Genomic DNA, 229,027 nt, shown 5'->3' with positions numbered 1-229,027 from the left:
GTCACCTGTTTCGCGAAGTTCATGATGTCCGGCACCACGCCGAACGCGTCGGCGCCCGTCATCGCGCCGGCACGGCCGAAGCCCGTGATGACTTCATCGAAAATCAGCAGGATGTCGTGCGCGGTACAGATGTCGCGCAGGCGCTTCAGATAGCCCTTCGGCGGCACGACCACGCCCGCCGAACCGGAGAACGGCTCGACGATCACGGCCGCGATGTTCGACGCGTCGTGCAGCGCGATCAGCTCGAGCAGGCGGTCGGCCAGCTCGGCGCCGTGCGCGGGCATCCCGCGCGAGAACTTGTTCTCGGCGAGTTGCGTGTGCGGCAGGAAGTCGGCGTCGAGGCCCTGGCCGAACAGCTTGCGGTTCGGCCCGATCCCGCCGACCGAGATACCGCCGAAGTTCACGCCGTGATAGCCCTTCTCGCGGCCGATCAGGCGCGTCTTCGTGCCTTTGCCCTTCGCGCGCCAGTAAGCGCGGGCCAGCTTCAGCGAGGTATCGGCCGCTTCCGAGCCCGACCCCGTGAAGAACACGTAGTCGAGGCCGGCCGGCGTCAGGTCCTTGAGCTTGTTGGCGAGCTCGAACGATTTCGGATGACCGAACTGGAACGCCGGCGCGTAGTCGAGCTGCGCGACCTGGCGGCTCACGGCTTCGACGATTTCCGTGCGGCCGTGACCGAGGCCCGTGCACCAGAGGCCCGACAGGCCGTCGAAGATCTTGCGGCCTTCGCCGTCCGTGTAATACGCGCCCTTGCCCGACACGATCATGCGCGGATCGGCCTTGAACTGGCGGTTGGCCGTGAACGGCATCCAGTGCGCGTCGAGCCAGGCGGCGTCGGTACGGAGGTTGGTGTCGTCCTGCTGGGCGGTGGTGATGTCGGTCATGTCGGTCGGCGCGGCGCGCCCCTCCTCCTTGTGATGATGTTGCACATTGTCGGGACGCCAATTAGTCTTTTGAATATCGCAATATCAATGTTCACTTGCTCAACTATGCAAGCAAAGAAACCGAAGAGCCGCGCACTGCTCGGGCAGCTCAGCGACATGGATCTCCGCCTGCTGCGGGTCTTCAAGGGCGTCGTGCAGTGCGGCGGAATGGCCGCGGCCGAACTGGAACTGAATATCGGCATCTCGACGATCAGCCGGCACGTGAAGGATCTGGAAACGCGCCTCGGCCTCGTGCTGTGCCGGCGTGGCCGCGCGGGCTTCACGCTGACGCCCGAGGGCCAGACGGTGTACGAGGAGACGCTGCGGTTGCTCGCGTCGATGGAGGCATTTCGCAGCCGGATCGACGGCATTCACGACAAGATGGGCGGCGAACTGCACATCGCGGTATTCGACAAGACGGCCACCAACGCCAACGCGCGGCTCGGCGACGCGATCCGCCAGTTCGCCGACGAAGCCCCCGACGTCGCGCTGAACCTGCATGTCGCGTCGATCAACGAGGTCGAGCGCGGGATCATCGACGGCAGCTATCAGGTCGGGATCATTCCCGCGCACCGCAACTCGGGCAGCCTCGTGTATTCGGAGCTGTTCGACGAGCGGATGCTGCTCTACTGCGGCCGCCAGCATCCGCTCTTCGATGCGCCGCACGGCAAGCTCACGTGGACGACGATCCGCAATCATGCGTTCGCGGGCCTCGGCTTCCATTCGCCGAACATGGAGCTGAGTCACCGCGCGAAGCTCACGCGCAGCGCGACCGCGTCGGATCAGGAGTCGATCGCGACGCTGATCCTGTCCGGCCGCTATCTCGGCTTCCTGCCCGACCATTACGCGGAAAGCTTCGAAAACAAGGGGCTGATGCAGCCGATCGCGCCGCACCGGTTCAATTACCGGTGCCGGTTCGTGAGCCTGCTGCGGCGCTCGCCGCGGCCATCGCGGGCCGCGCTGCTGTTTCAGTCGTGTCTGGAAGTTGCGCATGCGGCGGCGCGGCCGGTGGCGTAACGACCGTCGTGGCTGAGTGGCTGAGTGGCTGAGTGGCTGAGTGGCTGAGTGGCTGAGTGGCTGAGTGCTTGAGTGCTTGAGTGCTTGAGTGCTTGAGTGCTTGAGTGCTTGAGTGCTTGAGTGCTTGAGTGCTTGAGTGCTTGAGTGCTTGGGTGCTTGGGCGCTTGAGCAGCCCGCGCCGGTTTCACGGCCGGTCAGCTGCCGTCGTCCGTCCCCGGCTGTGCACGCATGCGCGCCATGAAATGCGTCGCGACGAGCGCCGCGGCAAAACCGGACATCGCGCCGACACCAAGCGCCCAGCGCGGGCCCAGATGATTCGCGACCCAGCCCGCCACCGGCGCACCGATCGGTGTGCCGCCGAGCGCCACCGCGAGACGCAGCGCCATCACGCGGCCGCGCATCGCCGGCTCGGTCGACAGTTGCACCAGGCTGTTGGTCGAGTTCATGAAGGTGATCGCGGCGATCCCGGTCAGCACGAGCGCGGCGCCGAACAACCAGTAGCCCGGCGCCAGCGCAGCCAGCGTGCAGCCGAGCCCGAACAGCGCCGCGCCGATCCACAGATGCCGGAAGCGCGGCCGGTCGCGGCGCGCCGCGAGCAACGCACCGGTAATCGTGCCGACGGCCATCATCGACGACAGCACGCCGAAGCCGCGCGCATCGACGTGAAACACGCTGGCCGCCATCGTCGAGATGAACAGCTGGAAATTGAGCCCGAACGTGCCGATCAGGAACAGCATCACGAGGATCGCTTTCAGGTCCGGGCGCTGCCACACGTAACGGAACCCGTCGAGCAGGCTCCCGCGCTTGCGGTCGGCCCGCGCGTGCGCGCGCAGCTCGCCGGCACGCAGCATCGACAGCGACGCCAGCACCGCGACGAAGCTGAGCCCGTTGAGCAGGAACGCCCAGCCGGTGCCGACCGACGCGATGATGAAGCCGGCCGCCGCCGGCCCGATCATCCGCGCCGCGTTGAACGACGTCGAGTTCAGCGCGACGGCATTCGCCAGCTCCCGGTCGGCGACCAGCTCCGCGACGAACGTCTGCCGCACCGGCGCATCGAACGCCGACGCGCAGCCGAACAGGAACGCGAACAGATACACGTGCCACAGCTGTGCGACGCCGGTCACCGTCAGCAGCCCCAGCGCGAGCGCGAGCCCGCCCATCAGCGCCTGCGTCGCCATCAGCAGCTTGCGCTGGTCGAAACGGTCGGCCGCGTAACCTGTCCACGGCAGCAGCAGAAGCTGTGGGCCGAACTGCAGCGACATCACGATGCCGACGGCCGACGCGTCGTGATGCGTAAGCTGCGTGAGCACGAGCCAGTCCTGCGCGGTGCGCTGGATCCACGTGCCGATGTTCGACACCAGCGAGCCGATTGCCCACACGCGATAGTTGAAGCTGCGAAGCGAGCGGAATACGCCCGCCGCCGGCACGCTCATGGCCGCTCCCGGTCGGGCTCGTTGCCGCCGTGCAGTTCGCCGAAGTGCCGCGCGAGGAACAGGCCGAGCAGGAGGATGCCAAGACCGAACGCCGCCGCGTCGGCCGTCACCCGAAGGTCGAAGTCGCCAACCCGGCACACCAGCACATAAGCCACCACAAGGTTCGCGACGCCCCACACGACATTCACGGTGGACGACGACAACCCGCGCCCGGGCGGATTCGCGAACGGGGTCTGGAACGGCTCCCCGCGCAAGCCGCTGACGAGATGCGGCACGACGTTCGCGAGAAACGCACCGCCGAAGAAATACGACACGAGATGCGGGAGGTTCATGTTCAGGTTGTCCTTTCGGCAAACAGGTCGAAGCGGATTACGGACGTGCCGGCGCCTGGAATTCGGCGAGCCGCTGCAGCAGCTTCACGGCCGACGCGAGCTCCGCCTGCTCCGCCTCCGACAGTTGCGCGTGCAGCGCGCGGAACAGCCAGTCGTCCTTGGCCGCGCGGTTGGCCTGCAGCACCTTGCGGAAACCGGGCGTGAGCGCGATCAGCGTCTGCCGGCCGTCGGACGGATCGGGCGCGCCGCTGACGGCGCCCAGCGTCTCGAGGGTCGCGACCGTCACGCGCATCGACTGCGGGCGCACGCTTTCGGCGCGCGCGAGCGCCGACACGGTCGCGGGGCCGTCGCGGTCGAGCCGCAACAGCACCGACTTCTGCGATGACGTGAGGTCGTTCGGGTGGATCTGCTCCCGCATCCGCCGCATCAGCTTGCCGACCGAAATGCGGAGTTCGCCGGCGAGACCGGCCAGTGGGAGCGCGTCGGAGGATGGCGATGGCGTGTTCATGAATTCAAGATAGCAGATATACAGGAAAACTGTACAGTTTAGCTGCATATTTCGGACTGTAAGGATCGCCACTTCGCCGGTGCTCAAGTCGATGCGCAACGTCCGGTTCGGCTGCGCAACCCGGCTCTGCGATAATGCGGGCTCCCCATTTCCGCACGCCTCCCGCCATGACGCAGCCGTCCGCCCTGCTCTCCACCGACCTGCCGCCGATCTCGTGCCTGCCCGGCGACGCGCTGCCGTGGCTGCCGATGAGCGCCGACCTGCCAGGGCTGGCGATCAAGTACCTGCACATCAATGCGGCCGAGGACACGCTGACCGCGCTGCTGAAGATGCCGGCCGGCGGCACGCTGCCGCGCCACCGTCACGACGGCGAGGTGTTCGTCCATACGTTGCAGGGGGCGTGGCGCTACCGCGAATACGACTGGGTGGCGCACGCCGGCTCGACGGTGCTCGAACCTGCCGGTTCGGTGCATACGCCGGAAACGCTCGGCGCACCGGGTGAGGACGTGATCACGCTCAACGTGATGCGCGGCGATCTCGTGCTGCTCGACGACGACGGCCGCGAGACCGCGCGCGAAAACTGCCGCGTCGCGCTGCTGCGCCAGCGCAAGCATGCGCGCACGGCGCCGGACGCCGCCGCGCCGTTCGTCACGCGTTGAATACTGGGCGATAGCGGAAATCGGACCGCCCGTCACAGTCACCGTCGATACGACGGGGCGACCGGATTGAGGTCGGTGCCCGTTCAGCCCGTTTCCCGCTCGTCCGCCCGCGCTTCGCGCCGCATCGCCTGCGGCGGCACGCCGAACCCGCGCACGAACGCGTCGCGCATGTGCCGGCGGTCGCGAAAGCCGTTTTCCTTCGCAATCACGTCGAGTGAATGGCGGCTCTGCTCGATCATCAGCCGCGCCGACTCCAGCCGCAGCCGCTCGATTGCCTTCGCGGGCGACTGCCCCGTTTCGAGCGTGAACACGCGGCTGAACTGGCGCGGGCTCAGGTGGACGGCTCCGGCGAGATCCTCGACGGTCAGCGCTCGGCCGAGATGCTGCCGCGCGTAGTTCAGCGCATTCTGGATCCGGTCGGATTTCGGCGCGAGATCCAGCATTTCCGAATGCTGCGACTGGCCGCCGGCCCGCCGCTGGTGCATCACGAGCTTGCGCGCGACCGATCGGGCCGCATCGGCGCCCAGATCCTTTTCCACCATCGCGAGCGCAAGGTCGAGGCCGGCCGTCATCCCGGCCGAGGTCCAGATCGGCCCGTCGACGATGTAGATCCGGTCTTCCTCGACACGTATCTCCGGGTAGCTTCGTTGCATGTCGCGGCCGAACGCCCAGTGCGTCGTCGCGCGGCGTTGCGCGAGCAGCCCGGCCTCGGCCAGCACGAACGCGCCCGTACAGATGCCGGCGATCCGCCGCGCGCGTGCGTTCGCGCGGCGCAGGAACGCGACGACGCCGGCCGGCGCGGGCGAAGCGAGCGGATCGTTGACGCCCGCGACGATCCACGTATCGACGGCGATCCGCCCGCGCAGCGCGCGCGTGGCGACCGGCAGCCCGAGCGACGAGCGCACGTCGCCACCGTCGACCGAATAGCTGTCCATCACGTAGAACGGCTCGCTCATGCCCATGTTCGCGTACTCGAACACCGACTGCGCGGCGAGCGCCATGATCTGGAAGCCGTCGCTGATCAGAAAGCCGATGCGGTGCATGCGCGTTCTCCCGTTCCATCCCGGGCGCGCAGGTCCGCCCGATGTCCTGAATCATACCTATCTACGTCATTTGTGTCGCGACGATTCGAGACCAGAATGGCTTCACGCCATCCGGCCATTTCCCTCGAAACGGAGCACATCATGACGCAAGCACATCGCGGTACCGCCCTCATCACCGGCGCCTCGTCGGGTATCGGCGCCCTCTACGCCGACCGCCTCGCACGCCGCGGTTACGACCTGATCCTGGTTGCGCGCAACCGCGACCGGCTGGTCGCCCTCGCCGACCGCATCACGAACGACACGCACCGCAGCGTCGAGATCGTCGACGCCGACCTCAACGACCGCACCGCACTCGCCGCCGTCGAGGCGAAGCTGAAACAGGACGCGAGCATCACGCTGCTCGTGAACAACGCCGGCATCGGCACGCACACGCCGCTGCTCGACAGCGACGTCGACGCGATGACGCGGATGATCGACCTGAACGTGACCGCGCTCACGCGCCTCACCTATGCGGCCGTGCCCGGTTTCGTCGCACGCGGCCGCGGTGCGGTGATCAACATTTCGTCGATCGTCGCGATCTCGCCGGAAACACTGAACGGCGTGTACGGCGGCAGCAAGGCGTTCGTGCTCGCGTTCAGCCAGTCGCTGCATCACGAGCTCGCCGGCAAGGGCGTGCAGGTACAGGCCGTGCTGCCCGGCGCGACCGCGACCGATTTCTGGCAGACGGGCGGCCTGCCGCTCGAGCACCTGCCGAAGGAAATCGTGATGCCGGCGCCCGACATGGTCGACGCGGCGCTGGTCGGCTTCGATCGCGGCGAACTCGTGACGATCCCGTCGCTGCACGCGGGTGACGAATGGGAAGCGTACGAAGCCGCGCGCCGCACGATGGCGCCGCACCTGTCGACGGATACGCCCGCGCCGCGCTACGCGACGGGCCGCTGAGCGCGGGACATCCCGCACCCGCAGGTCGAAAGCAACACGCGCGTCGCCCCCGGGACCGGCTGCGGAACGCGGTGACGCGCGGTGAATCGCCCGCCGTCATCCAGGGTTCGGCAGCAGGTTTCCGGGCGAGCGTCGCTCGCGGGATTCGTCTGCGGGAACACGCGCCGGACGCTTTCCCGACCGGCGCATTGACATGCACCGACCGCCGATTTCTGGCCGCTTGCCACGCATTCCGCGCAACAGTAAGCTCTGCGATTACAGTCCCCCAAGCAGCCTCGTCCGACCGGCATTCGTCCGATCACGAGCGCAATCGTCCGTTGCGGAATTCGACCATGCGGTTCCGGATGTTCGTCACCGAGACCGGCGATGCGCCGGCCTCCGCGCGCGGCGCGGCCGACCGTCAGCCGGCGCTTCCGCCCCTGCCTGAACTGGATACCGTCTGCCGTGTCGCGCGTGCGCATTGCGGCGCCGCCGGCGCATTCATTGCGCGCGCCGAAGCCGATGCGCAACGCGTGCTGGCCGCCGACGGCGCACTGCCCGACCCGCTTCCCGATCGACTTCCCGCCGAGTGCTTGCCGCTCCAAGCCGAGCCGGATCCGACGGACGATGCCCGCTTCGCGCTGCCCGGTGCGAACCGCACCGGGCAAGACGACGACCACCCGCGTCATGCACTGCGGATCGTCGCGGCCTGCGAACTGACGGCGCCCGATGGCGCGAACCTCGGCACGCTGTGCGTCGTCGACGATACGTGCCTGACGCTCGACGCGCCCCGACATGCGGTGCTGCGCGACCTCGCCACGCTCGCCGCAAGCGCGCTTGCCCGCGCGATCGAAGCAAGCACGTTACGCGAGCGTCTCGGCATCGTCGAGGAACACAGCACGCTGACCGCGCTCGCGCTGACCGAAAGCGGCACCGGCGTATGGGATCGCAACGTGGCAACCGGCGAGATCCATTACTCGCCGGCCTGGAAAGCGATGCTCGGCTACGCGCCGCACGAACTCAGCACCCGGATCGAGGATGCGTACGAGCGACTGCATCCGGACGACATCGACGACGTGAAGGCCGCGATGCTCGCGCACTTCGAAGGCCGCACCGACTACTACGCGGTCGAGCACCGCATCCGCTGCAAGGACGGTTCGTACAAATGGATCTGCAGCCGCGGCAAGGTGATCGCCCGCGACGGCAACGACCGTGCGCTCCGGATGGTCGGGACGACCACGGACATCACCGCGCTGCGCGAGCTCGCCGCGCGGTTGCGCGACTCGGCCGCGCTCGTCACGGATCTCACCGACCAGGTGCCCGGGCTCGTGTTCCAGCTGCGGCAGGCGGCCGACGGGCACCGCTTCTTTTCCTACGCGAGCGCGGGGGTCGGCGACATCTACGAACTGACGCCCGAGCAGATCGCCCGCAGCGCGGAGGCCGTCGAGACGCGGATCCATCCGGCCGACCTGCTCGCCTATCGGCAGTCGCTGCACGACTCGTCGGTACGACTGACGCCGTGGCGCCTCGAATATCGCGTGCTGCTGCCCGGCCAGGGCCTGCGCTGGCGCGAAGGCGATGCGCGCCCGCTGCGCACGGCCGACGGCGGCACCGTGTGGCACGGCTTCATCACCGACGCGACCGACCGCAAGCACATCGAGGCCGAACTGCACCGGATGGCGACGACCGACCACCTGACGCAACTGTCGAACCGCCACGCCTTCATGCGGCAAAGCGAAGCCGCGCTGCGTACCGTGCGCACGACCGGCCTGGCCGCCGCGGTGCTGATGCTCGATCTCGATCATTTCAAGGCACTGAACGACCGCTGGGGCCACCCGGTCGGCGACCGCGCGCTCCGGCATTTCGCGCGGCTGCTGCTCGCGGAAACCGGGCCGGACGGCATCGTCGGCCGGGTCGGCGGCGAGGAGTTCGCGATCGTGCTGCCGGGATCGGATCTCGACAAGGCACTGGCCTTCGCGCAGCGCGTGCAGCAACGCACGATGCAGGCGCAGCTCATGCACGAGGATCAGCAGGTCACGCTGACCGTCAGCATCGGCATCGACGCGATGCGGACGTCGGACTTCGGCGCGTACCAGCCGCTGTCGCGCGCCGACAAGGCGCTCTATCTCGCGAAGGAGCGCGGCCGCAACCGGATCGAGGTGTATCGGGCGTAGCCGGCGCGATGATCGCGTCGATTGCGTGCCTGACGATCGACCTGCAGGCGCGCGGCGGCCTGATCTGCGGGGCGCGGGTGCTGCCCGAGCTGTTCCCGCCCCTCCACTGAATCCGCCCCGCAGCCGCCGGCGTCACGCCGAATCCACCTGCGGCACCGCCCGCACGCCCAACAGCATCGCAACCGCGCACGCGGCCAGCAACGCCGCGATCATCAGCATCGCCGGATCCATGCTGCCCGTTCTCGTGCGGATCAGCCCGACGAGCCACGGCGTGATCATGCCGCTCGACACGCCGATGCTGCTGATCAGCGCGATCCCGCCCGCCGCGCCCGCGCCGGAGAAATACGCGGACGGCACGGCCCAGAACACCGGATGCGCCGCGAAGATCAGCATCGCCGCGACCGACAGCAGCGCCATCATCGCGACGATGCTCGGCAGGTGCAGCGTCAGCAGCACGAGCGCCAGCGCGCCGCCGAACGCACATGCGGCGAAGTGCCAGCGCCGTTCGCGCTTGCGATCCGAGCGCCGCGCGATCGCGATCAGGCCGGCCGCGCCGATCGCGTTCGGCACGACCGACAACAGGCTGATCTGCACGACATCGTGGATGCCGAATTCGCGGATCATCAGCGGCATCCAGAACAGCAGCATCAGGAGCGCGGTGGTCAGCGAGAAATAGATGAACGCGAACAGGTACGTGCGCGGTTCGGCCAGCACCTGCCGCAGCGAATGCGGTGCCGGCGTATCGGCACCGGCGCGGTCGGCGGCCAGGTCGGCCGCGAGCCGTTGCCGATCGGCGTCGGACAGCCAGCTCGCCTGCTCCGGACGATCGCACAGCCAGAACCACGCGATCACGCCGAGCAGGATCGCCGGCGCGCCCTCGATCGCGAACATCCATTGCCAGCCGTGCAGCCCGAGTACACCCGACATCCCGCGCATCAGCCAGCCCGACAGCAGCCCGCCGACCATCCCGGCCACCGCGACGCCCGCATAGAAGATCGACAGCACCGATGCGCGCCGCCGCGCCGGATACCAGTACGTCAGGTAGAACACCACGCCCGGAAAGAACCCGGCTTCGAACAGCCCGAGCAGGAAGCGCAGCACGTAGAAATGCTTCGCGCTGTCGACGGTGATCATCGCGACCGACACGGCGCCCCACAGGAACATGATCCGCGCAAACGTGCGGCGCGCCCCGAAGCGGCGCAGCAATGCGTTGCTCGGCACCTCGAACAGCACGTAACCGACGAAGAACAGCACCGCGCCGAGGCTGTACATCGCGTCGGTCAGGCCAAGGTCCTGCCGCATCTGCAACTGCGCGAAGCCGATGTTGCTGCGATCGAGGATCGACACGATGTAGCAGATGAACAGGAACGGCACGATTCGCGCGCCGATGCGCCGGTACAGCGCATCGTCGTCCGTTGCAGCAACGCCGGACGCACCGGCACGCGCGGCGTCCGCTTGAAAGGGGGCAGACATCGATCGTCTCCTCGATGGATTCGGGTACGGGGCGGACAGGTGCCGCTGGTCGCCGCCGCCCGCGCGCAGCGACCGGCCGTTGCGCGCTCAGTCGCGCGGCGCGCCTTCGCCTTTCACGCCGAGCATCAGCGCGGCCCCGCTCGCCACCAGCAGCGCGGCCAGCAGATACACGGCGAGATCCATGCTGCCGGTCTTCGTGCGGATCATCCCGATCACCCACGGGCTGACGATGCCGCTCGTGATCCCGATGCTGCTGATCAGCGCGATTCCGGCCGCGGCCGCATTGCCCGACAGGTAGCGGGTCGGCACGGCCCAGAAGATCGGCAGCGCGGCAAAGATCAGCGTCGCCGCGATCGACAGGCACGCGAGCATCGCCGCGAAGCTGTGCAGGTGCAGCGTCAGCGCCGCGAGCGCAAGCCCGCCGCCGATCGTGCAGCACGCGAAATGCTTGCGGCGCTCGCCGGTGCGATCCGAGCGGCGCGCGATCAGGATCAGCCCCACCGCGCCGACCGCGTTCGGCACGACCGTGTACAGGCTCACGGCGACGACGTCGGTCACGCCGAAGTCGCGGATCATCAGCGGCATCCAGAAGTTGAGCGTCAGCGACGCGCAGGTCAGCGAGAAATAGATGAACGCGAACAGATAGACGCGCGGGTTCGTCAACGCGGCCGCGAGGCTGCGCCGGTCGTGCGCGTCATGTGCGGCGCCGCGCCCTTCCGCGCACAGCGCGACGACACGCGCCTTTTCGTCGGACGTGAGCCAGGCAGCGTCCTGCGGCCGGTCGACGAGCTTCGTGAACGCGGCGAACGCGAGCAGGATCGCCGGCGCGCCTTCGATCGCGAACATCCACTGCCAGCCGTGCAGCCCGAGCACGCCGCTCATGTCGCGCATGATCCAGCCCGACATCAGGCCGCCGAGCACGCCGGCCACTGCGACGCCCGCGAAGAACACCGAGATCGCGGCCGCACGCCGGTTCGCGGGAAACCAGTAGGTCAGGTACAGCACGATGCCGGGAAAGAAGCCCGCTTCGAACACGCCGAGCAGGAACCGCAGCACATAGAAATGCGATGGCTGCGACACGAACATCATCCCGGTCGACGCGATGCCCCACAGCAGCATGATCCGCGTGAAGGTGCGGCGCGCGCCGAAACGCGCGAGCAGCAGGTTGCTCGGCACTTCGCAGCACACATAGCCGACGTAGAACACCGCGGCGCCGAGGCCGTACATCGCGTCGCTGAAGCCGAGATCGTGCTTCATCTGCAACTGCGCGAAGCCGATGTTGATGCGGTCGAGGAACGAGACGACGTAGCAGAGGAACAGAAACGGCACGATCCGCCATGCGATCTTGCGGAACAGCAGCGCGTCGTCTGAGGCGGCAGACGTGGAAGCCGAAGCACTCGCGTGCGCGAGCGTCGCTTCGGCGGGAAGCGATTGGGGCATGTCTCTCTCCAAACCGGCTGCGCGATTCGAGCGCGCAGCCGTCTCCCAGGGCGTACGTGCGCCCTGCTTTCTTGTGAGATCAGATACGGCAGACGGAAAATCGGCGCAAAGCCGCGGCCGGTCGCCGCTTCAGAAAAAAGGCGGAGCGCCCTGTCGGGTGCCCCGCCTGCGCAAGCCGCTCAGTCCTGCAGCGCGGCCCACATTTCCTTGTCGCGCTGCGCGGTCCAGATGCGCGGATGCGTGATGCCGCTCGCTTCGTCGAACGCACGCGACACGTCGAACGGCAGGCAATGCTCGTAGATGAACACGTGGCCGAACTTCGGATCCATCGCTTCGCGCGTGAGCGCCATCGACGCCTTCAGGTCGAGCTTCTGCTCGACGGCCTTGCGGCCCTGTGCGAGCAGCGTCGTGACGAAATCCTTCGTGTAGTCGAGGCCCTTGTTCACTTCGGCCGGGTTCAGCAGCGCGGGGCCGCGGCCCGGCACGAGCTTCTCCGCGCCGAGCGCGCGCAGCGCTTCGAGCGTGGCCGGCCACTGTTCGAGCTGCGCGTCGCCGCAGTAGCACGCGGCGTCGTATTCGACGAGGTCGCCGGAGAACAGCACCTTTTGCGACGGAATCCAGACGATCGTGTCGCCCTTCGTGTGGCCAGACCCGACGTGCATGATCTTTACTTCGAGCTTGCCGAGGAACAGCGTGATCTCGCGCTCGAACACGAGCGTCGGCCAGGTCAGGCCGGGCACCGTCTCGACACCCGCGAACAGGCGCGGGAAGCGTTCGATCTCCGACTTCATGTCGGCCTCGCCGCGCTCGACGATCATCTCGTACGTGCCCCGGCTCGCGATCACGTGCTGCGCGCCTTCGTCGAAATACGCGGATGCGCCGAGCACGCGCACCGCGTGGTAGTGCGACAGCACCACGTGCTTGATCGGCTTGTCGGTCACGCTGCGGATCTTCGCGATCAGGTCCTGAGCCATCGCGGGCGTCGCGGTCGTGTCGACGATCAGCACGCTGTCGTCGCCGATGATCACGCCCGAGTTCGGGTCGCCTTCGGCGGTGTACGCGTACGCGTTCTCGGACAGCTTCGTCCAGGTGACTTTCTTCTCTTCCAGATCGGCTTGGGAGGCGAATGCTTTGGCCATGTTGCGTTCCGTGGCTGCGAGCCATGTGTTGAGGGGAGTGAGCGGATCTTCGTCCCGCATCGAATATTTGTCAATGACAAAGTCGCTTGCTATTGTCTAATACGGGTAAACCTACGGGCTGGCGCGATAAATGGCGTCGGATACCATGCGGGGTTTCGTCAACGGAAGAATCATCGCGTGCAGAACCACGAAGTCAGCGCAGACGACGCGCCGCCCAAGGCGCAGCGCGGGATCCAGAGTGTCGAGGTCGGCGGCCGGCTGCTCGACGCACTCGCGCGCCGTCGCAAGCCGCTCGGCCTGTCCGAGCTGGCCGCGGCGGCCGACCTGTCGACCGCGCAGGCGCACACCTATCTCGTGAGCCTGACGCGGCTCGCACTCGTGAAGCGTGACGCGATCACCGGCAACTACGAGCCGGGCCCGTTGTCGCTGCGGCTCGGGCTGATGTCGATCGAGCGCCAGCCGGCCTATCGCGCGGCGCGGCCGCACGCGGCACGGCTCGCGGAAGCGGTCGGCCTGAGCGTCGCGCTGTCGGTGCCGGGCGCACTCGGGCCGACGATCGTGCGCATCGAGCACGGCGGCTATCCGCTGCACGTGAACCTGCACGTCGGCTCGGTAATGTCGCTCGACACGACAGCCACTGGCCGCGTGTTCCGCGCGTTCGGCGATCCCGCGCAACTCGACGCGATGGCGGCCAGCCAGGCCGGTGCGGGCGCCACGCTCGCGGGCGCCGAACAGCCCGTGCCGGATACCGGCGTACCGCCGGCCGAACTCGACGCGATCCGCGCACGCGGTATCGAGCGCGGCGTCGATCTGCCCAGCCCCGGGGTCAGTGCGATGTGCGTGCCGGTGTTCGACGCGGACGGCAAGCTGCAGCTCGCGTTGACGGTGATCGGTTCGACGGGCTCGATCGACGTCGACTGGGACGGCCCGATCGCGGCGGCACTGCGCGACGCGGCACGGCAGGCCACCGCATCGCTCGGCGCGGCGCACGACGCCCCGCCGCCCGCGTCCGGCCCGGCCCCGGCCGCCCTGCGCCTGCCCCCTGCGCTGGCCGACGATGCGAAAGCGCAGCGCGGGATCAATGCGCTCGACAGCACCGGCGAGCTGCTGCTCGCGCTGGTATCGGCGGGCCGCGCGCTGCCGCTACGCGATCTCGCGGCGGCGGCCGGCATGCCGGCGGCGAAGGCGTTTCCGCATCTCGTCAGCCTGCAGAAGATTGGCCTGCTGAGCCGCGACGACGCCGGCTGCTTCGGCGGCGGCCCGCTCGGGCAAGCACTCGGCCTGATCGCGATGCAGCGCGTGTCGCCGACGCGCGATGCGGAAGCCGAGATCGTCGCACTGGCCGGCGCGACCGACATGAGCGTGGCGGCCGCGACGCTCGGGCCGCTCGGTCCGACCGTGATTCGCCTCGAAGAGTCGGCGCGGCCGCAGCACGTGAGCCTGCAGGTCGGCACGGTGATGTCGCTCGTCAATACGGCGATCGGACGGATCTTCGCGGCCGGTATGTCCGACGACGTGCTGGCCGACCTGCTCGCCGACGAGCCCGTGCGCCTCGCGGGCAACGCCGCCGCGCCCGCCGGCGACGCCTTCCGCGCGCGGCTTGCGACGATCCGCGCGGACGAACTCGATTTCGCGTTCGACGCGCCGGTGCCGGGCATCGGGACGGTCGCCGCGCCCGTGTTCGACCATACCGGCAGCATCCGGCTCGTGATCGCGATCATCGGCTCGTCGCGCGGTTTCCCGCGCGGGCCGGACAGCGACCTCGCGCAAGCGTTGCTCGCCGCGACACGGCGGCTGTCGTGGCGGTTCGGGTGGATCGGCCGGTAAGCCGCCGTCCGCTTCCGCCGTCCTCCCCACCGCTCGAATCCCTTCTCTTGTCCCATGCGAGGCCGTGCAGGCACGGCCTCGCCACGCCTGCGCGCCCGAGACCAAGCCACCCGATATTCATGTTGCGAAGCAGCAACACAAATTGTCAGTAATTCTCATATAACGAAATCGCATTTCACAAAGTGGAGCCGTTTCGCTATGATTAGGGTTATCCCTAACTCGCCACCTATACGGGGCTTCGTCATGCAAACGTCCAATGTCTCCAACCGTTCCACCGAATCCGCAGGCTGGCTCGCACGTGTGAGCGACCTGATTGCAGAAGCTTGGGCACTCCACCTCGAGAACTGCGAAGTCATCGCTGAAGCACACGCACGCCTGCCGCACTGAACGGAGCGGCCGGCCGCCAGTTGGCCGCCCCCCCTGCCTGATCCGCTTGCCCGAACGCGCGCCGCGAGGCCGCAGCGTCGGGCATCGGCATGCAGTGCACGGCATCTCGCCTCGCTGTCGGTCGGAAATCGGCCGGGGTTGCCCCGGTTGAATGCGCTCGCCGCGTCGGGAGCGCGTAGCAGTCACGTTGAAGCCGATGCCGGCGCCGATCGGCGTCGGCGCGGTTCTGTCTGACGGTTGCCCGGGCGGGCAGCTGTCATCGAACCGGCGCGCGGTTACGCCGGATCGTCCCGGATGGAAGATTCATCCGCTTTGCCGGCCCGGGTACCGAACCGCGCGATGCGGCTTGCCCTACACCCGATTGCCGTCTTTCCCCGCGCCCACGCGCAGCCACCTGCGCCGTCGTATCAACGCCGGCCGCATGCTTATTCCCATCACACCTGAATCGACGGCACGTCCTTCATGCAGCGCAGCGCGAACATCGAGCGGCTGTGACGGATGCTCGAGATCTTGTACAGCTTTTCGCGCAGGAAACGCTCGTAGCCGGCCGTGCCGTCCACCGCGACCTTGATCCAGTAGTCGTACTCGCCCGACACGAGATAAGCCTCGAGCACCTCGGGCAGTGCGGCGAGCTCCTCGCCGAAGCGGGCGAGCGCGTCGTCCTCGTGACGATCGAGCGTGACTTCGAGGATCACGATGTCCGCATAGCCCAGCTTCCGCTGGTTGACCAGCGCGACATAGCCGTCGATATAGCCGTCCACCTCGAGCTGCCGCGTGCGGTTCCAGCACGCGGTGGTCGACATGCCGATCTGTTCGGCCAGTTCGGCGTTCGACAGACGCGCATTTTTCTGCAGTGCGCCGAGGATCTTGCGGTCCTGACTGTCGAGCGTTTTCGGCGAGCGTTCACGTGTGGCCATGGCAGAAAGAATCTTCTACTGAAAACCGGGATTCTATCTGAACGGCATTCCGGATTTGTGTCGGTTTGTGTGGAAATGCGGAAGCCTTTTAATCCGTCCCCTTGTTATATTTTTACCCATGCCTGTTGTCCGGCACGCTCCCCGCGACAACCCCCTCGCACCGGGACGCACGACCGCAATCACGAGTTGCGGTGCCGGCCAGCAGGCATGCGATTCCCCGCCGCCCGCGCGCCTATCCGGCCGCGCGGCTTCGGCGCCCGTGTTCCTGTTCCTGCCCTACCCGTCATGTCGTTCAGGCTTTACCTCTCGTTTCTCGCTGCTTCCGCCGTTCTCGTCTACGCCCCCGGCCCCGTCAACCTTCTCACCATGAACCAGGCACTGCGCGCCGGCTGGCGCCGCGCGCTGCCGTGCGTCTGGGGCGGCACGCTCGCCGTGCTGCTGCAACTCGCGCTGACCGCGCTGTGTCTGAATTCCCTCGTGCATCTCGACGAGCGCGCGCTGACCGTACTCCGCTGGGCCGGCGCGGCCTACCTCGTCTGGCTCGGCTGCAAGCAATGGCTCAGCCGTGCGCCGGCGGGCGCACCCGCTGCCTCGACCGGGCCGGCCGGTGCGGCAACGCCGGAAACCGACTCGCACCGCGCGCTGTTCTGGCGCGGCGTCGCCACCTCGGGCCTCAACCCGAAGACACTGCTGTTCTTTCCGTCGTTCTTTCCGCAGTTCATCAGCCCAAGCGCCGACTGGAGCCTGAACCAGCAGTTCCTGCTGCTCGCGGTGACGTTCGCGGTGCTGTTCGCGGGCGGGGTCGCGTCGATGGCGCTGTTCTCGCACCGGCTGAGCCGCGCGCTGCAACGGCCGGCGCGGATGCGCGCGATGAACCGCGTGACGGGCGGGCTGCTCGTCGGGATGGGCGCGATCATGGTCGGCTGGAACTGAACCGCCGGGCGGCCGGCCGGCTTCATCGCGGCCACCGCCACACCCCTCGAAAAAGCACGCGATCGCCGAATGCTTTAGGGTAGCGGCTGGTTCGTTGGACATGCCCGGCCAGCCGGGCGACTGGATGAAGCCCCTCACTACCCGCCTGCGGCGCCTGTTCGCGCCGATCGGCCTGCACTGGTATCTCGCCCTCCTCCTCGCACTCGATGCGCTCATGGTGCTGCGCCCCGTGGTCGACCATGCCCGGCTCGGCGTGCATCACGCGTGGCTCGCCGATGCGCTGAACCTCGTCGACAACGCCGGGCTCGTCGTGTTGCCGCAAGTGGTCGTCGCGGCCGGCCTCGCGACGATGGCCATCGGCATCGTGCTGCGCGCCCGCGTCGCGTGGGTGCTGTCGATCCTGCTGCTGGTCGCCGCCGCCGCGATCAGCGTGCTCGGCGGCTATCGCAGCCACGCGGTATTCGTCTATACGGCCGTGCTGGCCGTCGCGCTGCTGTATTACTGGCGGCACTTTGACCGCGCGAGCGTCGCCGCGAGCAGCCTGTTCGCGTTGCTGAGCATCGTGTCGCTGCTGATCTACGCGACCTTCGGCGTGCTGTATCTCGGCGACGAATTCACGCCGCCCGTCCACGATCTCGCCACGGCCGTCTATTTCTCGATCGTGTCGATGTCGACGGTGGGCTACGGCGACATCGTGCCGCACGCGCCGACCGCGCGCCTGTTCACCGCGTCGGTGATCGTGCTCGGCATCACGGTGTTCGCGACGTCGATCAGCGCGGTCGTCGGCCCCGTGATCGGCGGCAATCTGAAACGGATCGTCAAGGGAGGAATTTCGAACGTGATCCGCAAGCATCATTACCTGATCGTCGGCGCAACACCCGTCGCGCATGCGGTGCACGACGGGCTGCGCAAGCGCGGCTACGCGGTGACCGTCGTCGTGCCGGCCGGCGTCGAGCATAACTATCCGGCCACGACCGACCTGATCGTCGGCGATGCGACCGACCACGCGGTGCTGGAAAGCGCCGGCGCGGCGACCGCGCGCGCCGTGCTCGCGCTGCGCTCCGACGACGCCGAGAACGCCTTCATCATCCTCGCGATCCGCGAGATTGCACCGTCGGTACGCACGGTCGCGCTCGTGAACCAGCAGCGCAACCTCGAACGGCTGCGCCTCCTGAAACCCGACATGGTGTTTTCGCCCCAGCAACTCGCGGGCGAACTGCTGGCCAGCACGCTCAACGACGAACCCGTCGACAAGTCGGTGATCTCGCACCTGCTGTTCGGCACGGCCGACGCCGCATGAACGCATGAACGCATGAACGCACGAACGTGTGACCCGGTGCCCCAGGGCGGCCGGCGCGTGCCCGGTACAATCGCGCGATGTCCGAATTGCTCACTTACGGCGGCCTGTTCGCCGTGTCGATGGTCGCCGCGACCCTGTTCCCGCTCCAGTCGGAAGCCGTGCTCGCCGGCCTGCTGCTCGCCGGGCGCGAACCCGTGTGGGCGCTGGTGCTCGTCGCGAGCCTCGGCAACGTCGCCGGCTCCGTGATCAACTGGGCGCTCGGGCGCGGCATCGAGCACTTCCGCGAGCGTCGCTGGTTTCCAGTCAAGCCGGCCGCGCTCGCGCGCGCCGAGGGCTGGTATGCGCGCTACGGCCGCTGGTCGTTGCTGCTGAGCTGGGCGCCCGTGATCGGCGATCCGCTGACGATGATCGCCGGCGTGTTGCGCGAGCCGCTGCCGTCGTTCCTCGCGATCGTCACCATCGCGAAGGTCGCCCGGTATCTCGTGATCGCGTGGCTCATTCCGGGTTGACGGGTTGACGGGTTGACGGGTTGACGGGTTGACGGGTTGACGGGTTGACGGGTTGACGCGTCGCCGCCGAACCCGGCACGCGCCGCGCGGAAGCGGTCGCGCCCGGACTACCGCTGTCTCGCGCGCACGGCCGGCGCGCGATACCGGCCCGCCGAACCCGATTCCGCCGCGCCCTGCCGTGCAACCGCCGGCGCCGCGATCTCGTCGAGCGAACGGCGATTGGTGCGGGGACCAAACAGCCCGATCGACAACATCACGACCAGCATGCTTGCGCCGATCAGCACGAACACCGCCGGCACGCCGAGATGCGCGAGGATCAGCGCGATCAGGTAGCTGCTCGCCACGCCGGTCAGCCGGCCGAACGAGTGGACGAACCCCAGCGCGCGGCTGCGAATGGCGGTCGGGAAAACCTCGGCCTGATAGGCGGTCGCATTGCTCGCGAGCGTCGTGTTGCAAAAGGTGATCAAGATCCCGAACAGGATCACGGCCGCGGCCGACGACGACATCGCGAATGCCGTCCCGAACAACGCGACACCGAACGCGGTCGCCACGATCAGCCACTTGCGCTCGACGCGATCGGAGAACAGCCCGGCCGCGAGCGGCGAGAGCGGATACGCGAACGCGATCAGGAACGCATAGAGCAGGCTTTGCGTCACGGGCGTACCGCGAGCGGCCAGCAGGCTCGGCAGCCACTGGCTGAACCCGAAGAAGCCGATGCTCAGGCACGCGTTGAACGCAATCAGCATCAGCGTTCGGCCGCGCAAACCTTCATCCCACATCGACACCGCGCGCACGGTTTCTGCTTCGCCCGCCGCGACGGGCGGCACGTCGGGCAGCGGCCCGCCACGCTCGCTCGCGACGCGCGCCTCGATCTTTCCAAGCACCGCTTCGGCTTCGTCCACGCGGCCGCGCATCGCGAGCCAGCGCGGCGATTCCGGAATCCGCGATTGCAGCCACCAGACGACCACCGCACCGCTGCCGCCCGCGAGAATCACCCACCGCCAGCCGGAAATGCCGAGCGGCGCACGCGGGATCAGCAGCCAGGACGCGAGCGCAAGCACCGGCATCGCGAGATAGCCGATCGCGAAACACACGGCGAACGCGCGGCCGCGCATGCCCTTCGGCACGAGTTCCGTGAGGTACGCGCCGATGGTGATCAGTTCAGCGCCCACGCCGATGCCCGCGACCAGCCGGCACAGATGGATGCCTACCGCCGTCTGCTGCATGCACATCGCAAGACTGGCGAACGTATAGAGCAACAGCGAGCCGGTGAAGACGGCGCGCCGCCCGAAACGGTCGGCAAGCCGCGCCACGGCGATTTCGCCGATGAACAGGCCGATGAACGTCGCCGCGCCGAGCGTCGCCTGGTCGGACAGGCCGAACATGCCCTTCGCGCCGACGTGAAAAATCCCGTCGCTGACGAGGCCGGCCGGCAGGTACGTCATCTGGAACAGGTCGTAGACCTCGAAGAAACCGCCGACGCTCAGCATCAGCACGAGGCGCCAGATGCTGGCCGTCGGCGGCAGACGGTCGATGCGCGCCGTCACGGCAAGCGCGGTTGAGTTGGACATGCTGCTGTCTCCGGAAAGGAATGCGGGGTGTCGCGCCGCGTTCAGACGGTCGCGACCGGATTGACCGGTGAGCCGACGAGGCCGCGCAGGTGCAGCGGCGGCGCCGTCAGCAGGAAGCGACTGCGCCGGCGTTCGCGCAGCCAGCGTGCGAGCGGCGTGAGGTGCCACAGCTCGCCGAGATGGATGCCGAGCTTGAAGAGGCACAGCGCGTGCAGCGGCATCAGCGGGCCGCGTTCGGCACGCGGCAGCGGCGACCGCGGACGCTCTTCAACCGCGTGGTTGTCCGCGACCAGGGCGGCGAGCCCGGACACGTCGATCCATTCGAGCAAGCGGGGATCGTCGCCGTCGAGCACGCAGCAAGCGGCGTGCACGTCGAGCGCGCGGCCCGGCACCTCGGCGTCGAGCAGCAGGTCGGCGAAGCCGGTATGCAGGCAGACGATGTCACCGCGCTCGACGACGACGTCGTCGGCCCGCATCACCGCCATGAGGTCGTCATATCCGACCTTGCGACGCGTATCGCCGAAATGATGCCGCAGGTCGATCATCACGCCGCGCCCCTGCACGCCGCTCGCGGCCATGTGCTCGATGCCGAGCGCGCGGGCGCCGCCCACCTGCGCACCGGCCTCGGGTACCCGCACGTGCTCGCCCATCCGGAAGCCGTTGTAGAACACCGCTTCCGCATCGCCATCGCCGTCCGCGTCGAACAGGCCGCCGACGTGCGACAGCGCGTCCCATTGCGTCGAGAACTGCGAATGCAGGCAGAACGCGTCGTCGCATACGACGTCCGTGGCATGCGCCACCTGCTCGTCCGCGCGATAGCCGAAGTACGGCTTGTCGTGCAGCAGCGCGGGCATGATCGCGGGCGGCCGCCGCCGCGCGTTGAGCCCGCCGCCGTGCGGCACGTCGAGCGGCAGGCTGAGCGAAAACACGCGGCCTTCCCGCACTTCGCGCACGCCCTCCAGTGTCTTCTGCGGCGTGAGCCAGTTGAGACGCCCTTTCTGGTCGTCGTCGCCAAAATCGCCCCAGTTCGAGCCGGGCGGCCGGTGGTTCCAGCGCGGGTTCATGTCGAAAGTCTCCTCGATTGTGTTTGTCGCGGGCCGTGGATGCACGTGCCCGTCCGTCGTCATCCGTGGCAGATCACCCCGCGTTCGGCGAGGCGTGCGAATTCGCGCTCGCCCAGCAACGGCACGAGGATCTCGCGATTGTTTTCGCCGAGCCGCGGCGCCGGCCGCCGGAACGTGCCCGGCGTATGCGAGAAGCGCGGCGCGATGTTGTGCATCGGCAGCGTGCCGACGTCTTCATCCGGTACGTTGACCAGCGCCTCACGCCCTATCACGTAGTGATCCTGAACAACTTGGCTAATATCATGGATCGGGCCGGCCGTGACGCCCGCCTCCTCGAAGAACGCGAGATTGTCGGCCAGATCGCGCGCCGCGATGAAGCCGCCAACGATCTCGTCGAGTTGCTGCGCATGCTGCACGCGCAGCACGTTGGTGCGATAGCGCGGATCGTCCACGAGATCGGGCCGCCCGATCGCGCGAAACAGGCGCTCCGCCATCGTCTGCGTCGAGCTCGACAGGCACAGCCACCGGTCGTCGCGCGTGCGATACGCATTGCGCGGCGCCGTGTTGGTGGAGCGGCTGCCCGTGCGCGGCTTGACCCTGCCGGTCATCGCATAGTTCGCCGCGGACGGCCCGAGGATCGACAGCAGCGGCTCGAACAACGACACGTCGATCACCTGGCCCGGCGCGTCGTTCGCGTCGCGCGCCCACAATCCGACCATCACGGCGATCGCGCCCGACAGGCCGGCCGTCATGTCGCCGAGAAACATCGGCGGCAGCACCGGTTCGCGGTCGGCGAAGCCGTTGATCGCCGCAAAGCCCGAGTAACCTTCCGCGAGTGTGCCGAAGCCGGGCTTGTGGCGGTACGGCCCCGTCTGCCCCCACCCGGAAATGCGGGCGATCACGAGCTTCGGGCGGACCGCCAGCAGCACGTCGGGGCCGAGGCCCATCTGCTCGAGTACGCCGGGCTTGAAGCTCTCGATGAACACGTCGGCATCGCGCACCAGCGCCAGCACGATGTCGATGCCTTCCGGCGTGCGCAGATCGACGCACACGCTGCGCTTGTTGCGCCCGTATACCTTCCAGTTCGTACTGATACCGCCCGCGCCGACCGCACGCAGCGTATCGCCCTGCTCGGGCTCGACCTTGATGACATCCGCGCCGAAATCCGCGAGCTGCACGCTCAGCATATTGCCCGCCATCAGCCGCGACAGGTCGACCACGCGCACGCCCGACAACGGGCCGGCGGCGGCGGCGTCGAACTGGCGGGCGTGGAGCGGGCCGATACGGCCCGCGTGACTGGCGCTCTCGATTCCGGCTTGCGCCAAGGGTTCCGACATGAAGACTCTCCTGGTGGATTAATCCTGCAATTCGCCCTGCGGGCCGATTGCCGCGGGCACGCTGGCCGACACGGGCAGATCGCCGCCCAGCGTATGGGTCAGTTCGCTCGCCGCGGCCTGCACGCGCGGCAGGTAATCGGCGAGCACCTTCTTGTTGAAGCGATAGCGCGGCACGCCCAGCGAAACCGCGCCGGCGAGCGAACGGCCCACCCCGAATACCGGGCAGGCGATCGCCGCACTCTCCGGGTCGCGTTCCGCGATCGACACCGCGTAGCCCTGCTCGGCGACCTTGTCGTAATCACCGCCACGCGTGCCCGAGAACGCGAGCAGGATCCGGCCGGCCGCCCCGACCTCGAGCGGGAAACGGTCGCCTTCGCGCACGTTGGTGTGGACGGCACGCTGGGCATACGCACGAAACAGGCAGACGCGCTCGTCGCCGTCGCGCACGTAGAACGCCGAGGTTTCGGCGGTTTCCTCCGACAGCCTCGTCAGTAACGGCACCGCGTGCTCGCGCAGCTGGAATGACTCGCGATACATCATGCCGAGATGGAAGGTGGCCGGCCCGAGCACATAGCGGCCGTCGGGCATGCGCTTGACGAACTGGAACATCTCGAGCGATTCGAACAGGCGCAGCAACGTGCTCATGTTGAGCCCCGTCGCCTCGCTGACCTGCGCGAGCATCAATCCGTTCGGCGCATCGCCGAACGCCAGCAGCGCCGACAATGCGCGATTGACGGCCGAAACGCCGCCATCTGCCTGAGCATTCATACCTACCTCGCAAAGAGAAACCGGGACGGACGGCATCGGGGCACATCCGCACAAAAACAAAAGTGACTTTCATTTTTATGGATGCGACTCGCCGTGTCAACAGGCAACGGATCGATCATCACCTGAGAATCCTCATATTCCCGTTGTTTTTTCGGGTAAACCTCGATATTGACGAACCTTCACGATCCGCACAAAAATGAAAGTCACTTTCATTTTTACGGATTGCCATGAAAAACCTCACCTGCAACGCACCCGGCTGGCGCTCGCTGCTGTACGTGCCGGCCCACGTCCCGCGCTTCGTCGACAAGGCCGCGACGTGCGGCGCCGACGCGTTGCTGCTTGATCTCGAAGACAGCGTGCCGGCGGACCGGAAGGCGCTTGCGCGCGACGCACTGGCGGCGGCCGTACCGCGCCTGAAGGCCGCGGGCGGCGACGTGCTGGTCCGGGTCAACGGCTCGCTGCAATGGCTCGCGGACGACTTGCGCGCGGCGGTTGCCGCCGGGGCCGACGGCGTCGCGATCCCGAAGGTCCTCGGCGCGTCGCACCTCGAGGCGATCGACACGCTGCTCGGCGAACTGGAGGACGAACAGGGCGTCGCGCACGGCGCGATCCGCGTGATCGCGATGATCGAGACGCCTGGTGCGTTCGAGGCGAGAGCGCGGATCGCCCGCGCGTCGCAGCGCATCGCGGCACTGACGCTCGGCGGCGGCGATTTCGCATTGCACTGTGAGAGCGACGCGAGCGCGGACGTGCTGAACGTACCCAAGCAGCTGCTGGTCATCGCCGCGCGCGCGGCCGGCGTGCTGCCGCTTGGCCTCGCCGGCACGCCGGACTCGCTCGACGATCTCGATGCATTCGCCCGCATGGCGCAGCGCTCGAAGGCCATGGGATTCGCCGGCGCCACCTGCATCCACCCCGCGCAGGTGCCGATCCTGAACCGCGCATTCGCGCCGACCGACGACGAGATCCAGGCCGCGCAGACGCTGATCGACGCGTACGAAGCTGCGTGCACGGATGGGCGCGGCGCGCTGCGCGTCGGCGGAAAGATGGTCGACGCGCCGGTAGTCGAGCGCGCACGACGTGTGCTCGCGCGGCGCCAGGCGCAGCCGGGCCACGCGCAGGGCGCGCCCCGCTAGCGCCCGTTCACGCGCGCGGCGTACCGGCGAACGTGCGTCGCCGGCCGCCACGCGGCGGTACCCGTCGCCGCTTCGGCCGGCGCGTCGTGCGTCTCGCACGCCGGCCGCCGCGTCGACTCGCATGACTGACACAACAACATCAAAAAACAGGAGACAACGATGAAGAAGAAGCTGTTCGCCTTGTGCGGCCTCGGGGTGGCCTCCGCCACCGCGAGCGCACAGGGCAGCCTGACGCTGTACGGCGTCGCCGACATCTACCTCGAGACCCTCACGCACCAGAACGCCACCACGCCGGGCGGCTCCGGGTCGCTCGTGCGGATGGGCTCGGGCGGCAAAAGCGGCTCCCGCTGGGGCATCAAGGGCTCGGAAGCGCTCGGTGGCGGCTGGCAGGCCGTGTTCCGGCTGGAAAGCGGGATCAACCTCAACAGCGGCACCAATTCCGGCGGATTCGATCGTTCCGCGTGGGTCGGGCTGCAAAACGACAAGTGGGGCACGCTGCGCCTCGGCCGCCAGTACACGACGCTGTTCGACGTGATGGAACACTATTCGCCGACCATCGCGTACTCGACGATCTACGAGCCCGCCGGCGCGATCGTCGGCCTGAACTTCCGCGAGAACAGCATGGCGAAGTACCGCGTGACCTTCGGGCCGGTCGCGATCCAGGCGCACTACGCCTTCGGCGGCACGCCGGGATCGTTTCGCAGCGGCGCGGCCTCGGGGATCGGCTTCGAATACACGGGGGCGGCGCTGTCGGTGGCCGCCGCCTACGACAACGTCAACGGCACGCAGCCCGCCGACATCACCCATTTCCGGCGTTATGCGGCCTCCGCGATCTACACGGTGGGCGCGGCGCAACTGATCGCGGGCTTCACCCATGCGAACGGCACTGTGACGACACCCGGCGTGGTCACGCGCTTCAACTTCTACTGGCTCGGCACGCGTTACCAGGTCTCGCCCGTGCTGCAGGTGATCGGCGCGTTCTACTACGAGGACATCGGCAAGCAGAATCCCGCGGCCGGCCAGCCGGCCCCGGATCCCGAGAACCCGAAGCAGATCACGGTGCAGTTCAACTACGCGCTGTCGAAAGCCACCACGCTCTATCTGACCAGCGGCTACGCATGGCGCGCCGCGCTCGATTTCGACAACTACAACTACCGCATCCTCAACTATTCGCTCGCCAGCAACCGCAACAGTTCGCTCGGCGTCGCCGTCGGCATGCGCAAGCTGTTCTAGCGCCCCGTCCGACTTCCGTGCGCACGTTTTCCGACCACTCCTTCCCGATGCTCCAGAACATGAACCGACGCCACTTCCTGTCCACCCTGACCAGCGCCGCCGTCGCGGGCGCCCTGCCGTTGCGCACGTATGCGCAGACGCCCGCATCGCCCGACAACCTCGCCCATCGGCTGGCCGACTACGCCGCATCGCTCCGTTACGAGGATCTCGACGCGGCCACCGTCGAGACCGTCAAATCACATTTCATCGACGCGCTCGGCTGCGCGATCGCGGCCCACGACGAAGCGCCGGTCCGCATCGCCCGACAGGTTGCGCTCGCAACGGGCGGCGGCGCGTCGACGCTGCTCGGCACCGCGCAACGCACGACGCCCGATCTCGCCGCGTTCGCCAACGGCGCGGCGCTCCGCTACTTCGACCTCAACGACGCGTACGCGGGCAAGGAAACCGGCCACCCGAGCGACAACGTCGCGCCGTGCCTGGCCGTGGCCGAAGCGCAGCGCGGCAGCGGCCGCGACCTGATCCTCGCGATCGCGCTGGCCTACGAAATCAATTGCCGCCTGATGGACGCGGCCGCGATCAGCCCGCGCGGCTGGGACCACACGTGCTACAGCCTGCCTGCCGTCGCGCTCGCGACCGGCCGGCTGATGGCATTGACCCGGCCGCAGCTCGTGCAGGCCGTGAATCTTGCGATCAACGGACACATGGCCCTCAACCAGACGCGCATCCAGGAACTGTCGAACTGGAAGGCGCTGGCCGATGCGGACGCCGCGCGCAATGCGATCTTCGCGACGCGCCTGGCACGTGAGGGATTGACCGGCCCGTCGCCGATCTTCGAGGGCAACGCCGGCTTCTTCCGGCAGATCTCGGGGGCATTCGACGTCGACCTGACGCAGTTCGGCGGGCGCGGCGGGCGGTTCCGCATCAACGACTGCATCGTGAAGTTCTACCCGGCGCAAGGGCTCACGCAGACGTCGATTCCGGCGGCGATCGACGTCGCCGCGCAAGTCGGCGATCTCGCGCGGATCCGCAGCATCGAGGTCGCGACGACGCGGGTCGGCTACGTCACCGCGGGCAAGGACCGGCAAAAATGGGCGCCCGAAACCAGCGAGACGGCCGATCACAGCCTGCCCTACATCGTTGCGCGCGCAATGCTCGACGGCGACATCACGACCGCCAGCTATACCCCGGCGGCGCTGCGCGACCCGAAGCTGCACGCCCTGATCGAACGGATCACGGTCGTGGAAGACCCCGCGCTGACGGCACGCTTTCCGCAATACGCGCCGAATCGCGTGACCGCCGTGACCGACGACGGGCGCCGGTTCACGCGGGAAGTCGACGACCTGCCGGGCTTTCCGCACCATCCGATGACGCGCGCGAATTTCGAAACCAAGTTCGCGAAGTGCGTTCAGGCCTACTGGAAGCCTGCGCAAACGCGCCGCGCGATCGACTGGCTGTGGCATCTCGACGAACAGCCGGACGTGACGGCGCTGCCCGCGCTGATGACGATCCAAGCCTGAACGTTGGTGGCCCGGCGGCACAGCCGCCGGATCGACGACGTGCGACCGCCGGCGCAGCGAGCGTGTCGGATTACTGCGTCTTCTTGCCCGGCACGTCGCCGCCCGCCAGATCGATTGCCTTGTCCGATCCCACCGCATTGCGCAGCTGGAATTTCTGGATCTTGCCGGTCGACGTTTTCGGCAGTTCGCCGAACCGCACGGCCTTCGGCACCTTGAAGCCCGCGAGCAGCTGCTTGCAATGCGCGACGATCTCCGCCTCGGTCGCGCTCGCGCCTTCGCGCAGCTCGACGAACGCGCACGGCACCTCGCCCCATTTCGGGTCGGGCATCGCGACGACGGCCGCGACCGCCACCGCCGGATGCCGGTACAGCGCATCCTCGACCTCGATGCTCGAAATGTTCTCGCCGCCCGAGATGATGATGTCCTTCTTGCGATCCTTGATCCGGATATAGCCGTCCGGCATCAGCACCGCGAGATCGCCGGTATGGAACCAGCCGCCGTGGAACGCGTCGTCGGTCGCCTTCGGGTTCTTCAGGTAGCCCTTCATGCAGATGTTGCCGCGGAACATGATCTCGCCGAGCGTCTCGCCGTCGGCCGGCACCGGCGCCATCGTGTCGGGGTCGAGCACCGTCGCGCCCGCTTCCAGGTGGTAGCGCACGCCCTGGCGCGCGTTGAGCCGCGCGCGATCCTCGTCGCCCAGTTCCTCCCAGTGCGACTGCTTCGCGCACACGGTCGCCGGGCCGTAGACCTCGGTCAGCCCGTACACGTGCAGCAGGTCGAAGCCGATCTCCTTCATCTTCGCGATCACGGCCGGCGCGGGCGCCGCACCCGCGACCATCGCGTGCACCGTGTGGTCGATGCCTTCGCGGAATTCGGCCGGCGCGTTCGCGATCGCGCTCTGCACGATCGGCGCACCGCAGTAGTGCGTGATGCGTTCGCGGCGGATCAGGTCGAACACCGTCTTCGCGTCGAACTTGCGCAGGCAGACGTTCACGCCCGCGCGCGCAGCAACGGCCCACGGGAAGCACCAGCCGTTGCAATGGAACATCGGCAGCGTCCACAGGTAGACGGCGTGCTTCGGCATGTCCCATTCGAGGATGTTGCTGATCGCCGCGAGATAGGCGCCGCGATGGTGGTAGACGACGCCCTTCGGGTCGCCGGTCGTGCCGGACGTGTAGTTCAGCGCGATCGCATCCCATTCGTCGGCGGGCGGCGTCCATGCGTAGTCGGCGTCGCCGCTTGCGACGAGCGCCTCATAATCCGTCGCGCTCGCGAAACGGGCGGGGTCGGCCGGCATCGCGTCAGCCACGCTGACGATCTTCAGGCCCGGCACCTCGAGCGCCGCGCGATGCGCGAACTCCGCGTATTCGGTATCGACGATCAGCACCTTCGCTTCGCCATGACGCAGCATGAACAGCACCGACGACACATCGAGCCGCGTGTTGATCGTGTTCAGCACCGCGCCGGCCATCGGCACGCCGAAGTGCGCCTCGACCATCGCCGGGATGTTCGGCAGCATCGCCGCGACCGTGTCGCCGCGTTCGACGCCGAGCCGCGCGAGCGCGCTCGCCAGTTGCTTCGCGCGCGTGTAGGTCTCGCCCCAGGTGCGCCGCACGTCGCCGTGCACGATCGCGAGGCGCTCGCCGTAGACTTCGGCCGTCCTGACCAGGAAGTCGATCGGGGTGAGCGGCACGTAATTCGCGTCGCGGCGGCCGAGTCCGGCCTCGAACATCTGCGTCATGATCCTGTCTCCCTTGTCCTGTCGACCGGGGCACAGCCACCCCGGATCGTTTTGATGTGGTTCAATTGCCGACAGCCTAACGGGCGCTATTGTGAGCCGTCTGTCATCGAAACGACAGAGTGCCTTTCACGCGCTGCGCGTTATCCCTATCCTCGCAAACCCGCATCCATGCACGACCCTCTCGCTGCCCCGTCCGACGCGCCCGCCTACCCGGCCGACACCCTTCCCGAACCGGGCCCGCTGCCGCCGCTGGCCACGCTGTTCGGCCAATGCGCGTGGTTCCGCACGCTCGCGCCCGAACACCAGGCGCTCGTGCTCGCCCAGTCGCGCGTCGAGCAGTGCGAGGCCGGCGACGTGATCGCCCACCGGCTCGCGCCGTCCGAATACTGGATCGGCGTACACCGCGGGTTGCTGAAGCTCGCGATCTTCAATGCGTCGGGGCGCGGCTGCACGTTCTCCGGCGTGCCGTCGGGCGGCTGGTTCGGCGAAGGCAGCGTGATCAAGCGCGAGCTGCGCAAGTACGAGGTCGTCGCGATCCAGCGCTCGACCGTGCTGTTCGTGCCGGTCGACACGTTCCACGCGCTGCTCGACACGAGCCTGCCGTTCACGCGCTTCGTGATCCACCAGTTGAACAACCGGATGGGCGAATTCATCGCGTCGATCCAGAACAGCCGGCTGCTGGACGTCGACGCCCGCGTCGCGCAGGCGCTCACGCAACTGTTCAACCCCGACCTGTATCCGGACACCGGCCCGTCGCTGTCGATTTCGCAGGAGGAACTGGGGATGCTCGTCGGCGTATCGCGGCAGCGGATCAACCAGGCGCTGCAGCAGCTCGAGAAGCTCGGCGCGCTGCGGCTCGCGTACAACCAGATCGACGTCGTCGATTTGGGGGCGCTTGCGCGCGTCGGGATGGAGCAGATCTGAGCGCGGGCCAATGAACGAAAGCGCCGCCGACGCAGCCGGCTCGTCCGGCATCGCGGCCGTGTTCCGGCCAGCGCGCCGCCGTGCGTTTCCTCTGCTGAATCGGCAATCGGCCGCCGCGCGCCAACCTGACAATTCCGCCAGTTTCGCGACAGCAACCCGTTCCACGCCGACGCCTATCATTCGGGTTCCAATTACCCACGCCTGATCACCGCCTGTCCCGCTGCCTCCATGTGGATCGTCAATCTCGCGCTCAAGCGCCCCTACACGTTCATCGTCATGGCCATCATGATCGTGCTGGCCACCCCGCTTGCGCTGATGCGCACGCCGGTCGACGTGCTGCCCGCGATCAACATTCCCGTGATCAGCGTGATCTGGAATTACGGCGGCTTCTCCGCGACGGAGATGACGAACCGCATCACGTCCGTCCATGAGCGGATCCTGACGACGACCGTCAACAACATCCAGCACGTCGAATCGACGTCGCTGCCCGGCATCGCGGTCGTGAAGGTGTTCCTGCAACCGGGTGCGAACGTGCAGACGGCGATCGCGCAGACGGTCTCGTCCGCGCAGGCGATCGTGCGGCAGATGCCGCAGGGCGCGACGCCGCCGCTCGTGATCACCTATTCGGCGTCGAGCATCCCGGTGATCCAGCTCGGGCTGTCGAGCAAGACGCTCAGCGAACAGTCGCTCGCCGACATCGCGCTCAACTTCCTGCGCCCGCAGCTGATCACGGTGCCGGGCGTGCAGATTCCGTTCCCGTACGGCGGCCGCACGCGGGTGGTCGCGATCGACCTCGATCCGCAGGCGCTGCTCGCAAAGGGGCTCACGCCCGCCGACATCGTCAACGCGGTCAACGCGCAGAACCTCGTGCTGCCGACCGGCACCGCGAAGATGGGCCAGACCGAATACCGGATCGACACGAACGCGTCGGCCGACACCATCGCCGACATCAACAACCTGCCGATCCAGACCGTCAACGGCGCGACGACCTACCTGCGTGAAGTGGCATCGGTACGCGACGGCTTCGCGCCGCAGACCAACGTCGTGCGCCAGAACGGCCAGCGCGGCGTGCTCATCTCGATCCTGAAAAGTGGCGACGCGTCGACGCTCAAGGTCGTCGCGGACCTGAAGGCGCTGCTGCCGAAGGTGATCCCGACCCTGCCCGAAGGGCTCACGATCACGCCGCTGTTCGACCAGTCGGTGTTCGTCAACGCGGCCGTCCAGGGCGTGATCCACGAGGCGCTGATCGCCGCCGTGCTGACCGCGATGATGATCCTGCTGTTCCTCGGCAACTGGCGCAGCACGCTGATCATCGCGATCTCGATCCCGCTGTCGATCTTCACGTCGCTGATCGCGCTGTCCGCGCTCGGCGAGACCATCAACATCATGACGCTCGGCGGGCTCGCGCTCGCGGTCGGGATCCTGGTCGACGATGCGACGGTGACGATCGAGAACATCGAGCGGCACCTGCATCTCGGCACGAACCTGCACGACGCGATCCTCGAAGGCGCGGGCGAAATCGCGGTGCCCGCGTTCGTGTCGACGCTGTGCATCTGCATCGTGTTCGTGCCGATGTTCTTCCTGACCGGCGTCGCGCGCTTCCTGTTCGTGCCGCTCGCGGAAGCCGTCGTGTTCGCGATGCTCGCGTCGTACGTGCTGTCGCGCACGCTGGTGCCGACGCTCGCGATGCTGCTGTTCCGCCCGCAACAGGCGAGCACCGGCCCCGACCATTCGACGTCGCGCTTCGCGCGCATCCATCACGCGTTCAACGACGCGTTCGAGCGGCTGCGCGCGTGGTACATCGTGCTGCTCAGCATCCTGCTGGTGCGCCGCCGCTTCTATGCGATGTGCTTCCTCGGCTTCTGCGTGCTGTCGACGGGCCTCGTGTTCGTGCTCGGACGCGACTTCTTCCCGAATGCCGATTCCGGCAACATCCGGCTGCACATGCGCGCGCCGACCGGCTACCGGATCGAGGAAACCGCGCGCCTCGCCGACCAGGTCGAGCGCGTGATCCGCGAAACCGTGCCGCCGGACGAACTCGGCGCGATCGTCGACAACCTCGGCCTGCCGGCGAGCGGCATCAACCTGTCGTACAGCAACGCGGGCACGATCGGCACGCTCGACGGCGAGCTGCTGATCGCGCTGAAGCCCGGCCACCGCGCGACCCAGCACTACATCCAGGCGCTGCGCACGGTGCTGCCCGAGCGCTTCCCCGGCGTCGAGTTCTTCTTCCAGCCGTCGGACATCATCACGCAGATCCTCAACTTCGGCCAACCGGCCGCGATCGACCTGCAGGTGCTCGGCAACGATCTCGCGAGTAACATGACTATCGCGAGCAGCCTGATGAAAAAGTTCAGGCAAATCCCCGGCGCCGTCGACGTGCACGTGCTGCAACGCAACGACGAGCCGACCCTGCTGGCCGACATGGACCGTACGCGCATGCAGCAGCTCAACCTCTCCGCGCAGAACGTCGCGCAGAACATGCTGATCTCGCTGTCCGGCAGTTCTCAGACCACGCCGTCGTTCTGGATCAACCCGCGCACCGGCGTCCAGTACCCGCTGCAGATCCAGACCCCGCAATACAGCATCTCGTCGGTCGACGACCTGCTCGGCACGCCGATCTCGGCGAGCGGCCGCACGGGCATGCCGCTGCAACTGCTCGGCAACCTCGTGCAGGTGCGCAGCACCGCGAACCCGGCCGTGATCACGCACTACAACATCCGCCCGGCGATCGACGTGTACGTGAGCGTCGAAGGCCGCGACCTCGGCGCGGTCGCGGGCGAGATCGACCGCATCGTGTCCGACGCGCGCGCGACGCTGCCGCGCGGCACCGAGCTGACGATGCGCGGCCAGATCGAGACGATGCGCACGTCGTATATCGGCCTCGGCGCGGGCGTCGCGATGGCGATCGTGCTGGTCTACCTGCTGATCGTCGTCAATTTCCAGTCGTGGCTCGACCCGCTGATCATCATCAGCGCGATGCCGGCCGCGCTCGCCGGCATCGTCTGGATGCTGTTCATCACCGGCACGCACCTGAGCGTGCCCGCGTTGACGGGCGCGATCATGACGGTGGGCGTCGCGACCGCGAACAGCATCCTGGTTGTGTCGTTCGCGCGCCAGCGTCTCGCGGCCGGCGCGCCGCCGCTCACGGCCGCGCTGGAAGCCGGCGCGACGCGGATCCGGCCGGTGCTGATGACGGCGCTCGCGATGATCATCGGGATGGTGCCGATGGCGCTCGGTCTCGGCGAAGGCGCCGAGCAGAACGCGCCGCTCGGCCGCGCGGTGATCGGCGGGCTGCTGTTCGCGACCGTGTCGACCTTGTTGTTCGTGCCGCTCGTGTTCGGCGGCGTGCATGCGCGGCTGGCCCGCCGGCGCGCGCGCCAGGCCGGACACTGACTTTCGTCCCACTACCCGGTTGATTTGGTTGAATTCATGGAAGAGAAACATCACAGCTCCGTCGGCATCCAGGTGGACGAACATGGCATGCACCTGCCGTCGCGCACGTCGGTGTCGCGACGCGGACGCATCGTCCTGATCGTGATCGGCGTGCTGCTGGCCGCCGGCGCCGCGCGCACGGTCGTCGTCAACGTGCTGAACCACAACCGGCTCGATGCGGTCGCCGAGCAGAACACGCGCCAGTACGTGACCGTCGTGCATCCGGTCGATGCGGCCACCGGCGGCAAGCTGACGCTGCCCGGCACGCTGCGCGGCTTCGTCGAGGCGCCGATCTACGCCCGCGCGAGCGGCTACGTGCTGCGCTGGCAGGCCGACATCGGCGCGCACGTGAAACAGGGGCAACTGCTCGCGGAACTCGACACGCCCGAGCTGAACCAGGAGCTCGCGCAGGCCACCGCTCAGCGCCAGCAGGCGCAAGCCGCGCTCGCGCTCGCGAAGACGTCGTTCGACCGCGCGCAGCAACTGCGCCAGCGCGACGCCGTCTCGCAGCAGGAACTCGACGACCGGCAAGGCGCGTTCAACCAGGGCACCGCGAACCTCGCGGCGGCCGATGCGAACATGCGCCGCCTCACCGAGCTGAAAGGCTTCCAGCGGATCGTCGCGCCGATCGACGGGATCGTCACGCAGCGCAACGTCGATGTCGGCGATCTCGTCAGCTCCGGCAACGCGGGCCGCTCGCTGTTCACGGTCGTACAGGCGGACCGGCTGCGCCTCTACGTGCAGGTGCCGCAGGCGTACGCGCAGCAGGTGAAGGTCGACCAGCACGTGAGCGTCGCGCAGGCCGAGCTGCCGGGCCGGACCTTCGACGGGACGATCACGCGCACGTCCGAGGCGATCGACGTCGCGACGCGCTCGTTGCAGATCGAGATCACGCTGCCGAACCCGGACGGGCGGCTGCTGCCCGGCGCCTATGTGCAGGCGACGCTGCCGATGACGCCGGTCGGCCGCCTGCAGGTGCCGGCCAATACGTTGCTGTTCCGCGCCGAAGGCCCGACGGTCGCGACCGTCGACGCGAACGGCCAGGTGCGCCTGAAACCGGTGACGGTCGTGCGCACGATCGGGCAGACGCTCGAGATCGACGGCCCGCTCACGCCGAACGACCGCCTCGTCACGAACCCGAGCGACGCGCTCGCGAACGGCGATCAGGTGATCGTCTCGACGCCGGCCGCGAAGCCGGCCTCCGGCGCGGCGGAGGCGAAGTCGTGATCGCGATGCGCATCCGCCGGCGGCCCGCCGCCGCTGCCACGTCGGTCGCCACGGCCGTTGCGCTCGCGGCCGCGCTCGCCGGCTGCACGGTCGGCCCCGATTACAAGCGGCCCGACGTCGCCACGCCTGCCGCGTGGCGGCTCGATCCGGCCGATGCGTACTGGCATCCGGCCGCGCCGGCCCGCGCGCCGCTCGACCCGGCATGGTGGACCGCGTTCGGCGATCCGCAACTCGATGCACTGGAAGCCGACGCGCTGCGCAACAACCAGAACCTGAAGGCGGTCGCTGCTCGCTACGACCAGGCGAAGGCGACGCTCGCGTCGGTCGCGTCGGCGCAGTATCCGGCCGTCGGCCTGAACGCGAGCGGCCAGCGCTTCAAGATCTCGTCCGACCGGCCGCAAACCAACTACGCGACGCAAAGCACGTCGACCGTGCAGAACGACATCCAGGTCGGCGCGAGCGTCAGCTACGAACTCGACCTGTTCGGTCGCGTGCGGCGCAGCGTCGAATCGGCGCAGGCGACCACCGAGCAGGCCCGCGACGATTTCGCGAACGCGCGCCTGGTGCTGACCGCCGATCTCGCATCGAGCTATTTCGCGCTGCGCGAATTCGATACCGAGATCGACGTCGTCAAGCGCTCGATCGACCTGCAACAAAAGGCGCTCGACTACGTGAGCGCACGCCACGACCTCGGCGCGGTATCGGGCCTCGATCTGCTGCAACAGCGCGCGCAGCTCGACGCGACGCGCACGCAGGCGCAGTTGCTGCTCCAGCAGCGTGTGCAGGTCGAAACCGCGATCGCGACGCTGGTCGGCTCGCCGGCCCCCACTTTCTCGATCGCGCCGCGCGTCGTGCCGATCAACGCGCCGGCGCTGCCGACCGGCCTGCCGAGCGACGTGCTGCAACGGCGCCCCGATGTCGCGTCGGCCGAACGCGCGATGGCCGCCGCGAATGCGCAGATCGGCGTCGCGCGCGCCGCGTATTTCCCGCGCATCATGCTGTCGCCCGATATCGGCTGGGACGCGACGCGCTTCGCGGGCCTGTTCACCGTGCCGGCGTTGCTGTGGTCGGTCGGCGGGTCGCTCAGCCAGCCGCTGTTCGAAGGCGGCAAGCTGAAGGCCGGCGTCGATTTCGCGCAGGCCGGCTACGTTGCCGCGCAGGCCAGCTACCGGCAGACCGTGCTCACCGCGTTCCAGGAGGTGCAGAATGCGGTCACGGGATTGTCGGTGCTCGCCGAGGCGGCGCAGCAGGCGTCCGCCGCCGTCGACGACGCACGCAAGCTCGTGTCGCTCGCGCAGGATCGCTACGCGGGCGGCCTGACGCCGTTCATCGACGTGCTGACGGCCGAACAGCAGTTGCTGACGAGCGAGCGGCAGGCCGTGCAGATCCAGGGCCAGCGCGCGGCGCTCGTCGTGTTTCTCGCGAAGGCGCTCGGCGGCGGCTGGGATGGCCACGCTGCGGGCGCACTCGAGCCGGCCGAGGTCGCCACGGCCGCCCCGGCGCCGGCTCCAGCGCACCCGAGCCCTTAACCGGATTACCCGGACAACGGATTCGAACATGAAAGTCCTGATCGTCGAAGACGAACCGAAAGTCGTCGAATACCTGAAGAGCGGCCTGACCGAAGAAGGCTGGGTCGTCGACACCGCGCTCGACGGCGAAGACGGCGCATGGAAAGCCGTCGAATTCGACTACGACGTGGTCGTGCTCGACGTGATGCTGCCGAAACTCGACGGCTTCGGCGTGCTGCGCGCGTTGCGCGCCCAGAAGCAGACGCCCGTCATCATGCTGACCGCGCGCGACCGCGTCGACGACCGCGTGCGCGGGCTGCGCGGCGGCGCCGACGACTACCTGACGAAGCCGTTCTCGTTTCTTGAACTGATCGAACGGCTGCGCGCACTGACGCGCCGCGCGCGCGTGCAGGAATCGACGCTGATCTCGATCGGCGACCTGCGGGTCGACCTGATCGGCCGCCGCGCGAGCCGCGACGGCACGCGCCTCGACCTGACCGCGCAGGAATTCCAGCTGCTCGGCGTGCTCGCGCGGCGCAGCGGCGAAGTGCTGTCGAAGACGACCATCGCCGAACTCGTGTGGGACGTGAACTTCGACAGCAACGCGAACGTCGTCGAGACGGCCATCAAGCGCCTGCGCGCGAAACTCGACGGCCCGTTCGCGGACAAGCTGTTGCACACGATCCGCGGCATGGGCTACGTGCTCGAGGCGCGCGAGGACGGCGACGGCGAGAGGTCTGCATGAAACGCTCGATCGTCCGGCGGCTGTCGGCGATGTTCGGCATCGTGTCGCTGCTCGTCTTCACGCTGGTGGGCTGCGGGCTGTTCGTGATGATGGAACGCCAGTTGTTCGCCGAACTGCGCGCGACGCTCGACACGCGCACCAAGGTCGCCGAGATGATCGTGTCGCATGCGCTCACGCCCCAGCGCGGGCGTCTCATGCAGGAAAAGCTTGCCGACCTCGAACCGCCCGACGGCTCGACGCGCTACCAGGTCGACAGCCCGAATCCGGACTTCCGCTTCGGCACGCCCGTCGACGGCGTGCCCGTCGGCGCGCCGTTCGGCGCATTCCAGCGCTACGCACTGAATCACAGCACCTACGACGTGATGACGAAGACCGTCACGGTGGCCGGTGCCGGCGAGCGGCCGACGCTGAAGCTGATCGTCGCCAGTTCGTGCGAGCGCACGCAGCGGATGCTGCGCCGCTTCGGCTGGACACTCGCCGGGCTGATCACGATCGCGACGATCATTGCGCTGCTGCTGAGCCGCGCGGTCGCCCGCTTCGGGCTCGCGCCGCTCGACCGGCTGTCGCAGGACGCCTCGGCGATCAGCCTCGCGAACCGCCGTCAGCGCCTGCAGACCGACGCGCTGCCGGCCGAGCTGCGCGACCTCGCCACCTCGTTCAACGGTGCGCTCGACCGTATCCAGCAAACCTACGCGCGGCTCGAGGCATTCAACGCGGACGTTGCGCACGAGCTGCGCACGCCGATCAGCATCCTGATCGGCCAGACCCAGGTCGCGCTGACCAGCCGCGACCGCACGGTCGAGCGGATGCAGCAGACGCTGCAGTCGAACCTCGAGGAATTCGAGCGGCTGCGCGTGATCATCAACGACATGCTGTTCCTGTCGCGCAGCGACCGCGGCGAACGCGCGACCGACCTGAAGGACGTGTCGCTCGCCGACGAGGTGCGGCGCATGCTCGACTTCCTCGAAATCCCGCTCGACGAGGCGCAGTTGCGCGCAGAGCTGCACGGCGATGCGCGCGCGGCCGTCGATCCGTCGCTGTTCCGCCGCGCGATGACGAACCTGCTGATCAACGCGATCCAGCATTCGGCGCCGGGCGCGACGGTCAGCGTGACGATCGTGCGGCGCGACACGCTCGTCGAGATGTCCGTCGCGAACCCCGGCGAGCCGATCGACCCCGTCCGGCGCTCGCACGTGTTCGAGCGCTTCTACCGGCTCGAGGAAGCCCGTGCGAACAGCAAGGAGAACCACGGGCTCGGGCTGTCGATCGTGAAGGCCGTCGCCGAGATGCACGGCGGCAGCGTATTCGTCGCATGTTCGGGCGGCATCAACACGTTCGGGTTCTCGGTCTCGACGCAACCCTGTGCCGGCGGCCCGCTGCGCCCGGCCGACCTGCGCGATACCCGGCCGGCGCACGCGCCGCGCGCCCTGCACTGACGGCGGCCGCGCGCCGCCGAGGGGAGTTTTCTTCAATACGGGCCGGTGCGGCTCCCGTAGTCTCGATGCGACTTTCGATCTTTCGCATGGAGATATCCAATGAGCATGCTGGTTTCGATGGCCGCGTTCGCGCTCGCCTCGTCGATCACCCCCGGCCCCGTCAACATCGTCGCGCTCAGTGCGGGCGCGCGCCACGGCCTCGGCGCGAGCCTGCGCTACGCGGCCGGCGCGACGCTCGGCTTCGTCGCGCTGTTCCTGCTGATCGGCCTCGGGCTGCACGAGGCGCTCGCGCGCTGGCCCGTGCTGACGACCGCCACGCAGTGGTCGGGCATCGCGTTCCTGCTGTATATGGCGCTGCGACTCGCGCTCGATGACGGCCGGCTGTCGGCCGACCCGGACGTGGCCGGCCCGTCGGCCGCGTCCGGCGCGGCGCTGCAGTGGCTGAATCCGAAGGCATGGCTCGCGTGCGTGGCCGCGATGGGCGCGTATGCGGCCGACGGCGACCGCGCGCTGGTCTGGCAGTTCGCCGCGCTGTATCTCGTGATCTGCTTCGCGTCGATCGCGTGCTGGGGGTATGCAGGCGCGTCGCTGCAGCACCGGCTCGCGAACGCGCGGCGCATGCGCGTGTTCAACCGGCTGATGGCGCTGCTGCTGGCCGGCAGCGCGCTTTATCTGCTCGACATCTGACGCAGCGCGTGTCGGGAACGGGCGGCGGCCGGCGTGGCCCGCCGTTCAGTTCGTCGCGCTGCGGTATTGCCCGGGTGTCGCGGCTGCGATCCGCCGGAACGCGCGCTGGAAATGCGCCTGGTCGGCAAAGCCCGCGTCGAGCGCGACGTCGGCGATCGGCCGGCCGCGGCGCAGCTCCGTGCGGCCGTACTGCACGCGGCGATCGATCAGGAACGCATGCGGCGTCATCCCGTAGCGCGCGTTGAACGCGCGGATCAGGTACGACGGCGACAAATCGGCCGCCGCGCAGATCGCATCGAGCGTGACGCCCTCACGGCAATGCGCGGCGATGTAGTCGGCCGCGCGTGCGAGCCGCGCGTTGTCGTCCCCGGCGCGCGGGTCGGGCAGCTCGCGATCGAGCGCGCCGTGCAGCGCCGTGAAGAACTCGACCGCCGCGCTCTCCTTGCCGAGCGGATCGATGCCGGGCGCGACGAGCGTGCGGTAGAAACCGCCAAATTGCGCGAACAGGTCGTTCCGCTCGGTCAACTTCGGCGAAAAGCCGTGAAAATCGCTGTTCGGATCTCGGCCGAGCGAGTGCTGCAGCCGCGCGAGCCACGGCACGTCGACATAGACCATCCGGTATGCCCACGCGTCGGGGCCGTACGGATTGCACGCATGCACCTGTTCCGGATCGATGATCACCAGCACGCCGCGCCCGACGTGTTCGTTCGTCGCGCCGTTCAGGTAGGTGCTGGTGCCGCCGACGATCGCGCCCACCGAAAACGTGTCGTGCGTGTGCTTCGCGTAGCAGATCGCGCGCCCGTCGTCGACGGTGCGCGCCTCGATGAACGGCAACGCGGCATCACGCCAGAACGGCGACGGTACGGCGGATCGGTTGGCAATACGGCTCACGCGGCGGGCTCCCGGTTCGAACGACGAACGCTCACCGTACAAGACTGTGCGGCGCCGTGCAACCGCGCTCGCCCGGCGCGGCGCGGCGCGGCGCCTGGCTGAATTGTCGTGCCCACGACAATGATCGTGGGCACGATCCTGCCCCGCCGACTTCCGACACGAGCGGCGGAGGATGTCCCGCTTACGCTGAAACGGCGCGCGTCCTGCCCCTGCTTGCACGCGTTTGCGCCTGCTCGGGAGCTGAAGCCGACAGGAGCGGGTCAGGCCGGAACGACGATCTTCGGATCCCACCAGTAGTAGCCGAACAGTTCCTGGTTTTGCCCGCCGACGAGCTTGTAAAGAGCGAAGCAGACGCCGAAATATTCCGTGCCGCTTTTCCGGACCGACGAGTCGAAAGTCGCGAACGTGAGTTGTTTCTTCAGCGGCGGGAGGCCATTGCGGGTCCCCGAATCCGGGTTGGGTTCCACCGCGCCATTGCGGACGACCGTGTTGCAGACGAACGGATTGAATACCTCATCGCCTTGATAGCGCGGGATGTTGTAGATGATCACGGCATCGTCGGAGTTGTCGTAGATCGACACGCCGGTAAACTGGACGCGGTCACCCGGGTATGCGGTGATTTCCAGGTCGGCCGTACCCTGCCCCTTGATGCCACGCGCGCCGGTGCAAATCAGGAACTGGCCATTGTGGGCGATGCCGGTCGGCTTGGTCTGATCCTGGCTCGGGTTCGGATACGTCTTCTTGACCCATTCCGTATCGATCACCGCGATGATGTTGATGTCCTGTGCGCTCGATGCAAGAGTGACTTCAGTAGCCATGGTTAATCTCCATTCACTAAGCGTTATGAATTTGAATCCGACGACGCGTCATTAGCGCGTCAAGCTCAATATCATTCCCTTTGACCGCCGAAATCAATTACAACCGATTACGCGGTGACGAGCATTTTTCATCACATGCAGCAACCTGAAATACCGCCCGGAAAAATCCATAAAAATCAATTACAAACGATTACACGGCAATACCACCCATCCCGACCACAAAAATCAACCTACATTAAAATAAATCCCCCATCAAACCTGACAGGTATTAAAGCGAATATAAATGAACAATACTGGCGAAGCGCATCGCCGATGCGCCACGCGCACCGAACGGGCAACTGGCCCACCACGGAGGCACTCCAATGAAAGTCGATCCGAATAGCATCAATCTGGAAAAATCCGCTCAATTCATTCAAATTCTTGCAGCTATCGACACGAATTACATAAAGAGAAGCTATCCCAATCCGAGCCTGAACGCGCAGAACCCGACTGGCATCGCCAGCAATGCGTTGTTCATGCTCAACGGCCACACGCCCGGCGTGAGCAGTTCGGAAGGAACCGGTAATCTGAGCCTGAAATTGAATGTTGGCGACAAGGTATCCCTGATGGGGACGTCGCTGTCCGACAATTCGGGAGACGCCGCGCTGATTTACCACGTCCAGCAATACTCGGGCGCTCAGGTGTTCGGTCCGTTTGCCGCGGTGACCATCGAACAGGCTGGAGCGGCGAGTGCTGCCGAAACGCCCGACATCATCGCGACCTCGGCGCAATCGCAGGTCTTCCAGGCATTCGAATCCGTCGCAAAATCCTCCGGATCCGAGCGCCTCGCAACGTCTTTTGCGCTTTATACGCGCAGCCAAAACAAGAAAACCTTGTTCGGCTACTTCTTCTGGGTCTGGCAAGCCTCCGCTGCTTGAGGCAAGCGCCCCGACAACTCGCTCCGAAGCCATACGGGAGCGATTCAAGCCGGCAGGTTTTGCGCGGCGCCCTACAGCGCGCCGCCCCTTTTCCGCGATAAAACCAGAATGGAGCACCCATATGACAGCCGATCTTGGAAGCCTCACTCGCGACACGACCGCGCAGCAAATCGACGTCCTGGCCGTAATCGACACGGAATACATCAAGCAGAGGTACCCGCGTCCGAGCAAGCAGCCCGAGTTACCGATCGCCATCGATCATCGCGCCGTGCGCTTGCTTTACACCGGCGCGCGGGGCGCGTCGATCGGAAATGACCCGGCAGCCCCCGTTCTGACGCTGCATCCGGGCGACACGGTTTCACTCAGGGCCGTCTCCCTCTATGAAAACGCGGAAGACTCGGTGCTGATTTATCAGGTTTCGCACCTGTTCGGCCAGCAAGTCTTCAACCAGTTTTCGCAGGACTTCCTTGATGTGAATGCCGTGCAACTGAACCCCGAAACGCGCGACGGCCTGCCGCCGCTGACGAAACCGCAAACGTTCGTCAGCATCGGCGCCAAGGCAAGAGAAAGCGGGATAGAAACGCTTGGCGCCTGCTTCGGGCTCTATACGCTGGAAAGAAGTACCCAGGAGCTGTTCGGATACTACTGGTGGGACTGGTTCGTCACGTGCTCCTGATGCTCGCGTTCCGTCGTTGAAGGTTCGCCCGTTCTGCGAGCAACGGTCGCGAGAGATGCTGGCGGCATGCACGACATCCGCCAGGATCGGCAGTTGCGCCGATCCTGGCGGGCCGGATATCGACAGGCTGCTATCGCAGCCGGCGAAACCGTCATCGATCGGGTACCCCGCGCGTGAACCACGCGCGCTCGCGCTCGGTTGAGCCGAGCCGACAGCGATCTCGCGCGTCCGCAATACACGGCAGCGCTTCACTTCGCCCCCCGGAATTTCCGCGTGACCGCCGCCGACGCGCTCGCGGCATGGCCTACTGACCGGAATTTGCCTAAGCTTAGAATTCCGTCCGCCGCGGCACGCGCGGCGGCTCCCGTTCACTCTTCCCCAGCCACGCTCATGCAGATCGATCTGAAAGGCAAGACCGCTGTCGTCACCGCTTCCACCGCCGGTATCGGGCTCGCGATTGCCGAAGGGCTGGCGCGCGCCGGCGCGCGCGTCGTCGTCAACGGCCGCAGCGACGCGTCGGTGCAGTCCGCGCTCGCGCACCTGCGCTCGGCCGTCCCTGATGCGGGCTTCGACGGCATCGCCGCCGACCTGTCCGATGCCGCCGGCGCCGCGCGCATCACGCAGCACACGCCCGCGGCCGACATCCTCGTCAACAACGCGGGCATCTACGGCCTGAAGGCGTTCTTCGACATCGACGACGCCGAGTGGGATCACTATTTCCAGACCAATGTGATGTCCGGCGTGCGCCTCGCGCGGCATTACCTGAAGGGGATGATCGAACGCAATGCCGGCCGGATCGTGTTCATTTCGTCGGAATCGGGCCTGAACATCCCGGTCGACATGATTCATTACGGATTCACGAAAACCGCGCAGCTGTCGATCGCACGCGGCCTCGCGAAGCTCGCGGCCGGCACGAACGTAACGGTCAATTCGGTGCTGCCGGGGCCGACGATGTCGGAAGGTGTGCGCGCGATGCTGAAGGCGCAAGCCGACGAAACAGGCCGCAGCATCGACGACGTCGCGGTGGAGTTCGTGCGCACGCAGCGCGCGACGTCGATCATCCAGCGACCGGCGCTGCCCGAGGAAATCGCGAACCTGGTCGTGTACGTGTGCTCGCCGCTGGCGTCGGCGACGACGGGCGCCGCGCTGCGCGCGGACGGCGGCGTACTCGACACGATCGCGTAATGGCGGGCGGGCACGGCCGCCGCGCTAGCGCGAAGCGGCCTTGCCCGGCGCGAGCGTGCCCTTGCGGTCGGCGTTCATGCAGGAATCGAAGCCGTGTTGCGTGACGACGCCGGCCCGGTCGAACACGACGAAATACTCGCGGTGATCGTTGCCGTGCTCGATGAAGTAGTTGTAGCAGACGCCGCTGCCGTTGCGGACCATCCAGACGCTGCGCGGATTGCCGCCGGCGCGGACGACATCGGCGCGCGTCGCGCCATGCCGCGACGCGGCCCGCGCGAGCGGCGTGCGCGAGTACGAGAATGGCAGCCACGAGTCGAACCACGCGCAACCGTGCAACATCAGGCAACTGGCGGCCAGGGACAGCGTCGCTGCGGGACGGGACATCGTAATCAATCGCATGCTTGGTGAAATCTGCTGCGCCATGCCGGCGTGATCGAAAGCGCCATGCTACTAGACCTTTGGGTCCGGATCGAAAAGAAATGTAGAGAACTTTATCCGGATCGCTGCAATGCAGGCTCCGGCACCAGCCGGATCGTCGCCCGTGGCGGCGGCCGATGCGCGCTTGATCGCGCATCCGTGCCGCCGCGTCATGCGGCCGCCCCGGCACACATCGTCATGCAATCCATTCGGCCCACAGCATCGTCAGCACCGTCATCAGCGCGGGGCCGACGAACAGCCCGATCAGGCCGAACGTCTCGGCGCCGCCGAGGATGCCGAACAGCACGAGCAGGAACGGCAGCCGCGCAGAGCTGCCGATCAGCACGGGCCGCACGAAGTGCTCGGCGATGAACACGACGACGAACCCGAGCACGGCCACCACGATGGCCCACATGGTCGCCCCCTGGACGAACAGCCACAGCGCCGCGCCGCAGAACACGACCGGCGCGCAGAACGGCAGCATCGCGGCGATCGCCGTGACGAGGCCGAGCAGCGCCGCATGCGGGACGCCGGCCAGCGCATACGCGATGCCGAGCAGCGCGCCCTCGCCGAGCCCGACGACGACGAGCCCCGTCACCGTGCCGAACACGGCCGCGACCATCCGCTCGATCAGCTCCGCGCCGCTGCGCCCGAACGCGCGCCGCGCGCCCTGCAGCAAGGCACCCGACAGCTTGTGGCCGGCGCGCAGGATCACGAACAGCGTGACGAGCATGAAGCCGAACTCGAGCAGCCCGTGCGCAAGCTTCGTGCCGAACTGACGGCCGAACGCGATGAATTTCTCGCTGTTGACGCCGTGCATCGCGCTGGCCGCATGCAGCGGATGGCCGAGATTGGCCTGCCACCACTCGGTGACCTGCGCCGCGCCGTAAGGCAGCCGGCCGACCACGTCCGGCACCGGGATGCCGTTGTCCTGGATCGTGCGCAGCCACTCGCGCAGGTCATGCGCCTGCCCGATCGCCTGGGTCGCCGCGACGGCCACCGGCAGCACGACCAGCAACGAGATCGCCGCCGTGATGACGAGCGCGATGAGCGTCGGGCGGTTGCGGAACAGCCGGTGCGATTCGAAGCGCTTCAGCATCGGCCACATCGCGATGGCGATCACGCAGGCCCAGGCGATGGCGGGAATGAAATCGCGGATCACCCACAGCGCGATGACCAGCAGCGCCGCATACAGCACGGCGCGGGAGATCTGCTGCACGCGCGGCCGCGCGGCGGGATCGTGAGACGACGGGACATGTGCGCCCATGGCACCTCTGTCGAAATGAAAAAAATGGCGGTTCGCGCCGGCAACCGGCCGGCGCGAACCGCCATTCTATCCATCGGCGCCAGATCGGCGGCGCATCTGATGCGCACGCCGCCCCGGCGACACACCCGTTCAGGCCACCTTGTCGGCGGTCCGGTAACGCTCGAGCCAGTGCGCGTACGGCGCGGGCAGCGTCCACGACGGACGCTCGACGCCGAGCTGCTTGGCCGCGTAGTACGGCCAGTGCGGGTCGGCCAGATGCGCGCGGCCGACCATCACGAGATCGAGCTGCTCTTCCGCCACCACGCGGTTCGCCAGTTGCGGCGTGTCGATCCCCCACGCGGACGACACCGGCAGCCCGGCCTCGCGGCGCACGCGCTCGGCGATCGGCGCAAGGAACGCCGGGCCCCACGGAATCTGCGCGTCCGGCGTCGAGAAACCGACCGACACGCTCAGCATGTCGAGCCCTTCCTGCTTCAGCCGCTGCGTGAGCGCGATCGACTCGGCGAGCGTCTCTTCGTCACGGCCGTCGTATTCGATCACGCCGAAACGTGCGGTCAGCGGCAGATGCTCGGGCCACACCTTGCGGACGGCCGCCAGCGTTTCGACGAGGAAGCGGCCGCGGTTCTCGGCCGAACCGCCATATTCGTCGTCACGCTGGTTCGCATGCACCGAGAAGAAGCTCTGGCCGAGATAGCCGTGCGCGAAGTGCAGTTCGAGCCATTCGAAGCCCAGGTCGCGCGCGCGCTTCGCCGACGCAACGAAGTCGGCCTGCACGCGTGCGATGTCGTCGCGCGTCATCGCGCGCGGCGTCTTCGGCAAGTGTGCGCCAAACGGCACGGCCGACGGTGCGATGGTCTGCCAGCCGCGCGGATCGCCGTCGGCGATATGGTCGTCGCCTTCCCACGGGCGGTTCGCGCTCGCCTTGCGGCCCGCGTGCGCGATCTGGATGCCGGGCACCGCGCCGGCCGCCTTGATCGCCGCGACCGACGGCGCGAACGCTTCGGCCTGCGCATCGTTCCACAGCCCCGCGCAGCCCGGCGTGATGCGCCCTTCCGGCGACACGGCCGTCGCCTCGGCGATCACGAGGCCCGCGCCGCCACGCGCGATGCCGGCCAGATGCACGTGATGCCAATCGTTGACGACGCCGTCCTCGGCGACGTACTGGCACATCGGCGGCACCGCGATGCGGTTGCGCAGCGTGACATCCTTGAGTTTGAACGGTTCGAACAGGGCAGACATCCACGACTCCTTTGCTTGGTTCTGCAAAACGACTGGAAACGCGTCGCGCAATGCGCACGACGGAACGATTCGGGCCGTCGACGGGCCGGCTAGCGCCCGGCGACGGATACGGGACGGCGCCGGCCCGGCCGGCGCCATCGGCTTAGTGGCTTAGCGGTGGCCGAGCTGCGCAAGCAGCGCTTCTGCGGCCGGCTCCGACGATGCGGGGTTCTGCCCCGTGATCAGCAGCCCGTCGGTGACGACATGCGGCGCCCAGTCGGCGCTGCGCTCGAATTGCGCGCCGTTGGTCTTCAGCATGTCCTCGACGAGGAACGGCACGACTTCCGTCAGTTCGACGGCCGCTTCCTCGCTGTTGGTGAAACCCGTCGCGCGTTTGCCGCGCACGACCGATTCGCCGGTCTGCGGGTTCTTCACATGACGCAGCACGCCCGGCGCGTGGCACACGGCCGCGACCGGCTTGCCGGCCGCCAGCGCGCGCTCGATCAGGCCGATCGAATGCAGATCCTCGGCGAGATCCCACAGCGGGCCATGGCCGCCCGGGTAAAACACGGCGTCGTAGTCGTCCACGGACACGTCGGCCAGCTTGCGCGTCGAAGCCAGCTCGGCCTTGGCCGCCGCATCGGCCTCGAAGCGGCGCGTCGCGTCGGTCTGGGCGGCCGGATCGTTGCTTTTCGGGTCGAGCGGCGGCTGGCCGCCCTTCGGCGACGCGAGCGTCAGCTCGACGCCCGCATCCTTGAACGCGTAGTACGGCGCGGCCAGTTCCTCGAGCCAGAAGCCGGTCTTCTTGCCGGTGTCGCCGAGCGTGTCGTGCGAGGTCAGGACAACCAGAATCTTCATGATCGGACACTCCTTCGAAAATGGACGGGAACGGGGCCGCCCAACCGGACAATCCGGTCGGCGCGGCACGCCTGTCGGTTAGTCAGCTGTGACGCGTCAACGTGCGACCCGCGTATCCGAATGTGGCATGCGCCTATTAGACCAGTCGTCTAGAACAATTCAAAATAAAACGACGGCGTCTCGCTGCACCATCAGCATCGCAGCGCGAAATGGCATTTTCGCGTCTTTGTTGCATATGCCACGGACGTCGCCGCATTCACGAGGACGGATGATAGCCCCTGATTAGACCGGTCGTCTAGAAAACGGGCAATCGCCCCTGCCGTCGTCGTGGGCTTTGCGGCGGGGCGCGATCCGCGAGCGTCTGCGGTCCCTCAAAGCGGGCAGCGCGGCAAATGCAGTTCGCGGGAACCGCCCGCCCGGCGTTGCACCGGGCGGTTGCGGCCCCCGCCTGTGTCACGACCGGGTCAGAGCAGCCCCATCCCGCCCGACGCGATGATCTCCGCGCCGACGATGAACGCGGATTCCGGCGCGCTCAGGTGCAGCACCGTCGACGCGATTTCATCCGGCGTACCGAAACGGCCGACCGGCACGAGGCCCTTGATCTTGTCGGCCGTTTCGTCGAGCGTGGCCGCATCGAGCCCGAGCTTGCCGTAGAGCGGCGTCTGCACGGGCCCGGGGCTCACGACGTTCACGCGCACGCCGTTCGGCAGCAGTTCCGCCGACAGCGTCTTCGCAAACGAATTGACGGCCGCCTTGCTGGCCGCGTACACCGACGAGCCGGGCATCCCGATGTGCGCGTTGATCGAGCCGTTGATCACGATCGATGCGCCGCGGTTCAGCAGCGGCACCAGCGACTGGATCTGGAAATACGCGCCCTTCACGTTGGTGTTGAACACGAGATCCCACATGGCCTCGTCGCTGTCGGCGAACGGGGCGAGTTTCGCGACGCCCGCGTTGATGAACACGGCGTCGAGCCGCGCCCCCGCCGACGCGATCGCATCGGCCAGCGCGTGGGCCGACGCGACGCTGCCGGCCTCGTTGCGGATCGCGAGCGCACCTGCGCCGAGCGTTTGCCGCGCGGCCTCGAGCGTCTGCGCATCGCGCCCGGTGATGATGACGCGCGCGCCTTCGGCCGCGAATGCCTTGGCGGCCGCCAGGCCGATGCCGCTGTTACCACCCGTGACGAGGACCGTCTTTCCTTCGAAGCGTTGCATGATGTTCTCCTGTGAACCGGTGAGTTGACCGTGAACACAGGATGCGCGCGGCGCCCGGCCTTGCCGTACGACGTGCGCGGCGAACATGTGCGAAATCGTCGAACGTGTTTGGGCGGGCCAGTTCGATTGGCCCGTGCCGTTCCGCGCCGCGTCAGCCCGCCACGTCGATGCCGTCGAGCAGGCGCTGCGCGAGCCGCGGTTCGCGCAATTGCTCGAGCCACCATTGCAGCGCGCGGCCGTCCCGGTCGCCGTGCCACGCGACATACAGCAGGTTCGGCTCGCGCGGATCGGCCGTCGGTTTTTCCACGAGTTCGCCACGCGCGAGCAACGACGCCACGCGCCGGCGCGGCACCCAGCCGACGCCGAGCCCGTCGCGCTGCGCGAGGATCTTCGCGCGCATCGACGGCACCGCGAGCACGGCTTGCCCGCCGAGCAGGCCATACGCACGGCCCGCCACACGCCGCGACGAATCGGCGACGACGACCGCGCGGTGCGCGCCGATCGCGTCCCGCGTCAGCGCGCCGCTCGCGGCGGCCAGCGGATGGCGTGGCGACACCGCGAACACCCACTCCATCGCGCCCAGCTCGAACCACTTGAAGCCGGGGATCGCCGGCGGCTCGTTGGTCGCGCCGATCACCAGGTCCGCGCGGCCGTCGCGCAGCGCTTCCCAGGTGCCGCCGAGCACTTCGTGCGTGAAACGCAACGACACGCCCGAGTCGAGCGCATCGAACGCGCGGACGACCGGCAGCAGCGTGTCGAACTCCAGCACCTCGTCGCTGACGATCCACAGCCGGTCTTCCCAGCCGCTCGCGACCTGCCGCACGCGCTGCGTCAGCCGCGCGACGTCCAGCGCCAGCCTTGCCGCCTCGTCGGTCAGCAACTGTCCGGCCGGCGTGAGCTGCAGCCGGTAGCCGCGCCGGTCGAACAGCAGCGCGTCGAAGCGCGTTTCGAGCTGGCGCGCCGCGTGCGACACCGTCGACGGCGCCTTGCCGAGCCGCGCCGCCGCGCGCGACAGGCTGCCGGTGGCACGGATCGCGTCGAGCAGCGCAAGTTCGTCTTCGGACAGCATGGGCTCGCTCCGGTGTGGGGTTGTCGTGGATCGTAAGGCAGCGGCCAGCCGAGGTCCAATCCGGCGACGCGGGCAGCGGATGCCGGTCGCCAGGTTGCGCCGCCCGGTCGTTCGGCCGGACGCCCCTGCTTCTTTGCCCGTGGGCGACCGGTACAGGCGTCCCGCCCAGCCGCCATGCAGCCCGCACCCCGCTGCGGCGTTCGACTTCCGGTATGCTGGACCATACGAAATCACGGCAATCGAGGTAACCACCCGCGATGGACATCGCCATCCGCATCGAAGGCCGTCACGACCTGACGGGGCAAATCTTCCGGCAACTGCGCACCGCGATCGTCGACGGGCGGCTCGCCGGCGGCGCACGGTTGCCGTCGACGCGCGACCTCGCGAAACAGCTCGGCGTCTCGCGCAAGACGACGCTCGACGCGTTCGAGCGTCTCGTCGCGGAGGGCTACCTGAATACGCGCGCGGGCGACGGCACGTTCGTCGCCGACGGCCTCGCGCGCGTGCCGCAAGCCGCGGCCATGTCGGCGCCGTCGCTCGTCGAGGACACGCCGCGCGTCGACGCGGTCGATGCGCGCGCGCTGTGGGACGAGCTGCCCGACGCGCTCGCGATGCCCACGCCGCAGGATTCGCCCGGCTTCGACTTCCGCGGCGGCGTGACCGACAAGGCGCTGTTCCCGTTCGACGCGTGGCGGCGCTGCCTGCATCACGCGCTGCGCCAGCAGATGCGCGGCCCCGCCCAGTACCACGACCCGGCCGGCGATCCGCAGTTGCGCGGCGCGATCGCGCGCTACGTCGCGTTCAGCCGCGCGGTTGCGTGCGGCTGGGACGACGTGCTCGTCACGCAAGGCGCGCAACAGGCGCTCGACCTGATCGCCCGTGTCGTCGTGCGGCCCGGCGACGTGGTCGCGGTCGAGGATCCCGGCTATCCGCCCGCGCGCGCCGCGTTCGCGTCGCTCGGCGCGACGGTGATCGGCGTGCCGGTCGACGCGCACGGCCTCGTCACGGAACGGCTGCCCGACGACGCGCGCCTCGTTTACGTGACGCCGTCGCATCAGTTCCCGCTCGGGATGCCCATGACGCTGGACCGGCGCGTCGCGCTGCTCGAATGGGCGCAGCGCCGCCGCGCGGTGATCATCGAGGACGATTACGACGGCGAGTTCCGCTTCGAGGGCCGGCCGGTGGAATCGCTGAAGAGCCTCGACCGCACGGGCCTCGTCGCGTATGTCGGCACGTTCTCGAAGACGATCTTTCCCGAACTGCGAATCGGCTACGCAATTCCGCCGCGCGCACTGCGCGGCGCGCTGGCCAAGGCGAAGCAGATCGTCGACTGGCATACCTGCACGCTGACGCAGGCGGCGCTTGCGCGCTTCATGCTCGAAGGCGATTTCGCACGGCACCTGAAGCGTGTGCAGAAGCACTACGATGCGCGCCGCAAGATGCTGATCGCGCATCTGCGCGGCGAACTCGCGCCGTGGTTCGACGCGATCGTGCCGACGGCCGGCATCCACCTCGCCGCCTACCTGAAACCGGGGCCCGACGAAGCGGCGCTGGTCCGCGCGGCCCGCGCGCAGAACATCGGCCTGTACGGCATCTCGGCGTTCCACGTCGGCGTGCCGGTCCGGGCGGGGCTGCTGTTCGGCTATGGCGGGATCGACGCGCTGCGCATCGACACGGCGCTCGCGAAGCTGGCCGGCGTGCTGGGTTCGGGCAACCTCGCCGGCTCGGCACTGGTTACCTGAATTTCCCGGAAATTGGCCATTTAAGCAGGCCAGCACGCGTCTTAAAGTGGGTCCTGTCGTGCCACCGTGCGCTCCCACCGAACAAGGACCTGCCATGCAACCGCGCCTGAACTTCTATGCCGCCAGCCCGAATGCGATCAAGGTGATGCGCAACGCCGAGGAATTCCTCGCGAAGTGCTCGATCGAGAAGCCGCTCGCCGAACTCGTCCGCCTGCGTGCGTCCCAGATCAACGGCTGCGCGTTCTGCGTCGACATGCACACGACCGACGCGCGCAAGGGTGGCGAAACCGACCGCCGCCTGGCCACCGTCGTCACGTGGCGCGAGACGCCGTTCTTCACCGAGCGCGAACGCGCAGCGCTGGAATGGACCGAGGCGCTGACGCTGGTCGCCAGCAATCACGTGCCCGACGCCGTCTGGGAAGCCGTGAAGCCGCACTTCACCGACGAGGAACTGTTCGACCTGTCGATGCTGATCGCGACGATCAACTCGTGGAACCGTTTCGCAATCGCGTTCCGCAAGATGCCCGAGTAAGGACACGACGATGACGTACGCTACGCCGCGCTGCGGGAGCGCGCCCGAAGCTACATCGAGCAACACCTGACCGACCCCGGTCTGTGTCCGGACGCAATCTGCAAGGCGATCGGCGTGTCGCGCCCGAAGCTGTACCGGCTGTTCCAGCCGGACGGCGGCGTGATGAAGCTCGTGCAGCGCACCCGGCTCGTGCGGATCCGGAACATGCTCGCGGATCCGGCCCGCCCGCGAACCCGCATCGCGGATCTCGCATGGCGCTACGGATTCGCCAGCGACAAGCACTTCAGCCGGTCTTTCAAGGCCGAATTCGGGCACAGCCCGCGTGAAACGATCGAACAGTCCCCTCGGCGTTCCGACGAAGCTTCGTTGGCCCCGGTGGCAGCCGCACCGCGCCGCGCGCTGGCGGACCCGACGTTCAGCGAGTGGATCGTCAAGGGCAACCGGCGCGCGGCCTGAGCGCGCGACAGCTGCGTTCGCGCGCGTTGCTTCTTCCGTAGCCGCTTCCTTCATTCGAACGCCGCGTGGCGGTGCACGGCCGTCGCGACACCACGCCCGTCCGCGCCGCGATTCGAGCCGCACCTGATCCAGGTCAACGGCAGCGAAAACCCCTCCTTGAAATTAACTAACTCATCAATTAGCGTCGATTTCATGAACGCGAAATCCACCGTCGCCAGGCCGCGCGGGCGCCGCCCGTCGGTCGACGATTTCGACCTGCGCGACCACATGCTCGACGTCGCGATGCAGCTGTTCGCCGAGCGCGGCATCGCCGCGACGACCGTCGCACAGATCGCCGCCGCCGCCGGCGTCACGTCGGCGATGGTTCACTACTACTTCACGAATCGCGAGCAGTTGCTCGACGCGATCGTCGAGGAGCGGCTCGCGCAGGCCATCGCGTTCGTGTGGCGACCGACCGAGCCGCAGATCGAAAACGACCCGTTCGCGCTCGTCGCCGAACTCGTCGACCGCTTCTTCGACGTCACGCACCGCATGCCGTGGCTGCCGTCGATCTGGCTGCGCGAGATCATCCATGAAGGCGGGCTGCTGCGCGAGCGGATGATCCGCCGCATTCCGCTCGAACACGTCGGACGCTTCACCGAACGCATCCGCGGCGCGCAGCAGGCCGGTACGCTGAACCCAGCGCTCGAACCCGCGTTCCTGTTCCACTCGATCATCGCGCTGGTGATGCTGCCGCTCGCGACCGCGAAACTGTGGCAAAGCGCGCGCGGCGGCCTGCCGCCGATCGACCGCGACGTGCTGCACCGCCATGTCCGCGCGCTGCTCGGTTCGGGCATGCAGCAGCCGGCCGCCGCGCCCCGCGCGCGGGCCCGCTCGCCCTCGCCGGGGAGGCCGTCATGAACGCGCGCCGCGCGCTGCCGCTCGCGCTCGCCACCGTCGCCGTCGCGCTGCTCGCCGGTTGCGGACGGTCGGCCGGCAACGGCACGACTTATCAGGGCTACGTCGAAGGCGAATTCGTGTACCTGTCGTCGTCGCAATCGGGCACGCTGACGCAATTGTCCGTCGCGCGCGGCCAGACCCTCGCCGCCGGCGCACCGGCGTTCTCGCTCGAAGCCGTCAGCGAAACGGCCGCGCTGCTGCAGGCGCAGCATCAGCTCGCGGCCGCCCGCGCACAGCTTGCCGACCTGCAGACCGGCAAACGCCCGCCGGAAATCGCGGTCACGCAGGCGCAGCTCGCGCAGTCCACCGCGCTGGCCGCGCGAGCCGCCACGCAACTCGCGCGCGATGAAAGCCAGTACGCGGCCGGCGGCCTGTCGAAGCAGCAGCTCGACGATTCGCGCACGTCCGCGCAAACCACAGCCGCGCAGATGCGCGAACTTCAGAAACAGGTCGACGTCGCGCGCCTGCCCGGCCGCGCGCAGCAGGTCGCCGCGCAGGCCGCGCAGGTCGACGCCGCGCAGGCGGCGGTCGCCGAGGCGCAATGGAAGCTCGACCAGAAACGCGTCGCCGCGCCCGCCGCCGGGCGCGTGTACGACACGCTGTATCGCGTCGGCGAATGGGTGCAGGCCGGCAATCCGGTCGTGCAGATGCTGCCGCCGCAAAACCTGAAGGTGCGCTTCTTCGTGCCGGAGGCCGCCGTCGCATCGCTCGCGCCCGGGCGCATGGTCGCGATCCACTGCGACGGCTGTGCGGCCGACGTGCCCGCGCGCATCACCTACGTATCGAGCGAGGCCGAATACACGCCACCCGTGATCTACAGCAACGAGAGCCGGACCAAGCTCGTGTTCATGATCGAGGCGCGCCCCGCGGTCGCCGACGCGCCGAAGCTGCACCCGGGCCAGCCCGTCGCCGTGAGGGTGCCATGAACGCGCCGCCGGCACCGTACGCGATCGACGTCGATCGCCTGAACAAGCATTTCGGCGACAAGCACGTCGTGAAGGACGTGACGCTGCGCGTCGCGCGCGGCGAGATCTTCGGCTTTCTCGGGCCGAACGGCAGCGGCAAGACCACGTCGATCCGGATGATGTGCGGGCTGCTCACGCCCGACTCGGGCAGCGGCACCTGCCTCGGCTACGACATCGTGCGCGACAGCGCGCAGATCAAGCGGCGCGTCGGCTACATGACGCAGCGCTTCTCGTACTGGGAAGACCTGTCGATCCGCGAGAACCTCGACTTCGTCGCGCGCGTGTACGGGATGTCCGACCGCAAGGCAGCCGTCGCGCGCGCGCTCGACTCGCTCGGCCTCGCGAGCCGCGCGGACCAGCTCACGGGCGCGCTGTCGGGCGGCTGGAAGCAGCGCCTCGCGCTGGCCGCCTGCATGCTGCACGAGCCGGCGCTGCTGCTGCTCGACGAACCTACGGCCGGCGTCGACCCGGCTGCGCGCCGCGACTTCTGGGAAGAACTGCACCGGCTGGCCGCGCAGGGAATCTCGGTGCTCGTCAGCACGCACTACATGGACGAAGCCGAGCGCTGCCACAAGCTCGCGTATATCGCGTACGGCGAACTGCTCGCGCAGGGCACGTCGGCGGAGATCGTCGCGTCGCAGGGGCTCGTGACCCGCGCGGTCACCGGCGCGCATCTGAGCGAATTGTCCGCTCGGCTGCGCACGATGCCGGGCGTCGACCAGACGGTCGTGTTCGGCTCGGCGCTGCACGTGAGCGGCCGCGATCGCACGCAGCTCGACGCGACGCTCGCGCAGGTCGCCGCGCAGGCCGACGGGCCCGCCGCGCTGCAGGTCGCGCCGATCGACACCGGGCTCGAGGACGTGTTCATCTTCATGATGGGCCGTGCCTCCGGGCCGTCCGGCGGAGCGTCGTCATGAACACGTGGGCGCGCCTGCGCGACGCGTTCTCGGTCGCCCGCTGGTGGAGCATCGTGCTGAAGGAATTCCTGCAGCTGCGGCGCGACCGCGTGACGTTCGCGATGATCGTCGGCGTGCCGATCATCCAGCTCACGCTGTTCGGCTTCGCGATCAACACCGATCCGAAGCACCTGCCCACGGCGGTGATCGTCGCCGATGCGAGCCCGTTCGCGCGCAGCTTCGTCGCCGCGATGCGCAATTCCGCGTACTTCGACATCGTCGAGACGCTGCCCGACGAGGCGGCCGGCCGCCATGCGCTCGCGCGCGGCGACGTGCAGTTCGTGCTGAACGTGCCGGCCGACTTCTCGCGACGGCTGCTGCGCGGCGAGCGTCCGTCGCTGCTCGTCGAGGCGGACGCGACCGATCCCGTCGCGACCGCGTCAGCGATCGGCGCGCTACCGGGCCTCGTGCAGCCCGTCGCGGACAAGGACCTGACGGGCCCGCTCGCCTACCTGAACGGCCGCCCGGCCGCGTTCGACGTCGTGCTGCACCGGCTGTACAACCCCGAGGGCATCACGCAGTACAACGTCGTGCCGGGCCTGATGGGCGTGATCCTGACGATGACAATGGTGATGATGACGGGCCTCGCGATCACGCGCGAACGCGAGCGCGGCACGATGGAGAACCTGCTCGCGACGCCCGTGCGGCCGCTCGAGGTGATGACGGGCAAGATCGTCCCGTATGTGCTGATCGGGCTGATCCAGGTGTCGATCATCGTCGCCGCGGCGCGCTTCGTGTTCGATGTGCCGTTCGTCGGCGGCGTGTTCGCGATCTACCTGTCCGCGCTGCTGTTCATCGCCGCGAACCTGACGGTCGGCATCACGCTGTCGTCGCTCGCGCAGAACCAGTTGCAGGCGATGCAGCTCGCGGTGTTCTACTTCCTGCCGAACATCCTGCTGTCGGGCTTCATGTTCCCGTTCGCCGGGATGCCGAAGTGGGCACAGTTCATCGGCAACCTGCTGCCGCTCACCTACTTCAACCGCCTCGTGCGCGGCATCCTGCTGAAAGGCAACGGCTGGAGCGACCTGTGGCCGTCCGTGTGGCCGGTCGCGCTGTTCACCGTCGTCGTGATGGGCGTCGCACTGCGCTTCTACCGGCGGACGCTCGACTAGGTACGCACGATGAAACCGGCTTCGCGTCGCCCCTCCTATGCCGTTCACGGCTGCACACTGGCCGCGGCCGCGCTGTTCGTCGCTGGATGCGCGGTCGGGCCGGATTTCCACGCGCCCGATGCGCCGGCCACGCAACGCTACACGCACGGCGAGCCGCCCACGACGACGGCCGCCGCCGGCCCAACCGGCGATACGCAGGCTTTCACGTCGGCCGCGCACACACCTCGGCACTGGTGGACGCAGTTCGATTCCGAACCCCTGAACCGGCTCGTCGATACCGCGTGGCACAACAGCCCGACGCTTGCCGCGGCCCGCGCGCGGCTCGACGAAGCGCGGCAGAACCATGCGGCCGAAGCCGGCGCGACGATGTTGCCGAAAGTCGATGCGAGCCTCTCCGCCACGCGCGAGCAGGTCGACACGACCGCATTCGGCCTGCCCGCCAACGTGCCCAGCCCAGGGCCGTTCACGCTTTATGACGCGTCGGTGAGCGTGTCGTACGTGCTCGACGTGTTCGGCGGCAACCGGCGCGCGCTCGAAGCGCTGCGCGCGCAAGTCGACTACCAGGCGTACACGCTCGACGCCGCACGCCTGACGCTCGCTGGCAACGTCGTCGCAACCGCGATCCTGCGCGCGTCGCTCGCGCGGCAGGTCGCGCTCACACGGCAGCTGATCGACGCGCAGACGCAGCAGTTGCGCATCGTCGAAGCGCGTTTCGCGGCGGGTGGCATATCGCAGGCCGACGTGCATGCGCAACGCGCGCTGCTCGCGCAGACGCAGGCATCGCTGCCGCCGCTCGCGGCCCGCCTCGCGCAGTCCGGCCACCGGCTCGCGATTCTGCTCGGCGTGCCGCCGTCCGATGCCGTGCTGCCTGACCTCACACTCGATGCGCTTACGCTGCCGCGCACGCTGCCCGTCGCGTTGCCGTCGACGCTCGCGCGCGAACGGCCCGATATCCGCGCGGCCGAAGCCGTACTGCACCAGGCGAGCGCGAACGTCGGCGTGGCCACCGCGAACCTGTATCCGCGCGTGTCGATTTCGGCGGGGATCGGCTCGGAGCGCACGCGCATCGCGGATCTCTTGAGCGGGCTCAACGTGTGGAATGTCGGCCTCGGCCTGACGCAACCGCTCTTTCACGGCGGCGAACTGCGCGCGAAGAAGCGTGCGGCCGAAGCGGCCTACGACGCGGCGTTGGCGAGTTACCGGGAAACCGTGATCGAGGCGCTGCAGCAGGTGGCCGACACGATGCGCGCGGTCGAGCACGACGCGGCGGAACTGCAGGCGAGAGACACCGCCGCGCAGGAAGCGGCGGCCAGCAACAGGATTGCCGGCGACCGTTACGCGGCAGGCGGGATCAGCACGTTCGACCTGCTCGACGCGCAGCGGCAGACGCTGCAGACGGCGCTCGACCGTACACGCGCGCAGGCCGACCGGCTCGCCGATACGGCGGCGCTGTTCCAGGCGCTGGCGGGAAGCTGGACGGACGACACGGCGGAGTGAGCGAGTGATGCGGGCTCGACGCCGCCCGCCTGGCGATCGTGGCGCGGCAGTCGCACGAATCGCGCGGACATAAAAAAACCGGCCCGAAGGCCGGTTTTCATACCGCATGCCGCAAGCGGCGCTCGCGCGCCGCGCGACATCAGAAGCGGTGGATCATGCCGACGCCGACGCCAATCTGGTTCTGCTTCGAACCTGCGCCCACGCCGTCGCCGATCGACGTCGTTGCCGCGATGATGCCGGTCTTGCCGATCGTGTTGCCGCTTGCGTGCTGGTAAGCCTCAACTGCGTACAGGCCCGTGCGCTTCGACAGGCTGTAGTACTGCGACAGCGTGACCTGATGGTACTTCGCTGCGCTCGAGATGCCGTTCGACTGCGTTGCCGCCGTGTACGAGTAGCCCGCTGCGAAATCCCACTGAGCGGCTGCCTTCCAGTGCAGCACGGCGCCTGCCGTGTTGAAGATGGCCGTGTTGCGGAACGACGAACCGAGGCCCGGCGTGTACTGGACGTTCGAGTACGATGCCGAAATGTCCCATGCCGGCGTGAACTGGTAGCCAGCCGTCACAGCGATACGCTGCTGCGATTGCGCGGTAGCGTAGCCGTTGTTGATCGACGAAACTGCCGGCTGCGCGCCATTGCCGTCCGTACCGAGGCCGTTCTGCACCGTCGAGTTCGCGCCCCACACGCCGCCGCCGAGCGTCGCGTTGTTGATCTTCTGATAGCCGACTGCGATGCCTGCCGGGCCGTTCAGATACTGGATCGCCGCGCTCCACGTCGAGCCGCGGTTCGTTGCACCTGCAACGCCGCCGAACGAGTACGAACCACCGACCGTGAAGCCGTAGAACTTCGGCGACATGTAGACGAGCGAGTTGTTCGCGCGGTAGCTGGTATCCAGCGAGTCGATATCGCCCGGGTGCGCGCCGTAGTAGCCGGTCAGCCAGGTCGTCGGGCTGTACGGCGACAGCAGCGTGTAGTACGCGGTGTACTGGCGGCCGGCCGTCAGCGTACCGTACGTGTTGTTGGTCAGGCCCACCCACGCCTGACGCGTGAAGATGCCGTTGGTCCACTGCGACGAGCCGTTAGCCGTGTTGACGCCAGCTTCCAACTGGAAAATCGCCTTCGTGCCGCCGCCGAGATCTTCGCTGCCCTTCAGGCCGAAGCGGCTGCCTGCCCACACGCCGGTGGACATCTGCACCTTCGAGTGACCACCCGAGGTTGCACCGACTGCCGACGAGTTGTTCTGGTAAGCCAGACCGTTATCGACGATACCGTACAGGGTCACGCTGCTCTGGGCGTGAGCGGCGGTAGCGGCTGCAAGGCCAGCTGCCGTCATGGCAACAGCGACGCGCTTTTTCATTGATTCTCCGTCCTCAAAGAATGTTTCTTTTGTGGTGTGGTTTTATGATCTGACACATGTGCGAGTACATGCCGGCGCAATTCTGACGGATTACCGATTATTTCCCAACACGTGCGGTCGGTCATCGTATGATCGACGCAACGCGCGGGTTCACCAAACGGTTACATAACACCTTGAAACGCTTGCGCTGCGGGCCTCTCCGGCATTTCCCGGTGAAAACCCTAGCTTTACATTTTTACGGGTGCAACGAGACCGTCGGATGTCGTCAGATGCCTTCGGCAAAATCCATCTTACAAATGCGCGACCGCGGCTGACGCCACGATTCACGCCGCCGCGCAGGATCGCTGACGTTCATGACACCCACATTTCGTGACACGAAATAATGAAAACGTTTTAGTCGAAGCTTGGGGGATGGACAGTTGGACGGGAGCGGCCCGGCGAACGCGGGCCGACTGGCGACGCCGGCATCTGTCGTACCGGCGTCGTTCAGTGCGACTCAGCGCGTGGCCGGTTGCACGAGATGCGCATTCACCGCGTCGGTGAGCGCGGTCATGCGCGCGCGAATCGCGGCGTTCGAGCCGACCAGCGCGAGCGACGACGCCATGATCCGGTAGACGCGCTTTCTCGGCACCTTGGCCGGCTTGACCGGATCGAGCCACGCCGCGTGGCCGGCCAGCAGTTCGAGCGTTTCGAGGCCGATCATGATCGGCCACAGGCATGCGAGCCGCAGCCGCACGAAGCGGCGCGGGATCGCGAGCGTATACAGGCACGCGTCGCGATACTGGTCGAGCGACACCCGCAGCAGGTCGACGAGTACGCCGCGCGCACGCGCGGACGCATCGGGCGACATCAGGTCGGCGACGCCGAGCCCGTGCGCAGCCAGCACGTCGTCGGGCAGGTAGCAGCGGCCGATGCGCAGATCCTTCCCGCAGTCGCGCAGGATGTTGGTCATCTGCAGCGCCTTGCCGAAACGGATGCCCTTCTCGCACATGTCCGGCAGGTTCCAGCCACGCGCGGCCGGCGTGTGCATGCCCGTCATGTCGGTCCAGAACTCGCCCACGCAGCCGGCGACCAGATACGTGTAGCGGTCGAGTTCGTCGCGCGTCGGCAGCGACGCGACCTGCCCCGACTGCTCGTCGGGGAACGTGCTCAGGTCGAACACCATCCCCGCCGTCAGCGTCGCGACGACCTTGCGGATCGACGCGCGATCGGCGTCCGGCTGCGCGCGCAGCAGCGCGAGCATCGGCTCGATCGAGCCGAGCAGCACGTGCTCGTGCGAATCGGTCTGCATCCGCGTCACGTCCGCGAGCGCACGCGACAGTGCAACGCCGTCGCCGAGCCGTTCGACCTCGTCGCGCAGGTCGGTCAGCAACGCGGCCCGGCGATCGGGGGCGACGAGCGCCGTGTCGGCGATCGTGTCGGCCGCGCGCGCGAGCAGGTACGCAAGGCCGACCGGGTTGCGCATGCCGTCGGGCAGCACGCGCAGCGTCAGGTAGAAGGAGCGGGAAACGTTCTTCAGCAGGTCGCCGAGCAGGTAGGCGGAGTCGGTTCGAGTCGTCATGGGTCGGGAAAAATCGGCCGGCGCGGCCCGGGACGCACACGGGCGCCGGGCGCCCGCGCTGGCCCGCGAGTCGCCGCATCGTCGCGCCAGGCGGGCGTCGGCCCCGGCGCAGCGATGCAAAATTCCCGCAAGTTTAGTGCATCCGGCGCGCAGCCTGCCTCAGACGGGCGGAATGCGTCGCACATCAAGCCACCGCCAACCGCCTTGCTGCGAGCATCGCGCCCCAAAAATATGCAACGGAAAGGCGCAAGTAATACATATGTAATTATTCGGTGCGACGATCGCGTCCCATTCGACTCCGTGCGACACGGTGCGACAGCCGCGCCGCCTGAGCGACCGCCCCTTTCCGACTCCCGTTTCGAAGGTTCACCACCATGCTCTTCAAGCGCCCGACCTCCCTGCGCTACGTCCCGTTCGCGTGCGCCGCCGCGTTCCTGCTCGCCGCATGCGGCGGCGACGACGACGTCGCGTCCGATCCCACCCAGCCGATTTCCGCGAAGGTCCAGGTGGTCGGCCATCGCGGCGCAAGTGCGCTGCGCCCCGAACACACGCTCGCGTCGTACCGCAAGGCGATCGAGGACGGCGCGGACGTGATCGAGCCCGACCTCGTGTCGACCCGCGACGGCGTGCTCGTCGCGCGTCACGAGAACGAGATCTCGGGCACGACGAACGTGTCGACGCTGCCGCAGTTTGCGAGCCGCAAGGCGACCAAGACGATCGACGGCGCGGAGCTGACAGGCTGGTTCACCGAGGATTTCACGCTCGCCGAGCTGAAGACGCTGCGTGCCCGCGAGCGCATTCCGCAGGTCCGCCCCGCGAACACCGCTTACAACGACCAGTTCGAGATTCCGACGTTCGACGAGATCGTCGCGCTCGCGAAGCAGATGTCCGCGCAGACCGGCCGCACGATCCACCTGTATCCGGAAACCAAGCATCCGACCTACTTCCAGTCGATCAACCTGCCGCTCGAAGACCGTCTCGTCGATGCGCTGCTGAAGGATGCGTACACGGCGCGCACGGCGACCGTCTACATCCAGTCGTTCGAGGTCGCGAACCTGAAGACGATTCGCAACCGGATCAAGTCGAGCCAGCCGAACTGGAAGCTCGTGCAGTTGATGGACGAAGCCGGCCAGCGCCCGTACGACTTCGTGAAAGCGAACGACAAGCGCACCTACGGCGACCTGTCGACGCGCGACGGCATGCGCGAGATCGCGACCTATGCGAACGGCGTCGGCCCGTACAAGACATCGATCATCGCCGTCGCCGCGGACGGCACGCTGCAGCAGCCGACGCCGTACGTGCGCTACGCGCACGAGGCCGGCCTCGTCGTGCATCCGTACACGTTCCGCCCGGAGAACAACTTCCTGCCCGCGTCGCTGAAGGACGGCGGCACGCCGGCCACGCGCAACACCGCCGGCTCGGTGCGCGAGATCCAGGCGTACCTGCGCGCGGGCATCGACGGCTTCTTCACCGACGATCCGGCCGTCGGCCGCACCGCCGTCGATACGTTCAAGCGCTGATCGCGCCGCACGTGCCCGAGAGCCGGTAGCCGGGCGCGGCGCACAGCGTGCCGCCGCGCCCGGTAGCGCCGCATCGGTCAGATCACGCTGAAGTGATGCGTGCCGTCCCGCTTCAACTGATCGACCAGTCCGTACTCCCAGTCGAGATACGCCTGCATCGCCGCCGCCGCGTTGTCGGTGCCTTCGTACGGGCGCCGGTAGCGATCGACGCGCGGTGACGCGAGATGCGTCTCGCCGCTTTCGAGCGGCAGCCCGGCCTCGATCCATGCGGCGGTGCCGCCGGTCAGCACCGAAATGTCGGCCGAAGCCGGCAGCAGCGCACGCGCGTCGTCCGCCGCGAATCGCGCCAGCAGGCTCGATCCGCATGTGAACACATAGCGCTTCGCGGGCGGAATCGCCGCGAGCGCGTCGCGCAACTGCGCACGCACCGCGAACCACGCGCCCGGGATATGGCGCTTCACGTAGTTCGCGCTGGTCGTTACGTCGACGATCGCCAGCTCGCCGGGTGCAGCCTCCTTCAGCCAGCCCGCGAGCGTCGCGGGCGATACGTCCGTCACGGGCGGCGTCGCCGGCACGTCGCGCGGCGGTTGGCCGCGCTCGCCGAATTTCGCCGTGCCGTCCTCCGGTTCGACGACGCGCACGTCCCAGCCCATCTGCGCGAGCCACGACGCGGTCATGTCGGCGCGCACGCCGTCGTCGTCGGCGAGCACGATCCGCGCGCCGCGCACGGCCGCGTGATGATCGGTTTCCTGCACGAGCTGGCCGCCCGGCGTGCTCAGGAAGCCCGGCAGATGGCCGGCTTCGTACTCCTCCGGCGTGCGCACGTCGAAGCGGTACAACGTGCGGCCCGGTTCGTCGAGCGCGGCGACATCCGCGAGCGCGATGCGCGACACGCCCGCGCGCTCAGCGACCGCGCGCGCCGCCTGGCGCGCGTCGGCACGCTGCGTCGCGTCGATGTCGTCCGGAAAGCGGCGCGCGGCGCCACGCTCGAGCGTCTGTCCCGCGAGCGTCCAGCCGATCGTGCCGTTGCGCAGCGCGGCGACCGGATTCGGCAGCCCCGCGTTGACGAGCGACTGCGTGCCGATGATGCTGCGCGTGCGGCCCGCACAGTTGACGATCACCTGCGTCGCCGGGTTCGGCGCCAGCGCGCGCACGCGCAGCACGAGCTCCGCGCCCGGCACGCTCGTGGACGTCGGGATGTTCATCGTCTGGTATTCGTCGAAACGGCGCGCGTCGACGATCACGACGTCGGCCTTCGCATCGATCAGCGCCTGCACCTCCTGTGCAGACAGCGACGGCGTATGCCGCTCGGCCTCGACCCATTCGCCGAACGACTTGCTCGGCACGTTCACGTCGATGAACAGTTCGCCGCCCGCGGCGAGCCAGCCCGCGAGGCCGCCGTCGAGCAGCCGCACGTCGGTGTAGCCGAGTTGCGCGAGCGTCGCGGCCGCGCGCGGCGCGAGGTCCTCGCCGCCCGCTTCGCCGAACACGACGATCGGCGTGTCGCGGCGAGGAATCCGCGTCCAAGCGTCGAGTTCGAGTTTCGACAGCGGAAAGTTGGCGGCCCACAGCGGGTGGCCCTGCGCGTACGGATCTTCCTCGCGTACGTCGATCAGCGCGATCTCGTCGCGGGCCAGCAGGCGCGCACGCACGTCCTGGTACGACGCGACGGGAAAGCGGGAAGTGGAATCGGCGGATTGCGTCACGGTGTCTCTGTCTTGAATGCGTTGAAGTCGATGAAGAAAGCGGAACGGATGAATCTTGGGCCCGATGGTGTGTGCGGGCAACCGGTCGCGCACGCGCGTTGCATCAGGCGTTCGAATAGCCTGACACGAAAGGCTTCACGGTACCGTCGTCCAGGAACACCGCGCGCTCGACCTTGCCGATGTTCGCGCCGTACACGTGGATGCTGATCGAGACCTGATCGTCGAACGCGTTGGTCACGCGATGGACGTCGCCGATGCGCGGCGACACGGCCTCGATTTCGCCCGGCTGCAGCCGCACGGCTTCACCGGACGGCACGGGCTTGCCCGCTGCGTCGAACCGGTACGGCTGCGAGATTTCGGCGCCGCGCAGCATCCCGATCAGCCCCCACACCGTGTGGTTGTGGATCGGCGTCGTCTGGCCAGGGCCCCACACGAAGCTGACGACCGAGAACCGCTCGTCCGGGTCGAGATGCAGCAGGTACTGCCGATAGCGCGCGGGGTCGGGCCGCGCGAATGCGTCGGGCAACCAGTCGTCGTGTTCGACGAGCGCGGCCAGCAATGCGCCACCCTCGTCGAGAATGCGCGCCTCGTTCGCGCCGGACGCGAGCAGCGCGCCCAGACCGTCGACGAACGGCCGCAGCGGCGTCTGATGCAACGAAAGCGTACTCATCGGCTGGCTCCTCGAATATGATGCCGAATATGATGGATCGTCATGATGCACCCGAAAGACCATGCAGAACAAACATGAAAATTAGCGATATCGACGCTTTTGCAGCGGTCGTCCGCTGCCAGACCCTGAGCCTGGCCGCGGCCGAGCTCGGGATGACGCAGCCCGCGATCACGCGGCGCGTCCAGAATCTCGAGGAAGCGCTCGGCGTGATCCTGCTCGATCGCAACACGAAGCCGCCGCGCCCGACCGACATCGGCCGGCGGGTCTTCGAACAGTGTCGCGCAATCCTGCGCGAAGTCGATGCGCTGCGCGAGCTGACGGCCAGCGAGCAGCCGCCCGCCGGCGAATTCCGGGTCGGGCTCACGCAGGGCCTCGGCGAGCTGATGCTGCCCGCACTGATCGCCGAACTCGCCGCGCAGTGGCCCGCGCTCGCGACGCAGGTCACAACCGCGTGGGGCGGCATGCTGGTCGAACGCGTCGCCCGCCGCGAACTCGATGCGGCGCTCGTGTTCCTCGCGCGCGAGATGGTGCTGCCGGCGCAGGTCGAGGGCGAACGGTTGCTGGCCACGCGGCTCGTCGCGGTCGGCCGCAAGGGCGACTGGCCGCGCCGCAGTTACCGGCTCGCCGATTGCCACGCGCATGGCTGGGTGCTCAACCCCGACGGCTGCGGCTTTCGCGCGGGCTTGCGGCGCGCGCTCGACGCGCAGGGCCTGCCGATGCCGGTCACGCTCGACACCTACGGCCGCGACCTGCAGTTGCAGAGCGTCGCGAACGGCTTCGGTATCGGGCTGATGCCGCTGCCGCTCGTCGAAGGCAGCCCGCTGCGCGATGCGCTCGACATCGTGCCGCTCACCGATTTCAAGCCGCAGATCGATCTGTGGTTGCTGCGCCGGCACGATGCGGCCCGCTTCGACGCGCCGCTCGCAGCCGTCGCCGCGCATGCGCGCGCGGCGTTTGCGTTGCCCGAGCAGGCGCACGGCAAGGCTGCGTGACCGTACCGGGCGGCGACGGCATCGCGCTGCCCGATCGACGCCCGCGCCAGCCCTGCTCCGCTCACGCATCGCCGCGGCCGCGTTCGGTCTCGTTGACCGACGCCCCGCCCGTCTCCGTCTCGCCCTTCGTTTCGCCCTTCGTTTCGCCCTTCGTTTCGCCCTTCGTTTCGCCCTTCGTTTCGCCCCGGCTCACCGCTTCCAGCACCGCACGCCCGGCCGCCACCGCGATCGCATCGTCCTGCGGCGTATGCACGCGGCTGCACAGCACGTCGCGATAGTGGCGTTCGAGTGGATTGGCACGGCTCAGCCCGTGATTGCCCGACAGCTTCAGCGCCTGCTCGACCACGCGGATCGCGTGCTCGGTCACGGTCCGCTTGACGAGGCCGCTCGTCGTGACCGGCGGCGCATTGCCCGCGTCGGTGCGCGCGATGTGCGCGTCGAGCAGCACGCGGTTCGCATGCAGCCAGCCCTCGATTTCGCCGACTGCTTCCTGTACGCGCGGCAGCGTTGCAAGCGGTGCACCCAGCCCGCTCGGCGCACGCGTCGTCGCGAACCCGACCAGCCAGTCGCGCGACGCACGCGCCACCGCGTCGTACAGGCTGCCGAGCAACGCGACCATCCACGCCTGCTGGTCGGCCTGTGCGTCCGCATCCGCGTGGGTCGCGGCCGACACGGCCCATGCGTCCGGCGCGCGTACGTCGACCGCGTGATCCGCCGGCAGCCACACGTCGTCGAACACGACCTCGTGGCTGCCTGACGCACGCAGGCCGAGGTGATTCCAGCTTTCGATCACGCGGATGCGGTCGCCATCCGCATCGCGGTCGCGCGACACGAGAAACACGCCGACCCGCGGCGCCGGTTCATCGGTGCGCGCCCACACGGCCAGCCAGCGAAGCGCCGGGATTCCCGTGCTGTACAGCTTGTGGCCGGACAACCGCCAGCCGTCGCCGTCACGCCGAGCAATGGTTTCCGGCAGGCCGCCGCGCGACGGCGAGCCGAGCGCGGGCTCGACGCGCAGCGCGTTGATCAGCGCGCCCTGTGCGACCGCGCTGTCGAACACCGCCCGCCGTACCTCAGCAGGCCAGCGGTTGTCGGCACGGCCGAGCGCGCGATGCTGCAGGTACGTCATCGTCAGCACCAGCGCGGTCGCCGGATCGGCCCGCGCGACGGCGGCCACGATCCGGCTCGCCTGCGCGAGCGTCGCACCGGCGCCGCCATGCTCGCGCGGCACGACCTGCGCAATCAGCCCCGCGCGGTGCAGCCGAGCGAAGTTCTCGTGCGGAAAGCGGCCGTCGACGTCGTTGCGCGCCGCATCGGCAGCCAGTGCCGGCGCGAGGCGGTCGAGCAGCGCGGCGACGCGCGCATCGTCGGAATCGGCGTCGGCATCATCGGTGGGCAGGAGGCGCAGCGAAGGCGGCGGCGAGGATGGCGAAGAAGCGGCAAGGCTGGCGGACATCGAAACGGATTCCCTGGGTAATACGGCAAGACGGCAGTTGTGGCAAACGCCGCAACAGCGGCAATCGATCGCCACGCGGCGCGGCTTCTCATGAAGTCGGCAAACCGGAACACGCAGCGCCGGATGCGCCGGCGCCCGCGCGCCCGATCGTTCGTAAGCCCACAGCGTAGGCGCAGCGCACCCCCGCCCAAACCATGCAAATCTGATATTCAAATCGGGATTGATTATTTCCATTCCGCATGATCGCGGCGTTAACCTGCGCTCCATTCCTGCCCGGCCGCGTGCCGGGACGTCCCTGCACCGGAGACCCAGATGAGCGTCGAATTCATCGGCATGATCCAGAGCCAGAAGCAGTCGGAAATCCACCCGCCGTTCGGCCCCGTCGTCGATCCCGACTACGTGCGCGACTTTGCGCGTGCCCACGAGACGGCCGGCTTCGACCGGATCCTCGTGCCGCATCACTCGACCGGCCCGTCGGCGACGCTGACGATCGCGTTCGCGGCGGCCGCGACCGAGCGAATCCACTTCATGCTCGCGCATCGTCCGGGCTTCACCGCGCCGACGCTCGCCGCACGGCAGATCGCGACGCTCGACCAGTTCAGCCGCGGCCGGCTCGCCGTGCACTTCATCTCCGGCGGCTCGGACAGCGAACAGCAACGCGACGGCGATTTCCTCGACCACGACGCGCGCTATGCGCGCACCGACGAATACCTCGGCATCCTGCGGCGGATCTGGACCGAAGCGCAGCCGTTCGATCACGACGGCGCGCACTACCGGTTCACGCAGGGCTTTTCGGAAGTGAAGCCGTACCAGCAACCGCATGTGCCGATCTATTTCGGCGGCGCATCGGAAGCCGCGCTCGAAGTGGCCGGCAAGCACGCGGACGTCTACGCGCTGTGGGGCGAATCGCTCGACCAGGTGCGCGACCTGACGACGCGCGTGCGCGCCGAAGCCGCGAAGCACGGCCGGCAGGTACGCTTCTCCGTGTCGTTCCGGCCGATCCTCGCCGCGACCGAGGACGAAGCGTGGGCGCGCGCGCATCGCATCCTCGACGAAACGCGCCGGCTGCGCGAAGCGGCCGGCCTCGGCACCGGCGGCCCGCAACAGAGCGAAGGCGCGCGCCGCCTGCTGGCCGCGGCCGATCGCGGCTCGCGCGTCGACAAGCGGCTGTGGACCGAGATCGCGAAGCTCACCGGCGCGCGCTCGAATTCGACGGCGCTCGTGGGCACACCCGAGCAGGTCGCCGATGCGCTGCTCGACTACTACGACCTCGGCGTCACGACGTTCCTGATTCGCGGCTTCGATCCGCTCGAAGACGCGATCGACTACGGCCGCGAACTGATTCCGCGCGTGCGCAGCGCCGTCGCCGCACGCGACGCGGCACGCCGCGCAGCCTGACGCAACCCGGGAGACCCATCCGATGTCCGCCGTTCTGTCCACCCCCGAACGCACTGCGTCGGGCCTCACGCTCGCCGCGTCGCCGCGCCAGCATTTCTGGTTCGATTCGCCGGCACCGCGCATCGACGTCGCCGCCGAGCGCCGTCACCGTCAGGAACGGCTCGCGGCCGCGTTCCGCCTGTTCGCACGCTTCGGTTTCGCGCAGGGGCTCGCCGGCCACATCACCGCGCGCGACCCCGAACTGCCCGACCACTTCTGGGTGAATCCGCTCGGTGTGCATTTCTCGCAGATCAAGGTGTCCGACCTGCTGCTCGTCAACGCGCGCGGCGAAACCGCGATCGGCACGCGGCCGCTGAACAAGGCCGCGTTCGCGATCCATGCTGCAATCCACGACGCGCATCCGCACATCGTCGCCGCCGCGCATACGCATTCGACCTACGGCAAGGCATGGTCGACGCTCGGCCGCCCGCTCGATCCGCTCACGCAGGACGCGTGCGTGTTCTACGAAGACCACGCGCTGTTCGACGACTTCACGGGGATGGTCGTCGACACCAGCGAAGGCGCACGGATCGCCGATGCGCTGGCGAAGCCCGACGGCACCACGCACAAGGGCGCGATCCTGAAGAACCACGGGATCCTGACCGCCGGCCCGACGGTCGAGGCCGCCGCGTGGTGGTACATCGCGCTCGACAACGCCGCGCACACGCAGTTGCTGGCCGAGGCGGCCGGCACGCCGCAGCCGATCGATCCCGCGACCGCGCGCCACACGCACGGCCAGATCGGCGGCCCCGAGGGCGCGCTGCATGCATTCGACAGCCTGTTCGCGCGCGTCGTCGCCGACGAACCCGACCTGTTCGACTGAACGCCTTTTCGCATGACCGGAGACCAGACCCCATGACCCGAACCACCGCCCCCGCGCCCGCCGACACGCACGACGACAAACGCCGCAAGCTGCTGCGCGCCGCCGGCGCCGTCGCGCTCGCCGCGCCCGCGATCACGCTGGGCCGCAAGGCCTGGTCCGCGCCGCCGCTGAAGAAGCTCACGTTCGCGTGGAACCAGAACGCGTTCTGCCTGACGCCGATCGTCGTCGCGCAGGAGCGCGGCTTCTTCGAGAAGAACGGCCTGAAGGTCGAGCTGATCAACTACAGCGGCTCGACCGACCAGTTGCTCGAATCGATCGCGACCGGCAAGGCCGATGCGGCGGTCGGGATGATCCACCGCTGGCTGAAGCCGCTCGAAGCCGGCTTCGACGTGAAGATCATCGGCAGCTCGCATGGCGGCTGCGTGCGGCTGCTCGGCGCGAAGGCGGCCGGCGTGACGACGCTGCAGGCGCTGAAGGGCAAGACGGTCGGCGTCAGCGATCTGGCCGCGCCCGGCAAGCATTTCTTCTCGATCCTGCTCGCGAAGAACGGCATCGATCCCGAGCGCGACATCACGTGGCGGCAGTATCCGGCCGACCTGCTCGGCGTCGCGGTCGACAAGGGCGAGATCCACGCGATCGCCGACGGCGACCCGAACCTCTATCTGCTCGAAAAGCGCAGCAACGGCGCGTATACGGAGCTCGCGACGAACCTGTCCGGCGAATACGCGCGCAAGGTGTGCTGCGTGATCGGCGCGCGCGGCGACCTCGTGCGCAACGACCGGCCGTCGGCCGCCGCGCTCGCGCGCTCGATCGTGCAGGCCACCGAATTCACGCACGACAACCCGAACGAAGCCGCGAAGGTGTTCGCGAAGTATTCGCCGAAGATCAGCCCCGAGGACCTGCGCAAGCTCTACGCGACGCTCACCTACAACCACCACCCGACCAACGTCGACCTGCAGCAGGAAATCGCGTTCTATGCGGACGACTTCCGCCGTATCAGCGTGCTGAAGAAGAGCACCGACCCGCAGCGCTTCGCGCAGCAGGTCTATGCGAACGTGCTGGGGTAACGCGATGTCGACGATCGAACACCGTTCCTCCGCACGCACCGCGTCGGCCCCTGCCAACGGCAGTGCCGCTGCATCCGCGGCGCGGCGCGGCGCCTGCACGGCGTGCGAAGCCACGCTCGCCGCCGAAGCCCGGCGCGCACGCACCTGGCCGACCGGCATCGCCGCCGCGCTTGCGTGGGGCGCGCTCGGCGCATTCACGCAACTGTGGCCGAACCGCGTCGTCGGTTTCACCGACTGGGCGTACACGGACGAATTCGCCGTCGGTGCGTGGACGATCGCCGCGCTGCTGCTCGCCGCCGCGACGCTCGGCCATCTCGTCCCCGCGACGCGCACGCGGCTCGCACGTGTGCGCCCGGCCGGCCCGTGGCTCGTCGCGCTGCCGCTCGTGCTCGCCACGTGGGAAATCGTCACCGCGAAAACCGGCTGGCTGCCGACGCCGTTCTTCGCGCCGCCGCAAGCGCTGATCGAGGTCTACATCGACGACTGGCCGCGCCTGCTCGGCAGCGCCGGCAATACGCTGAAGCTGCTCGCACTCGGCTTTGCGTACGGCGTCGCGGCCGGTTTCGCAGTCGGCGTCTCGATCGGCTGGTCGCGCCGGATCGGCTACTGGGTGCATCCGGTGCTGCGCGTGCTCGGCCCCGTGCCAGCCACCGCCCTGCTGCCGCTCACGTTCTACTTCTTCCCGTCGAGCTATTCGGCCGCCGCGTTCCTGGTTGCGCTCGCAACCGGCTTCCCGGTCGCGGTGCTCACGTGGTCCGGTGTCGCGAGCGTCAACAAGCAGTATTACGACGTTGCACGCACGCTCGGTGCGAACGCGCGCTTCCTCGTGCTGCGCGTCGCGATTCCGGCCGCGCTGCCGCACGTGTTCGTCGGCATCTTCATGGGGCTGAGCGCGTCGTTCACGGTGCTGGTCGTCGCCGAGATGATGGGCGTCAAGTCCGGGCTCGGCTGGTACCTGAGCTGGGCGCAGGGCTGGGCATCGTACGTGAACATGTATGCGGCGCTGATCGTGATGGCGCTGCTGTTTTCCGGGCTGATCGCGCTGCTGTTCGCGGTGCGCGACCGCGTGCTCGCCTGGCAGAAAGGAACCGTCAAATGGTAAGCGCCGCCGTACTCGACTCGTCCGTTGCCGCCGCGCCCGCCGCCACGACGCCGCGCGGCGCGCGCATCGACATCCGCCGCGTGAGCCATGCGTTCGATGGCCCCGGCGGCGCGCTGCCGGTGCTGGATGACGTCACGCTGTCGGTCGCGGCCGGCGAATTCGTCGCGCTGCTTGGCCCGAGCGGCTGCGGGAAATCGACGCTGCTGCGCCTCGTCGCGGGCCTCGACGCCGCGCGGCAAGGCTCGATCGCGCAGGATGGCGTGCCGATCGAACAACCCGATCCGTCGCGCATCGTCGTGTTCCAGGACCCGACGCTGTACCCGTGGCGGCGCGTGCGTGCGAACGTCGCGCTCGGCCTCGAGGCGCGCGGCGTGGCGCGTGCGTCGCAGCATCGCGTCGACGATGCGCTCGCGCGCGTCGGACTGCAGGAATTCTCGAACGTGTTCCCGCACCAATTGTCCGGCGGGATGGCGCAGCGGGTCGCGCTGGCCCGCGCGCTCGTCAACGATCCGCGCCTGCTGATTCTCGACGAACCGCTCGGCAAGCTCGATTCGCTGACGCGGCTCACGATGCAGGCCGAGCTCACCGCGCTGTGGCAACGCGACGGTTTCTCCGCGCTGCTCGTCACACACGACGTCGAGGAAGCGCTGTTCCTCGCGCAGCGCGTGATCGTGTTCGGGCCGCGTCCCGCACGGATCGTCGCCGAATTGCACGTCGACCTGCCCTACCCGCGCCATCGCGGCGACCCGCGCCTCGCGGAACTGCGTCACGACGCGCTGCGGCACCTCGGGCTCGATGCGAGCTGGTAGATGCGCAGTGCCGTTCGACGATGGGCCACCGCGCGGCGGGAATGGTGCCGATGAACGCGCCGCCGTTCGCCGACTGGGCGCTCGTGTTTCTGCAAGGGCTGTATCGCGCGCAGATTGCGCTGGCGCGCGTGCTGCATGCGCTCGGGCTGACGGGCGGCGCCGACGGTCAAGCCGCGTGGCCGTGGACCTACCGCATCGCGCTCGAAACGCTGCGCATCGACGCGGGACTCACGCGGCAACTCGCGTTCGCCGCCGCTGCGACGGCGCTGGCCGTCGTGCTCGCGGGCATCGCGCTCGCTTCGCGCAAATGGCGTGTCGCGTCGGCGCTCGCCGCGCTGGCCGTTGCGTGGGGCGCGCCGTGGCCGCCGTCTTCGCTGTGGCTCTTGCCCGCCGTGCCGACGAGTTTCCAGCGCGATCCCGCGCCGTTTTCGGTATCGAACGTGATGCGTGGCGCGCACCTGTATGCGCAACACTGCGCGGCGTGCCACGGCGCGGACGGACGCGGCGAAGGGCCGCTCGCGGCCACGCTCCCGCACTGGCCGCCGACCTTTGCCGGCGCGCTGCTCGCCCGTCGTCTCGACGGCGAGTTGTTCTGGCGCGTGCGCCACGGCACGCGCGACGAACACGGCGCGTCGACGATGCCCGGCTTCGCCGCGACGCTCGGCCCGCAGGACACCTGGGCCGTGCTCGACTACCTGAAAGCGCTCGCCGCGGGCAGCGGCGCGCAGGCGGAAGGCGCGTGGCCCGTGCCCGTCCCGCTGCCGGCGCTCGACGTGCGCTGCGGCGGCGCCGCGCCCCAACCGCTCGATCGCTGGCGCGAAGGCCAGCGCGTGCGCATCGTCGCGCTCGCGCCGGGTGCGACACCCCCGCCGGAAGATGCGCGCTGGCAAACCTTGCTCGTCACGGCACGCGGTGCGCCCATGGTGCAAGCGACCGGCGCCGCGCGAGCCGATTGCGTGGCGTCAACGCCCGATGCGTGGCTCGCCTTCGCGACGATCGCCGGCGTGGCGCCGGACGCGTTCGGCGGCACGCAGCTTCTCGCCGATCGCCGTGGCTGGCTGCGGGCGCGCGCGTTGCCGGGCAGCGCCGGCTGGTCGGATGCCGACCTGCTGTGCCGCTCGGACGCCACCGCACGATCGGCCGTACCGGCAGCGAACGGCGATCCGCTGACCGCGCTGCTGCTGCGCGTCGACACGGAACCCGTGCGCGACGTGCAGGCCGGGCTCCCGCATTGAGTGAATCCCTGACCGTTTCTTCCAACCGAACTTCACGATGAATCCGACCCGACGCCATTTCCTCGCGCAAGCGAGCGCCCTCGCCACGATCGCCGCAGCCCCGGCCGCACTGCGCGCGCAATCGGGCACACGACCGCTGCTGCGCGCCGGCGACCAGAAAGGCGGGCTGCGCGCGCTGCTCGAAGCGGCCGGCGAACTGAACGGCCTTGCGTACGACATCGCGTGGACCGAGTTCCCCGCCGCCGCGCCGCTCGCGGAAGCGCTGAACGCTGCCGCCGTCGACTGCGGGCCGATCGGCGACGCGCCGGTGATCTTCGCGCTCGCGTCGGGTGCACGCATCAAGGTGATCGGCGCGAACCGTTCCGATCCATACGGCACGGCGGTGCTCGTGCGGCCCGATGCGGCGCTGAAAGGCGCGGCCGACCTGAAGGGCAAGCGGATCGGCACGACGCGCGGCTCGATCGGCCATTTCGTCACACTGAAGGCGCTCGACGCGGCCGGCCTGCCGCCCGACGCCGTCTCGTTCCGCTTCCTGCCGCCGGCCGATACGATGCTTGCGCTCGCAACCGGCTCGATCGACGCGTGGGCGACCTGGGAGCCCTATACCGCACTCGCCGAAACGAGCGGCCGCGCGCGCGTGCTCGTCAACGGCCGCGGACTGTGGTCGGGCCTCAGCTACATCGCGGCGACCGACGCGGCAATCGCGTCGAAGCGCGACGTGCTGCACGATTTCCTGCGACGCGTCGTGCGCGCGCAGGCATGGTCGTACCGGCACGTCGACGCGTATTCCGCGGCACTCGCGCGCATCATCGGCATTCCGCCGGCAGCCGCCAGGCTGCAGTTCGAGCGCCGCAACACGCGCTGGCTGCCGATCGACGCGACGGTCATCGCCGAACAACAGCGCACGGCCGACTTCTACCTGAAGGCGGGGCTATTGCGCCAGCCGCTCGACGTGCGCACGACGTTCGATCCGGGCTTCCCGCTCGCATGACCGGCCGCGCGACGGTGCGCAGCCGTCCAAACGGCTGCGGCGCGATCTGGCACAATCGCAGTCTCGTCATCCGCCTTCAGCCAGCGTCATGCCAGCCATCGCCGAACTCTTCGTTTACCCGATCAAATCCTGTGCCGGCATCGCGCTGTCGCGCGCGCAACTGCTCGAAACGGGCCTGGCGTACGACCGCCACTGGCTGATCACCGACCCTGCCGGGCAGATGATCACGCAGCGTACGCACCCGCGCCTCGCGCTGATCCGCGCCGCGCTCGACAGCGATGCGCTCGTGCTGAACGCGCCGGGCATGCGCGAGATCCGCACGCCGCTCGACGGCGACGTATCGCCCGCCACGCCGAAAATGGCCGCGACCGTCTGGCGCGACACCGTCGACGCGATCGACACGGGCGCCGAAACGGCCGCGTGGCTCACCGAATTCCTCGGCATGCCCGCGAAGCTCGCGCGCTTCGGGCCCGACGCGCGCCGCGGCTGCAATCGCAAGTGGACCGGCGAGATCGATACGCACACGCAGTTCGCGGACGGCTACCCGCTGCTCGTGATCGGCCAGTCGTCGCTCGACGACCTGAACGCGCGGCTCGCCGCGAAAGGTGCGCCGGCGATTCCGATGAACCGCTTCCGACCGAACATCGTGGTGTCGGATCTCGCCGCCTATGAAGAGGATTTCGTCGAACATCTCGACACCGAAGGCGCGACGCCCGTGCGGCTGCGTCTCGTGAAGCTGTGCACGCGCTGCCCGATGCCGACGATCGACCAGGTCACCGGCGCGCCCGATCCGGCGTGGCCGCACGAGCCGACCGACACGATGCAGACCTATCGGGCGAACCCGAACTTCGACGGCGAACTGACGTTCGGCATCAACGCGATCGTCGTCGAAGGCGCTGGCACATGGCTCGAAGTCGGCCAGTCGCTGGAAGCGGAGATCGGGTTCGGCGATTGAGCCGGGCGCACGGAACCGCTCGCCCCCTTCAATGCCGGGAAGCCGCCACTCACAGCCAGCCGCTTCCCGCATCGCCAGTTGCCCTCACGCGGCGCGCTGCGCCGCGTCGCCCACCACCGGCAACCGGATCGTCACAACCAGCCCACCACCGGCCGCATCGTCAAGCGTCACGCTGCCCTGATGCACGCGCGCGATCTCGCGCACGATCGACAAACCGAGCCCCGTCCCTTCGACCGTCTGCGTCTTGCTGCCTCGATGGAAGCGCTCGAACACCGCGTCGCGCTCGTCCGCCGGAATGCCCGGTCCGTTGTCGATGACGTCGAGCCGCGCATGCTCGCCAACGCGCGACACGCGCACCGTGATCACCGCGCGGTCGCCCGCATAGCGAATCGCGTTGTCGATCAGGTTGCCGATCATCTCGCCGAGCAGGTCGGACTGCCCGTGCACGTCGAGGTCGGCTTCGTGCTCGAAACCGAGATCGATGTCGCGCGCGCGTGCAACCGGCGACCAGTCGAGCGTCACGCTGCGCGCGAGTCGGTGCAGCGCGACCGGCTTGTGCGCGATCGCATGGCCGCTGTCCGAATCGAGCCGCGACAGCGACAGCAGTTGCTGGACGATCTTCGCGGCCTGTCGCACCGCGCCGTTCGCGCGCCGCAGGTGCCCGTTCGCGCGCGGCTGCTCGTCGGGCCGCAGCGCAAGCTCGACGCCGGCCTGCACGGCCGCGAGCGGCGTCTTCAGTTGATGGGCCGCGTCCGCGAAGAAACGGCGCCGTGCGACCTGCATCCGCTGCGTGCGGCCGATGTACTGGTTGATCGACTCGACCAGCGGCGCGAGTTCGCTCGGCATCGCGCCGGTATCGAGCGGCGTCGTATCGTCCTCGCTGCGCGCGGCGACCGTCGCCGACAGCCGGTTCAGCGGCCGCAGCCCGCGCCCGACGCCGAGCCACACGATGCCGAGCGCCAGCACGACCAGCAAGCCTTCCTGCAGCAGCGATCCCACCAGAATTTCGCGCGCGAGCGCCTGGCGGGCCTCGATCGTCTCGCCCACCATCACCCACACGATGCGCGACTGCGCGGTCGGCACGTCGTGCACCGGGATGCGCAGCGCGGCCATCCGCAACTGCTCGCCGCGATAGACGACGTCATAGTAGCGCGTGACGAACAGCGCGCCGTCGCCCGCGTCGCGCCCCTGCGGCAGCGGCAGGTCCGGATAGCCGGTGATCGTGTGGCCGTTGTCCTCGCGGATCAGGTAGTAGATCTTGCCGCCGTCGCTCGACTCGAGCATTTCGAGCGCGAGATACGGCAGGTCGACCTCGATCTCGCCATCGTTGAGCCGCACGCCTTCGCGGATCGACTTCAGCGACGACGACAGCGTGCGGTCGAACGCGACGTGCGCGGCGTTCATCGCGCGTTGGTACGTGAGCCACGAGTCGAGCGCGAGCAGGCCGAGCAGCGGCAGCAGCAGCCACAGCGCGACCTGGGTGCGCAGGTTCGGGCGGGTCACCGTGCCTCCCGCCGGGCCGTCCCATGGCGCATGGCGGAGCATGCACGGCGCGCTTCTCCGCGCCCACGCGATCGGCCGTGAATGGCAGGCGTGTCGTTGGCGGGCCGCGAACGTGTCGATCCGGCGCAGCATGTCAACGCGTACATCGGTCCCATGCAAAGAGCGTGAGCGCGGCGGCGGTTCATTCCGCCGCCTCCGCCTTCGCTTCGAGCAGATAACCGAGCCCGCGCAGCGTGACGATCGCGATTCCCGTGTTCTCGAGCTTCTTGCGCAGCCGGTACACGTAGATCTCGATCGCATCGGCATTGACCGACTCGTCGAGCCCGAAGATCTTCTCCGACAGCGTTTCCTTGTTGATCGCGCGGCCGTTGCGCAGGATCAGCACCTCGAGCACCGAGCGCTCGCGCGGCGTGAGCGACAGCGGCTCGCCCGCGAGATGGAAGCTGCGGTCGATACTGTCGTACGAAAGCGGCCCGCATTCGACCCGCGAATGCTCGTGGCCGAGGCTGCGGCGGATCAGCGCGCGGGCGCGCGCCTCCAGTTCGGTCAGTTCGAACGGCTTCGCGAGATAGTCGTCGGCGCCGAGATCGAGCCCCTTCACGCGATCCTCGACCGACCCGTGCGCGGTCAGGATCAGCACCGGTACCGGATTGCGGCGCGCGCGCAGCCGCCGCAGCACTTCCAGCCCGTCGAGCTTCGGCAGCCCGAGATCGAGGATCACGAGCGCGTAATCCTGCGTGCGCAGCACGTGGTCGGCCGCCTCGCCGTCCGCCATGTGGTCGACCGCGAAGCGCGCCGCGCTCAGCGCGTCGTTCAGCGACTGGGCGAGGTTCGGATTGTCTTCGACGAGCAGCACACGCATGGGGATTCCGTAAGGTCAGCGACAGGCCGCTACATTACATGATCCTTTCCATGCCGACGCCTCGCGGAAACACGGGTTGCGCCACCGGCGCAAGCGCGCGTCGGACGGGCCGGCCGACCAACGCTCAGCGTTCGGGGGCGGGCCGGTTCCGTGTCGCGAAGCGTGACCCGTCGCCTGCGCGCCGCCGCTCGCGCAGGCCGACCGCCACGACCAGGAACGCGACGCTCGCGCCGACCGTCACGACGATCATCGGGCGCGCGGTGCCGTCCGACAGCCACGCCAGCACCCCGCCGCACGCGGCCGTGATCGCCATCTGGATAAAGAAGAACAGCCCGGACGCCGTCCCGGCGATCGTCGTGTATGGCTGCATCACCGCGAACTGGCAGGCCGGGATTGCGATCCCGACCGCAATCATCACGAAGAACATCGGGACGACGAGCGCCGCCACCGCCGTCGGCGCGATCGCGCCGCCGATCCACAACGCGACGGCGCCGGCCAGATTGACGCCCGCCGCCGCCGCGATGACCGAATCGGCCTTCCAGCGGGTGCCGGTCCGCGCGAACACGTTCGAACCGATCAGGTAGCCGAGCACGGTCAGGCCGAAGATCGCGGCATACACCGGGCCCGATACGCCGCGTTGCCGCTGGAACAGCGTCGACGATTCCGCGATGAACGGATAGTACGTGCAGTACGCGAAACTGATGGCGAGCGAGTAGCGCAGGAAACGGCGATCGCACAGCAGGCTCGCGTACGTCCGCAGGAGCCCCGCGCCCAGCGCCGGCCGCATGTCGCTTTCGCGGGTCTCCGGCAGGTAGCGCAGCACCATCGCCGTCGCGACCACCCCGCCCGCCGCCAGCCATCCGAACACGCCGCGCCACCCGAGCCACTCGGCAACCGCACTGCCGGCCAGCGGCGCAATCACCGGCGACAGCGCCATGCCGGCCGAGATCCGCCCCAGCATCGTGGCCTGCATCGCGGTCGGGAAGCGCTCGCGCACGATCACGCGGCCGATCACCGTTCCGCTGCAGCCGCCCAACGCCTGGAAGATGCGCGCGGCAACGATCGCCGTGATGCTGGTCGACCACGCGCAGGCGACGCTCGCGACCACGTAAAGGCACAGGCCGCCGAGCAGGACGGGACGGCGGCCGTAACGGTCGGACAACGGCCCCGACACCAGCATCGACAGCGCATAGCCGACCATGTAGAGGGTCAGCGTGAGCTGCAACTGGGCGTCGGTGCCGTGCAGCGCGTCCGCCATCGCCGGCAACGACGGCAGGTACGCATCGATCGTGACCCGCGGCAGGCACACGACGAGCATCAACAGGAACAGCCAGCCCCACTGGGGTAATGAACGCGTTTTCATGCGGTGAGCCCGTCTCCGGTCGGATTGATGTGGTCAACAGCAATCTAAGGTCAAAGTGATATAAGCTGAAGGGCCATTAAATCCGACACTGACTAGACCACTATGGCGCGAGGCAAAGCCGCGATTCCGCTCGATCTGCCGTGCCCTGCCGGGCTGTCCACGGGCGGTCCGCAGTCGAAGCAGGAGTGCATTGCCGACACGCTGCGCGACGCGATCCTGAAACGCCTGCTGCCCGGCGACAGCCCGCTACCGTCCAGCCGCACCCTCGCCGCACGCTGGGGTGTCGCCCGGGGAACCGTCGAAGCGGCATACGACCGGCTGTGCGCCGAGGGCTACATCGCCCGCACGCAAGGGGCGGGGTCGCGGGTCTGCGCGGTGGTGCCGGACAGCTATTTGCGCGCGGCCGCGCAGTCGCGCGACAACAACCTTCCCCCTTCCGACCCGCGCCCCGCGCCGCCGCGCGCGACCGACGCCGCCGTGCCGGAACAAGGCGTGCGTCCGGGCGTCCCGTTCGTCGCGCGGCTGGCCGATCCCGGCCTGCTGCCGATGCAGCAATGGAAGAAGGCGCTCGGGGCCAGCCTGCTTGCCGCGACGGCGAACGACCTCGGCGCGACGCCGGCGCAAGGCGTCGAGGGCCTGCGCCATGAAATTGCTGCGTACCTGCGGGAATACCGCGGCATCCCGTGCGACGCGGCCGACATCTTCATCACGACCGGCATCCGCCATTCGATCGATCTCGTCGCGCGCACGCTGCTCGCGCCGGGCTCGACGGTGCTGATGGAGGATCCCGGCTATGTGTCGGCGTGGCAGATTTTCACGATCGCGGGCGCGACCGTGATCGACGTGCCGGTCGATCGGGAAGGCATCGACACGGGGGCGCTCGATCGGCATCCCGGCGCGCGTGCGGCCTACGTGACACCCGCCCATCAGGCGCCGCTCGGCGTCACGATGTCGGTGTCGCGCCGGCTCGAACTGCTCGACTGGGCGCAGCGCAACCGCGCGTGGATCATCGAAGACGACTACGACGGCGAATTCAGCTACCAGACCGCCCCGCTGCCCGCGCTGAAATCGCTCGACGCGTGCGATCGCGTGATCTACTGCGGCTCGTTCAACAAGACGTTGTTCTCGGGGCTGCGCATCGGCTTCATGGTCGTGCCGGCGGAACTGCGGCCGGCGCTGTCGGCCGTGTGGCATGCGACCGCGCGCTCGGTCGGCGCGGCGCCGCAGCTGGCGCTGGCCCGCTTCATCGCGCACGGCGATTTTGCGAAACACCTGCGCGCCGCACGGCACGCGTACCGCCAGCGGCGCGACATCGTGCTCGACCAGTTGGCGAAACACGCCGCCGGGCGATATACGGTGTCCGGCGAACACGCGGGCTTTCATTTCGTGCTGTGGCTGCCGCCCGGGTTGGACGACGCAACGTACGTCGCGCAGGCCCAGGCGGCCGGCGTCGAATTGCAGCCGATCGGCGGATTCTGTCGAAGCGCCCGGTGCGACGCGGGCGTCGTCGTCGGGTACGCCGCACTGACGGCCGCGCACGCGCGGCATGGCGGCCGGATCCTCGGCAAGCTTCTCGCGCAACCCGCGTAGCCGCCCTCGCCATCGTTGCCGCGCCCGCCGGCAACCCGCCCCCCTCCGTTGCCAGATCGTGCCGCGCGCCGCGAAACGCGCGGCCGCCGCCGCTTCGACCTCGGGAAATCCATGACACAAAGAACACGATTGTGAACCGAAATGAAAGCAGGCTGAAAGTGCGCCGCAATTAACATCCGCTCCACTCGAACAACACCTAGACGTAACTGGAGGAAGACATGCCGTTTGCACCGAAGCACCTCGCCGCCGCGCTGGCGGTCGTTCTGGGCACTGCCGCCGGCAGCGCCGCCGCGCAGGTTCCGGCCGGGTATCCGGGGAATTATCAGGGCGTGATCGACGCCGCGAAGAAGGAAGGCAAGCTGATCGTCTACTCGACGACCGACACGGGCCTCGTGCGTCCGCTGATCAAGGACTTCGAGAGCCTGTACGGCGTAAAGGTCGAATACAACGACATGAACAGCACCGAGCTGTACAACCGCTACATCAGCGAGAACGCAGCGAGCAGCACCAGCGCCGACGTGTTGTGGAGCTCGGCGATGGACCTGCAGGTCAAGCTCGTCAACGACGGCCTGATGGCCCCGTACGACTCGCCCGAAAGCGCGAACGTGCCGCAGTGGGCGCAGTACCAGAAGCTGGCGTACGGCACGACGTTCGAGCCGCTCGCGATCGTCTACAACAAGCGCCTGATTCCCGAGAACGAAGTGCCGAAGACGCGCGCCGACCTGATCAAGCTGCTGACCACGCAGGCCGACAAGTTCAAGGGCAAGGTCACGACCTACGACATCGAGAAATCGGGCGTCGGCTTCAACTACCTGACGCAGGACGCGCACGTGAACGAGAAGGTCACGTGGGAACTCGTGAAGGCGATCGGCGCGACCGGCCCGAAGCTGCAGTCGAGCACGGGCGCGATGATGGAGCGGATCTCGTCGGGCGAGAACCTGATCGGCTACAACATCATCGGTTCGTATGCCTATGCGAAGGCGAAGAAGGACAAGTCGATCGGCTACGTGTTTCCGAAGGACTACACGCAGGTCGTGAGCCGTCTCGCCACGATCTCGAAGAAGGCGAAGAACCCGAACGCCGCGAAGCTGTGGGTCGACTACCTGCTGTCCAAGCGCGGCCAGACGCTGATCGCGAACCAGGCGAACCTGTACGCGATCCGTACGGACGTGACCGGCGAAACGTCGGCCGCGAGCCTCACGAAGGAACTCGGCGATTCGCTGAAGCCGATCCAGATCGGCACCGGCCTGCTCGTCTATCTCGACCAGTCGAAGCGTCTCGCTTTCCTGAAGCAATGGCAGCAGGCGATCAAGCGCTGATCCGCTGACTGCCGGCCGCCCGCCGCACACGGCGCGGGCGGCCCCTTCCCCTTACCGACTTCCTTGAGGCGGCCATCCGGATGGCCGCAGGGGCGAACTCATGCTTTCAACCAGCACCCGCGGAACGGCACCGGCCGTGCCGCCCACCACCGGCCCGCGCGACGCGATTCCCGCGCTGCCGGCCAACGGCCTGCAGCCGCTCGCCGGCATACTGCGCTGGATCGTCGTCGCGGTACTGACCGTCGCGGTCGCGCTGCCGCTCGGCTTCATCCTGTTCCAGAGCCTGCTGTCCGCGCCGTTCTTCGACGCAAACAAGACGCTCGGCATCGAAGGCTTCCGCTTCATCTTCAGCGATCCCGACTTCTGGTCGGCCGTGAAGAACTCGTTCATCATCGCCGGCGGGATGCTGTTCATCTCGATCCCGCTCGGCGGCATTCTCGCGTTCCTGATGGTGCGCACCGACCTGCCCGGCCGCCGCTGGCTCGAACCGCTGCTGCTCACGCCGGTGTTCGTGTCGCCGATGGTGCTCGCGTTCGGCTACGTGGTCGCGGCCGGCCCGGTCGGCTTCTACTCCGTGTGGTTCAAGGAACTGTTCGGGATGCAGAACGTGCCCTGGAACGTGTACTCGATCTTCGCGATCACGGTGATCGTCGGCCTCACGCACGTGCCGCACGTGTACCTGTACTCGTCGGCCGCGCTGCGCAACCTCGGCTCGGATGTCGAGGAAGCCGCGCGCGTGACGGGCGCCCGCCCGTTCCGCGTCGCGCTCGACGTCAGCCTGCCGATGACGATGCCCGCGCTGCTGTTCGCCGGCGTGCTCGTGTTCTTCCTCGGCTTCGAAGTGTTCGGGCTGCCGCTCGTGCTCGGCGATCCGGAAGGCCACCTCGTGCTCGCGACCTACCTGTACAAGCTGACCAACAAGCTCGGCGTGCCGTCGTATCACCTGATGGCCGCGGTCGCCGTGTGCATCGTCGCGATCACGTTCCCGCTCGTGCTGCTGCAGCGCCGGCTGCTGAAAACCGCCAACCGATTCGTCACCGTCAAGGGCAAGGCCGGCCGCGCGACGGTGCTGCCGCTCGGCGTATGGCGCTGGGTCGCGCTCGCGATCGTCGCGCTGTGGCTGATGCTGACCGTGATCGTGCCGATCTCGGGCATCGTGCTGCGCGCGTTCGTGACCAACTGGGGCGAAGGCGTCGCGCTCGGCGAAGTGCTGACGCTGTCGAACTTCACCGAGCTGTTCGAGCAGGACAACCTGGTGCGCGCGATCGTCAACACGCTCGGCATCGGCGTGATCGGCGGCGCACTCGCGATCGGCTTCTACTCGCTCGTCGCGTTCGCCGGCCACCGCCGCCCCGACTGGGCGACCAAGCTGCTCGACTATCTCGTGCTGCTGCCGCGCGCGGTGCCGGGCCTGCTCGCCGGCCTCGCGTTCCTGTGGATCTTCCTGTTCGTGCCCGGCCTGCGCGAGCTGAAGAACTCGATGTGGAGCATCTGGATCGCGTACACGGTCGTGTGGCTCGCGTACGGGATGCGGCTCATCCAGAGCGCGCTGCTGCAGGTCGGCCCCGAGCTCGAGGAAGCCGGCCGCAGCGTCGGCGCGACGCGCAGCCGCGTGTCGCTCGACGTGACGCTGCCGCTCGTGCGTTTCGGCCTGCTCGCCGCGTGGCTCCTGATCTTCATGATCTTCGAGCGCGAATACTCGACGGCCGTCTACCTGCTGTCGCCCGGCACCGAAGTGATCGGCGCGCTGCTCGTGTCGCTGTGGGCGACCGGCGCCGTCGACCAGGTCGCCGCGCTCTCTGTCATCAACATTGCGATGGTCGGCGCCGGTCTCGGCGTGGCCCTGCGTTTCGGAGTGAAACTTCATGGATAAGCTCATCGTCGACGACCTGCACCTCAGCTACGGCGCCAACCCGATCCTCAAGGGCGTGTCGTTCGAACTGAAGGCCGGCGAAGTCGTGTGCCTGCTCGGCGCGTCGGGCAGCGGCAAGACCACGCTGCTGCGCGCGGTGGCGGGCCTCGAACAGCCGTCCGACGGGCGTATCCAGCTCGACGACCGCGTGTTCTTCGACGGCGCGCAGCGCGTCGACCTGCCCGTCGAGCAGCGCTCGCTCGGCCTCGTGTTCCAGTCGTACGCGCTGTGGCCGCACCGCACCGTCGCCGACAACGTCGGCTACGGGCTGAAGCTGCGCCGCGTCGCGCCGGCCGAACAGAAGCGCCGCGTGCAGACCGCGCTCGACCAGCTCGGCCTCGGCCATCTCGCGGCACGCTTTCCGCATCAGTTGTCGGGCGGTCAGCAGCAGCGCGTCGCGATTGCGCGTGCGCTCGTCTACAACCCGCCGGTGATCCTGCTCGACGAGCCGCTGTCGAACCTCGACGCGAAGCTGCGTGAAGAAGCGCGTGCGTGGCTGCGCGAGCTGATCGTGTCGCTCGGGCTGTCGGCCCTGTGCGTGACGCACGACCAGACCGAGGCGATGGCGATGTCCGACCGCATCCTGCTGCTGCGCAACGGCCGCATCGAGCAGGAAGGCACGCCGGCCGAGTTGTACGGCGCACCGCGCTCGCTGTACACGGCCGAGTTCATGGGCAGCAACAACCGGATCGATGCGCGCGTCGCGGCGATCGATGGTGAATGCGTGACGCTCGCGGGCGACGGCTGGGAAATCCGCGCACTTGCACGCGACACGCTCGCGCCGGGCCAGGACGCGCAGGCCGTGATCCGCCTCGAACGCGTGCAGGTCGCCGATGGCCCGGGCGCGAATCGGCTGCAGGCCGACCTCGTCACGTCGATGTATCTCGGCGACCGCTGGGAATACCTGTTCCATTGCGGCGACATGCGCCTGCGCGCGTTCGGCCACATGCCGCGCGCAGCGGGCAAGCACTGGATCGAATTCCCGACCAACGACTGCTGGGCGTTCGCGAAAGCGGGCTGACCCACGCGGCGGCCCGCTCGCCGCCGCACATGCACGCCGCGCGCATCCCGCCATCCGATGAAACGCGGGTCCGGCGGACGCCTCCCCCGCGTCCGCCGCGGCGTGCCGCGCGCCGCATTCGCTTCACCCCGTTTCACCCACTCACAAGAACCAAGGAGACACCGTCAATGAAGTCACGCGCAGAACGCTCTCTTCGCGCCGCCGTCCTGACCGGCTCGGCCGCCGTCGCCGGCCTCGCGGCAGGCGCCGCACAGGCACAGTCGTCGGTCACGATGTACGGGATCATGGATGCCGGCATCGAGTTCGCCAACCACGCGGCGCCGCAAGGCGGCAATTCGTACAAGCTCAAGTCCGGCAACAAGAACACGTCGCGTTGGGGCCTGCGCGGCGTCGAGGATCTCGGCGGCGGGCTGAAGGCCGTGTTCCGTCTCGAAAGCGGGATCGATCTCGCAAACGGCGCGTCCGACGACGGCCCCGACTCGATCTTCGGGCGCCGCGCAACCGTCGGCCTGAAAGGCAAGTGGGGCGAGATCTCGCTCGGCCGCAATTTCACCGTCACCTACGACTACATGCTGCCGTTCGACCCGATGGGGTATGCGCAGAACTACTCGTGGGCGACGTCGTCGATGGCCACCGGCGGCCGCAAGGACGGCATGTTCACGCGCTCGTCGAACGCGGTACGCTACGACGGCGAATTCAGCGGCTTCAAGTTCGGCGCGATGTACGGCTTCGGCAACGTGCCGGGCAGCGTGAAGACCAGCTCGAAGTACGACGCGGCGATCGGCTACGAGGGCGGCCCGTTCGCGGCAGTGGTCGCGTTCGACCGTCAGAATGGCGCGTCCGACAGCGTGACGCCGGCCGATCCGGTCAACTACATCCAGGGGATTCATGCCGGCCTGAGCTACGACTTCGGCAACCTGAAGACGATGGCGGGCTATCGGAACTACAAGCGTGCGTATCGCACGAGCGCCGCGAACCAGCTGAGCGACATGTATTGGCTCGGCGGCTCGTACCAGTTCACGCCGACGTTCTCGCTGATCGGCGCCGTGTATCACCAGAACATCAAGGGCGGCACGGACGCCGATCCGACGCTCGTGTCGATGCGCGCGCAGTACGCACTGTCGAAGCGCACGGTGCTGTACGCGGCCGGTGCGTTTGCGATCGGGCAGCACGGGCAGAAGGTCGGCGTATCGCGCGATGTCAACGGCTACGGCACCACGCAGGTTGGCGTGACGGCGGGGATTCAGCAGCGGTTCTGAGCCTGACGGCGGGTGACGGCGCGCGTGTTTCGCACCGCGTCGGCCGCCCGCTCGCGACGGGCCACCCTACCCGTGGTTGTTGCACGAAGCGGCTCGCCAGCCCCATCGGCATCCTGAAGAGATCGCGTACGCCAACGGCGCCCGCCGTGCGTGCGGCCAGGCCGCGCGCCGCCGCTTCGTCATCTGCCGTCGCCCATCGTGAACACCGGTCGCACCAAGCTGTTCGTGTCGCCCCAATGGGCACCGACGTCCGCCAGCGGCACGGCCCGCGTCTCGATTGCCAGGCCCGCCGGGCCGGCCGCGTCGAATACGCCGCGCACCGAGGCCAGCAGGCGCGGCAGCGACACGCTGCCGAGGCCGCTGCCCATCAGCTCGATGGCCGTCGCCCGCAGCACCGCGCCCGGCAACAGCACGTCCTCGCCGCCGATCGAACCGATCTGCACGAAACGCAGCCGGCGGCCGTCGGGCGTCGCCTTCGCGGCAGCGACCAGCAATGCCTGCGCGCTGCTCCCCCACAAATAGTCGAGCACGACGTCCACGCCTGCGCGGAAATGCGGCTCGAGCGCGCGCGCCAGATGCGCGTCGTCCTGCTGCAGCGGCACGACGGCATCCGCGCCCGCGCTCAGCAATGCCTGCAGCGCAACCGCGTTGCGGCCGGTCGCGATCACCTTCGCGGCGCCGAGATGCTTCGCGATCCGCACCGCCAGCCGCCCCGATGCGCCCGTCGCACCATTGACGAGCACCGTCTCGCCCGCGACGAGCCCCGCGCGTGCAGTCAGCGCGGCCCACGACGACATCCCGGGAATTGCGATCGCCGCGGCCGTGACGTCGTCGAGCCCGTCGGGCAACGGCACGCACCGCGTCTCGGACGCGATCGTGCGCTCGGCCATCGCGCCGAACGGTGCGGGTGCGCCGAAGAAATAGACGCGCTGCCCGTCGTCGAGGCGGCCGACACCGTCGACGCCGACCACGAACGGATAGCGTCCGTCCGACGAGTAATGCGTGCCGGACGCACGCGCCTGCGCGATCCGGCTCAGCGCGGACGCCGTCACGTCGATCAGGCGGTGGCCAGGCATTGCACGCGGTGCTTCGAATTCCATATGGACGGGACGCTCGCCAGCGCCCGTCACGACTGCTGCTTTCATGGTGACTCCTTGAATCGGGGTTCTTGATCGGCGGTTCCGGTGCGCGTCATCGCGCATCGAGCCACGCGCGCAGCGCCGGATTGCGTACTTCCAGCACGTCGAACAGGCCGAGTGCGCGCAACGCGGGCAACGCGTCGATCGTGTCGGCTTCCGCACGCGCCCGGTCGGCGGGTGCGGCGTTCGGGTCGGTCAGCACCCGCGCGTTGACCAGGAACGCGCCGACGGTGCCCTTGCGGATCGTCGTTCCGCCGGTCTCTATCCGGTCGGCATGGTCGGGGAGAAGGTGGTCGGCTTGCATCGTGTCGTACTCCGGTTGTTGGCGATGGATGCAGTGTAGGCATGCGAATCCGGCCGGTCTCCGGTATAACGGCCATTTGATACCGATATCCGGCCATGTCCGATCCGCTCCTGCCTGCCCGATTCGTCGCGTCCGACGACGGCCCGTTCGTGGTCGCCGCCGTGCTGTCGCAACGCGACCCGCGCGTGACGCCACCCCACTCGCATGCGCGCGGCCAGCTCGTCGGCGCGCTGAGCGGGCTGCTGACGATCGGTCTCGATGATCAGGACTGGGTCGTGCCGGCGATCCACGCGATCTGGATTCCGCCGCATTGCCGGCATTCGTTGCGCTCGTTCGGGCCGATTTCCGGCTGGTCGGCGTTCGTCGCCGAAGCACGCTGCGCGGCACTGCCGGATACCCCGCGGGCGATCCGCACGACGCCGCTGCTGCGCGAAGCCGTGCAGCGTGCGGCGAGCTGGGATGATGCGGAGCTGGATGCGGCGCAGACGCGGATCGCCGACGTGATCCTCGATGAAATCGCGTCGTCGGAAGTCGAAGCGCTGGGGCTGGTGCGGCCGCAGGATCCGCGGCTCATCAGGATCACCGATGCGCTCGCCGCGGATCTCGCCGACAACCGGCGGCTGGAGGAATGGGCCGAATGGGCCGGCATCAGCGCGCGGACGATGAGCCGCCGCTTCGTCGCGGAGACGGGGCTGACGTTCGCTCAGTGGCGTCAGCAGGCCAGGCTGCTGCGGGCGCTGGAGAGAATCGCCGACGGCGCGCCGGTGACGACGATCGCGCTCGATCTCGGGTACGACAATGTGAGCGCGTTCATCGACATGTTCCGACGGGCGTTGGGGGCGACGCCGGGGCGGTATATGGCGCTTACGAGGCGTGACACCAGGAATGGCGGAAGTCAGTCATAGCCCATGCAGCCCATCTTCGGATCAACGGCTTTGGCCCGCTCCTCGCTCCACATCTGCTTCGCTCCGCCAGTACGACCGGCCTCCGGCATGCACTTCCGCTATTGGATCAGGCTCATTTGCCCGCCTCGTGATTCAACGCCTTCTCCACCTTTTCTTGCAGTTGCCGATCGTATGCCTCGGCCGCTTTGTCGCGCTCGCGCAGCGCCTGCATCTGCGCGTTCGCCGTGGCGTCGAGCACGCCCTGAACGACATACGGATCGTTGCTGGCCGGCTTGTCCAACGAACTGCCGTCGTCGACGCGAACGCGAATCCGGTCGTCCTCGAGGAACTGCACCACGAAGTTGTACTGCGTGGGTCCATACGGCGGCACTTTTGCCACGGCTTCGAGCCATTGGTCGCCGCTACGGTCGTCGGCGTCGTATGGGTGCGAGTCACGCTCCCAACGCACGTGCACCGTCATGCCTTCGCGCCACTTCTCCGGCACATAGACGCAGCACGATTCGGAGCCACCACCACTCGGTTCCCCGGTCTTGCCAACCGGTGCGATGTTCGGACCTCCGCCGCTTCGACCTTCGGAATCCGTGATGGAGAAACCTCCAACCCCATACGATGCGTAATTCAATCCGCTGACCGACGCCGGATTCTCGACCGCGCTGGCGGCAGGCACCACCGGTGCGATCGCGCCTGCCTGCGACGCCTCCTGATGGCAGCCGGCCACCAGCGCGCCTAACGTGAGCGCAGCCAGAAGTCGCACCGGCATGGCTGCTGGTCGCGCACTGCGGCGCACCGGAACGTTTTTCATTGAGCAAATCAACTTGCTTCCTCGAACTGCTTGCTGACCGGCATTGACCCGATGAGACTCGTCGCGCGTTCGAAACCTCATCGTGTGCGCGGCGTCGCTCTTGGTCGCCTCGTCGGCTAAGTGACCGCCTTCGCGGTATTGATCAGCGTTTGTATATCGCCGTTCCATTTGGGGAGCGGCGCTGGCGGCAAAGGCAATATCTTGTCCAGGTTGGGAAGCTTCAATCGCCCATCGTAAAGTTTCAAGACATCGACGACTTTGCCATAGCGTCGAGCACGTGCCTTGTCGATATGGCCGACCAGGTTGGTGCCATTGTCGAGGTCCATCCCGTCGAATTCCGCAGCAAGGCTATCGGCACATTTGGCGCTTCCCAGCTTGACGCCTTCATGCAAGACGTTCAGTGCACGGCGTTTTGCCTCGAGCGTATTGGGACGGGCGTAGATCAAACCCAGTTTCTCCGCCGCATCGCCATACCCCTGCGCCAGCGCACACTCGAGCATCCTGGTTCCTACCGTCTGGTTGGCCCAAAATCCTTCGCCGGGATTGTCGTAAGACGCGGCCAGCTTGTAGCCAAGGAAAGCCATCGCGGCCGGACTCCCCAGATCGGCGGCTCGCTGGAAAAATGCGTACGCCCTGCTGGCACCGCCGCCCTTGACCACCCCGTCGAGGTGATATACGCCCATCCGGTCGTATGCATCGGGAATATCGAGCCTCATGGCCTTCTCGACCCACTGAATCGCCGCTTCGGGATCGTGTACCGGTACACCGGAACGATTGCTCAAAATCAGCGACGCCAGGTTCAGCATCGCCTTCCAGTGGTTTCTTCCAGCCGCCTGTAGATAGAGCTGATACACCTTGGCATAGTCGAGGTTGTCGGCGGGTACGGCCGGATCGTCCAAGGTCAACGCTTGCTGAAACCACATGTCCGCCTGTGGATCAACCGGAGGCACGCGTTGTGCCTCAACTACGCAGGTGAAGTCCTTTCGATGTGGATCGAAGAGCGGCAGTTTTTCGTCGCGAGGGAGATCAGACGTAGCAGTGGTCCACGGATGATCGACGGAAGTCAGGGCGCCTGCATGCGCCGTGGTGACAAGCAGTAAAGTGGCGACGGAGAAGCGCAATGCATCAATCAAAAAATTCATGCGCGGCCCGACCCGTCAGTGCCACCGATACCGCCACCATTTGACGCGTAGGTCGAACCGTTCGGCATCGTGGCCGACAGGCGGTCGACGAACAGCAACACAAACCCGGGCATTGGTTGCGTATCTGCATGTTGGATGTCTTGATTCTTGCTCATCCGTCGATTCCTGCGCCTGAATGTATCTGGCATATCTTTCGGACGGCCACTGTATTAAATAGCATCGCCATGAGGCAATTCAAATGCTCGGTTACTCAGATTCACCGCAGGGATATCAGCCACTTCAGATGCACTTACGCCCTATCGATGGTCACGCTTCGCTGACTCAGCGTTGCAATGGCGGCCGTCACGAGCACACTCTTTTTCATTGGCATGAGATGGGTTCTCCAGCGCGATTCTAACCGTCCTCAGATCAGTGCAGCATTGAGGTTGGCAAGGCCTCGCACGATCCGGGGCGCCGTGGCGCATGCGGCCGCAGAACCAACGGCCCATGAAGATCGCCAACGCGCTGGCCACGAACCTCGTGGACAGCCGGTAGCTGGAGGGATGGGCCGACATCAGCCCACGGACGACGTATCGCCGCTTCGTCACCGAGTCGGGGCTGACGTTCGCGCAGTCGCGACGGCAGGCCAGGCTGCTGCGGGCGCTGGAAAGGATTGCCGATGGCGCGCCGATGACGACGATCGCGCTCGATCTCGGGTACGACAATGCGAGCGCGTTCATCGACATGATCCGGCGGGCGTTGGGGGAGGTATATGGAAGGTGGGCGGAGCGTCGAAGCGCGGCATAGCAAACGGATCGCGCAGAATCATTGAACCAGCGCGCCGCACGACACCCACTCAAAGAATTGCCCGATAGGCTTCGAGTGCTTTGCAGGTCTGAACCATGCCTTGACGTTGCAGGATCTCCAGATATCGATCTACGGTCACTGGCGGATACTTGAGCGTTTCTCGTTGCCGCCGCGCAGCCGCAACGACCGCCGCAGGTTCAAGATCGAAAAGATTGTCGACGAACTCGTCGGGGTGCTGAGCCTCGACGCCGTACGGCGACAGCCCTTCATCCGGGAAATCCTTCTGATTGAACGTCACGATCACGCTGGCGTTGCAACGGATTGCAGCCGCGAGTACGTGCCGATCATCGGCATCAGGCAGCGTAAGCCCATCGATCAGCGATTCATATCCGGTCACCACAGCATCGGGTATTGCCCGATCCATCAGACACGACGTCCGATCAAGCTGCTCGGCGCTCAAGTCGGGGCGGTTGCGCAAGAGGTTACGCTTCCACTCGTTGCGAATATGCGCGCTCCAGCGAGCCCGGAAGCATCCACTCAACGCCAGCCGCATCAGAAAATCGCGAAGCGGCGCGGGATAAAGCACACAGGCATCGTAGACGGCCGTGAATGGCGAACTCGTCATTCGTAGCCCATCCGCCACTCCTGAGCCTGCCTGCTCAACTCGTCCATTGCATCGGCACTCGCCTGATCGCGCGCTGCCTTGTAATGCATCAGATCGGAAAAACGCACACGACGATGCTTACCCGTCCGGTGATACGGCAGCGCATTCGATTCAAGCAGCTTGATCAAGTGCGGGCGAGAAACATTGAGCAAATCCGCCGCTTCCTGAGTCGTCAATTCCGCGTGAACCGGTACGACCTTGACCGCGTTGCCATCGGCCAGCTCCGCGAGAATATCGACCAACAGCCGAAGCGCGGACGTCGGGAGCTCAACCTGATGCGCTCGATTCTCGTCATCAAAGATCTGAATGCGCTGTGTATCGGTTCGCGTTGCGAGATACGCCGCCAGCGTGCGCTGCCCTTCGACAGCCGCCTGCATCTCGCGCTCGACGGGCAAGATCATGTCGGGTGTCGGGGTATGGGGCATCGCGCTCTCCAATCGAGGGTTTCAGAGTCGCACCAGTCTATTCGAAATAAACGAAAATCGCAATAATCGAAATTTGATGAAGCCCTTATTATTTCGACGACACCCCGCGTGGCTCAATACGTCCCGTCCCCCTTCTTCACGGCCTCGCCGCCCTTCCCCTTGAACTGCGCAGCCAACCGCTCCGCACTCCTCGCCAGCAGTGTCGTATCGACACCCACTGCGACGAACAGCGCCCCCGCTTCCAGATAACGCCGCGCGGCCGCCTCATCCGCGCTCAGGATCCCCGGCGCCTTGCCTGCCGCCTTGATCGTCCGGATTGCGACGTCGATTGCCGCCTGCACATCCGGATGCCCGGGATTGCCGAGATGCCCAAGGTCCGCGGCCAGATCCGCCGGCCCGATGAACACGCCGTCCACACCTTCGACCCGCGCGATCGCATCGATCGCATCAAGCCCCGCCCGCGTCTCGACCTGCACGAGCACGGCCATCTCGTCATTCGCGCGATGCAGGTAATCGCCGACACGATTCCACCGCGACGCACGCGCCAGCGCGCTGCCGACACCACGAATCCCATGCGGCGGATAACGCGTCGCCGCCACCGCCGCGCGCGCCTCATCCGCGCTCTGCACCATCGGCACGAGCAACGTCTGCGCGCCGAGATCGAGCACCTGCTTGACGATCACCGGGTCGTTCCACGGCACGCGCACGACCGGATGCGACGGATACGGCGCGATCGCCTGCAGTTGCGCGAGGATCGTCGGCACCGTGTTCGGCGCATGCTCGCCATCGATCAGCAACCAGTCGAAACCGGCGCCCGCAACCACCTCGGCGCTGTACGGATTCGCGAGCCCGAGCCACAGCCCGATTTGCGCATCGCCGCGCGCGAGCGCGGCCTTGAAGACATTCGAAGGCATCTGCATCGTTCGCTCACCTCATTCGAAGTAGCACTGGATCGTCCCGAGCGGACCGTAGTCGACGCTGAACGTGTCGCCCTGCCGCGCCGCGCACGGCCGCGTGAACGAGCCGCCAAGCACGATCTGCCCCGGCTCCAGCGCAACGTCGAAGCGCGCGAGCCGGTTCGCGAGCCACGCAACGCCGTTCGCCGGATGGTTCAGCACGCCGGCCGCGACGCCCGTTTCCTCGACCACGCCGTTGCGCGACATGATCGCCGCAACCCAGCGAAGGTCGACGTCCTGCGGCTTCACGGGCCGCCCGCCGATCACGACGCCCGCGTTCGCCGCGTTGTCGGCGATCGTGTCGAACACCTTGCGCGGACGCTTCGTGTCGGGGTCGATCGACTGGCTGCGCGCGTCGATGATCTCGAGCGCGGGCACGACGTAGTCGACCGCGTCGTACACGTCGAAGATCGTGCAGTCGGGGCCCGTCAGCCGCTTGCCGAGCACGAACGCGAGTTCGACCTCGACGCGCGGCACGATGAAGCGGCCAGTGGGAATCGTGCCGCCGTCGGCGAAGAACATGTCGTCGAGCAGCGCGCCGTAGTCGGGCTCGTCGATCTGCGACGTATTCTGCATCGCCTTCGACGTGAGGCCGATCTTGTGCCCCTTCAGCGTGCGGCCTTCCGCGAGCTTGAGGGCCACCCACGCGCGCTGGATCGCATACGCGTCGTCGATCGTGATGTCGGGATGGTCGAGCGAGATCTGGCGGATCTGCTTGCGTTCGCGCTCGGCGTCGTGCAGACGCTGCGCGAGCTGGTCGATGATGGCGGGTTCGAGCATGGTCGGATCGGGAATGGGGTTCAGCCGGCCCGCTTGTAGCGGGCATGGATGTTGTTGTGCTTGTACGAGCCGCTTTCGCTGAACTCGGTCAGTTCCATCGACAGCGCGAGGTAGCGTTTCGCGTACAGCGCCGCGAAATGCGCGTTGACCGCGTCGAACAGCGCGTCGCACGCGGCCTTCTTCTGCGCGTCGGTGCGGCCCGAGCCGATCTTCAGCGTCACGTGGACGAATGCGTCGTCCTCCGTGCCGTCGGCGACGCAGTAGTCGTGCAGTTCGATCGCGCGCGAGCGGATGCCGCCCGTCGGGAACACGCCGCCCTGCGCGATCAGCGTTTCGTTGATCGTGCGCAGCAGCGTGGGAATACGCGCGTCGTCGCGGATGTTCGCGGTGTATTCGACGACGATATGGGGCATGGCGAGTCTCCTGTCGAATGCGTGGCGTAGTGATCAGGACAACGGAAAGATCGCATTGATCTGCCCGGTACCCGAACTCGCGAAATAGTCGGTGACGATCTCGACGGGTTTATCGTAGCGATCCCAGCCGAGCAAGCCGAGCAGCATCGCGGTGTCGTGCATCCCGCCTTCGCCGTGACAATGCGTGTTGTACTCGGGCAGCATCGCGCAGAAGGTCTTGAAATCGCCCTGCTTCCACAGCTCGACCACGCGCAGGTCGACCTGCCGGAAGAATTCGCGGCTGATCTGGTGGATCGATTCCTCGGGGCTGCCGTTGTCGTTGAAGCGATGCGACAGCGACCCGCTCGCGAGGAACGCGACGTTCGAATCGCTCTTCTCGATCGCTTCGAGCAGCGCCTCGCCGAAGCGCCGGCTTTCGTCGAGCTGATGCCACATGCACCAGCCGGCGATCGACACGACCTTGAAGTGCTGGTCGGCGTTCATGTAGCGCATCGGCACGAGCGTGCCGTATTCGAGTTCGAGGCTGTCGATCTCGTGCGCACGCGTTGCGATCCCGCGCTCGCTGGCCGTCTCGGCGATCAACTGGCCGAGCGCCGGGTTGCCCGGATACGCGTACTGCATGTCGCGGATGAAATGCGGCAGCTCGTTGCTCGTGTACGTGCCCGAGAACTGCGCATTGCAGTTCACGTGATAGCCGGCGTTGACGAGCCAGTGCACGTCCGACACGACGATCGTGTCGACGCCGAGCGCGCGGCAGCGCTCGCCGATCAGTTGATGGCCGCGGATCGCCGCTTCGCGGCAGCCGTGATGCCTGCCGGGCAATTCCGACAGGTACATCGACGGCACGTGCGTGATCTTCGCGGCGAGGGACAGTTTGCCCATCGTTCAAGTCTCCGTATGGTTCTTCCGTGCTGCCCGACGACCCAAGCGTTACACGCCCCAGCGCGGAATGTGGTGCGAACCCATCGAGATGCACACGTTCTTGATCTCCGCGAATACCTCGAAACTGTACTCGCCGCCCTCGCGCCCGGTGCCCGATTCCTTCACGCCGCCGAACGGCTGGCGCAGGTCGCGCACGTTCTGGCTGTTCACGAACACCATCCCGGCCTCGATGCCGCGCGCGAGGCGATGCACCTTGCCGACGTCCTGCGTCCAGATGTACGAAGCCAGGCCGTACGACGTGTCGTTTGCGAGCCGCAGCCCTTCCTCCTCGTCCTCGAACGGGATCAGGCACGCAACCGGCCCGAAGATTTCTTCCTGCGCGACGCGCATCCGGTTGTCGACGTCGGCCAGCACGGTCGGCCGCACGAAGTTGCCGTTGCGCAGATGGTCGGCCAGGCCCGCCGGCTTGTCCGCGCCGCCCGCGACCACGCGCGCGCCTTCCTGCTCGCCGATGCGGATATAGCCCGTCACCTTCTCCCAGTGCTGACGCGTGATCATCGCGCCGAGATTCGTGGCCGGATCGGACGGATCGCCAACGATCAGGTTGTTCGCGCGGCGCGCGAATTCCTGCACGAAGCGATCGTAGATCGTGCGCTGCACGAAGATCCGCGAGCCGGCCGTGCAGCGTTCGCCGTTGATCGAGAAGATCGTGAACAGCGACGCATCGAGCGCGCGGTCGAAATCGGCGTCGTCGAAAATCAGCACCGGCGACTTGCCGCCGAGTTCCATCGAATACTTCTTGAGACCGGCGCGCTCCATGATCCGCTTGCCGGTGACGGTGCCGCCGGTGAACGACACCGCACGCACGTCCGGATGGCGCACCAGCGCATCGCCGGCCGTCGCGCCATAGCCCTGCACGACGTTCAGCACGCCCGGCGGGATGCCGGCTTCGAGCGCGAGGCGGCCGAGCTGGTCGGCCGTCAGCGGCGACAGCTCCGACATCTTCAGCACGGCCGTGTTGCCGAGCGCGAGGCACGGCGCCGTCTTCCACGTCGCGGTCATGAACGGCACGTTCCACGGCGACACCAGCGCGCACACGCCGACCGGCTGGTACAGCGTGTAGTTCAGCATCTGGTCGTCGACCGGATAGGTGCGCCCGTTCATCTGCACGCACACTTCCGCGAAGAAGTTGAAGTTCTCCGACGCGCGCGGGATCAGCTGCTTGCTCGTCTGCGCGATCGGCAGGCCGGTGTCCTGCGTCTCCAGCGCCGCGAGCATCGGCACGTTCTTCTCGATCAGCTCGCCGAGCTTGCGCATCAGCTTCGCGCGCTCCTTGGCGGGCGTGTTCGCCCATTTCGGGAACGCTTCCTTCGCGGCGCGCACGGCCGCGTCGACTTCGGCCTCGCCGCCCGATGCGACGTCGGTGATCACGTCGCCCGTCGCGGGATTCAGCGTCGTGAACGTCTCGCGGCTTTCGACTTCGCGGCCGTCGATCCAGTGCTTGATGGTCATGCTCTCTCCTTGGGCGACGGGCTCAGCCGGCGCGATAGTAGTCTGCTTCGCCGACGATCGTGTTCACGAGCCGGCCAATCCCTTCGATCTCGGTGACGACCTCGTCGCCCGGCTTCGTATCCGCCAGCCCCTCGGGCGTGCCGGTCAGGATCAGGTCGCCCGGCGAGAGCGTCATGAAGCCGCTGATGTGCTCGATCAGCGCCGGCACGTCGAAGATCATGTCGCGCGTGCTGCCGCGCTGCGTCTCCTGGCCGTTCACCGTCGTGCGCAGCGTCAGGTCGCCCGCGTCGCCGATCTCGTCGCGGCTGACGAACCACGGCCCGAGCGGCGTGCAGGTGTCGCGGTTCTTCACGCGCAGGTTCGGGCGGTAGTAGTTCTCGAGATAGTCGCGGATCGCGTAGTCGTTCGCGACCGTGTAACCGGCTACATAGTCAATCGCCTGCGCACGGCTCACGTTGCGCGCCGGACGGCCGATCACGACGGCCAGCTCGCACTCGTAATGCATGTGGGTCGCATCCGCCGGGCGCACGGTGCGCGACCGGTGTCCGATGAACGTGTTCGGCCCCTTCAGGAAGATCAGCGGCTCGCTCGGCGCCTTGAACGCGAGTTCCTTCGCGTGGTCGGCATAGTTGAGGCCGAGCGCGAACGTCGTACGCGGCGCGACGGGCGGCAGCCATGCGACCCCCTCTTCCGCGACGACACGCCCCGTATCGAGGCGGATCGCGCCGTCGCCGGCCGGTTCGGCCGCATGCAGGGCGCCGTTGTAAATGACGCGTGCGGTTTTCATCGTGCTTCCTCCGCCATCAGCGTGTGCCGCAACGTGCCGATGCCGGCGGCGGCGATCTCGATCGTGCTGCCCGCGCGGGCGCGCGGTGCGCCGCCCGCGACGCCGAGCAGCAGGACATCGCCCGCGTCGAACGACATGAAGGCCGTCACGTCGGCGATCAGTTCGCGCACGGGGCGAATCAGCGTGGCAGTCGAGGCAGACACGGCCACCGCGCCGTCGATCCGCACGGTCAGGCCGATCGCGTCGACATCGCCCAGCGCGGCGGCCGGCACGATGGCCGGGCCCAGCGGGCAGAAGCCATCGCGGCACTTGAAGCGCACGGCCGGACGGTAGTAATCGGGATGCGGCACCGACACGTCGCTCGCGAGCGTGAAGCCGTGCACGTAGTCGAGCGCCCGTTCGGCCGGCACGCGGGTCGCGCGGCGCGAAAACACCACGGCCACCGACGCGCCGATCTCCAGCGCGTCGACGCCGGCCGGCACGACGACGGCCGCGCCGTCGGCCGCGTGCGTATTGGCGGGCTTGATGTACAGGATCGGCGCCTGCGGCGGGCGGCCGTAAGGCGGCGCGTTCACGGCATCGCCGAGCGCGTCGAGCGCCGCGCGCTCGTTGAGCAGCGCACCGTAGACGGTACCGATGGCGACCGGCAACGGCGGCGCCGCGGCGGTCGTGCAAGACAGCTCCATGCGTCATTCCCCTGCCGCGCGTCGCGGCGCATCGTCAATAGTTAACATCTTAAGTAAACAATCGGGCGCTGACAACCTCGATTACCCTGATATGCGAAATTCACTACCGGCGGCTGTTAAGATTGATGCGTCCCCGTCCACTGCTCACCCCGATGAACCGTACGCTCGACCATCGCAACCTGGCCATGCTGCTGCTCGAGGCCCGCGAAACGCTGATGGGTCTGTTTCGCCCCATTCTCAAGGAATTCGCGCTGACCGAACAGCAATGGCGGATCATCCGCGTGCTCGACGGCGAACCGGCGCATGCGCTCGAAGCGGGACAGATCGCGCGACGCTGCTGCATCCTCAGCCCGAGCCTCACGGGCGTGCTGGAACGGATGGAGCGCGACGGCCTGATCACGCGCACACGCGCGCAGGAGGATCAGCGCCGGCTGCTGGTCAGCCTGACGCCGCAAAGCAGGAAACTGGTCACGGAAATCGGTCCGCGGATCGACGAGCAGTATCGGCAGCTCGAGTCGCGGTTCGGCCAGGACGGCCTCGAAGACATCTATCGCGCGCTCGACCGGCTCATCGAGCTCGGCGGCAACACGTGACAACGGCCCCCGTTCCCGCCAGCGGCGGAAACGGGGCCGGTGCAGCGCGGGCGATCAGTGCACCGCGCCGCGCATCAGCTCGGTCACGGCCACGCCGCGCGACGTGCGCATGCACGCCTCGACGTAGTCGATGAACGGCAACGGCTCGAAATCGATTTCGTCGCGCACGCGGCGGTTGTCGAACACGCGATCGACCGTCGCGAATTCCCCGCAACGCTGCAGTGCCCGGCCGATCACGCGCTCGAGGGCCGGATCGGTCCGCCCGAGCACATCGCGCACCACGAGCGGCAACTCGGCCGGCGCGCACGCCGCGTAGCGCGGCGCGCCGGTCATCCCCGCCGCCTCGTCCATCGCACGCACGATCTGCGCGACCTGCGGCGCCTCGTCGCCGGCCGACACGTGATACAGGTCGTGTGCGAGCGTCGGCTTGACGGCCAGCAGCATCGTCGCGCGCGCCACGTCGTCCACCGACACGATATCGATACGCGTCATCGGCCGCGCGGTGAAGCGGCGCGCGGCATGCGCCAGGCGGAACATCCAGAACGAATTCGGCGCGGGTCGCGTACCGAGCACCGTGTGGCCGACCACATGCGACGGCCGCACCACGACGAGCGGCAGCCCGAGCGCGCGCAGGCGCTGCTCGGTCTGCGCCTTCGCGTGCAGGTAGTCCGCCGCGAGCACCGCGCCCGGCAAGCCTTCCTCGTCGCGCGCGACGTCGTTCGCCGCGTCGCCCGCCGTCTCTTCCTGCACGATCCCGCCGCGGCCCGCATGCGCGTAGGCGGTGCCGACATACACGAAGCGCTGCAGGCGCGGCGCCCGTGCGAAGCGTTCGGCGAAGCGCACCGCATCGGCAATGTCGGCCCGCAGGTGCGCGCCGTCGGCCGGCGACGCATGGCCCGCGCAGTGAATCACGTGCGTCGCGGCGGCGAGGCGTGACGCGTCGGCGCCCTGCCAGACGTCGCCGAGCGCACCGGCGATCACGTTCGCATCGGTCAGGCGCGACGCCCAGTACGGCGCCAGCCCCGCTCGCAGCGCCGCCTCGCGCAGCCGCGCGACGGCGTGGCCGCGATCCTGCGCACGCACGACGCAGACGACGCGGTCGAGCAGCCCCGCATTGACGAGCGCCGTCAGTACGGTACTGCCGATGAAGCCGGTTGCGCCGGTCAACACCAGCCGCCCGACGTTCGCCGCCGCGACCGGTGCGCTGGCCGGCGACACGAGGCTCGTCCGCCAGTTGAGCGACAACGCGGTTTTCCAGATCAGCACGATAGTCTCCTTCGAAGAGTCGGCCGGGCGGCGCGACGCCCGCGGTTGCGGGCTGCGCACGGCTCACCGGCCGGGCCGGGGCCTGACGCGCGCCCCGGCAGTCCCGATCGGGCGTGCGGCCCGCGATCGCGTCGATCGCGTCTCTGGCACGAGGCGGCGGCAGCCGCCGAGGACGGGCGTCCGCGGCACTGGATCGGGAAGATCCCAGTGTGGGGCCCGACCGCAGGCAAGTCTGTCCCGAAAGTTTCGTGAAAGTGTGCCGATTTGTACGCGATTGTCGGAGTCTGTCGTCCCGGCCGCGCCGTCAAAACGCCGCGACATCCGATCTGGCCGCCTTCCGACGGTGCAGTGCCGCCTCGGTCGGCCCGGTTTCCGCGGCCGGCCGCACGCGACAGATCGACGCGCCTCGCGGCCAAGTCATCCCATGTCTCGATGATCGCCCCGGCCCCCATCGGGGCCGCGATCGCCGGTGCGCGCGTGTTTGCGCGCGCCACCGTAATAACCGTGAATCGTCAGACGTCGTTCCATCTGAAACCGCAATGAACTCAATACGGATTTATTGCGGTTTATCACTTGCGTTTCACACCAGTCTATCTAGACTGTTCAAGTCAAAACGGTCGAATGTGTCAATTTTTTTAGGAGACGATCACAATGCGCCTCACCATTCGGATTAATGGCAGCGAATCGGCAACCCGGCATTCCTTCGCGGTACTGTGGGTCGATACCGACGAGGGGCTGTGGTCGCGCGAGGCACATCAGGGCATGGATCTTCCGACCTGGGGCAAGGTTCGCGATGTCGAGGGCGCGATGGCGCTCTGCGCGGCCGACGGCGGGAATGCCGTGTGCCAGCTGAAGGGACTGTCGTTCGATGCAACGCAGCGCGAACAGGGCCCCGCCGTACTCGCCGGCGATCACCCCGGCGCGTGGCGGCTGCAGGCCGTCGATCGTTGCACCAGCGAGCCGGAATACCATGAATTCATTTCCGTCGCCAGATAGAAATTATCGATGTAATTCGTCTGCGGTTTTCGGGTTTATTCCGGCTTCAACGATATTCGTTTCGATATTCAGCATTAACGGCGCCCCATATCGGGGCGTTTTCATTTTCCGGTTCAAATAAATAACCGCGATCCGGGCAATTGATCGCACACCGGGGACGGCCGGCATCGGCTATCCCCGAAATCGCATACCCGGATCGACACGCAGCGAATCGCCCGCCTTGCATCGCCGGCTGCGTCGTGTCGGTGCAGTGCGGTATCTCCCGCCTTTCCTCCCCGATTCCGCTCTTTGCCGGCGCACCGACACTCGCTTTTCCTCGGGGCCGGAACACACTTTCCCCACACGGTGTTTACTCATTTATTACAATCGCATTATTCAGACTGACTAGCCGCCCTTCGGCGGCCCGACCCGGCCATTGCATGAGCGTGAAAAAGAAGACCCACCCCGCCGATCCGTACGCGGCCGCGACCAAGAACCCCATGCTCGCGTCGCGCCTGCCGATGTGGCGCTCGAAGCTGATCGTGATCATCGTGTTCCTCGCGTTCGCCGCGCTGATCGGCCGCGCCTTCTGGGTGCAAGTCGCGAACAAGGAGTTCTACGTCGGCCAGGGCCAGAAGCGCTACCAGCGCACGATCGAACTCGACGCGACGCGCGGCAGCATCGTCGACCGCAATGGCGCGATGCTCGCCGTCAGCCTGTCGACCTATGAAATCTGGGCGAACCCGAAGCAGGTTGCCGACACCGACTACCCGCAGATCTCGAAGCTGCTCGACATGCCGCTCGTCGAGGTCAAGCGGCGCCTCGGCAACGACAAGACCTTCGTGCTGCTCAAGCGGCAGGTCGACGCGGACACCGCGGGCAAGCTCGACAAGCTCGCGATCGACGGCATCACGCAGATCGCCGATTCGAAGCGCTTCTACCCGGAAGGCGAATCGGCCGCGCACGTGGTCGGCTTCACCAACATCGAGGACAAGGGCCAGGAAGGCGTCGAGCTCGCGGCGAATGCACGCCTGGTGGGCACCTCCGGGCAGCGCGAGGTGATTCGCGACCGGCTCGGCCGCATCGTGTCGGACACGCGCCCGCTCGTCCCGGCGCAGCACGGCGCGACGATCGAACTGACGATCGACCGCCGCATCCAGCAGCTCGCGTTCAGCCAGCTCAAGGCGGCCGTGGTCGAGAACAACGCGATGGCCGGCAGCGTCGTGGTGCTCGACGCGCAGAACGGCGAGATCCTCGCGCTCGCGAACTACCCGACCTTCGACCCGAACGACCGCGCGCGCCTCACCGGCCAGCAGTTGCGCAATCGTGCGGTGATCGACACGTTCGAACCGGGCTCGACGATCAAGCCGCTCGTCGTCGCGCTGTCGATCGACGAGCGCAAGGTCACGCCGAACACGATCATCAACACATCGCCGGGCACCTACAAGATCGGCCCGGCCGTGATCCACGACACGTCGAACCACGGCTCGCTGACGGTCTCGCAGGCCCTGCAGAAGTCGAGTAACGTCGCGCTCGCGAAGCTCGCGCTGAACCTGCCCGCCGAAACGATCTGGAACAAATACCAGGAATACGGGATCGGCCGCGCGCCGGAACTGACGTTCCCGGGCGTCGCGTCGGGCCGGCTGCGCGGCTACAAGCGCTGGCGGCCGATCGAACAGGCGACGATGGCGTACGGCTACGGCCTGTCGATGTCGCTGCTGCAGATCGCGCAAACCTACACGGCCTATGCGGGCGACGGCACGCTGCACCCCGTGTCGCTGCTGAAGAACGGCACCGACCAGCAGACGATCGACGCGCATCGCGGCCACCGCGTGACGTCGGCGCAAACGGCCGCGTCGATCCGCTCGATGCTCGAGATGGCAGTCGGCGAAGGCGGCACGGGGCGCCGCGCGCGCGTCGACGGCTACCGGATCGGCGGCAAGACGGGTACCGCACGCAAGCAGGTCGGCGCGACCTATGCGAAGGGCAAATACCGCGCGCTGTTCGCGGGGATGGCGCCGATGAGCAACCCGCGCCTGATCGTCGCGGTGATGATCGACGAGCCGCGCGGCAAGGGCTACTACGGCGGCACGGTGGCCGGCCCGGTGTTCGCGTCGGTCACGAGCGGCTCGCTGCAGTTGCTCGGCGTGCCGCCCGACGCGCCGGTCGAGCCCGAAAGGACGCCGCCGGCGAAGGCTGTTGCGCCGCAGAAGACGGTGGCGGCGCCGAAAGCGGCTGTACCAGCCAGGACGGCTGCGGCGCCGAAAACTGCCTCGCCGCTGAAGACTGCCGCGCCGTCGAGAGCGCCGGCGCAGGCAAACACGGCGGCGGGATGATCGATGCGGTTCGCGCGACGCGCCGGCCCCCGACGCTCGCGTGATGCCCCGACAGCCTCGTCGCCTCCACACACCCCCGCCATCGGGCACCGTCCCACTTTCTAGGAACGCCGCGCATCATTTGAGCGTTCCCGCTCCCTCCTCCTACAATTTTTCCGCGCGTCGGGCAGCCCTGCCCGCGTGCGCGACTACAACAAAGGAGAGAGACGCATGCGATTCCACTGGAAGACGCTCGCACTGGCCATTGCGAGCGCGGCACTGGTCGGCGGGGTACCCGCCCATGCCGCCGACCCCGCCGACGTAAAAATCGGCTTCCTCGTCAAACAGCCGGACGATCCGTGGTTCCAGGACGAATGGCGCTTCGCCGACCAGGCGGCGAAGGAAAAGCACTTCACGCTGATCAAGATCGCGACGCCGAGCGGCGAAAAGGTATCGACCGCGCTCGACAGCCTCGCCGCGCAAAAGGCGCAGGGCGTGATCATCTGCGCACCCGACGTGAAGCTCGGCCCCGGCATCGCCGCGAAGGCCAGGCGCGCGGGGATCAAGCTGATGTCGGTCGACGATCAGCTCGTCGACGGCCACGGCGCGCCGCTCCCGGGCGTGCCGCACATGGGCATCTCCGCGTACAAGATCGGCCAGCAGGTCGGCCAGGCGATCGCGGACGAGACGAAGCGGCGCGGCTGGAACCCGGCCGAGGTCGGCGTCATCCGGATCGCGTACGACCAGTTGCCGACCGCGAAAGAGCGCACGACCGGCGCGGTCGACGCGCTCAAGGCCGCCGGCTTTCCGGCCGCGAACGTGATCGACGCGCCCGAAATGACGGCCGACACCGAAGGCGCATTCAACGCGGCGAACATCGCACTCACCAAGCATGCGAATTTCAAGCGCTGGGTCGCGTTCGGCTCGAACGACGACACGACGGTCGGCGCGGTGCGCGCCGCCGAGGGGCGCGGCATCGGCGCCGACGCGATGGTCGCGGTCGGCATCAACGGCAGCCAGGTCGCGCTCAACGAATTCGCGAAGCCGAAGCCGACGGGTTTCTACGGCTCGATCCTGCTGAATCCGCGCCAGCACGGCTACCAGACGAGCGTCAACATGGTCGACTGGATCACGAAGAACCAGGCGCCGCCGCCGCTCGTGCTGACGTCCGGCACGCTGATCACGCGCGACAACGAAAAACAGGCGCGCGCCGCGCTCGGTCTGTGAGCCATCTCAAGGAGCCGACATGACACGCACCACCCTCGTGACGGGCGCCGCCGGCGGCATCGGCCAGGCGCTGTGCCGCACCTTCCTCGCGGCCGGCGACCGCGTGCTCGCGCTCGATCGCGACCGCGCGGCGCTCAACCGCTTCCTCGATACGCTCGGCGATGCGCGCGCGACACCGGTCGTCGACGACCTGACCGACGCCGAGCGGCTGCGTTCGATGCTCGAATCGCATCCGCAAGTCGACGTGCTCGTCGCGAACGCGGGCACGGCCGCATCGACCACGCTGCGCGACACGACGCCGGCCACCTGGCGCACGGATCTCGACGCGAACCTGACGGCCACCTACGTGAGCGTCGAAGCCGTGCTGCCCGGCATGCGCGCGCGCGGGCGCGGCGCGATCGCGATCATCGGTTCGGTCAACGGCGTGCATGCGCTCGGGCATCCGGCGTACAGCGCGGCGAAGGCCGGGCTGATCAGCTACACGAAATCGCTGGCGATCGAATACGGCCGCGACGGCGTGCGCGCGAACATCGTGCTGCCGGGCACCGTGAAGACGCCCGCATGGGAAGCGCGCGTGCAGCGCAACCCGCAGGTGTTCGAGCAATTGAGGAAGTGGTATCCGCTCGACGATTTCGCGACGCCGGACGACGTCGCACAGGCCGCGCTGTTTCTGTGCTCGCCGGCCGCACGGATCATCACGGGCGTCGCGCTGCCCGTCGATGGCGGCCTGCTGGCTGGCAATCGCGTGATGGCGCAGGAACTGACGCTGGAGACGTTCTACTGATCGTGAAGCGAGACGCGGGGCCGGCGGCCGCCCGGGCCGCCGCGCCCTGCCCGGTGCGCGGCGCGATGCCGCGTGCGGTCAATGCGCGGCCGCAGCCGGCTTCACCATCCGGCCGAGCACGTGCTCGGTCATCCCGCGCGCGAGCTCGGTCTCGCCCATGAACACGGTGCCGATGCCCTCGTTCGACAGCAGCGCCGCCTCGTCCCCGCTGTTGGTACACAACACGACTTCGAGCGTCGGGTTGAGCGTGCGCGAGATCTCGACGATCTGCCGCACGTCGAACACGTCGGGCAGCGTGACGACCAGCATCCCGGCGCGCGCGATATGTGCCTGCACGAGCACGATCGGCTCGATCGCATCGCCCGACACGGCCGCGACGCCTTCCTCGCGCAGCTTCTCGACGAGCTCGCGATTCTGCTCGACGACGACATACGCGATGCCGCGCTCGTCCAGCGCGTGTGCGATCCGCGTGCCGACCTTGCCGTAGCCGACGATCACGACCTGCCCGGTCAGGTGCGTCTGCGGCGTCGACATCGGCAGCGCGGCGAGCGGATCGTCACGGGCCTCGAGCTTGCGCGCGAACGCCGAATGCTTGCGGATCCACGCGAGCGCCGGATCGATCATCGCGAACAGCAGCGTATTCATCGCGATCGAGATCAGCGCGACCGCCAGAATCAGGCTCTGCCCCTCGGCCGACAGCAGCCCGAGCGCGCGGCCGAGCCCCGCGAGGATGAACGAGAACTCGCCGATCTGCGCGAGACCCGCGCCGACCGTCAGCGCGGTATTCAGCGGATAGCGGAACGCGATCACGAGCGCGACCGCCGCGAGCGTCTTGCCGATCAGCACGATCGCCGCAACCTCGATCACGTGCAGCGGCTCCGCGAGCAGGATCTTCGGGTCGAACAGCATCCCCACCGAAATGAAGAACAGCACCGAGAACGCATCGCGCAACGGCAGCGTCTCGTCGGCCGCGCGCCGGCTGAATTCCGACTCGCGCATCATCATCCCGGCGAAGAACGCGCCGAGCGCGAACGACACGTCGAACAGCTTCGCCGCGCCGAACGCGATGCCGACCGCGGCCGCGATCATGCACAGCGTGAACAGCTCGCGCGAACCCGTGCGCGCGACGAGCCACAGAATGCGCGGAAACACGCGCTTGCCGACCACCAGCATCAATGCGATGAACGCCGCGACTTTCAGCATCGTGACGCCGAGCGTGCTCCACACGCTGCCGCCGGCCGCATGCGCGTCGCCGGGCGGCGTGCCGCCGAGCAGCCCCGCGACGGGCGGCAGCAGCACCAGCACGAGCACCATCACGAGATCCTCGACGACGAGCCAGCCGACCGCGATGCGCCCGTTGACCGTCTCGACCAGCCCGCGCCCTTCGAGTGCGCGCAGCAGCACGACGGTGCTCGCAACCGACAGCGCCAGCCCGAACACGAGCGCCGCACCGACGCTCCAGCCCCAGGTGAGCGCGAGCCCGCCGCCGAGCAGCGTGGCCACCGTAATCTGGACGATCGCGCCCGGCAGCGCGATCTTGCGCACGGCGAGGAGATCGCCGAGCGAGAAATGCAGGCCGACGCCGAACATCAGCAGCATCACGCCGACTTCGGCGAGCTGCTGCGCGAGCGACAGGTCGCCGACGAAACCGGGTGTACCGGGACCGATGACGATCCCGGCGAGCAGATAGCCGACGAGCGGCGGCATTTTCAGCAGTGACGCGAAATAACCGAAGACCATCGCGAGACCGAAACCGGCCGCGAGCAACGCAATCAGGCTGACGTCATGAGGCATCCCCCCTCCCGAGTTCTTGTAACTATTTAGTAAGGTTCAAGAACGAAGGATAAGGGATGAGGCGGAAAAATGGCGCGCCACCGCGAAAATTTCACGCGGTGGCGCGCCTTTGCGGGGTGCAACCCCGGCGCAATGAAAGGCGCCGCGCGGGTGCGGCGGCGCCTTGAAGCACATCGGACGGCGGGGCCGGCGCCCCGTCAGCGCGACGCTTGCGGGAAGCGCGCGCCCGGCGGCGGTTCGGGCCGGGTCGACGGCACGCTCTTGCGCACCTTCGCGACCTGCGCGGCCGTCACCTGCGCCCCCGTGTTGCCCCAGCTCGTGCGCACGAAGTTCGACACGTCCGCGACTTCCTGGTCCGACAGGCGCCAGCCGAACGGCGGCATCGTGAACGTCGACGGCGCGGTACGCGTGCCCTCCAGCGCACTGCCTTCCAGCACGACGTGGATCAGCGAGGTCGGATCGTCGCCCTGCACGACCGGGTTACCGGCGAGCGCCGGGAACACGCGCGTGTAGCCATGGCCGTCGCTGCGGTGGCAGGCCATGCAGTTGTCGCGATAGACGGCCGCGCCCGGCTTGCTTGCATCGCCGGTCTGCAGCGCCTTCGCGGCAGCCGCGTCGTACACGTGCGGCTGTTCGCCCTGCACGCGCGGCGGCAGCGTCTTCAGGTAGCGTGCGATCGCGTTCAGGTCGTCGTCGGTCATGTGCTGCATGCTGTGACCGACCACGTCCGTCATCCCGCCGAACGCGGCCGTGCGCAGCGTGCGGCCCGTCTTCAGGAACTGCACGATCTCGGTTTCCGTCCACGTGCCGAGGCCCGTGCGCGGCTCGCCGCGCAGGCTCGTCGGCACCCAGCCGTCGATCGCCGCGCCGCCGGCCAGGAAGTCGAGGCCGCCGGCATCCGTCAGCGCACGCTCCTGCATCGTCACCGCGCGCGGCGTATGGCACGCGCCGCAGTGGCCGAGACCCTGCACGAGATACGCGCCACGCGCGACCACCGGATCGGTGTACGGCGCCGCGTCGAACGGCTTCGGCGTCGGCGCGAACATCTTGCGCCAGATCCCGAGCGGCCAGCGCATCGACAGCGGCCACACGATGTCGACCGCGCGGTTCTCGTGCTCGACGGGCGCGACGCCGTGCATGAAGTACGCGTACAGCGCCTTCATGTCGTCGTCGGTCAGGCGTGCATACGACGGGAACGGCATGGCCGGATACATCGTGTCGCCGTTCTTGCGCACGCCCTCGCGCACCGCGCGCGTGAAGTCCTCGACCGTCCAGCCGCCCAGGCCCGTTTTCGGATCCGGCGTGATGTTCGTCGAATAGATCCCGCCGATCGGCGTATCGAATTTCAGCCCGCCCGCGAACGGCTTGCCGCCGCTCGCGGTGTGGCACGCGATACAGTCGCCCGCTCGCGCGAGGTATTCGCCGCGTTTGATCAGGGCCGCGTCGGCGGATTGGGCCGCGGGTGCGGCCGACGGGCCGGAAGCCGCCGCGGGTGCTGCCGGCTGCGCGAAGGCCGTCGAGCCCGCGAAGCCGAACGCGGCCCAGGCCGCACCGGCCGCCAGCGCGCGCGACATCCGGCGCGCGACGTTGTGGTTCATCGTCGTCTTCATACGGTCACCAGTGGCGCGGGATTTTTCAGGTATTGCTCGCGGATCGCACGCGCCGACCAGTAGGCCAGCGCCGCGATGATCCCGGTCGGGTTGTAGCCGATGCCCTGCGGCAGCGCCGATGCGCCCATCACGAACACGTTGTGCACGTCCCAGCATTGCAGGTAGCGGTTCAGCACGCTCGTCTTCGGGTCGGTGCCCATGATCGCGCCGCCGACGAGGTGGGTCGTCTGGTATGCGCGCGAATCGAAGTGCTTGCCGAACTCGCGCGTCGACACGCCGATCGCCTTCGGGCCCATCGCCTCCGCGATCTTCTTCATCTGCCCGGTCACGTACTGCGCCATCTTGATGTCGTTGTCCTTCCAGTCGAACGTCATCCGCAGCAGCGGCTGGCCGTACGAATCGCGATAGGTCGGATCGAGGTCGAGATAGACGTCGCGGTACGACATGTTGGTGCCGTGCGCGTCCATCGAAATCGTGTGTGCGTAGTTGTCCTTGACGGCCTTCTTCCACGCCGAGCCCCACTGCGGCGTGCCGGGCGGCGTCGCAATGCCGCTGATCGGCTTCACGCCGGCCTGGTTCACCCACAGCGGCGAGCCGCCGACGAAGCCGAGCGGGCCGTGGTCGAAGTTGTCCGCGTTGAAGTCATCGACCGCGACGCCGTTGCCGCCCGCGCCGACGAACGGGTTCGTGTAGGTGTCCTTGTCGAAGAACGCCTTGATCGTCGACAGGTTCTGGTACGCGAAATTGCGGCCCACGACGCCTTCGCCCGAGATCGGGTCGTACGGCTTGCCGATGCCCGACAGCAGCAGCAGGTGCACGTTGTGATACTGGAACGCGGCCACGATCACGAGATCGGCCGGCTGGTGCACTTCACGCCCGGCCGGGTCGACGTAGGTGACGCCCGTCGCGCGCTTCTTCGTGTCGTCGAGGTCGACGCGCAGCACGTGGCACTTCGAGCGCAGCTCGAAGTTCGGCGCCTGCTTCAGCGCGGGCAGGATGTTCAGGTTCGGCGACGCCTTCGAGTACATGTAGCACGCGTAGCCGCTGCAGTAGCCGCAGAAGTTGCACGGGCCCATCTGCACGCCGTACGGGTTCGTGTACGGCCCCGACGTGTTCGCCGACGGCAGCCGGTACGGATGCAGGCCGAGCGATTTGGCCGCGTCGGAGAAACGCTGCGCCGAATAGGTATTGAGCTGCGCGGGCAGCGGGAAGTTGTCGCTGCGATTCGCTTCGAACACGTTGCCGTCGCCGACCACCTTGCCGCCGACCTTGTACGCCTGCCCCGACGTGCCGAACACCTTCTCGGCGAAGTCGAAATACGGCTCGAGCTCGTCGTAGGTCACGCCCGTGTCCTGGATCGTCATTCCTTCCGGGATGAACTTCTTGCCGTAGCGCTCTTCATAATGGCTGCGCAGGCGCAGCTCTTCCGGCGTGATCCGGAAATGCACGCCCGACCAGTGCAGCCCCGCGCCGCCCACGCCTTCGCCCGGCAGGAACGCGGCGAGTTGCCGGTACGGCAGCGCGGTGTCCTGCAGGCCGTGGCGGATCGACACGGTCGTCTTCGACAGGTCGAGGAACAGCTTCTTGCGGATGTTGTAGGTCAGCTCGTCGATCGTGTTCGGATACGCGCCGTCCGGATAGGTGTCGCGATACTCGCCGCGCTCGAGCGCGACGACATTCAGGCCCGCTTCGGTCAGTTCCTTCGCGAGAATCGCGCCGGTCCAGCCGAAGCCGACGATCACCGCGTCGACATGCGGCTTTTTCTCTGCGGCCATCAGCTACGCTCCCCGTTGATCGAGACGGGGCCGTACGGATAGGGCTTGCCGCTCTGGTTGACGAAATCCATGAAGTCCGCGCGCGCACCCGGAAAGCCGATCATCTTCCACGCGGCCATGTCGTGATTGCCGCCATGCACCGGATCGCAGAAGTAGCCTTCGCGCGTGTTCTGCAGCAACTGGCCGAAGAACACGCCGGGCGGCACGTCGTCGATCTGCGCGCCGCCCTTCTCCAGCGCGCCGAGCACGGTGTCGCGCGTCGGCGCGTCGAGATCCGCGAACGCCTTGCCGTGGGTCTTCTCGCAATAGCGGTTGACCGCCGCGATGCCGAGCCGGTAGATGTCGCGCGGCACCAGCTTCAACTGATAGCCGAGCTCGGGCACGCCCTGCTGGAACGGCCCCTGCATGTACCAGGTCGCGCCGTGCGCATACGGCGTCTCCATCTGGCGGTCGATGAAATCAGGCACGCCCGCTTCGAGCGCGCCGGGGCCTTCGGCGTCGGCCGGAATCAGCCGGTCGACGGCGGCCTGGACGAACGCCCATTCCTTCGCATCGAAGAAGGTCGGCTTGTACGGAGCGCGTTCGGCGTTGGCCGATGCGCCGGGCGCGTTGCCGGTCGTCGCGGACTGCGACGACGAGCGCAGGTCGCAGCCGGCGACCGACGCGATCGGCACGAGCGCGACCGACGTGCGCAGGAAACGGCGGCGCGAGTTGGGTTTGTCAGGTGGCGTGGACATGGTCGGATGTTGATCGTTGGGGATCGGGGCCCGGACGCGCGCACTCCGCATGCGGCACGTCCGGCATGGCAGCCATGCCGCACGCGGCTGGCCGTCCTGTTCTTTCGTCTGTTGCGAACAACCTCGATGCAGGCACCGCTCGTGCAACGCGCGGCAGCGCCTTCATGCAGCCGCGCAGCGCGTCCGTTCAGGCTGCACCGCACGGGTCGACCTCTCGCGGGCCTTATCATCTGACAAATACCGGCATCTGCCCGCATTTGCCCCTCATCGCTCATGACCCTCATTCAACTTAGACGCGACGTTTGCCGACAGCAAGCGCGACGTGCACGACCCTCTTTCGGATCCGGCGACAAGAGCCGCGGATTATATATGGAACCGGTTCCAATAAAAGAGGCGTCAATGCAATTCAATGCATTGAAAATCGCAACAATTGAAAAATCCGGAAGCCAGAATGCACAAGGATCGCGCGATTACCGGGCGATGTGCGTGTCAGGCAAAGGATTGTTGTGCGTCGAGCGTGGCCGAAGGCTGTCTCTTTCCAGCCACATGGGGCATCCGAGGGAGCCGGTTCGCATGGCGGCCGGATGGCCTCCGCGCGTCATGCGTACCTGGAAGAAAGAACTGGCGGCGCCCGTCATCACGTGCATCTGTCGCCGGACATCCGGACGGCGCTGGCCGTCGGCACGCACGGCGGCGTGCCCGTGATGCTCGACGTCGACGTGAAGCGCATGCATCGGCAAGGCCACATGCTCTTCGTCGCCGAAAACGGTACAGGCTGACCGACGCCGTGCCGGCGGAATGCCTTATGGAGAGGGATTCGCCTGCGCGCTGAGACGCGCGCTCACCACGGCCAGAACATCGATGCGATGGACAGCGCCAGCGCCGCGCAAAGCGGCGAGTAATACAGCGAGTCCATCCGCGCGAAACGCGACCCGCGAATCCGCTTGAAGAAGCCGACATAACGGAAATCGCCGACGGCCCGCACCGCGAAGATCAATGCGAGCGCAACGACCGCGAACGTGATCGCGCCGTGATACGGATTCAGCCCCAGCCAGCCGGCACGCGCGGCGACCACGCACGCGCCGCCCAGCAACGCCGCCGCGACGGCAAGCGTGCCGATGGCGGTCGGCCGCAGCAGCGGCACGCCGTCCTGCTCCGGAATGGCCGCTCCCTTGCCGCGCCGCCCGCCCAACGCCCAGTAAACGTGAATGAGTGCGATTGCGCAAAGCGTCGGCACGATGAAATACGCTCCGGTCATGGCGGTCAGTGTCCTCGTCTCGTTGTGTCGTTATTTCGATGTGTTGCCGGCAAGGTTCCGGCGCGCGGCCTCGGCCCGCGACACCCGTGACGATACCGAAACCCGGCGACGCATGCATTGCGACTTCCGGTCGCAACCCGCCACGACGCATGGTGCGATGCAGTGTGCGCGCGGGCACACGCGGGCCGGCCGCTTGACTTCCCTCCGCGCACTACTACCCTGTTATTCCAGTACTGCGATCGATACGCCCCCGCGCGATCGGCCGCATGTGCATCGTTCGCCGCATCGCGCACCTGCACGACAACGATAACGAAGGCCATGGAGGCGACTCATGCTGATCGGTGTGCCAAAAGAGATCAAGAACCACGAATACCGTGTCGGCCTCACGCCAGCCGGCGCGCACGAACTGACGCGACACGGCCATCGCGTACTGGTGCAGCGCGGCGCGGGCACGGCGATCGGCCTGCTCGACCACGACTACACGGCCGCGGGCGCATCGCTCTGCGACGGCGCCGACGAAGTCTTCGCGCGCGCCGACATGATCATCAAGGTCAAGGAGCCGCAGCCGGCGGAATGCGCGATGTTGCGGCGCGGGCAGATCCTCTATACGTACCTGCATCTCGCGCCCGATCCCGAACAGGCGGCCGCGCTCGTGAAGTCCGGCGCCGTCTGCATCGCCTACGAAACCGTGACGGGCCCGGGCGGCGGCCTGCCGCTGCTGGCGCCGATGAGCGAGGTGGCCGGGCGCATGTCGATCCAGGTCGCGGCGACCCACCTCGAAAGCCCGCGTGGCGGGCGCGGTCTGCTGATGGCCGGTGTGCCCGGCGTGCCGGCCGCGCATGTCGTCGTGCTCGGCGCGGGCGTGGTGGGCACCGGCGCGCTGCAGATGGCGGTCGGCCTCGGCGCACGCGTCACCGTACTCGACACCAACGTGAACCGGCTGCGCCAGCTCGACCTCGTGTTCGCCAACCGGATCACGACCGTCTGCTCGAATGCGCACACGATCGACGAAGCCGTGCGCGATGCCGATGTGGTAATCGGCGCGGTGCTCGTGCCGGGCGCGTCGGCGCCGCGGCTCGTCACGCGCGACATGATCGCGACGATGCGTACCGGGGCGGTCGTCGTCGACGTCGCGATCGATCAGGGTGGATGCTTCGAGACCTCACATGCGACGACGCATGCGGACCCGACCTTCGTCGTCGACGGCGTCGTGCACTACTGCGTCGCGAACATGCCCGGCGCAGTCGCGCGCACGTCGACCTTCGCGCTGAACAACGCGACACTCGGGCATGCGCTCGCGCTCGCCGACAAAGGCTGGAAGCAGGCGATGACCGACGATCCGCATCTGCGCGCGGGGTTGAACGTGTGCGACGGACACATCACGTACGAAGCGGTCGCGCTGGCGCTCGGCCTGCCCTATGTGCCGGCGGCCGACGTGCTGGCATGACGTGACCGCACTCACGCATGGCTGATGGCTTTCGGCTGGCGGCACACGGCGCCGGCCGCGTTCACTCGCCCTTCGCGCCGCTACGCTTCGACGCACCGTCCGCCCCCATCGTGCGTGCAAGCAGCGGCCTCAACTGCGCGAGCGTGCGCGTATTCAGCACGTCGGGCCGCGTGAGCCAGCCGCGCCGCGCCTGATCGACGCCGTACGCGAGATTGTCGAGTTCGTCCGTGCTGCACGCCTCCGAGCCGATCGCCACCGGCACGCCGGCCTTCGCGGCCTCACGGCACCAGATGTCCGGCAGGTCGAGCCGCCGCGGCTGTGCATCGAGTTCGACGAAGCAGCCGCGCGCCGCGGCGTGCGCGATCACGCGCGGCACGTCGAGTTCGCATGCCTCGCGCTCGCCGAGCACGCGGCCCGTCGGGTGCGCAAGAATCGTGAAATGCGGATGGTCCATCGCGCGCAGCATGCGCGCGGTCTGCGCGTCGCGCGACAGCGCGAAGCCGTCGCGTACCGCACCGACCACGAGATCGAGCCGGCCGAGCATCGCATCGGGCACATCGAGACTGCCGTCCTCGCGAATGCCGGCCTCCACCCCCTTGAGCAGCGCGAAATCGTCGAACGACGCATTGACGCGATCGATCTCGTCGAGTTGCCGGGCCAGCCAGTCGAAGCTGTCGCGGTCGACGCCGGCATGCGGTGCCCGGTCGGTGATGGCCAGGTACGCGAACCCGCGTGCGCGTGCCGCATCGGCCATCGCGCGCAGGCTGTCACGGCCGGCCGATGCGTCGGTATGCGCATGCAGATCGCCGTGGACGTGCTTGCGCTCGACCAGCGCCGGCAGCGTGCCCGCGCGCGCCGCGTCGATCTCGCCGCGATCCTCGCGCAACTCGGGCGGCACGTCGTGCAGCCCGATCGCCGCATAGACCGACGCCTCGGTCGCGCCGGCGATCCGTTCGTCGCCGCGAAACACACCGTATTCGTTGATCTTCAACCCGCCGGCCTGCGCGATCCTGCGCAACGCGATGTTGTGCGCCTTCGATCCGGTGAAGTAGACGAGCGCCGCGCCGAACGCATCGGCATCGACGACGCGCAGGTCGACCTGCAATCCGCTGGCGAGCACGACGCTCGACTTCGTCTTGCCGTGCGCCAGCACGCGCGCCACCTCGCCATAGCCGACGAATGCTTCGGCGACGGCGACCGGATCGCGTGCGGTGACGAGGATGTCGAGATCGCCGACCGTCTCGCGGCGGCGGCGGAAACTACCGGCCGGCACGGCCTTGCCGACGCCCGCGATCGCGCGCAGGCGCGCGAGCAGCGGCAGCAGCGAGTGCGCCGCATCCGGCAGCAGGAAGCGTTGGGGGTCGCGCTTCAGCCGGTCGTCGATCGCTTCGAGCAGATGCGCTTCGGTTTTCGCGCCGAAGCCCGGCAGCTCGCGCACGTGCCCGCTCTTCGCTTCCGCGCGAAGCTGCTCGAGCGAATCGACGTGCAGCGCGTCATGCAGCGCCTTCACGCGTTTCGCGCCGAGCCCCGGCACGTCGAGCAGCTCGACGATCGCGCCCGGCAACGCATGGCGCAGCGTTTGCTGCAGCTCGCAGGTGCCGGTCGCGGCAATCTCGCGCAGCTTCGACGCGAGATCGGGCCCGATCGACGGAATCTTCCCGAGATCGTCGCCGTTCGCGATCATCGTCGGGATATCGCGCCCGTAGTCGGCAATCGTCCGTGCGGCGTTGCGATAGGCACGCACCCGGAACGGATTGGCGCCCTGGATCTCGAGCATGTCGGCGATCTCGGCGAACACGGCCGCACACCCGGCATTGTGGATCGGCATGATCGGCGTGGCTCCCTTCCACGTGGATGGCGCCACGCGCGTGCGCGACGGCGTCTGCCCACCCGGCGCCGCATGCTGACGCCGCCGGGCGCCCGTTCATCATCGTACGCCGGCCGCGTATCGCGTGCAGCGCCGTTGCGGTCGCGTCGTCGGAATCAGAGGGAGGCGCGCGGCGTCGTGGCGTAGTGCCGCTCGTAGATCGACTGGCAATGCGTGCAGCGTTCGGCGGCCGGGCGCGCCAGCAGGCGCTCGTAGCCGACCGAGCCGTCGCAGTCGATGCATTCGCCGTAGCTGCCGTCGCGCATCCGCTGCTGGGCGCGACCGATCGCGCGCAGTTCGGTCAGCTTCATGCCGATCAACGCATGATCGACGTCGACGAACAGATCCGCATTCGCCTCGTCGCCCTCGTCCGGCGCCACGCCGGCAAGGTCTGCGTAGGATTCCGACGCGCGCTGGTCTTCGCTCGTGCGGATCTCCGCACGCAACGTCTGCTCGCTCTCGTTCAGCCGCTGTTTCAGCGTCTGCCGTTGTTGTTGGTCGAGCGCCATGGCCGTCTCTCCTGTTCCGGGTTCCGCGCGGAGCATTGCGGCGCGCGGTGTCGCGCCGGTGCGCGGCGGGCAGGCGTCACCGCCTGCCACCGTGTCCGGATGTGCGCCCGGAGACAACAAGTGCCGGACGCATTCGACGCAGGATAAACCCATTGAACACGCATGTGTTGACCGGAATCAGCGTGCACTGCAGCGTTCGGCATGCGTTTCGTGAAACTGGGGACGGACGCGAAATCACGACACGATCGCCAAGCGACGCGACGCCGCCGATGGCGAGCGCAGGCTCAAACGCCGCGCCCGCCGCCGGCTTGCAACGACCCGGGTGGACTGCGGGCTCAGCGTACGTCCTCGCCGAGCCACTGCTTGCTGATCGCCCCGTACTCGCCGTCCTTGAGCATCGTATCGAGCGCGGCGTTGATCGCATCCAGCAGTTTCGGGCTGTCCTTGCGCACCGCGATCCCCATCTTCTCCGGATACAGCAGCGGCCCGGCGGGCTTCGCATCGACATGCTTGTCGCGTATCGTCAGGATGCCCGCGATGCGGTCCGTCACGAATCCTTCGATACGGCGGTTCTGCAAGTCGATCAGGATGTCGGGCAGCCCCTTGTAGGTCTTCACCTGCACGTCGGGCCGATTCTTGCGCAGCCACGCCTCGTACGTTTCGCCGAGCGTGACACCGATCACCTTGCCCTTCAACTGCCCGATGTCCTGCACCGTGCTGCCCTTCGGCACGAAGAGTTGCGCGCCCGAACGATAGTACGACCGCGTGAAATCCACAGCCTTCAACCGTTCGTCGGTGATGGCCAGGCTGCCGATCACGGCGTCGTACTTGCCGGCCAGCAATCCGCCGACGATGCCGTCCCAGGCGGTCATGACCGGGACCGGCTTCGCGCCAAGCCGGTTCGCGACGCGGTTGCCGATATCGACGTCGAAGCCGGTCAGCTTGCCCGACTCGTCGATGAAACTGAAGGGCGGATACTTGCCGGTCAGCGCGAACGTCAGGTTGCCGGTCTGCCGGACCCTGTCGAGATCGTCGGCGTGTGCCGCGACGCTGGCGGCACCGATGAGCGCCGCGCAGGCCACCCTCGTCAATCGTTGCATCAAAGTCATTTCCAGTCTCCAGAATGTCGATTTGATCGTGAATCGAACGCATCGAGACGTTCGACGTGGCATCGCGCGGTCACTCGCGCTGCGCGACCTCGAACAACGCGGCGGCGCCCTGCCCGCCGCCGATGCACATCGTGACGACGACACGGCGTACGCCACGTCGCGCCCCTTCGAGCAACGCATGCCCGACCATCCGCACGCCGGTCATCCCATAGGGATGACCGAGCGCAATGCTTCCGCCGTTGACGTTGACGGTTTCATACGACAGTCCGAGCGCATCGACGCAATGCACGACCTGCGACGCGAACGCTTCGTTGAGTTCCCACAGGTCGATATCGGCAGCAGACAGACCCGTGCGCGCGAGCAGCTTGTGGACGGCCGGCACGGGGCCCACGCCCATCTCGTCGGGCCGGCAGCCGGCGACCGCGCACGCGATCATGCGTCCGAGCGGCGGTGCGTCCAGCGTCCGCAACATCGCACCGGATACGACCGCGCAGGCGGCCGAACCGTCCGCGAGCGCACAGGCATTGCCGGCCGTCACGGTGCCCCCGTCACGCACGGGATCGAGCGCGGCCAGCGCGTCGGCCGACGTACCGGGGCGCCTGCACTCGTCTTCGCTCACGCGCAGCGTGCGCGGCACGCTGTCGCCGCTCGCCTTGTCCCGCTCGAGCTTGCACACGTCGACCGCGACGATTTCGTCGCGCAGCCAGCCCGCTTGGGCCGCATGCGCCGCACGATGCTGGCTGAGCGCCGCATAGTCGTCCTGTGCGCGACGTGACACGCGATATCGACTCGCGACCACATCCGCCGTCTCGACCATCGGCATATAGGCGTCGGCGTGTCGGGCCAGCAACTGTTCGTCCTGCTGACGATAGCGATTCATGTTGGCGTTCTGGACGAGGCTGATCGATTCGACGCCACCCGCCAGAATCGCGTCGGCTTCGCCGCCGGCGATTCGCGCCGACGCCATGGCAACCGCCATCAGTCCCGACGCGCATTGCCGGTCGACCGTCATGCCCGCTACGCTGACGGGCAGATCGGCCGCCAGCGCCGCCATCCGGCCGACGTTGTAATACTGCGTGCCTTCCGGCAATGCGCAGCCGAGCATCACGTCATCGATCCGTTCCGGATCGAGACCGCTGCGCGCCACCGCGGCGCGTAACGACAGGGCCGCAAGGGTCGGCGACGTCGTGTCGTTGAACGCGCCGCGAAACGCACGCCCGATCGGCGTCCGTGCATATCCGACAATCCATGCGTCGCGATCGGTGTACGTCATGCGGCCTCCCTGGCAACGGTGAAGTCGGCATCGGTCAGGTTCCGGATGTCCGCCACGCTCATCGTCCCCAGTCGCTCGACCAGCGTCAGCCCGTCCGCGTCGCACCGGAATACCGCGTGTTCGGTGATCACCATCGCGACACGGCGCCGGGCCGTGAGCGGCAACGTACAGTGCTCGACGATCTTCGGCCGGCCGTTCTTGTCGGTGTGCGGCATCGTCACGATCACGCGGCGCGCCTTCTGCGCGAGTTCCGCGCCGCCGCCGATACCGGCCACGAGGCCGCCCGGCACGAGCCAGTTCGCGAGGTCGCCGTAGGCCGACACCTGCAACGCGCCCAGGAACGTGATGTCGACCAGCCCGCGCCGGATCATGCCGAACGACTCGGCGCTGTCCACGATCGCGCCACCCGGCACGACCGACACATAGCCGCCGCCGGCATCGATCAACTCGCGGTCGAGATCGGCCGCGCGCGCGAGCGCACCGACGCCGACGATGCCGTTCTCCGAGTGGATCCAGGCGGCAGGCGGATCGCCGAGATACGACGGAATCAGGGTCGGCAGGCCGATGCCGAGGTTGATCAGTTGCCCTCGCGCCACCTCGCGCGCGGCCCGGCGCGCGATCACGTGGCGCGGGTCAGCGCTGGATGGGCTGGTATTCATCGCTGTCTCCGTCGATCTGGATGAGGCCGTGCACGTGAATGCCCGGCGTATGGATGTCGTCGGGTGCCATGGGTGTCGCGTCGACGACGCGTGCCTCGACCAGCACCCGATCTGCGGCCATCGCCATCAGCGGCGAAAAGTTGCGCGCCGCACCGCGATAGCGCAGATTGCCGCTGGGATCGGCCCGGTCGGCGCGAAGCAGAGCGAAATCCGCATGCAGCGCGGATTCGAAATACAGCGTCAGCCCATCGACCGAAATCGTCTCGCGTGTCACGCCGAGTTCCGGCGGCAGTTCGATGTCGGTCACGACGCCGGGCAGGCCGACACCCGCACAGCGAATGCGTTCGGCGAACAACCCCTGCGAAAAGAATTCGACCTGCAGCGCGCCGGACAGGTAGGCGCGCCGCGCGGGCCCGCTCAAGCCGAGATGCGTCGTCAGCAGCCGCCGCACGACACCGGCCTCGATCAGTCGCGACACGCCGTAGTTGTCCTGGTTCGCGTCGTTCTTGATGATCGTCAGATCGCGCTTGCCTTGACGTTGCAACTCGGCGAGCAGCGAGAACGGCGTGCCCGGCGACCCGAAACCGCCGACCATGATCGACGCGCCGTCCGGGATCGGTGCGACCGCGTCGGCCAGTTGCATGCGCTTGTCCATGCGTGAATCCCTCATCGCCCGAGCGTCCGGAATGCCCGGTCGAGCCGCTCGACGATCTCGTCGCATTGCGCGCGCGTCGTGATCAGCGGCGGTGCGATCAGCGTATGGTCGCCGGTTTCGCCCATCAACGACTTGCGCGGGTAGACGATCACGCCCTGTTCACGCGCGGCACGCGTCACCTGCTCGCCGAACCGGAGCGCCGGGTCGAACGGGGTTTTCGCGTCGCGATCCGAGACATACTCGATCGCCTGCAGAAAGCCGCGTCCGCGCACGTCGCCGATGAAGTCGTGCCGCGTCGCGAGATCGTCGAGCAGGTTGCGCAGGTAGTCGCCGGTCACGGCCGCGTTCTCCACCAGCCCCTCGCGTTCGATCACGTCGATCACGGCCAGCGCCGTCGCGCTCGCGAGCGGATTGCCGGCGTAGGTATAACCGTGCTGGAATCCGCCCGACGCGAGGATCGGGTCGGTCAGCTCGGCCCGGGTGACGATCGCCGACGTCGGGTAGTACCCGGCGCCGAGCCCCTTCGCGACACACAGGATGTCGGCGTCGACGTTCCAGTGCTGAAAGCCGAACCAGCGCCCCGTGCGGCCGATGCCCGTCATCACTTCGTCAAGAATCAGCAGGATCCCGTGCCGCGAGCATATTTCGCGGATACGCGTGAAATACGCATCGTGCGGCACTTCGGCGCCCGTGCTCGCGCCGCCGATCGGCTCCGCGACGAAGGCGGCCACCCGTTCGGCACCGACTTCGCGAATCGCCGCGTCGAGTTCGTCCGCGCAATCGAGCGCATGCTGTTCCGCAGTCTTGCCGGCAGGCACGCGATACTGCGTCGGCGAAGCGACCTTCGGATAAAGCTGGATCATCGGCTCGAACGGCCGGGTAAGCGGCGTGTAGCTCGTCATCGCGAGCGCGCCCATCGTCGAGCCGTGATAGGACGGCTGACGCGCGATGAACACGCTGCGCGCCGGCTCGCCGCGGCATACCCAGTACTGGCGTGCGAGCTTCAATGCCGATTCGACGGACTCCGAGCCGCCGCTGGAGAAGAACACGCGATCGAAACGGCCGCCGGCGAGGCCGACGAGTTTCTCCGCGAGATCCACGGCAGGCCGGTTCTCGAACTGTGTGCGGTACGAGAACGCGACCTTGTCGAGCTGCGCGAGCATCGCGTCGCGGACAGCCGGATGGCCGTGTCCCAACTGGGCCACGATGGCGCCGGAACACGCATCGATGTGACGATTGCCGTCCGTGTCCCATGCATAGATGCCTTCGGCGCGCGCGATGGTCGGCAGCTGCACGGCAGACTGATAAAAGAGATGGTCGCTCATTGACGTCCTTTTCGGGTTGCGTAAGGTAATTCGAGGTCGCGCGCACTCACCGGATGTCGGCGAGGAACGCCTGGGTCCGTTCGTGCGACGGCCGATGAAAGATCTCGGACGGGCAGCCGTCCTCGACGATCCGGCCGTCGGCCATGAAGACGACGCGATCCGCCACGCGCTCCGCGAACCGCATCTCGTGCGTGACGACCATCATCGTCATGCCGGCCTTTGCCAGCCGCTCCATGACTGCCAGCACGCCGCCGACCATCTCGGGGTCGAGTGCCGACGTCGGCTCGTCGAACAGCATGGCGTCGGGCTTGAGGACCAGCGCCCGCGCAATCGCGACGCGCTGCTTCTGGCCACCGGACAGATTGCCGGGATACACATCCTGCTTGTCGAGCACGCCGACCTTGTCGAGCAGTTCCCTCGCTTCGTCGCGCGCCTGCGCGGCCGCCATGCCGAGCAGCTGCATCGGCGCGAGCGTCAGGTTTTCGAGCACGGTCAGGTGCGGGAACAGGTTGAAATGCTGAAACACCATGCCGACCTTCATCCGCATCGTATTCAGGTAACGCTCCTGGGCACCGTGTCCACGAGCGGGATCGTTGACGAGACTGCCGAGCACCCTCACCTCGCCCCGCGTCGGCGTCTCGAGATGATTCACGCAACGCAGCAGCGTGCTCTTTCCCGATCCGCTCGGCCCGATCAGCACGACCACCTCGCCCTTGCGGACCTCGAGTGATATGCCTTTCAACACCTCGAGCGCGCCATAGGTCTTGTGGATGTCACGCAGGACGATCTGCGGCTGGGCCCCGTTCATGCGCGACCTCCCTTCAGGATCAGACGCTGTTCGAGCTGGCGCAGCGCCATGCTCGTACCGGTGGTCAGCAATGCATAGATCATGGCGCAGGCGAAATAGAGTTCGAATGGCTTGAAGGTCGCGCCGACCAGTTGCTGCGTGCGCATGAACAGCTCCGCGAGCGTAATGGTCGACACGAGCGACGTGTCCTTGGTGAGAATGATCAGGTTGTTGCCGAGCGGCGGCACGATCAGCTTGAGCGCCTGGGGTAGCACGACGAGCCGCATCGTGCGCGCGGCGCCAAAGCCCAGCGACCGCGACGCCTCGATCTGCCCATGCGGAATGGCGAGGATGCCCGCCCGAATCGTCTCCGCGTTGTAGGCGCCGACGTTGAGCGCCAGACCGATCACGCCGGACGTGAACGGCGACAGCTCGATGCCGAACTGGGGCAGCCCGAAATAGATGATGAAGAGCTGCACGAGCAGCGGCGTCGAGCGGATCAGCCAGATGTAGGCGCTCGTGGCATCACGCAGCACACGATGGCGCGACAGTCGGCCGAGCGCGGCGCCAAGGCCGATGACCAGGCCGAATACGGTGGCGAGCAGTGTCAGCTCCACCGTCACGGCGGCCGCTTCGAACAGCATCGGCAGGTACTTGAACACGAGATGGAAATCGAACATGGCATGGCGGACAGCGCGCTGCGCGGCGGCGCAACGGCGCTGAAGGTGTCTCCGTAAGATGAGTGACCGATTTGATTCATCATCTGCCGACGGCTCGAAAGCCAATACAGCAAAAGGAACCGGCCTGTTGTTTGACTGGATCGCAGTCTCGCTTTGAATTATTTTTCGGTCAATATATGATCTTTTTTAATCAATTGATTGACCGGAGCGAACATGCGGAGCGACTTCAGCCTGCGCGACATCGAAATCTTCCATGCGATCGCCACGGCCGGCTCCACACGGCAAGCGGCCGTTCAGCTGGGCATCACGCAATCGGCAGTCAGTCATGCCCTCGCGAGGCTGGAGGACAGCCTGCGCATCCGGCTGTTCGCGCGCGAGAACCAGCGCCTGCAGATCTCGCCGGCCGGCCGCTACATGCTCGACGAGGCCGTGCAGTTGCTCGACCGGCTGAATCGCATCGAAGAGGAAATTTCGCTATTGCAGGACAACGGCGTCGCGTCGCTGCGCATCGGTTGCGCGCCGGGGCTGTGCCACAGCTTCGGGCCCCGGCTCGCGCAGCAGTATGCGCAGGCGCATGACGGCACAGGTGTCGCGCTCGACGTCGCCGCGAGCGGACGGCTCATCTCGGATGTGGAAGGCGGTCGCCTCGATCTCGCGATCGTGTCCTACGAGATCCACGAACCGGGCCTGATCTTCGTGCCGGTGTTCGGCGCGAAGATGGTCGCGCTGCTGACACGCAAAAACCGGCTTGCCGCGCGCAAGCTGCTGACCTACGACGATCTTGCCGATCAGCAGTACATCAAGCCGATCCAGTCCGACCATCTGATCTACGACGACTCAAGCGATCGCCGGCGGCTCGGCTACGAATTGCGCGTCAGCATGAGTTCGCTCGGCGAAGTCATCCGGCTCACCGACGGCGTCAGTCTGCTCAATGCGCTGACCGCGGCCGACCTGTGCGCGAACCGCGAGCTGGTTGCGCGTCCGTTCGATTCGAGTCAGTGGTTCAATTTCTACCTCGTTCATCAGCATGCGCTGAAGAACAATCCGGCCGTGCGCGACGTGCTCGACATCGCGCAAGCGTGCGTCAGGGATACCGCCGAGCGCTCGGCCTATCCCGACGCGTTCGCGATGCGCTGACGCGCGTTCCCGCCGCCGCGCGCCGCGATGTGGAGCACGGCACGCGTGATGGGCCAGCGCGATGGCACGCCGTACTCGAACTCGCCGCTGACGGAATGCCCGGCCGTCGGTCAGAACGCGTTGCGCCCGATGAAGCCGCGCACGACCGTCAACAGGATGATCTTGATGTCGAACCAGAAGCTCCAGTTCTGCATGTAGAACAGATCGAACTTCACGCGCGCTTCCATCGCCTCGACCTTGCGCGTCTCGCCACGATAGCCGTTCACCTGTGCCCATCCGGTGATGCCGGGCCGCACGCGATAGCGATACATGTAGCAGTCGATCAGTTGCCGGTAGAAATCGTCGTGTTCGATCGCATGCGGACGCGGGCCGACGACCGACATCTGCCCGAACAGCACGTTGAAGAACTGCGGCAGTTCGTCGAGCGACGTGCGCCGCAGGAACGCGCCGACGCGCGTGATGCGCGAATCGTTGCGCGACGCCTGCCGCACGACGCCAGGCTGGTCGCGATGCACGCGCATCGTCCGGAACTTCAGGATGTCGAACTCGCGGCCGTCGACGCCCTTGCGGCGCTGCCTGAACAGCACGGGCCCCGGCGACGACAGCTTGACCGCGATCGCCAGCATCGACAGCAGCGGCAGCAACGGAATCAGCACGCCGAACGCGAACAGCCGGTCGAACGCGAACTTCGCCCACAGCTCCGGCGCCGAGCGCGGCGTGGTCGCGAGATTGATCGCCGGCATGCCGAGCACGTCGGTCGCCGAGCGATCGACCACGGCCATCTGGCGCACGTCGGGCAGCAGCCGCAGTTCCACGAACTCGTCGCGCAACTCGCGGACGATGCGCTGGATCCGCCATTCGTGCGACATCGGCAGCGTGAGCCAGACCTCGTCGATCTCGCCGCCGCGAATCAGGTCGCGCAACGCGTTCCAGTCGTCGATCACCGGCACGCCGCCGATGCCGCCGGAAGCTGCCTGCGCATCGTCATCGAATACGCACACCGCCGCGAACGGGCCCTGCGGCGCAAGTTGCATCCGCTCGACCGCGACACGCCCGTACGCGGTTGCACCGACCACCGCGACACGGCGCTGCCGCGCGCGCGGGTCGTCGCGCGTCAGCGCGAGCGCCAGCAGCGCGGCGCGGCCGAGCAGCAGCGCGGCGTCGCCGGCCAGCACCGTACGCACGATCCAGCGTGTCGTGACCGTGCCGCCGCGGTTCATGATCCACGTCGCGGCGGTCACCGTCAGCACGCTGGCGCAGACGAGCGCCACCATCGTCTGCGTCAGCGCATGCGTGCCGCCTTGCGGCGCCACGCTGCCGCGCACGGTGCGCAGATAGCGCGGCAGCAATGCCACGGTCAGCACGCACAGCAGCGCGATCGCGCCGCGCTGCGCGTCGGACAGCTCGCGCCACGCGAGGCCCGACGCCGCCTGCGCCGCGAGCGCGCCTGCCAGCACGAGCACGACGTCGGTCGCCGCGATCGCGGCACGCCGTATCGCATTCGTTCCACCGGACCTCGACTGCATCGTCACGCACCATGCGCCGGGAACCCGCAACGCCCCTCCGGCATGCGGGGGCGAACCGGCGTCGGCGTCGGCCGCGCCGTCCCGCGCGTGCCGAGCAACCTGCGATAGTCGGCGCGAATCAGGTCGTAGCATTCACACGCGTGATGTTCGAGGCCGTCGCGGTCGAGCACCGTGATGCGGCCGCGGCGCTGCCGGATCAATCCGGCTTCCTGCAGGTTGCCGGCCGCTTCCGTCACGCCTTCGCGCCGTACGCCGAGCATGTTCGCGATCGTCTGCTGCGTGACGGCCAGTTCGTCGCCGTCGATGCGATCGTGCGCAAGCAGCAGCCAGCGGCTGAGCTGCTCGCTGACTGAGTGATGCCGGTTGCACAGCGCGCTGCGCGAAATCTGCGCCATCGTCGCCTGGCAGTAGTTCAGCAGCAGACGGTAGGTCGCCGGCGATCGCTCGAATTCGGCGCGCATCACGCAGCTCGGCACGCGATAGGCCATCCCGCCGATGCGCACCTCGACCCGGTGCGACACCGAGGCGCCGCCGGCCAGCGTGGCCAGCCCGACCACCCCCTCTCGGCCGATCTGCGCCACCTCGACCATCGCACCGTCCTCCATCAGGTGCTGCACCGACATCATTGCCGTCGTCGGGAAATGCACGTGGCGCATCGGCTCGCCGACCCGGTCGAGTGCCCCGGCCTTGACCCGGACCAGTTCAAGATGCGGCGCCATGGTGCGGATGCTGTCCTCCGGGAGGGCTGCGAGGATGGCATTCGCCGAGTAGCTCGAGTGAAGATGAAGCATGTCTGTATCCCTTTTATTGTCCGCACCGCCTGCTGCCGCGTGCACGGAACTCGTTATCGCGATGCGCGCCCGGACGTTCACAGCGGTTGCGGCCCACAACCCTGATTCCGACCGACCATCGGCTTGTCGCCGCCGGATCGAGTCGACCGTCCCGTTTCGACACGCCAGCCCGAATAAGCGATTTACGTGCCAATACATGCCCATCCTTAATATGTGAATCACGCCGGATTTAGATCGCCCGAATAATCGGCCAGAAAACAAAAAACCGTCTCATTTCCGGACACTCTTCCGGACCTTGGACACTGCACGCCATTTGACTGATCATTTCTTTTGCATCGAGCCGAGGCAACCAAACCGGCGCCGCGAGGCTTGTCGTTCATATACTTACAGTCTATTTTCAATTGTTTACATGACGTCCCCGACTACGCTCCGCGGAGACACCCCACCTCACACGGTCGTTTGAAACTGTCTCAAATTTGAATCGACGCACTAATTCAATACTCTGTGGCCTATCGCACACTTCGCATGCAACATACTGATTTTTAATAACATTATTGCGAGCACCATTTATTTGTCAAATAATGTTCAATGCCCGTCACGTACTCTCCCCACGCGATGCGCGCCGCCGCTCGATTGATTCACGGCTGACACCGAATGAATCGCCGCCGTCGCATTCTGTTTTCGGATGATTAATTCCGGCGAAATGAATCATTAAATCCGGATAACGTTTGCACTCAGGCAAAAATCGTCAAACTTTGTGAAATGACGCAATATGCAATTAATCTAATTCAATAGCGTGCTAGCCTTTTCGCCAGTACCGTCACTCCATTCATGACGAACACAAGTCCGCACGAGCGTGCGAATTCCCCTTTCCGGGGTATCGCCGCGACGACGCGCGACCGCCACCCTACGAGGATGCGCCGTGACTCACCAGGCCCCTGACGCCGTCGCGCACGCGAACGGCATGATCGAGCTTTCCCACAGCTTCGACGCGAACCGGTTTCTCGCGGCCATCGACCGCGACGAGCTCGCGACGCTGGCGCCCCACCTTCAACTCGTCCACCTGAAATCGGGGCAGGTGCTCTGCGAACCCGGCGAAATGCTCGCCGCGGTCTACCTGCCCGTCACGACCGCGATTTCGCTGCAGTACGTGTCGTCCGGTGGCATGACGCTGGAAGTGGCGGAGATCGGCAGCGAAAGCGTGGTATGCGACGACGTGATCGGCGGCAGCGGCCGGATGCCCTGCCGGGCCGTCGCCTGCCGCGACGGGTTCGTCTACCGGCTCGACCGGCGCATGTTCGCCGCCGCGTTCGATGCGTCGCCGGTGATCCGCCATCTCGTGTTCGTCTGCGTGCGGCTGCTGATGGCACAGGTCTCGCAGATCACGTTCTGCAGCCGCCATCACGTGCTCAAACATCAGTTATGCCGATGGTTCCTGCTGGCATACGACCGCACGCGCAGCATCGAGATCCAGGTGACGCACAGCATGCTGGCGCAGATGCTCGGCGTGCGGCGCGAGACGGTGACCGATGCGGCCGGCGAAATCCAGAAGCTGGGCCTGATCCGGCAATACCGGAGCTCGATCGAGCTCGCCGACCTCGACGGCCTCGAAAAAATGTCGTGCGGCTGCCGGGCGATCGTGCGCGACGAGATGAAGCGCATCCTGTCGGCCGACTCGGGTGTGCCGGCCGCATCGCGCACCTGACCGGCCCGCCTGTGCGGCGCGGCGCTTCGTTGCGCGGGGTTAGCTCGGGGTTAGCTGTTTGTAGGGTGGCGAACAGAACGCAGTGTCTGCCAATGGTCTACTGATGCCGGACTGCCGGGGGGACGTCAGCGCGTATCGCGCGTCTGCCCGAGCGGACGACACCACGCACGCCGGAGCAGCACGTGAAAAACGAAATCAGAACCATCCTGAAGCACGTCGCCCACCTCGAAGCCGCGATCGATTCGATCGGCGACGGGGACGACCTCTACGAAGCAGGCCTCTCGTCGCTCGACACGATCCAGCTGATGCTCGCGATCGAGAAGCAATTCAACATCGAGATTCCCGATGAGATGCTGAACCGCAACCTGTTCCGCAGCATCGATGCGCTCGCGGACACGATCGCCACGCTGCAACGCACCGAGCATTCCGCATGAGCGCGCCGCTTCCCGAACTCGCGGCCGACAGCGATTCGCGTCGGCTCGACGAGGCCGCGCATGCCGTCGCACAGATCGCCGCCCAGCACGCGGACGCGGTCGACCGCGACGCGCGCTGCCCCGTCGAGGCGATCGAGGCGATGCGCGCGCGCCGCCTGCTCGGCGCGATGGTGCCGACCCATCTGGGCGGCGCTGGCGCGTCGCTGGAAGACATCGTGTCGGCCTGCTCGATTCTCGGCCAGGCCTGCGCGTCGTCGGCAATGGTGTTCGCGATGCACCAGATCCAGGTCGCGTGCATCGTCAATCACGCAGCCGACCAGGGCTGGCACAAGCTGTTCCTGCAGCAGCTCGTGCGCCACCAGTGGCTGCTCGCATCGGCCACGTCGGAAGACGGCGTCGGCGGCAACCTGCGCGCGAGCCAGTGCGCGCTCGAAACCGACGGCGGCGAGTTCCGGCTGCGCAAATCCGCGCCGACGATCTCGTACGGCGACTATGCGGACGGCATCCTCGCGACCGCACGACGCGATGCGGACGCGCCGGCTTCCGAGCAGGTGCTCGTCACGCTGCTGCGCGACGGCTACACGCTCACCCGCCGCGGCGAATGGGACACGCTCGGGATGCGGGGCACCTGCAGCAACGGTTTCGAGCTCGACGCGCAAGGCGCCGCCGTCCAGTGCCTGCCGGTGCCGTTCGCGAAGATCGCCGAGGAAACGATGGTGCCGGTATCGCACATCCTGTGGGCCGCGGTATGGATCGGCGTGGCCGGCGACGCGTTCCATCGCGCCCACCAGTTCTTCCGCGCGCAGGCACGCCAGACCGACGGCGCACCGTCGCCCGCGTCGCGGCGCATTGCCGAATCGCTCGCGCTGATGCAGGCGATGCAGGCCCGCGTCGACAACGTGCTGCGCCTCCATGCGAATGCGACGGCGCGCTCGTGGTCGGCCGGCATGGCCTGGGCCGCCGAGATCAACACGCTGAAGACCTACGTGTCGACGACCGCGCTGGAAGTCGCGCACCAGGCCATGATGATCTGCGGGATGGCCGGCTACAAGCAAGGCACGCCGTTCAGCATCGGCCGCCACATTCGCGACCTGCACGCGGCGCCGCTGATGATCAACAACGACCGCATTGCCGCCAATACCTCGAACCTGCTGCTCGCGCTGCGTCCTGCGACGCTGGAGAAACATTCGTGAACGATCGCCTTGCCGTGCCCTCCTCCGCCTCCGCTCCCGCCGACGCGCCGCTCGACCGTGCGGGCGTCAACCCGCTGCGCGACGAACTGATCGATGCGGGCCTGCTGGTCTCGACCGGCATCCAGGGCCTGTTCGGCCGCAGCGAACGGTTCGAGCGCGTCGTCGAAGCGCTCGATGCGTTCGTCACGCGCATCGGCGCCGACCAGCAGGCGGAAGTGCTGCGCTTCCCGCCGGCGATGAGCCGCACCGAGTTCGAGCGCAGCGAATACATGAAGAGCTTCCCGCAGCTCGCGGGCAGCGTGCATGCGTTCTGCGGCGACGAGCGCCAGCACCAGCGCGTACTGCAGTGCCTCGATCGCGGCGACGACTGGACGGAAAGCCAGAAGCCGACCTACGTCGTGATGACGCCGGCCGCGTGCTACCCCGTCTATCCGGTCGTCGCGCGCGCGGGCGCGCTGCCGGCGGACGGGCGGATCGTCGACGTCTTCTCGTACTGCTTCCGCCACGAGCCGTCGCTCGATCCGACCCGGATGCAGCTGTTCCGGATGCGCGAATACGTGCGGATCGGCACGCCCGAGCAGATCGTGTCGTTCCGCGAGACGTGGATCGAACGCGGCACGCGGATGATCGAGGCGCTGCGCCTGCCCAACGCGATCGATCTCGCGAACGATCCGTTCTTCGGGCGCGGCGGCAAGATCGTCGCGAACAGCCAGCGCGAGCAGAACCTGAAGTTCGAGCTGCTGATCCCGATCGAGCACGACGGTCGCCAGACCGCCTGCCTGAGCTTCAACTACCACATGGATCATTTCGGCCTGCTGTGGGACATCCGCACCGCGACGGGCGACGTTGCGCACACGGGCTGCGTCGGCTTCGGCCTCGAACGGCTCACGCTCGCGCTGTTCCGCCATCACGGCTTCGACCTCGACGCATGGCCGCGCGAAGTCCGCGACGTGCTGTGGGGCACGCCATGAGATTCGTGTCCCGCGACGGCGAAGACGCGTCGTTCGAGGATGTGCGCCACCGCGCGCGCCACTACCGGCCGCATCCGCTGCACAGCCAGGAGATGGTCTGGAAACAGACCAACTGCTACGTCGACATGTGGCTCGAGGTGCTCCGGTGGTGGGGCTTCAATCCGTACGCGGCGCTGCCGTTCACGATTGCGCTCGACTTCGAGGGCGACCAGTTCACGTTCTTCAAGTTTCCGCACGACGAACTGGAGCGACTGTACGGCATCGTCGTGCAGGAGCACTCGATCTACGAACCGCTCGACCTGCACATCGAGACACAGGTCGCGCGCGGTCACCTGATGATCGTCGAAGTCGACGCGTGGTTCCTGCCCGATACGCGCGGCAGCAGCTACCGCACGCAGCACACGAAGACGACGATCGGCATCGATGCGATCGACCGCGCGAAGCGCCAGATCGGCTACTTCCACAACAGCGGCTATTACGTGGCCGAGGATTTCGACTACAACGGGCTCGTCGGCGGCAGTTCGCCGATGACGCTGCCGCCGTACGTCGAATGCGCGAAGCGGCGGTTTGCGCCGCTCGACGAGCGCGCGCTGTGCGAAACGTCGCTCGCCGCGCTGCAGCGCCACCTGCGGCGCCTGCCGGTGGTCGACCCGATCGCCGCGTTCCGGCGGCAGTTGCAGACCGACGCGCGGACGCTCGCCGACTCACCGCTCGAGCACTTCCATGCCTACTCGTTCAATTCGGTTCGGCAGCTCGGTGCGAATTTCGAACTGTTCGGCCACTACGCGCGCTGGCTGCAAGCCAGCGGCTGCGTCGGGCCGTTCGCCGAGATCCGCGCCGCGTGCGATCGCATTGCGTCCGAAGCGATGGTGCTGGAATTCCGGCTCGCGCGCGCCTGCGCGCGCGGCAAGGAGGAGCACGGCGACTCGACGCTCGAAGCGATCGAGGCCGCGTATGCGGATGTGGTCGCCTGCGCGCGGCAGATCGGCTTGCCGCTGCGGCACCTGACGCCCGTACACAGCGACACTGCGGCACCCGTGCCGGTCATGCGGTGACGCGCACGCGTGCCCTGCCCGCGTGGTCGATGCTGGCGACGGCCGCGGGCGCCGCACGGGAACCGCGCGACCTCCCGGCCGCCGGCGCCGACTGGATCCCGGCGACCGTGCCCGGCACGGTCGCGCAGTCGCTCGCGCTCGCCGGCCGGCTCGACGAGGCCGAATCGCTCGACGAGCGCGACCACTGGTACCGGATCGAACTGCGCGGACACGGGCCGCGCGTGCTGCGCTTTCACGGCCTTGCGACGCTCGCGCAAGCGTGGCTCGACGACACCCCGATCCTCCGCTCCGACAGCATGTTCGTCGCGCACGACGTATCCGTGTCGCTCGATGGCACGCACCGGCTGACCCTCTGTTTCCGCGCGCTCGCGCCGCACCTGCACGATACGCGCGCGCCGCGCCGCGCGCGCTGGCGCACGCGGCTCGCGGAGCCGGCGGCACTGCGCACGATCCGCACGTCGCTGTTCGGACACATGCCCGGCTGGTTTCCGCCGCATGTGCCGACCGGCCCGTGGCGGCCCGTGGACGTGCTCGATCCGGCCGACGGCCCCGTTCTCGTCGAATGCGACCTGCATGCGCGCATCGAAGGCGACACGGGCTGGCTCGACGCGGAACTGACGTTCGCCGCACCGCTGCCCGACGCGCTCGCGGCACGGCTGTCGTGCGGCAAGCACCACGCCACGCTCGAACGGGCCGGACCCGACCGTCTGCGCGCAAGCGTCGCGGTGCCCGGCGTGCGCCTCTGGTGGCCGCATACGCACGGCGAGCCGGTGCTGTACGACATTGCACTGCATATCGGTGACGAGCGGCGGCCGCTCGGCGCGACGGGTTTCCGCACGATCGAGGTCGACGCCGGCGCGGACGGCAAGGGTTTCGGGCTGCGCATCAACGGCGTGCCCGTGTTCGCGCGCGGCGCGTGCTGGAGCAGCGCCGCGCCGCTCGCGCTGCACGCGGACGACGCCACCTACGCCCGCCTGCTCGGGCTCGCGCGCGAAGCCGGCTTCAACATGATCCGCGTCGGCGGCACGATGGCCTACGAGGCCGATGCCTTTCACGCCTGGTGCGACCGGCTCGGGCTGCTGGTCTGGCAGGATTTCATGTTCGCGAACTTCGACTATGCGCTCGACGATCCCGCGTTCGCGGACAACGTCGATCGCGAGGCGCGGCAGTTCCTCTCGCGTCACGGCGCATCGCCGTCGCTTGCCGTACTGTGCGGCGGCAGCGAGATCGCGCAACAGGCCGCGATGTCCGGGCTCGGGCCGAAGCAGCGCTTCCTCGAGTTGACCGCCGACCGGCTGGCCGGCCTTGCGGCCGCACGCCGGCCCGACGTCCCGTACGTGCCCGATTCGCCCGACGGCGGCGTGCTGCCGTTCGCGCCGCGCGAACGCGTGTCGCACTACTACGGCGTCGGTGCGTACCTGCGCCCGCTCGACGACGCGCGCCGCGCGGACGTGCGCTTCGCGAGCGAATGCCTCGCGTTCTCGAACCTGCCGTGCGATGCGACGCTCGCCGAGCTCGGCTGGCCCGGCGTGCACGAGCCGCGCTGGAAGGCCGCCGTGCCGCGCGACCCCGGCACGTCGTGGGATTTCGAGGACGTTCGCGACCACTATCTGCAGACCCTCTACCACGTCGCACCCGACCGGCTGCGGCGCGAGGATCCGGCGCGCTACTTCGAGCTGTCGCGCGCGGTGATCGCAGACCTGATGCGCGACACGTTTTCCGAATGGCGTCGCACCGGCTCGCGCTGCGCCGGCGCGCTCGTCTGGCAATTCCTGGACGTGATGCCGGGTGCCGGCTGGGGCGTGATCGACGCCGCGCACCGGCCGAAATCGGCGTGGCATGCGTTGCGCCAGGTCCTGCAACCCGTGCAGGTACTGCTCGTCGACGAAGGCTTGAACGGGCTCGACGTACATGTCGTCAACGAGCGCCCCGCGCCGCTGTCGGCAACGCTCGAGCTGGTCGCGCTGCGCGACGGCCGCACGCCGGTCGCGCGGGCCGGCTGCCCGGTACGGATCGCGGCGCACGACACCGTGCGAATCGGCTCGGCCGAGTTGCTCGGCCGCTTCTTCGACTGGACCTATGCGTACCGCTTCGGGCCCTGCGAACACGACACCGTCGTCGCGACGCTACGCGCCGCCGACGACGGCATGCTGCTGTCTCAGGCGTTCCATTTCCCGTCCCGCACGCACCCTGCCGTGCTGGTTCGCCGCGAACTCGGGCTGGAGGCGTGCGTGTCGCGCACCGGCGACACGTGGCACGTCGACATCGACACACGGCACGTTGCACGCCATGTGCAGATCGATGCGCCGGGCTTCATGCCGCGCGACGACTGGTTCCATCTCGCGCCCGGCACGCCGGCGCGTGTCGTGCTCGTTCCGCTCGAAGTGGGCGGGAAGAACGGGGCCGCGGCCGATGGGCCGCCAGTGGTGGAAATCCGGGCCGTGAACGCCGCACGCACGGTGCGCGCCACGCAGGCCGGTTGACGCGACGCTCGCGGCTGCCGAAAGCCGCGAGCGCCCCGGTCGAATCTCAGTCGGACGAGCCCGTCCCGCGCGGCCGCTCGATTCCGTAAGCCTCCATCCAGCGATACAGCGTCGCACGCGACACGCCGAGCTCGCGTGCCGAAGCCGCGACGCGCCCGCGCGTGCGCAGCAGTGCGGTTTCGATCGCCTCGCGCTCGATCGACTTGCGGATGTCGGCCACCGACGGTGACGCGGCATCGAGACAGTATTCGAGTTCGAGATCCTGCGCGGTAATCAGGCGCCCTTCCGTCATCACGACCGCGCGGCGCACGCGGTTGATCAGCTCGCGGACATTGCCGGGCCAGTCGTGCTTGTAGAGCGCCGTGATCGCATCCGTCGAGAAGCCGCGCACGCGATGGCGCGCATCGCCGCGAAAGCGCTCGAGCATGTGATGCGCGAGCAGTTCGATGTCCTTGCCACGCGCGCGCAGCGGCGGCTGGTCGATACGCATCACGCACAGACGATGGAACAGGTCCGGCCGAAAGCGTCCTTCCTCCATTGCACCGCGCAGGTCGACGTGCGTCGCCGATACGATCCGGACATCGACCGGCACCGGATCGCTGCCGCCCAGGCGATGAATCGCGCGCTCCTGCAGAAAACGCAGCAGGCTCGCCTGGCTCTCGTGCGGCAGGTCGCCAATCTCGTCGAGCAGCAGCGTGCCGCCGTTTGCCGCTTCGACATAGCCGATCTTGCGCGCGTTCGCGCCGGTAAACGCGCCGCGCTCATAGCCGAACAGTTCGGACTGCAGCAGATGCGGCGGAATGGCCCCGCAGTTGACCGCAACGAACGGGCCGTTGCGGCGCTCCGAATGGCGATGGATCGCGACGGCCGTCAACTCCTTGCCGGTGCCCGTTTCGCCGAACACGAACACCGGTGCATCCGTGCGTGCGAAGCGCCGCACCGTGTCGAACAGCCGCAGCATCGCGCTGCAGGTGCCGACGATACCTTTCTCCTCCGATTCGAGACGTTCCCGGTCGCGCGCGAACAGGCACTCCATCCCGTATGCATGGCCGACCGTATCGGCGATCCGCTGGTGCGATGCGGGCAACGTGACGTAATCGAAGCAATAGTCGCGCAACAGCGCGCGCACGTTCGGCGAAGCGGTCTGACCGGCGTCGACGAGTGCGACCCAGACGACGTCGCGCATCGACGCGCAGGTCGACGCGATGCTGCCGATCGCGTCGGCATGGCCGCCGCTGAGGTCGAGGATGCCGCAGGTGATTTCGCCGGACGTTTCGCGCAGGTCGCTCGCCTGCGCGACGATCGACACTTTCCAGTCGCGTCGCGCCAGTTCCTTTCGCAGCATGACGGACGGCGACTGCGTCCAGTAAATCAGCGGACGCTGCCCGTTACCACTCCCCGCGCCGGCGCTCTTATCGCGCGTTATTGGCATATTCATAGCGAACCATCACTTTCTCCACTCCGCGAACCGTTCGCGTGCGCTGCGGCCGGCGGCGCATGGCCGCCTTTCCGCGCTGCGTTTCCGCAGCTTTGGCGAAGATCGAAACTGCACACGGCGAGAGCCCCCGGAGGTCGAGCCGGATGTCATCCGGCCTCGTTGTCATCGAACTCGAAGGGAACGCGCGGCTGCGGCAGCCACGACGTCCCCGCTTTGAGGCGACCCGCCATCCAGGCGGAGCGCGTCGGCAGACGGGAATGCCGTCGGCATGTGCGTCACGTCGTACACGACAGGTGCGCCCGATGCTGAACCGAATGGCTGCCAACCCGCTGCCGGAATGACCGCCGCATCCCATCCGCTTCTGAATTTACACCCCGTTTGGAGATGGTCTTGTTACCAAAAGATAAACCTGAATCAACCGGTTACGCGACTGGTCGCCCCGCACTACACGCGTTTGACCACTGAGATTTGATTATCTATGAGCATTCCAGTCAATCAGTGGCAAATACTACTTTTCCGCAAAATGGGGGTGGCCGATTGCCCGTGATTTCCATCGAAATCCCCAGGAAAGGCCGGCACCGCGCTCCACTCACCGCATAATCGCGCGCGCCGCCGGACGGCCGCATCGTATCGCGATGGCGCACGGCTCGCTCATCCCCCGGTCGACCGTTACACGCCGTAATCAACCGCCCCCCATCGCGCATCGAATTTCGCGGCGCCGACGCGCGGAGAAGCGCATGTCGCTCGCGCCGGTCGTCCTCCGGCGCATCGTCGCGGCCACGCGTGAAACCGGTTGTGCCGACACCGATCTCCCGCAGTGCAGCATGACGGTTCGACGCGCCACGCATAGGCCCACCGCGACGGTGCGTTGCACGCCGTCGGCGCGAATGTGGCCAGCACCTGGTTGCAATTGGCCAGGCCGCACCGCGCGACTGCCAGCAGCACCCACAGCAGATCGCTGCGGTAACGCATGCGGTCAGACAACGGCATGCGGATGAAGGACGTGTGTGCCACACGGGCACGCACGATCCTGAAGAAATTCGACGAGGCGGCACCGGGTCGGCCTGCGCGAGGCTGCCGACCGCGTGCGTGAGTATGTGCCCGGTACCGCCACGCACGACCGGCCCGTCGTGATCGCTCGCAATCTTCAAGTCCTGCCCCCGGTTCTTTATTGACATGCGATGTTGACTGGCCACGCATCGAGGCGGGCCACCAGGATCGAGGCCATTATGGAAAGGCACCGGCTGCCGCGGTGTGTGCTACCGCACTTAGCGACGCTCGCGCGGCAAGCCGCGGCTGCGCGTGCCACGCCTGCCGTGCGAATCCGGATCGTGAGTACGCTTTCGAACAGACCGACGCACGGCGCACCCGGATGATGAGGATCGCCGCGCCGCACGGAACGATCGCGTCCGTGCGGCGCGACGTGCCGAAGGCATCACGCGAGGACAGCATCATGGAATGGCATTGTTGTGAATTCGAACATCTGGGCGCCGTCGATCTCTATGCAATCCTGCGCGCGCGCAACGCCGTGCTGGTGGTCGAGGACGCGCACACGCATCTCGACATCGACGGCAAGGACGCGGGCGCGCTGCATGTCTATGCGAGCGTGCGCGACGGCGACACGATGGAAGTCGCGGCCTACGCACGCATCCTGCCCGGCGACGACATCGATCCGGACGTCGTGATCGACAAGGTACTGACGAGCGAGAGCCGTCGCGACGACGATACGCTCGAGCGGCTGATCGAGCGTGCCCTCACCGCCGCGCAGGCTGCGTGGCCCGACACCGCGGTGCGCACGCACGTGCCGGCGCCGCGCCAGGCGTTCTACAAACGTTTCGGATTCCGCAAGGCCTACGGCCCGTATCTCGAACAGGGCACGCCATTCATCGGCCTGGTCCGGCCGACCGACCGCGCCGCAGGCGCGCTGCGCAACCTGCTCACCCGGACCGTTTCGGCGCACCGGTCGCGCAACGACGATGCGCGGACCGACAGCCATGCACACACCCGGCTGCCCGCCGACACTGGAGCCAATCGATGACCCGCACCCTTCGCCCGGTTCCCGAACCCGACCTGCCGCACATCCTGCCCGTGATTCTCGCAGGCGGCTCGGGCACGCGACTGTGGCCGCTGTCGCGCGAGCAGTATCCGAAGCAGTTGATCGAGCTGGTCTCGAACGAATCGCCGTTGTCGACGACGGCGCGCCGCCTGAACGGCATCGCGAATGCGTCGCTCGGCGACACGCTGCTGCTGGTCTGCGGCGAACAGCATCGCGTCATGAGTGCCGCACAGGTGCTCGGCCGCGCGGCGCCCGCCCGCATCCTGCTCGAACCGGCCGCACGCAACACCGCGCCCGCGCTCACGCTGGCGGCACTCGACGCGAGCCAGCTCGCGGACGATCCCGTGCTCGCGGTCATGCCGGCCGACCACGTGATCGCCGACGTCGGCGCATTCCAGGACGCGATCGCACGCGCGGCGCGCTACGCGCAGGAAGGCGCAATCGTCACGCTGGGCGTGCTGCCGCGGCGCGCGGAAACCGGCTACGGCTACATCCAGGTCGGCGAGCCGCGCGCGGGCCGCCACGGCGGCCAGGGTGGCTACGCGATCGGGCGCTTCGTCGAAAAGCCCGACGCGGCGCTGGCCGAGCGCTACCTGCAATCGGGCGACTACTGGTGGAACAGCGGGATTTACGTCACGCGTGCGTCGGTCTGGCTGCGGGCGATCGGCACGCTCGCGCCCGACATCCATGCGGCCTGCGAAGCCGCATGGCGTGCGGGCATCGCCGAGGATCCGTTCTTCAGGATCGACGCGGCGGCCTTCGACGCGTGTCCGTCGGACTCGATCGACTATGCGGTCATGGAACGGCTCGCGGAACACCGCGAACTCGGCATCGAAGGCATCGTGGTACCGCTCGCGGCCGGCTGGTCGGATGTCGGCACCTGGGATGCGATCTGGGAGATCATGCCGAAGGACGATCACGGCAACGTCGCGCGCGGGCCGATCGTGTTCGAGGACACGCAGGACAGCCTCGTGCGCTCGGAGGGCCGCCTGATCGCGTGCGTCGGCATGAAGGACGTCGTCGTGATCGAGACGCCCGATGCCGTGCTGGTCGCGAACAAGCACGACGTGCAGCGCGTGAAGAACATCGTCGCGCGGCTGAAGACCGAACGGCGCCCGCAGGCGAGCGAGCACCGCAAGGTGCAGCGACCGTGGGGACACTACGATTCGATCGATCTCGGCGAACGCTTCCAGGTAAAGCGGATCGTCGTCGAGCCCGGCAAGCGGCTGTCGCTGCAGTTGCACCATCACCGCACGGAGCACTGGATCGTCGTGCGCGGCACGGCGAAGGTGACACGTGGCGATGACACGTTCCTGCTCTGCGAGAACGAGTCGACGTACATCGCGGCCGGCGAACTGCATCGCCTCGAAAATCCCGGCCGGATTCCGCTCGAAATCATCGAGGTGCAATCGGGCGACTATCTCGGCGACGACGATATCGTCCGGTTCGACGATCAGGTTGGCCGGCCGACCTGCGGACCGCAGGAACCGGATGCGTCAAAGCCTGCCGCGCGTGCCCTGCCGACGGCGAACGATGCGCGATGATCGCGCCGCTGTCGCCCGCGCGCGTCAGCGCACGACGATGGCCGCCGACACGACGTTCTCGATGAACGGCTTGCCGACCGCCTTGATGAAATAGGTGCCCGCCCGTCCGTCCGGAAGCGGCATGCTCGTCGTGTTGGCCGGATAGCGGCCGGCCAGCCTGAACGACGCAGCGCCGAGCTGCTCGTACAACTCGAGATGGTCGACGGTTTCCTGATGGGTGATCCGCACTGCCACACTTGCGCCCACCGGCTGTGCGTCGATCGCGGTACAACTGGCAATGCCGGTTTCGAGCGCGCTCCCCTCCTCATAATCGTTCCACGTAATCAACTGGACGAACGGCAACTGCTGCCGCGCGCTGTAGCGCTCGTTGATGCTCTTGAACGTTTCGAGCCAGGTCCGGCCGCACGATGGCGCGAGAAAGCGTGGCGCCGCGGCGCCCCACGGCGCCTTCGTATCGTCGAACGCGCTCCATACGCCGCCGACCGTGATCGTCCCTGGCGGCTGGTTCCGCGCGACGTTGTAGAAGCGCTCGCGATACTGCAGGTCGAACCGCGTGCCAGCTGCCTGCGGCATGGTCCGCGACACCGGCTGCGTCCAGACATACGCGCCCTTGCTGTACGGAAAATCGAAGCCTTGCACCAGCGTGTGGAGCCAGTAGATGTCGGGATACGCCGCGTGAATGCGTGCCCAGTCGGCCGGCTCGAGTGTGTCCATCCCGAACTCGGATACGACCGGATGGCCTTCGTAGCGCAGATACTGGTCCGACGTGAAATATTCGCGGCTGATGTAGGCCAGGTTGTTCAGGATCGTCGCAGTCACATCGCAGCCGCGACATGCATTGAACTTGAAGGAGCCGCTGTCGATCATGATCGAGAACGTCATCCCGGGAAACTTCGCCAGTTCAGGCATGGACGCCCGCCATGCCGTGTCGACGAAATTTCCTTGGCCGTACCAGTCGACGATCACGCCGTCGATGCCGCGCGAGCGCATGTCCGCGAAGGTACGAAAGGCCTGGCGGGGGTCGTCGGATCGATAGCCGACGTTCAGGCCGCGCGGGTCGGGCCCCCACCACGGCAGGTAATGGGCCAGCACCTGCGTCGTACTGCCCGGGTACAGCAACGTATGCACGTCGACTTTCGATATCGATGACGTTCCGGCGAGGAGCCCGTTCGACGACCCCTTGAATTCGCGGCTGGCGGACGTATTGGCCGGCGCGAGCGCCGCCACCCGCTCACCGTCATGGCAGTAGCCGTGACCGGCCGACAACGCGAGTGCGCCAAGCGCGACCGCCACGATGCGTCGATGTGCCCGCATGACATTCCTCTTCAGTGAGCCTCGCGGCCGGTCGTGTCCGGCGACGCATCCGCGCCGCGCGCCAGGGCCTGTTCACGCCCTAGTCTCTCTGCTGCCCGCCGAGCCCCATCCACGACGCAAGCTGCGCCGCGTAGTGCGCCGGCGTATAGGCCGAACAGTCGTAGTGCCGATCGGCGGTACGCAGGTGACGGTCCAGTTCGTCGAGCGCACCCGTCAGGGCGGCCGGCGAATTCCGGTACAGGATCTTGTTGCCGATCTCGCTGCCGAACGTCGACAGGCTGCCGATTTCGTGCGCGAGTACCGGCAACCCCAGCGTCGCCGCCTCGACCATGACGAGCGGCGCGTTTTCTGCCCAGACGGACGGTAAAACCAGCGCGTCGTGTGCGCGCAGTGCATGGAACAGCGCGTCGTGACCCAGCCGCCCGGCAAAGCGCAACCGTTCGGCCTGGACCAGATCCTGGTGGCGTGCTTCGAGTTCCGCGCGCAGCAACCCGTCGCCGTACAGCGTCAGGCTGCCGATACGACGGAAATCCGTCCGGCGCGCCAGTTCGATGAATTCGTGAATGCCCTTCTCCGGGGCGAGCCGCCCCACATAGGCGAGATCGAACTGCTCGCGCGCACACACGCGCGGCGGGAAAGGCTCTGCGAACTGGCTCACCGGATTCGGCAGCAACGCGCTTTTCGTGATGCCTCGCCGCGCCAGTACCGTGCGCATATACGGACTCGGACACAGGAACAGGTCGAATACGTCGCGCGGATCGCAATACGCGTACACCGCATGCCAGTGCAGCTTCTTCATCGCGTCGTAGAGGCGGCCCTTCGTGCTCGCCAGCCCGAACAGCCGCGCCGGACCCGACAGCGCCTCGACCGGAACGGGTACCGGGCGGCCGTCGCGATAGGTCAGCATGTTCGGGTTGTAGAAGACCAGATGGTAGTCGTGGCACGTGAGATACGTGCGGAATCCCTGTTCGCGGCGGCGCCGCGCGAGTACCGGCAGGATCGATTGCGTCAGCAGGTTGTGGTAGTTGTGCACGAGCACGCGATGCGGGCGCACCTCGTCCAGCAGCGCCGCCAGCGCGCTCGACGCGGCGCGGTTCCAGCTACGCACGAGCGTGCCTTCGCCCGGCGGGAAATTCGTGTCGTCGAACGAGTACACGTCGACGCCTGGAATGTTTCGCAGCACCTCGATGGAAGCCTGGTAGACCTCCTCCGCGCCCCCCTTGCGTCCCGCGTAGTCGTTGATGACGACAACGCGCGTGGCTTCCGCGCGCGAGCCGGTCGACGGGAAAACGTTCAATTCGGTATCCGGAGCGTATGTTGAACAATCCGATATCGCGGCACACCGCCGCAGCCATCAGGCACCTTTGCACTCGCCAGCATCCTCTCCACTCCGTACAGTCCATCAATGACCACGACGCCGATTCGTCCGACATTGACGGCACGCTGCCGCGTGTCGTGCCACTGCCGAGCGTCCGCCAGCGACACGAATCGCCCGGCGTGGTGCGTCCGGATGACGGGCAGGACCGCGACGACGCGCATTGCGCCGATACGGTCCAGACGTCCGGGGCTGGCGGGATTCATCGTCAGGGTCGCGCGGAGGCCGGGCCGTGTCGTCGAAGACAGTCGAGTGACTCTATCAACGTACCGGTTCACCGACTGTGCGACATCTGACACAGCCTCCGCCGGCCCGAATCACGCGGGCGATTCCGCCTTGACGATCCGCCCTGCCGGTGCGCGACGCGCATCGAGCCCCTTGACGAACTCGCTGCACAGTCCAACCACCGCGTCGGCCGCATGCGAGCTGAAGACGCTGTGATCGAGATCGTCGAGCACAACGGCGCGCGCGCCCGAAAACCGGGACAGCCGCTTGCCGCGCGGGCCGAAGTACGTCGTCATCAGGTCCAGGCTGGTGTCGTATGCGCCGCACACGAACAGCGTGCTCACCTCCTTGCGCTGCAGCGTGCGCAGGATGTCGTGCGGATCGACCGGCATCGTCTCCGTGCACGACCATCCGGCAATCCGGCGCCGCCATGCGCCGATCGTGACGGCCGCGCGCGTCGTCACGCGCTTCAGCACGAGCCGGACGAACGGCATGATCCGGCGCTTGCCGGTCAGCACCTGTTTCCATTTCTGGAGCTCGAAGAACGACGAGCGGTAACCGGCCATCGAGTTGGGGCGATGCTGGCGCAACGCGTCGGACGACAGGCCGTCGGGCATGTGGAAGCTCTGCAGGTTCACCGAGATGACGCCGGACAGCGCCCGCCCCACGAGCGCCGCGCGCAATGCACTGTATGCACCCGAGCAGATGCCGAAGGACACGACATGTCGATACCCTTGCTCCTTCAGCCAGTGGGCTGCCGTCGAGACGTCCTCGACGACCGCGCTCGAATAGACCGGCTGACGCACGTCGTCCAGCGTGCCGTCGCGTCCCGATGAACTGTCGCCGATCCCGCGGCCGTCGAAGCGCAGCGACGCGATGCCGCGCCGCGCCAGCTCCCGCGCGATCCGCACCGACAGCCGGCTATCGCCGACATGCGCGCTGGCCGACGTGTTCGTGATCAGCAGAACCGGCCCACGGTCGTGCATCGCATGCGGCATGCACAGGATGCCGAACAGGCCGGCCATGCCGAACCTGACCGGCTGTTCGCAGGCCTCCGGCGTGCGGAGCATCAGGTCGGCATCCTGGCCCGCGTTCGATACGGCACGTGGCGGCGGTGCCTGTCGGACCGTCGCGGCCGCAACCCAGTCGACCACCGCGTCGAGCACACGCGTGGGCAGGCTCGAGAACGTCGTCTCCTGCATGAACGCGGCATAGCCTTCGAAGGAACGGCGCTCGACCCTGCCGCCCAACCCTTCGAGCCGCTGGTGCAGCGATTCGCTGCCACCGGCATTCACGTCGACGATCAGCGTGCCCGACGCCGGCGCGCCTGGGCTGTCCTTCAATGCGTCGACCGCGTCGAACGCATTGAGCCGTGCGCGGAACGCCGGACTGTAGACCTGCCCGAGCACGTTGAACGGCGCGTCCTTCGGCTGCGCCTCCCGCAACCGTGCCGGCAGTTGGTCGAGCCAGATATTGCGCATGATCGACAGCTCGCGCACGTAGCTGCGCCCGCTTGCCACCGGCGCCAGCAACACGAGCTGGTCGACGTCGCATCGGCCGGCCGCTGCCAACGCGAATGCCGCGCCCAGCCGCAGGCCACACAGCGTCACCTGCGTCACGCCCGTTTCGTCGCGCAGCCGCGCGATGGCCGCGCACACGTCGTCGACGGCCGTCTCGAACTGGTCGCTCGCGCCATCGGCCCCCTCGGAATCGCCCGTGCCGCGATAATCGAAGCGCAGCACCGGCATCCCTCGGTCAGACAGGCGGTCTGCGAGGTTCCGCATGCCGCCGTGACTCCAGACGGATTCGTGTCCATAAGCGTTGCACAGGACGACGCCCCGCGTCCCGCTGCCCGGATGCAGCCATCCGAACCGCCCGCCAAATATGATCGGTCTCATTTTCTATTAGGTATCGGTGAAGAATGGTGATGGCGTCCTTCGGCCGAACTGCCGAATCGATCGGCCGCGGGACGGCAAATCGCTCGCGGAAGACGTTCCCCTTTCCGGCGGCCACGCTGCACATGCGAGGTCCGGAAGCCGGTCGTCCGCGAGTCGTTCAGGTCACGACATCGATGCCCTCCTCTACGCTGTATGGGCCCGTCACGACGGGCTGTCAGGCGGCGGCGCGATCAGCACGCGCCACCGCCCGTCGAATACCGGCATGCTGAAGTGCTGCTCGCAATAGGCGGCAAAACGCGTCGCCGCTTCCACGACGTGCTCCAGCTCCGCGGCCGGCTCGACGACGAACCGCTCGAGCCGCGCTTCGCTCATCGCAAGCGCGTCGTCGTGGAACCCGAGCCCCTCGAAGGCTGCTTCGTTCCCGACCGGCACGCAGCCGTACGACACGGCTTCCAGCACCTTCGACTTGATGCCGCCGCGCAGGAACGCGGGGCACAACGCAATGGAGCACGCGGTATAGACATCCGCCTGGGTCGGCGCGAATCCGGCGAACTCGACGTTCGGCACGGGATCGTAGCGGCCGGCCATGCGCCCGTAGATCACCAGCGGCGTCGCCGGACCGACACGTGCCCACAACGCCACCAGGTACTCGATCGCCAGCCGGTTCTGCAACTGCCGGTCCGACCCGATGAAGACGAACCGGAACGGCGCCGCCGGATGCCGCATCGGCCGCAGCGCATTCATCGGCGGCGCGATCACGTGCGCCTTCACCGCTTCGTCGTTCGTGAGCGACTGCCGCAACGCGTGCGCGTCCGCCACGGAGACGAGCGTGACGGCATGCGACGACCCGATCGCCGCCCGCTCCTGCCGCTTCAGCGCGTACGCCTCATAGCCCAGGAGCGCGTTGCGGACCAGCTTCGCGTTGGCGAGCCTGACGAACGGCCCCGGTAGCGACTTCTCCAGATATCCGGCCGACAGCGGAAAATCCTGCTCGCGCAGGATGTCGGCGCGACGCGACATCAGGTCGTCGAAATCCACGACGATCCGGCATCCGGGCACGTGGCGCCGAACCAGGATCGCGTAGTCCACGAGCCGGATGCCGTCGAAATAGATCACGTCCGGCTTGAATGCGTCGATGGCGCGAAGCAGCGCCGCCCGCTTGCGCGGATGCGAAAACATCGCCACCTGAAGCGCGCACGGCGCGCCGCGCAACACGCTCCACCCCACGCGCAGCACCGCGCCGATCTTCGCGCGGATACCGCCGTCTTCGAACACCGAGCGGATCTTGAATTCGGCCACTTCCGTGTGCTCGCCGATCGCCTTCCGGATGAAGCTCAGCGTGCGCTCCCGCCCGTTCGATACGTCCTGCGGAATGTCCCGCGTCATCACCATCAGCACCCGGCTTGTCACGAGCGACCTCCCTGTCGATCCGAAACCCTCTTGCTTGCATGCGTCGTCCGCGGATGGCGGCGCCCGCGTCCGGCCGGGTGCCGGCGCAACGGGGCCCGTGTCAGCGCGAAACCGGCCGTTCATGGACGCACCCTGTTATGAAAAAGATGGCCGAGCACGACGCACCAGAACACGACGAGCGAGACGGCAATCCCGGTCGAAGGCGCATACATCACCAGCGCGCGCGGCATGACGAACGGTGCGGCGACGATCGCCGCGACGATCAGCACCTGCTTGACCACGATGAGCCGGTAGCGGCGCACGGCCAGGAGCCACGTGCTCAGCCCCGCATCGACGAACGTGGCGATCGAGCAGCCGGTCGCGTAGATCATGATCGGCACGCCGTCGACGAACGCGGGCCCGTAAATCGTCAGGAACACCGGGCGGCCGATGAACCAGCTGCCGACCCACGCGACACAGCCGACGAGGCCGAGATACAGGCCGAGCTTCAACGCCTTGGCACGCACCAGCGACTCGGTCCGCGCCGCAAAGACCATGCTCGGCGCCAATGCCAGCGCCAGCGTCGTGCCGACCGAGTTCCACTGCTCGACCAGCGACGCCGCCGACGCGTAGATGCCGAGATCGGCCTTGGAGACCAGTACGCCGAGCAGCAGCCGGTCCATGCGCAGGACCAGCACGCTGGCCGCAATGGCCGGCCAGATCCGCAGCCCGCGCACGACCAGCGCTTTCGTGACGGCCGCGCTGCCGCGGAACGATTTCGGCGACTTCAACGCCAGCGCGCGATAGCGGCTGAACGGTGCGGCAGCCGCCACGCATGCCTCGAGCGGCCAGGCGAACGCAGCGACGACCACGCCCATCGACGCGTGCGCCGCGATGTACAGCCACAGTACGCGCACGCAGCTTGCATAGGCCCTCGCCCGCGTGATGACCCACGGCCTGGACTCGGCATAAGCCATCAACGAACCGAGCGCGATCGGCTCCACGATCAGTGCAAAGGCCGCGATCAACGTGAGTTCCGACACGCTCGACGGCCGCATGACGATCACCACGATGCCCATGAACAGCACCATGACCGCCAGCGTCAGCGTGAGCCGCAGGCGGAACGCGCGGTAGACGACCATGTGCCGCAAGCGCGGATGCTTGCCGAGGATCGGCTGGATCACCTGTGCGCCGAAAATCAGCGCAAGGCTGCCGATCACGTACGCGAGCGACAACGCGAACTGCAGCTCGCCGAACAGTCGCGCGCCGTAGATGTTCGCGAACAGGTGATTGCTCGCGATCGCCGCGAGCGCCCCGATGATCTTTTCGCATACCACGCCCGCGAACGACGAAAACAGAAGCCTGACGAACGCGTTCAAGATGCCCCCGTGCCCATCCGCTTCGCGTCGGCGTTCGCGTGCCGTGCATCGATGCAATACCACCAGACCAGCGCGATCGCCAGGTAGAACAGCGTGCGCACACCGAACAGCGTCCAGTAATCGCCTTGCTGGATCGCATAGGTCGCGTACGCAAAGATCTTCGCGAACAGCCACAGCATCACGACCCCGCCGCGCATCGCGATCCGGATCAGGATCGCGCTCGCCGCGCCGTAGATCGCCCCCGTCAACGCGACAAAGAGTGCGCCGCCCGCGTAGCCGAACCAGTAGACCGGCACCGCCACGTTACCCATCGTGAACGTGACGTCGTCGAACACGTACGCCTTCAGGATCTCGGGCGTGCCGTACGACAGCATCAGGTCGCGCAGGCCGCTCACCGGCGCACCGCTGAAGAACGTCGGCTCGGTGAACGAGCCCAGCGAACCCAGGAAGCGCCCGAACGCCGCCATGCCGCCCAGCGTCGGTGCGCTGAACAGATGCGCGTCGCCGTCCACGACGTACCACGCCTGCCCCTGTTCGAGAAAGCGCGACACCACCGTCTCCGCGATGTCCAGCCCTTGTCCCCGGTACGCATAGAACACGGACACGCTGCCGATGACGAGCGCGACGACCGAGCCGATCCCGAGGTAGCGCATCACCGGCTTGCCGTTGATCGCATGAATGGCGATGAACGGGATCAGAAACGTCAGGCACACGTGCAGTACGGCCATGAACTGCTCACCGTGCAGCGCTTCGAGCACCAGATCGGCGACGATCAGGACGACGGACACCCATCGCACGACGCGGTTCGAACTTGTGCAGAAAGTGCCGAGCAGTACGGCGACGAACGTCTGGTTGTTCAGGAACAGGTTGAACAGCGCGCTGTTCGACGCATCGTTGCGCAGCGCGTAGCGGTTGACGCCGCTCAGCACCGCGAAGCCACCCGTCAGGCCCGCCAGCGCGCCCGTCACGAGGATCGCGCCGGCCAGCCCCAACCCGAACGCGACGCTGACCGGCTGACGCGTCATCCGCGCGCGAATCGGCCCGTGCACGTCGCGCTCGTTCAGGCACCGCTCGAACGCGTACAGCGCGCACACGACGAAGATCGCGTAGAACGACAGCAGCCGGCTGAACGCGCCGTTCGCAACCCCGAAGATGTCCGTTTCCCGCAGGAATCCGCCGGATTCGATTCCCACGCCGGCAACGAACGCGGTCAATCCGATCACCAGCGGGTACAGCATCGACACGGTGAATACCGGGCGGGCGACGACCAGCGCGGCCAGCCCCGCGACCGCCACCAGCAACGTACAGGTCGCGCTCGGCTCCATCGCGCCGAGCGCCGGCAGCATCGCATTGATCGCCAGCGCGAGGATGAACAGGGTCGACACGGCCAGCCCCGCGAATGCCGCGGCCCGGCCGTCGGCCTGAATCGTTCGCGTCACCGCCTCTTTCACGCTTCCGCCCGGCCTGCGCGCGGCCGCTCAAGCACGGCCCGGTCCAGCGCGTCGTGCAATTGCGCGCTGACCGCGCGAGATGAAAAGCGCTGGGCGTTCGCCCGCCCGGCGCTCACCAGTTCGGCCCGCAGCGACGGGTCGCCCGCGACGCGTTCGATCTGCCGGCCCCATTCGGCCGCATCCATCGCATCGGCAACGGCCACGAACGACTCGCCCATCGTGTAGCGGTACACCGGCAGATCCGACGCGACGACCGGCAGGCCGACGAGCTGCGCTTCGAGCACCGTGCGGCCGAAGCCTTCGTGCAGTGTCGGCGACACGTACAGATCCGATGCCTGGAAGAAGTAGCCGAGATCCTCGTCTCCCACGTTTTCGGCGAAATGCACGGCGATTCCCGCCGGTGCGGCGATGTCCCGGCATTCGTCGCGATTGGCCTGGTTCTGTGCACTGCCCACCCGCAACACCATCACGTCCTTGCGCCCGAGCGATGCCAGCGCGCGAAACAGCGTCGCATTGTTCTTGCGCGTTTCGTCCGAACCGACGTTCAGCACGACCAGCGCCGCGTCGACGTGGATACCGAAACGCGCCAGCAGCATCGCTCGCGCCCGTTCGCGCACGGCCGCGTCGATCGGCGTATAGCTATCGTCCACCGCACTGCCCACGACCTGTATCCGGTCGGCACGGATGTGAAGGTCCGCTCGCGCTTCCTGCGCCGTCATGTCCGAGGGCACGAGCACCACGTCCGCGGTCGCGATCAACGATTGCGTGAGCCGCATGTACGCGTTCTTCAGCTTCTCGACGACGCCGCGCACCTGCTCCGGATGCGGCACGTGATGCAGCACGATGCCGACCCGGCCACCGGCCCACCGGACCAGCGGAATCATGAAGGCCAGGTCTTCCTGGTACAGCATCACGAAGTGCCCGGCGCGCGCCGCCGCGACCGCACGCAGCGGATACAGCACGAACTGCGTCCAGTAGCGCCGAAACGAGCGCGGCGCGGCCGGAATGTCGACTGGCTCCACGTCGAATTCCGCCATGGCCGGAATGAAGTCGATACATTTGAGGCTGTATCGCATGACGCCGTTCCAGCTCACCGGCCGCGGCCCGAGAAACCACACGATCCGCGCCGCATGCGCCACGCGCTGCAATTCCTTCTTGCTTGTCGCCGAATCACTCATGCGATCCGCTCCTCTCCCAATAGCATTGAATCCCCCGTTCGATCAGGCGCGCGCCGCGGCGAAGCCGGCGCTGATCCGGCGAACGCCGCGCAACGGCGACGGTTCGAAGCCGTTGAACACCAGCCCGTCGATGCGCACGCCGATCTTGCCCAGGCTGTCGAGCGCGTCCGTGATGCCGGCCGAGTTCGCAGAACCCTGGCGGGCCACCAGCAGCGTCATGTCGGCAACGCGCGACAATGCCGCGAGGTCGGCCACCGGCGAAGCGGACGGCGCATCCACGATGACCATGTCGTAGCGGCTCCGCAACGACGCGACCAGCGCGTCGAGACGCGCCATGTCGAACAGATTGCGCGTCGACGCGCCCGGTTTTCCGGCGGACAGCGCATCGAGCCGACCGTCGACGACGGTAATCGCGTCATCGGCCGGCAGCTCGCCTTTCAGTACGTCGGACAGGCCTTTCGCCGCATTGACCGGCAGATAGCGATGCAGCGCCGGCGCGCGCACGTTGGCATCCACGATCACCGTCTTGAGCCCCTTCTCCGCGTACAGGTACGCGAGATTGGCGGCAATCATCGACTTGCCCTGCGCCGGCGCCGCGGACGACATCAGCACGACCTTCGCGTCGCCGCCATACGCGGCCAGCCGGTGCCGCAACGTCAGCGCCAGGCTGTCCATCGCGTCGGCCAGCGGCACGTCGGCCGGTTCCTTCGTCGCGATGAATGCCGGCGTGCGGTTCGCATCCGCTTCGGCCTGGCGGCGCGAAGTCGGCAGAACGCCGAGCATCGGAATGCCGAGCGCCGCTTCCAGGTCGTGCGGATCGCGGATGCGCCCGGCCAGCAATGCTCGGCCCTGCGCCGCGAGAAAGCCCAGCATCAGTCCGGTCACGGCACCGGCCAGAATCACGATCAGGCGCTTCGGCCGAATCGGCTTGTCGCTGACGACGGCCTTGTCGACGATCGACGCGTTGCCGACCGTGCCGGCTTCCGCGATCTGCAATTGCTGCGTGTTGTTCAGTAGCCCGACATAGAGCTGATTGTTGACCTCGACGTCGCGCGCCAGACGCAAGTACGTCTGCTGTTGCGACGGCAGCCGCGCCGCCTTTTCCTTCAGCACTGCAGCCTGCGCGTCGAGTTCCTTCAGCTTGTTGGCCGCTGCCACGACCTGCGGTTGTCCCGGCACGTATTTCGACAACAGGTCCTGGTACGCGAGCTTGGTCTCGAGCCGCGACTTGTCGACGAACGCCAGTTGCTCGACGAGCAGCCGGATGTCGCCCTGCGCGTCGATCGAGCCCTGCTGGTTGCGAAACGCGTTCAACGCCTGTTCGGCCTGTTGCAGCCGGGCCTTGACGATCGGCATCTGCGCGTTGAGGAACGTGAGGCTGCGCTCGGCATCGTCAGCGCGGCGTCTCGCGTTGAAGTTCAGGTAGGCCGTCGCGACTGCGTTGAGCATGCGCATGGCAAAGACCGGATCGGCGTCCTCGAAATTCAGCTGCATGATGCCCGACTGCCGCTTGGTCTCGGTCACGCCCAGCTTCTTCAGGATCGCTTCGAGACGGACGTCGGTGGCGACGCGCCGCACGCGGAATTCCGCACCGGGGCGCGCAACGATCCGCGCCACGTCGACGCGATAGCCGTTGCTCGCGCTCGGCACGCCGACCACACCGCTCAGCACCTCCTGACCGCTGCGATCCTTCAGCCGAAACCGGTTGCCGTCGAGATAGTCGAACTCCAGCGCCTTGCCGACCTGCGCGGCGGGCACCTCGAACGCCCTGAACTCCAGGCGCTCGCCGCCCCATGCCCACGACGACATCCCGAGTGGCGCGTCGACGAGGCCGTTCGCGTCCTTCGGCATGAACGAACCGATGAGGCCGCCGACGATCGGAAACCGGTTCTCGACCGACACCTCGGCCTGTGCGGCCGTCGCATTCATCGCTTCCAGGACGACCGAACGCGAGCGGACGATGTCGATCTCGCCGACCACGGCCGAATTCTGGATATCGAGTGCCTTGGAGATCGACGACAGCGATCCCAGTGCGCTGGCCTTGTTCTCTTCGATCTGGATCAGCGTGTCGGCCGAATACACCGGCGTTGCCGCAATCGCATAGACGATCGCCAGCAGCAGGCAGGCCGCGAACACGGCCGCGAAGAGGCGCCCGTTGTCGAGCACGTTCTCCAGCAAATCGATCGACGACAACCGCGTCGCATTCCGGCCGGCGTGTTTCGTTTCGTTTTGATGCCCGGTAAATGCAGGTCGGTCCATCTTCATGCTGAACTCCAGAATGGAAGATCCGGCTGTCTTCGCCGCTTTACGCGCGTTGTTGTTCACGTTCATGCCTTTGAAAATCCGGCTGGAAACCCTTCAGTGCCGATCCGGGAAGCACCGCACGGGGGATCTGGATTCCCCGTGTGTTGCCGCCCGACCGGCGCAACGGCCGGCAGTCCGTTCCCGAGCCCTCGCTCGTTTCATTCCGCCAGGCAGTCGTCGATACTGCCGCCACCTACGCACCCGCAGCGGCGATTCCCTTGCCCTGCAGCGCCGCGCCGATATCGGCCAGCCGTGTGACGACGTCGGCCGCCGGATCGGCTTCCGCATGGCCGCGCTGGTCGCCCACGAACAGGAAGCGACGCCCGACGCCGGCGCGCGCGCCCGCATCGAGGTCGGACTGCTTGTCGCCGACCAGGATCGACGCGGACAGGTCGAGACCGAGATCACGCCGCGCGTCGTGCAGCATCCCCGGCTGCGGTTTCCGGCATGTGCACGCTTGCCGGTAGCGGCCCATCCCGGCCACCGGGTGATGCGGGCAGTAATAGACGCGGTCGATTCTCGCGCCCCGCTCGTCGAACCTGCGCCGCATCCAGTCCATGAACGCGACGAACTGCGACTCCGAAAAATACCCGCGGCCGATACCGGCCTGATTCGTCACGACCACCACCTGGTGACCGGTCGCATTGGCCAGCCGCACGAGGTCGAAGATGCCGTCGACGAATACGCAGTCCTGCTGCCGGTGCACGTAGCCGTAGTCGACATTGATCACGCCATCGCGATCCAGGAACAGTGCCTTACGCTTCACTGGTTCGCGTCTCCAGCATTGGCGGAATGACGGTTTGCGCACGTCGGTAGTCCGCCGGCACACCGATGTCGATAAACTCGGTGACCTCGGGAAACACACGCATGTCGAGCGATTCGACCCGTTCGCCCAGGAAGTCCTGCTCGAACGAGAATTTTTCCGGCAGCGCGAAACCGAGCAGCGTGCGCGCGTTGACGACATACGTGCCCGCGTTGATGTAGCCCTGCGCCGGGCGCTTCTCGCGGAATGCCGACAGCCTGCGCGAGCTCGCGTCGAATTCGAGCGTGCCGTAGCGCGACGCATCGTCGACCCGCGTCGCCGCCACGACGAGATCGGGGCACGTCGCGCGGTAGAACGCCGACAGCGCCTGCACATCCAGGTTCGACCACGTATCGCCGTTCATCACGATCATGTCGCGCTCACCATGGGCCTTCAGCGCGTGAACGATCGCGCCGCCGGTGCCGAGCGGCTCGTCCTCCTCGACCACGGCAATCGCGATGCCGAAGTCGCGCGACGTCACGAGCGCCTTGATCGGGCCGCTGCCGTAGCCGAGCGACAGCACCACCTCCGTCACGCCCTGCTGCCGGAGCCCTTGCAGCATCCAGCACAGAAACGGCTCGCCGTCGATCGGCGCGAGCGCCTTCGGCAGCGCGTCGCCCAGCACCGGGCGCAGCCGCGTGCCGAGGCCGCCGGCAAGGATCAGGCACGGCAGCATCGCGCTCATGCGAAGATCCGTTCTTCGACGATGCCGCAGATGATGTGGCCGCACACGAGATGCCCTTCCTGGATCTTCGGTGTCGATGCGGACGGAATCTCGATACAGAGGTCGGCACGACTGCGCATCTCGGCGGCACCAGGCCCGTTACCGGTGAACCCGACCGAGAACATGCCGGCCGTCCGGGCCACTTCCAGCGCACGGAGAATGTTGGGCGAACGCCCGGACGTCGAATACGCCCAGAAGACGTCACCGGGGCGTCCCGTCGCCTGGATCTGGCGCTCGAACAGCTTCTCGTAGCCGTAGTCGTTGCCAATCGCGGTCATGACCGAGCTGTCCACGGTCAGTGCAAATGCCGCGAGCCCCGGCCGGTCGAAGTTGAAGCGGCTGACGAATTCGCCGGCGATATGCTGCGCATCCGCCGCGCTGCCGCCATTGCCCGCGAGCAGGATCTTGTTGCCCGCGCGCAGCGCCTCCGTCACGCGCTCGGCCACCTGCTCGATCCGCGCCAGTTGGTCCCGGTCGGATACGAGCGCCGTCAGCACCGACAACGTCTGGCGAATTTCGCTCTCTACCGTGATCGTCATTGTTTCTTTCTCCACGACTGCGCACCGATATCGGTGAACGTACAGTTCAGCACCTGGCCGTTGATCCCGTTGCATGCATCCAGCGCACGCATCACGGCCGACCGATCCACCGGATCGACGAAGAACATCATGAAGCCGCCGCCGCCCGCACCAGACACCTTGCCCGCCTTCGCGCCCGCCCGCACCGCGACGCGGTACAGTTCGTCGATCATCGAGTTCGAGATGTTCTTCGCCATCCGCTTCTTCGATTCCCACGCGTCGCGCATCGACGCGGCGAACGCGTCGAAATCGGCGCGCAGCACGGCCTCCTTCATGCGAACGGCTTCGTCCTTCACTTCGTGCAGCGCGGCCAGCGAATCGGCCACGCCTTCCGCCACATTGCTGCTCTGTTCCTTGATGATGTTGGCCGACTCGCGCGAGACGCCGGTGTAATACAGCACGAGCGACGCCTCCATCTCAGCCTTGATTTCCTGCTTGATCCGCAGCGGATTGACGATCACGCGATCGCCGTAGAACTCCATGAAGTTCAGCCCGCCGAACGTCGCCGCGTATTGATCCTGCTTGCCGCCGGCCAGCCCGAGATCCTCTCGCTCGATGTCGTGCGCGAGGTGGGCGATGTCGTATTCGCCGAGCGGCAGCGACAGCAGTTCGCAGAAGGCCCTGACCAGCGCGACGACGATCGTCGACGACGATCCGAGCCCGGATCCCGGCGGTGCTTCGGAGCACGTCGTGATCGTGACGGCCAGCGGGTGGCCGCCGTGGAAATCCCGGACGATCCGGTTGTAGACGCCCACGTGCAGCCCGAGCCCGTTCCGCACTTCGAGCACCGGCGACACGGGGCCGATCCATCGGGTATCCGTATCGGCGGCGACCAGCTCGATCTTCGCGTCATCGCGCGGCGCGATCGACGCGTACGCGAACTTCTCGATCGTCACATTGAGCGCCAGACCGCCGAACCGGTCCGAATAAGGCGGCACATCGGTTCCGCCGCCGCCCAGACCCAACCGCAAAGGAGCCCTCGAACGGGCAATGAAGCGTGTCATGAAATCTCTCGCAGACAATGAGCCGGACGCCGGCACGATGCCGTTCCCGCCCCCGCACACGCCGCCGGGAATGCACGGCCACGTTCGGTGATGCCACTATGCGATAGATGTCCTGCACGCTGCGTGCGATGGCTTACATTAAGCCGCCGCCGCAATTTCCAAGCGTCCAACCTGCGTTACGCTCTGTTCGCGATCGGCACGGCGACGTGCGAAACGGCATGCAAAACACCGGCACGTTCCCGCCTTCGCACGACGACGTCCTTCCGTCATTGCCAGTTTTTGACAATTGCTGCCGGAAGCGATGCCGCGGTGGAACACGCGCCGATTGCCCGGTGCCTGCCTGCCGCCGGGAAGCGTCATCACGATGTTCAGAACGAAACGGGCACGCGACGTCCGGCCCGAATTCGATCCGGATAACGTATCAATCGATTCATCGATGCTGGACACAAAAATGAAAAACGTTCTACCGTTCGATTCCGTGGCGCCGGGCCACGCTCGCACTGCCATGCGCGGCATGTGCATCGCGCTCTCCTGCGCGACCGTCGCGATGCTTTCCGCATGCACGGTCGTTCCGGGGCAGCACATGAGTTCGACCGCGTTGCCGGTCACGACCGCCGAAAACGGCGACGTGACCAGCGACATGCAGGTTCCGGTCAAGCAGATTGACCTGACGCAGATCGAGCAGATCCGGGCCGAGCAGAAACACGCCCCCGCTGCGTCGATCCCGCCGAACCTGTTTGCAAAGTCGGACATGTACCGGCTCGGTGCCGGCGACGTGCTGCAGATCACGGTATGGGATCACCCCGAATTCGCGACGGCCGCCGGGCAGCCGGTGCAGAACACGAAGGCCGCGGACGCCGCGCCCGGCTTCGTCGTCGACAGCAGCGGCAACGTGCAGTTTCCATACATCCCGCATCCCATTCACGCCGTCGGGAAAACCGTCGCGCAGATCCAGCACGAGGTCAGGACCGAGCTCAGCAAGGTGTTCGTCAAGCCGCAGGTCACGGTTCGCGTCGCATCGTTCCGCGCGACCCAGGTCTATGTCGACGGCGAAGTGCGCAATCCGGGCGCGCAGGCGATCAACGACATTCCGATGACGCTGATCGAAGCCGTCAGCCGCGCGGGCGGATTCGCGCCGACCGCGGATCAGAGCCGCGTCACGATTACCCGCAACGGCACGATCTATCCGCTGAACGTCGCGCAGATGATGAAGTCCGGGAAGAATCCGGCGGACATCATGCTGAAACCCGGCGACATGCTGCATGTGGGCGCGCGCGACGACAATCCCGTGTACGTGATGGGCGAAGTGGTCAGGCCGCAAGCCGTCGCGCCGCTGCGCGACGGTACGCTCACGCTGAGCGAAGCGCTCACGCAGGCCGGCCAGCTCAACCAGCAGACCTCGAATGCCAAGCAGGTGTTCGTGCTGCGCAAGGCAGCCGACAGCGCACCCGTCATCTATCACCTCGACATGCAGTCACCGGTGTCGATGCTGCTTGCGAACCAGTTCCCGCTGGCGTCGAAGGACGTCGTCTATGTCGACAACACCGGGCTCGTCCGCGCAAGCCGCGTGCTGAACCTGCTGCTGCCGGCGATCAGCGCCGGGTTGACCGGCGCGCTCGTCACGAAGTAAGTCTCCGCAGATGCCGGCCGTGCCGGCCTGCGCGAGTTCGCTCCGGTTCGATGCGCACGCAACGAACCGGAACGCGCGCGTCACCGTATTCCCGGCAAAAGCGCCTGCATCCAGGTACTTCTTACCCGACCGCACACCATCGTTCGGGAACGATGACCGCCTTTCCACCCCGCTGCGCGACCGTGCCGAAGAAAGATCGGACATATCGGTATAAACACTGATGCTGTAGTCAAACTACATTCATACCATTAGTCGCTGCAGAGGATCGCTACATCCAATTCGGCAGCGTCGGGCGGCCCGTGCGTCACCGTCCGCGTGTACCGGTCGAGCCCAACCGGCCGTAACGATTCCCCGCCCGGCCTGGCATGCCGACGCGCAACCACCCAGCATCGCCAGCCGAATGCGTCCGGTGCAAATCCACCGGACGTGCGCAGCTCCAGACATCATCCGAACAACCGGCAATACGATCATGGAGAGCAACATGCGAGACACACTCTGGCCGGCCGTCGTGCTGGCAGCGACCCTCTGCACCACCGCCTACGCGGGTGACGCCGATTTCAACGCGCAAGGCGACGCCACCGATGCGTTCGCGTCGGCCGCGGCGGTCCGGCGCGCGGACCTGCTCGTGCGCAAGATGACGCTCGACGAAAAACTTCAATTCATTCATTCGCAATACGAAATGTCAAAGGTGCCTGGCGGCGGCGCCGGCTACATCCAGGGTGTGCCGCGGCTTGGCATTCCCAACCTGAACATGGTCGATTCGGCGACGGGTTCCGGCAGCACGTCGCAGGCCAGCACGACGTTCCCTGCGACGATCGCCGTCGCGGCGAGCTGGGATCGCCGCCTGTCGTACGACTACGGCAAGCAGGTCGCGATCCAGTTGCGCGCGCAAGGGTTCGGCATGGGGCTCGGCGGCGGCACCAACCTCGCGCGCGAACCGCGTGGCGGCCGCCTGTTCGAGTATCTCGGCGAGGATCCGCTGCTCGCCGGCGACCTGCTCGCCGAACGCACGCTCGCCACGCAGCGGCAGAAAGTCATCGCAACCATCAAGCACTACGCCGGCAACGAACAGGAGCACGGCCGGATGGGCGGCAACACGCAGATCGACGAGCGCACGCTGCGCGAGCTCTACCTGCTGCCGTTCGAGATCGCCGCGAAGCGCGGGCGGCCCGGCAGCGTGATGTGCAGCTACAACCGCCTGAACGGCACGTATGCGTGCGAGAACCCTCACCTGCTGAACGACGTGCTGAAGAACGAATGGGGCTTCCAGGGCCAGGTGCAGTCCGACTGGGGCGCGACGCACAGCACCGCCGCCGCGATCAACGCCGGGCTCGACGAGGAGGAAGACGTCGGGCCGAGCGTGTACCTGACGCCGGCGGCGGTCAAGCAGGCCATCGCGAACGGCTCGGTGTCGACGACACGACTCGACGACATGGTGCGGCGCAAGCTCGCGGTGATGATCCGCGTCGGCGTGATGGACAATCCGGCCAAGGGCGGCGGCACGATCGATTTCGCGGCCGCGAACCGGTTCTCTCAGGCCGCTTCCGAGCAGTCGATCGTGCTGCTGAAGAACGACGGCAACCAGTTGCCGCTCGCCGCGTCGGCGCTGGCGCGCATCGCGGTGATCGGCGGCCATGCCGACACGGCCGTGCTGTCGGGTGGCGGCTCAGGCAACACGCGCGACCCTGTATCGGGATCGTTCGCGGGCTGCGGTGGCCTGACGTTCGGGTCATCGACGGGATGCAGCTGGTGGCGCAATCCGTGGCTGAAGGTCGACGTGCCGATCGTCGCGGCCATCCGTGCGCTCGCGCCGACCGCGCAGGTCACGTATGCGGGCAACAGCGACCAGCAATCGCCGTTCCGCGCGTACACGCAGCAGGAGATCGACCAGGCCGCGGCACTCGCGGGCCATTCGGACGTTGCGATCGTCGTGGTCGCGCAGCCGGCCGGCGAGGATTTCGGCGATCTCCAGAGCCTGAGCCTCGCGAACCCGTCGAACCAGGATGCGCTCGTCGAAGCCGTCGCGCGCGCGAATCCGCACACGATCGTCGTCGTCCAGAGCGGCAACCCGGTGCTGATGCCGTGGAAGGACCAGGTGTCCGCGATCGTCGAGGCGTGGTATCCGGGCGAAGCCGGCGGCAAGGCCATCGCGAACGTGCTGTTCGGTGCGGTCAACCCGTCCGGCAAGCTGCCCGTCACGTTCCCCGCGCGCGATCAGGATTCGCCGACCTGGGGGCAAAACGGGGCATTCGACAACGATCCCGTCTATGCGGAAAAGCTGAACATGGGCTATCGCTGGTATGACGCGCGCAACATCAAGCCGATGTTCGAGTTCGGCTACGGGCTGTCGTACACGCACTTCGCGTATTCGGGGCTGTCGGTGTCGACGCAATGGGACGGGTCGCTGAGCGTCGCGTTCGCGGTGCGCAACGACGGACGCGTCGCCGGCGCGGAAACGCCGCAGGTCTATCTTGGCGTGCCGTACAAGGACGAACCGCCGAAGCGGCTGGTCGGCTGGGAGAAGATCCGGCTGAATCCGGGCGAGACGCGACGTGTACGTGTCACCGTGTCGCCGCGGATGCAAAGCGTGTGGGATACGTCGCGTAACAACTGGCGCGTGGTGCCGGGCGGAACGGTGTATGTGGGTGCGTCGTCGCGGGATATCCGGTTGCAGGGGCACTGAACAGGAATGCCCCCACGGAAGAGCCGCGCACGTCGTGCCCGGCTCTTTCGTATCTCCCTCCGCACTGGCGAACCTTACCGGAACAGTAACGCCAGCAACGTCGCGAGCGCGGCAATGGCGGCGATCCCCGCCGCCATCCCGGCCAGATGCGCGGTGACCACCAGACCGGCCGGCAATCGCGTCGATGCCGCGCCGCTCGCCCCATCCGCCGGCCGGGCTCGCGATTGCGACGCGACGCCGTTCATCACACCCCGCTCCGCTCGAGCGTATCGAGCAACGGCCGGGCCAGATGCAGGACCTGGTACACCGTGCCCGCGCCGCCATCGTCCGGTTCGTGATCCGAAACGAGTACGCGCGTCAGCCGCCAGCGCAGCGGATCGAGGCTGACGGCGGCCGCGACCGTGCCCTGCCGCGCCGCCGCTTCGCGATTGCGTGCGACCTCCCGTGCCAGCGTCGCATCGAGGTCGGCATCCGCCGGAATGTCGATCGCTTCCAGCCGCACGAAGCGCGCCGTCGACGCACTGCCCTTGCGCGCATCGAGCGCGACCTGCACGTCGATCGGCGCGCGTCCGAAGCTGTCCGTCACGACCCGGTAGCGGCCATCCGTGACGAACCTGGCGAACGCCTGCTCATTGCGCCACAGATAAAGCGATGCATAGCCGTTTTCCGTCGCGCCGTGGCGGCCGGCCTCGCGCAGCAAAAAACCCTTGAACACCAGATCCGGCGTGTCGTCCCAGAGCCTGCCGCGCTCACGCACGCGATTGCGGATGATGTCGAGGTCGTAGTCCGCCGGCAGGCGGTGCACGTAGTACGCGGTCAGCATGATCGACTCCTGGGAAAGATATGGGAGATTCCGAACGGCTTGAGAACAGCGTAGAAGACCTTGAATCATTTGAAAATACGATGGCAGAATATTTCAATGATTTCATTTCTCAATGGATGCGTGTGCGATGAAAACGCTCGACATCGAAGCCGTGCAGGCGTTCGTGCTGACCGCCGACCTCAAGAGCTTCACGCGGGCCGCCGAGGCGATGGACACGACGCAGTCCGCGGTGAGCCTGAAGATCAAACGGCTCGAAGACGGCCTCGGCCGCCGCCTGCTGGAACGCACGCCACGGCAGGTTCGCCTGTCGGCCGACGGCACCGCGTTCCTGGAGCCGGCGCGCGAACTCGTGGCCGCTCACCAGGGTGCGATCGGCGCGTTCGGCGCCGGCCAGCGGCGGCTGGTGATCGGCGTGAGCCATCATGTCGTCGGCGCGGATCTACCGATGCTGCTTCGGCGCATGAGCGAAGCGGAACCGGGGCTCGTACTGGAGATCCGCGTCGCCGCATCGCGCGACGTGCTCGATGCGTTCGACCGCGGCCAGCTCGACGCCGCCGTCGCGCTGCAACATGACAGCCGGCGGCTCGACGGTGAAACCCTGCTGTCGGAATCGTTCGGCTGGATGGCCGCGACCGATTTCGAGTACCATCCGCCGCAACCGCTGCGACTCGCGACACAGGCCGAGCCGTGCAGCGTGCGCCGCATGGCGATTGGCGCACTGGACGAAGCCGGCGTTACCTGGACGGAAGTGTTCGTCGGTGGCGGCGTGGCGACGATCGGCGCGGCGGTATCCGCGGGGCTGGCGGTCGCCGCGCTCGGGCATCGCGTGGCGCCCGTCGGATCGGTCGATGTGGGTGCGCGATACGGGCTGCCGCCCTTACCGACGCGCGATGTCGTGCTCTACTCGAGCCTGACCGATGCGCGGGCCCGGCAGGCGCTACGCACGCTCGGTGCGGCACTGCGTTCGTCGGTCGGCGTGCGGTGATGTCGCGCTTGAACAATCCGGAGAACAACATGCGCCCGCTGGACGAACTGATCAACGAACGCGAATCCGCGCTCCCGACTTTGCTCGAATGGGCGGCGGCAGCCCGTCACCCTTGCGAAATACTGCCCGCATCCGATCGGCGTGGCGAAGTGCTTTCAGCGCTTCAGGTATCCACCCGATCGACCCTGGGGGCCATCGCCTATTCGACCGGCGGCATCCTGGTGGAAGGCGGCTACCTTCGTCTGCTTGGCTCGGGCCATCCCAGGCTGGCCAGAGACATCGTCGGCTGGAACACGGGGCGATCGTCCGGTTTTCTATTGATCGCAGACGATGCCGTCGGCGGCTTCTTCGCGTTGAACGGAGGCGCCCTCGGGGATGACACGGGTTCGGTGTATTACTTTGCACCCGACACGTTGAGTTGGGAGCCCCTCGAGATCGGGTATAGCGACTTCGTGCGGTGGTCGCTCAGCGAAAAGCTGCACGACTTCTATGCGAGCTTGCGCTGGTCAGGCTGGCAAGCTGATATTCAGCATCTGACGACGGATCAATGCTTCAACTTTTATCCGTTCCTGTGGACGAACGAAGGCTCGGTGGAACACAGCAGCCGCCAGGCGGTCAGCGTTTCCGAGCTGTACGCGCTTCATGTCAGTCCTGGATCCGCGGCGTCACGACAACCCTGATCGGGCCACAACCGTTGAATAGCCGCCACCCGGCTAATTCGGCGGCTGCCATAAATTCTTGTCGCGCAGGCAGCGATCAATCGGAATGAGGCGTGCCCGGCGCATCTTCGTCACGTCGCCACCGTCAACGGACTCGAATACCATGCACGCGCATGTCAAATAATCCTCTTCGCGAACCGATGAATACGTATACGACTTCGTCGTATTCGGATGCTGGGTCGTTGAACGCATGCACGCCCGGCTGCATCGCTTTCTTCGTCTCCGGATACGCTTCGGGTGCCGAGCAGACTTTATGAAACCGTCTCTTAAAACCCCGGGACGCGAAGAGCTTCACTCGTATCAATTATCCGACGCAATGTCCCAGTATCGATCGTTCCAGAATATGGAATAAGAACGGTTGGCATCGAGTGTGTAACTTACAATGCGCCCGCTCTTCGTACCATTTGCAGTAGAAATGGATACGGTGTATGTGTTGCAGGCAGGATCACCAATAACCATCTGCTGTCCGGGTTGTAAGGTAATTCGGCTCGAGCCGGATTTCCCCGCCCCGTCGCGACATGTCACCACCAAATGATGGACCGAGTCCGGATCGCTTGTGATCGAAAAATCCCCAGCGATTGCCGACGTGGCGATCAATGCTGAAGAAGCGAGCAGAGCCAGGGAAATAATCTTCATTCGTGTTTGCTCCAGGTGTTTGTACAGGTGTGGTTGGTTGTTTGCACTGGTCTCAAAGCTGTAAAAATAGCGAAGGGATCTCCGTGAAAAAGCGTCGTCTCGACTGAAAAACAACAGACTTTTTTGTGCTACCTGACCGAATTGTTTCGCCACGCGTCAGTTTCGTTGTGATTAACCGCAGCCGCCGCGCTGTATACCTCGTATACAGCGCGGCGGCTTATCGAGCGGCTCGCACTTCCCTACGATGTCGGCCGTGAGTTGCACTGCTTCCAGCCCGGATTGATTCCCCGGTGTATTCAATTGAGCCACCCAAAGCCCGACCGACCATCATGATTAGCGAATCACCGATCCAGACGCACAGTTTTCACAGCGACGATCCGGACGAAGTTTCGGATTTCATCGAGAAGATTTATGCGGATAACCGCTTTCGCGCGCAGCATGCGGACCGGAAGGCCGTGAATATGGGCGGCCATGAATGGAACGGAATCGGCATATACGACGTCGATTACGAGATGCCGTTTCATTTCCACTCGTCGGAACCGCGTCCCAATTATTTGTTCCTGTCGTGCCGGCGCGGTGGTTCGACCTATACGAGCGGCGGAACGGTCGCACAATGTGCGGTCGGCGACGTGATGCCGATTTCGTCGACCGGCATGTCGACCTGCGTCACGCAACCGGAGGGTATCGGCCATCTGTCGGTGATTGTCGATGCCGGCGATCTGAACGACTTCGTGTCGCAATGGATCGGCAAGCCGCTTGCCGCGCCGGTCAGGTTCGACATGAAGCCGGTCGCGGCGGACGCGGCCATCGAATGGAATGCCGCGGCGGACTGCCTGCGCCGGATGATGCTGTTGACGCCCGCACCGGAGGCGGCCATTCGGGCACTGTACGAGCACATGCTGAAACACATGATGTTGCGGCACGGCAACAACTACAGCGCGCTGTTTGCGACGGATACCTGTGCGACCGAACACACCGCGCGTTCCGCGGTGGCGATGATCGAAACCGACCCGATGCGATGGAAAACGCTCGGCACGATCGCACATGCGCTCGGCTGCCCGACTGGCGCGCTGGAGAACGCGATCCGCCGGCTGACCGGCCAGCCTTCGACCGCGCTGTTTTTCGACGGGCGGCTGTATGGCGTCCGCCGTGCCCTCGCCAAAGGCGACGGCAGTTTCGTCGGCACGCTGCATGCATTTGGCTTCGCGCCGTCCAACCGCTTCGTGAGTGCCTATCGGCAGCGCTTCGGCGAGCCGCCGAGCGCGACTTACCGGCGCAATCCGAACGCGGCCGACATCCGCAACGATTTCCGCGGGCTCGCCGACACGTTGTGTGAAGCGAAGGTCAACCGCTTCATCGACGAGTCCCTCGGCAAACCGATCGGCCTCGCCGACCTCGCGCGCCTGGCCTGCCTGAGCGAACACGCGACGATCGCCGCGTTCAAGGAGCAGTTCGCACGCACGCCGATGCAGTACGTGATCGAACGGCGCCTCCAACGTGCGCGCTGGCGACTGTGTCACACGTCCGCGAGCATCCTGTCGATCGCGCTCGAATGCGGATTCGGCAGCCAGAGCTATCTGACGACGCTGATCAAGCGGCATTACGGCGTCACACCGCGTCAGCTTCGCCTCGCGGCCACGACGGCCCGCAGCGACAGCAACGACCGGTAAACCGTGCGCGGCGCGATTCACTGCGCTGCGACCGGACAGTTCGTATCACCTTCGCGGCAGTCGAGATAGCGTTGCAGCGCCGCCGCTCGCGCCTTCGTCGTTTCCTCCAGACATGCGGCACGTGCGAGCGGCTCGGCCGAGCCTCCCGCCACGCCGATCGTCTGGAACGCGCATTCGGTATCGCGAAACGCGATCCATGCGCGCTGCGCTTCGGTCAGCTTCCTCGCACCGTCGCGATCGTCCTTCAGCCGGCTCTGCAATGCGCGGTAGCGACGGTTGAGCTCGGCGTCCGCGCGCGCATAGCCACGGCTCGCGCATTCGTTCATCACGCGTTGATCCTGCGGATTCGCGCAGTCCGGCGCCGCATGCGCATCGTGTGCGGCGAGGACGGCCAGCAACATCGCAACTGGCGCGAGCTTCGAGCGGATCGTCATGTGTTCCTTCCTCCAGCTTGATCGTGATACGGTTCGCACCCGGGTCACCGCGCAGCGCCCGCGTCCTGCGCACGCCATGCTCGCCGCTGTTGCGACAACCGGCTCGCAGCCACCCGCGCGGCCTTCCACCACGCGAACGGCCGCGGATCGGCAAGCATGCTGAGCGCGCGCGCATAGTCGAGCGCGAGGCCCGGCGTCCACGCCATCGTCACCGCGCGCTTGCGAATCTGCGCAGCCACCCACAGCTCCGGCGTGACGAGCACGCGCAGAAAACTGCCCCACCCGGTCCCGCCGCCGCGCAACCGGCCGACCGCGCCATCGATCGCCGCCTCGAGCGCATAGGCGACGGTGCTCGAACAGTTCCGGTGCGTGAGGTTGTACGTCGTATTCGCGCGATAACGCTCCCAGAATGCGTGCAGCTTCGCTGGGTCGTAATTGCGGATCCGCACGCGCACCGTCGACGGGCACCATGCCGTCGACTCCGTCGCATAGTCCGGTTGAAACATGCCGGGCACGTCGTTCTCGCGCGTCGCGCGCAGGATGCGCCCGAACTCCGACGGCGAGCGGTCGATCTCGGCGGCCGGATACAGGCTGATATAGATCCCTTCCGGGGATTCGAGCGCCGCATGTCCGGTCGAGATCGTGCCGTTGACATCGACCGCGGCGATATAGCGGTCGACCACCGGATGGTGCTGAGCCTGCGCCTTCGACGTACCGGCCGGCGTCCACACGTGCACGGTCAGTGCACGCTCGTGGTCGGCCGGTGGGCCGTCCCATTCAGTGCGATCGAACTGGCTCGCGCGCGTGGCCGAATCGGCATCAGGCAGCAACGCGGATCGCCGCGACACGTTGAATGCCGGATTGCGCTCGAGCCGCCGCACGCGAGCGGCGAGCGTCAGCATGTTGATACCGCCGAAGATCAGGAACAGCCCGAGACAGAACGGCAACGTGCCAGCGTAATGCGTCGGATATGGCTGGTAAAAGAACACCGCGATCAGGATCTCGAAGACACCCCACGCGACTGCGGCCTTCCAGCGGCGATACCGGACGATCCACGCGGATACGGATTGCAGCAGCCCGTCGACGAGGAACAGCGTCCCGAAGATCATCGACAGGATCAGGTTGCCGTGATGGTGCCCGGCAAAGATCAGCACCGAGGCGGCGACGACCGCGATGCCCTTCACGTAGCGCAGCGCGCGTTGCCCGCCGACGCCGGTCCATGCAACCGCGAGCGTCGCCAGCCCTTCGAGCAGGAACAGCCACGCGAACAACGTGATGGGGAAATGCATCGCGCCGTCGAGTGCGTCGACGAATACGACGATCCCCGCGACCGCCCACACAACGCCGATCCAGACAATCCCCGTCGCACGCGTGCGCAGATAGTCGACGCCCAGCAGCAGCATTACCAGTCTCACCATGGTCCCTTACCTCATCATCGCCGGCCGCGACTGCGCGATACGCGTGTTGCGAACCTGCGGCCGGGCGCGTGCTTTATTGTTCGTACGTCCGTGCGAGCGGCAGCGACGCGCGGATCGCCGCGGAGAAATCGCCGTCGATCGTCGCGCCGGGCGGGCGTCGAATCAGGCTCGCCGTCTTCAACGCGTCGAACGGCATCGATGCGTCGAGCAGGCCGAGATCGTGCCCGTATCGATCCGCATAGCCGCTCAGCAAGACCATCCAGCTGTATCCGACATCAGGTGCAACCGCCCTGACGTGACGCAGGATGTTCGTCGTACAGTTGTTGAACAGCGTGTTGTAGAACTCCGGGCGGCTTTCGAGCGCATGCACGCGGCGCAGGTAATCCGCAAACAATGCGCGCGCGGTGTCGGAAGTAACGTGCGCACGGAACAGATAGACGCGCTCCTTGCGCACATCGCTGCGCACACCGATCAGGTCCCGTTCGTCGGCGACGACGTACACAAGGTCGTACAGCGGCAGGAAGCCTGCGTAGGGCGAATAGCGTTGTCCGTACCGCCGGCGCGTCTCGATCGAGATCGCCACGTATCGGCCGTCGTCCAGACCGAAACTCAGGAACACGTGCGCGATCGCCTCGGCCGTCCAGCGCGACACGACCAGATCGACCGTCGTCACCGCATCGAGCGCGAACGTGGCGTCGTAGTACGCAGGCACGCAGTCGTCGCGCGTCCGGTATCTGAAGTTGCGCACGTCGCGCACCGTGACCCGCGGTCCGCGCCATTCGACACGCGCGGCACGCGCGTATTCCGGCACCCACACGGCCGGCGCGCACGCAAGCCGGATCAGCGACGACAACGGGTTCATTCCAACCCTGTCGCTGCGTCCGGGTGCAGCACGTCGTCGCCCGCGGCGCGATCGCCCGCACCGGATACGCGCCGCGCGGCAATACGGCAAGTTGTCGTCGATTTCGTCATGTCGATTCACCCGGTATGCGGTCAGCGAAAGCCAGGCGACACCGATGCCGCGCGATGCCGCTTCGAATGCGGCGCGTTACTTCGTCGTGTACCCGCCGTTGATCAGGATGGTCTGGCCGGTGATCCACCAGCCGTCGCTCACCAGATGACGAATGAACGGCACGACGTCCTCGATGTCGGTGAGGCCCGTCGCGCTGAACGGCGACAGCGCGGCTGCCGTCTTGTGATACGCAACCGCATCCTCGCCCTCGGCAGGATAGAAGAACGGCGTATCCATCGGCCCGGGCCCGACGGCGGTCACGGAAATGCCCCGCGCGCCGAATTCCTTTGCCGCCGCGCGCGTGTAATGCTCGACCGGCGCCTTCGTGCCCGCGTATGCCGCGTAGAACGGCGTGAACGCACCCAGCAACGACGTCACCAGCGTGACGATCTTGCCGTTGTCGTTCACGTGCTTGCCGGCTTCCCGCAGAAAGAAAAATGCCGACTTCGCGTTGACCGCGCTCATTTCGTCGTACTCGGCCTCGGTGATCTCGGTGAACGGCTTTTTCAGGACCTTGCCGACCGTGTTGATCGCGATGTCCGGCCGCCCGATCGCCGCTATCGTGTCCGTGAACAGCTTCTCGACCGCGCCCGCGCTCGTCAGGTCGGCCTGGAACGCGACCGCCTCGGCGCCGGCGGCCCGGATCGCCGCGATCGTGTCGACCGCATCGGCCCTCGAGCGCTCGCTGTTGTAATGAATCGCAACCGCTTTCGCGCCCTGCTGGGCCAGATCCCGCGCGATCAGTCCACCGAGATTCTTGGCGCCACCCGCGATCAATACCGTCTTGCCCGTAATCTGATGATCCGCCATCTCCACTCTCCGAGTTTCCGGAAACACGCCGCCTGCATCGGTCGATGGGCAACACTATTCCGCGATTGATTAAAAGCAGGCGCTCTGAACGATTGAATCACGCACGCTAACAATCCCAAATTCATGGCGGCATGACGTACCGATTTAGAATCAATCAGCGAGCGAAAAAATAACGCAGGCAGCGCACCGTGCGCCGGAAATCCTACATCTAGCGGCAACTATAAATTTCCATAAAATCATCGGATTTTTCTGAAAGACGACAGCGTCGTGCTGCGGAACAATCGAGCCGCCTTCAGGCAAGAAAATGCGGCTTTTCTTCAGACAAACCCCGACGCAACGCCGCATCGTCGTTCAGGGTCTGCGTCGCTCAGATGAAAACGTCATTCTTTCGCGCAGGTCCCACCGCCCATGAACGAAATCATTCGTCACTTTCAGACGACCCGCTGCATATCCCAAGGCTATCTGGAGGCCATCGATATCTCGAAACCGCTCAACCGCCACGATATTTTTGACGTATTGGCTCGGAACGTCGCGGTGTCGTACCTCGAGAGCAGATTCCCCCTTCCCGTTGGCTTCGATCTGATGCAGCAATTGGTGAGGTTGTCGAATTTCGACTTGTCGTCCTACACGTGGGACATATTCGAGGCTTTCGCGTGCGGCGCCTATCGCACCGACGCCTATCCCGTCGATCTGGATCCTGCGGTCCATCACACGATACCGCGCCTGCACAAGGTACTAAGCCTTCGTCGCGACAGCTTTTTCGCAACGCAAGCAGCCAACCTGCACACAAGTTGAAACCGGTCGAAAGCCGGTTTCCGTCGGTGGCTCATCCGGCATGACTACTTTCTCCTGACGCTGGAACATCTGGCGAACGGGTCGAATTTTTATCATGCTCCTGCGCGGCATCAGGGCGACTCTGACGTCGCTCCGATGCCGCTTCCCCTGCGTCGTAAGCACGCGCCTTACTGAGGTACGACACAAGGTTGCCCCTGCGACTGCACGACGATTTGGTCGGACAGATGTATCCGGTTCGCGAGATCGATTACGCCGAACTGGAAATTGAAACTTTGATAAAAATTCTTATCCGTCGAACTCGGGATCGACTCCCTCTTGAAGACCATCGCCGTTTCACCCGGATTCTTTATGATCTGATTTTCTTTTGGAATCCAGGCATCATCCTGCCAAATCGAAGCGACCAACTTCCATTCCGGATCGACCGACTGTGCCTGCCCGGCCGCCGAACTCAACGTTGAAACGTAGTTCGACACGGTAATCTGCCCCGACTGCCCTTCCTGAACCAGCAGGAAACCCCGTTCGGATCTGCCGTCGACTATCTTCGTGACGGGAATCACATATTTCGCATCACTCTCGACTGCCGGCGTGGTCGTCGGAATCATGGAAACAGGTACGCCATTGATCATCGGAATCCCACCGTTACGATTGAACTTCACCTCCCTGAAGTCGTCTGGGTCAAAATTGACATCGCCTGCCGAGATCGGTGACGCGGCATCGATACTGAACATCGCAGTCACATAGTCGCTTGCATCCTTGCTTCTCCAGTAGGTAATCTGCGCCAGCGGCGTTTCCGTTTTCCAGGTGCCGAACAGCGAAGCGTACGAAGACACGACATCTCCGGTACAAACCGGCTGGCTGATGTTGATAGTCACATCCAGCGCCGTTGCAAGCGCCTCGGCATAGTCGCCGATAAAATTCCGATACCCGCCCTGCCACGTTCCGAGCGACGCGTAATACTTCAATTTGGCGGGATCATAGATCGACATGGCCGGCATGAAGATGTTCAACCCGGCCACGTCTGCGCGCGCAGAGCCGACACGCTGATACACAACCGCATTTCTAATCCGTTCCCCAACGACTGCATCGTTGGCAGTCAACGGCGGTTGCAAGCCCGTCAACCCTCTGGAAAGTTGCAGCAGATCCACGACGTCTGTTTTGGCGATCCAGTCGGTCGAGAACGACTGAATGTGTGACCGTATATCGGCCATTTTGGTCGCAAGATACTTTCCCGATCCAAGCTCGTCACCCAACTGATTGACCACCTGAAGCAGAGGATCGACCTGCTGAAGATCCGTGACCGAGAAAGTAAAATCGACCGTTGATATTCGCTTTTCAGTCACATCATAGTAAGCGTCGGCGATCAATTTCCCGAGCGCCAATCCGTCCATGCGGGGATTGTTCGCGAGGCCTGAAGCGATCGCGGCGTAATCCCAACTGCCGTACTCGAGATCCTCCGACGCAGCCAGATAGCGCCCGAAGGGCTTCATGGCCGCCGCCACCTCGACGCTCGCCATCATGCAGGCGTCGAATCCGATCAGATCGAAAGTCGCACCGGTTGCACTTTTCGTGTTCTTGAAGGCCGCAACCATCTGATCGAGAGACAGGTGCGAGTCCCCGCTCACGGAATATCCGAATCCGTCATAGGCACCGCCATGGTCATTCAGGATCACTGCATAGCGTTGAGCCGGATAGGTCTTGATGCCCCACACCAGGAAATCCTGCAGCGTATCCGGCTTCGTCAGATCGGCTTGTGCGGAGGGATCATCGAGTTTCGTCCGTCGACCGCCGGCGATGAGCCAGCGCTGCGTCTTCGTCCATATGACATCACCATGGCTTTCGGTCCCCGCCCCGGTGGTCACGACAAACCTCACCTGATTACCGGCGCTTGTCGTGGTCATCTGATCCAGACTGGCCTGAGCCGAATCCGTCAGATTGGACCCGATCAGGTACACCAGGACCGTACGACTGGCCAGTCCGGACGAGTCGATTTCGTTATCTCCGCCACCGCAAGCAGCCAGCATGAGACCGAGCAACGCACCGGCGAGATACATCGATACGAACTTGCGCACACGTCGCGAAATGACCGTCATCTTTTACCCCCGTATTCCAGATCGATATTTCGGCTGGACGAGCGTAATTGACAATCCACGTCATTTCTTTCAGAAAACTTGTGGGAAATCCTGAAACTGCAAGCCCGCTAATGGCATCGGTCGCTTTGCGACGGCTGCCGGGCAAGCATGCAGGAGGCCGCGCTTGTACCGGGTGCATCCGACAACTCAAGGCCAGCGTACTCCGGCTCATCCGCAGCCCCTCGAATGAACGCACGCAACATTCGATAGCCAGGGCTTGCCGACGTACTGACCTCAAACCTCACCCATCGTGGTCTGAGGCGTGTTCTGGTCGCAACGAAATGCATCGACGCGTGCCACGGTAAAATTCTCTCGCTTCATTCAGCCCCATCCATGTAGGCTACCTGTAGGCAAGCCTTGCTTACACGGGCCAACATCGATCAACATAAAATCAAGCAGTCGACTACAAAAGCCATTGATTTCGCTACACTTTTTTTCACCCGGACAATGATCTATTCGCTCGCCACCACCTACATCCGGGAACTCGAGATCCGCAAGAGCCGCTTCATCGCGTACGCAATTCCCGTCGAAGACCGCGACGCGGCGATGCAGGCGCTGCAACGCCTGCGCGACGAGCATCCGGCCGCCACCCACGTATGCTGGGCACTGCTGGCGGGCGGCCAGTCGGGCATGTCGGACGACGGCGAGCCGTCGGGCACTGCAGGCCGTCCGATCCTGGAAGTGCTGCGCCATCACGATCTCGACGGCGTGCTCGGCGCGGTCGTGCGTTACTACGGCGGCGTGAAGCTGGGCGCGGGCGGGTTGGTACGCGCATACACCGATGCCATCGCGTCGGCGCTGCTCGATGCCGAGCGCGTCGAACGCATCCGCTACACGCGGCTCGCGATCGAGATCGGCTATCCCGAGGAGGCACGCGTGCGCCGCTGGATCGAACAGGCGGGTTATGAACTGGTGGGCAGCGCGTACGGGATGACGGTGAAGCTCGTGATCAAGCTGCCCGAGACCGCCGACGGGAATGCGCGAACCGAGTTGTTCGACCTGACGCAAGGCCGATCGGGCTTTCCCGATCTGTGACGAACGGCAACCGCCCGCTCCGTCGCCCCGGCTATCTGCAATTTCCGCCGAAAAATCAGATACATCCGATAGAAAAAACGCGCGCCGCCACTTGATCTCACTGGGTTCCCGGCGACTCGCGCCACATACGTCTTACCCGCAGGCCGGCACAGGCAGCACGCAACCGCCACCGGCCGCGGCGGCACGCCAAGGCCGGGCGTGCCGACGTGCGGTTCGTCGCGCGTCGCCACTCATCCAGACTCGGCTACGGGATAACGGACGCCTGCTCCAAGTACAGACACTGCAAGCCCAGCTGGCGGAACTCGATCGGCGCATCAAGGCGGCACGGCGCCGCGAACGCAGCGCGGTGCCGGCGCAGGTGCGCGAGCTCGTCACGCGCTACGTGCTGACCGCACGGGAAATCTTCGGGCAGGGTGACAGCCATCGTGCAAAGCTGTTCACCGTCGGCGTGAAGTATCGCGACCCGGCAACCGGAGCGACATGGAGCAGGCGCGACCGCACCGCGTTCCTGATCCGGGAGTAACGCGCGCCGCGTTGCACGGCGCGCCCCTTCATCGCTTCGAACCCGCCACGACCGCTCAGTAAGTATCCGGCACGATCATGTCGTCCGGCGTCGGCCGGCGGATGTAATCCTCGTGATGCTCGCGCGGCGGCAGGTCGATCGGCGCGTGCGGCACCTCGTGATACGGCACCTGTTGCAGCAGATGGTGAATGCAGTTCAGCCGCGCGCGCTTCTTGTCGACGGCCTGCACGACCCACCACGGCGCCTCCGGAATATGCGTGCGCTGCATCATCTCTTCCTTCGCGGCCGTATAGGCTTCCCAGCGGCGGCGGCTTTCCAGGTCCATCGGACTCAGCTTCCACTGCTTCAGCGGATCCTCGATCCGGCTCTGGAAGCGCACTTCCTGCTCGTGATCGGTGATCGAGAACCAGTATTTGACGATCTGGATCCCGCTGCGCACCAGCATCTTCTCGAACTCGGGCACCGAACGGAAAAACTCCTCGTATTCGTCGTCGGTGCAGAAGTTCATCACACGCTCGACGCCCGCGCGGTTGTACCAGCTGCGGTCGAACAGCACGATCTCGCCGCCGGCCGGCAGATGCGCGACATAGCGCTGGAAATACCATTGCGTGCGCTCGCGGTTGCTCGGCGCGGGCAGCGCGGCGACCCGGCAGACCCGCGGGTTCAGCCGCTGCGTGATGCGCTTGATCGCGCCGCCCTTGCCGGCCGCGTCGCGCCCCTCGAAAATGACGACGAGCCGGTGCCCCGTGCTCACGACCCAGTCCTGCAACTTCACGAGCTCGCCCTGCAGCCGGAACAGCTCGCGGAAATACTCCTTGCGTGCCTCGCGACGCTCCTGCGAGAACAGCAGGTCGTCGTTGTCGTCGAAGCGGCGGTCGTCGAGCTCCATCTCGAGCTCTTCGTCGTACGCGTCGACCAGATCCTCCTCGAAACGGCGCTGGCGCGCCTCCATCGACTCCATCTCGGTGAGGTTGTCGGTTCCGGTCTCGGTGCGGGTATCGTTGTCGCCCATGGGGCCTCCTTCCATCATTGACGCAGCCAAACTCCGCCATTATCCCAGTGTCGCGCGTCAAAATCATGAAATGAGGGCCGCCACGCCCGTCAGAAGCGGTACGCGAGCAGCACGCTGGCCAGCACGGGGTTCGCGGAGATATCGAACGTGTTCGACGCGAGCTGCCGGTTCGGCTGGTCGATATCCAGCGTAATCTTGGTCCGCAACGGGATATAGGTCACCATGCCGGTGATCCAGAACTGGCGCGTGATCTGGTAGCTCGCGCCGACGGTGAACACCGGCTCCCACACGCTCTTCACCTTCGCCGATACGTTGGTCTTCCCCGACAGCAGCAGGTCGCCGCCGGCATCCCAGATGCGCTGGAACAGCGACGGATCGAGCAGCAGCGACTGCAGGCTGCCGATGTCCCCGCCCGCCGCGAGCAGCCCGCCGAGCGACGCGAGCTTGCGCTGGAACACGGGATTCAGGTTCGTGTTCGTGAAGCGCGTATAGCTGATGCCGATGCCCGCGAACGGGCGGAAACGATCGTCGCGCTCGCCAAGGTAATACTTGAACACGACGGACCCGAGCCACGCGCGCGTGGTCGCGAGCGGGTTGCTTTGCGTGTTCGCGAGATCGATCAGCGGCAAGCGCCCCTGGACACCCGAAAAAATCCGGTCGAGCGGCAGCGCGATACTGCCGTTCCCGCGTAGCGTCAGTACCGGCGGGATGCCCCCGCCGAGTTCGGCCGCCCAGTTCTCCGAGAAAAAGTGGGTCAACGTGAACGCCAGCGTGTTCGTATTGCTGAGCGACAGGCTCGAACCCTGGTTCTGGAAGCTGTTCAGCCCGAGTGCGTCCGTGTGCGTCGTCACGGGCGTCGATCGGCCGGTCGTGCCGACGAAATGCCAGCCGAGGGCGACCATGTTGCGGTCGTCGCCCATCAGTTGCGTCAGCAGCGGCGGCGCCTGGGCGGCCGGCAGATCGGGCAGCCGCGACGGGTCGATGGGATGCAGTTCGTACGGCATGCGGTCGGCGTGGACGACGCCGCGCGCCGGCGCGTCGTTCGCCGCCTCCTGCGCGGCGCCTGGCTTGCAGCCGGTGCCGGCGTCACCGCCGCCGTCATCGAAGCCGATGCCGGCCGCGCCGTCGTCGCGCGTGGCCCCGCATGTGTGCCCCGCCCCGCTGGTTCGCTGGCCGAGCGTGATCTTGCGCGCCGTCAACGGGACGGCGTCGGGTTGCGGCCCACCGCCCGAATCGTCGCGCCCGCGGCGGGCCGGCCCCGCATCGGTCGCCCACGCGCTCGCATCGAACCCGTCCGCGTCGCCGCCCGGCCAGAAGCCGATCCCGTCGGCCCCGGCCTGCCAGCGTGGTTCGGCGTCGCCGTCCGGCTGCGGCGCGCCATGCGCGGCGGCCGCGCAGGCGAACAGCGTCGCGCCGAGCCAGCGCGACAGCGGACGCACGGCGCCCGGCCGCGCGCGGCGGCGGTTCTTGTCCCGGCTCACCATCGGCTCAGGCCGGCACGCCGAACAGGCGTTGACGGATCCGGTACAGCGGCTCGAACAGCCATTCGAGCAGGCTGCGCCGCTCCAGCACGATGTCGGCCTTCAGCATCATCCCGGCCCGCAGCGACAGCGGCCGCCCTTCGAATGCCGGCGCACGGTCGGCCAGCTCGACCCAGGTCTTGAAGTAGGTCTGAGGCGTGGCGGCATCGCCCGGCAGGTTCAGTTCCTTCGCGGAAAACGCGACAGGCGAGATCGACAGCACCTTGCCGCGATACGTGCCGAACTTCTCGACCGGATAGCTTGCGTACGCAACCTTCACTTCCTGCCCCTTCTTCACGAAGCCGGCCTTCGACGACGGGATGTAGACCTCGGCGATCAGCCCGTCGGCCTTCGCGGGCAGGATCTCGACGACGCGCGTGCCCGGCGGGTCGATCACGCCGCCCTGCACGACGTCGAGCCGCACGATCTGCCCGTCGGCCGGCGCGTACAGCACCTGGTTCACGTTCTCGTCGATGTTGTATTCCTTCGCGTTCAGCTCCTCCTGCTTGATCTTCAGTTCCGCGTTCGCGCCGTCGTACTTGCTCTGCATCGTGTCGAGGTCGCCGCGCAGCTTCATCGCGTTCTTCGCGAGCTCGGCGCGGCGCAGCAGCAAGTCCTGGTACGCCTGCCCGGCCTGCAGGTACTGCGTGTTGACCTGGTTGTACTGCTCGAGCGTCACGACCTGTTCGTCGAGCAGCTGCTTCACGCGCGCGCGCCGTTCGCCGTACTCGTCGACGATGCGCTTCTGGTCCTGGATCTGCCGGTCGATCAGCCCGCGGCTCTCGCCCTGCGCGGCGATCTGCTGGTTGATCTGCTGCACCGACGACTTGTATTCGAGGCGCGCCGCGTCGATCTGCTGCGTGACCTCGACGCGCTGCCGGTCGAGCGCCGCGCGCATCCCCTGCACGTTGTTCGCCTGGCTCACGAAGCTCGTGTCGCGCGTCACCGCCAGCAGCCGCTGGCCGGCCTTCACGTGCTGGTCCTTGCCGACGTAGATGTCGCGCACGGCCCAGCCCGGCGGCGCGCTGACGCCGATCAGCCCCGAGCGCGGCGTCAGCATCCCCGACACGCTCTCGGTGTTCGCATAGCTCAGTTCGACGAGCGCAATCACGAACATCGCGAACATCGTCAGCGACAGATAGCAGAAGAACCGCATCGACACCGGCACGTCGACGACGCCGTGGATCACGGTGCCGAAGGTCGTGCCGCGCGCGAGCTTGCGCGACGGCTTCTGTTCTCGGAGGGCGGAGTTCCAGGTCGGCATGGGGCGGGCTCGTCAGGAGCGACGCCGTGCGGCCGCATCGAGCAGCGGCGCCGGCATCAGGTAAGGCGTGAAGTGTTCCCAGAAATGCCACTGCTCGGGCTGTTGCACGAGCGCCTGCTCGAGCCGGTCGACGATGCGCTGGTGCGTCGCGCGCACGGGCGACGCGTCGTCGTCCGCGCCGAGCATCGGCGCGAGCGGACTGGCCGCGAGCTCGGTGAAATGCACCGCGCAGCGATCGCGGAACGGCACGCCCGTCGCATACGCGACGAGCAGCGGAATGCCCTGCTCGACCGCGAGCTTCACGCCGCCGCCGGCCATCCGCACCCAGCGGCCGCCGAGCCGGCAGCGGTTGGTCTTGCCGAACTTGCCGTGCAGGTCGGAGAACAGCAGGAACACGGGCGCCTCGCGGCGCAGGCTCGTGATCAGCCGGCGCAGGTGCACGCGCTCCTCGATGTCGATGAATTCGACTTCGCCGGCTCCGTATTCGGCGACGAGCCGCAGCGCATCGTCGAAGAACGCGCCCGGCGCATCGCGGTGCAGGATCACCATCAGCTTGCGGTCGTCGGGAATCATGAAGCGCAGCTTCGTGACGAACAGCATCAGGTTGCCGAAGTGCAGCCCCGCGAGCATCAGGGGGCCGCCGCGCGCGAGCGCCGCCTGCAGTTGCTCGTCGCCTTCGCACGCCATCCCGTCGATCATCGACTTCATCGCTTCGAGGCTGTGCGTACGCAGTTTGAGCCCCGCGAACTCGGCTTCGAACAGTTCGCGCACGATCGCAGCCGACACGTCCCGCACCCGTCGCGGATCGTCGTTCAGGTGTGCGCTCAGCATGTACGCAACCGCGCGCTCGATCGACTCGCGAATGCACGGAAAGCAGCGCAGGCATGCGCCCGAGCACCAGCGCATCAGCCGCAGCCCGCGCGCGGGCGAGGTGCGCAGCGCAACGGCACGCACCGCGCGCCGCACGAGGAACGCATACGAGAATGAATTGAACAGAAAGAGTCGTCCGAGCATCACCGCGTCTCCTCGGCCGAACGCCATGCGTCGGTCGCATCGGTCAATACGCCGTCCTGCATCTCGTAGATCCGGTCGACCATCGACAGGATCGACGCATCGTGCGTGACGAGCACGATCGTGCACGGCAGCGTCAGCACGTTGCGGCAGATCTCGTGCGTCGTCGCCTGGTCGAGGTTCGACGAAAATTCGTCGAGGATCAGCAGGCGCGGCTCGCAATACAGCGCCCGCGCGATCATGAGCCGCTGCATCTGCCCGGCCGACAGGAATTTCTGCGTATCGCCGAGCGGCGTGTCGTAGCGATGGTCGAGCCGCTCGATCTCGTCGTGGATGCACGCGAGCTTCGCCGCGTCGAACATCGCGCCGATCCGCGGCGCGGGCGCGAAGTTCGTGATGTTGTCGCGGATCGTCCCGCGAAACAGCTGGTCGGACTGCGTGACGGCCGCGAGATGCTTGCGGTACTGCCGCAGGTTCACTTCCGCGAGATCGACGCCGCCGACGAACAGCGTGCCGGGCTCGGGCCGCACGAGCCCGCAGATCAGGTTCAGCAGCGTCGTCTTGCCGCTGCCGGTGCGGCCGACGATCGCGATCTTGCCGCCCGCCGGCACGTCGAGCGCGATGTCGCGCAGGATGGGCCGGTGGCCGCCCTTCGGCGTGTACGACAGCGCACGGATCGACAGTGCGCCGTCAAAACCGTCGACCGGCCGCACGACCGCGTCCGGCGCGGGCTCCTCGGTCTCGGTCTGCAACACGTCCGCGACGCGGTCCATATGCACCTGCAACACCTTGCGTCGCACGTAGAGCTGGATCGAGTCGATGAACTTGTCGGCAAACAGGTTCTTGTACTGGATGAACGCGTAGATCACGCCGATCGTGCTCTGCCCATGCATCACGAGCCACGCGCCGTAGGTGACGATCACCAGCTGCTCGACGTGCACGATCCCTTTCGAGATCGCATCGAACAGCAACTGCAGCCGCTCCTGCTGGCGCATCGCCTGCAGCTTCTGCGTGAACGCGTTGACCCACAGGCTGCTGCGCGCGGTCTCGGCCGACAGCAGCTTGATCGAGTGCGCGGAGCGGATGTTCTCGATCAGCAGCGCGTCGGCTTCGGCACCGCGTGTGAGGATCTGCGACATCGCGTCCTGCAGTTGCGGCTGGATCGCGAGCCGGCTCAGCGCGAACAGCACCATCCCGGCCAGGCTGATGCCGGCCAGCACCGGGCTGTAGTACAGCATCAGCACGAGCGTCAGCGTGCAGGTGACGATATTGAGCAGCCCGCCGACCAGCCCGTCGACGAGAAAGCGCCCGACCTCCGACACCGACGACACGCGCGAGATCGAATCGCCGGTGTTGTGGAACAGGAAGTACCCGATCGGCAGGCGCGCGAGATGCCCGACCATGTTCGCCGACAACTGCTGCGACACGATGTTGCGCAGGTAGCTCTTGATGTTGCCGACGAGGTTCGCGTAGAGCGTGTCGAACAGGAACACGATCGCGAACAGGATCGTCAGCAGGTACAGGATGTCGACGTCGGTCTTCTTCAGCGCCTCGTCGATCGTCAGCTGCACGTACGACGGGCCGAGCAGCAGCAGGAGCTGCGCGGCGACGCCGCCCGCGATGCCGATCGCGAGGCTCTTGCGGATGCCGGTCAGCCCTTCGAGGTAGTCACGCAGACGGATCCGGTCGGCCTGCCCCGCCCGCGTGAAGCCGATGTCCGGATTCAGTTCGAGCGCATAGCCGGTGATGTGCGTGAGCGCCTGCGCGAGCGGCAGCTTCGTCTCGCCGAGTGCGGGGTCGACGATGTGCACGCTGCCATAGCCGACCTTCGTCAGCACGACATAGTGGTTCATCCCCCAGTGCAGGATGCACGGCGTCTTGAGCGCGTCGAGTTCGCCCGCATCGAACTGCAGCCCGCGCGCACGCAGGCCGAGATCGTTCGAGATCTCCATCAGGTCGAAGAACGACAGCCCGGAATCGATCCGGACGGGATAGCGGTTGCGCAGCGTGCGCAATGTCGTTTCGCGCCCGTGCCACGACGCGATCATCGCGAGGCAGGCCAGGCCGCACTCCGTCACCTCGTCCTGCAGGACCGGACGGACTTTACGCGTATTGAAGAGCATGGTCGGACACCCGGGGCGCGACGACGCGCCGCCCGGGCCTGCCGGTAGCGGGCCCGTGGCGGGTCGTGCGCGAGTCGCATGGGCGCAGCCGGCACGCTGCCGGCTGCGACGGAAGATCGGTGTTACCGGCCGCTTGGCGGGCCGCTCAGCGCGACGAGCCGAGCGACATCCGGAACTGTTCGACGGCGCGGGTCTGGTACTGGGTCATCAGGCCCTGGAGCGTGGACCCGATCGACTGATTGACGAGATCGACCGTATAGGCAGCCGAATTGGAGTAAAGCGACGCGCCGCCGCGAATCTGGCGGGCCTGTTCTTCCGTGATGTCTCGCATTTGTTATGGCCTTTATATTGTCGGAATGCCCGCCACCGCCAGCCAATTGCAATCAAAATGGCCGTTAACTTTATTACGGGGATAATCCGGCACTCCTGCCTCCTGATAATCGCCCGAACCGGAAATAATGTATTTCCGATTCGATTTTTCCACTGCGGCGATCGATTCTTTTCCTTCTGTTTCGCAGCATCTCGCGCGGGGGGCGCCTCCCCGCGCACGGCGGTTACTTGCCGGTGTTATTGAACGTCTTCGGGTTCTGCAGGTAATTGCCGAGGCTCGGCAGGAACTGGCCGAGCGCGGTCACCACCGGCGCGGCGTCAACAGCGAGGCTACCCAGCGAGCTGATCGCACCGCCGCCATGCACATTCCTGACCTGTTCCGTCGTCATGACCTTCATCATTCTCTCCTCGTAAAAAATAAAGATGATGCAAAGAACCTTCATTGAAAGACAAACGGCTTTTAATCCCTAGCGACTTGTTAATCTAATAATCACTGCGATTACGAGCCGAAATCAGGCTATCATGCGATCGCATCGGAATTCAATGGAGGACACACTCTTACAGGTGCGTTTTCCGATGCGTCACGGATGGCAGGCATTCACGCTGTTTGAATTTCAATTTCAAAACGTTTAAATCCCGCCGCAATGCGTTGCGGCACGGGCAGGAGACGGAGACGGCCATGTTTGAAACGAGGCGCGCGAATCGCGGATCGGCAACACCGAATGCGGGTAATTCCCTATCAAGTTTTTCGACTAGGTGGAATCCCCGACTTGCAACCGTGACATTGTTCGCTGTAACGATAATCGGAGTGTCCGCAAACGCGCACGCGTTCTGCCTCGACACCGCCTTCCAGTACGCGGTCGTGCACGATCCGCGCTACCTGCAGGCGCGCAGCGAATACGACGCGGCGCGCCAGAAATTCCCGGAAGCACGCGCGCAGATGCTGCCGCAAGCCGCCGCACAACTCGAATGGGGACGCTACGGCACGCACGCGAACCTGTTCGGCATCGATGTCAGCGGGTCGAGCAATGCCGCCTACGGTTCCGCGCAGGTCACGCAGGCGCTGTTCAACGTGCCCTACCTGTACGACATGCGGCGCGCGACCGAGTACGAGGAATCGTCGAAGCAGAAACTCGAGGTGGCGAGACAGGACCTGATCCTGCGCGTCGCGAATGCGTGCTTCGACCTGCTCAGCGCGCGCGAGAAACTGCAGTCGGCCGACGACGAAGTGAACGCGCTCACCCGGCTCGAAAGCGATACGCGACGCATGGCGCAGCTCGGGATGAAGACGATCGGCGATACGGCCGAAATCGAGGCGCGCCGCAGCCTCGCGCAATCCGACGAAGCCCTCGCGCAAACCGACGTCGACGCGCGCCGCGCGCGCTACGAGACGCTACTCGGTTCGACGATCGATTTCTCGCGCTGGCCGCGGCTCGCGATGCGCGGCTCGTCGCCGCGCATTCCGTCGGGCGAATACGCGCCGCAGGACAACCCCGCGTACCGGCAGGCGTATCGCGACGTCCAGGTCGCGCGGCTCGCCGCGAAGCGCGTCAGCGCCGAGCACTTGCCGACCGTCGACCTGTTCGCGTCGTATTCGCGCGGGCTCAACCCGAACCTGCGCGGGCTCACCGATCGCTCGGACTTCCATCAGAGCGCGATCGGCGTGCAGGTGACGATCCCGATCTTCTCCGGCGGCAGCGTGTACTACCGGCAGGTGGAAGCCGAGCACGTGACCGAGCAGTACCGCAACCGGCTGCGCGAGGTCGAGGAGCAACTGGGCACCGATCATCGCGAGGCGCTGTCCGCGCTCGAATCGGTCGGCAAGCGCATCCGCGCGCTGCAGCAGTCGCTACAGGCTGCCCGGCTCGCGTACGATTCGTCGATGAAGGCGCATCAGGTCGGCTACAGCACGACGTACGAAACGCTGAACCTGCGGCGCGATATCTCGGGCATCCGGCAGAAGCTGTTCGACAGCTATCTCGATGCGCTGAAGCTGCAGTTGAAGCTGAAAAGCGTGCTCGGTACGCTCGACGAACAATCGCTGATCGCGGTGGACAGCTTCCTCGAAAGCAACGCGGCAAACGACCGTGGTTGAATGCGGTTCGATGCGCATCGGCACGCGATAAAAGGTTGTATGCGCAACCTTGCTCGCTAATGCCGATGTTCCGGCCGGTCGATCCATCGACGCCATCGCGATGCGGTATCGTCCCGTCGTTCGAGTGAACTTGCGTCCGACCCCGCGCGATCGCCCGACGCAATGCACGATCCCGATCGCAAGCCGCGTCGGTCGCTGCTTGATCGCAACGTGCAGGGGTATACGCGATGTTGCGTCCAAAAGAAACTTTGCCTAGAGTGCATCCCATCGATCCGGCGGACAAAGACGTCCCACGATCGTGCGCAGCGCGTGCCCGCTAGCCCGCGCTTCGCAGGCCCGACATCGGGCCACCCATCCGCATTCCCGTTATCCGACAGCGTTGTCGGATGAACGGACCGGCAAAGAAGCCCTTGCCTCGCTCGTCGAGGCAAGGGCTTTTTTTTGCCTTTCAAAAACGCACGTCTTCACCCGAACCAGGAGCACACCATGCGTCATGGCGATATTTCCAGCAGCAACGACGCCGTCGGCGTCGCCGTCGTCCAGTACAAGATGCCGCGCCTGCACACGCGCGCCGATGTGATCGCGAACGCCCGTGAAATCGCGGAGCGCGTGGTCGGCATCAAGCGCGGCCTGCCCGGCATGGACCTCATCGTGTTTCCCGAATATTCGACGCACGGGATCATGTACGACGCGAAGGAGATGTACGACACGGCCTCGACGATCCCTGGCGAGGAAACCGACATCTTCGCGGCCGCGTGCCGCAAGGCCAACGTGTGGGGCGTGTTCTCGCTGACCGGCGAGCGCCATGAGGAACACCCGGACAAGGCGCCGTACAACACGCTCGTGCTGATCAACAACCAGGGCGAGATCGTGCAGAAGTACCGCAAGATCATGCCGTGGGTGCCGGTCGAAGGCTGGTATCCGGGCGACTGCACGTATGTCGCCGAAGGGCCGAAGGGGCTCAAGATCAGCCTGATCATCTGCGACGACGGCAACTACCCGGAAATCTGGCGCGACTGCGCGATGCGCGGCGCCGAGCTCGTCGTGCGCTGCCAGGGCTACATGTACCCGGCGAAGGACCAGCAGGTGCTCGTGTCGAAGGCGATGGCGTTCATGAACAACTGCTACGTCGCGGTCGCGAATGCGTCCGGGTTCGACGGCGTGTATTCGTATTTCGGCCACTCGGCGATCGTCGGCTTCGACGGCCGCACGCTCGGCGAATGCGGCGAGGAAGAAAACGGCGTGCAGTATGCGGAGCTGTCGGTGAGCCTGATCCGCGACGCGCGCCGCAACATGCAGTCACAAAACCACCTGTACAAGCTGCTGCACCGCGGCTACACGGGCAAGATCGGTTCCGGCGAATCGCCGAACGGCGTCGCACAATGCCCGTTCGAGTTCTATGCGAACTGGGTGAACGACCCGGACGGCACGCGCCAGGCCGTCGAACGCCTCACGCGTGCAACACCCGGCACGCCCGAATGCCCGATCGAAGGCATTCCGTCCGAAGCGCCCGCGCACCGCTGAACCCGCGCCCCGCCCGGCCGTTCGCGCCGCATGCGCGAACGGCTCCGTCTCACTCTGGAGCCTTCATCATGCTCGGTGTCGCTCTCTTCTTCATCGGCGCGGTGCTGGTCGTCAACGGCGTCGCACTCACCGGCCGCATCGAACCGCGCGACGCGGCCGGCCTGAACCTGCTGGTCGGGCTGCTCGCGCTGCTGATCAACCTCGTCGGCCTCGTGCAAGCCTCGGAGCCGCCGCAATATTTCTCCAGCGCGGGCGGCCTGCTATTCGCATTCACGTACCTGTACCTCGCCGCCGTCCAGTGGCGCGGGCTGCAAGGCGCCGGCCTCGGCTGGTATTGCCTGTTCGTCGCGATCAGTGCGCTCGTCTATGCCGGCACGTCGCACGACGTGCGTTTCGGCGCGATGTGGCTGCTGTGGTCGAGCCTGTGGTTCCTGTTCTTCGTCGCGCTCGGGCTGAAGCGGCGCGTGCGCTTCCTGCCGGGCTACACGATCGCGATCGGCGTCGGCACCTGCTGGCTGCCCGGCATGTTGATGATGACGGGGAGGTGGTAATGAGCGCACGCGATACGCCGCTGGCCACCGATCCGCTCGCCGGGCACCGCATCGCCGACGCACCGTTCTACCAGGCGGCCGGCGCCGAGGCCGACTGGTTCGAGACGGCCTGTCGCCATCACCTGCCGGTCCTGCTGAAAGGGCCGACCGGTTGCGGCAAGACGCGTTTCGTCGAGTACATGGCGTGGCGCATGGGCCTGCCGCTGATCCAGGTCGCGTGCAACGACGACACGTCGGCGGCCGACCTGACCGGCCGCCACCTGCTCGACGCCGACGGCACCTACTGGGCCGACGGGCCGCTCACGCTCGCGGCGCGGCATGGCGCGATCTGCTATCTCGACGAGATCGTCGAGGCGCGCCCCGACGCAACGGTCGTGATCCATCCGCTGACCGACTCGCGGCGCGTGCTGCCGCTCGACCGGCTCGGCGAGGTCGTGCATGCGCATCCGGATTTCCATCTGGTGATCTCGTACAACCCCGGCTATCACGGCGAGCACCGACGGCTGAAGCCGTCGACGCGCCAACGTTTCGTTGCGATCGACTTCGGCTATCCGGATGCCGCGCATGAAGCCGACGTCGTCGTGCGCGAAAGCGGTGCCGACCCCGACACCGCGCGCCGGCTCGTCGATCTCGCGCAGCGCACGCGCGCGTTGGCACAGGCGAGCAACGGGCTCGACGAAGGTGCGTCGACGCGCCTGCTCGTGCACGCGGCCCGCCTGATCGTCGCCGGGCTCCCGCCGCTCGATGCGTGCCGGATCGCGATCAGCGACGCGGCGACCGACGACGCCGACACGCGTGTCGCGTTGCAGACGATGGCCGCCGCGCACTTCGCGACATGAGCGCACTGCAACTCGCCCGCTTCCTGCACGGGATGACCGCGCACGAGACCGACGTGCGGCTCGACGATGCGACACTGCGCACGACGCTCGGCCATGCCGCGCTGCGTGTGCCGCGCGCGTTGCCGCCCGAGGCGCGCATCGCGGCGGCCGCGCACGCGCTGGCACACTGGCTGCACTCGCCGCCGGGCGAACCGGCCGACACGCTGACGCCGATCGGCATCGCCGTCGCCGGGCTGATCGAGGATGCGCGCGTCGAAGCGCTGCTCGCGCGCAGATGGCCAGGACTCGCGACCTTCTGGGCACCCGCGTTCGCGCCGATCGACCGAGAAGGGCTCACGTTCGGCCGCCTGTGCGCGCGGCTCGCGAAAGCGCTGTTCGATCCGTCATATCGCGACGGCAATCCGTGGGTCGACAAGGGCGTGCAACTGTTCAACGAACGACGCGACATGCTCGACGACTACCGTGCGTTTCGCACGGTCGCATCGCGGCTCGCAAACGATCTCGGCCAGATGCGCGTGCGCTTCGAGCCTGACGACGGCGCATGGCTGCCCTATCGCGACAACAATGCGTGGCTGTGGGCACAACCGGCCGCCGTCGCGGCCGAACAGGCAGGCAACGAAGGCGTCGAGATGTCGGCCTCGACCGGCGGCCACAGCGACGAACCCGACGACGAACCGCCGCCCGCGCCCGATGCGCCGCGCTACCCCGAGTGGAATTGCCACACGCAGCGCGAACGCCGCGACTGGGCGACGATCGTCGAACGCGCGCCGGCCACGTCGGTGCCACCCCGTTCGCTTGCCGCGCTGATCGAAGCCGACCGGCGCACGGCGAAGCGGGTGCCGTCTCCTCGTGCAGCCGAGCCGATGCGACGCGTCGGCCGCCAGCTCGATGGCGATGCGCTCGACGTCGATGCCGTGATCGCCGCACGGATCTCGCGTCGCGCCGGGCACGCGCCCGATCCACGCGTGTTCCGTCGCCGCGTGCCGCACGACGCGCGCGGGCCCGTGCTGATCCTGCTCGACCTGTCGGCGTCGACGGCCGCGCAGGTTGCCACGCTCGAAAAGCGCGCGGCGTTCGTGCTCGGCGACCTGTTCGACCGGCAGCGGCGGCGCTGGGCCGTGCACGGCTACACGTCGGACGGCCGGCATCGCGTGTATTACGCGCGCTTCAAGGATTTCGGCGATGCGTTCGACGCCGGCCGCCGAGCGGCGCTGCTCGCAGCCGACAGCGGGATGAGCACGCGCACGGGCGCGGCATTGCGCCATGCGCTGGCGTTGCTGCGCGGCGAAGCCGCGAGCGCACGGGCCGCCGTGCTGATGATCGGCGACGGCGAAGCCGCCGACATCGACGTGTTCGACCCGCGCTACCTGGTCGAGGATGCGCGCCACGCGGCACGCCAGGGCCGGCAGCGCGGTGTCGCGATCGCCGGTTTGTCGTTCGGCGCGCCGCCCGGGTTGTCTACAATACTTGGCGTCGGCCCGAGCTGCGTCCACGCGGCGAACGGCGACGCCTTGCCGGCCGTCGTCGCACACGCGGCCGGGCACCTGACCGCGTGACGGCCCCACCCGGAAGAAACAGGAACGACCGAATGAACAGTGTGAAGGTTGGCGTATTGTTCTCGCAGAGCGGATGCACGTCGCACCTTGGCCAAAGCCAGTTGCGCGGCACCTTGCAGGCGATCGCCGAGATCAACGAAGCGGGCGGCGCGAACGGCTGCGAGATCGTGCCCGTCGTGCGCGATGCCTGCTCGGACCCGGCCGTCTACGCGCGGCTCGCCGAAGCGCTGATCGCCACCGAACGCGTGAACGTGCTGTTCGGCGGATACATGTCGAGCAGCCGCAAGGCGCTGATTCCGATCGTCGAGAAGTGGGACAAGCTGCTCTTCTACCCGACGCTCTACGAAGGCTTCGAGTTCTCGCCGAACGTGATCTACACGGGCGCGGCGCCCAACCAGAACAGCGTGCAGCTTGCCGCGTTCATGACCGCGCAGTTCGGCGCGCGCGTGTACCTGGTCGGATCCGACTACATCTATCCGTACGAGTCGAACCGCATCATGATCGACCTCGTCACGCAGCATCCGGAAGGCCAGATCCTCGGCGAGGTGTACATGCCGCTGGTTGCGTCCGAGCAGGATTTCGCGGCGGTGGTCGAGGACATCCGCGCGAAGGCGCCCGACTTCGTGTTCAGCACGCTGGTGGGCGACAGCACGGCCGCGTTCTACCGCGCGTATGCGCAAGCCGGCCTCGACGCACGCAAGATGCCGATCGCGAGCCTGACGACCTCCGAGATCGAGCTCGGCCAGATGGGCGCGGCCGCGGCCGGCCACTACACATCGTCGCCCTATTTCCAGACCATCGATTCGGACGTGAACCGGCGCTGCATCGCGCAGCTCAAGGCGCGCTTCGGCAATGACGCGAGCGCGTCCGCACCATGGGAAGCCGCGTATTTCCAGGTGCACCTGTTCGCCAATGCGCTCGCGCATGCCGGCACCGATCAGCGCGACCGGCTCGTCGAACATCTCGCAGATGCGGAATTCGATGCGCCGCAGGGGCGCGTCAAGATCGACCGGCTCACGCAGCACACGTGCCTCTACCCGCGCATCGGCTGCGCGACGGCCGACGGCAACTTCACGATCGTGCGCGAAGCGACGCGATGCGTGCATCCCGATCCGTACCTCGTCACGCATTCGCTCGGCGACCGCGTGCACGCGCCCGACGAACAGAAGGCGTAACCGACGATGCGCGCCCGCACCCCGATCCGTTCGACGCCGCGCCTGCTCGCCGAACTGCGCTCGCTCCGCGTGATGGTGTACTACCCGGACGACGACAACGGCCTGCTGCTCGTCGAGCAACTGTCGCGCATCGGCTGCCCGAGCGAACAGCGCTGGCCGCCGCCCACCGCGTTACCGGAGAGCGTCGACCTCGTGATTCTCGCGGTCCGGCCCGACCTGCTGCACCTGTCGATCCCGTGGCTGGAGGACGACGCACGACCGCCGCTCATCGCCGTCACGACCTATGAAAGCCCGACGATCCTCGAACTGATGCTGCGCATCGATGCACAGAGCGCGGTGACGACGCCGGTGCGCTCGTTCGGCCTGTTGAGCGCGATGGCGCTCGCGTGCCACCAGAGCCGCCGGCACGACGAATACCGGCGCCGCATCGCGCAGCTCGAACAGCGCGTGATGTCCGTGCGCACGCTGCAGGAAGCGAAGACGCTGCTGATGCAGCACAACGCGATCAGCGAAGAAGAGGCCTATCAGCAGATCCGCTCGCAGGCGATGGAGCGGCGTATTTCGATCAATCAGCTCGCCGAGCAGATCGTGCAGGCGCATGCGCTGCTGAAGCGGTAACTCGAGCGCGATTGCCGGACGTCAGTCCGGCGGCGGCAACACGACCGTATCCTCCGGCCCAAGCACGCGCCCGTCCTGCGAACGCAGCTCGAGCTTCCTGACCGGCAGCCCGGTCTTCCGGTCGACGAGCAGCACGTGCGCCTCGTCCGGTTCGAAGAAGAAATCCTCCCCCCACTGCCGCAGCGCGACGAGCAGCGGAAACAGGCCGCGCCCTTTCTCGGTCAGCACGTATTCGCGATGCGCGCCGCCGTCCGCGGCCGGCACGATGTCCATGATCCCGTGCGCGACCAGATTGCGCAGGCGCGCGGCAAGGATGTTCTTGGCCAGCCCGAGACTCTTCTGGAATTCGCCGAAGCGGCTCAGCCCATCGAACGCGTCGCGGACGATCAGCAGCGACCACCAGTCGCCGATCGCGTCCAGCGGGCGGGCTACGCCGCAGGGGGAGTCTTCATGCGTGGTTCGTCTGTTCATCGATGCATGCGGTGACGCCGTACCGGGAATGCGGTCGGAACGGCGGTCGTTCCCGTTGAAATGAATGGTTGCAATATAAAACCCGTCACGCGAAAGATCAATCGCACGAAGCCCGACTGTTCGCGATCGACGAAAAGAACGATCGATTCGAGCCCGATTAGCAATCAAGCCTCTACGTTCGGCCCACAAAATCCGGTACTGCTCCGTTCCAGTGCGCCATCTCGCACCAATGACACAGTCATTCGGCAATTGGACCAGCCACTTTTTTGGTTGCAATTTGAAACCACATAGCCTACGCTTCGATTCGGTTTCAACTTGAAACCAACCTATCCGAAGGAGCGTTCGATGATCCGGTCCGATGCCACGTTCGATGGCACCTTTCCATTCGCCCCGCATTTCGACGACGCATCCGGCTTCCGGATGCACTACGTGGACGAAGGCCCGCACGACGGCGAAACCATCCTGTGCCTGCATGGCGAGCCCACGTGGGGTTACCTGTTCCGCCATCTGATTGCGGCGCTGAGTCCGACGCACCGCGTCGTCGTCCCCGATCACATGGGCTTCGGCAAAAGCGCGACGCCGCAGGACCGCAGTTACTGGCTGCAAGACCATATCGACAATCTGGAGCGTTTCGTGCTCGCGCTCGGCCTCGATCGCATCACGCTCGTGATGCACGATTTCGGTGGCCCGGTCGGCATGGGGCTCGCCGCACGGCATCCGGATCGCATTCGGCGCATCGTGTCCGCGAACGGGCCGACGCCGTTCGGCCAGCCCGATCTGGTCGAACGCCTGACCGCGAACGGTCGCGATGCGCCGTGGTTCCAGTGGATCATGCGCGCGGCGGCAGACGATACGCTGGAGACGGTGCTCGGCCAGCTCGGCTTCAACATCCTGAGCACGCTGAAGCTGAACGGGTTCGAAAATCACGCGATCGTCAACGACACCTGGATCGCCGCATACGGTGCGCCATTCGCGCAACCGGCGGACTGTCTCGGCGCGATCGGATGGGCCCGTGGATTTGCCGCCGGCGCGCACCGGTTCGAGGAGCCCGATGCGGCGGCGCTGCGCGCGATACGCGAAAAGCCCGCGCTCGCGATCTGGGGAGACGCCGATCGAACGCTCGGCGCCGAACACTTCCTGCCGCTCTTCACGGCCCTGTTTCCGTCCGCGCCCGTCGAGCGGCTGACGGGCGTCGGACATTACTGCTTCGAGGATGCGCCCGACGCCATCGCGGCACGCATCGCCGAATTCATCCGGACCACCGGCTGAGTGTGTTCCGCAGCCGGCTGCACGACACCGGACTGCGGAACACGACGTGCGCGGCCGCCTTTGCAACCGCTCACGCCCCCCTTCACGTCAGTGGATGATCCGCGTCACGCCACGCCCGCGCGGATCGGCCATCGCCTCCGGCGTCTTGCCGTCGATCTTGATCACCTGGATGTCGCCGCTGAAATCCTGCCCCTTCAGCGTGTAGCCACGCGCCTCGATCTGCTTCGCGAGTTCGCCTTCGATCGGGTGGTACGGCTCCCAGAAGATCGTGTTCGGCGGCAGCAACTGGTGATGGAAGCGCATCGCGCCGACGGCCTCCTTCAACGGCATCTTGAAGTCGTAGATGTTGTTGATCACCTGGAAGATCGACGTGAAGATGCGCGAGCCGCCCGGCGTGCCGATCACGAGCGATACCTTGCCGTCCTTCGTCATGATCGTCGGCGACATCGACGACAGCGGGCGCTTCTTCGGTTCGATCGCGTTCGCGTCGCTGCCGACCACGCCGAACATGTTCGCGACGCCCGGCTTCGCGGAGAAGTCGTCCATCTCGTCGTTCAGCACGATGCCCGTGCCGTCGGCGATCACGCCCGAGCCGAAATAGCCGTTGATCGTGTACGTGTTCGACACCGCATTGCCCCACTTGTCGACCACCGAGAAGTGCGTCGTTTCAGCCTTCTCCGGCATCGTCGTGCCGAGGCCCGGCTGCACGCTCTTCGTATCCGACGGCTCCTTCGGGTTGACTTCGCCCGCGCGCTTCGCGATATACGCGTCGTCGGTCAGCTGCGCGATCGGCACCTTGTAGAAATCGGGATCGCCGAGATACTGCGCACGATCGGCGAACACGCGCTTCTCGATTTCCGCGACGAGGTGGATGTACTGCGGCGAGTTGAGCTTCACACCCTCGAAATCCTGCTTGAGGTCGGCCTTCATCTTCAGCAGTTGCACGAGGCCGATGCCACCCGAGCTCGGGGGCGGCGCGGTGATCACGTCATAGCCGTTCCACTTCGCCTGCACCGGCTGGCGCCACACCGCGCGGTACTGCGCAAGATCCTCGGTGGTGATCAACCCGTTGCCGTCGCCGGTCTTCATCGATGCGGCGATCAGCTCGGCCGTCTTGCCCTTGTAGAAACCTTCCGCGCCATCGTTCGCGATGCGCGTCAGCACGTCGGCGAGATCCGGCTGCTTGAAGTTCACGCCGGCCTTCAGCCCGGAGAAATACTTGTCGAAGTTGGTCTTGCCGCCGAACTCCTTCGATGCGTCGACGCCGCGCTGCGCGAGCTGCTCATCGACGACGAAGCCGTCGCGCGCATAGTGGATCGCCGGCGCGAGCACCTGCTTCCACTTCAGCTTGCCGAAGCGCTTCTGCGCTTCCCACATGCCCGCGACCGTGCCCGGCACGCCGACCGCGCGCGGGCCGTACAGGCTCATGCCCTTGACGACGTTGCCGTCCTTGTCGAGATACATGTCCTTCGTCGCGGCGAGCGGCGCACGCTCGCGGTAGTCGATGAAGTACGGCTTGCCGTCCTTGTAGATCGTCATGAAGCCGCCGCCGCCGATGTTGCCGGCTTCCGGATACGTGACGGCAAGCGTGAACGCGATCGCGACGGCCGCGTCGATCGCATTGCCGCCTTCCTTGAAGATCCGCTCCGCGGCATCCGCGCTGTACTTGTCGGCCACCGCGACTGCGGAGCTCGTCAGGACGGCCGGCTGCGGCCCCTTCGCATAGACGGGCGCGTTCGGCAGGAAACCGATGCCGGCCACCGTCGCGAGCACGACAGCGGATGTTTTGAAGCGATTCAGCGTAGTCATTGCATGTCCCCCATGTGGATCTCCTTCAGGCAGGAAAAGCACCTGTTCCGCTCATGGCCGCTGGCACGCCGACGGCCATCTCCGGTTTCGTAGTATAGGGGGACAAAAAGGGTCGAACACGTGACGTGCAACGAAAGCGCAGTCGTTATGTGCGCGCGGTCATGCCACAGCTTTTCAACCTGCATGCGGATCGGTCGAAATTGCACGCAGTGCGCGTCCGCCGTGTCCATCCGCCGTGTCCGTCATCACGCAGCGCACAAAAAAACCGAAAGTTGCGAACTGCGCGGAAGGCCACGCGTCATGTGCAAAAAAATCTGCAAACGTCGCTCCCACTGCACGAGCCGATCTGCGAAGATAGCGCCCCGTTTTCGCGCTGCATCATTTTTTCTTGCACGCGCCGCTTCACGTTTCTTCATCTCGCTTTCTATGGCATCACGCAATGCACATCATGCGTCCGGCTTCGCAGCCGGCGTTGCCGCCGCCGCCCTCGTCGCACAAACCGGCGCCACGGGTCCGTGGCATGTGGGCATGTTCGCCGCATTCGCGGCGGGCGTCGCGGGCGGCACCGCGCCCGACTGGCTCGAAGTTGCCTGGTGGCGCCGCAAGCGCCGCCTGTGGGTCACGCATCGCACGATCACGCACTGGGGCATCGGCTGGATCGCCCTGCTTGCGCTCGGGTGGCACGGGCTCATCCATCAACCGCATCCGCTGTGGGCCGCGCCGCTGTTCGGCTTCGCGTGCGGCGGCGTGATGCACCTGCTCGCCGACTGGCCGAACCCGCTCGGCGTGCCGTGGATCTGGCGGCGTCACTCGCTCAACCTGTGGAACAGCGGGAATTGCGACCTGATCGTCGTGGCCGCCGCATGGGGCGGCACGCTGTGGCTCGCGCAGTCGTTGTGCTCGCGTGCGCCGCTGCTCGAACACTGGCTCGGCTGGCTGCATCGCGTTTAGTGGCAATTCGGTGCAATTCGGCACGCTATCGGCGTACCGGCTCGCATGCAACTTTCTGTTCGTTGAAAGTGCGATGCGGGCCCCCATTTGAATCTGAATTCCCGACACACCTGCCCGGCACGCACGCGCGACGTCTGGCACACTGACGATTCGATTCGTGCGTGCGCCTTCTGCGCTTGCCCCCCATTTCAACGCTCCGATGGACGTCACCGCTACCCGCCTTGCCGCCAGTGCGCTCGACGTGTTCCACCCGGCTGTCGCCGCGTGGTTCCGGCGCACGTTCGCCGCGCCCACCGGCGCGCAGGCGCTCGCGTGGCCGCACATCAAGGCTGGCCGCTCGACGCTCGTTGCTGCGCCGACCGGCTCAGGCAAGACGCTCACCGCGTTCCTGTGCGCGCTCGACGATCTGGTGCGCGATGCATTGGCGCACGACGGCACGCTGCCCGACGCGACACTCGTCGTGTACGTGTCGCCGCTGAAGGCGCTGTCGAACGACATCCACGTGAACCTCGACGCGCCGCTTGCCGGCATCGCCGAATCGCTCGCGCAACTCGGCCTGCCGGTGCCGGCGATCCGCACCGCCGTGCGCACCGGCGACACGACGCAGGCCGAGCGCGCCGCATTGCGCAAGCGCGCGCCGCACATCCTCGTGACGACACCCGAGTCGCTGTACGTGCTGCTGTCGTCCACGTCGGGGCGGCAGATGCTGTCGAACGTGCGCTCGGTCATCGTCGACGAAATCCATGCGCTCGCGTCGTCCAAGCGCGGCAGCCATCTCGCGTTGTCGCTCGAACGTCTCGACGCGCTGGCCGGCCGCGCGCTGCCGCGTATCGGGCTGTCGGCGACGCAGAAGCCGATCGACGCGGTCGCGCGCTTCCTGGTCGGCGGCCCGGCCGACGCGCCGCGCGACTGCACGATCGTCGACACGGGCCATACGCGTGAGCGCGACCTCGCGCTCGAACTGCCGAACGTGCCGCTCGAACCCGTGATGGCAACCGACGTGTGGGAACAGGTGTACGACCGCATTGCCGGGCTCGCGGCCGCGCATCGCACGACACTCGTGTTCGTCAACACGCGGCGCACCGCCGAGCGCATGGCGCGCCATCTCGCCGACCGGCTCGGCAAGGAAGCGATCGCCGCGCATCACGGCAGTCTCGCGAAGGAGCACCGCTTCGACGCCGAGCAGCGCCTGAAGCGCGGCGAACTGAAGCTGCTCGTCGCCACCGCATCGCTCGAACTCGGCATCGATATCGGCGACGTCGATCTCGTCTGCCAGGTCGGCTCACCCCGCGGGATTGCGCCGTTCCTGCAGCGCGTCGGCCGCTCCGGGCACCACGTGGGCGGCGTGCCAAAGGGCCGGCTGTTCCCGCTGTCGCGCGACGAGCTCGTCGAATGCGCGGCGCTGCTCGATTGCGTGCAACGCGGCGAGCTCGACACGCTGCGCATTCCCGAAGCACCGCTCGACGTGCTCGCGCAGCAGATCGTCGCCGAAGTCGCGTGCACGGAATGGCAGGAAGACGCGCTGTATGCGAGCGTCACGCGCGCGGCGCCGTACGCACGGCTGACGCGCGAGCGCTTCGACGAAGTGATGAAGATGCTCGCCGAAGGCTTCACGAGCCGGCGCGGCGTGCGCGGCGCGTACCTGCATCGCGACATGGTCGGCGGCACCGTGCGCGGGCGCCGCAACGCGATGATGACCGCGACCACGTCGGGCGGCACGATCCCCGACATGGCCGACTACGCGGTGCTGCTCGAACCGCAGGGCATCCAGGTCGGCACAGTCAACGAGGATTTCGCGATCGAGAGCCTCGCGGGCGACGTGTTCCAGCTGGGCAACCAGTCGTACCGGATCATTCGCGTGGAAACAGGCCGCGTGCGCGTCGAGGACGCTCAAGGCCAGTCGCCGAACATTCCGTTCTGGCTCGGCGAGGCGCCGGGGCGCAGCGACGAGCTGTCGGCGGCGGTCGGCCGGCTGCGCGCACGGCTCGACGGACTGTTCGCCGACGGCGAGCGGCAAGAGCATGCCCGCGGCGGCAAACGCACCGACGACGATATTCGCGGGAAGACGGCGGCTGAAATCAAGGCGACGACCCAAGCCAGGACCAAGGGCGGTGCAACATCGACGCGACGTGTTGAAGCCGAAGCCGAAGCCGAAGCCGAAGCCGAAGCCGAAGCCGCGATCAGTGTACGAAACGACGTCGCCCGTGCAGTCCCTGCCAACCCGGCCGACAGCCGCCTCATGCCGGCGTTGCGCTGGCTCGTCGACGATCTGCGCCTGTCACCAGACGCCGCGCACCAGATCGCCGACTACCTCGCCCGCACGCGCGCCGCACTCGGTGCGCTGCCGACGCAGGACACGCTCGTGATGGAGCGTTTCTTCGACGAATCGGGCGGCACGCAGCTCGTGATCCATTCGCCGTTCGGCAGCCGCATCAACCGCGCATGGGGGCTTGCGCTGCGCAAGCGCTTCTGCCGCAGCTTCAACTTCGAACTGCAGGCAGCCGCGACCGACGACGCGATCATCCTGTCGCTGTCGCTTGCGCACAGCTTCGCACTCGACGAAGTGTGGCGCTACCTGCGTTCGGCCAGCGCCGAGCACGTCCTGGTCCAGGCCCTGCTCGACGCACCGATGTTCGGCGTGCGCTGGCGCTGGAACGCGACGACCGCGCTCGCGCTGCCGCGCTTCACGGGCGGCAAGCGCACCGCGCCGCAACTGCAGCGGATGAAGAGCGAGGACCTGCTCGCGACCGTGTTTCCCGATCAGGTCGCGTGCCTCGAGAACATCGTCGGCGAGCGCGAGATTCCGCATCACCCGCTCGTCGACCAGACGCTCGACGATTGCCTGCACGACGCGATGGACACCGATGGCTGGCTTGCGCTGCTGCGCCGGATCGAAAGCGGTGCGATCGAACTTGTCGCGCGCGACCTGCCCGCACCGTCGCCGCTCGCCGCCGAGATCCTGAACGCGAAACCCTACGCGTTCCTCGACGATGCACCGCTCGAGGAGCGCCGCACGCAGGCCGTACAGTCGCGCCGCTGGAGCGATCCCGAATCGGCCGACGATCTCGGCGCGCTCGACGCCGACGCGATCGACGCAGTGCGCGACGAAGCCTGGCCGCTCGTGCGCGACGCCGACGAAATGCACGACGCGCTGCTCACGCTCGCGTGCGTCTCCGATAGCGAATCACAAACCCGCGAAGGCTGGTCCGACCGGCTCGCGGAACTCGCCGAACGCCGCCGCGCAACGAAACTCGTCGCGCCGGGCGGCGCTGTACTGTGGGTGCCGGTCGAACGGCTCGTGTGCCTGCGTGCACTGCATCCCGACGCGCGTATCGCGCCGGCGCTCAAGGTGCCGGCAGCCTGCGCGCAGCCGTGGGAAGCGGATGCCGCACTCGTCGACGTGATCCGCGCACGGCTCACCGGTTTCGGCCCTCTTGCGCTCGACGCGATCGCGACACCGCTCGGCCTGCCGCCTGCGTCGATCGCGACGGCACTCGCGGCGCTGGAGCGCGAAGGCTATGTGATGCGCGGCCGGTTCACGCCGGGCACAACGACGGACGAATGGTGCGAACGCCATCTGCTGGCGCGCATTCATCGCTACACGGTGAAGCGGCTGCGTCGCGAGATCGAGCCGGTCGAGCGCGCCGATTTCATGCGCTTCCTGTTCCACTGGCAGCACCTGACGCCCGACACGCGCGGCACGGGCCGCGACGCACTCGCGGCCGTGGTCGAACAGCTCGAAGGCTACGAGGCCGCCGCAAGCGCATGGGAAGATGCACTGCTGCCCGCGCGGCTTACCGACTACACGGCAGGCGGGCTCGACGAGCTGTGCCGCTCCGGCAAGCTCGTGTGGACGCGCATCGGCGCGCCGGCGCGCGCGGCCGGCACGCCCGTGAAGACGACGCCGATCGTGCTGCTGCCGCGCCGCCACCTTTCCGCGTGGCAGGCGCTGCGCGACCCCGATGCGCAACCGGCACTGTCCGCGCGGGCCACCCAGGTGCGCGACGCCCTCGCCACGCACGGCGCGATGTTCTTCGACGCGCTGCTCGACGAACTGCGCATGCTGCCGGTCGAACTCGAACAAGCGCTCGGCGAACTCGTGTCCGCCGGCCTCGTGAATGCGGACAGCTACGCGGGCTTGCGCGCGCTGCTGAAACCGGTCGTCAAGCGCAGCGCGACCTATGCGCCGCGCACGCGGCGCGGCGGCGCACTGATCGGCGGCATGGACGACGCGGGCCGCTGGGCACTCGTGCAACGCCACGCGCCGCCGGACGAGGCGCCGGCACCGAAACGCGGCCTGGCCGCGACCGACCCCGACGCGCTCGAACACATCGCGTGGACGCTGCTGCGCCGCTACGGCGTCGTGTTCTGGCGACTGCTCGAACGCGAAGCCGACTGGTTGCCGAACTGGCGCGAGCTCGTGCGCGTGCTGCAACGCCTCGAAGCGCGCGGCGAGATTCGCGGCGGACGCTTCGTCGCCGGGCTCGCGGGCGAACATTTCGCGCTGCCCGAAGCGATCCCGATCCTGCGCGAACTGCGGCGGCAACCGGGCGACGGACAGTACGTGTGCGTGACGGGCGCCGATCCGTTGAATCTTGCCGGCACGCTGCTGCCCGGCGACAAAGTGCCCGCGCTGGCCGGCAATCGCGTGCTGTTCCGCGACGGCGTGCCGGTCGCATCGCTGGTGTCGGGCGCATTTCACTACGCGCCCGAACTGTCGCCCGCCGCGCGCGAGGATGCCCGCCTGCGGCTCGCACGCCACCACTGACATCGGCTGACACGCGGCACCGCCCGGACTACTGATCGCCGGCCTGCGCTACCGCCAGCGTTCGGGTAGCATCGAACGATTTTCCGCGCGGACGCTCGCGCTCGAACACGACAAGGCTCCCGGAGACTGCTGTCCATGCCCTCGCATGCCGATTCGCCCGCCGCTCATCACGCGGGCTCACTGACGATTTTCCAGGGCGCCGCGCTCTATATCGGCGCGGTGCTCGGCACTGGCGTGATCGCGCTGCCCGCGCTGGCCGCCGAAGTCGCGGGCCCGGCCTCGCTGCTCGCATGGGCCGCGCTCGTCGTGCTGTCCGGGCCGCTCGCGGCCACCTTCGCCGCGCTCGGCGCACGCTATCCCGACGCAGGCGGCGTCTCGACCTACGCCCGGCGCGCATTCGGGCCGAAAGCCGCGGCGATCGTCGGCTGGTGCTTCTACTTCGCGGTACCGGCCGGCGCGCCGGCTGCCGCGATGTTCGGTGGCGCATACGTCGCGGCCGTCACTGGCGGCGGGCACACGACCGTCGTCGTCACGGCTGCCGCGCTGATCGCGACCGTGTCGGCCGCGAATGCATTCGGCGTCACCGTGTCGGGCCGCATGCAGCTCGTGTTGTCGGCACTGCTCGTCACGCTGCTGCTGGCCGCGGTGCTCGCCTCCGCGCCACATGCGCGCACCGCGAACCTGCATCCGTTCGCGCCGCACGGCTGGCTCGCGGTCGGCCAGGCCGCCGCGCTGCTCGTGTGGAGTTTCGCCGGCTGGGAAGCGATCACGCATCTCGCAGCCGAATTCCGCCGGCCCGCGCACGACATGCCGCGCTCGGCCGGGATCGCGGTCGTGGTGGTCGGGTTCCTGTATCTGTCGGTCGCGGCCGCGAGCGTGACGGTGCTCGGGCCGTCCGCGGGCGCATCGGGTGCGCCGCTCGCCGAGCTGATCGCGGGCGGCATCGGTGGTCATGCGCAGGTGCTGGCCGCCGTGGCCGCGCTGCTGCTCACGCTCGGCACGATGAACGCGTATTTCGCGGGTGCGGCCAAGCTCGGCGCGGCGCTTGGGCGCGACGGCGCGTTGCCCGCGTGGCTCGCGCATGGCAGCCAGGTCGGCGGCGTCCCGCGCCACAGCCTCGGCGTGATCGCCGTGCTCGCAGCCGTCGCACTGGCCGCGACGACGCTGTCGGATGTCGGGCCGAAGCCGCTCGTGCTCGTTACGTCCGGATGCTTCGTGATGGTGTATGGACTCGGCGCGGCCGCCGCGCTGAAACTGCTGCCGCGCGGCGGGATCGCTTACCGCTGCGCATGGATTTCGCTGGTAGCGGTCGCCGGGCTGTTCCTGACGACCGGCTGGTACATCCTGTGCCCGCTGCTGCTCGCGGGCGGTGCGCTGCTCTATCTGCAAGTGGCCGCGCCGCGTCAGTGACCCGGCATGTGCGCGCGGGCCGACATTCGCCCGCTTGCGGCGACACGCCCGCGCGTCATGGCCGAGCCGCGGGCCGGATTGCCGGCCATTCCGCCGCACGCATTACGCGTAGCGATGCGGACTCGGCCGCACGCCGCTTCTTCACGCCCGTCAGGCCGGCACCAGCTCGAAGCTGAGCCGTTTGCCGAGCGCGGCGGCCGCGCTCGCGAGCGTCGCCAGCGTGAGGCTCGTGTCGGTTTCGTCGAGCAGACGGTTGAGCGCGGCGCGGCTGGTTTTCATCCGTGCGGCCATCGCGGTTTTCGTGATGTGCTGCGCCTTCATTTCCTGCCCGATCTGCCAGGCGATCACGCGCTTGATCGCGGTGGCGGTGGCCGCTTCGAGAGTGCCATCCTCCTCGAGGAAGGAATCGAAATCGCTGCCGATATGCGGGTTGTTCGTGGTCGTCATGGGGTACTCCAGTGCATGGCGTTGCCGGCTGCCTGCCCGTCGGAGACGGTGCGTTCCAGCGCAACCGGGAAATTCAGATGGCGCGCGTCAGCGCTTTCAGGCGCGCGACGGTGATATCGAGATCATCCGACGGCGTGGCGCGCGACTGCTTGAAGAAACCGTGCAGCAGAACCATCGTTTCGCCGACGACCGTGAACAGCACGCGGGCGCTCCGCCCCGGCAGCATCACGCGAATCTCCCATAGATCCCGTGCCATCTTCCGGACCAGCGGCATGCCGAGCGGCCAGCCGAGTTGCACGGTCTTGATCTCTTCACCGATCGCTCTTCGCTCCGCTTGCCCGAGCGCCTTCAGCCATTCGCGCACCGGCTCGTTGCCACGGGCCGTCTGGAAGAACCGCACGCCGAGCGTGACCTGGATCTGCTGTCTCGTCATCGTCTTGACACCAATCGTACCAAAATCGGTACGATACGCCAAGCACCACGAGCCCGGCTACTGACCGAATGGCCAATCCGGCAGCCGGGTACCGGGCCGGGCCGCGCTTGCCGCACGGCCCGATGGGTCAATTGTCGCGACGAGCCGGCTTGCGCGCCGCGCGTGACGTCCCGCGTGCGCGCGTCTCGCCGAACCGCGACCGCGCGATATCGCGCACGGCGTCGATCAGCGTCCGCGCGACCGGCGACGGCTGCGCATCGGTACGCAGCACCAGTCCGACCGGCTCGTCGGTGCCTGCCGCCGGCAGCGGCAGGCGTGCCAGCGCCCCGGCCGACAGGTCGTACTCGGCCGCATAGAGCGGCACGAACCAGACCGCATCGTTTTCGAGCGCAAGCGCGCGCGCGACCGATACCGACAGCACCTCGATGAACGAATCCAGCGGCGGCGCGCCGCAGGCACCGAGCAGTTGCTCGGCCGACTGGCGAATCAGCGTGCCGAACGGCGGCAGCACGACCGGATAGCGCGCGAGCTCGGCCGCCGGCGCCGCGCTCGACAGCAGCGGATGCCCGGCGCGCACGACCGCGACGAGCGGCTCGTTGTACAACTGCTCGAACGCGAGCCCGATCATCCGCTCCGGCTCCGACAGCCGCCCGATCGCGCACTCGATCGCACCGGATTTCAGGCGCTCGAGCAGATCGGCGTTCGCGGCCGTCGCGATCCGCACGACGACGCGCGGCCAGCGCTCGGCGAGCGCCTTCATCAATGCGGGCGCGAGCGATGCCGCGACGGTCGGCAGCATGCCGATTTCCAGCGTCGCCGCGGCAGCCCCGCCCTCGCGCGCGAGCAGCCCGACGCCCTGCCGCAGCGCCAGCACACACGCGTTCGCGTGCGGCAGGAACAACTGCGCCTCACGGGTCGGCTGCGCGCCCTGCCGGCCGCGCTCGAACAGCTTCACGCCGAGGATCGCCTCCAGCTCGGCGATCGTCTTCGAGACGGCCGGCTGCGTGATCGACAGGCTTTCGGCCGCCTTCTGCACGCCGCCCAGCTGCGCGACCGCGAGAAAACACTGCAGGTGCCGGAACTTGACGCGGCCGTCGGCGATACGGTTATTCATAACGGGTGGTTATGCGAGTGACGATGAAATGCCATTTTGCATAACTTTCCGGATAGCCCCAAGCACTCTACGCTGTGTCACGCGTGGCGCCGCAGTGCCTGGAAACCGGCCGGCTCCCACATCCGCTTCGCGATCAGCAAGCTGGTGCCGTGCTTCTGCGCGAGCGGTGCGGACGACGATTCCGCATGCAGCGCGGCCGCCTTGCTGCGCAGCCGGCGCAACTCCAGTTCGAGCTCCGCGGACGCGGCCTCCGTCAGCATCCCCTGCGAGAACGTCATCGTTTCGCCTTCCCCGTCGAAGCGGCTGTCGAGGAAATCGCCGAGCGCGTGCGCATGGAAATAACGGCGGATCGGCCCGCCCGGCAGCCAGTCGAAATCGCGCGCGACGCGCACGCGAATCCGGTCGCCCGGCAACAGCGCGACGACGTTCATCCGGTCGAGCATCAGCAGGTATTTCACGCATTCGGCCTTCGTCACCTGATAGGCCGACACGATGTCCTGCACGGTCCAGTAGTTGATTGCGCAGACGGCAACGAGCAGCAGCTTGTCGTCCGACACAAGCAGCGCCTCCTGCTGCTCGGTCAGCACGTGCAGCCTCGGCGCCGACGCCGACGCCTCCTGCACGAGCTCGGCCAGCGTATAGCCGAGCAGCTGAGAGATCTCCACGACGCGCTCCAGCGTAAAGCGGCCGCTGGCAAACAGCCGCTTCACGCTGGTCTCGGAAACGTCGAGCGCACGCGCGACGTCGCGGTAGGTCATGCCTTGCGCCTTCAATTGGCGCTTCAGCATTTCGATGAGTTGGGCGGTTTCGGTCATTTTGGTATCGAAAAATGATGCTCTAGGTCAGATATTAGGCTACCTGCGCACGCAGATGAACACTTTCGGGTACTTGTCTGCATAATCCGCTCCGTGCTGTCACTGAACGACGGAGCCGAAATGACCACCCGAACCGAAACCGCTGCCTACGAATCGCATCGCACCGCCCCGCGCGATGCCCGCGACACGGATCGCACGATGCCGCTCGCCACGGTCCGCACGCTGGCCGCCAGCGCGCACGTCGGGGATCTCGTGTTCATCCGCGTGCCGGCGCATGCGCCCCGCGACGCGGCAGGTGCGACGGGCTCGACGGGTGCATGGGCCAATCGCTTCGGCATCGTCGTCGACACATCGGGCGACGAGCCCGTGATCGCCGAATCCGCGTTTGCGTGGACGAAGCTCACGCCACTGTCGCGCTTCGTCGCCCGTACCGACGGCGGGCGCATCGCGCTGGCGCGCCGCGTCTCGGCACCGACCGCCGATGCGCAGCGTCAGGTGCACGCAACAGCGGAACAGCGGATCGACGCGCTGCTCGGCAACCGCTTCAACCTGCGGACACGGCGCGGGTTCTGCGCGGACTACGTGAGCGACGTGCTCGGTGCCGACCGCGACACGACGCCGGCCGCACTGCTGCGCAGCGGCACGCTGTCACTCGAATTCGACGGGATCGTGTTCGATCCCGGCCGGCAGTCATAACAGGCGCGCTCAGGGAGACCGGATAACAACAAGAACGACAACACAAAAACGCAGCGACGGGCTGGCTGGAGGGCCGTGCACGGGGTCGTCACCGACGACGCGAAGCCCGATCGCTTTTTCCGCCGGACAGGCATCCTGTCCGGCGGAATTTTCATTGGTGCGTCGAACATAACGAATGGTTATACGATTCGCGAAGAAAGGTCATTTTGCATAACTTTCCGGATTGGCTAAAGTCCTGCCATCCCCTTCGCGAAATACCTATCAGGAGACGCCCGATGGATTCCCCCACGATCCTCACGCCGCGCGACTGGCCGTCGCATCCGGCCTATGTCCACCCCGAGTACCGTTCGTCCGTGAAGCGCGGCCCGACCCGCCCGCTGATCCCGCTGAAGGAGAAACTGCGCGACCAGTACGCGCCGGTCTACGGCGCCGAAGATCTCGGCGCGCTCGACCATGACCTGACGAAGAATGCCGTGAAGAACGGCGAGCCGCTCGGCGAGCGCATGGTCGTCACGGGCCGCGTGCTCGACGAAGGCGGCAAGCCCGTGCGCAACACGCTCGTCGAGGTGTGGCAGGCGAACGCGGCCGGCCGCTACGTGCACAAGGTCGACCGGCACGACGCGCCGCTCGACCCGAACTTCCTCGGCGCGGGCCGCTGCCTGACCGACAACGAAGGCCGCTACCGCTTCCTGACGATCAAGCCGGGCGCGTATCCGTGGGGCAACCATCCGAATGCGTGGCGCCCGAATCACATCCATTTCTCGCTGTTCGGCGATTACTTCGGTTCGCGTCTCGTCACGCAGATGTACTTCCCCGGCGACCCGCTGCTCGCGTACGACCCGATCTTCCAGGGCACGCCCGAGGCCGCGCGCGATCGCCTGATCTCGCGCTTCTCGATGGACATCACCGAAGAAGGCTATGCGCTCGGCTACGAATTCGACATCGTGCTGCGCGGCCGCGACGCTACCCCGATGGAGCGCTGAACCATGACGACGCTGAAACAAACCCCTTCGCAGACGGTCGGCCCGTACTTCGCGTACGGCCTGTGCCCGCAGCAATACGACTACGACCTGAAGAGCCTGTTCACGCCGACGATCGCCGCGGCCCACGCCGAAGGCGAGCACGTGCTGCTGGTCGGCCAGGTGTTCGACGGCGACGGCAACGTCGTCGGCGATGCGGTGCTCGAATTCACGCAGGTGGACGGCGCGGGCCGCTACCCCGCGTCGCGCGACGACATCGCGAAATCCGGCTTCACGGGCTTCGCGCGGGTCGGCACCGGCACCGATGCGCAGCAGCGCTTCGTTGTCGAAACGGTGAAGCCGGGCCGCCTCGCCGCCGACGAAGCGCCGCACATCAACGTGACCGTGATGATGCGCGGGATCCTCACCCATGCGTTCACGCGCGTGTACTTCGACGACGAAGCCGCCGCAAACGCGGCCGACCCTGTGCTGAACGCGGTGCCGGCCGAGCGCCGCGCGACGCTCGTCGCGAAACGCGACGCGCAGCCGGGCCGCCCGGTGGTCTACCGCTTCGACATCCGCATGCAGGGGCCGGACGAAACGGTGTTCTTCGACGTGTGACGCGCGAGCCGGCGCACGCCGGCATCGCCCGCTCCCGCACCGCCGTGTAGCGCGATTCCGACAGGTATCGCGCCACACGGCGTTTTTCGTGCTCCGTCGCCATCATTCGATGCTGCGGCGCATCGCGCCTGGTCATCAGCACCGACGCCCATTGCCAGGGGCTTCTGCCCCTGCATCGAACGCACGATTGAAACGCATGCTGCTGCAACCGCACATGAGTCGCGAGTCCCGCGGGATTTCGTTTGCGCGTTATGCGGCGTATTCTTCGCTATCCACAACGAGTCAACGAGATTGAATCGGAAGAGGCGACAATTACGCATGTAATGCGCGACACTGTCCGGCAGGCCATGCGCGCATTTTTTCTGACCGAGTGCCTTTAAACGCGTCTGACCGAAATTGGCAGGCGCGTATTTTTTGGCGGCCACCCGCGCAAGGGCGTGGCGGGCGCGGATTCCGTCCGGTTAGCGCCGAATCTCCAGGTACCGGCTCGGCGTATCTCCCAGAATGCGGCGAAACGCCGACGTGAACGCGCTTGCGCTCGCGTACCCGAGATCGAGTGCGACGCGCGTCACCGATTGCCCGTCGCTCAGGCGCGCGATCGCCGCGAGCATGCACACCTGCTGGCGCCATGCGGCAAAACTCACGCCTGTCTGCGCGCGGAACTGCCGCGTGAACGTGCGGCGGCTCAAGCCGGCGTCGGCGGCCACCTGGTCGAGATCGGCCGCGATCGACGGCGACGCGAGCAGGTGCCGGCATACCTTCGCCAGCCGTGCGTCGGCCGGCAGCGGCGCATGCAGCGACAGGCGCGGCATCGTCGCGATTTCCGCGACCAGCAGCGCCATCAGCTTGCCCGCGCGTCCGTCGACGTCATACAGGGCCGGCAGGTCGATTGCGTCGTCGATCAGTTGCCGCAGCAGCGCCGATACGCCGTACACGCCGCACTGCTCGGGCAGGCCCGCTTCCTGCGCGGCATCGCCGGACACGAAGGTATTCAGCATCGTGACCGGCCCGGTCATCGTCATTTCGTGCGGCACGCCGGCCGGCACCCAGCACGCGCGCTGCGGCGGCACCAGCCAGCGCCCGTGCGGCGTCGACACGCTGATCGTGCCGCGCGACGCGAACGCGAATTGCCCGCGCCCGTGCGCGTGCGCCGGAAACGTCGTGCCGGCCGCATAGTCGTTTGCGGTCACGACCACGCTCCGGGGAATGTGTTCGTAGGGATCTAGCAGCGTATTTCTCACGGCCCGAATTCCATCATCAATGACCCGATATCGAAGGCGGGTCTCCTTCGCTCGATTTACGATCCGCTCCACCCTTGCGCGACCAGACGGCCGCAAGACCCGTCGGCCTGATCGGCCGATCACCACTGCATCGGAGCGGACATGCCGAATACGTTTCATCGCGTGGGGGACGGCCCCCACCCTGTTCTTGTACTGCCCGGCTGGTTCGGCGACGCCCACGCATTCGAACCCGTCGAAGCGTGGCTGTCGCGCGAGCACTTCAGCTATGTCTTCATGGACTACCGAGGTTACGGCCGCCTGCGCGACGCTGCGGGCGACTACACGATCGACGAGATCGCCGCCGACGCGCTTGCACTGGCCGACTCACTCGATTTCGCGACCTTCAGCATCGTCGGCCACTCGATGGGCGCGATGGCGGCCGAGAAAATCGCCGTCATGGCGCCCGAGCGCGTGCGCGCGCTGGCGCCGATCACGCCTGTGCCCAGCGGCGGCCTGCCGTTCGACGCGGAGAAACGCGCGCTATTCGAGCGCGCCGCCGACCACGTCGCCGATCGCCGGACCATCATCGACCGCAGCACCGGCGGCCGGCTGCCAGCCGCCTGGGTCGAGTGGAAAGCCGCGTATTCGGCAGCCCGTTCGTCGCCGCCGGCGTTCGGCGCGTACTTCCGCGCGTGGGCCGATACGGATTTCAGCGACGAGATCGCGGGCATCCATCCGGTGAAAGTGCTGATCGGCGAGCACGATCCGGCGTTCGACGCCGCGCTGATGGCCCGCACCTACCTGCGACGCTATCCGCTCGCCACCGTCGACGTGCTGCGCAATGCCGGCCACTACCCGATGAACGAGACGCCGCTCGCGCTGGTCACGGCGATGGAAGCGTTCCTGCTCGCCGTGACGGCGAACCCTGTCGGCAACCGCTGACGACGCGCGGCCTGCAAGCGGCATGGCAGTAACGCGCATCACCGCAACATGAACGACATCGCCGACAAACTGTTCAGCGTGCGCACCACATGCTCGACCGAAGGCCCGTCGAAGCGCAGCGTCACCGCATCGACGCGCTCGAGCGACGGCAGCACGCAGAACAGGTCGGCCAGCGCCGCCGTCTGCACGCGCAGCGTGCACGCGGCCGGCGCGGGGCGATGGGCGCCCGCGCGCACACCGGCCGACACTGCCTGCGCAACCGCGCCGCGCGCCGCGGTTGCGATCCGCGCACAGGACGCGGCGGGCGTGAGCGTATCGCCGCTCGATGCGCCGCCGGCGGTCTTGACCGTCTCGAAATGCGCATCGGGAAACAGCGGCTGCGTTTCTTCCGCGAACACGTCGTCGCCCGTGGCCAGCGCGACGTGCGCACCGTATTCGCGTGCCAGCGCGCCGTACAGCCCGGCTTCGCCGAGCTCGACGCCATTCAGCCACACCTGTGTGAACGCGAAGCCGTTGATCGTGTGCGCGAGTACGCCGCGCGTCTGCGATTTCGCGTGATAGCCGATCATGAACACGAGGTCGGGCTGCTGTTCGAGGCCCGCCATCATCCCGAGCGTGCGCGGCTTGCCGAGCACGACACGCGCACGCGCATCGAGCCCGTCGGGCAGCAGGTTGCGAAAGCCGCCGTGCGAATCGTTGACCCACACGGCCTGCGCGCCACCCATGAACGCGCCTTCGATCGCCGCGTTCGCCTCGGCGGTCATCCAGCGGCGCGCGCGTTCGTATTCCGGATTGCCGGCGCGTGTCTGCTCGGTGGCGAATACGCCGGCGACGCCTTCGATGTCGGTCGAAATCAGGATCTTCATGACTGGGTAAGACGTCCTTCGTGGCCTACGTTGAACAGGCGATCGAGATCGGGCACCGCATCGCGCAGCGATTGCCGCACGTGGCCGTCGCGCCCGGCCACCGTCACGGCCTGCAGCAACGCGTCGGCGATCGCGTGCTCGACGCTTTCGGCCGCGGCCATGAACAGCGGATCGAGCGCCGCGTCCGCGACGAGGGCCGGCAGCGCGATGGTCGATGCGTCGTGCGCGATCGTGTATGCGGTGGAAAATGCGAGCGCGATGTCGCCGCTGCCGTGCCCGTAGACCGAGCCCGTGCGGGCCAGCCCCGCGCCCGCACGGCGCGCGAGCCGCGACAGTTGCCGTGCATCGAGCGGCGCATCGGTGGCCAGCAACAGGATGATCGAGCCCTGCTCGGGCGGTGCCGCGTGCGCGGCCTCGGCCGCACGCCGTTGCGCGACGATGCGCCCGAGCGGCACGCCGCCGAGCGTCAGCATCGGCAGCCGGCCGAAATTCGCAAGTACAAGTGCGCCGACCGTATAGGGCCGCCCGGCCGCGACAGCAACGCGCGACGCCGAACCGATTCCGCCCTTCAGGTCGAAACACGACATCCCGCGCCCGGCGCCCACCGCGCCGCGTGCGACGTCACGCGATGCCGCGCGGCACGCGTCGTCGTAATGCGCGGCCGTGACCGCGAACGCCTGGATATCGTTCAGGTAGCCGTCGTTGCACTCGAACACGAGCGGGTTGACGGTCGACCAGTCGCGGCCGATTGACGGATTCGCCGCGATCGCCGCGCGAATCTGTGCCTGCGCGACCGCGCCGACACCGAACGTATTGGTCAGCGCGATCGGCGTATCGAGCGTGCCGAGCTCGTCGACCTGCACGAGCCCGACGCTCTTGCCGAAACCGTTGATCACGGCAGCCCCGGCCGGCACCTTGCTGCGGTATACGTCGCCCGGATGCGGCTTCACGACGGTCACGCCCGTCTGCACGTTGTCCGCATCGATCGTGCAATGGCCGACCGTCACGCCCGGCACGTCGGCGATCGTGCCGCGCGGCCCGGCCGGCAGCGTCGCCGCCCACTTCGGTGCGATGCGCATCAGCGGCGCTCCAGCTTCGGATCGAGCGCGTCGCGCAGCCCGTCGCCGAGCAAGTTGAACGCGAGCACGGTCAGGAAGATCGCGAGGCTCGGGAAGATCGCGATGTGCGGCGCCGTCACCATGTCCGCGCGCGCTTCGTTGAGCATCGCGCCCCACTCCGGCGTCGGCGGCTGCGCGCCGAGCCCGAGGAACGACAGGCTCGCGGCCGTGATGATCGACGTGCCGATCCGCATCGTGAAGTAGACGACGACCGACGACACCGTGCCCGGCAGGATGTGCCGCATGATGATCGTCCAGTCCGATGCGCCGATGCTGCGCGCGGCCTCGACATAGGTCATGTGCTTGAGCATCAGCGTGTTGCCGCGCACGAGCCGCGCGAACGCCGGGATGCTGAAGATCGCGACCGCGCAGATCACGTTGATCATCCCGTTGCCGAGGATCGCGACCACGCCGATCGCGAGCAGGATGCCCGGGAACGCGAACAGCACGTCGGCCACGCGCATCGTGATGCGGTCCCACCAGCCTTCGTAGTAGCCGGCGAGCAGCCCGAAGAACGTGCCGATCACCGCGCCGAGCGCGACCGAGAAGAAGCCGGCCGCGAGCGAGATGCGCGTGCCCGCGATGATCCGGCTGAAGATGTCGCGGCCCAGCGAATCGACGCCGAACCAGTGCACGGCCGACGGCCCCGCGTTCAGCGCATCGTAGTCGAAATAGTTTTCCGGATCGAACGGCGCGATGTGCGGGCCGACGAACGCCAGCACGACGAGCGCCAGCACGAAGCCGCCCGCGACGAGCGCGACGGTCTGCTTGCGGAACTTGCGCCAGAATTCGCGCCACGGTGTGCGGATCGCAGTCGGTGCGGCCGGCGCCGCGGGCTGGACAGTCGCGTTCATGCGCGCCTCACTTGAACCGGATGGTCGGGTTGATGACCGCGTACAGCACGTCGACGGTCAGGTTGATCAGGATGAACTCGAGCGAAAACAGCAACACGATCGCCTGGATCACCGGGTAGTCGCGCATCGTCACCGCGTCGACGAGCAGGCGCCCGAGCCCCGGCCAGTTGAACACGACCTCGACGACGATCGAGCCGCCGAGCAGGAAACCGAACTGCAGCCCCATCATCGTGACGACCGGGATCATCGCGTTGCGCAGGCAGTGCTTGAGCACCACCATCGGCTCGCGCACGCCCTTCGCGCGCGCGGTGCGCACGAAATCCTCGTTCAGCACCTCGACGAACGACGCCCGCGTGAAGCGCGCCATCACGGCCGCGACCGCGGCGCCGAGCGTCAGCGACGGCAGCACGTAGCTCTTCCACGAGCCGTCCGGCACGACCGGCAGCCAGCCGAGCTTCACCGAGAAAATTTCCATCAGCAGCATGCCCAGCGCGAACGCCGGGAACGAGATGCCCGACACCGCGAGCGTCATGCCGAGGCGGTCGGGCCAGCGGTTGCGCCACACCGCCGACGCGATGCCGATCGCCATCCCGAAGGCCGTCGCCCACGCCATGCTGACGAGCGTCAGCAGCAGCGTCGGCATGAAGCGCTCGCCGATCTCGGTCGAGACCGGCCGCTTGCTGCGGGTCGACAGGCCGAAATCGCCGTGCGCGATCTTCACGAAGAAGTTCACGAACTGCGCGGGCAGCGGCTGGTCGAGGCCGAGATCGGTACGCACCAGCGCGACCGTCGCATCATCGGCTTCGGGCCCGGCCGCGAGCCGCGCCGGATCGCCTGGCAACAGGTGGACGAACAGAAACACCAGCACCGCGACGATCGCGAGCGTGGGCAGCAGGCCGAACAGGCGTTTGACGAGAAAATTCAGCATGGGGCACCGATCGAATCAGCATGCCGGCGGCTGGCGCCGCCGGCACCGCGTGGCGGACGAGCCGCCGTCATCACCACTGTCATTTCAGCGAGATTTCGTCGAAGTTGAACGAACCGTCCGGCATCACGTAAGCACCCTGCAGCCGCTTGCTGCGCGCGTACACGATCTTCTCCTGCACGAGGAAGATCCACGGCGCATCGGTCCAGATCTGCTTCTGCGCATCGGTGTAGAGCTCGGTCTTCTTCGCGCGGTCGACCGTCTCCAGTGCCTTCGAGAGATCGCCATCGACCGTGTCGTTCTTGTAGTACGCGGTGTTCAGGAGCTTCGGCGGCGCCGACGTGCCGGCGAGCAGCGGCGTGATCGCCCAGTTCGCCTCGCCGGTCGACGACGACCAGCCGAGGTAGTACATCCGCACCGGCGCCTTCGCCGGATCCGGCGCGCTCTCGACCTTCGCGACGCGCTCGCCGGCTTCCAGCGCCTGCACCTGCACCTTCACGCCGACCTGCGCGAGCTGCTGCTGCACGAACTGGATCGCCTTCTGCGACGTCGAGTTGTTATACGCGGACCACAGTGTCGTCTCGAAGCCGTTCGGATAACCGGCCTCCTTCAGCAGCGCGCGCGCCTTCGCCGGGTCGTACGGCCACGGGCCCAGCTTCGTCGCGTAGTCGACACCCTGCGGCACCACGCCGGTGGACGGCGTCGCGAAGCCGGCAAACGCGACCTTCGCGAGCGCTTCCTTGTTCACCGCGTAGTTCAGCGCCTGGCGCACCTTCGGGTTGTCGAGCGGCTTCTGCTGCATGTTCAGCGACACGTAGCGCTGCACGATCGACGGCCGCTCCACGACGTCGACCTTCGGGTTGCCCTTCAGGTCGGCCGCCTGCTCGAACGGGATGCGGAACGCGAAATCGGCTTCGCCCGTCTTGATCAGCGCCGCACGCGTGTTGTTGTCGACCACCGGCTTCCAGTCGATCGCGTCGATCTTCGGATAGCCCTTCTTCCAGTAGCCGGCGAACTTCTTCACCTTCAGGTCGTCGGTCTGCTTCCATTCGACGAACTCGAACGGGCCGGTGCCGACCGGATGCAGCGCGATGTCGCGGCCCCACTTCTTCAGCGCGGCCGGCGAGATCATCACGGCCGACGGGTGCGCGAGCGTGTTGATCAGCGCCGAGAACGGCTCGCGCAGCGTGATCTTCACCGTGTACGGATCGACCACTTCGGTCTTCTCGATCACGCGGAACATGTTGTAGCGCTTCAGGTGGTTCGCGGGATCGGTCACGCGGTCGAAGTTCGCCTTCACGGCCGCCGCGTTGAAATCGGTGCCGTCGTGGAACTTCACGCCCTGGCGCAGCTTGATCGTGTAGGTCTTCGCATCCGGGCTCGCGTCGTAGCTCGTCGCCAGCACGTTGACGAGCTTCATGTCCTTGTCGAAGCCGAACAGCCCCTGGTAGAACGACTTGACGACGGCCTGCGACACCGTGTCGTTCGCGTCGTACGGGTCCATCGTCGTGAAGGTCGAATCCACCGCCATCACCGCGGTCTGCTGCGCGAACGCGGGCACCGCGGCCGACAGCGCGAACGCGCTCGCGGCGGTGGCGAACAGCGCGCGCGAGCGGAACATCGGAAATGAAAGCGACTTGCTCATGTGACCTGACTCCTGTGCATGATTCGGTAACGTGTGGTTGGATACGCGGAACGACTGCCCCCGCTCGGGAAAAAACCGTCTCTGCCTCGCGCGTGCGCAACTGCGATCCATCGCCGCCTCCGCGCGTTCAATACGCGCCGCCGACGCGGTGCGTCGCGACGTAATGATCGGGGCCGACCGCGACGAGCGGTGCGACGACCGGCTCGTCGCCGGCCGCGCGAATCGGGCTCGGGATCTCGTCCGCCGCGAGCTGGCGCGGCGCATGCCGGCGCGCGGGGTCGGCCACCGGCACCGCGCTCATCAGCTTCTTCGTGTAGGGATGCTGCGGCTCCTCGAACACCGCGCGGCGCGGGCCGATCTCGACGATCTGGCCGAGATACATCACCGCGACGCGATGGCTGATGCGCTCGACCACGGCCATGTCGTGCGAGATGAACAGGTATGCGACACCGAGCTCGCGCTGCAGGTCGAGCATCAGGTTGACGATCTGCGCCTGCACCGACACGTCGAGCGCCGACACCGATTCGTCGGCGATCACGACCTTCGGGTTCAGCGCGAGCGCCCGCGCGATCGCGATCCGCTGGCGCTGCCCGCCGGAGAATTCATGCGGATAGCGACGCGCGGCCTCGGGCGGCAGGCCGACCTTGTCGAGCAGCCAGTCGACGCGCGCCTGCGCTTCGCGGCCGCTCGCGACGCCGTGCACGAGCAGCGGCTCCATGATCGAGAAGCCGACGGTCAGGCGCGGGTTCAGCGACGCGAACGGATCCTGGAAGATGAACTGGATGTTCCGGCGCAGCGCCTGCAGGTCCGGGCCTTTCAGTGCACTGATGTCGCGGCCATCGAACTCGATCGAGCCGCTCTGCGATTCGACGAGGCGCAACAGCGAGCGGCCGGTGGTCGACTTGCCGCAGCCCGATTCGCCGACCAGCGCGAGCGTCTCGCCCGCGCGCAATTCGAAGCTCACGCGCTCGACCGCATGCACGTACTGCGATACGCGGCCGAATACGCCGCTCTTCACCGGGAAGCGCGTCACGAGATCGCGCACGCGTAGGATCGGCGACGCAGACTGATCGACGGGCGGTTGTACAGCGTCGTTCGCCGCGGGTGCGGGCGACGGTGCTGCCGCGTTTGTCCCCTCCACCTTCAGCAGCGGGAATTTCTCGGGCGCATCGGTGCCCTGCATCGAGCCGAGCTTCGGCACGGCCGCGAGCAGCGCGCGCGTGTAGCGATGCGCGGGCGCCGCGAAGATGCGGTCCGATTCGCCCTCCTCGACCTTCTCGCCGCGATACATCACGAGCACGCGGTCGGCCACTTCGGCCACCACGCCCATGTCGTGCGTGATGAAGATCACGCCCATGTTCATCTCGTCCTGCAGCCCGCGCACCAGTTGCAGGATCTGCGCCTGAATCGTCACGTCGAGCGCGGTGGTCGGCTCGTCGGCGATCAGCAGCGCGGGCCGGCACGACAGCGCCATCGCGATCATCACGCGCTGCCGCATCCCGCCAGACAACTGGTGCGGATAGCGCGCGAACACGCGACGCGCCTCCGGGATGCGCACGAGCTCGAGCAGCCGCAGCGTTTCCGCGCGCGCTTCCGACATGCTTTTCGACTGATGCAGCGCGATCGCCTCGCTGATCTGGTCGCCGACCGTGAACACCGGGTTCAGCGACGTCATCGGCTCCTGGAAGATCATCGCGATGTCCGCGCCGCGAATGCCGCGCATCGTCGCGCCGCTTGCCTGCGCAAGATCGACGAGCGCGCCGCCGCGCCGGCGAAACGCGATCCGGCCATTCGTGATCGCACCGCCGCCGTGCTCGACGAGCCGCATCAGCGCGAGCGACGTGACCGACTTGCCCGAGCCCGATTCGCCGACGATCGCAAGCGTCTCGCCGCGATCGACGTGAAACGACACGTTGCGCACCGCGTCGAACGTCGCGCCTTCGCGGCGGAACGTGACCGACAGGTCGTCGACGGCCACCACGCGCTGCTCGGGCAGCACCAGGCCGGACGGGTTACGGCTCGAAGTCATCGTGGGTCTCCTCCTCGTGCGGTCCGGGATCAGGCCGTGTCGTCGTCGCGATAGATGCCGACCACCGGCGCTTCGCCGACACGCGCGTAGCCGCGGTACATCCCTTCGGTATTGAACGGCATCGCGACGTTGCCCTGCGCGTCGACCGCGATGATCCCGCCGCGGCCCGCGAGGCGCGGCAGCTTGTTCATCACGACGTCGTGCGCGGCATCGGCGAGCGACGCGCCGCGATACGCGATCTGCGCGGCGACGTCATGCGCGGTCGCGAGCCGGATGAACATCTCGCCAGTGCCCGTCGACGACACCGCGCACGTTGCGTCGTCCGCATAGCAGCCCGCGCCGATGATCGGCGAATCGCCGACACGCCCCGGCTGCTTGTTGGTGATGCCGCCCGTCGATGTCGCCGCCGCGATGTGGCCGTGCCGGTCGCACGCGACCGCGCCGACCGTGCCGTGCTTGCGGTCCGGATCGAGCGGTTCGGCCGGCTGCGGCTGCGATGGTGATGCGCCGAAGGTGAACGTCGCCGCGTCGTGGTCGAGCATCGCACCCGCCGCTGCGCGCGCCTTGACCCACTGCGCGCGACGCGCGTCGGTGTCGAAGTAGCCCGGTTCCGCGAGTTCGAGCCCCTGCGCGGCCGCGAACGCATCGGCGCCCTCACCGGCGAACAGCACGTGCTCGCTCGCTTCCATCACGCGCCGCGCGGCCAGCACCGGATTGCGCACGCGCGTCGCGCAGCAGATCGCACCAGCGCCGAGCGTCGCGCCATCCATGACCGCCGCGTCGAGTTCGTGCTTGCCTTCCGCTGTATAGACGGCGCCGCGTCCGGCGTTGAACAGCGGACAGTCCTCCAGCATCCGCACCGCGACAGTGACGGCGTCGAGCGCGCTGCCGCCGTCGGCCAGCACCTGCTGCGCGGCCGTCAGGATCGCGGTCAGTTCGGCACGGTACTGACGTTCGGTGTCGGAATCCATCGCATCGCGCAGGATCGTGCCTGCGCCGCCGTGAATTGCAACGATCGCGGGTGAAGTCATGTTTTTTTCGGACGGTGAGAAGAAGGGTTGGCGGCCGGCAGCGCCGCTTGCGGCTGCACGAGCCACGGCAGCAGGAATTCGGTCATCTCGGCGGCGGATTTCGCGGAGCGGTGCGTGCGCAGCGCGACCGCGTCGATCAGCGCCTCGATCATCGCGAGCACGGCCGCTTCCGACGTGGCCGCGAAGCGCCGTTCGGCCTTGACGTACAGGTTCAGCGACGCGATCGGCGCAAGCGGCGATTGCGGGCCGTCGGAGATACCCAGCACGCGTGCACCGCGCGCCGCCGCCCGGCGGGCCAGCTCGATCGTGTCCGTCACGTAGCGCGGAAACGCGAGCGCGATCACGAGATCGCGCGAATCGGCCGTGTACAAACGCCGCGCCGCATGCGACGGGCCGCCGAGCAGCGCAAGCGACTGCACGTTGTCGTGACAGACGGACAGCCCGTGCTCCATCAGCCCGGTGAGAAACGCGCTCGACCCCGCGCCGAGGATCAGCACGCGCCGCGCGCCGACGATCGCCTCGACCGCGGTTTCGACATCGGCCGCGTCCAGTTGCGCGCGCGTGTTCTCGATGTTCGCGACGGCCTGGTCGAAGACCGCGTCGATCCATGCGGCGCCACGCACGCCGGACTCCTGTTCCTGCGCGGAACGCAGCCGCTCGACCGGCCCGAGCGTCGCCTCGAAGCCACGCACGAGCGCCGCGCGCATCGCCGGATAGCCGTCGAATCCGAGCGCCTTCGCGAAACGGTTCGCGGTCGCGATCGACGCATTCACGGCCTGCGCGAGTTCGTCGATACGCATCGTCGCCGCGCGGAACGGATTCGCGAGCACGAACTCGCCCATGCGTCGGTGGATCGGCGTCATCAACGGCATCGCCGACGCGATCCGCTCGGCGATCGCGGGTTCATCTTGACTGGCGTCGTGCGGAACGAGAGGCGTCATGCGAAGGGTTGTTGCAAGGATGATGAAAATCAATTTACACAATCCCGATCATGAAAAGAAATAAATTTTCATCAGGGTTGTCACGCCCCATCCTGTGCCCGGCGATCGCCCAATCGCTCGCACAGCCCCGCCGCACGGGCTTTGGCACGTGGTCGCCGTGCGTCGTCATGTGTACTGCACGTCCTCGCCTATCGGGAAAACCCCGAGCAGATTCGTTCGAATGCCCCGTCGGCGATTCGCAGCAGCTCGCGCCATCGACGACGCATGACCAGTTCGTCGGCATGGCCGGGATCGCCGTCACCTTCCGATCCATCGCGGCGGCGCCTTCGGCGCGCTGCCCCGCCCCGGGCGACGCGCCGCTCGCGCATGCCGCGCGTGCTGTCCGGGGCGCCCGATATACGGCCGCCGCGGCTTTTCAAGCGCCTCGTCTGCTCGCGGCGCGAGCCGCGCGGGTTTTCTCGATCCTACCGATACCTTACAATTCGTCAGGTTTTCCCTTCTGCATGCCCCCTTCTTGCAGTCCTGACACCGCGGTACACTCGACGCACGCCGTATCAGGGTCCGACGCGCGACGCGCGCGCCGGGCGGCGTCGCGCCTCGTTGCGCCCACAACTGGATGCCTGCCATGCCAGACTCCCGTCCCTCGCCCCGCACGACATTCAAGCCACAGGTCGTCCTGCCCGCGCTCGCGGTCATCGGCGCGCTGCTCGTCGTGTGCGCGCTGCACCCGAGCGAAGCCGGCGCGCTGTTCTCCGCCGGCCAGCAATGGGTCATCGCGCGTTTCGACTGGTTCTACGTGCTCGCCGTCACCGGCTTCCTCGTATTTCTCGTGCTGATCGCCGCGAGCGACTTCGGCAACATCCGGCTCGGCCCCGACGATGCCCAACCCGAATTCAGCTTCGTGTCGTGGACAGCCATGCTGTTCGCGGCCGGCATGGGCATCGGCCTCATGTACTTCGGCGTCGGCGAGCCGATGCAGCACTTCCTGAAACCGCCGACCGTCGACCCCGGCACGCCCGCCGCCGCGCGCGAGGCGATGCTGATGACCTTCTTCCACTGGGGCTTCCACGCGTGGGCGATCTACGGGCTGATGGGGCTCGTGCTCGCGTACTTCGGCTTCCGCTACAACCTGCCGCTGACGCTGCGATCGGGGCTGTATCCGGTGCTGCGCGAGCGCATCAACGGCTGGATCGGCCACACGGTCGACGCGTTCGCGCTGGTCGGCACGGTCGCCGGCATCGCGACGACGCTCGGCTACGGCGTGATGCAGCTGAGCGCGGGCCTGCATACCGTCGCCGGCTGGGACACCGGCAGCAACGTGTTCCGCATCGGGCTCGTCGCGGTCGTTGTGATCCTCGCGGGCGTATCGGCCGCGACCGGCCTCGACAAGGGCGTGCGGCGGCTGTCCGAACTGAACCTGCTGCTCGCGTTCCTGCTGCTCGCCTTCGTGGTCGTTGCGGGCCCGACGGCCTTCCTGTTGCGCGCGCTCGGCGACAACATCGGCCAGTACCTGTCGAGTCTCGTCGACCTGTCGTTCCGCACGTACGCGTATGCGCCGCCGCGCGAGGAAGGCTGGTTCGGCGGCTGGACGATCCTCTACTGGGCGTGGTGGGTGTCGTGGTCGCCGTTCGTCGGCATGTTCATCGCTCGCATCTCGCGTGGCCGCACGATCCGTCAGTTCGTGATCGGCGTGCTGCTCGTGCCGACCGCGTTCAATCTCGTGTGGATGACCGTGTTCGGCAACAGCGCGATCTGGCTCGATACGCACGGCGCGGCCGGCGCGCTCGCGCAGACGGCCACCAATGTCGACGCACTGCTGTTCCGCTTCTTCGATTTCCTGCCGATGCCGCAACTGCTGTCGATCGTCGCGATCGTGCTGATCGCGGTGTTCTTCGTCACGTCCGCCGATTCGGGCGCGTTCGTGATCGACCAGATCGCGACGCGCGGCAACGCGCACTCGCCCGTCTGGCAACGGCTGTTCTGGGCCGCGCTGCTCGGCGTGACGGCCGCGGTGCTGCTCGTCGCCGGCGGGCTCGGCGCGTTGCAGGCGATGACGCTGATCGCCGCGCTGCCGGTCGCGATCATCATGATCGCGCTCTGTTACGGGCTGTGGCGCGGGCTCGCGGCCGACCGTGTGCACTATTCGCAGGACGTTGCGCCCGCGACGAGCTTCTGGACCGGCCAGCACTGGCGCCACCGCCTGACTCACATCCTGCGGCAGACGACCGAAGCCGAAGCGCGCCAGTTCATCACGGAGACGGTCGAGCCTGCACTGCGCAAAGTCGCCGACGAACTGCGCGCGAGCGGCGTCGATGCGAACGTGCAGCGCGACAGCGACGACGCGATGCGGCTCACGGTACCGACCGCCGACCATCGCGATTTCGTGTACGGCGTGCGCGTGACGGTGAAATCAGCGGCCGCGTTCCTGGTGCGCGAGGCGGCCGAGCCGGAAGCGGAACGGGCACACGTGTACGGGATCGTTACCTTCTTCGAGGACGGCCGGCTCGGTTACGACGTCGAATACCTGCGTGGCGACGAAGTGATTGCCGACGTGTTGCGCCAGTACGAACGCTACGTGTCGCTCGCGGCCGACAAGCGCACGCATCTGCTGAGCCGCGCGCCGGGACACGCGACGGAGGCCGAATGAACTCCGCCTTTGCTGTGCTGTGGCGGCCTGCCACGCCTGTCGGAGACGCACGATGACCAGCCTCCTGCAAAGCCGCGCCTCCGACGTCATCGCGCTCGGCACGCTCGCCCTGCTCTACCTCGGCGGCGCCGGCATCGCGCTTTGGCGGATCCGGGCCGCGGCGCCGCGCGGCAAGGTCTACTGGGTCGTCTGCGCGGCGCTGCTCGCCGGCGGCGCCATCGCGATGGGCATCAACCTGTCGCCGATGCCGGACACCGGGGATATGCCGCCCGGGTTTGCGCTCGGCGTCGAGGCCGTCCTGCTCGGCCTCGCTTTGGTCGCCGGCGGTTGCGCGTGGCTGATGCTGCGCGCGCGGCGACGCTGACGCGCGTCCGTCACACGCCCCGGCTTCGTCCCGCGCGAACGGCAATACGCGGGGCGAATCGGCCGCCCCTTCCGTGATCCGCCTTTTTACCGCACGGCGTTACGCGGACGGTGTGCGCGCCGTCACGAGCCAGCATGCCGCGTCGAAGCGCACATCCGCACCATCGGCGTAGGGTTCGAACGCGGCACGCATCGTGTCGACCACGCGCCGCCGCGTCGCCTCGTCCACCTCCAGCAACGCCAGCCCGACCGGGCCCAGCAGCGTGATGTAGTCGTCCAGCGCGGCCGCGGGCAGCGCGCACGCCAGATCGACCGGCTCGATCGCAATGTCGGCCCAGCCGCTGTCCGACAGCACCGACGCGATCCGCTGCCGGTCGCTGAACGCGAATTGCCCCGGCGCGCCGGGCCGCCGTGCGGGCAGGTTCGGCAGCAACGGCGCGGCGGCCCGCTCGGCGATCGTCATGAACGGATTGTCGGCCGCGCCGCGCCACGCGACGAACCGCATCTGCGCCTTCGGCCGTGCCGCATGCCGCAGATTCGCAAAAGCACGAACCGGATCGTCGAAGAACATCACGCCGAGGCGCGACACGATCAGGTCGACGCTCGCGGGCTCGAACGCGTGCGTCTGCACATCCGCGCGCACGAAGCGGACGTGAACGCCGCTGCGCTCGGCACGCGCCTGCGCGGCATCGATCATCCGTGCCGAGATATCGATGCCCGTGCATTGCGCGTTCGCACCGAGCCGCCGCGCGAGCGCGAGCGTGACCGCGCCCGTGCCACAGCCGACGTCGAGCACGCTGCGCGCGGACGACGTGGCCGCCGCATCCACCAGCAACTTCTCCAGCGGTTCGAACATCCGGTCGATCGGCGCCTGCGTATCGACCCACGCGCGCCCCGACGGGCCGTTCCACAGCGCGGATTGTTCGTCGTTGGGCCGGCTGGTTTCCATGGTCGATTCCCCTTCTGGTTCATTGATCGTGCATCGCACTGTGCTGCCTCAAGCCGGCTTGAGGTCAAGGCCGCGATCTGCCGCCGCCATGCCGACGCCCGGCCCGCGTCCAAGCCCCCTCGTCGCGCCCCGTTTTTTTCACATTTCTTACATTCGCGCTGCGTATCGTTGACGACTTTCCTACGGTGCCTCCCATGCGACGACTCCTCCCGCGCGCCCTGCTCGTGCGCTGCGCTCCCCTTGTTGCCCTCGCCGCGCTGTCCGCGTGCTCGAACCACATCGATTCGCCGGACGATCCGGCGAGCGCGTCGGCCAACGTCCAGGCTGTATGGGTCGAGATCGGCGAGTCGAACCAGGCGATCGCGCGCGTCATCACGAACTACACGCCCGCGTCGGCCAGCGATCCGCTGTGCCCGCAACTGACCGTCGACGGCAAGCTGTCGCGCATGTCCCTGCGCGCGGGCGCCGCGACCATCGCCCTGCGGCCGACCGCCAGCGACCCGTCCGATTCGAAGCCGTCGAGCTTTCCGGTGTCGGTCTGCGAGGCGACGCTGCCGGCCGACGCGCAGGCGGCGAGCGTCGCGGGCCGCACGCTGCCGCTGCCGAAGGCGCAGCCGCAACGCATCGCGATCATCGCCGACACCGGCTGCCGCATGAAGAAAGCCGACAACGCGTGGCAGGCGTGCAACGACGCGACGGTGTGGCCGCTCGACACGATCGCGGCCAGCGTCGCGAAGCTGTCGCCCGATCTGGTGATGCACATCGGCGACTACCACTATCGCGAAAACGCATGCCCGCCGGACATCGCCGGCTGCAAGGACAGCCCGTGGGGCTATGGCTGGGATACGTGGCAGGCCGACCTGTTCCGCCCGGCTGCCCCGCTGCTCGCGAAGGCGCCGTGGGTCGTCGTGCGCGGCAACCACGAGGAATGCGCGCGGGCGGGCCAGGGCTGGTTCCGCTTCCTCGATCCGCGTCCGTATTCGGCCGCGCGCTCGTGCGACGATCCGGCCAACGACAACAACGCGAACTATTCGGAACCCTATGCGGTGTCGCTCGGCGGCGGCTCGCAGGTGATCGTGTTCGACACCGCGAAGGTCGGCCGCACGCCGCTCAAGACGACCGATGCGCAATTCGGCATCTACCAGAAGCAGTTCCAGACGGTCGCCGCGCTCGCATCGAAGGCCGGCATGACGACGACGATCTTCACGAACCATCATCCGATCCTCGCGTTCGCGCCGATCGCCGGCAGCACGCCCGCGCCGGGCAACCTCGCGCTGCAGTCGGTGATGTCGAGCCTCAACGCGCAGGCGTACTACCCGCCCGGCGTGCACGTCGCGCTGCACGGGCACGTGCACGACTTCCAGGCGATCAACTTCTCGTCCGGGCATCCGGCGACGATCGTGTCCGGCAATGGCGGCGACAATCTCGACGTCGCGCTGCCCGACCCGTTCCCGGCCGGCCTGACGCCCGCACCGGGTGCCGTGATCGAGCGGCTGTCGCACAACAACAGCTTCGGTTTCCTGATCATGGAACGCCGCCCCGCCCCGGCGACCGGCTGGGTATTCCACGCGTATTCGGCAGCCGGCAAGCTGCTCGCGTCGTGCAACCAGTCGGGTACGACGCTCGCTTGCGACAAGACGGGGTTCATTGCGCCGTGAGTGAAGCAGTTCGATGTGACGGCCGCCCGGCACGCGGCCGGCAAACGCTGCGCGCGCTGGCCGCGGCCATGCTCGCCGGCCTGGCGCTCGCGGCTCACGCCGCGCCGGCCGAAACGGTCCTGCTTCCCGGCGCACCGCCATCGCGGGTCGTCGACACGATCGGCAACGGCACGCCGCAGGTGACGGGCAAGATCGATGCGGCGACCGCGCGCTTTGCGCCCGACCCGACGCTCGTCGCACTCGGCCGCCGGATCTTCTTCGATCCGCGGTTATCCGAGCCGCGCGGCATGTCGTGCGCGGGCTGCCACGACCCGGGCCGCGCGTTCGCGCCGACGCTGTCGGCCGCGTCGCTCGCGGGGCCCGGCGTGCCGGAAGGCAGCCGACGCGGGCACTTCAGCCAGCGCAACGCGCCGTCGCTGCTCTATGTGCGCTACGTGCCGCGCCGCCACTTCTATCAGGACGACGATGCACCCGCACCGTCGCCGTTCGGCGGCCTGTTCAGCGACGGCCGCGCGGATACGCTCGCCGAGCAGATCCGCGGGCCGCTGTTCGATCCGAACGAGATGAACAACCGGTCGCCGGCCGCGCTGTTGCGCAAGATCGACGCGACCGAACTCGCGCCCGATTTCGCCGCGCGCTTCGGCGCGCCGGTGCGGCGCGATCCCGAGCAACTGGTGCGCGCGCTGGGCCTGGCCGTCGAAGCCTATTTGCAGAGCGACGAGATGGCGCCGTTCACGTCCCGCTTCGACGTGTTCCTGCGCACGCGCAAGCCGCTCGCGCCGGCCGAGATGCGCGGCCTCGCGCTGTTCCGGAATCCCGACAAGGGCAACTGCATGAGCTGCCACACGCTGTCGGAAACGTCGAGCCGCCCGGAGCGTTCGCTGTTCACCGATTTCGGCTACGACGCGATCGCGGTACCGCGCAACCGCGCGCTGCCGGCGAACCGCGATCCGCGCCATTTCGACAACGGGCTGTGCGACACGGCGCGGCGGCTGCGCTGGCCCGAGCCGACGCAATGGTGCGGCTACCTGCGCACGCCGGGGCTGCGCAACGTCGCGGTCAAGCAGACCTTCATGCACAACGGCGTGTTCACGACGCTGCGCGATGCGGTTGCTTTCTACAACACGCGCTCGACCGACCCGGGCTTCTGGTATCACGGGGCCAGAACGTTCGACGACGTGCCGGCCGCCTACCGCGGCAACATCAACGTCAACTCGACGCCGATGAACCGCCGGCCCGGCACGCCGCCCGCGCTGACCGACGCGGAAATCGACGATATCGTCGCGTTTCTCGGCACGCTGACCGATGCGCGTTATACGAAGGTTGCTGCTCCCGTGGCGCCCGCTGCCCCTGCTGGCCGGATCACGCGAGCCGCCGCGCCGGCTCGCTGACACTGGCCGAACGGCCAGCCCCACGCGCACCCGCTTGCGGCCGCCGCAAACACTGGTTATATTTACAGTACTGTATTTATGAACAGTGAGGTGCGCGATGGAACATCTGGTCCGTATCGTCAACGAAGCCGATCGCCAAGTGCTGGCATGGCTCCGCGCCCAGGTCGGCGATGCCCGCGTCGAGCGCGCGGCTCGCCAGCTCGGGCATACGCGCAAGCCGTTTCCATCGGCCGTTTGCCGCTATCTGGGCATGAGCGCACCGGCTACGCTGCGGCAGGCCGAACGGCCCCGCGCCGCGCGCGATTTCTCGGTCGGCGATCGTTACCTGTCGCTGATCCGCCAGCACCTCGCCACACACTCGGCCAGCCGATGAAATGGCGGCGACTCGCCTCGTCGGTGGCCCGGAAAGCCGGGGGGCTTGCGAATTCGCAAGCCTGGCCAGCCGCCACCGCGCTTACGTGGCCGCGATGGCTTCCCGTACGAGGCGGCCGAGCGTTTCGAATGCCGCTTCGTGCGCCGCATCGGACACGCGCGTGCACGCGAGCCGGATATAGCCGTCGAAGCGGTCGGAATTCGAGAAGATCGAACCGGGCGCGATTCTGACCCCTTGCGCCAGCGCGGCGTCGAACAACGCCTCGGAGCGCACGCCGTCCGGCAACGCGATCCACAGCAGCATCCCGCCCGGCGGCTGGTTCATCCGCGTTCCGGACGGGAAATGCCGTGCAATCGCGTCGATCGTCACGTCGCGCTGCACGCGCAACTGTTCGCGAAACCGGTGCAGATGGCGATCGAACGCGCCCGAACCGACGAATTCGGCGGCAACGGCCTGCAGCAACGCGGCGTTGTGCCGGCTGTGCGCGAACTTCAGCATTTTCACGCGTGCGTGCCAGCGCCCCGCGCTTATCCAGCCCAGCCGCATCCCGGGGGCCAGCACCTTGTTGAACGACGGGCAGTAGATCACCGTGCCGTCGCGATCCCACGCCTTCACCGGCTTGACCGCCTGCGGCGCCTCGACGAGCTCGCGATAAGGCTCGTCCTCGATCACGGCCACGCTGTGGCGCGAACAAAGCGAGACGAGCGCGGCCTTGCGCTCGTCGGGCATTACGCAGCCGAGCGGGTTCTGCAGGTTCGGCACGACGACCACGGCCCGAATGTCCGGATACGCGGTCAGCGCCACTTCGAGCGCCTCGATCGACAGGCCGGTCGTCGGGCTGGCCGGAATTTCGAGCGCGCGCAAGCCGAGGCTTTCGAGCAACTGGATCAAGCCGAAGAACGCCGGCGATTCGATCGCGATCGTGTCGCCGGGGCGCGCCACCGCGCGCAACGCGAGATTCACGGCATCGACGCCGCCGCTCGTCGACATCACGTCGTCCGGCGTCACCGTCACGCCGTAAGACAGCGCGCGCTTGGCCATCGTCTGCCGGAATTCGGGCGAACCGCCAACGGGCCCCGCATCGGTCAACAACGTAGGCTTGCGCCGCAACAGCCGGATCGCAAGCGCCTGCAGGCGCTCGGCCGGATACAGCGTGGCCAGCGCGGACGCACCGCCGAGATTCAGTGCATCGGGCGCCGCATTTGCGCGATCGATCACGCGCGACACCCGTTCGTGCAGGCCCGCGAACGGCGGCTCGACGCTCAGCGGCGGCCCGTCGCTTTCCGGCAGGGTTTCGAGTGCGACCGCCGCGCGGCGCCGCACGAAGTAGCCGGAGCGCGGCTTCGCCTCGCACCAGCCCGTATCCTCGAGCCGCCGGAACGACTGGATCGCAGTCGACAGGCTCACGCCGTGCTGTGCCATGAACGCGCGCACCGACGGCATCCGGTCGCCGGGCGACAGCGTGCCGGCCGCGATGATGCGGCGGTAATGCTCGGCGAGCCGTTCGTAAAGCGGCTCGCCGTCCATCGGCAAAGGTGGGCGGGATGATTCGGCGAAAGGCGTCATGCAGGCGATCGTGCCCGCGCGGCCGATCGCACGCCAGATACAGATTCCGGGGAAACCCACCGATACAGCAGTGCGAAATCGTCGTCTGCACCGCAACAGATTCCCGCCCCCTGAATCTGTCGTGCCGGTGCCCATTTCCCTAACCTGACTGCACGCTGTCGCCTCGCCGTCGCGAGGCCGCGCAACCGGGAAAGGGAATCGCCATGCAAACGCATCACATCCGGCTCGACGCCGGGCAAAGCCACTTTGCGTGGTTCGACAAGGGCAGCCAGGTGATCGTGCTGGACGGCGCGCTCGCGGTCACGCTGCGTCACGGTGGGCTCGACTGGCTGCCTGACGCGCCGCAGCACATTCGCCGCTTGCTCGACGAAGGCGAATGCCTGACGCTCGAGACGGCCGGCCACGTGGCGCTGTCGGCCGGCGGCACGGGCGCGGTCAGCACGACGGTCGTGGAGCCGGACGAACGGCCCGGCGTGCTCGCGGCATGGCGTGCGGCGCTGCGCCGGTTGTCCGGACGGATACGCGGCGGCCATCGCGTGAGCGAGCCCTCCTGACATGGCGATTCGACGCGTCACGGAAAGCGTCAGGCCGCCGCCTCATCCAGTGGAGATCGGGCGCGATCCGGTTCGGCCGCGCGGATGCGGATCGACCGCCTCGACCTGATCAATCGCCGCCGCCCGCCTGGCACGCAGCGGTCACGACGTCACCGCACGCGCCTGCGACGCTCGACCCACTCGAATACACCCATCCCTGCCAGCATCGCGACGACGAATACGATCCCCTTCGCCGACCCGAAGCCGATCGACACGATCGCGGGCCCCGGGCAGAACCCGGCGATCCCCCAGCCGATACCGAACACGGCACTTCCGGCAACCAGGCGCACGGTGATCGCCCGCAGGACCGGCAACTGCATCGGCAAGCCGAGCCACGACCGCGTCCGGCGCTTCGCCCATGCGAACGCGAACACGGCCACGCCCGTCGCGCCGGCCATCACGAACGCGAGCGACGGATCCCAGCGGCCCGCCAGGTCAAGAAAGCCGAGCACCTTCTGCGGATTGGCCATGCCCGACACGATGAGGCCTACGCCGAACAGCAACCCCGCCAGAAACGCGAATCCTGCCTGCATGTCAGCCTCCCAGCACGTGCTGTCGCACGAAGACGGTCACGAAGCCTGCGACCATGAAGACCGCCGTCGCGACGACCGAACGCAGCGCACCGCGCGACATCCCGCACACGCCGTGGCCGCTCGTGCAACCGCCCGCGTACCGCGTGCCGACGCCGACCAGCAGCCCGGCTGCCACCAATTCGATCCAGCCGGCATCGATCTGCGGTGTCAGGCGGTTCCCGGCGACGTACATCACGAGCGGTGCGGCGATCAGCCCGGCGACGAACGCGGCGCGCCAGTCGCGCTCGCCCGCACGTGCCGTGAGCAGACCGCCGACGATGCCGCTGATACCGGCAATCCGGCCGTTGAACGCGACGAGCCACGCGGCCGCGAGCCCGATCAGCACGCCGCCGGCCAGCGACAGCCACGGCGTGAAATGAAGCGCATCAAGCTGCATCGCGCCGCCCCTTCGCGGCCGGGCCGCAGAACTGCTCGTACAGCACGCCCATCACCGCGATCGCGGCCGGGCTGTCGAGCGAATAGTGGATGTTCTTGCCGTCACGGCGCGTGCGAACCAGCGCGTTGTCCCGCAACACGCCCAGCTGCTGTGACAGCGTCGGCTGGCGGATGTCCAGCGAGGTCTCGAGATCGCTCACGCAGCGCTCGCCCTGGGACAGTTCACAGAGCAGCAGCAGCCGGTCGGGATTCGACAGCACCTTGAGCAGCGCGCAGGCCGATTCGGCAGCCGCGCGCATCTGGTCGGGTTCCGGCAACCCGGCGGAAAAATCGTCGTTCATCGGCGCAAGGAGACAATTAAAGCATCAATATTATATTAATTTATATAATGATGCTTCCCGCAGTTTGCCCGCGGGTGGCCTTGCGCCGCCCCCTTCGCTCAGGCCTGCTCGCCTGCCATCGTCTTGGCAGCAGGCATGCGCGCCGCATCGGCACGCACGACGCCGAGCGCCAGCACCGCAATCCCCGCGATCACGCACGGCGCCGCGACGACGGCAAACGCAGTCGACAACGGCACGCCCATCGCCAGCATCGCGCCGCCCGCCATCGATCCGACGACCGAGCCGCCGCGGCCGATCCCGTTCGCCCAGCTCACGCCGGTGGTACGGCACTCGGTCGGATAGAACGCGGCGGACAGCGCGTTCGCGCCAACCTGCGAACCCGACACGCAGAAACCGGCCGCGAACACGGCGAGCGCGGCGCCCCACGGCGACGCGGCAAACATGCCGATCGCGGCGACGAATACGCCGGCCGCCGCATAGCTGCACGCCAGTACGCGATGCGGGTCGAAACGGTCCATCAGCCCGCCGAGGACGATCGCGCCGAGCGTGCCGCCGACCTGGAACATCGCGGTCACGCGAGCGGCCGTCTGCAGCGTCGCGCCGGTCGTGCGCAGCAGCGTCGGCAGCCAGCTCGACAACAGGTAGATCACGAGCAGGCTCATGAAGAACGTGAGCCACAGCAGCAGCGTGCCGCGCAGCAGGTCGGCGCCGAACAGCCGGCCGAGCGGCGACCCGGCCGGCTTGCCGGCGGGCGCGCTGAACGACGCGTTTGCAAGATGCGGATCCGGCGCGATACGACCGAGCATTGCCGCGATCCGTTCGCGCGCCGCGCCTGTGTTGACGAGATAGCGCACCGATTCCGGCAACCGCCACGCAAGCACCGGCAGCAGCAGCAACGGCGCGGCGCCGCCGACCACGAGCACCGCACGCCAGCCGTGGTGCTCGATCAGCGATGCGGCCGCGAGCCCGCCGAGCGCGGAACCGATCGTGAAGCCGCAGAACATCGTCGTCACCAGCAGCGAGCGGCGCCGGGCCGGGCAATATTCGGAGGTCAGCGTGATCGCATTGGGCATCGCGCCGCCGAGGCCGAGCCCGGTCACGAAGCGCCACGCGATCAGCTCGGTCAGGCCGCCCGCGCTCGCCGACGCGGCACTCGCGATGCCGAAGCACGCCACGCACGCGAGCAGCAGGCGCTTGCGGCCGAACCGGTCGCCGAACGGCCCGAACACGAGCGCGCCGGCCATCAGCCCGGCGAGCCCTGCGCCGAACACCGGTGCGAGCTGCGCGGGCGACAGCCCCCATTCCGCGCGGATGACGGGGGCGATGAAACCGATCGAGGCGGTATCGAAACCGTCGATCGCGACGATCAGAAAGCACAGGACGACGATCGCGGCCTGAAACGGCGCAACGCGATGCCGGTCGATCCATTCGCTGACGTCGATGGACAGCGTATCGGCCATGATGGTGTCTCCTCCAGGAAGGCGGTCGCGCGTCGTATCGTCGAATGCGCGCCGCTGGAATCGGGCTGACCGTGCCGCGTTACGCGACGGACTTCAGGCAATCCTCCGCGCGCCACCCGTGCAGCCAGTCGAGCGCGTCGTAGAACTGCGCCTGCGTGCGGCCGACCCAGAGCCCGTTGCGCACCTGCCGCTCGACGCCCTTCGCGTGATAGATCCGCCCCATCTCGCGTGCCGAATACAGCACGCGTGCGGTGCGCGGAATCCGCACTCGCTCGTACAGAGCGAACGCAGCTTCAAAATCCCCCTCGGTCCGGGCCACGGCCGCGCCGAGCGTCACCGCATCCTCGAGCGCCTGGCACGCGCCCTGCGCGATGTATTGCGTCATCGGATGCGCGGCGTCGCCGAGCACCGTCGCGCGGCCCGCGCTCCAGCGTTCGACCGGATCGCGATCGGCGGTCGCCCAGCGCTTCCACGACGTCGGCCGGTCGAGCATCTGCTTCGGCAGCGGATGAACGCCGTCGAAGTACGACAGTACTTCTTCCTTGCTCCCTTCGCGCACGCCCCAGGTTTCCTGCTCGCGGCTGTGGAACGTGACGACGAGGTTGTACTGCCGCCCGCCGCGCAGCGGATAGTGGACGAGATGGCAATGCGGGCCGGCCCACACGACCGGCGCGTTGATCTGCAGATCCTTCGGCATGTTGTCGACGTCGACCACCGCGCGATACACGACGTGGCCCGTCACGCGATGCGCGTCGCCGATCAGTGCATGACGGATCGCGGATTTCACGCCGTCGCAGCCGATCACGGCATCGGCGCGATAACGTTCGCCGTGCTGGTCGGTCACCGTCACGCCGTTGCCGTCCTGCTCGAAGCCGCACACCTGCGTGCTCGTCCGGAATTCGATCAGCGGGTGATCCTTGACCGCCTCGTAGATCGACAGATGAATGTCCGCGCGATGAATCACCGCATACGGATTGCCGAAGCGCTCGCGGTACGCGGCGCCCGTATCGATGTGCGCGACCTCGCGTGCATCGATCGCGTCCATCAGTTGCAGCCAGTCGGTGAACACGGCGCGGCTGCGCGCGGCCTCGCCGACACCCAGCGCGTCGAGCGCGTTGAACGCGTTGGCCGCGAGCTGGATCCCCGCGCCGATCTCGCCAATCTGATCCGCCTGTTCGAGCAGCT

General features: G+C 67.2%; 203 protein-coding genes and 2 pseudogenes (2 of these 205 cut by a window edge). 91 read left to right on the top strand and 114 right to left on the bottom strand.

Going from position 1 to position 229,027, the window contains the following annotated elements; all coding sequences use genetic code 11:
- Positions 1–881 carry the 5' portion of an aspartate aminotransferase family protein gene (locus tag QZM67_RS01520; protein WP_301800368.1) on the bottom strand. The gene continues 475 nt to the left of window position 1, outside the view, so only the first 881 of its 1,356 coding nucleotides appear in the window; it begins with the start codon at positions 879–881; its stop codon lies off the left edge, out of view.
- Between the two features lie 105 nt (positions 882–986).
- Between QZM67_RS01520 and QZM67_RS01515 the strand changes: the two genes are divergently transcribed.
- On the top strand, positions 987–1,937 hold the full coding sequence (locus QZM67_RS01515) for a LysR family transcriptional regulator (RefSeq protein ID WP_301800367.1): 951 nt from the start codon (positions 987–989) through the stop codon (positions 1,935–1,937).
- 194 nt (positions 1,938–2,131) lie between these two features.
- On the opposite strand, the gene QZM67_RS01510 is transcribed toward QZM67_RS01515, so the two are convergent.
- The 3 genes from QZM67_RS01510 to QZM67_RS01500 are packed head-to-tail and all read right to left on the bottom strand — an operon-like array spanning position 2,132 to position 4,210.
- Positions 2,132–3,370: an MFS transporter gene (locus QZM67_RS01510; RefSeq protein WP_301800366.1), complete on the bottom strand. Its 1,239-nt coding sequence runs from the start codon at positions 3,368–3,370 to the stop codon at positions 2,132–2,134.
- Positions 3,367–3,702 carry a hypothetical protein gene (locus tag QZM67_RS01505; RefSeq protein WP_043183616.1) on the bottom strand — a complete coding sequence of 112 codons (336 nt, stop codon included), beginning with the start codon at positions 3,700–3,702 and terminating at the stop codon, positions 3,367–3,369. Before QZM67_RS01505 ends, QZM67_RS01510 begins: the two co-directional genes overlap by 4 nt.
- A gap of 37 nt (positions 3,703–3,739) precedes the next feature.
- The gene (locus QZM67_RS01500; RefSeq protein WP_043183613.1) at positions 3,740–4,210 is read right to left on the bottom strand and encodes a MarR family winged helix-turn-helix transcriptional regulator; all 471 of its coding nucleotides are present in this window, start codon (positions 4,208–4,210) and stop codon (positions 3,740–3,742) included.
- A gap of 167 nt (positions 4,211–4,377) precedes the next feature.
- Here QZM67_RS01500 and QZM67_RS01495 point away from each other — a divergent pair, with 167 nt between their 5' ends.
- Complete coding sequence (locus QZM67_RS01495; protein WP_175024711.1) at positions 4,378–4,869, top strand: 2,4'-dihydroxyacetophenone dioxygenase family protein; 492 nt, start codon at positions 4,378–4,380, stop codon at positions 4,867–4,869.
- Between the two features lie 83 nt (positions 4,870–4,952).
- Here QZM67_RS01495 and QZM67_RS01490 read toward each other — a convergent pair whose 3' ends face one another.
- Positions 4,953–5,912, bottom strand: a complete 960-nt coding sequence (locus tag QZM67_RS01490; protein ID WP_301800365.1) for a GlxA family transcriptional regulator — start codon at positions 5,910–5,912, stop codon at positions 4,953–4,955.
- A gap of 141 nt (positions 5,913–6,053) precedes the next feature.
- Between QZM67_RS01490 and QZM67_RS01485 the strand changes: the two genes are divergently transcribed.
- Positions 6,054–6,854, top strand: coding sequence for an SDR family oxidoreductase (locus tag QZM67_RS01485; RefSeq protein ID WP_301800364.1), 801 nt, complete (start codon positions 6,054–6,056; stop codon positions 6,852–6,854).
- A gap of 332 nt (positions 6,855–7,186) precedes the next feature.
- Entirely contained in the window at positions 7,187–9,007 is a 1,821-nt protein-coding gene (locus QZM67_RS01480) for a sensor domain-containing diguanylate cyclase (RefSeq protein WP_301800363.1), read from the top strand.
- 132 nt (positions 9,008–9,139) lie between these two features.
- On the opposite strand, the gene QZM67_RS01475 is transcribed toward QZM67_RS01480, so the two are convergent.
- From QZM67_RS01475 to QZM67_RS01465, 3 genes are all read right to left on the bottom strand, one after another.
- Entirely contained in the window at positions 9,140–10,480 is a 1,341-nt protein-coding gene (locus tag QZM67_RS01475) for an MFS transporter (protein ID WP_301800362.1), read from the bottom strand.
- 87 nt (positions 10,481–10,567) lie between these two features.
- On the bottom strand, positions 10,568–11,920 hold the full coding sequence (locus QZM67_RS01470) for an MFS transporter (RefSeq protein WP_301800361.1): 1,353 nt from the start codon (positions 11,918–11,920) through the stop codon (positions 10,568–10,570).
- A 179-nt stretch (positions 11,921–12,099) separates the two neighbouring features.
- Positions 12,100–13,059 carry an MBL fold metallo-hydrolase gene (locus QZM67_RS01465; RefSeq protein WP_043183605.1) on the bottom strand — a complete coding sequence of 320 codons (960 nt, stop codon included), beginning with the start codon at positions 13,057–13,059 and terminating at the stop codon, positions 12,100–12,102.
- Between the two features lie 177 nt (positions 13,060–13,236).
- On the opposite strand from QZM67_RS01465, the gene QZM67_RS01460 reads away from it, so the two are divergent.
- A complete protein-coding gene (locus QZM67_RS01460) occupies positions 13,237–14,886 on the top strand; it encodes an IclR family transcriptional regulator (protein ID WP_301800360.1) in 1,650 nt (549 codons plus the stop codon).
- A gap of 821 nt (positions 14,887–15,707) precedes the next feature.
- Here the strand turns inward: QZM67_RS01460 and QZM67_RS01455 are convergent.
- Positions 15,708–16,190, bottom strand: coding sequence for an Lrp/AsnC family transcriptional regulator (locus QZM67_RS01455; protein ID WP_021159229.1), 483 nt, complete (start codon positions 16,188–16,190; stop codon positions 15,708–15,710).
- Positions 16,191–16,475: 285 nt separating this feature from the next.
- On the opposite strand from QZM67_RS01455, the gene QZM67_RS01450 reads away from it, so the two are divergent.
- The 3 genes from QZM67_RS01450 to QZM67_RS01440 all read left to right on the top strand — a co-directional run bounded on the left by QZM67_RS01450 (position 16,476) and on the right by QZM67_RS01440 (position 18,932).
- Positions 16,476–17,123 (top strand): LysE family translocator, encoded by a 648-nt coding sequence (locus QZM67_RS01450; RefSeq protein WP_301800359.1) that lies wholly within the window; start codon positions 16,476–16,478, stop codon positions 17,121–17,123.
- A 124-nt stretch (positions 17,124–17,247) separates the two neighbouring features.
- Positions 17,248–18,423 (top strand): voltage-gated potassium channel protein, encoded by a 1,176-nt coding sequence (gene kch, locus QZM67_RS01445; RefSeq protein WP_301800358.1) that lies wholly within the window; start codon positions 17,248–17,250, stop codon positions 18,421–18,423.
- A gap of 77 nt (positions 18,424–18,500) precedes the next feature.
- The gene (locus tag QZM67_RS01440) at positions 18,501–18,932 is read left to right on the top strand and encodes a YqaA family protein (protein WP_175025934.1); all 432 of its coding nucleotides are present in this window, start codon (positions 18,501–18,503) and stop codon (positions 18,930–18,932) included.
- A 107-nt stretch (positions 18,933–19,039) separates the two neighbouring features.
- On the opposite strand, the gene QZM67_RS01435 is transcribed toward QZM67_RS01440, so the two are convergent.
- From QZM67_RS01435 to QZM67_RS01420, 4 genes are read right to left on the bottom strand one after another with little or no spacing between them, the layout of a single operon-like run.
- On the bottom strand, positions 19,040–20,503 hold the full coding sequence (locus QZM67_RS01435; RefSeq protein WP_301800357.1) for an MFS transporter: 1,464 nt from the start codon (positions 20,501–20,503) through the stop codon (positions 19,040–19,042).
- Between the two features lie 41 nt (positions 20,504–20,544).
- Complete coding sequence (locus QZM67_RS01430; protein WP_301800356.1) at positions 20,545–21,567, bottom strand: cyclase family protein; 1,023 nt, start codon at positions 21,565–21,567, stop codon at positions 20,545–20,547.
- A 59-nt stretch (positions 21,568–21,626) separates the two neighbouring features.
- Complete coding sequence (locus tag QZM67_RS01425) at positions 21,627–22,904, bottom strand: CaiB/BaiF CoA-transferase family protein (RefSeq protein ID WP_301800355.1); 1,278 nt, start codon at positions 22,902–22,904, stop codon at positions 21,627–21,629.
- A gap of 18 nt (positions 22,905–22,922) precedes the next feature.
- Positions 22,923–23,672, bottom strand: a complete 750-nt coding sequence (locus QZM67_RS01420) for an IclR family transcriptional regulator (protein ID WP_301800354.1) — start codon at positions 23,670–23,672, stop codon at positions 22,923–22,925.
- Positions 23,673–23,899: 227 nt separating this feature from the next.
- On the opposite strand from QZM67_RS01420, the gene QZM67_RS01415 reads away from it, so the two are divergent.
- From QZM67_RS01415 to QZM67_RS01405, 3 genes are all read left to right on the top strand, one after another.
- Positions 23,900–24,808: a CoA ester lyase gene (locus tag QZM67_RS01415; protein WP_301800353.1), complete on the top strand. Its 909-nt coding sequence runs from the start codon at positions 23,900–23,902 to the stop codon at positions 24,806–24,808.
- A 159-nt stretch (positions 24,809–24,967) separates the two neighbouring features.
- The gene (locus QZM67_RS01410) at positions 24,968–26,041 is read left to right on the top strand and encodes a porin (protein WP_301800352.1); all 1,074 of its coding nucleotides are present in this window, start codon (positions 24,968–24,970) and stop codon (positions 26,039–26,041) included.
- 59 nt (positions 26,042–26,100) lie between these two features.
- Complete coding sequence (locus tag QZM67_RS01405) at positions 26,101–27,558, top strand: MmgE/PrpD family protein (protein ID WP_301800351.1); 1,458 nt, start codon at positions 26,101–26,103, stop codon at positions 27,556–27,558.
- A gap of 70 nt (positions 27,559–27,628) precedes the next feature.
- Here the strand turns inward: QZM67_RS01405 and QZM67_RS01400 are convergent, their stop codons facing one another.
- Positions 27,629–29,299: an acyl-CoA synthetase gene (locus QZM67_RS01400; protein ID WP_301800350.1), complete on the bottom strand. Its 1,671-nt coding sequence runs from the start codon at positions 29,297–29,299 to the stop codon at positions 27,629–27,631.
- Positions 29,300–29,467: 168 nt separating this feature from the next.
- Here QZM67_RS01400 and QZM67_RS01395 point away from each other — a divergent pair, with 168 nt between their 5' ends.
- From QZM67_RS01395 to QZM67_RS01365, 7 genes are all read left to right on the top strand, one after another.
- Positions 29,468–30,223 (top strand): Crp/Fnr family transcriptional regulator, encoded by a 756-nt coding sequence (locus tag QZM67_RS01395; RefSeq protein ID WP_301800349.1) that lies wholly within the window; start codon positions 29,468–29,470, stop codon positions 30,221–30,223.
- A gap of 228 nt (positions 30,224–30,451) precedes the next feature.
- The gene (locus tag QZM67_RS01390; protein WP_301800348.1) at positions 30,452–33,619 is read left to right on the top strand and encodes an efflux RND transporter permease subunit; all 3,168 of its coding nucleotides are present in this window, start codon (positions 30,452–30,454) and stop codon (positions 33,617–33,619) included.
- Positions 33,620–33,655: 36 nt separating this feature from the next.
- Entirely contained in the window at positions 33,656–34,885 is a 1,230-nt protein-coding gene (locus QZM67_RS01385) for an efflux RND transporter periplasmic adaptor subunit (RefSeq protein WP_175025924.1), read from the top strand.
- A gap of 5 nt (positions 34,886–34,890) precedes the next feature.
- Positions 34,891–36,414, top strand: coding sequence for an efflux transporter outer membrane subunit (locus tag QZM67_RS01380; RefSeq protein ID WP_301801392.1), 1,524 nt, complete (start codon positions 34,891–34,893; stop codon positions 36,412–36,414).
- A 28-nt stretch (positions 36,415–36,442) separates the two neighbouring features.
- Positions 36,443–37,138, top strand: a complete 696-nt coding sequence (locus QZM67_RS01375) for a heavy metal response regulator transcription factor (RefSeq protein WP_301800347.1) — start codon at positions 36,443–36,445, stop codon at positions 37,136–37,138.
- On the top strand, positions 37,135–38,574 hold the full coding sequence (locus QZM67_RS01370; RefSeq protein WP_301800346.1) for a heavy metal sensor histidine kinase: 1,440 nt from the start codon (positions 37,135–37,137) through the stop codon (positions 38,572–38,574). Before QZM67_RS01375 ends, QZM67_RS01370 begins: the two co-directional genes overlap by 4 nt.
- A gap of 99 nt (positions 38,575–38,673) precedes the next feature.
- A complete protein-coding gene (locus QZM67_RS01365) occupies positions 38,674–39,261 on the top strand; it encodes a LysE family translocator (protein WP_043183583.1) in 588 nt (195 codons plus the stop codon).
- Positions 39,262–39,306: 45 nt separating this feature from the next.
- Here QZM67_RS01365 and QZM67_RS01360 read toward each other — a convergent pair whose 3' ends face one another.
- Entirely contained in the window at positions 39,307–40,152 is an 846-nt protein-coding gene (locus tag QZM67_RS01360) for an AraC family transcriptional regulator (protein WP_301800345.1), read from the bottom strand.
- Between the two features lie 260 nt (positions 40,153–40,412).
- Positions 40,413–40,970: an inclusion body family protein gene (locus QZM67_RS01355; protein WP_175025920.1), complete on the bottom strand. Its 558-nt coding sequence runs from the start codon at positions 40,968–40,970 to the stop codon at positions 40,413–40,415.
- A gap of 362 nt (positions 40,971–41,332) precedes the next feature.
- On the opposite strand from QZM67_RS01355, the gene QZM67_RS01350 reads away from it, so the two are divergent.
- The 3 genes from QZM67_RS01350 (at position 41,333) to QZM67_RS01340 (ending at position 43,748) form a co-directional block, all read left to right on the top strand.
- Positions 41,333–41,887 (top strand): AidA/PixA family protein, encoded by a 555-nt coding sequence (locus QZM67_RS01350; protein ID WP_301800344.1) that lies wholly within the window; start codon positions 41,333–41,335, stop codon positions 41,885–41,887.
- Positions 41,888–42,008: 121 nt separating this feature from the next.
- Complete coding sequence (locus QZM67_RS01345; RefSeq protein WP_175025918.1) at positions 42,009–42,563, top strand: inclusion body family protein; 555 nt, start codon at positions 42,009–42,011, stop codon at positions 42,561–42,563.
- A 390-nt stretch (positions 42,564–42,953) separates the two neighbouring features.
- Positions 42,954–43,748 carry an SDR family NAD(P)-dependent oxidoreductase gene (locus tag QZM67_RS01340; RefSeq protein WP_301800343.1) on the top strand — a complete coding sequence of 265 codons (795 nt, stop codon included), beginning with the start codon at positions 42,954–42,956 and terminating at the stop codon, positions 43,746–43,748.
- A gap of 24 nt (positions 43,749–43,772) precedes the next feature.
- On the opposite strand, the gene QZM67_RS01335 is transcribed toward QZM67_RS01340, so the two are convergent.
- The 6 genes from QZM67_RS01335 to QZM67_RS01310 all read right to left on the bottom strand — a co-directional run bounded on the left by QZM67_RS01335 (position 43,773) and on the right by QZM67_RS01310 (position 49,791).
- The gene (locus QZM67_RS01335) at positions 43,773–44,147 is read right to left on the bottom strand and encodes a hypothetical protein (protein ID WP_043183930.1); all 375 of its coding nucleotides are present in this window, start codon (positions 44,145–44,147) and stop codon (positions 43,773–43,775) included.
- 214 nt (positions 44,148–44,361) lie between these two features.
- On the bottom strand, positions 44,362–45,432 hold the full coding sequence (locus QZM67_RS01330; RefSeq protein ID WP_301800342.1) for an AI-2E family transporter: 1,071 nt from the start codon (positions 45,430–45,432) through the stop codon (positions 44,362–44,364).
- A 129-nt stretch (positions 45,433–45,561) separates the two neighbouring features.
- Positions 45,562–46,671, bottom strand: a complete 1,110-nt coding sequence (locus QZM67_RS01325) for an NADH:flavin oxidoreductase/NADH oxidase (protein ID WP_011355338.1) — start codon at positions 46,669–46,671, stop codon at positions 45,562–45,564.
- 150 nt (positions 46,672–46,821) lie between these two features.
- Positions 46,822–47,508, bottom strand: a complete 687-nt coding sequence (locus tag QZM67_RS01320; protein ID WP_043183571.1) for a type 1 glutamine amidotransferase domain-containing protein — start codon at positions 47,506–47,508, stop codon at positions 46,822–46,824.
- 464 nt (positions 47,509–47,972) lie between these two features.
- Positions 47,973–48,722 (bottom strand): SDR family oxidoreductase, encoded by a 750-nt coding sequence (locus QZM67_RS01315; protein WP_301800341.1) that lies wholly within the window; start codon positions 48,720–48,722, stop codon positions 47,973–47,975.
- Positions 48,723–48,873: 151 nt separating this feature from the next.
- On the bottom strand, positions 48,874–49,791 hold the full coding sequence (locus tag QZM67_RS01310; protein ID WP_175025912.1) for a LysR family transcriptional regulator: 918 nt from the start codon (positions 49,789–49,791) through the stop codon (positions 48,874–48,876).
- A gap of 257 nt (positions 49,792–50,048) precedes the next feature.
- Between QZM67_RS01310 and QZM67_RS01305 the strand changes: the two genes are divergently transcribed.
- The 3 genes from QZM67_RS01305 (at position 50,049) to QZM67_RS01295 (ending at position 52,521) form a co-directional block, all read left to right on the top strand.
- Positions 50,049–51,533, top strand: a complete 1,485-nt coding sequence (locus tag QZM67_RS01305; RefSeq protein WP_301800340.1) for a PLP-dependent aminotransferase family protein — start codon at positions 50,049–50,051, stop codon at positions 51,531–51,533.
- A 94-nt stretch (positions 51,534–51,627) separates the two neighbouring features.
- Complete coding sequence (locus QZM67_RS01300; RefSeq protein ID WP_175025910.1) at positions 51,628–52,065, top strand: carboxymuconolactone decarboxylase family protein; 438 nt, start codon at positions 51,628–51,630, stop codon at positions 52,063–52,065.
- 30 nt (positions 52,066–52,095) lie between these two features.
- Positions 52,096–52,521: a helix-turn-helix domain-containing protein gene (locus QZM67_RS01295; RefSeq protein ID WP_367620426.1), complete on the top strand. Its 426-nt coding sequence runs from the start codon at positions 52,096–52,098 to the stop codon at positions 52,519–52,521.
- Between the two features lie 50 nt (positions 52,522–52,571).
- On the opposite strand, the gene QZM67_RS01290 is transcribed toward QZM67_RS01295, so the two are convergent.
- Complete coding sequence (locus QZM67_RS01290) at positions 52,572–52,715, bottom strand: hypothetical protein (RefSeq protein WP_301800339.1); 144 nt, start codon at positions 52,713–52,715, stop codon at positions 52,572–52,574.
- Between QZM67_RS01290 and QZM67_RS01285 the strand changes: the two genes are divergently transcribed.
- Genes QZM67_RS01285 through QZM67_RS01265 form a run of 5 tightly spaced genes read left to right on the top strand, consistent with a single transcriptional unit; the run spans position 52,714 to position 57,990 of the window.
- Entirely contained in the window at positions 52,714–53,421 is a 708-nt protein-coding gene (locus QZM67_RS01285; RefSeq protein ID WP_301800338.1) for a TetR/AcrR family transcriptional regulator, read from the top strand. The genes QZM67_RS01290 and QZM67_RS01285 overlap by 2 nt on opposite strands.
- Positions 53,418–54,386 carry an HlyD family secretion protein gene (locus tag QZM67_RS01280; protein WP_301800337.1) on the top strand — a complete coding sequence of 323 codons (969 nt, stop codon included), beginning with the start codon at positions 53,418–53,420 and terminating at the stop codon, positions 54,384–54,386. Before QZM67_RS01285 ends, QZM67_RS01280 begins: the two co-directional genes overlap by 4 nt.
- On the top strand, positions 54,383–55,342 hold the full coding sequence (locus tag QZM67_RS01275; RefSeq protein ID WP_175025513.1) for an ABC transporter ATP-binding protein: 960 nt from the start codon (positions 54,383–54,385) through the stop codon (positions 55,340–55,342). The genes QZM67_RS01280 and QZM67_RS01275 overlap by 4 nt, the downstream gene beginning before the upstream one ends.
- Positions 55,339–56,493: an ABC transporter permease gene (locus tag QZM67_RS01270; RefSeq protein WP_205824768.1), complete on the top strand. Its 1,155-nt coding sequence runs from the start codon at positions 55,339–55,341 to the stop codon at positions 56,491–56,493. The genes QZM67_RS01275 and QZM67_RS01270 overlap by 4 nt, the downstream gene beginning before the upstream one ends.
- Positions 56,494–56,502: 9 nt before the next feature.
- Complete coding sequence (locus tag QZM67_RS01265; RefSeq protein ID WP_301800336.1) at positions 56,503–57,990, top strand: efflux transporter outer membrane subunit; 1,488 nt, start codon at positions 56,503–56,505, stop codon at positions 57,988–57,990.
- Positions 57,991–58,129: 139 nt separating this feature from the next.
- On the opposite strand, the gene QZM67_RS01260 is transcribed toward QZM67_RS01265, so the two are convergent.
- Positions 58,130–59,344 (bottom strand): porin, encoded by a 1,215-nt coding sequence (locus QZM67_RS01260; RefSeq protein ID WP_301800335.1) that lies wholly within the window; start codon positions 59,342–59,344, stop codon positions 58,130–58,132.
- 496 nt (positions 59,345–59,840) lie between these two features.
- Positions 59,841–60,905 carry a phytoene/squalene synthase family protein gene (locus QZM67_RS01255; protein ID WP_301800334.1) on the bottom strand — a complete coding sequence of 355 codons (1,065 nt, stop codon included), beginning with the start codon at positions 60,903–60,905 and terminating at the stop codon, positions 59,841–59,843.
- Positions 60,906–61,279: 374 nt separating this feature from the next.
- Between QZM67_RS01255 and QZM67_RS01250 the strand changes: the two genes are divergently transcribed.
- Entirely contained in the window at positions 61,280–62,425 is a 1,146-nt protein-coding gene (locus QZM67_RS01250; protein WP_175025518.1) for a glycerophosphodiester phosphodiesterase, read from the top strand.
- A gap of 77 nt (positions 62,426–62,502) precedes the next feature.
- Here the strand turns inward: QZM67_RS01250 and QZM67_RS01245 are convergent, their stop codons facing one another.
- Both QZM67_RS01245 and QZM67_RS01240 read right to left on the bottom strand, forming a co-directional pair.
- Positions 62,503–64,131, bottom strand: a complete 1,629-nt coding sequence (locus QZM67_RS01245; protein WP_301800333.1) for a rhodanese-related sulfurtransferase — start codon at positions 64,129–64,131, stop codon at positions 62,503–62,505.
- A 103-nt stretch (positions 64,132–64,234) separates the two neighbouring features.
- Positions 64,235–64,801: a cysteine dioxygenase gene (locus QZM67_RS01240; protein ID WP_301800332.1), complete on the bottom strand. Its 567-nt coding sequence runs from the start codon at positions 64,799–64,801 to the stop codon at positions 64,235–64,237.
- A gap of 17 nt (positions 64,802–64,818) precedes the next feature.
- Here QZM67_RS01240 and QZM67_RS01235 point away from each other — a divergent pair, with 17 nt between their 5' ends.
- Complete coding sequence (locus QZM67_RS01235; protein WP_301800331.1) at positions 64,819–65,793, top strand: LysR family transcriptional regulator; 975 nt, start codon at positions 64,819–64,821, stop codon at positions 65,791–65,793.
- A gap of 61 nt (positions 65,794–65,854) precedes the next feature.
- Here QZM67_RS01235 and QZM67_RS01230 read toward each other — a convergent pair whose 3' ends face one another.
- Positions 65,855–67,249 carry an acyl-CoA dehydrogenase family protein gene (locus QZM67_RS01230; protein ID WP_301800330.1) on the bottom strand — a complete coding sequence of 465 codons (1,395 nt, stop codon included), beginning with the start codon at positions 67,247–67,249 and terminating at the stop codon, positions 65,855–65,857.
- Positions 67,250–67,561: 312 nt separating this feature from the next.
- Here QZM67_RS01230 and QZM67_RS01225 point away from each other — a divergent pair, with 312 nt between their 5' ends.
- The 8 genes from QZM67_RS01225 to QZM67_RS01190 all read left to right on the top strand — a co-directional run bounded on the left by QZM67_RS01225 (position 67,562) and on the right by QZM67_RS01190 (position 75,668).
- Positions 67,562–68,647, top strand: coding sequence for an LLM class flavin-dependent oxidoreductase (locus tag QZM67_RS01225; protein ID WP_301800329.1), 1,086 nt, complete (start codon positions 67,562–67,564; stop codon positions 68,645–68,647).
- A 22-nt stretch (positions 68,648–68,669) separates the two neighbouring features.
- Positions 68,670–69,509, top strand: coding sequence for a class II aldolase/adducin family protein (locus QZM67_RS01220; protein WP_301800328.1), 840 nt, complete (start codon positions 68,670–68,672; stop codon positions 69,507–69,509).
- A gap of 32 nt (positions 69,510–69,541) precedes the next feature.
- A complete protein-coding gene (locus QZM67_RS01215) occupies positions 69,542–70,576 on the top strand; it encodes an ABC transporter substrate-binding protein (RefSeq protein WP_043183547.1) in 1,035 nt (344 codons plus the stop codon).
- 4 nt (positions 70,577–70,580) lie between these two features.
- Positions 70,581–71,678 carry an ABC transporter permease gene (locus QZM67_RS01210; RefSeq protein WP_301800327.1) on the top strand — a complete coding sequence of 366 codons (1,098 nt, stop codon included), beginning with the start codon at positions 70,581–70,583 and terminating at the stop codon, positions 71,676–71,678.
- Positions 71,672–72,487 (top strand): ABC transporter ATP-binding protein, encoded by an 816-nt coding sequence (locus QZM67_RS01205; RefSeq protein WP_175025527.1) that lies wholly within the window; start codon positions 71,672–71,674, stop codon positions 72,485–72,487. Before QZM67_RS01210 ends, QZM67_RS01205 begins: the two co-directional genes overlap by 7 nt.
- A gap of 50 nt (positions 72,488–72,537) precedes the next feature.
- On the top strand, positions 72,538–73,722 hold the full coding sequence (locus QZM67_RS01200; protein ID WP_301800326.1) for a cytochrome c: 1,185 nt from the start codon (positions 72,538–72,540) through the stop codon (positions 73,720–73,722).
- Positions 73,723–73,759: 37 nt separating this feature from the next.
- The gene (locus QZM67_RS01195) at positions 73,760–74,713 is read left to right on the top strand and encodes an ABC transporter substrate-binding protein (RefSeq protein WP_175025529.1); all 954 of its coding nucleotides are present in this window, start codon (positions 73,760–73,762) and stop codon (positions 74,711–74,713) included.
- A gap of 88 nt (positions 74,714–74,801) precedes the next feature.
- Positions 74,802–75,668, top strand: coding sequence for an MOSC domain-containing protein (locus tag QZM67_RS01190; protein WP_301800325.1), 867 nt, complete (start codon positions 74,802–74,804; stop codon positions 75,666–75,668).
- 84 nt (positions 75,669–75,752) lie between these two features.
- On the opposite strand, the gene QZM67_RS01185 is transcribed toward QZM67_RS01190, so the two are convergent.
- From QZM67_RS01185 to QZM67_RS01175, 3 genes are all read right to left on the bottom strand, one after another.
- A complete protein-coding gene (locus QZM67_RS01185; RefSeq protein WP_301800324.1) occupies positions 75,753–77,171 on the bottom strand; it encodes a sensor histidine kinase in 1,419 nt (472 codons plus the stop codon).
- 181 nt (positions 77,172–77,352) lie between these two features.
- Positions 77,353–78,033, bottom strand: a complete 681-nt coding sequence (locus QZM67_RS01180; protein WP_175025532.1) for a response regulator — start codon at positions 78,031–78,033, stop codon at positions 77,353–77,355.
- A gap of 124 nt (positions 78,034–78,157) precedes the next feature.
- Positions 78,158–79,396, bottom strand: coding sequence for a multidrug effflux MFS transporter (locus tag QZM67_RS01175; RefSeq protein WP_301800323.1), 1,239 nt, complete (start codon positions 79,394–79,396; stop codon positions 78,158–78,160).
- Between the two features lie 102 nt (positions 79,397–79,498).
- On the opposite strand from QZM67_RS01175, the gene QZM67_RS01170 reads away from it, so the two are divergent.
- From QZM67_RS01170 to QZM67_RS01150, 5 genes are all read left to right on the top strand, one after another.
- On the top strand, positions 79,499–80,986 hold the full coding sequence (locus QZM67_RS01170) for a PLP-dependent aminotransferase family protein (RefSeq protein ID WP_301800322.1): 1,488 nt from the start codon (positions 79,499–79,501) through the stop codon (positions 80,984–80,986).
- A gap of 218 nt (positions 80,987–81,204) precedes the next feature.
- The gene (locus QZM67_RS01165; RefSeq protein WP_205823102.1) at positions 81,205–82,305 is read left to right on the top strand and encodes an ABC transporter substrate-binding protein; all 1,101 of its coding nucleotides are present in this window, start codon (positions 81,205–81,207) and stop codon (positions 82,303–82,305) included.
- Between the two features lie 100 nt (positions 82,306–82,405).
- A complete protein-coding gene (locus QZM67_RS01160; RefSeq protein ID WP_301800321.1) occupies positions 82,406–84,178 on the top strand; it encodes an iron ABC transporter permease in 1,773 nt (590 codons plus the stop codon).
- On the top strand, positions 84,171–85,238 hold the full coding sequence (locus tag QZM67_RS01155) for an ABC transporter ATP-binding protein (protein ID WP_043183528.1): 1,068 nt from the start codon (positions 84,171–84,173) through the stop codon (positions 85,236–85,238). Before QZM67_RS01160 ends, QZM67_RS01155 begins: the two co-directional genes overlap by 8 nt.
- A gap of 167 nt (positions 85,239–85,405) precedes the next feature.
- Positions 85,406–86,497 carry a porin gene (locus QZM67_RS01150; RefSeq protein ID WP_301800320.1) on the top strand — a complete coding sequence of 364 codons (1,092 nt, stop codon included), beginning with the start codon at positions 85,406–85,408 and terminating at the stop codon, positions 86,495–86,497.
- A gap of 179 nt (positions 86,498–86,676) precedes the next feature.
- On the opposite strand, the gene QZM67_RS01145 is transcribed toward QZM67_RS01150, so the two are convergent.
- Both QZM67_RS01145 and QZM67_RS01140 read right to left on the bottom strand, forming a co-directional pair.
- Positions 86,677–87,642 carry a zinc-binding alcohol dehydrogenase family protein gene (locus QZM67_RS01145; protein ID WP_301800319.1) on the bottom strand — a complete coding sequence of 322 codons (966 nt, stop codon included), beginning with the start codon at positions 87,640–87,642 and terminating at the stop codon, positions 86,677–86,679.
- A gap of 46 nt (positions 87,643–87,688) precedes the next feature.
- Positions 87,689–87,940, bottom strand: a complete 252-nt coding sequence (locus QZM67_RS01140; RefSeq protein ID WP_301800318.1) for a hypothetical protein — start codon at positions 87,938–87,940, stop codon at positions 87,689–87,691.
- A gap of 95 nt (positions 87,941–88,035) precedes the next feature.
- Here QZM67_RS01140 and QZM67_RS01135 point away from each other — a divergent pair, with 95 nt between their 5' ends.
- Positions 88,036–88,845: a helix-turn-helix domain-containing protein gene (locus tag QZM67_RS01135; protein ID WP_301800317.1), complete on the top strand. Its 810-nt coding sequence runs from the start codon at positions 88,036–88,038 to the stop codon at positions 88,843–88,845.
- Positions 88,846–88,957: 112 nt separating this feature from the next.
- Here the strand turns inward: QZM67_RS01135 and QZM67_RS01130 are convergent, their stop codons facing one another.
- The 3 genes and pseudogenes from QZM67_RS01130 to QZM67_RS01120 form a co-directional block, all read right to left on the bottom strand.
- Entirely contained in the window at positions 88,958–89,647 is a 690-nt protein-coding gene (locus tag QZM67_RS01130; protein ID WP_301800316.1) for a DUF3304 domain-containing protein, read from the bottom strand.
- A gap of 119 nt (positions 89,648–89,766) precedes the next feature.
- A pseudogene (locus tag QZM67_RS01125) lies at positions 89,767–90,714 on the bottom strand (DUF6396 domain-containing protein); the annotation flags it as partial.
- 71 nt (positions 90,715–90,785) lie between these two features.
- The gene (locus tag QZM67_RS01120) at positions 90,786–90,944 is read right to left on the bottom strand and encodes a hypothetical protein (RefSeq protein WP_301800315.1); all 159 of its coding nucleotides are present in this window, start codon (positions 90,942–90,944) and stop codon (positions 90,786–90,788) included.
- 307 nt (positions 90,945–91,251) lie between these two features.
- On the opposite strand from QZM67_RS01120, the pseudogene QZM67_RS01115 reads away from it, so the two are divergent.
- Positions 91,252–91,575 (top strand): annotated as a pseudogene (locus tag QZM67_RS01115) (helix-turn-helix domain-containing protein); the annotation flags it as partial.
- Positions 91,576–91,624: 49 nt separating this feature from the next.
- On the opposite strand, the gene QZM67_RS01110 reads toward QZM67_RS01115, so the two are convergent.
- From QZM67_RS01110 to QZM67_RS01070, 9 genes are all read right to left on the bottom strand, one after another.
- Positions 91,625–92,200, bottom strand: coding sequence for a PIN domain-containing protein (locus QZM67_RS01110; protein ID WP_301800314.1), 576 nt, complete (start codon positions 92,198–92,200; stop codon positions 91,625–91,627).
- Complete coding sequence (locus tag QZM67_RS01105; RefSeq protein WP_089453109.1) at positions 92,197–92,664, bottom strand: helix-turn-helix domain-containing protein; 468 nt, start codon at positions 92,662–92,664, stop codon at positions 92,197–92,199. Before QZM67_RS01105 ends, QZM67_RS01110 begins: the two co-directional genes overlap by 4 nt.
- Before the next feature lie 113 nt (positions 92,665–92,777).
- A complete protein-coding gene (gene hpaI / locus QZM67_RS01100) occupies positions 92,778–93,584 on the bottom strand; it encodes a 4-hydroxy-2-oxoheptanedioate aldolase (protein WP_301800313.1) in 807 nt (268 codons plus the stop codon).
- Positions 93,585–93,596: 12 nt separating this feature from the next.
- Complete coding sequence (gene hpaH, locus QZM67_RS01095; RefSeq protein ID WP_301800312.1) at positions 93,597–94,400, bottom strand: 2-oxo-hept-4-ene-1,7-dioate hydratase; 804 nt, start codon at positions 94,398–94,400, stop codon at positions 93,597–93,599.
- A gap of 20 nt (positions 94,401–94,420) precedes the next feature.
- On the bottom strand, positions 94,421–94,813 hold the full coding sequence (locus QZM67_RS01090; protein ID WP_301800311.1) for a 5-carboxymethyl-2-hydroxymuconate Delta-isomerase: 393 nt from the start codon (positions 94,811–94,813) through the stop codon (positions 94,421–94,423).
- Between the two features lie 33 nt (positions 94,814–94,846).
- Positions 94,847–95,695 carry a 3,4-dihydroxyphenylacetate 2,3-dioxygenase gene (gene hpaD, locus QZM67_RS01085; RefSeq protein ID WP_089453112.1) on the bottom strand — a complete coding sequence of 283 codons (849 nt, stop codon included), beginning with the start codon at positions 95,693–95,695 and terminating at the stop codon, positions 94,847–94,849.
- A 48-nt stretch (positions 95,696–95,743) separates the two neighbouring features.
- Positions 95,744–97,207 (bottom strand): 5-carboxymethyl-2-hydroxymuconate semialdehyde dehydrogenase, encoded by a 1,464-nt coding sequence (gene hpaE / locus QZM67_RS01080; protein ID WP_301800310.1) that lies wholly within the window; start codon positions 97,205–97,207, stop codon positions 95,744–95,746.
- A gap of 22 nt (positions 97,208–97,229) precedes the next feature.
- Positions 97,230–97,994 carry a fumarylacetoacetate hydrolase family protein gene (locus QZM67_RS01075; protein WP_301766550.1) on the bottom strand — a complete coding sequence of 255 codons (765 nt, stop codon included), beginning with the start codon at positions 97,992–97,994 and terminating at the stop codon, positions 97,230–97,232.
- Positions 97,991–98,680 (bottom strand): fumarylacetoacetate hydrolase family protein, encoded by a 690-nt coding sequence (locus QZM67_RS01070; RefSeq protein WP_301800309.1) that lies wholly within the window; start codon positions 98,678–98,680, stop codon positions 97,991–97,993. Before QZM67_RS01070 ends, QZM67_RS01075 begins: the two co-directional genes overlap by 4 nt.
- Positions 98,681–98,832: 152 nt before the next feature.
- Between QZM67_RS01070 and hpaR the strand changes: the two genes are divergently transcribed.
- Positions 98,833–99,273 carry a homoprotocatechuate degradation operon regulator HpaR gene (hpaR, locus tag QZM67_RS01065; protein WP_048245409.1) on the top strand — a complete coding sequence of 147 codons (441 nt, stop codon included), beginning with the start codon at positions 98,833–98,835 and terminating at the stop codon, positions 99,271–99,273.
- A 54-nt stretch (positions 99,274–99,327) separates the two neighbouring features.
- On the opposite strand, the gene QZM67_RS01060 is transcribed toward hpaR, so the two are convergent.
- On the bottom strand, positions 99,328–100,539 hold the full coding sequence (locus QZM67_RS01060; protein ID WP_301800308.1) for an SDR family oxidoreductase: 1,212 nt from the start codon (positions 100,537–100,539) through the stop codon (positions 99,328–99,330).
- A 651-nt stretch (positions 100,540–101,190) separates the two neighbouring features.
- Between QZM67_RS01060 and QZM67_RS01055 the strand changes: the two genes are divergently transcribed.
- The 4 genes from QZM67_RS01055 to QZM67_RS01040 all read left to right on the top strand — a co-directional run bounded on the left by QZM67_RS01055 (position 101,191) and on the right by QZM67_RS01040 (position 105,840).
- The gene (locus tag QZM67_RS01055; RefSeq protein ID WP_122946872.1) at positions 101,191–101,535 is read left to right on the top strand and encodes a DUF3564 family protein; all 345 of its coding nucleotides are present in this window, start codon (positions 101,191–101,193) and stop codon (positions 101,533–101,535) included.
- A gap of 419 nt (positions 101,536–101,954) precedes the next feature.
- A complete protein-coding gene (locus QZM67_RS01050) occupies positions 101,955–103,850 on the top strand; it encodes a penicillin-binding protein 2 (protein ID WP_175025551.1) in 1,896 nt (631 codons plus the stop codon).
- 210 nt (positions 103,851–104,060) lie between these two features.
- Positions 104,061–105,056, top strand: a complete 996-nt coding sequence (locus QZM67_RS01045) for an arabinose ABC transporter substrate-binding protein (protein WP_301800307.1) — start codon at positions 104,061–104,063, stop codon at positions 105,054–105,056.
- Between the two features lie 19 nt (positions 105,057–105,075).
- Positions 105,076–105,840, top strand: coding sequence for an SDR family oxidoreductase (locus QZM67_RS01040; RefSeq protein WP_301800306.1), 765 nt, complete (start codon positions 105,076–105,078; stop codon positions 105,838–105,840).
- Positions 105,841–105,918: 78 nt separating this feature from the next.
- Here the strand turns inward: QZM67_RS01040 and QZM67_RS01035 are convergent, their stop codons facing one another.
- The 4 genes from QZM67_RS01035 to QZM67_RS01020 all read right to left on the bottom strand — a co-directional run bounded on the left by QZM67_RS01035 (position 105,919) and on the right by QZM67_RS01020 (position 111,756).
- On the bottom strand, positions 105,919–107,634 hold the full coding sequence (locus QZM67_RS01035) for a cation:proton antiporter (RefSeq protein ID WP_301800305.1): 1,716 nt from the start codon (positions 107,632–107,634) through the stop codon (positions 105,919–105,921).
- 197 nt (positions 107,635–107,831) lie between these two features.
- Positions 107,832–109,244 (bottom strand): cytochrome c, encoded by a 1,413-nt coding sequence (locus QZM67_RS01030; RefSeq protein WP_301800304.1) that lies wholly within the window; start codon positions 109,242–109,244, stop codon positions 107,832–107,834.
- Entirely contained in the window at positions 109,241–111,019 is a 1,779-nt protein-coding gene (locus QZM67_RS01025; protein WP_043183504.1) for a GMC family oxidoreductase, read from the bottom strand. The genes QZM67_RS01030 and QZM67_RS01025 overlap by 4 nt, the downstream gene beginning before the upstream one ends.
- Positions 111,019–111,756, bottom strand: a complete 738-nt coding sequence (locus QZM67_RS01020; RefSeq protein WP_301800303.1) for a gluconate 2-dehydrogenase subunit 3 family protein — start codon at positions 111,754–111,756, stop codon at positions 111,019–111,021. The genes QZM67_RS01025 and QZM67_RS01020 overlap by 1 nt, the downstream gene beginning before the upstream one ends.
- 584 nt (positions 111,757–112,340) lie before the next feature.
- On the opposite strand from QZM67_RS01020, the gene QZM67_RS01015 reads away from it, so the two are divergent.
- A complete protein-coding gene (locus QZM67_RS01015; RefSeq protein WP_301800302.1) occupies positions 112,341–112,535 on the top strand; it encodes an RNA 2'-phosphotransferase in 195 nt (64 codons plus the stop codon).
- Positions 112,536–112,597: 62 nt separating this feature from the next.
- Here the strand turns inward: QZM67_RS01015 and QZM67_RS01010 are convergent, their stop codons facing one another.
- Entirely contained in the window at positions 112,598–113,014 is a 417-nt protein-coding gene (locus tag QZM67_RS01010; protein ID WP_175022186.1) for a DUF3995 domain-containing protein, read from the bottom strand.
- Between the two features lie 331 nt (positions 113,015–113,345).
- Here QZM67_RS01010 and ald point away from each other — a divergent pair, with 331 nt between their 5' ends.
- Positions 113,346–114,461 carry an alanine dehydrogenase gene (gene ald, locus QZM67_RS01005; RefSeq protein WP_175022187.1) on the top strand — a complete coding sequence of 372 codons (1,116 nt, stop codon included), beginning with the start codon at positions 113,346–113,348 and terminating at the stop codon, positions 114,459–114,461.
- A gap of 61 nt (positions 114,462–114,522) precedes the next feature.
- Here ald and polX read toward each other — a convergent pair whose 3' ends face one another.
- From polX to QZM67_RS00960, 9 genes are all read right to left on the bottom strand, one after another.
- The gene (gene polX, locus QZM67_RS01000) at positions 114,523–116,289 is read right to left on the bottom strand and encodes a DNA polymerase/3'-5' exonuclease PolX (RefSeq protein WP_301800301.1); all 1,767 of its coding nucleotides are present in this window, start codon (positions 116,287–116,289) and stop codon (positions 114,523–114,525) included.
- 155 nt (positions 116,290–116,444) lie between these two features.
- Positions 116,445–116,837, bottom strand: coding sequence for a TraR/DksA family transcriptional regulator (locus QZM67_RS00995; RefSeq protein WP_301800300.1), 393 nt, complete (start codon positions 116,835–116,837; stop codon positions 116,445–116,447).
- Between the two features lie 335 nt (positions 116,838–117,172).
- Complete coding sequence (locus QZM67_RS00990) at positions 117,173–117,946, bottom strand: ABC transporter substrate-binding protein (RefSeq protein WP_235995908.1); 774 nt, start codon at positions 117,944–117,946, stop codon at positions 117,173–117,175.
- 70 nt (positions 117,947–118,016) lie between these two features.
- Complete coding sequence (locus tag QZM67_RS00985; protein WP_301800299.1) at positions 118,017–119,219, bottom strand: acetyl-CoA C-acyltransferase; 1,203 nt, start codon at positions 119,217–119,219, stop codon at positions 118,017–118,019.
- Complete coding sequence (locus QZM67_RS00980) at positions 119,216–119,878, bottom strand: 3-oxoacid CoA-transferase subunit B (protein ID WP_301800298.1); 663 nt, start codon at positions 119,876–119,878, stop codon at positions 119,216–119,218. The genes QZM67_RS00985 and QZM67_RS00980 overlap by 4 nt, the downstream gene beginning before the upstream one ends.
- Entirely contained in the window at positions 119,853–120,533 is a 681-nt protein-coding gene (locus QZM67_RS00975) for a CoA transferase subunit A (RefSeq protein ID WP_301800297.1), read from the bottom strand. Before QZM67_RS00975 ends, QZM67_RS00980 begins: the two co-directional genes overlap by 26 nt.
- Before the next feature lie 11 nt (positions 120,534–120,544).
- Entirely contained in the window at positions 120,545–121,858 is a 1,314-nt protein-coding gene (locus tag QZM67_RS00970; protein ID WP_301800296.1) for an aspartate aminotransferase family protein, read from the bottom strand.
- A 46-nt stretch (positions 121,859–121,904) separates the two neighbouring features.
- Positions 121,905–122,666, bottom strand: coding sequence for an amino acid ABC transporter ATP-binding protein (locus QZM67_RS00965; protein ID WP_205823124.1), 762 nt, complete (start codon positions 122,664–122,666; stop codon positions 121,905–121,907).
- Positions 122,663–123,325: an amino acid ABC transporter permease gene (locus tag QZM67_RS00960; protein WP_043183487.1), complete on the bottom strand. Its 663-nt coding sequence runs from the start codon at positions 123,323–123,325 to the stop codon at positions 122,663–122,665. The genes QZM67_RS00965 and QZM67_RS00960 overlap by 4 nt, the downstream gene beginning before the upstream one ends.
- A 213-nt stretch (positions 123,326–123,538) precedes the next feature.
- On the opposite strand from QZM67_RS00960, the gene QZM67_RS00955 reads away from it, so the two are divergent.
- Positions 123,539–124,462 carry a LysR family transcriptional regulator gene (locus QZM67_RS00955; protein WP_301800295.1) on the top strand — a complete coding sequence of 308 codons (924 nt, stop codon included), beginning with the start codon at positions 123,539–123,541 and terminating at the stop codon, positions 124,460–124,462.
- A gap of 110 nt (positions 124,463–124,572) precedes the next feature.
- Here QZM67_RS00955 and QZM67_RS00950 read toward each other — a convergent pair whose 3' ends face one another.
- A complete protein-coding gene (locus tag QZM67_RS00950; RefSeq protein WP_301800294.1) occupies positions 124,573–125,988 on the bottom strand; it encodes an undecaprenyl-phosphate glucose phosphotransferase in 1,416 nt (471 codons plus the stop codon).
- Positions 125,989–125,990: 2 nt separating this feature from the next.
- Complete coding sequence (locus QZM67_RS00945; protein ID WP_175022194.1) at positions 125,991–126,779, bottom strand: Crp/Fnr family transcriptional regulator; 789 nt, start codon at positions 126,777–126,779, stop codon at positions 125,991–125,993.
- Positions 126,780–127,701: 922 nt separating this feature from the next.
- On the opposite strand from QZM67_RS00945, the gene QZM67_RS00940 reads away from it, so the two are divergent.
- From QZM67_RS00940 to QZM67_RS00915, 6 genes are all read left to right on the top strand, one after another.
- Positions 127,702–128,484, top strand: a complete 783-nt coding sequence (locus tag QZM67_RS00940; protein WP_043183483.1) for a Crp/Fnr family transcriptional regulator — start codon at positions 127,702–127,704, stop codon at positions 128,482–128,484.
- A gap of 182 nt (positions 128,485–128,666) precedes the next feature.
- Positions 128,667–128,918 (top strand): acyl carrier protein, encoded by a 252-nt coding sequence (locus tag QZM67_RS00935; protein ID WP_006490451.1) that lies wholly within the window; start codon positions 128,667–128,669, stop codon positions 128,916–128,918.
- Positions 128,915–130,111, top strand: a complete 1,197-nt coding sequence (locus tag QZM67_RS00930; protein WP_301800293.1) for an acyl-CoA dehydrogenase family protein — start codon at positions 128,915–128,917, stop codon at positions 130,109–130,111. Before QZM67_RS00935 ends, QZM67_RS00930 begins: the two co-directional genes overlap by 4 nt.
- Positions 130,108–131,082: an amino acid--[acyl-carrier-protein] ligase gene (locus QZM67_RS00925; RefSeq protein WP_175022196.1), complete on the top strand. Its 975-nt coding sequence runs from the start codon at positions 130,108–130,110 to the stop codon at positions 131,080–131,082. Before QZM67_RS00930 ends, QZM67_RS00925 begins: the two co-directional genes overlap by 4 nt.
- Positions 131,079–132,137 carry a DUF1839 family protein gene (locus QZM67_RS00920; RefSeq protein WP_043183477.1) on the top strand — a complete coding sequence of 353 codons (1,059 nt, stop codon included), beginning with the start codon at positions 131,079–131,081 and terminating at the stop codon, positions 132,135–132,137. The genes QZM67_RS00925 and QZM67_RS00920 overlap by 4 nt, the downstream gene beginning before the upstream one ends.
- Complete coding sequence (locus QZM67_RS00915; protein ID WP_301800292.1) at positions 132,134–134,620, top strand: glycoside hydrolase family 2 protein; 2,487 nt, start codon at positions 132,134–132,136, stop codon at positions 134,618–134,620. Before QZM67_RS00920 ends, QZM67_RS00915 begins: the two co-directional genes overlap by 4 nt.
- A gap of 46 nt (positions 134,621–134,666) precedes the next feature.
- Here the strand turns inward: QZM67_RS00915 and QZM67_RS00910 are convergent, their stop codons facing one another.
- Positions 134,667–136,058 (bottom strand): sigma-54 dependent transcriptional regulator, encoded by a 1,392-nt coding sequence (locus tag QZM67_RS00910; RefSeq protein WP_043183473.1) that lies wholly within the window; start codon positions 136,056–136,058, stop codon positions 134,667–134,669.
- Between the two features lie 1,453 nt (positions 136,059–137,511).
- On the opposite strand from QZM67_RS00910, the gene QZM67_RS00905 reads away from it, so the two are divergent.
- Entirely contained in the window at positions 137,512–138,096 is a 585-nt protein-coding gene (locus tag QZM67_RS00905; RefSeq protein ID WP_301801389.1) for a drug:proton antiporter, read from the top strand.
- Complete coding sequence (locus tag QZM67_RS00900; RefSeq protein ID WP_301800290.1) at positions 138,093–139,658, top strand: mannose-1-phosphate guanylyltransferase/mannose-6-phosphate isomerase; 1,566 nt, start codon at positions 138,093–138,095, stop codon at positions 139,656–139,658. Before QZM67_RS00905 ends, QZM67_RS00900 begins: the two co-directional genes overlap by 4 nt.
- 24 nt (positions 139,659–139,682) lie before the next feature.
- Here QZM67_RS00900 and QZM67_RS00895 read toward each other — a convergent pair whose 3' ends face one another.
- From QZM67_RS00895 to QZM67_RS00830, 14 genes are all read right to left on the bottom strand, one after another.
- Positions 139,683–140,972, bottom strand: a complete 1,290-nt coding sequence (locus QZM67_RS00895) for a hypothetical protein (protein ID WP_301800289.1) — start codon at positions 140,970–140,972, stop codon at positions 139,683–139,685.
- A 79-nt stretch (positions 140,973–141,051) separates the two neighbouring features.
- Positions 141,052–142,269 (bottom strand): glycosyltransferase, encoded by a 1,218-nt coding sequence (locus QZM67_RS00890; protein WP_301800288.1) that lies wholly within the window; start codon positions 142,267–142,269, stop codon positions 141,052–141,054.
- Positions 142,266–142,553: a hypothetical protein gene (locus QZM67_RS00885; protein WP_301800287.1), complete on the bottom strand. Its 288-nt coding sequence runs from the start codon at positions 142,551–142,553 to the stop codon at positions 142,266–142,268. The genes QZM67_RS00890 and QZM67_RS00885 overlap by 4 nt, the downstream gene beginning before the upstream one ends.
- A gap of 111 nt (positions 142,554–142,664) precedes the next feature.
- Positions 142,665–144,470, bottom strand: a complete 1,806-nt coding sequence (locus QZM67_RS00880; protein WP_301800286.1) for an alpha/beta fold hydrolase — start codon at positions 144,468–144,470, stop codon at positions 142,665–142,667.
- A 201-nt stretch (positions 144,471–144,671) separates the two neighbouring features.
- Complete coding sequence (locus QZM67_RS00875) at positions 144,672–145,880, bottom strand: glycosyltransferase (protein WP_175022201.1); 1,209 nt, start codon at positions 145,878–145,880, stop codon at positions 144,672–144,674.
- Between the two features lie 119 nt (positions 145,881–145,999).
- Positions 146,000–147,238: a hypothetical protein gene (locus tag QZM67_RS00870; RefSeq protein ID WP_175022202.1), complete on the bottom strand. Its 1,239-nt coding sequence runs from the start codon at positions 147,236–147,238 to the stop codon at positions 146,000–146,002.
- Complete coding sequence (locus tag QZM67_RS00865) at positions 147,235–148,665, bottom strand: DUF6418 domain-containing protein (RefSeq protein WP_301801388.1); 1,431 nt, start codon at positions 148,663–148,665, stop codon at positions 147,235–147,237. Before QZM67_RS00865 ends, QZM67_RS00870 begins: the two co-directional genes overlap by 4 nt.
- Positions 148,666–148,685: 20 nt before the next feature.
- The gene (locus tag QZM67_RS00860; RefSeq protein WP_301800285.1) at positions 148,686–149,867 is read right to left on the bottom strand and encodes a glycosyltransferase; all 1,182 of its coding nucleotides are present in this window, start codon (positions 149,865–149,867) and stop codon (positions 148,686–148,688) included.
- A 42-nt stretch (positions 149,868–149,909) separates the two neighbouring features.
- Positions 149,910–152,132, bottom strand: coding sequence for a GNVR domain-containing protein (locus QZM67_RS00855; RefSeq protein ID WP_301800284.1), 2,223 nt, complete (start codon positions 152,130–152,132; stop codon positions 149,910–149,912).
- A 232-nt stretch (positions 152,133–152,364) separates the two neighbouring features.
- Positions 152,365–152,937, bottom strand: coding sequence for a D-glycero-beta-D-manno-heptose 1,7-bisphosphate 7-phosphatase (gmhB, locus tag QZM67_RS00850; protein WP_301800283.1), 573 nt, complete (start codon positions 152,935–152,937; stop codon positions 152,365–152,367).
- Entirely contained in the window at positions 152,927–153,658 is a 732-nt protein-coding gene (locus QZM67_RS00845) for a nucleotidyltransferase family protein (RefSeq protein WP_051889867.1), read from the bottom strand. The genes gmhB and QZM67_RS00845 overlap by 11 nt, the downstream gene beginning before the upstream one ends.
- Complete coding sequence (locus tag QZM67_RS00840; protein WP_043183459.1) at positions 153,655–154,236, bottom strand: D-sedoheptulose 7-phosphate isomerase; 582 nt, start codon at positions 154,234–154,236, stop codon at positions 153,655–153,657. Before QZM67_RS00840 ends, QZM67_RS00845 begins: the two co-directional genes overlap by 4 nt.
- Positions 154,233–155,279 (bottom strand): dehydrogenase, encoded by a 1,047-nt coding sequence (locus QZM67_RS00835; protein WP_043183458.1) that lies wholly within the window; start codon positions 155,277–155,279, stop codon positions 154,233–154,235. Before QZM67_RS00835 ends, QZM67_RS00840 begins: the two co-directional genes overlap by 4 nt.
- Before the next feature lie 138 nt (positions 155,280–155,417).
- Positions 155,418–155,921 carry a hypothetical protein gene (locus QZM67_RS00830; protein ID WP_301801431.1) on the bottom strand — a complete coding sequence of 168 codons (504 nt, stop codon included), beginning with the start codon at positions 155,919–155,921 and terminating at the stop codon, positions 155,418–155,420.
- Between QZM67_RS00830 and QZM67_RS00825 the strand changes: the two genes are divergently transcribed.
- Together QZM67_RS00825 and QZM67_RS00820 are read left to right on the top strand one after the other, a co-directional pair.
- Positions 155,827–156,909 carry a polysaccharide biosynthesis/export family protein gene (locus QZM67_RS00825; protein WP_301800281.1) on the top strand — a complete coding sequence of 361 codons (1,083 nt, stop codon included), beginning with the start codon at positions 155,827–155,829 and terminating at the stop codon, positions 156,907–156,909. The genes QZM67_RS00830 and QZM67_RS00825 overlap by 95 nt on opposite strands.
- A gap of 481 nt (positions 156,910–157,390) precedes the next feature.
- On the top strand, positions 157,391–159,592 hold the full coding sequence (locus QZM67_RS00820; protein WP_301800280.1) for a glycoside hydrolase family 3 C-terminal domain-containing protein: 2,202 nt from the start codon (positions 157,391–157,393) through the stop codon (positions 159,590–159,592).
- Between the two features lie 74 nt (positions 159,593–159,666).
- Here QZM67_RS00820 and QZM67_RS00815 read toward each other — a convergent pair whose 3' ends face one another.
- Both QZM67_RS00815 and QZM67_RS00810 read right to left on the bottom strand, forming a co-directional pair.
- A complete protein-coding gene (locus tag QZM67_RS00815; RefSeq protein WP_301800279.1) occupies positions 159,667–159,837 on the bottom strand; it encodes a hypothetical protein in 171 nt (56 codons plus the stop codon).
- Positions 159,837–160,415 (bottom strand): DUF4865 family protein, encoded by a 579-nt coding sequence (locus tag QZM67_RS00810; protein ID WP_301800278.1) that lies wholly within the window; start codon positions 160,413–160,415, stop codon positions 159,837–159,839. The genes QZM67_RS00815 and QZM67_RS00810 overlap by 1 nt, the downstream gene beginning before the upstream one ends.
- A gap of 127 nt (positions 160,416–160,542) precedes the next feature.
- Between QZM67_RS00810 and QZM67_RS00805 the strand changes: the two genes are divergently transcribed.
- Positions 160,543–161,400 carry a LysR family transcriptional regulator gene (locus QZM67_RS00805; protein WP_301800277.1) on the top strand — a complete coding sequence of 286 codons (858 nt, stop codon included), beginning with the start codon at positions 160,543–160,545 and terminating at the stop codon, positions 161,398–161,400.
- A 29-nt stretch (positions 161,401–161,429) separates the two neighbouring features.
- Positions 161,430–162,080, top strand: a complete 651-nt coding sequence (locus QZM67_RS00800) for a DUF2625 domain-containing protein (protein ID WP_301800276.1) — start codon at positions 161,430–161,432, stop codon at positions 162,078–162,080.
- Between the two features lie 339 nt (positions 162,081–162,419).
- Here the strand turns inward: QZM67_RS00800 and QZM67_RS00795 are convergent, their stop codons facing one another.
- A complete protein-coding gene (locus QZM67_RS00795) occupies positions 162,420–162,755 on the bottom strand; it encodes a hypothetical protein (RefSeq protein ID WP_301800275.1) in 336 nt (111 codons plus the stop codon).
- 329 nt (positions 162,756–163,084) lie between these two features.
- On the opposite strand from QZM67_RS00795, the gene QZM67_RS00790 reads away from it, so the two are divergent.
- A complete protein-coding gene (locus QZM67_RS00790; protein ID WP_301800274.1) occupies positions 163,085–164,425 on the top strand; it encodes an AraC family transcriptional regulator in 1,341 nt (446 codons plus the stop codon).
- Between the two features lie 17 nt (positions 164,426–164,442).
- Here QZM67_RS00790 and QZM67_RS00785 read toward each other — a convergent pair whose 3' ends face one another.
- The 4 genes from QZM67_RS00785 to QZM67_RS00770 form a co-directional block, all read right to left on the bottom strand.
- Positions 164,443–164,859 (bottom strand): lysozyme inhibitor LprI family protein, encoded by a 417-nt coding sequence (locus QZM67_RS00785; RefSeq protein ID WP_301800273.1) that lies wholly within the window; start codon positions 164,857–164,859, stop codon positions 164,443–164,445.
- A 44-nt stretch (positions 164,860–164,903) separates the two neighbouring features.
- Positions 164,904–166,277: an HdeD family acid-resistance protein gene (locus tag QZM67_RS00780; protein WP_301800271.1), complete on the bottom strand. Its 1,374-nt coding sequence runs from the start codon at positions 166,275–166,277 to the stop codon at positions 164,904–164,906.
- Between the two features lie 73 nt (positions 166,278–166,350).
- Positions 166,351–167,139, bottom strand: coding sequence for a DUF4105 domain-containing protein (locus QZM67_RS00775; RefSeq protein ID WP_301800269.1), 789 nt, complete (start codon positions 167,137–167,139; stop codon positions 166,351–166,353).
- 186 nt (positions 167,140–167,325) lie between these two features.
- Positions 167,326–168,099, bottom strand: a complete 774-nt coding sequence (locus tag QZM67_RS00770) for an SDR family oxidoreductase (RefSeq protein WP_301800267.1) — start codon at positions 168,097–168,099, stop codon at positions 167,326–167,328.
- Between the two features lie 408 nt (positions 168,100–168,507).
- Here QZM67_RS00770 and QZM67_RS00765 point away from each other — a divergent pair, with 408 nt between their 5' ends.
- Positions 168,508–168,894 carry a hypothetical protein gene (locus QZM67_RS00765; protein WP_301800265.1) on the top strand — a complete coding sequence of 129 codons (387 nt, stop codon included), beginning with the start codon at positions 168,508–168,510 and terminating at the stop codon, positions 168,892–168,894.
- A 167-nt stretch (positions 168,895–169,061) separates the two neighbouring features.
- On the opposite strand, the gene QZM67_RS00760 is transcribed toward QZM67_RS00765, so the two are convergent.
- Complete coding sequence (locus tag QZM67_RS00760; RefSeq protein ID WP_301800263.1) at positions 169,062–170,984, bottom strand: clostripain-related cysteine peptidase; 1,923 nt, start codon at positions 170,982–170,984, stop codon at positions 169,062–169,064.
- Positions 170,985–171,470: 486 nt separating this feature from the next.
- On the opposite strand from QZM67_RS00760, the gene QZM67_RS00755 reads away from it, so the two are divergent.
- Complete coding sequence (locus QZM67_RS00755; RefSeq protein WP_301800261.1) at positions 171,471–172,058, top strand: YigZ family protein; 588 nt, start codon at positions 171,471–171,473, stop codon at positions 172,056–172,058.
- 91 nt (positions 172,059–172,149) lie between these two features.
- On the top strand, positions 172,150–172,581 hold the full coding sequence (locus QZM67_RS00750) for an H-NS histone family protein (RefSeq protein WP_301800259.1): 432 nt from the start codon (positions 172,150–172,152) through the stop codon (positions 172,579–172,581).
- A gap of 55 nt (positions 172,582–172,636) precedes the next feature.
- On the opposite strand, the gene ppk2 is transcribed toward QZM67_RS00750, so the two are convergent.
- From ppk2 to QZM67_RS00715, 7 genes are all read right to left on the bottom strand, one after another.
- Complete coding sequence (ppk2, locus tag QZM67_RS00745; protein ID WP_301800258.1) at positions 172,637–173,593, bottom strand: polyphosphate kinase 2; 957 nt, start codon at positions 173,591–173,593, stop codon at positions 172,637–172,639.
- Between the two features lie 89 nt (positions 173,594–173,682).
- A complete protein-coding gene (locus QZM67_RS00740) occupies positions 173,683–175,077 on the bottom strand; it encodes an OmpW family protein (protein ID WP_301800256.1) in 1,395 nt (464 codons plus the stop codon).
- Between the two features lie 4 nt (positions 175,078–175,081).
- Positions 175,082–176,377: an HlyD family secretion protein gene (locus tag QZM67_RS00735; protein WP_301800255.1), complete on the bottom strand. Its 1,296-nt coding sequence runs from the start codon at positions 176,375–176,377 to the stop codon at positions 175,082–175,084.
- Between the two features lie 12 nt (positions 176,378–176,389).
- Complete coding sequence (locus QZM67_RS00730; protein ID WP_175022219.1) at positions 176,390–177,394, bottom strand: hypothetical protein; 1,005 nt, start codon at positions 177,392–177,394, stop codon at positions 176,390–176,392.
- Positions 177,391–179,511, bottom strand: a complete 2,121-nt coding sequence (locus tag QZM67_RS00725; protein WP_301800253.1) for a peptidase domain-containing ABC transporter — start codon at positions 179,509–179,511, stop codon at positions 177,391–177,393. Before QZM67_RS00725 ends, QZM67_RS00730 begins: the two co-directional genes overlap by 4 nt.
- Positions 179,512–179,656: 145 nt before the next feature.
- Entirely contained in the window at positions 179,657–179,842 is a 186-nt protein-coding gene (locus tag QZM67_RS00720) for a hypothetical protein (RefSeq protein WP_031396799.1), read from the bottom strand.
- Positions 179,843–180,065: 223 nt separating this feature from the next.
- The gene (locus QZM67_RS00715) at positions 180,066–180,239 is read right to left on the bottom strand and encodes a hypothetical protein (RefSeq protein ID WP_006495012.1); all 174 of its coding nucleotides are present in this window, start codon (positions 180,237–180,239) and stop codon (positions 180,066–180,068) included.
- 281 nt (positions 180,240–180,520) lie between these two features.
- Here QZM67_RS00715 and QZM67_RS00710 point away from each other — a divergent pair, with 281 nt between their 5' ends.
- The 7 genes from QZM67_RS00710 (at position 180,521) to QZM67_RS00680 (ending at position 188,199) form a co-directional block, all read left to right on the top strand.
- The gene (locus tag QZM67_RS00710; protein WP_301800251.1) at positions 180,521–181,936 is read left to right on the top strand and encodes a TolC family protein; all 1,416 of its coding nucleotides are present in this window, start codon (positions 180,521–180,523) and stop codon (positions 181,934–181,936) included.
- Between the two features lie 486 nt (positions 181,937–182,422).
- Positions 182,423–183,460 carry an aliphatic amidase gene (locus tag QZM67_RS00705; protein WP_175022222.1) on the top strand — a complete coding sequence of 346 codons (1,038 nt, stop codon included), beginning with the start codon at positions 182,423–182,425 and terminating at the stop codon, positions 183,458–183,460.
- Positions 183,461–183,528: 68 nt separating this feature from the next.
- Positions 183,529–184,011 carry an AmiS/UreI family transporter gene (locus QZM67_RS00700; protein ID WP_301800250.1) on the top strand — a complete coding sequence of 161 codons (483 nt, stop codon included), beginning with the start codon at positions 183,529–183,531 and terminating at the stop codon, positions 184,009–184,011.
- Positions 184,011–184,850 (top strand): CbbQ/NirQ/NorQ/GpvN family protein, encoded by an 840-nt coding sequence (locus QZM67_RS00695; RefSeq protein WP_301800249.1) that lies wholly within the window; start codon positions 184,011–184,013, stop codon positions 184,848–184,850. Before QZM67_RS00700 ends, QZM67_RS00695 begins: the two co-directional genes overlap by 1 nt.
- A complete protein-coding gene (locus tag QZM67_RS00690) occupies positions 184,847–186,406 on the top strand; it encodes a nitric oxide reductase activation protein (protein ID WP_301800247.1) in 1,560 nt (519 codons plus the stop codon). Before QZM67_RS00695 ends, QZM67_RS00690 begins: the two co-directional genes overlap by 4 nt.
- Positions 186,407–186,438: 32 nt before the next feature.
- Entirely contained in the window at positions 186,439–187,581 is a 1,143-nt protein-coding gene (locus tag QZM67_RS00685; protein WP_175022226.1) for a transporter substrate-binding domain-containing protein, read from the top strand.
- Between the two features lie 6 nt (positions 187,582–187,587).
- Positions 187,588–188,199 (top strand): ANTAR domain-containing response regulator, encoded by a 612-nt coding sequence (locus tag QZM67_RS00680; RefSeq protein ID WP_175022227.1) that lies wholly within the window; start codon positions 187,588–187,590, stop codon positions 188,197–188,199.
- A 21-nt stretch (positions 188,200–188,220) separates the two neighbouring features.
- Here QZM67_RS00680 and QZM67_RS00675 read toward each other — a convergent pair whose 3' ends face one another.
- The gene (locus tag QZM67_RS00675) at positions 188,221–188,670 is read right to left on the bottom strand and encodes a helix-turn-helix domain-containing protein (RefSeq protein WP_301800245.1); all 450 of its coding nucleotides are present in this window, start codon (positions 188,668–188,670) and stop codon (positions 188,221–188,223) included.
- 345 nt (positions 188,671–189,015) lie between these two features.
- Between QZM67_RS00675 and QZM67_RS00670 the strand changes: the two genes are divergently transcribed.
- On the top strand, positions 189,016–189,939 hold the full coding sequence (locus QZM67_RS00670; RefSeq protein WP_301800244.1) for an alpha/beta fold hydrolase: 924 nt from the start codon (positions 189,016–189,018) through the stop codon (positions 189,937–189,939).
- Between the two features lie 87 nt (positions 189,940–190,026).
- Here QZM67_RS00670 and ggt read toward each other — a convergent pair whose 3' ends face one another.
- Positions 190,027–191,748, bottom strand: coding sequence for a gamma-glutamyltransferase (gene ggt / locus QZM67_RS00665; RefSeq protein WP_043183407.1), 1,722 nt, complete (start codon positions 191,746–191,748; stop codon positions 190,027–190,029).
- A 426-nt stretch (positions 191,749–192,174) separates the two neighbouring features.
- Between ggt and QZM67_RS00660 the strand changes: the two genes are divergently transcribed.
- The 3 genes from QZM67_RS00660 to QZM67_RS00650 all read left to right on the top strand — a co-directional run bounded on the left by QZM67_RS00660 (position 192,175) and on the right by QZM67_RS00650 (position 198,877).
- Positions 192,175–192,699, top strand: a complete 525-nt coding sequence (locus tag QZM67_RS00660; RefSeq protein WP_043183403.1) for a metal-dependent hydrolase — start codon at positions 192,175–192,177, stop codon at positions 192,697–192,699.
- 199 nt (positions 192,700–192,898) lie between these two features.
- Entirely contained in the window at positions 192,899–197,467 is a 4,569-nt protein-coding gene (locus QZM67_RS00655; protein WP_301800241.1) for a DEAD/DEAH box helicase, read from the top strand.
- 135 nt (positions 197,468–197,602) lie between these two features.
- Positions 197,603–198,877: an APC family permease gene (locus tag QZM67_RS00650; RefSeq protein WP_175022233.1), complete on the top strand. Its 1,275-nt coding sequence runs from the start codon at positions 197,603–197,605 to the stop codon at positions 198,875–198,877.
- A 150-nt stretch (positions 198,878–199,027) separates the two neighbouring features.
- Here QZM67_RS00650 and QZM67_RS00645 read toward each other — a convergent pair whose 3' ends face one another.
- The 4 genes from QZM67_RS00645 to QZM67_RS00630 all read right to left on the bottom strand — a co-directional run bounded on the left by QZM67_RS00645 (position 199,028) and on the right by QZM67_RS00630 (position 201,686).
- On the bottom strand, positions 199,028–199,324 hold the full coding sequence (locus QZM67_RS00645) for an XRE family transcriptional regulator (RefSeq protein WP_175022234.1): 297 nt from the start codon (positions 199,322–199,324) through the stop codon (positions 199,028–199,030).
- Positions 199,325–199,397: 73 nt separating this feature from the next.
- Entirely contained in the window at positions 199,398–199,757 is a 360-nt protein-coding gene (locus QZM67_RS00640; RefSeq protein WP_043183397.1) for a type II toxin-antitoxin system RelE/ParE family toxin, read from the bottom strand.
- A 127-nt stretch (positions 199,758–199,884) separates the two neighbouring features.
- Positions 199,885–200,871, bottom strand: coding sequence for a pca operon transcription factor PcaQ (gene pcaQ / locus QZM67_RS00635; protein WP_175022235.1), 987 nt, complete (start codon positions 200,869–200,871; stop codon positions 199,885–199,887).
- 77 nt (positions 200,872–200,948) lie between these two features.
- Positions 200,949–201,686, bottom strand: a complete 738-nt coding sequence (locus tag QZM67_RS00630) for a helix-turn-helix transcriptional regulator (protein WP_043183393.1) — start codon at positions 201,684–201,686, stop codon at positions 200,949–200,951.
- Positions 201,687–201,806: 120 nt separating this feature from the next.
- Between QZM67_RS00630 and QZM67_RS00625 the strand changes: the two genes are divergently transcribed.
- From QZM67_RS00625 to pcaG, 3 genes are all read left to right on the top strand, one after another.
- A complete protein-coding gene (locus QZM67_RS00625) occupies positions 201,807–202,382 on the top strand; it encodes a YiiX/YebB-like N1pC/P60 family cysteine hydrolase (RefSeq protein WP_175022236.1) in 576 nt (191 codons plus the stop codon).
- A 275-nt stretch (positions 202,383–202,657) separates the two neighbouring features.
- Positions 202,658–203,365 carry a protocatechuate 3,4-dioxygenase subunit beta gene (pcaH, locus tag QZM67_RS00620; RefSeq protein ID WP_301800236.1) on the top strand — a complete coding sequence of 236 codons (708 nt, stop codon included), beginning with the start codon at positions 202,658–202,660 and terminating at the stop codon, positions 203,363–203,365.
- Between the two features lie 3 nt (positions 203,366–203,368).
- Complete coding sequence (gene pcaG, locus QZM67_RS00615; protein WP_011355460.1) at positions 203,369–203,962, top strand: protocatechuate 3,4-dioxygenase subunit alpha; 594 nt, start codon at positions 203,369–203,371, stop codon at positions 203,960–203,962.
- Between the two features lie 461 nt (positions 203,963–204,423).
- Here the strand turns inward: pcaG and QZM67_RS00610 are convergent, their stop codons facing one another.
- A complete protein-coding gene (locus QZM67_RS00610) occupies positions 204,424–205,203 on the bottom strand; it encodes a helix-turn-helix domain-containing protein (RefSeq protein WP_175022238.1) in 780 nt (259 codons plus the stop codon).
- A 141-nt stretch (positions 205,204–205,344) separates the two neighbouring features.
- Between QZM67_RS00610 and QZM67_RS00605 the strand changes: the two genes are divergently transcribed.
- Positions 205,345–206,124: an alpha/beta fold hydrolase gene (locus QZM67_RS00605; RefSeq protein ID WP_301800234.1), complete on the top strand. Its 780-nt coding sequence runs from the start codon at positions 205,345–205,347 to the stop codon at positions 206,122–206,124.
- A gap of 38 nt (positions 206,125–206,162) precedes the next feature.
- On the opposite strand, the gene QZM67_RS00600 is transcribed toward QZM67_RS00605, so the two are convergent.
- From QZM67_RS00600 to QZM67_RS00565, 8 genes are all read right to left on the bottom strand, one after another.
- Positions 206,163–206,990: a M55 family metallopeptidase gene (locus tag QZM67_RS00600; protein ID WP_301800232.1), complete on the bottom strand. Its 828-nt coding sequence runs from the start codon at positions 206,988–206,990 to the stop codon at positions 206,163–206,165.
- Complete coding sequence (locus QZM67_RS00595) at positions 206,987–208,069, bottom strand: P1 family peptidase (protein ID WP_301800230.1); 1,083 nt, start codon at positions 208,067–208,069, stop codon at positions 206,987–206,989. Before QZM67_RS00595 ends, QZM67_RS00600 begins: the two co-directional genes overlap by 4 nt.
- Entirely contained in the window at positions 208,069–208,962 is an 894-nt protein-coding gene (gsiD, locus tag QZM67_RS00590) for a glutathione ABC transporter permease GsiD (protein ID WP_301800228.1), read from the bottom strand. The genes QZM67_RS00595 and gsiD overlap by 1 nt, the downstream gene beginning before the upstream one ends.
- A 7-nt stretch (positions 208,963–208,969) precedes the next feature.
- Entirely contained in the window at positions 208,970–209,890 is a 921-nt protein-coding gene (gsiC, locus tag QZM67_RS00585) for a glutathione ABC transporter permease GsiC (RefSeq protein ID WP_301766624.1), read from the bottom strand.
- Positions 209,891–209,969: 79 nt separating this feature from the next.
- Complete coding sequence (gsiB, locus tag QZM67_RS00580) at positions 209,970–211,532, bottom strand: glutathione ABC transporter substrate-binding protein GsiB (protein ID WP_043183382.1); 1,563 nt, start codon at positions 211,530–211,532, stop codon at positions 209,970–209,972.
- Between the two features lie 127 nt (positions 211,533–211,659).
- A complete protein-coding gene (locus QZM67_RS00575; RefSeq protein ID WP_301800226.1) occupies positions 211,660–213,561 on the bottom strand; it encodes a dipeptide ABC transporter ATP-binding protein in 1,902 nt (633 codons plus the stop codon).
- Positions 213,562–213,590: 29 nt separating this feature from the next.
- Positions 213,591–214,592, bottom strand: coding sequence for an isoaspartyl peptidase/L-asparaginase family protein (locus QZM67_RS00570; RefSeq protein WP_175022245.1), 1,002 nt, complete (start codon positions 214,590–214,592; stop codon positions 213,591–213,593).
- Positions 214,589–215,533 carry a MurR/RpiR family transcriptional regulator gene (locus tag QZM67_RS00565; RefSeq protein WP_089453179.1) on the bottom strand — a complete coding sequence of 315 codons (945 nt, stop codon included), beginning with the start codon at positions 215,531–215,533 and terminating at the stop codon, positions 214,589–214,591. Before QZM67_RS00565 ends, QZM67_RS00570 begins: the two co-directional genes overlap by 4 nt.
- 625 nt (positions 215,534–216,158) lie before the next feature.
- Between QZM67_RS00565 and QZM67_RS00560 the strand changes: the two genes are divergently transcribed.
- Together QZM67_RS00560 and QZM67_RS00555 are read left to right on the top strand one after the other, a co-directional pair.
- On the top strand, positions 216,159–218,180 hold the full coding sequence (locus QZM67_RS00560; RefSeq protein WP_301800225.1) for a BCCT family transporter: 2,022 nt from the start codon (positions 216,159–216,161) through the stop codon (positions 218,178–218,180).
- A gap of 52 nt (positions 218,181–218,232) precedes the next feature.
- A complete protein-coding gene (locus tag QZM67_RS00555; RefSeq protein WP_043183372.1) occupies positions 218,233–218,544 on the top strand; it encodes a hypothetical protein in 312 nt (103 codons plus the stop codon).
- Positions 218,545–218,643: 99 nt separating this feature from the next.
- On the opposite strand, the gene QZM67_RS00550 is transcribed toward QZM67_RS00555, so the two are convergent.
- Positions 218,644–219,492, bottom strand: coding sequence for a class I SAM-dependent methyltransferase (locus tag QZM67_RS00550; RefSeq protein ID WP_301800223.1), 849 nt, complete (start codon positions 219,490–219,492; stop codon positions 218,644–218,646).
- A 194-nt stretch (positions 219,493–219,686) separates the two neighbouring features.
- Here QZM67_RS00550 and QZM67_RS00545 point away from each other — a divergent pair, with 194 nt between their 5' ends.
- The 3 genes from QZM67_RS00545 (at position 219,687) to QZM67_RS00535 (ending at position 222,914) form a co-directional block, all read left to right on the top strand.
- On the top strand, positions 219,687–221,150 hold the full coding sequence (locus tag QZM67_RS00545; RefSeq protein WP_301800221.1) for a metallophosphoesterase: 1,464 nt from the start codon (positions 219,687–219,689) through the stop codon (positions 221,148–221,150).
- Positions 221,147–222,541 (top strand): cytochrome-c peroxidase, encoded by a 1,395-nt coding sequence (locus tag QZM67_RS00540; RefSeq protein WP_301800219.1) that lies wholly within the window; start codon positions 221,147–221,149, stop codon positions 222,539–222,541. The genes QZM67_RS00545 and QZM67_RS00540 overlap by 4 nt, the downstream gene beginning before the upstream one ends.
- Positions 222,542–222,638: 97 nt before the next feature.
- Complete coding sequence (locus tag QZM67_RS00535; protein ID WP_011355479.1) at positions 222,639–222,914, top strand: hypothetical protein; 276 nt, start codon at positions 222,639–222,641, stop codon at positions 222,912–222,914.
- An 81-nt stretch (positions 222,915–222,995) separates the two neighbouring features.
- On the opposite strand, the gene QZM67_RS00530 is transcribed toward QZM67_RS00535, so the two are convergent.
- Positions 222,996–224,480: a PLP-dependent aminotransferase family protein gene (locus QZM67_RS00530; protein ID WP_301800217.1), complete on the bottom strand. Its 1,485-nt coding sequence runs from the start codon at positions 224,478–224,480 to the stop codon at positions 222,996–222,998.
- A gap of 203 nt (positions 224,481–224,683) precedes the next feature.
- Here QZM67_RS00530 and QZM67_RS00525 point away from each other — a divergent pair, with 203 nt between their 5' ends.
- Positions 224,684–225,034: a hypothetical protein gene (locus QZM67_RS00525; protein ID WP_175022251.1), complete on the top strand. Its 351-nt coding sequence runs from the start codon at positions 224,684–224,686 to the stop codon at positions 225,032–225,034.
- Positions 225,035–225,183: 149 nt separating this feature from the next.
- Here the strand turns inward: QZM67_RS00525 and QZM67_RS00520 are convergent, their stop codons facing one another.
- The 5 genes from QZM67_RS00520 to QZM67_RS00500 form a co-directional block, all read right to left on the bottom strand.
- Positions 225,184–225,606, bottom strand: a complete 423-nt coding sequence (locus QZM67_RS00520; protein WP_301800215.1) for a DUF6691 family protein — start codon at positions 225,604–225,606, stop codon at positions 225,184–225,186.
- Position 225,607: 1 nt separating this feature from the next.
- The gene (locus tag QZM67_RS00515) at positions 225,608–226,042 is read right to left on the bottom strand and encodes a YeeE/YedE family protein (RefSeq protein ID WP_301800213.1); all 435 of its coding nucleotides are present in this window, start codon (positions 226,040–226,042) and stop codon (positions 225,608–225,610) included.
- Positions 226,032–226,382 carry a helix-turn-helix transcriptional regulator gene (locus QZM67_RS00510; RefSeq protein ID WP_301800212.1) on the bottom strand — a complete coding sequence of 117 codons (351 nt, stop codon included), beginning with the start codon at positions 226,380–226,382 and terminating at the stop codon, positions 226,032–226,034. The genes QZM67_RS00515 and QZM67_RS00510 overlap by 11 nt, the downstream gene beginning before the upstream one ends.
- A gap of 98 nt (positions 226,383–226,480) precedes the next feature.
- Positions 226,481–227,842 (bottom strand): aromatic acid/H+ symport family MFS transporter, encoded by a 1,362-nt coding sequence (locus QZM67_RS00505; protein WP_301800210.1) that lies wholly within the window; start codon positions 227,840–227,842, stop codon positions 226,481–226,483.
- Between the two features lie 79 nt (positions 227,843–227,921).
- Positions 227,922–229,027 carry the 3' portion of a 3-hydroxybenzoate 6-monooxygenase gene (locus QZM67_RS00500; protein ID WP_175022255.1) on the bottom strand. It continues 103 nt past the right edge of the window, so 1,106 of the gene's 1,209 nt are visible here — the last part of the coding sequence; its start codon lies beyond the right edge, outside the window; its stop codon occupies positions 227,922–227,924.

The sequence above is a fragment of the Burkholderia sp. AU45251 genome (genome assembly GCF_030482905.1).
Taxonomy (GTDB): domain Bacteria; phylum Pseudomonadota; class Gammaproteobacteria; order Burkholderiales; family Burkholderiaceae; genus Burkholderia; species Burkholderia aenigmatica.
This window is presented reverse-complemented; position numbering and strand designations above follow the sequence as displayed.

Excerpts from the sequence above, each read along its gene's own strand:
- QZM67_RS01515 (WP_301800367.1), top strand. The coding sequence starts at position 987 with ATGCAAGCAAAGAAACCGAAGAGCCGCGCACTGCTCGGGCAGCTCAGC.
- QZM67_RS01510 (WP_301800366.1), bottom strand. The coding sequence starts at position 3,370 with ATGAGCGTGCCGGCGGCGGGCGTATTCCGCTCGCTTCGCAGCTTCAAC.
- QZM67_RS01505 (WP_043183616.1), bottom strand. The coding sequence starts at position 3,702 with ATGAACCTCCCGCATCTCGTGTCGTATTTCTTCGGCGGTGCGTTTCTC.
- QZM67_RS01500 (WP_043183613.1), bottom strand. The coding sequence starts at position 4,210 with ATGAACACGCCATCGCCATCCTCCGACGCGCTCCCACTGGCCGGTCTC.
- QZM67_RS01495 (WP_175024711.1), top strand. The coding sequence starts at position 4,378 with ATGACGCAGCCGTCCGCCCTGCTCTCCACCGACCTGCCGCCGATCTCG.
- QZM67_RS01490 (WP_301800365.1), bottom strand. The coding sequence starts at position 5,912 with ATGCACCGCATCGGCTTTCTGATCAGCGACGGCTTCCAGATCATGGCG.
- QZM67_RS01485 (WP_301800364.1), top strand. The coding sequence starts at position 6,054 with ATGACGCAAGCACATCGCGGTACCGCCCTCATCACCGGCGCCTCGTCG.
- QZM67_RS01480 (WP_301800363.1), top strand. The coding sequence starts at position 7,187 with ATGCGGTTCCGGATGTTCGTCACCGAGACCGGCGATGCGCCGGCCTCC.
- QZM67_RS01475 (WP_301800362.1), bottom strand. The coding sequence starts at position 10,480 with ATGTCTGCCCCCTTTCAAGCGGACGCCGCGCGTGCCGGTGCGTCCGGC.
- QZM67_RS01470 (WP_301800361.1), bottom strand. The coding sequence starts at position 11,920 with ATGCCCCAATCGCTTCCCGCCGAAGCGACGCTCGCGCACGCGAGTGCT.
- QZM67_RS01465 (WP_043183605.1), bottom strand. The coding sequence starts at position 13,059 with ATGGCCAAAGCATTCGCCTCCCAAGCCGATCTGGAAGAGAAGAAAGTC.
- QZM67_RS01455 (WP_021159229.1), bottom strand. The coding sequence starts at position 16,190 with ATGGCCACACGTGAACGCTCGCCGAAAACGCTCGACAGTCAGGACCGC.
- QZM67_RS01450 (WP_301800359.1), top strand. The coding sequence starts at position 16,476 with ATGTCGTTCAGGCTTTACCTCTCGTTTCTCGCTGCTTCCGCCGTTCTC.
- kch (WP_301800358.1), top strand. The coding sequence starts at position 17,248 with ATGAAGCCCCTCACTACCCGCCTGCGGCGCCTGTTCGCGCCGATCGGC.
- QZM67_RS01440 (WP_175025934.1), top strand. The coding sequence starts at position 18,501 with ATGTCCGAATTGCTCACTTACGGCGGCCTGTTCGCCGTGTCGATGGTC.
- QZM67_RS01435 (WP_301800357.1), bottom strand. The coding sequence starts at position 20,503 with ATGTCCAACTCAACCGCGCTTGCCGTGACGGCGCGCATCGACCGTCTG.
- QZM67_RS01430 (WP_301800356.1), bottom strand. The coding sequence starts at position 21,567 with ATGAACCCGCGCTGGAACCACCGGCCGCCCGGCTCGAACTGGGGCGAT.
- QZM67_RS01425 (WP_301800355.1), bottom strand. The coding sequence starts at position 22,904 with ATGTCGGAACCCTTGGCGCAAGCCGGAATCGAGAGCGCCAGTCACGCG.
- QZM67_RS01420 (WP_301800354.1), bottom strand. The coding sequence starts at position 23,672 with ATGAATGCTCAGGCAGATGGCGGCGTTTCGGCCGTCAATCGCGCATTG.
- QZM67_RS01415 (WP_301800353.1), top strand. The coding sequence starts at position 23,900 with ATGAAAAACCTCACCTGCAACGCACCCGGCTGGCGCTCGCTGCTGTAC.
- QZM67_RS01410 (WP_301800352.1), top strand. The coding sequence starts at position 24,968 with ATGAAGAAGAAGCTGTTCGCCTTGTGCGGCCTCGGGGTGGCCTCCGCC.
- QZM67_RS01405 (WP_301800351.1), top strand. The coding sequence starts at position 26,101 with ATGAACCGACGCCACTTCCTGTCCACCCTGACCAGCGCCGCCGTCGCG.
- QZM67_RS01400 (WP_301800350.1), bottom strand. The coding sequence starts at position 29,299 with ATGACGCAGATGTTCGAGGCCGGACTCGGCCGCCGCGACGCGAATTAC.
- QZM67_RS01395 (WP_301800349.1), top strand. The coding sequence starts at position 29,468 with ATGCACGACCCTCTCGCTGCCCCGTCCGACGCGCCCGCCTACCCGGCC.
- QZM67_RS01390 (WP_301800348.1), top strand. The coding sequence starts at position 30,452 with ATGTGGATCGTCAATCTCGCGCTCAAGCGCCCCTACACGTTCATCGTC.
- QZM67_RS01385 (WP_175025924.1), top strand. The coding sequence starts at position 33,656 with ATGGAAGAGAAACATCACAGCTCCGTCGGCATCCAGGTGGACGAACAT.
- QZM67_RS01380 (WP_301801392.1), top strand. The coding sequence starts at position 34,891 with ATGCGCATCCGCCGGCGGCCCGCCGCCGCTGCCACGTCGGTCGCCACG.
- QZM67_RS01375 (WP_301800347.1), top strand. The coding sequence starts at position 36,443 with ATGAAAGTCCTGATCGTCGAAGACGAACCGAAAGTCGTCGAATACCTG.
- QZM67_RS01370 (WP_301800346.1), top strand. The coding sequence starts at position 37,135 with ATGAAACGCTCGATCGTCCGGCGGCTGTCGGCGATGTTCGGCATCGTG.
- QZM67_RS01365 (WP_043183583.1), top strand. The coding sequence starts at position 38,674 with ATGAGCATGCTGGTTTCGATGGCCGCGTTCGCGCTCGCCTCGTCGATC.
- QZM67_RS01355 (WP_175025920.1), bottom strand. The coding sequence starts at position 40,970 with ATGGCTACTGAAGTCACTCTTGCATCGAGCGCACAGGACATCAACATC.
- QZM67_RS01350 (WP_301800344.1), top strand. The coding sequence starts at position 41,333 with ATGAAAGTCGATCCGAATAGCATCAATCTGGAAAAATCCGCTCAATTC.
- QZM67_RS01345 (WP_175025918.1), top strand. The coding sequence starts at position 42,009 with ATGACAGCCGATCTTGGAAGCCTCACTCGCGACACGACCGCGCAGCAA.
- QZM67_RS01340 (WP_301800343.1), top strand. The coding sequence starts at position 42,954 with ATGCAGATCGATCTGAAAGGCAAGACCGCTGTCGTCACCGCTTCCACC.
- QZM67_RS01335 (WP_043183930.1), bottom strand. The coding sequence starts at position 44,147 with ATGCGATTGATTACGATGTCCCGTCCCGCAGCGACGCTGTCCCTGGCC.
- QZM67_RS01330 (WP_301800342.1), bottom strand. The coding sequence starts at position 45,432 with ATGGGCGCACATGTCCCGTCGTCTCACGATCCCGCCGCGCGGCCGCGC.
- QZM67_RS01325 (WP_011355338.1), bottom strand. The coding sequence starts at position 46,671 with ATGTCTGCCCTGTTCGAACCGTTCAAACTCAAGGATGTCACGCTGCGC.
- QZM67_RS01320 (WP_043183571.1), bottom strand. The coding sequence starts at position 47,508 with ATGAAGATTCTGGTTGTCCTGACCTCGCACGACACGCTCGGCGACACC.
- QZM67_RS01315 (WP_301800341.1), bottom strand. The coding sequence starts at position 48,722 with ATGCAACGCTTCGAAGGAAAGACGGTCCTCGTCACGGGTGGTAACAGC.
- QZM67_RS01310 (WP_175025912.1), bottom strand. The coding sequence starts at position 49,791 with ATGCTGTCCGAAGACGAACTTGCGCTGCTCGACGCGATCCGTGCCACC.
- QZM67_RS01305 (WP_301800340.1), top strand. The coding sequence starts at position 50,049 with ATGGACATCGCCATCCGCATCGAAGGCCGTCACGACCTGACGGGGCAA.
- QZM67_RS01300 (WP_175025910.1), top strand. The coding sequence starts at position 51,628 with ATGCAACCGCGCCTGAACTTCTATGCCGCCAGCCCGAATGCGATCAAG.
- QZM67_RS01285 (WP_301800338.1), top strand. The coding sequence starts at position 52,714 with ATGAACGCGAAATCCACCGTCGCCAGGCCGCGCGGGCGCCGCCCGTCG.
- QZM67_RS01290 (WP_301800339.1), bottom strand. The coding sequence starts at position 52,715 with ATGAAATCGACGCTAATTGATGAGTTAGTTAATTTCAAGGAGGGGTTT.
- QZM67_RS01280 (WP_301800337.1), top strand. The coding sequence starts at position 53,418 with ATGAACGCGCGCCGCGCGCTGCCGCTCGCGCTCGCCACCGTCGCCGTC.
- QZM67_RS01275 (WP_175025513.1), top strand. The coding sequence starts at position 54,383 with ATGAACGCGCCGCCGGCACCGTACGCGATCGACGTCGATCGCCTGAAC.
- QZM67_RS01270 (WP_205824768.1), top strand. The coding sequence starts at position 55,339 with ATGAACACGTGGGCGCGCCTGCGCGACGCGTTCTCGGTCGCCCGCTGG.
- QZM67_RS01265 (WP_301800336.1), top strand. The coding sequence starts at position 56,503 with ATGAAACCGGCTTCGCGTCGCCCCTCCTATGCCGTTCACGGCTGCACA.
- QZM67_RS01260 (WP_301800335.1), bottom strand. The coding sequence starts at position 59,344 with ATGAAAAAGCGCGTCGCTGTTGCCATGACGGCAGCTGGCCTTGCAGCC.
- QZM67_RS01255 (WP_301800334.1), bottom strand. The coding sequence starts at position 60,905 with ATGACGACTCGAACCGACTCCGCCTACCTGCTCGGCGACCTGCTGAAG.
- QZM67_RS01250 (WP_175025518.1), top strand. The coding sequence starts at position 61,280 with ATGCTCTTCAAGCGCCCGACCTCCCTGCGCTACGTCCCGTTCGCGTGC.
- QZM67_RS01240 (WP_301800332.1), bottom strand. The coding sequence starts at position 64,801 with ATGAGTACGCTTTCGTTGCATCAGACGCCGCTGCGGCCGTTCGTCGAC.
- QZM67_RS01235 (WP_301800331.1), top strand. The coding sequence starts at position 64,819 with ATGATGCCGAATATGATGGATCGTCATGATGCACCCGAAAGACCATGC.
- QZM67_RS01230 (WP_301800330.1), bottom strand. The coding sequence starts at position 67,249 with ATGTCCGCCAGCCTTGCCGCTTCTTCGCCATCCTCGCCGCCGCCTTCG.
- QZM67_RS01225 (WP_301800329.1), top strand. The coding sequence starts at position 67,562 with ATGAGCGTCGAATTCATCGGCATGATCCAGAGCCAGAAGCAGTCGGAA.
- QZM67_RS01220 (WP_301800328.1), top strand. The coding sequence starts at position 68,670 with ATGTCCGCCGTTCTGTCCACCCCCGAACGCACTGCGTCGGGCCTCACG.
- QZM67_RS01215 (WP_043183547.1), top strand. The coding sequence starts at position 69,542 with ATGACCCGAACCACCGCCCCCGCGCCCGCCGACACGCACGACGACAAA.
- QZM67_RS01210 (WP_301800327.1), top strand. The coding sequence starts at position 70,581 with ATGTCGACGATCGAACACCGTTCCTCCGCACGCACCGCGTCGGCCCCT.
- QZM67_RS01205 (WP_175025527.1), top strand. The coding sequence starts at position 71,672 with ATGGTAAGCGCCGCCGTACTCGACTCGTCCGTTGCCGCCGCGCCCGCC.
- QZM67_RS01200 (WP_301800326.1), top strand. The coding sequence starts at position 72,538 with ATGAACGCGCCGCCGTTCGCCGACTGGGCGCTCGTGTTTCTGCAAGGG.
- QZM67_RS01195 (WP_175025529.1), top strand. The coding sequence starts at position 73,760 with ATGAATCCGACCCGACGCCATTTCCTCGCGCAAGCGAGCGCCCTCGCC.
- QZM67_RS01190 (WP_301800325.1), top strand. The coding sequence starts at position 74,802 with ATGCCAGCCATCGCCGAACTCTTCGTTTACCCGATCAAATCCTGTGCC.
- QZM67_RS01180 (WP_175025532.1), bottom strand. The coding sequence starts at position 78,033 with ATGCGTGTGCTGCTCGTCGAAGACAATCCGAACCTCGCCCAGTCGCTG.
- QZM67_RS01175 (WP_301800323.1), bottom strand. The coding sequence starts at position 79,396 with ATGAAAACGCGTTCATTACCCCAGTGGGGCTGGCTGTTCCTGTTGATG.
- QZM67_RS01170 (WP_301800322.1), top strand. The coding sequence starts at position 79,499 with ATGGCGCGAGGCAAAGCCGCGATTCCGCTCGATCTGCCGTGCCCTGCC.
- QZM67_RS01165 (WP_205823102.1), top strand. The coding sequence starts at position 81,205 with ATGCCGTTTGCACCGAAGCACCTCGCCGCCGCGCTGGCGGTCGTTCTG.
- QZM67_RS01160 (WP_301800321.1), top strand. The coding sequence starts at position 82,406 with ATGCTTTCAACCAGCACCCGCGGAACGGCACCGGCCGTGCCGCCCACC.
- QZM67_RS01155 (WP_043183528.1), top strand. The coding sequence starts at position 84,171 with ATGGATAAGCTCATCGTCGACGACCTGCACCTCAGCTACGGCGCCAAC.
- QZM67_RS01150 (WP_301800320.1), top strand. The coding sequence starts at position 85,406 with ATGAAGTCACGCGCAGAACGCTCTCTTCGCGCCGCCGTCCTGACCGGC.
- QZM67_RS01145 (WP_301800319.1), bottom strand. The coding sequence starts at position 87,642 with ATGAAAGCAGCAGTCGTGACGGGCGCTGGCGAGCGTCCCGTCCATATG.
- QZM67_RS01140 (WP_301800318.1), bottom strand. The coding sequence starts at position 87,940 with ATGCAAGCCGACCACCTTCTCCCCGACCATGCCGACCGGATAGAGACC.
- QZM67_RS01135 (WP_301800317.1), top strand. The coding sequence starts at position 88,036 with ATGTCCGATCCGCTCCTGCCTGCCCGATTCGTCGCGTCCGACGACGGC.
- QZM67_RS01130 (WP_301800316.1), bottom strand. The coding sequence starts at position 89,647 with ATGAAAAACGTTCCGGTGCGCCGCAGTGCGCGACCAGCAGCCATGCCG.
- QZM67_RS01120 (WP_301800315.1), bottom strand. The coding sequence starts at position 90,944 with ATGAGCAAGAATCAAGACATCCAACATGCAGATACGCAACCAATGCCC.
- QZM67_RS01110 (WP_301800314.1), bottom strand. The coding sequence starts at position 92,200 with ATGACGAGTTCGCCATTCACGGCCGTCTACGATGCCTGTGTGCTTTAT.
- QZM67_RS01105 (WP_089453109.1), bottom strand. The coding sequence starts at position 92,664 with ATGCCCCATACCCCGACACCCGACATGATCTTGCCCGTCGAGCGCGAG.
- hpaI (WP_301800313.1), bottom strand. The coding sequence starts at position 93,584 with ATGCAGATGCCTTCGAATGTCTTCAAGGCCGCGCTCGCGCGCGGCGAT.
- hpaH (WP_301800312.1), bottom strand. The coding sequence starts at position 94,400 with ATGCTCGAACCCGCCATCATCGACCAGCTCGCGCAGCGTCTGCACGAC.
- QZM67_RS01090 (WP_301800311.1), bottom strand. The coding sequence starts at position 94,813 with ATGCCCCATATCGTCGTCGAATACACCGCGAACATCCGCGACGACGCG.
- hpaD (WP_089453112.1), bottom strand. The coding sequence starts at position 95,695 with ATGGGCAAACTGTCCCTCGCCGCGAAGATCACGCACGTGCCGTCGATG.
- hpaE (WP_301800310.1), bottom strand. The coding sequence starts at position 97,207 with ATGACCATCAAGCACTGGATCGACGGCCGCGAAGTCGAAAGCCGCGAG.
- QZM67_RS01075 (WP_301766550.1), bottom strand. The coding sequence starts at position 97,994 with ATGAAAACCGCACGCGTCATTTACAACGGCGCCCTGCATGCGGCCGAA.
- QZM67_RS01070 (WP_301800309.1), bottom strand. The coding sequence starts at position 98,680 with ATGGAGCTGTCTTGCACGACCGCCGCGGCGCCGCCGTTGCCGGTCGCC.
- hpaR (WP_048245409.1), top strand. The coding sequence starts at position 98,833 with ATGAACCGTACGCTCGACCATCGCAACCTGGCCATGCTGCTGCTCGAG.
- QZM67_RS01055 (WP_122946872.1), top strand. The coding sequence starts at position 101,191 with ATGCGCCTCACCATTCGGATTAATGGCAGCGAATCGGCAACCCGGCAT.
- QZM67_RS01050 (WP_175025551.1), top strand. The coding sequence starts at position 101,955 with ATGAGCGTGAAAAAGAAGACCCACCCCGCCGATCCGTACGCGGCCGCG.
- QZM67_RS01045 (WP_301800307.1), top strand. The coding sequence starts at position 104,061 with ATGCGATTCCACTGGAAGACGCTCGCACTGGCCATTGCGAGCGCGGCA.
- QZM67_RS01040 (WP_301800306.1), top strand. The coding sequence starts at position 105,076 with ATGACACGCACCACCCTCGTGACGGGCGCCGCCGGCGGCATCGGCCAG.
- QZM67_RS01035 (WP_301800305.1), bottom strand. The coding sequence starts at position 107,634 with ATGCCTCATGACGTCAGCCTGATTGCGTTGCTCGCGGCCGGTTTCGGT.
- QZM67_RS01030 (WP_301800304.1), bottom strand. The coding sequence starts at position 109,244 with ATGAAGACGACGATGAACCACAACGTCGCGCGCCGGATGTCGCGCGCG.
- QZM67_RS01025 (WP_043183504.1), bottom strand. The coding sequence starts at position 111,019 with ATGGCCGCAGAGAAAAAGCCGCATGTCGACGCGGTGATCGTCGGCTTC.
- QZM67_RS01020 (WP_301800303.1), bottom strand. The coding sequence starts at position 111,756 with ATGTCCACGCCACCTGACAAACCCAACTCGCGCCGCCGTTTCCTGCGC.
- QZM67_RS01015 (WP_301800302.1), top strand. The coding sequence starts at position 112,341 with ATGGCCTCCGCGCGTCATGCGTACCTGGAAGAAAGAACTGGCGGCGCC.
- QZM67_RS01010 (WP_175022186.1), bottom strand. The coding sequence starts at position 113,014 with ATGACCGGAGCGTATTTCATCGTGCCGACGCTTTGCGCAATCGCACTC.
- ald (WP_175022187.1), top strand. The coding sequence starts at position 113,346 with ATGCTGATCGGTGTGCCAAAAGAGATCAAGAACCACGAATACCGTGTC.
- polX (WP_301800301.1), bottom strand. The coding sequence starts at position 116,289 with ATGCCGATCCACAATGCCGGGTGTGCGGCCGTGTTCGCCGAGATCGCC.
- QZM67_RS00995 (WP_301800300.1), bottom strand. The coding sequence starts at position 116,837 with ATGGCGCTCGACCAACAACAACGGCAGACGCTGAAACAGCGGCTGAAC.
- QZM67_RS00990 (WP_235995908.1), bottom strand. The coding sequence starts at position 117,946 with ATGACTTTGATGCAACGATTGACGAGGGTGGCCTGCGCGGCGCTCATC.
- QZM67_RS00985 (WP_301800299.1), bottom strand. The coding sequence starts at position 119,219 with ATGACGTACACCGATCGCGACGCATGGATTGTCGGATATGCACGGACG.
- QZM67_RS00980 (WP_301800298.1), bottom strand. The coding sequence starts at position 119,878 with ATGAATACCAGCCCATCCAGCGCTGACCCGCGCCACGTGATCGCGCGC.
- QZM67_RS00975 (WP_301800297.1), bottom strand. The coding sequence starts at position 120,533 with ATGGACAAGCGCATGCAACTGGCCGACGCGGTCGCACCGATCCCGGAC.
- QZM67_RS00970 (WP_301800296.1), bottom strand. The coding sequence starts at position 121,858 with ATGAGCGACCATCTCTTTTATCAGTCTGCCGTGCAGCTGCCGACCATC.
- QZM67_RS00965 (WP_205823124.1), bottom strand. The coding sequence starts at position 122,666 with ATGAACGGGGCCCAGCCGCAGATCGTCCTGCGTGACATCCACAAGACC.
- QZM67_RS00960 (WP_043183487.1), bottom strand. The coding sequence starts at position 123,325 with ATGTTCGATTTCCATCTCGTGTTCAAGTACCTGCCGATGCTGTTCGAA.
- QZM67_RS00955 (WP_301800295.1), top strand. The coding sequence starts at position 123,539 with ATGCGGAGCGACTTCAGCCTGCGCGACATCGAAATCTTCCATGCGATC.
- QZM67_RS00950 (WP_301800294.1), bottom strand. The coding sequence starts at position 125,988 with ATGCAGTCGAGGTCCGGTGGAACGAATGCGATACGGCGTGCCGCGATC.
- QZM67_RS00945 (WP_175022194.1), bottom strand. The coding sequence starts at position 126,779 with ATGCTTCATCTTCACTCGAGCTACTCGGCGAATGCCATCCTCGCAGCC.
- QZM67_RS00930 (WP_301800293.1), top strand. The coding sequence starts at position 128,915 with ATGAGCGCGCCGCTTCCCGAACTCGCGGCCGACAGCGATTCGCGTCGG.
- QZM67_RS00920 (WP_043183477.1), top strand. The coding sequence starts at position 131,079 with ATGAGATTCGTGTCCCGCGACGGCGAAGACGCGTCGTTCGAGGATGTG.
- QZM67_RS00910 (WP_043183473.1), bottom strand. The coding sequence starts at position 136,058 with ATGAATATGCCAATAACGCGCGATAAGAGCGCCGGCGCGGGGAGTGGT.
- QZM67_RS00905 (WP_301801389.1), top strand. The coding sequence starts at position 137,512 with ATGGAATGGCATTGTTGTGAATTCGAACATCTGGGCGCCGTCGATCTC.
- QZM67_RS00900 (WP_301800290.1), top strand. The coding sequence starts at position 138,093 with ATGACCCGCACCCTTCGCCCGGTTCCCGAACCCGACCTGCCGCACATC.
- QZM67_RS00895 (WP_301800289.1), bottom strand. The coding sequence starts at position 140,972 with ATGCGGGCACATCGACGCATCGTGGCGGTCGCGCTTGGCGCACTCGCG.
- QZM67_RS00885 (WP_301800287.1), bottom strand. The coding sequence starts at position 142,553 with ATGAATCCCGCCAGCCCCGGACGTCTGGACCGTATCGGCGCAATGCGC.
- QZM67_RS00880 (WP_301800286.1), bottom strand. The coding sequence starts at position 144,470 with ATGAGACCGATCATATTTGGCGGGCGGTTCGGATGGCTGCATCCGGGC.
- QZM67_RS00860 (WP_301800285.1), bottom strand. The coding sequence starts at position 149,867 with ATGAGTGATTCGGCGACAAGCAAGAAGGAATTGCAGCGCGTGGCGCAT.
- QZM67_RS00855 (WP_301800284.1), bottom strand. The coding sequence starts at position 152,132 with ATGAAGATGGACCGACCTGCATTTACCGGGCATCAAAACGAAACGAAA.
- QZM67_RS00845 (WP_051889867.1), bottom strand. The coding sequence starts at position 153,658 with ATGAGCGCGATGCTGCCGTGCCTGATCCTTGCCGGCGGCCTCGGCACG.
- QZM67_RS00840 (WP_043183459.1), bottom strand. The coding sequence starts at position 154,236 with ATGACGATCACGGTAGAGAGCGAAATTCGCCAGACGTTGTCGGTGCTG.
- QZM67_RS00835 (WP_043183458.1), bottom strand. The coding sequence starts at position 155,279 with ATGACACGCTTCATTGCCCGTTCGAGGGCTCCTTTGCGGTTGGGTCTG.
- QZM67_RS00825 (WP_301800281.1), top strand. The coding sequence starts at position 155,827 with ATGCTTTCCGCATGCACGGTCGTTCCGGGGCAGCACATGAGTTCGACC.
- QZM67_RS00830 (WP_301801431.1), bottom strand. The coding sequence starts at position 155,921 with ATGTCGCTGGTCACGTCGCCGTTTTCGGCGGTCGTGACCGGCAACGCG.
- QZM67_RS00820 (WP_301800280.1), top strand. The coding sequence starts at position 157,391 with ATGCGAGACACACTCTGGCCGGCCGTCGTGCTGGCAGCGACCCTCTGC.
- QZM67_RS00815 (WP_301800279.1), bottom strand. The coding sequence starts at position 159,837 with ATGAACGGCGTCGCGTCGCAATCGCGAGCCCGGCCGGCGGATGGGGCG.
- QZM67_RS00810 (WP_301800278.1), bottom strand. The coding sequence starts at position 160,415 with ATGCTGACCGCGTACTACGTGCACCGCCTGCCGGCGGACTACGACCTC.
- QZM67_RS00805 (WP_301800277.1), top strand. The coding sequence starts at position 160,543 with ATGAAAACGCTCGACATCGAAGCCGTGCAGGCGTTCGTGCTGACCGCC.
- QZM67_RS00800 (WP_301800276.1), top strand. The coding sequence starts at position 161,430 with ATGCGCCCGCTGGACGAACTGATCAACGAACGCGAATCCGCGCTCCCG.
- QZM67_RS00795 (WP_301800275.1), bottom strand. The coding sequence starts at position 162,755 with ATGAAGATTATTTCCCTGGCTCTGCTCGCTTCTTCAGCATTGATCGCC.
- QZM67_RS00790 (WP_301800274.1), top strand. The coding sequence starts at position 163,085 with ATGATTAGCGAATCACCGATCCAGACGCACAGTTTTCACAGCGACGAT.
- QZM67_RS00785 (WP_301800273.1), bottom strand. The coding sequence starts at position 164,859 with ATGACGATCCGCTCGAAGCTCGCGCCAGTTGCGATGTTGCTGGCCGTC.
- QZM67_RS00780 (WP_301800271.1), bottom strand. The coding sequence starts at position 166,277 with ATGGTGAGACTGGTAATGCTGCTGCTGGGCGTCGACTATCTGCGCACG.
- QZM67_RS00775 (WP_301800269.1), bottom strand. The coding sequence starts at position 167,139 with ATGAACCCGTTGTCGTCGCTGATCCGGCTTGCGTGCGCGCCGGCCGTG.
- QZM67_RS00770 (WP_301800267.1), bottom strand. The coding sequence starts at position 168,099 with ATGGCGGATCATCAGATTACGGGCAAGACGGTATTGATCGCGGGTGGC.
- QZM67_RS00765 (WP_301800265.1), top strand. The coding sequence starts at position 168,508 with ATGAACGAAATCATTCGTCACTTTCAGACGACCCGCTGCATATCCCAA.
- QZM67_RS00760 (WP_301800263.1), bottom strand. The coding sequence starts at position 170,984 with ATGACGGTCATTTCGCGACGTGTGCGCAAGTTCGTATCGATGTATCTC.
- QZM67_RS00755 (WP_301800261.1), top strand. The coding sequence starts at position 171,471 with ATGATCTATTCGCTCGCCACCACCTACATCCGGGAACTCGAGATCCGC.
- ppk2 (WP_301800258.1), bottom strand. The coding sequence starts at position 173,593 with ATGGGCGACAACGATACCCGCACCGAGACCGGAACCGACAACCTCACC.
- QZM67_RS00740 (WP_301800256.1), bottom strand. The coding sequence starts at position 175,077 with ATGGTGAGCCGGGACAAGAACCGCCGCCGCGCGCGGCCGGGCGCCGTG.
- QZM67_RS00735 (WP_301800255.1), bottom strand. The coding sequence starts at position 176,377 with ATGCCGACCTGGAACTCCGCCCTCCGAGAACAGAAGCCGTCGCGCAAG.
- QZM67_RS00725 (WP_301800253.1), bottom strand. The coding sequence starts at position 179,511 with ATGCTCTTCAATACGCGTAAAGTCCGTCCGGTCCTGCAGGACGAGGTG.
- QZM67_RS00720 (WP_031396799.1), bottom strand. The coding sequence starts at position 179,842 with ATGCGAGACATCACGGAAGAACAGGCCCGCCAGATTCGCGGCGGCGCG.
- QZM67_RS00715 (WP_006495012.1), bottom strand. The coding sequence starts at position 180,239 with ATGAAGGTCATGACGACGGAACAGGTCAGGAATGTGCATGGCGGCGGT.
- QZM67_RS00710 (WP_301800251.1), top strand. The coding sequence starts at position 180,521 with ATGTTTGAAACGAGGCGCGCGAATCGCGGATCGGCAACACCGAATGCG.
- QZM67_RS00705 (WP_175022222.1), top strand. The coding sequence starts at position 182,423 with ATGCGTCATGGCGATATTTCCAGCAGCAACGACGCCGTCGGCGTCGCC.
- QZM67_RS00700 (WP_301800250.1), top strand. The coding sequence starts at position 183,529 with ATGCTCGGTGTCGCTCTCTTCTTCATCGGCGCGGTGCTGGTCGTCAAC.
- QZM67_RS00695 (WP_301800249.1), top strand. The coding sequence starts at position 184,011 with ATGAGCGCACGCGATACGCCGCTGGCCACCGATCCGCTCGCCGGGCAC.
- QZM67_RS00690 (WP_301800247.1), top strand. The coding sequence starts at position 184,847 with ATGAGCGCACTGCAACTCGCCCGCTTCCTGCACGGGATGACCGCGCAC.
- QZM67_RS00685 (WP_175022226.1), top strand. The coding sequence starts at position 186,439 with ATGAACAGTGTGAAGGTTGGCGTATTGTTCTCGCAGAGCGGATGCACG.
- QZM67_RS00680 (WP_175022227.1), top strand. The coding sequence starts at position 187,588 with ATGCGCGCCCGCACCCCGATCCGTTCGACGCCGCGCCTGCTCGCCGAA.
- QZM67_RS00675 (WP_301800245.1), bottom strand. The coding sequence starts at position 188,670 with ATGAACAGACGAACCACGCATGAAGACTCCCCCTGCGGCGTAGCCCGC.
- QZM67_RS00670 (WP_301800244.1), top strand. The coding sequence starts at position 189,016 with ATGATCCGGTCCGATGCCACGTTCGATGGCACCTTTCCATTCGCCCCG.
- ggt (WP_043183407.1), bottom strand. The coding sequence starts at position 191,748 with ATGACTACGCTGAATCGCTTCAAAACATCCGCTGTCGTGCTCGCGACG.
- QZM67_RS00660 (WP_043183403.1), top strand. The coding sequence starts at position 192,175 with ATGGCATCACGCAATGCACATCATGCGTCCGGCTTCGCAGCCGGCGTT.
- QZM67_RS00655 (WP_301800241.1), top strand. The coding sequence starts at position 192,899 with ATGGACGTCACCGCTACCCGCCTTGCCGCCAGTGCGCTCGACGTGTTC.
- QZM67_RS00650 (WP_175022233.1), top strand. The coding sequence starts at position 197,603 with ATGCCCTCGCATGCCGATTCGCCCGCCGCTCATCACGCGGGCTCACTG.
- QZM67_RS00645 (WP_175022234.1), bottom strand. The coding sequence starts at position 199,324 with ATGACGACCACGAACAACCCGCATATCGGCAGCGATTTCGATTCCTTC.
- QZM67_RS00640 (WP_043183397.1), bottom strand. The coding sequence starts at position 199,757 with ATGACGAGACAGCAGATCCAGGTCACGCTCGGCGTGCGGTTCTTCCAG.
- pcaQ (WP_175022235.1), bottom strand. The coding sequence starts at position 200,871 with ATGAATAACCGTATCGCCGACGGCCGCGTCAAGTTCCGGCACCTGCAG.
- QZM67_RS00630 (WP_043183393.1), bottom strand. The coding sequence starts at position 201,686 with ATGACCGAAACCGCCCAACTCATCGAAATGCTGAAGCGCCAATTGAAG.
- QZM67_RS00625 (WP_175022236.1), top strand. The coding sequence starts at position 201,807 with ATGACCACCCGAACCGAAACCGCTGCCTACGAATCGCATCGCACCGCC.
- pcaH (WP_301800236.1), top strand. The coding sequence starts at position 202,658 with ATGGATTCCCCCACGATCCTCACGCCGCGCGACTGGCCGTCGCATCCG.
- pcaG (WP_011355460.1), top strand. The coding sequence starts at position 203,369 with ATGACGACGCTGAAACAAACCCCTTCGCAGACGGTCGGCCCGTACTTC.
- QZM67_RS00605 (WP_301800234.1), top strand. The coding sequence starts at position 205,345 with ATGCCGAATACGTTTCATCGCGTGGGGGACGGCCCCCACCCTGTTCTT.
- QZM67_RS00600 (WP_301800232.1), bottom strand. The coding sequence starts at position 206,990 with ATGAAGATCCTGATTTCGACCGACATCGAAGGCGTCGCCGGCGTATTC.
- QZM67_RS00595 (WP_301800230.1), bottom strand. The coding sequence starts at position 208,069 with ATGCGCATCGCACCGAAGTGGGCGGCGACGCTGCCGGCCGGGCCGCGC.
- gsiD (WP_301800228.1), bottom strand. The coding sequence starts at position 208,962 with ATGAACGCGACTGTCCAGCCCGCGGCGCCGGCCGCACCGACTGCGATC.
- gsiC (WP_301766624.1), bottom strand. The coding sequence starts at position 209,890 with ATGCTGAATTTTCTCGTCAAACGCCTGTTCGGCCTGCTGCCCACGCTC.
- gsiB (WP_043183382.1), bottom strand. The coding sequence starts at position 211,532 with ATGAGCAAGTCGCTTTCATTTCCGATGTTCCGCTCGCGCGCGCTGTTC.
- QZM67_RS00575 (WP_301800226.1), bottom strand. The coding sequence starts at position 213,561 with ATGACTTCGAGCCGTAACCCGTCCGGCCTGGTGCTGCCCGAGCAGCGC.
- QZM67_RS00570 (WP_175022245.1), bottom strand. The coding sequence starts at position 214,592 with ATGACTTCACCCGCGATCGTTGCAATTCACGGCGGCGCAGGCACGATC.
- QZM67_RS00565 (WP_089453179.1), bottom strand. The coding sequence starts at position 215,533 with ATGACGCCTCTCGTTCCGCACGACGCCAGTCAAGATGAACCCGCGATC.
- QZM67_RS00560 (WP_301800225.1), top strand. The coding sequence starts at position 216,159 with ATGCCAGACTCCCGTCCCTCGCCCCGCACGACATTCAAGCCACAGGTC.
- QZM67_RS00555 (WP_043183372.1), top strand. The coding sequence starts at position 218,233 with ATGACCAGCCTCCTGCAAAGCCGCGCCTCCGACGTCATCGCGCTCGGC.
- QZM67_RS00550 (WP_301800223.1), bottom strand. The coding sequence starts at position 219,492 with ATGGAAACCAGCCGGCCCAACGACGAACAATCCGCGCTGTGGAACGGC.
- QZM67_RS00545 (WP_301800221.1), top strand. The coding sequence starts at position 219,687 with ATGCGACGACTCCTCCCGCGCGCCCTGCTCGTGCGCTGCGCTCCCCTT.
- QZM67_RS00535 (WP_011355479.1), top strand. The coding sequence starts at position 222,639 with ATGGAACATCTGGTCCGTATCGTCAACGAAGCCGATCGCCAAGTGCTG.
- QZM67_RS00530 (WP_301800217.1), bottom strand. The coding sequence starts at position 224,480 with ATGACGCCTTTCGCCGAATCATCCCGCCCACCTTTGCCGATGGACGGC.
- QZM67_RS00525 (WP_175022251.1), top strand. The coding sequence starts at position 224,684 with ATGCAAACGCATCACATCCGGCTCGACGCCGGGCAAAGCCACTTTGCG.
- QZM67_RS00520 (WP_301800215.1), bottom strand. The coding sequence starts at position 225,606 with ATGCAGGCAGGATTCGCGTTTCTGGCGGGGTTGCTGTTCGGCGTAGGC.
- QZM67_RS00515 (WP_301800213.1), bottom strand. The coding sequence starts at position 226,042 with ATGCAGCTTGATGCGCTTCATTTCACGCCGTGGCTGTCGCTGGCCGGC.
- QZM67_RS00510 (WP_301800212.1), bottom strand. The coding sequence starts at position 226,382 with ATGAACGACGATTTTTCCGCCGGGTTGCCGGAACCCGACCAGATGCGC.
- QZM67_RS00505 (WP_301800210.1), bottom strand. The coding sequence starts at position 227,842 with ATGGCCGATACGCTGTCCATCGACGTCAGCGAATGGATCGACCGGCAT.